Origin of the sequence: Hyphomicrobium denitrificans 1NES1, assembly GCF_000230975.2 — a bacterium.
Lineage (GTDB): Bacteria > Pseudomonadota > Alphaproteobacteria > Rhizobiales > Hyphomicrobiaceae > Hyphomicrobium_B > Hyphomicrobium_B denitrificans_A.
Window position 1 is genome coordinate 1140228 of the sequence record NC_021172.1, and the last position, 230686, is coordinate 1370913.

The following is a 230686-nucleotide window of genomic DNA, read 5'->3' on the forward strand; positions in this document are numbered from 1 at the left end:
TCGTCGCGGATGCGGCCACCTGTCCGGATTGCCGCGCCGAGGTGCAGGATCCGTCGAACCGCCGCTACCGCTATCCCTTCACCAACTGTACGCATTGCGGACCCCGGCTCTCCATCGTTCGCGCCATTCCCTACGACCGCGCCTCGACGTCGATGGTGGCGTTCCCGATGTGCGAGGATTGCCGCGCCGAGTACGAAGATCCCGGCGACCGGCGCTTTCATGCTGAACCCAATGCTTGCCCGGTCTGCGGCCCGCGCGTTTGGCTCGAGGATGTACGTGGCCGGGAGCTTGCCCTTGAGCGCGGCGAGGATGCTGTCGCAGCGGCCGTGCGCCTGATCCGTGCCGGCTTCATTGTCGCCATCAAGGGGATCGGCGGCTTCCAGCTCGCCTGCGATGCGGCGAACGCCGAGGCCGTCGACCAGCTCCGGACACGCAAACGCCGCTATCACAAACCCTTCGCGCTTATGGCGCGCGACACCGCCATGGTGCGCGCCTATGCGGACGTGACGGTGGAGGAGGCGCGTTCGCTCGAAAGCTCTGCCGGGCCTATCGTGATCTTCGATGCCGCGACGGCAGGGGAACTTCTTGCGCCGGGCGTAGCGCCGGGTCAATCGACGCTCGGGTTCATGCTGCCTTATACGCCCCTGCACCATTTGCTGATGCGGGATCTCGCGCGGCCGATCGTGCTCACCTCCGGGAATCTCAGTGACGAGCCGCAATGCACGCAGAATGATGCGGCGCGAATGAAACTCAAAGGAGTCGCTGATTATTGGCTGATGCACGACCGGGACATCGTGAACCGCCTCGACGATTCCGTTCTACGCCGCATCGATGGGGCGCCGGTGCTCCTGCGCCGGGCGCGCGGTTTTGCGCCGGAACCTATACGGCTGCCCGAAGGCTTTGCCGCTGCGCCCCGCGTGCTCGCCATGGGCGCCGAGCTCAAGAGCACATTCTGCCTCGTGCGCGGTGGCGAAGCGATCGTGTCCCAACATATCGGTGATCTCGAAGAAGCAGCCACGCATTCCGATTTTCGCGCGGCCCTCGACCTCTATCGCCGTCTGTTCGCGTTTACACCGGATGCCGTCGCCGTCGATCGGCATCCGGACTATCTCTCGACCCAGTGGGGCCGTTCCATTGCCTTCGATGAGGGCGCTCGTCTCATCGCGGTGCAGCACCATCATGCGCATGTAGCGGCGTGCCTTGCGGAGCACGGCGTGCCGGTCTCCACGCGTCCTGTTCTCGGCGTCGTTCTCGACGGGCTCGGCCTCGGCGATGACGGCGGGCTATGGGGCGGGGAATTCCTACTATGCGACTACACGCGTTACGAACGGCTCGCGTCGTTCGAGCCCGTGCCCCTCTTGGGCGGCGCCAAGGCCATGCGTGAGCCGTGGCGCAATGCGTTCGCCCATATTGAGCAGGTCATGGGCTGGGAGCGCGTGGCCGAACGCTACCCCGATTTCGCAATCACGCGGCTGCTTCGGGAGAAGCCCGTGGATCAGCTCCGGCGCATGATTGCGACGAAGCTCAATTCGCCGCTTTCGAGTTCAGCGGGGCGCGTGTTCGATGCAGTTGCCGCGGTGCTCGGCGTGTATGCCGAGGCCACTTCCTATGAAGGTCAGGCGGCCATCGAGATCGAGGCGCTCGCGGAGCGCGGGCTCGGCTCGGCGGGCGATGGCTACCCCTGCGATATTGAGGAGGGCGCGCCGCTTCTTATCGGCTGGCGGGCGATGTGGACAGCGCTCCTCCGCGATCTTGCAGATGGGACGGCGCGCGAGATCATCGCTGCGCGGTTCCATATCGGCCTTGCTAAGGCGGTGGGCAGGGCTGCGTGCCAGCTTGCGGCACGGCACGGCGTGGAAACTGTCGCGCTCTCGGGCGGCGTGTTCCAGAACCGCATCCTGCTCGGGGCTGTTGCACAGTTGCTGCGCGACGCAGGTCTGCTTGTGCTGAAGCCACGACGCTTCCCGGCCAACGACGGGGGGCTTTCGCTGGGGCAGGCGGTGATCGCCGCAGCGCGCGAGATTATCGGAAGGGATAAGGCGGGGAGTTAGGCCTTGCGACGGGCTGTCCTCTCGGGAATGACCGTATAGTGACGATCAGCGGACATGGTGGCTGTTTTCAACCCGGGCTAAGCATCGCCGCAACGCCTCCAGAAGCGGACAAAGCCGGTCGACGGGACGGGTCAGGATCGAACATCACTTTGATCATGCCTCTTGAAGCTCGCGCCGCGTCGGCAGGAATTCCGCGAAACGGATTGTACGCCCATCCCAATGTGTAACAGATGGAGCTTAAGACCATCTCGCGCATTCGTTATCGTCTGTGCTCGCATTGTGAGCTTGAGATTGATCTCAATCAAGCAGCAGCCGTCGCTCCCTGCGAATGTCCTGCGTGATGAGCCACGAAACACATTCCCTCCGCATCATTTGCATGTCGATGCTTCGGCTGTGACCTGAACGAGACGCTAGAGAAATGTTGGTCAGAATTCTTGGCTCCTCTGCAGGAGGTGGCTTCCCGCAGTGGAATTGCGGCTGTCCGAATTGCACCGCCGCTAAAGCGGGCAAGCTTGGCTTCACGCCGCGAACCCAGTCGTCGCTCGCGGTAAGCCGCACCGGAAAGGAATGGGTGCTTCTGAATGCCTCTCCTGACCTCCGCCAGCAGATTGCCGCCGTGCCTGCGTTGCGCACTACTCCAGACGGCAGGCTCAGAGGCAGCCCGATCAAGTCGGTAATAGTTACCAACGGCGATGTCGATCACATCGCAGGCCTGATCGATCTTCGGGAGGCCGAGCCGCTCGTCGTCTATGCAACTGATCGGGTCCAGAGCGTCATCCGATCCAACTCGATCTTCAACATCCTGGCGCCGAGTCTCGTCAGGCGCGAGATCATGCCGCTCGAGCAAGAGATCGCAATCTCGGGACCGGAAGGAGAGCTCGGACTGAAGGTCGAGGCTTTCGCCGTACCGGGAAAGATCGCCCTCTATCTTGAGGACTGCGCCGCCGGTCCAGAGTTTGGGACGGAGACGGGTGACACCGTCGGCCTGAAGATCCGCGATCCGGAAAGCGGCGCGTCGTTCTTCTACATTCCCGGTTGTTCGCACCTTGATGCGCCGCTGCGCGAGCGGCTTGAGAATGCTGCGCTCGTGTTCTTCGACGGTACGCTTTACCGGGACACTGAGATGATCGATGCAGGCCTTCTCGATAAGACCGGGAAGCGCATGGGCCACATTTCCATTTCGGGTCCGGAAGGCTCCATCGCGGCGTTCGAGGACATGAACGTCGCTCGAAAGATTTACGTGCACATCAACAATTCCAACCCGGTGCTGAATGAGCGGTCCCCTGAGCGGGCTGCGACCGAGGCGGCCGGATGGGAGATCGGCTATGACGGAATGGAGGTTGAAATGAACGAGTTCGTCAGGAAGTTCGAGATTACTGATGCCCCATGGAGTCAGGAGGAATTCGAAGCTCAGATTCGGGCTGTTGGGCCTGCGCGCTATCACGACCTGCATCCGTTCCATAAGGCGCTGCACGGCGGAAAGATGAGCAAGGCGCAGGTCGCCGCGTGGGCGCTCAACCGGTACTGCTATCAGGAAGCCATCCCGCGCAAGGACGCCGCGTTCATGAGTCGGGTCCACGATCGGGATTTGCGCCGCGAGTGGATCCATCGCATTCATGACCACGACGGGCTTCCGCCCGAAGAACTCGGCGGTATCGAGCGCTGGCTTAAGCTGACGGATTGCCTGGGGCTCGATCGCGAGTACGTCATGAGCATGCAGGGAGCACTGCCAGCGACGCGCTTTGCAGTCGAAGCCTATGTCCGCTTTGTAGTCGAGCAGCCGCTCGTCGTCGCTGCGGCCTCCTCGCTGACCGAGCTCTTCGCCCCTTCGATTCATCGCGAACGCATTGCCGGCATGCTTGCCAACTACACGTTCGTGAACGACGAGGTCATGGCCTATTTCAAACGGCGGCTGTCGCAGGCGCCGCGAGACGCAACCTTTGCGCTCCAGTTCGTAAAGGAAAACGCTCGCACGCGCGAGTTGCAGCAAGGGTGTGTGGATGCCGTCAAATTCAAGTGCGACGTACTGTGGGCTCAGCTCGACGCCCTGCAACTGGCGTATGTCGACGGGCTCATTCCGCCGGGAGCCTATCGTCCAGAGGGCATGTGACGGCTTGACCGCCGAGTGGTGGGGAATCGCTTCGACAGCCAGATCTGTGTGAGCGAGAGCGCCTGAGACGTGTAGATGATCGGGGTTGGCGGCTGCCGCCAACCTGATACGGGACTCTCGATGCTTCAGGATCCACCCGAGCAGGTGGATGACGGCCTGACGATGATGGGAGAAGGAGGCCGCTATGATGGATGACGCCGCCAATGTTCGCACGGGCACAGAAGCTGCGTGCGATCCGGCTGAGGTGTGCGAGCGTCCTCGCGCTCCCATCGGCCTTCTCGCCGAGCTCACGTATCGCTGTCCGCTGCAATGTCCCTATTGCTCGAACCCCCTCGAAATGAGCGGGGTTAGGGAGGAGCTTTCGACGTCGGAGTGGCAGGACGTCCTGAAGCAGGCCGCCGACCTCGGAGTTCTCCAATTGCACCTCTCCGGTGGCGAGCCGTGTGTACGCCAGGATCTCGAGTTGATTCTGGGGACTGCGGTCAAGGTGGGCCTCTATACGAACCTCATCACATCGGGAGTCACGCTGTCCCGCGATCGCCTGATGCAGATGGCCGATATCGGGCTCGACCATGTGCAGCTCTCGATTCAGGATGTCGACGAGAGGAACGCTGAGTTCATCTCGGCGTACAAGGGCGGCTTCGAAAAGAAGCGCCAGGTGGCGCGATGGGTCAAGGAACTCGGCCTGCCACTCACGATCAATGTCGTCGTCCACCGCCACAACATCGAAAATCTGCCCGCGCTCATCGACTTCGCAGTCGAAATGGGCGCCGGGCGCATCGAGGTGGCCAACGTGCAGTACTACGCCTGGGCTTTGAAGAACCGGGCGGCGCTCATTCCGACCCGTGCCCAGTTCATGCGCTCTCTCGAGATTGCGAAGGAAGCTCAGCAACGGCTGAAGGGTATCCTGCTCTTCGACGTCGTGGCGCATGACCATTACGCCGTGCGCCCGAAACCCTGCATGAGCGGATGGGGCAGGAGCCTCATCGACATCACGCCGACGGGAAAGGTTCTGCCCTGCCATGCCTGCGAGACGATCCCGGGATTGGAAATCGATAACGTTCGGCAGAAACCGTTGGCGGAGATCTGGCTTAACGGTCCGGCATTCCAGAAATTCCGCGGCACTTCCTGGATGAAGGAGCCGTGCCGCTCCTGCGAAAGGCGCGAGATCGACTGGGGCGGTTGCCGCTGCCAAGCTCTGGCATTCACGGGAGACCCAGCAAATGCTGACCCGGCATGCGAGCTGTCCGCCTGGCACAAGGACTTCGTCACTATCGCCGAAAGGGAGGCCGCGGCGCCGTCCCCACCGTTTATCTATCGGCGCATTCGGCAGGCATGAAGTCTGCGCACCCTCATGGTCTTGATGGCGGCTCGGCGCCAATCAGCCTTTCCTGCCGGACGACCTGATCAGCTCTGTGCGCCTCTCGCATTCGCATCGATCATCTCGATCGAATTTCTGCGAAATCCGGCCGGAAACGCGCTGCGATATCAATGGGAAGCTGGCGCCCCGTAGGGGACTCGAACCCCTGTTGCCCACGTGAGAGGCGGGTGTCCTGGGCCACTAGACGAACGGGGCCGGCGCAAGCCCCGACGTGTAATCGGTCGGCGGCATTCGATCAACCCCGAAAACAGCCGCTAGGCCCATGCAAGTTGAAAAACGCGTGCGCGGGGGCGCGGGCGCGACTGGGTAGAGAGTTTGTTGCCGGTGCGGCTTTTCCATAGTCTCTAGTTCTTCGGCAAAGCCTCGATCGGCTTGACGTCGACAACGCGTCGACCCGTATTGAGGTCGAGGATGGTAATACCTGTTCCCTGGGGCCCTTCATGCTGGACGGCCAGTCGATTTCCGGAGAGCGAGATGGATACAACTCTGGACCCCTTCGGGATTTCCAGCGTCACGGTTCCGGCAGCGCGCCAGGCGGCGCTGATGCTTGGGACCCCTTGACCTCCCGACGACGGCGTGGTCGCGAGCCCGGTCACTTTCACGATGACGGCGCCAAGTCCTATAAGGATCAGCGACCCTAACCCAAGGACTACGATCTTAAGGTTGCGCTGCAGGCGCTGTTCGCGCATCACATCGGACGAGGCTGGCTCACCGTTGGTCATTGTGATCGTGCTTCTTTCTTCTCAATGCTTCTGATCGTGCCAAATAACACGAAATCGCAGGATACGATCGAACTGACTGCGGGTCCTGAAGACGCCGGTCAGCGCGTCGATCGCTGGCTGGCGGACAGAATCGAGAGCTTAAGCCGCGCGCGCATCCAGGCGCTGATTCACGGCGGTTATGTCAGCAACGGTGGAACGATACGAGAGGCCCGGGCGCCGGTCAAACCGGGCGTTACCTATAGAATTGCGCTTCCGCCGCCGAGCCCGTCTGAGGTCGAAGGCGAAAATTTACCGCTTGCCATCGTTTACGAAGATGCCGACCTGATCGTCATCGACAAACCCGCGGGATTGGTCGTGCATCCGGCTGCGGGGCACGCCTCGGGAACTTTGGTCAACGCGCTCATCGCGCACTGCGGCGACAGCCTATCCGGCATCGGTGGGATCAAGCGGCCGGGCATCGTGCACCGACTCGACAAGGATACGTCGGGTCTGCTGGTCATCGCAAAAAACGACGCGGCGCATCAGGGGTTGGCGGAGCAGTTTAAAAGCCATGGCCGCGACGGCCGGCTGTACCGCAGCTATCTCGCGTTCGTATGGGGTAAGTTACCTCGTCCCAAAGGGTCGATCGATGCGCGTCTCGGCCGGAGTCAAGCCAACCGTACGAAGATCGCTGTCGTGCGCGGGGAGGCGGGCCGTTCGGCGACGACGCATTATGAAGTGCTGAAGACCTTTCCCGGCGATCGGCCCACTGGCGACGTTTCGCTCGTTCGTCTTGTTCTCGAGACAGGACGTACACACCAGATCAGGGTGCACCTCGCGCATATCGGTCATCCGATTTTGGGGGATGCTGTTTATGGCAGCGGCTTCAAGACGCGGCTTGCGTCACTGAAGCCTGCGGCGCGTGCCGAAGCCTCCGCTTTGGCGCGCCAGGCACTGCACGCCGAGACGCTCCACTTCGAGCACCCGTCCACGGGGAAAAAGCTCAAATTTAACAGCGAACTACCGGAAGATCTTCGGCGCCTCGAGGCGGCATTCCGGCCGACGGAAAAAGCAAACAAGAAACGTTTGTAAGGGGTGTGGCAATCAGCCGTTAAGCCGATCACGCGACGCTCAAACCGTCGTGGCGGGAACCCCCGATGATTTCCGGGATTTAACTACTATGTAACGTGTGGCGTGGGGGGCACGAATATAGACTCCCATGACATCAAGGGAGCGACGGACTGTACCGCCAGGGCGGGTGAAGGTCCGTAGAGGGCTTATGGCTACAAAAGGTCTTCCGACACTGGCAGGCGGTTCGCTCGGCCTCTCGCGGTATCTTGAGGAAATCCGCAAGTTTCCGATGCTTGCACCCGACGAAGAGTACATGCTGGCCAAGCGCTGGCAGCAGCATCAGGATTCCGACGCCGCCGAGAAACTGGTGACGTCGCATCTGCGTCTCGTCGCCCGCATTGCGATGGGGTACCGCGGCTATGGCCTCCCCATCGGCGAAGTCATCTCCGAAGGCAATGTCGGCCTCATGCAGGCGGTGAAGCGCTTCGACCCCGAGAAGGGCTTTCGTCTCGCCACCTATGCGATGTGGTGGATACGTGCGTCCATTCAAGAGTACATTTTGCGCTCGTGGAGCCTCGTGAAGATGGGCACCACTGCGGCGCAGAAGAAGCTCTTCTTCAATCTGCGGCGCGCCAAGAGCCAGTTGCAGGCGCTTGACGACGGCGATCTGCGGCCGGATCAGGTCAAGGCGATCGCGACGAAGCTCGGCGTTCCTGAAGAGGATGTCGTGAGCATGAACCGCCGTCTCGGTGGTGATGCTTCGCTCAACGCACCGATCCGTGCCGAGTCCGAATCCGGCGAATGGCAGGATTGGCTCGTCGACGATACGCCGACGCAAGAAGACCGGCTCGTCGAGGATGAGGAACTGCAGCGGCGCAAGTCGTATCTCTCTTCGGCCATGTCGGTCCTGAATGACCGCGAACGGCGCGTCTTCGAGCAACGGCGTCTGGCCGAGGAGCCGGCGACGCTCGAGGAGCTGTCGGCGGAGTTCGGAGTCAGTCGCGAACGCATTCGACAGATCGAGGTTCGCGCCTTCGAGAAGGTTCAGAAGGCCGTAACTTCGAACGCACGGCGGGCTGAAGCTCCGGCCGCCTGACCCTGCGGGGCGGCCATCCGTCCGTTTGTTTCTTGACGCGGCCAGCCGGGGCGCTTACCGACAAATTCGCTTATGAAGCATGGCGGCACCAGACGGTGCCGCCATAATCGTATTCAATGCCCCTCCTCATGCGCCGCCGGTTCGCTCTCGTCTTCAATTCAACAGCTGGTGTCGCGATCCCGCGGCTTCTCGATGGCGTTCTCGCCGGTATGCAGGCGCGCGGTGCCGATATCTTTCAGCTGGCTGCCCGCAATTCGGCCGAAGCTGCCGAGCGCGTGGCAGATGCGGGACGGCGGGGCATTTGCGATGCCGTGATTGCCGCGGGCGGTGACGGGACTTTCCGCGCCGTGGCTACGGGCGCCGCCGAAAGCGATCTCCCGGTCGGTATCGTGCCGCTCGGCACCGGCAATGTCATTGCACACGAGATCGGTCTTTCGAGGCGCGCGTCTGATGTGGCGCACGTTTTGCTCGAAGGATCAGAGATCGGCGTGCACGGCGGCACAATCAATGACTCGCCATTTTTTCTGATGGTCGGTGCCGGGTTCGATGCCCGCATCGTCGCTCGCCTCAACTATCGCACCAAAAGAGCGCTCGGGCGTGGCGCATACGGGTATCCGGTTCTCAGGACATTCGCGGAAGGCGTCCAGCATTTTGACGTCGAATTGGATGGGCGGCGGTTCGAGGCGAGCTGGCTGATCCTGTCGTTCGCGAGCCGCTACGGCGGTTCGTTCGTGCTGACGCGAGAGACGGGTGTCGGCCGCGACGGCCTGATTGCGGTGGTGATCGAAGCACGCTCGCGCTTTGCGATTGCGGCGAGCGCGGTGTCGCTGGCGCTGGGTCGACTGGGTCACCCGAAGACGTGTCCGCGAGGGGTCCATGTCTTACCTGTGAAGCGCGCGCTGATAGGCAGGCAATCGACGGTGTCGCTTGAAGTCGACGGCGACGAGGCTGGCCTGTCGCCGGCAGAGGTGAGGGCGGATGGTCCTCGCGTTCGTCTGATCGTGCCGGACACCTATGTTGCTGATCTCACGAATCGTCGCACGAATCGCGTAACCTAAGAAACGTGAAGCGTTGTGAGGTCTACCCTTACAACACGTGCGAGCGTCAGAGCGAGATACAAGGGTCGATGCCCTTTTCTTCTCTGAACCGGATCCTCATGGACCGGCAGATAACTTTGAACGGCGCGTGGCAGCGATGGACAGGGCTGCCCGAGGGAGCGTCGCTCTGGTTCAGGCTCGGCGCCTTCACGGCCCCGTCCAACCCTTACCGCTACTTCGATGTCGACTACCCGACGTTAGCGCGCCGCTCAGCGAGCCCGTGTGCTGAGCGTATGCGTGCGTTCCGCCCGACCACGAAGAGCCCGCCCTCGCGGCGCGGCTGCGGACATCTGGAAGATGGAGTGCCTCATGCAGAAGCGCTATCGCCGGCCAGCCGATTTTCTCCGACCCCACGCGAGGATTGCTCCGCGCGAATTGTCGAGGAAGCCGCGCTGGTTGTTTCTGCTCTGGCGACAACACCTGAAACACCCTCCATGTAGGAGGTAACTGGGTAATGCCGGGTAGCGTGCGACGAACCCCGGCCACGATAAAACGAGAAAGGCCGGCAGATGTGCCGGCCTTTTTTGTTGGCGCTTCCGACTCTCCTTCGTCGAGCCGGCCGGAAGCGCGGGTCTACATCGGCAGACGCGCGATCTCGTGCGAGAAGTAGTTATCAATGGCCGAGACAATCGACTGCGCAACCTTTTCGCGCCAATCATCGGATTTGAGGTTGCTGGCGTCTTGCTTGTTGGTGACGTAGGCCAGCTCGATCAGGACGGATGGGAACTGTGCCGTCTTGAGCACGCGGAAAGCGGCCTGCTGATCTGGCTCGTTCCGCATGGGCGTACTCTCACCCATGTTCTCGATCACCGTCTTCGCGAACATGCCGGTGCGTTCGTGTGTCATTTCCAGGTCGCGCTCCGCGAGATCGGCCAGGATTCCCCTGACCGCGCTGACGTCATCGCTGACCTTTTTGACAATATCGATTTCCTCGGGCGACAGGACGTTTTCGGACGCATTACCTTTGGCCGAGCGCTCGAGATTTTTGGCGACACCGTCGCGCAGCGTGTAGATGGTGGCGCCGCGGGCACGCGAGCCGTTGTCGGAATAATCGGCATGAATGGCGATGAAGAGATTCGCCTTGTTGCGCTCGGCATATTTCGTTCGATCGTCGAGCGGGATGAAGGTGTCGTCGTGGCGCGTCATGAGCACTTTGTAACGGCCGGTTTTCTCGAGCTGGTCGCGCAAGACAAGGCTGAAAGCCAGTACGACGTTTTTCTCGACAGTGCCGAACTTCACGGCACCGGAATCGTATCCACCGTGACCCGGATCGAGCACGATGATGGGTTTGAAGGCTTTGGCCGCCCGTTCCGTCGGTTTCTCGGCCGGTCTTGGCAGGGGCGGTTGCAATCCCATGGCGCCGAGCCCTGACGGCTGCGCAAACCCTTTCATGCCGGCGCCGCTCATGACCGACGCGGCCGGACGAATGACGATCGCCAAACGGGCAAGACCTTTGTCGTCCTGTTCGACGTTCGAACTCTCGACGACAACAGGCTGCGTGACACCGATAACGATGCGCGTTTTTCCTGGTGCAGCAAGCCCGGCGCGTACGGCTCTCACCAGACCGACGGGCTTTTCCGCGTCGACAGCCGGGAGCTGCATATTGATGTCGGGAAGCTCAATGACGACGCGATTCGGATTGGAGATTGCGAAGACCTGATAATCGACCTTGCGCTCAAGGCCGACGACAAAGCGGGTCCGGAGCACTTTCGGTTGCGTGCTGGAGTCGGGAGTCGGATTGGCGATCGCGATCTGAGAGTCGCCCGTTTTCGGTGCTTCAGTGGTCGCGCCGGCGGCTGCAACCTGGCCTGTGAATGCACAGAGCAGAGCCGCTGCAAACGCGCAGCGCATCGCTCGTTGTGCCGGGCTTCGCATTCCTGGTTCCCCCGTGGCGCGCCCCATCCCCTCAAGCGCCACAAATCAATTGTGTGCCTACGGAAGATGGCGTTTTGGCGGTCAGAGCGGTACGACGTTAAGGTTATGGAATGGCGGCAGTTAAGCTCTCGTTAAGCGAGATTGGAGGCCTCCGCACCGAGCAAATTCATGACGTTACCCCTGCGCGGATTCCCAGGCCGCGGCGGCCATATCGTCGCTTTCGCGAGCGTCGACCCAACGGGCTTCGCCGCTCGCAAGAACTTCCTTTTTCCAGAAGGGGGCGCGCGTCTTCAAATAGTCCATCAGGAATTCGGCGGCGGCGAACGCGTTCTGGCGGTGGGACGCGCACGCGATCACGAGAACGATGTTGTCGCCAGGCTTTAGGGTGCCAACGCGATGCACAATAAGCGACGCAGAAACCTGAAACCGGCGCTGGGCTTCGGCCTCGATGCGCTCAAGCTCTGCCTCCGTCATGCCGGGATAGTGTTCGAGGGTCAGCTCGGCGAGTGCTTCGCCATTGGCATGATCGCGCACTTTTCCGACGAATAGGGCAACGCCGCCGATAGCTGTATCTGAGGCTGTCAGCCGGGCCATCTCAGCCGAGATGTCGAAATCTGCGGTGCTGACACGAACGGCCATCGCCTCAACCTCCGGTGACGGGTGGGAAGAAGGCGATCTCGCGCGCGTCGGCAATCGAGGTACCGTGCTTTGCGTGTGCGTGGTCGAGAGCGACGCGAATGGCCTCCGGCTTCGCGAAGGCCAAATCGAAGGGATGTCCGCGTGTCGGCTGCCAGCTCAGCAGATCGCCGACCGTGACGATCTCTGGCGGCAGCGTGACCCGCTCTTCGTTGAGGCCGGTCTTTTCGCGCAACCAGGCGAAATAGCGCAAAACCACGGACGTATTATCTACAGCAGTCATGGTCGTCTCAACCGCCCATCGCGTGGCGAATACCGGCCTTGAGATAATCGTAGCCTGTCACCAATGTAAGCAGCGCCGCGACCCAAAGAAGGGTGACGCCGGCGGTTGTCGTGCCCGGCACGAGGTCTTCCGCAGCCGGTCCGGCGAGAAGCATCGCCAATGCGATGAACTGAACGGCGGTTTTCCACTTTGCGAGTTGCGTCACGTGAATCTTCACATTGAGCTCGGCGAGAAACTCGCGAAGACCGGAGACGAGGATTTCGCGCGACAGGATGATGATCGCCGCCCAGATCGACCATCCGCCGATCGTGTCGGTATAGACGAGCATCAGGAGCGTGGCGCCGACGAGCAGCTTATCGGCAATCGGATCGAGCATGCGCCCGAGCGTCGATTGCTGCTCCCACATGCGCGCCAAGTATCCGTCGAGCCAGTCCGTTACGCAGGCGGCAACGAAGATCGAGAACGCCGCCCATCGCGATGCGTCGCTCATTCCAAAGAACAACACACCCGCGAGGACGGGCACCGCCGCGATCCGGCCGTACGTCAGAATGTTAGGCAGGCTCGTAGGCAGCGAGCGTTGCGCAATATGATCCATGATTTTGGGTAGCCGCAGGGGCAAGCCTGCGTCAATGGGGTACGCCCAAAGTGTAGCAAAGTCGCGGCTATGAAGCCTCCGATACGGCCGGATGCGCGGCGAAGTCTTCCGATCCGCCGATGTGCGCCCGTCGCAGGGCTTCGTAAATAGCGACCCTGAGATCCGATTGGACCTTGAGCGAGTGCGTGATGTCGGGCAGCAGGACGCGCAGCGAGAAATCCGTGGTCGTCGGCGAATAGCCTTCGAAGACAGCGACCGGCGCGGGTTCCCGCAGCACGTTGGGATGGCGGTTGGCGCATTCCGAAAGGACGGCAAGGACACGGCGCGGATCGGTATCGGGTCCGGAGCTGAACTTCATCACGATCCGTCCCAAGGCATTGCGGTGCGTCCAGTTCAGCACCCTGCCCGTAACGAGCTCCGAATTCGGGACGATGAGGCTGGCGCGGTCGGATGTCTCGATTTCGGTCGAACGCACGGAAATACGCTTGACGACGCCTTGCTCGCCGCCGACGACGACCAGGTCCCCGACCTTGATCGGGCGCTCGATGAGCAGGATCAGGCCGGATACGAAGTTGTTGACGATCGATTGCAGGCCGAAGCCGATGCCGACCGACAGGGCGCCGGCGACAATCGCGAGATTGGTGATGTCGAAGCCCGCGTAGGAAATTGCGGCAATCGCGCCAAGTCCCGTTCCCGCATAGCCGACAGCCGTGTCAATGGAGTTCGCAATTCCGGGGTCCATGCGCGGCGCGACAAGAATGTTATCTCGCAATCGCCGCTGGACGAGGCGCGTGATGAAGACGAACGCCACAAATATCGCAATACCGATGAGGATGCGGACGAGGGAGATGCGAAATTGCCCGATCTCGAAGCCGAACAGCAGGCGTTTTGACCAGTCGCGGATGTCGGGTCCCGAAAAGCCCCATTGCAGCATCAACACAGGAATGGCCGCCAGCACAACGCCGAGTGTCAGAACGCTTTCGGTCAACCATCCGAGCTGTTTGCGGCGCGTCTCATCGAAGCCCATCCGCTCTTCGAGGAGGACGCTGATGTGGCTTCGCGACGTGGTGTTGCCGCGTGTGAAGGCTCGGATCGCGAGGTAGAGGAGAGTTGCGACCAGTCCCACCACGCCTGTCATGACGAGCTGTTGCGCCAAGAAGCGCCCAAGTGCCACGTAACCAACGAGGCAGCATCCGATGATCGCGAGGGCAGCGACCCAGAGCGGCAGCTTGAGCCATAGGGGCCGGTGCCGGCTGACAGGCTTGAGGCCCCCCCCTGCTTCGCTCGCTTCGAAGGGCGTCAGCAGGAGCCCGATAAGGACGAACGCAAATGCGAGGCTCGTTCCGAGCGATTGGACGACGCTTAGGGACAGTGGGAAATAGAAGACTTGAGCGAATGCGGAGAGGAACAGGTCCACGCAATAGATGAGCGCCAAGAGCTTCATCAGACGCGAAATGCGGCGGGCGCTGCGGCTCGATAACAGGACGAGACGACGTTCCGGCTGGCTCGGGGCAAATACCGCAGTGATGAGAGCAGATACGCCGAAGTAGATCAGCGTGCTATTGAGAAGTGCTGCGCCGACGGGAGCTGCGGTCGGATCATAAAGGAGCCCGAGGTAGTCGAGACCTCCGAAGAGAAGGAATGCCGCAGCAACGCCCGGAATGGCGCGGACCGGCGCAATCCAGGATGCCGAAGCGGCGCGCTCGAAAAACGTCGGGGGGGTCGCGTTCTGGTTGGGTCTGTATCGCGTTATTGCGAGCGCAAGGCCTTTCAGAAACAGATAGAGTCCGACTACCGCCGCGAGCAGCATCGCGACGTTGGTTTTTTGATTGTTGACCGACGAGATCCAGTCGTTGGCGTTGTATTTCAGTCGCCATTCGACGCTCGGCGCGGCGCGTGAGAGGTCCGTCCAGAATTGGGGGAACAGCGGACTTGAAATACGCTGCGTCAAGCTCTTTACGAAAAGCGACAGTCTGAGGTTCGTGATCTTGTCGATCGCCTGACGTGCGCGCCACCAAGTGACGCGGAGCGTCTTCGTGGCCTGGTCGAGCTCCGCTGATTGCGAGGCGAGGCGTTCGCGCTCAGCGACCACCGTCGCGGATTCAGCCGGTGCATCCTTTGCCGGAGGAGGTCCGAGCTTGCTTAACTGGCGCTCGATTTCCTCGCGCCTCGGGCGAACGGCGTCGGCGGTTCTCGTCGCCTTCGCGATGACGTTGTCGATCTGGTCGCGCAGGTCCGCCAGACTGTCATTAGCAGCGCTTATTCGGGCGAGCGCCTTTTCGGCGCCGTCCATGGCTTCCACCATCTGCTTGATGGAGTCGTTGACCTCAGGTGACAAAACCGGTGCCGGCTTTGGCGGCGGCGGTGCAGGTGGTGCTTCGCTGGCGGCAGGCTGAGGAGGTGGGGGCGCCTGCGAGGGAGCGGGCTGAGTAGCGGCAGGCTGTGCCTGGGCTGGTTGCTCGGGCGCAGGTTGAGCAGCGGCCGCCGGTTGCACGGGGGCTGCTTGCGGAGCCACCGGTTGTGCGGGAGCGGACGGGGCAGGGGCTGGCTGAGCCGTTGCCGGCTCTGCCGCGGCGGGCCCTGCTGTTGGAGCGGGCGCTGGCGGTGCAGCTTGGTCCGCCACAGGTGCTGCGCGCTGCTGTTGAGCTGCAGCCGGAGTTGTCGTGGGACTCCACGTGGCAGCTCCTGGTTTGGCTTCCGCGTGGGTGGCCAACACAAGAGCGACGGCAATCGCAAAGACGTGTCTCAGCATTGGCGAAATGCGAACTCCCTGGCGGTCTGGATTGAGGCAAGCGCATGGCGCTCAAGTGCCGCGAAATTAGGGCAACCGCAGTGTCACTGGCCAGTGTCTTTTACCCGCACGTGCGTGTGCTAGAGGGAACGTTCGTGGAAAAAGTCGTAGATTTTCCGGGCCATATCGGCAGAAATTCCGTCGACCGCTTTCAAATCCTCGATACCGGCGCGGGAAACGGCTTTGGCCGAGCCGAAATGCTTCAGCAGCGCACGTTTGCGCGTTGGCCCGACGCCTTCAATCTCGTCGAGCGGATTGACGCCGAGGGCCTTTGCGCGTTTGGCGCGGTGCGTTCCGATCGCGAACCGGTGCGCTTCATCGCGCAGACGCTGAACGAAATAGAGCACCGGATCCCGTGTTTCGAGCAAGATCGGATGATCGCGCCCCGGAATGTGGAAATGCTCGCGCCCTGCGTCGCGATCGGGACCCTTGGCGACGCCGATCAATTGAATGTCGTGCAGTCCGAAACCGGCCAAAACCTCGCGCGCAACGGAAAGCTGTCCCAGGCCGCCGTCGATCAAAACAAGGTCGGGGCGGTCGGGAAACGTCTGCTCTTCGGTAGCATCGTCCTCAGGTGCGGGTGTCGCGGAGATTTCGCCTGCCGCATCTGCGACAAGCTCGGCGACCTCGGTTTCGATTTCTTCGAGGACCTCGGCGTCGGCAATGCGCTTGAAACGACGCGTCAGCACTTCCCGCATCATCGCATAATCGTCGCCCGGCGCCACGTCGGGCGACTTGATGTTGAACTTGCGATACTGGCCTTTGACGAACCCTTCGGGCCCCGCGACGATCATGGCGCCGACGGCATTCGTGCCTGCGATATGGCTGTTGTCGAATACTTCGATACGGCGGGGAGAGGCCGGTAGGTTGAAGCGTTCGGCGATACCTTCGAGAAGGCGCGCCTGCGTCGAGCTTTCGGCGAGTTTGCGCCCCAACGCTTCGCGCGCATTCGTCAATGCATGTTCGACGAGACTCGATTTCGTGCCGCGGGAGGGGACACGAATTTCAACTTTGCGCTGGGCTTTGGTCGTCAAGGCTTCGGCGAGAAGCGCGCGGTTCGGAATATCGTGCGAAATGAGGATCAGGCGCGGCACCGGCTTGTCGTCGTAGAACTGGGCGATGAAGCTATCGAGGATGTCCGGCGCATCGAGCGAACGATCGGCCTTCGGATAATAGGCGCGATTGCCCCAGTTTTGCCCGGTACGGAAAAAGAAGACCTGGATGCACGTTTGCCCGCCGTCCTGATAGGCGGCGAATACGTCGGCTTCCTCGACGCCTTCCGGGTTGATCGATTGATCTGCCGTGACGTGCGCAAGCGCCCAAAGCCGGTTCCGGTATTTTGCGGCCGTTTCGAATTCGAGTGCATCGGCCGCTTCCTGCATCAAGCGCTGATACATCGCACGCACGCTCTGGCTCTCGCCTTTGAGGAAGCGTTCGGCTTCGTCGACGAGCTCGGCATAGTCCTCGAGCTTGATTTCGCCTGTGCACGGCGCCGAGCAGCGCTTGATCTGATAGAGCAGGCATGGACGCGTGCGGCTTTCATAGACGCTGTCGGAACAGGAGCGCAGCAGGAACGCGCGCTGCAGCATGTTCACGGTGCGATCGACGGCGCCTGCAGAAGCGAACGGCCCGAAGTATTCCCCCTTCCGGTTACGGGCGCCGCGATGCTTCATCACGGCGGGAGCCGGATGGTCGCGTGCGATGAGAATATACGGGAACGACTTGTCGTCGCGCATCAACACATTGAAGCGCGGCCGGAAGCGCTTGATCAGGTTGGCTTCGAGCAGAAGTGCCTCAGCCTCGGTGGCAACGGTCACGAATTCCATCGAGGCCGTCGCGAGGATCATGCGCGCGATGCGGTTGGTATGCCCGTTGAGCCGCGTGTAGTTCGAAACCCGGGATTTCAGCTGCCGTGCCTTGCCGACGTAGATGACCTCGCCGGCCGCATCCAGCATGCGATAGACGCCGGGCGTCTGCGGCAGCGTTTTCAGGTATCCGGCTATGACATCGGCGCCGGTCTTGCGCGGAGTTTCGGGGGCGGCTGCCGAGCCCGCCGATATTTGGTCTTCAGTCATTGCATACCTAGGATTGGGCGCACCTAAGATCGGTCCGCCGCAGAGGTCAAGCAAGACAGGGTATGGTGCGCCACAAAATCACCATGTCAGAGGGATGATCTGACACCCTCAGCGCATCAGGGAGAGCAGGATTTCGTGGGGGGTGCCATGCGCTCGATTTTTGCCATTCTGGGCTTCGCGCTGATCCTGTCGCTTCCCGGATTCGTACTCGCAAAACCGGTCCGAGAGAAGGCTCAGGCTCAGGCTCAGCCATTCCGGAGCAACGAGGAGGTGTTGCGGTGGATCAACGGCTACCGCCATAGTCCCCAGCCGCAACGGGTACCCGACGCCGTCAAAGCGATGTCGGCTTTCGGCCTGACGAAAGACTCCGACCAATCTGGCATTTACATCGGGTTTATTGCCGGCGTCATCGGATCGAACCCGGCAAGTGCGGAAGATCTTGTCGCGAAGATGTTTCCGTTGCCGCCGGAGGATCAGGTAATCATCATCAAGGGGATCGCTTATTCGGGGCTTCCCAGCTGGCGGCCGTTGCTCAAGACGTTCATCGAAAGAATGCCGGCGCGCAAAGATCTGATTGAGAAGTTTCTTTACGGTGACAAGCCCGTCCTGACGGCGCTCTCGATCAAAGACGACGCCACGGTGATCGACCTGAACTGGGGCTACTATTTTGCGACCGGATGGGAGGCCCCGATCCGGCGCATCGTGTCGTCGCTCGCGTACTCGCTCGACAAAGACAAGGTCGACACTCTGACCATCGGCGCGATGGCCAAGTGGACGCTGGCGCAGAACGCATCCCGCGATAACGATCTCCTGATGATGCTGAAGAAGATCTCAAGCGACAGCGATCCCAAAATCCGCAAGCCGCTGGGCGAAGTCATCGACGCATCGGAGACGTTGGAGCTTTCGAAGATCCGCAAGGACGCGCTCGCGTCGATCGATGAATTGAAGGCGAAAGGCTCGGAGAAACTCAGGAACTACAACTGGTGGGGCCAGGCCGGACAGACGGTTCTGGCGCTGGGCTGTGTCGCGGCTGGAGCGCTCGGGCAAGTCGAGTTCGGCATTCCGTGCGTGATTGGCGGCGCTGCGTCGACGGCCGCGCTCAATTATTTCAAGCCGTCCGACTGATCGGAACATGGGACGAGACTGCGCGCTTCCGGAGTAGCGGCTCAGCGGCTATCTTTTGGATCGGCAACGTGGTCTGGAACAGGTCCGCCGAGTCCTGATGGCTGCAACGGAAGATCGCGCCAGCGGTACGCGGGCTGTGGCGCCGGAGCGGCCGTCTCCTGGGCAGCATGCGCTTCGCCCGTGCAATACTGCTCATTATAGAGCCCTGCGATGAAGTCGATCGATTTGCCGTACTGACGATCGGCGGCCCAGCGTCGTGCGAGATCGGCGAACGTCACCGGTCTGCCGAGGCGGTGCGATTTCGCGATGATGTCATCTTGATTTTCACGCGTCCGCTTCGCGATCGGTTGCGCCAGGCGCTCGCCCGAATAGGCGACCAGATGCTGAATTTGTGCGTGCACGCCCGTCGCGACGTCGGGAAAACGCTCGCCCGGCGCGCCGTTTCCCGTTGCGCCAATGCCAGCGAAATTGTTCTGGGTCTCGCGGACGTCGCCGCGACTGCCGTCGCCGCGCTGGAACTTCAGGAAGTTGGTCTCTATCGCCATCTGGAAGAAGGCGAAATCCCAACGCACATGCCAGCCTTCGCCGTAGATTTTGTAGAATCTGGCGATGTTCGCATAGCGCGCATCGAGCCGGGAATTTCGCTGCGAGAGGAATGTCATCAGCCGGTCCGGCGTTACGCATGCCGGAACCTGGTTCGTCGCGCCCGTGCGAATGGGCGGCGCCGCATCGGCCGCATTTGCGAAGAACGCAAGCGCGGCTGCCGAAGCAAGCGCCGAAACGGAGAGAACCCCGGAATGGCGGAGAGATGGATGTGCCATGCAAGGGCGGCCCTTCAGTGCGAGCCGCACTCAACCATCCGGGCAGAGTTCGAAGGCTTTATCGAGCGCCTGCGAGGGATTGGTAAACTCGCCGACCGTCTCGCCGCCCTTGGCGTAGGCGGCGATATAAGCTGCCGCTTCGCGCTTTTCCGAGCCTTCGTTGACATCGAGGACGGTGTAGTTGTCCTGCCGGTCCGCGCGAGCCTTGATGATGACGGAATGACCGCCGCCATAGCTTGCCGTCCAGACTTTGCACGTCGGCCGTGCGGCGGGAGACAGAGTGGGCGTCGACTTCGACGTGATGCCGGGAAGAACGGACGATTTCGTGCCTGCGCCAAGAGCGGCAGTCTGAATTTTCTTGCCCGTGCTCTTCTTCGTCGGCTCGACGGGTGCAGAGTCGGCAGGGCGGCGTGCCTCGGCATCCGCAGAAGCATTCGGCGCGGCATCGGCGGGCGGCACCGCCGCGTTGATGATCTTAACGGCCTGCGGCTTTTCCTGTTGCTCAGGTTCGCCGACCGCGACGGTCTGCGCTTCGTTTGCGGGCGGCACGAGTTCTTCAGCGCCTAAGCTCGAGCGAACGAATGAACCGGACTTGCGAGCTTCCTCGACGGCGCGGCGAGCCAGTTCCGCGCCGGAAAGCTTGGTTGTGGATGTGTCGGCGGCGTCAGGAGCAGCCGTGTCGGCCATCGCCACTTTCGGGTCGGAGGCGGTGGAATTTTGAGGTGTGGTGCCGGGACGAGCCAGTGCCAGCAGGTCGGGATTGGGGTCGGGAGCCCTGCAGGGGCTGCCATAGAAGCTCTCGGCGATATTGGAGATATCGCGCGCGTAGCGGCGTGATGTCGGCGCCCACTGTTTTGCGAGCTGCTCGTAATTAATCGGGCCCTTTATGGACTTTTGCCAGTCCGTCAGCACGCCCCACTCCTGCACTTTGCGGGTGCGCTCAGCGACAGGGTTGTCGAGATGCTCGCCGGCATAGAGGAGAAGATGCTGAAGGTGCGCCTTCACGCCCGTCGCCACGTCGGGGAAGCTTTCGCCCGGAACGTGATTGCCGGTGGCGCCGAGACCCGCGAAATTGTTCTGGTTCGCTTTGACGTCGCCCTTGAATGTCAGGTTGCCCGTTTCGAGCATCATCTGGAAGAAGGCGATATCCCAGCGGATTCTTAACTCGTCGCCGATGCGCATGTAGTCTGCCGCGATCGTCGAGAAGTGCCCGTCTATATTGCGATTGCGGCTTGTCAGGAAAGCCATCAATCGTCCGGGCGTCGCGCACGCCGGGACCGTGTTCGTTTTCGTTATTTTAACCTGTGGAAGGTCTGCCGCCGAGGCCGGCAGAGGCGCCGCAGCCAACGGAACGGCTGCAGCGAAGACGAACGCCAACGGCGTCCGAACGCGGCTTATCATGGATACACCCATAACGACGCGGCACCCCTCGAAGAGCGCCCAACAAAACCAATTAAGGTTCGTAAGCGCTTAACGTTAAAAAAGAGTTGAGACCCCCCGTGAGTCAGGGGAAGGATCGCCAAGCAATTGGGCGGTATTTAGGGCGTGCGAGGGTCAGATTGAGGCGGAAACAGCATCTGCCGCGATCACCGGCATGGGCCGCGTCGCGTTTCACTTTGGGTCAGGTCACGTCAGATGCTGGCCGCCGTCGAGGACGATCATCTGGCCCGTTAATGATGGTGTCGCGAGAATGAAACGGACAGCCGTCGCGATTTCCTTCTCCGATGGTCCGCGCTTCAGCAGCGTCGATTGCTTCTCACGCTCGAAGTCGTCGTCCGTCTGGTGGATGCTTCGCAATACGGGACCGGGTCCGATGGCGTTGACGCGAATGCGCGGGGCAAGTGCTTGCGCAAGTGTTCGCGTAGCGGTCCAGAGGCCGGCCTTCGAGATCGTGTAGGAGAAAAACTCCGCCGTCAGGTTCCAGACGCGCTGGTCGATGATGTTGATGATGTTGCCTTCGGCATTCTCCGGCAGTTGTCTGGCCATCGCCTCTGAAAGAAAGACGGGAGCCTTCAGATTGATGCAGAGGTGCAGGTCCCACGTCTTCTCGTCGAGGTGGCCGATGCTGTCGGGAAGAAACTCGGATGCGTTGTTGATCAGGGTTGTCAGCGGTCCAAGCTCGCGTCCGATCGTTGCAACAAGGCTTTCGAGCGCCTGACGATCGGCCAGATCGGCTTGAAATGTGCGCGCCCGCCCGCCGCCGCCGCAGATCTGCCGCGCCAGTGCTTCGGCTTCGACGGCTGATTTGCGGTAGTGGATTGCGACCGCCCAGCCGGCTTCCGCCAAGCCGAGAGCGACCGCGCGCCCTATGCGACGGGCGGCACCTGTAATCAGGGCCGTTCGAGCGGGGTCGGAATTTCGGTTCATGGGTGCGAATTATCAGAATCGGCTTGGAGAATCACGTCGAGACCGACCGAAGGGGAGGGGCTGGAGCTGTCGGAGGGTGAAAAACGCCCGAATCAGCGCTCGATTTTTCGCCGATCAGCCTCTGTGGCCGGCAAGTAGCGGTCTGAAGGGTGCATATTTTCAAGGCAAATCCGATTTGTCGAGGCCGTCTAATGTGCCATCGTTGCGCGTGGGTGACAGCCCCCCGGCGAAGTCGATGTTTCCTGTGCCTAAACACTTGTGCCAACCCGCCGAAGACGTTTCTCTTGGCACAACGCGGTGTGAATCGAGGGGTCCGCAAGTGCGGCGACTGTGAACCGCTGGTTTGGGACGGGGGTTGTCTAATGGCGAATTTCAAAAGTTTCTTGGGCGTGGCCGGGATGGCGGCAATCGCCTCGTTGGCGATGTCAACGGCGGTGCTCGCAGACGATACGGAGGACCGGAAGTTTGGGTATTCGATCACTCTGACGGGTGTCAGCGACTACCTGTTCCGCGGCGTATCCCTCACGGATAACAAGCCGGCGTTCCAGCCGTTTGTCGAATTTACGTACGGTATCGCTTACCTCGACTTCTGGGGTTCTAACGTCGACAACGGCATTGGTGATCCCTTCGAAATGGACATTTACGCCGGTATCAGGCCGGTGACCGGTCCCGTGAGCTGGGATATCGGTGTTCTTTACTACTCAAACCCGGACAATCCGAAAGGCTGGGATGCAACGGACTATGTTGAATTCAAGGTCGGGGCCTCCGTTACGCCCATAACCAATCTGACTTTGAGCGTGACCGGCTATGTCACGCCGGACCAAGAGAACTACGCGCAGACGGAAACCGTCGAAGGTCTCGTCAGCTACCAGTTGCCTCAGTTCGCGATATTTACGCCGACGATCAGCGGCGGCGTTGGATATACGACGTCGGATACGGCTGATTTCTTCGGCAACGGCAGAGACAGCTATACGTACTGGAACGTCGGTATGAAGCTAACGGTCGACAAGTATTTCATGGACTTCCGTTATTGGGATACAGATCTGACGCATGCCAATATGGCTGGATTCTTGGGTAATAGTTCGGACACCATTGCCGACGGCCGCTTTCTGTTCTCGGCTGGCGTGAACCTTCCATAAGTTCTCCCTCCTAAACTTCCGAATGAGTCAACCGGGGCCCTCGTTGGCCCCGGTTTTTTTGCTTCATCGGGAAGCCGTAGCGCTTGCGCAACCCGGCAACTCACGACAAAAAAGTTGTCCGGGCTCTTGAGGCAAGCGACAGCAATCGTGCTTCCGACAATCGTCATCCTGGTCATTCTGACCACGGCACTTGCGGCCGCGGTTCTATCCCCGCGGCTTCTGCCTCGCCGTGTCAGGATGGATGACGCTCCAGACCGGCCGCGCGCGTTTGGAAGCGAGATGTCGTGGCTTGCCGTCAAGACGGACGACGCCGGGTATCTCGCGGTCGTTCTCGGTCTTGGCGATCTCAGCGTCGCGAACTGGAATTCGGGGCTTGGGGCGATTTACGATCTTGAGCTTTCCGACACGTTCGTCTTCATTTCGCCCCCCGTCGCAGGCTGGACGTTTGTCGCCGGCGTGTCATTGCCGCTGCCGCAGGGAGGTTCGTTCGTCGACAAAGCGGCTCCGCTTCTGCTACGCGTTGCCCGGGAATTTCGAAGCGTACAGTACTTCGCGACCTTTTCGATCATCGATTTTTATGCTTGGGCGCGGTTCGAGAACGGCCGGCCGGTACGGGCTGTTGCCATCGGCGAAGCTGGCATTGTCTGGGACCTCGGCCGCCCGACGCCGGTGGAGCGGAAGCTCGGGCTTTCAATGATGGAACTCAGAGGAGTCCTGAATCGCCACGGCGACATCGGAGGCGCGCTGCAACTCCACCCGACAGAGCCCCACGTGCTTTGCATCGCGGAAGGTTGGGGCATCAACCCAATGGCGATTGAGGCATTTGCCGATGAGAGCGGCGTAGGCTGGATCGCGCGTGCTCCGCATGCGTGGCGTGCGGAACGGGTTCGCTCGGCGGCCTGAGAGATAGGTCGGAATACGACCAAATTTTCTTCATCGGAAACTTATTGGGCTCGCCGGCCGTAATCGTAATCCATGCGAGGCCCCGGCAATGGGGATTGTTGCCCCGTGCTTGCAGGGCCTGTGTCGGCGGGAGGGCTTCGTCTGCCTGGAGAGTCCTGCGAGGCTGCCGACCGTGTCGGCGGAATGAAGACACGGTCGGTCGAGCAGAGCTTGCTCTGGTTTTCGTTCTGTCCGCACGTTCGCGGCTGGCCATCCTTTGAAACGCAGAGACGGACTTCCTTCAGCCCCTTGTCGGCGCCGCTGCAGACGACGGCGATCATGTCAGGTTTGAAATTCGGATTCGCCTGCAGGAATTCACGGCGAATATCGGATGGCGCCACGAGCTGGGATTCGAAGGGATTGCGGAAGCGCTGCGGAATGTTGATCGAATCGAACAGGCGGTGCGCCGTCGTGAAATAGCGCGCCGGATCGAGGCCCGAGCACGTTCCGTGCGTACGATATTCGTGAATGACGAGGCCGCGGTTCGGCATGACGTCGAGCATGCTCGTAATGACGTTCTCGGGGACGAAAGGCCGTCGCGACAAGCGGCAGTCGGACGGATATCCAGACTCGTATTGCGGCCAAAGGCCATGCAGGACGAAGGAATAGCGGCGGCCATCGCGGCGGTTGCATTGTGCGTCGTCGTCTTCGCCCTTTTCCGCGCAGTACGTCGGACTCCAGGAGAGGACGAGCGCGTAATAGTCGAATTGGCCGGGAACGTTGCGTTCGCTGCTGCTGCCGTAGTCGTTTCTGTAGCCGTCGCCGCTGCTGTAGCCGTTGCCGCTCCCGTTTGAGCGGTTATCGGCCGTGCGACCGGCGTTGGCGCTGCTTTGGCTGCCGGTCGGCCATGACGCATTTTGTTGCCGGACCATATGTACGGCGAGCCCCGCAATGAGGAGAAGAACCAGAGCGGTCAGGAGCAGATGCGGCTTCAGCATGTCGTCATCTCGGTGCGCGGGGCGGATGCAATGGCTGGTGGCGAATGAAATTCCTACGTGGCGGTCGGCGCCAGCGCGGCAAGAATCCGGGCCCAGCTTCGTGCGCCTTTTTCGAAGCTCCGCATATTGTACTTCTCATTTGGCGAGTGAATGCGGTCGTCGTCGAGGCCGAAGCCGATCAGCAGGCTGTCCATGCCGAGAGCGTCACGGAACGACGTAACGATTGGAATAGATGCGCCGCTGCCCATCAGCACGGCGGGCCTTCCCCATTCCTCTTCGAGCGCTTTCGCGGCAGCCTGCATCGATGGGTCCGCCGTGTCGAAGCTGACCGCGCCGGAGCCGTGATGGCCGAGCCAGGTGGCCTTGCAATCAGCGGGCAGAACTGTCTCGACATAGTCGTGAAGCGCCTTCATCACCTTGTCCGGGTCTTGGCCCGATACGAGGCGGCAGGTGATCTTGACGGATGCCTTCGCAGGAATGACCGTCTTCGAGCCGACGCCCTGATAGCCGCCCGTTACACCATTGAATTCGAGCGTCGGGCGCGACCAGAGCTGCTCGATGACGGAGCGTCCCTTTTCACCGGCCGCTGTTTTCAATCCGACGGCGCCAAGAAATGCTTCGGCTCTGAGGCCTAGCGATTTCCATTGCGCAAGCTGCTCAGGTGCCGGATCTTTGACGCCATCGTAAAACCCCGGCACGGCAACGCGGCCCGTGTCGTCGTGGAGCGCAGCCATGACCTTGGCGAGCACGCGGATCGGATTTGTCACCGGGCCGCCGTAAATGCCGGAATGGAGATCGCGCCCCGGGCCGCTGATGACGAGTTCGTCGCCGACAAGTCCGCGCAGCATCGTCGTGATGGCGGGCGTATCCTTGTCCCATTGTCCCGTATCGCAGACGAGAACGAGGTCGGCTTTCAGTTCGTCGCCATGTTTGGCGAGAAAGCCCGGCAGCGATGGCGAGCCGCATTCTTCCTCACCTTCTATCAACACCGAGACGGCGATCGGCAATTTTCCCGCAACCTTCATCCAGGCGCGCGCGGCTTCGAAAAAGGTCATGAGCTGACCTTTGTTGTCCTCGGCGCCGCGGGCGACGATCACCTCGCCGTTACTCGGTTCGGTCGTAATGCGCGGCTCGAAAGGCGGCGTCTGCCAGAGATCGAGCGGATCGGGAGGCTGCACGTCGTAGTGGCCATAGAAAAGCACACGCGGCAGGCCGGGTTCGCGTTCGGTGCGGTCATGCGCCACGACCATTGGATGGCCGCTTGTTGACACAACCTTAGCTTCGGCGAAGCCAATGTCCCTGAGGGTTGCGGCACACCAGTCCGCGGCTTTGCGGCAACTTGCCCGATATGCTGGATCCGTCGAAACGCTGTCGATGCGCAAGAGCTCGAACAACCGGTCGAGCCCGGCAGATTTCGATTGACCAAGTGTGTCGAGAACGGTTTCCAGCGCGGTCATCTTGGTAGACTTTCCAAAAAAGCAAGAGAAGCGATGAGGGGGTTCAGCTAGGAATACGGAACTCCATTTGCTATGGCACGTCTCCTGACGCGGATCATGGCAGCATGAAGACCGCACCGGAGGTCTGATGGCACAGCCGGACACGGACGGCAAAAAGAAATGGGTTTACGCCTTTGCGCCCGGAAGCGCCGAGGGCGGCGCCGATATGGCGGAACTCCTCGGCGGCAAGGGTGCCAATCTCGCCGAAATGGCGACGCTCGGCTTGCCCGTGCCTCCAGGTTTCACGATTACAACGGAAGTCTGTGACGCTTTTTTCGCAGCGGGTAACAAGCTGCCCGAGGCATTTAAGGCCGACGTCATGCAGGCCCTCGACAATGTCGGCGACACGGTCGATGCGCGCTTCGGCGACGACAAGCGGCCGCTGTTGGTATCGGTCCGCTCGGGCTCTCGCGCGTCAATGCCCGGCATGATGGATACGATCCTGAACCTCGGCCTCAACGACAAGACCGTCGAAGGTCTGGCGGCGTTAACGGGCGATTCACGGTTTGCCTTCGACAGCTACCGGCGTTTCATTCAGATGTATGGCGACGTCGTGCTCGGCGTCGATCACGGCGCATTCGAGGATATTCTCGAGAATTTCAAGAACCTCAACGGATTTGCAGCCGATACGGACCTCGATGAGGAGTCGTGGCGCGAGATCATTGCCGATTACAAGGCCGCGATCGAGCGAGAGCACGGCCAGCCATTCCCGCAGGATACGAGCGAGCAGCTTTGGGGCGCCATCGCCGCCGTCTTCAATTCCTGGTACAATCCGCGGGCCGAAACCTATCGCAGGCTGCATGACATTCCCGACGACTGGGGCACTGCCGTCACAGTCCAGGCGATGGTGTTCGGCAACCTCGGCGATAATTCCGCCACGGGCGTCGCCTTCACACGCAATCCATCGACGGGCGAACGCGAAATTTTCGGCGAATATCTGCCGAATGCACAGGGCGAGGATGTCGTCGCCGGAATTCGCACCCCGCAGCCGCTGACGAGGAAAGGCGCGCGCGATGCGCCGGGAACATCTCTCGAGGCGGCGATGCCCGGTGCCTTCAACGAGCTCAGGCAGATTTTCGATCAGCTCGAGCGGCACTATCACGACATGCAGGACGTGGAGTTTACGGTCCAGCTTGGCAAGCTGTGGATCTTGCAGACGCGATCCGGCAAGCGCACCACGGAGGCGGCACTTAAGATTGCCGTCGATCTCGCGGCGGAAGGGTTGATCAGCCAAGACGAGGCCATTCTCCGGATCGAACCGACGCAGCTCGATCAACTTCTGCACCCGGCGATCGATCCTTCGGCCGACCACGATTTGATTGCCAAAGGTCTGCCGGCATCGCCCGGTGCTGCATCGGGCGAAATCGTCTTTCATTCCGAGATGGCGGAAGCACTCAAGGCAAAAGGCAAGGACGTCATTCTGGTCCGCTCCGAGACGAGCCCCGAGGACGTGCAGGGTATGCACGCGGCGGTCGGCATCCTGACGGCGCGCGGCGGCATGACGAGTCACGCCGCCGTCGTCGCACGCGGCATGGGTCGGCCGTGTGTCTCCGGCGCCGGCACGCTGCGCATCGATACGAGTGCCGGAACGATGCGGGCGGGCGCACGCATTTTCAAATCGGGCGACATCATCTCGATCGACGGCAGCACGGGACGGGTTTACGCAGGCAAGGCAAAGATGCTGCCGCCGCAGCTTTCGGGGACGTTTGCGACTGTCATGGAATGGGCGGACGGTGCGCGCCGCATGAAAGTCCGGACGAACGCGGATACGCCGCGCGACGCGCGCCAGGCCCGCGAATTCGGCGCCGAAGGAATCGGCCTCTGCCGGACCGAGCATATGTTCTTCGAGGAAGGCCGCATTCTCGCCGTGCGTGAAATGATCTGTGCCGAGGACGAGGAAGGCCGCCAGCAAGCGCTCGACAAGCTGCTGCCTGTGCAGCGCGCCGATTTCGAGGAACTGTTTGAGATCATGGCGGGCCTGCCTATCACGATCCGCCTGCTCGATCCGCCGCTGCACGAATTCCTTCCACACGAAGATCGCGAGGCCGCGCAGGTTGCGGCGGCGCTGGGCATGGACCTGATGCGGCTCAAGGCACGTGTCGCGGAGCTTGAAGAATTCAATCCGATGCTTGGGTTTCGCGGGTGCCGTCTCGGAATCAAGTATCCGGAGATCACGCGCATGCAGGTGCGCGCCATTTTCGAGGCGGCGATTAACGCTCAGAGAAAGACGGGTCAGGCCGTACGTCCGGAAGTGATGATTCCGTTCGTCGCCTACCGGCGTGAGTTCGACGTTCTTCGGCGCGTGATTACCGAGACTGCCGACGCGGTCCAGCGCGACATGGGAGTCGAAATCCCTTACGACGTAGGCACGATGATCGAGCTGCCGCGGGCGGCGCTTAGAGCCGCCGATATCGCGGGCGGACCGGCGGGCGCCGATTTCTTCTCGTTCGGCACGAACGATCTGACGCAAACGGCGCTCGGACTGTCACGCGACGATGCGGCACCGATCCTGTCGAACTACCTTGAGCATGAAGTGATCTCGACGGATCCCTTCGTTACGATCGATCAGCGCGGCGTCGGTGAACTCGTCAAGATCGGTACCGAGCGCGGGCGTGCGGCGAAGCCTGATCTCAAGACCGGTATTTGCGGCGAACATGGCGGCGATCCGAAGTCTATCGCGTTTTTCGAGAGCATCGGCCTCGACTACGTATCGTGCTCGCCGTTCCGCGTTCCAATCGCGCGGCTTGCTGCGGCACAGGCGGCGATCAAGCGGCGCGAGGCTGCCAGATTGCGAGCTTCACCGGAACAGGAATAGTGCGGGAGCCAGGCTGTTGGGTTACAGCGGCCCGTTCTCGCGGCGATCGATGTCATCGAGGCGCGGCTGGCGCGGGCGCGGACCTTTGTTTTTCGGTAGAATCAGCAGCCAGAGGACGACCGGCGGCACGACAAAGCTCCACGCCATCCAATACGAATAGTCGCGGTTCTTGATACCGGCCAGGATAGCTGCAAGCACGGAGGCCGTGACGGCGATCAGACCCCAGGCCACGATCCACTGAATTGCCATCGTATCCTCGCTTCAAACACCGCTTTTCATGTTCGGCCACGATACCACAACTAGCATTTTGCCAGATGGGTATCGACTATGGCGAATTCATGCTTGAAGAACAGCCTGCTTCGGCGATGCGATGAAATCCAGTCCGAGATCCAGGACGGAGGCCGAATGTGTCAGCGCGCCTACGGAAATCAGGTCAACACCGGTTTGCGCGATTTCTTTAACCGTTTCGAGATTGACGCCGCCTGATGCTTCGGTGAGGCAACGGCCGCCGACGATATTTACGGCTTTGGCAAGGTCGCCAGGCGTCATGTTGTCGAGCAGTACGCAGTCGACTTTTTCCCGCATGACGATTTCAAGCTGCGCCAGCGTATCGACTTCGACCTCGATTTTGGTCATGTGTCCGGTTGCGGCTTTGGCTGCCCTGACCGCCGCAGCAACGCCGCCCGACGCGACGATGTGATTGTCCTTGATGAGCACTGCGTCGAACAGCCCGACGCGGTGATTGTAGCCGCTGCCGCAGCGCACGGCATATTTCTCGAAAGCCCGGAGGCCCGGCGTCGTCTTGCGCGTGTCGACGATTTTTGCATGCATGCCGGCAATCTGATCGACGTATTGCCGCGTCAGCGTCGCGATGCCCGAGAGGCGGCCGAGGAAGTTGAGAGCGACGCGCTCGGCCGTGAGCAGCGTCCGCGCATTGCCGGAGACGCGTGCGATGACTGTGCCAGGCTCCACGGTCTCGCCGTCGCCAATCTCGATCGAGAAATGCGTTTCCGGGCCGACGGCGCGGAACGCAGCTTCGGCGAGTGCAAGACCTGCGATCACGCCCGGCCTGCGCGCGGCGATGACGGCTTCGGCCACCGTGTCCGGTGCAACCGTGGCGTTCGTCGTGATGTCGCCCGCAAGCCCGAGATCCTCATCGAGCGCGGAACGAACCGCGGCTTCCACGAGGTTGTGGGGCAGAGACGGCAAATTGCGTTGTGCGCGTGTCATGGCCTGCAAGCCATCGCGGATACGCTGCGCGTCGCACGCGGGACCGGTTCGATCGCCTGCAGGTCTTCGATCGTGATGAATGTCCGCTTGGCGAATGCCGGATCGGCGGCCGGGTAATCAATCCGGTAATGGCCGCCGCGGCTTTCCTTGCGCATGAGCGCCGCCGCAGCAATCAGACGTGCGGTCAGGACCATGTTCGAGAGAACTGTGTCGGCGGCCGCGGCGGCATCAAGATCTTTAAGAGCCGCGAGGGCCATCTTCAAACCTTTCGCCGATCGTTGAACACCGACGTATTTCGTCATGATCGCGCGCAGGCGATCGATGGCTTGGCGACGTTGGTCAGGCGCAGAGGCGCGATCGCCCGGTACGCGGCGTGGATGCACGAAATGTCCGACGCGATCATGCGGCAGGTACGCGCGAATGTCGGTGGCGACGCGCGCTCCGAAGACGACCGCTTCGAGCAGCGAGTTCGACGCAAGACGGTTGGCCCCGTGCAGCCCGGTCGAGGCGACCTCGCCGACAGCCCACAATCCGCCGAGACTCGTGCGCCCCCGAAGATCGGTCGCGATGCCGCCCATATGATAGTGCTCTGCCGGCGCAACCGGGATCAGATCTTTTGCGGGGTCGATGCCTGCGTGCCGGCAATGACTCCAGACGGTTGGAAATTCCTTCTCGAAATATGCGCCGATTGCCTCGCGGCAATCGAGAAACACGCCGCGGCCCGCATTCAGCTCGTTGAAGACGCCACGCGCCACCACGTCGCGCGGCGCAAGCTCGCCGCGCGGATCGACCGCCAGCATGAAGCGCTCGCCCAGTGAATTGACGAGCGTTGCGCCCTCGCCACGCAGCGCTTCCGTCGCGAGCGGCGCGGGATCGATACCAGCATCGATGGCGGTCGGATGAAACTGCACGAACTCCGGATCGGCAATGACCGCACCTGCGCGCGCCGCCATGGCGATGGCTTCGCCCTTTGCGTAGGAGGGATTGGTTGTGAGTGCGAAGAGGGCGCCGACCCCGCCTGTCGCCAGCACGACAGCGGAGGCTGGCACGAAAACATAGCTGCCTGTGCCATGCGATCGCGATCTGATAAGGCGGACCCCCCCAACCCGATCATTTTCCGCGATGAGACCGTCGGCCTCGTAGCCTTCGAGTACGCGGATCGACGGCGTGTTGCGAACCGCAGCGATGAGAGCCTGCATGATCGCGGCCCCGGCCCGGTCGCCCGAGACACGTACGACGCGCTTTTCCGAGTGCGCGGCTTCCTTTGAAAGGACATAGTGGCCTTCGAGATCGCGGTCGAAGGGAACACCGTAGCTCAGGAGGTCACGAATACGATCCGGGCCTTCGTCGGCTACGACGCGTGCGACCTCGGGATCGACGATGCCGGCGCCGGCTTCGATCGTATCCGCTGCGTGCTTCGCCGTGCTGTCGCCTTCACCGACCGCAGCCGCAATGCCGCCTTGCGCCCACATGCTCGACGCGCCTTCACCGAGTGGCGCCGCCGCAATGACGGTAACGGGCAGCGGCGCGAGTTTCAGCGCGGTGAAAAGCCCGGCAAGCCCAGCCCCGATGATGACGACGTCGCCTGGGCCGGGCTTACCCTCGAAAGGGACGAAGGTTCGAGCCTCGCGCTGATTTTGTGCAGCCATCGCTTTGCCTCTCGTGGGCCGTCGCCCGAAAACGCTAGTTGGTCAGATTGACCATGCGCTCGACAGCGCGGCGGGCACGAAGCGCAACATCGGGATCGACCGTCACCTCGTGGCGCATGTTGACGAGGCTGTCGTAGATATTCTCAAGGCTGATCCGCTTCATATGCGGGCAGAGGTTGCACGGCCGGATGAATTCGACATCCGGCGTTTGGATCGCGACGTTGGACGCCATCGAACATTCGGTGACGAGCATGACCTTCCGGGGGCGCTTGTCCTTTACCCACTGAATCATTCCAGACGTCGAACCGGTGAAGTCGGCGGTGGCGATGACGTCCGGCGGGCATTCAGGGTGCGCAATGATCTTGAGACCCGGTTCCGCAGCGCGCATACTTTCGAGTTCTTCGCCCGTGAAGCGCTCGTGAACCTCGCAGGCGCCCTTCCAGGCGATGACCTCGACCTTCGTCTGCGATTGCACCCATTTCGCCAGATACTGATCAGGGATGCACAGAACGCGCGGTGCGCCGAGGCTCTCGACGACCTTCACGGCGTTAGACGATGTGCACGTGATATCGCACTCGGCTTTCACGGCCGCCGACGTGTTGACGTACGTCACAATCGGCACGCCCGGATAGGCTTCGCGCAGCATTTGGACGTCTTCGGGTGTGATGGACGATGCGAGCGAGCAGCCGGCGCGCATATCGGGAATCAAAACAGTCTTGTTTGGCGACAACAGCTTCGAGGTTTCGGCCATGAAGTGTACGCCGGCCTGAACGATGACCTTTGCGTCCGTGCGTGCGGCCTCCTTGGCGAGTTGCAGCGAGTCGCCGCGGAAATCGGCGACGCAGTGGAAAATCTCCGGCGTCATGTAGTTGTGCGCCAGGATGACGGCATTGCGCTGGGCTTTGAGCTCATTGATCGATTTGATCAGGGGCGCGTAGTGGGGCCATTCCATCGGCGTGACGACGTGCTTTACGCGCGCGTAGAACGGTCCCATCTCGGCTTCGAGCGCCTTGGACCAGGAATAGGCAGGAACGGCGTTCCCCGCCGGCCGCGGAGCGGTGGTGGACTTCGCCATTCTCTCAAGGGTTGAAACCATTGACCTGCCTCCCGATAATAGATATATGCTCTAAGCGAGCATATATGGAATAAAAACAACGTCGGCGTACCCACCTACTCGCCGGCGATCAGAAATGCTCGGCCTGAGCATTCCTGAACACCATTAACATAGTGCAGTTGGAAACAGATTTCCAGGGCGACGGTTCCGCCAACCCTGGATGATGCGCGTCGTAGTGGTCAGTTCCGGCTCGGCGGAGCCGAAACCCTGACGCCTGGAGCCGGGCGCTCCAACAGAACGTCGCGACGGAAGCGGAACAGCTTGGCTGGCCTGCCGCCTGTTCTGGTTTTCACGTCGCCCGTCGGCTCGACGAGGCCCGCGCCTTCGACGAGTCGGCGGAAGTTCTGCTTGTGCAGATGCGGGCCGAGAATGGCTTCGACCGTCTTCTGCAGCTCGTACAGCGTAAATTCATCCGGCATCAACTCGAAGACGACCGGGCGATATTTGATTTTTGAACGTGTGCGGCTGATCGCAGTCGCGAGAATGCGCCGATGATCCGACTGCATCGGAAGCCCGAGTTTTGGGCGCTCGCTCCATTCGCGTGCGGCGCTCCGGCCATCGCGCAGCGCTTCATCCACGAGTCCGGCTTCGTAAAGCATCTCGAAGCGTTCGAGCACCTTTTCCTCGTCCCACGCCATACCGTCGAGACCGAAGCAGATGCGGACGCGGTCGGCCCGCGGAATTGGCGATTGGATCGTCTTCGGAAGATGTGGTTTTTCCGCCCACACCTTCAAACGCGGTTCAATTTCATGCGCGATGATCTCGGGTCTGCCGCGGCGCCAGTCTTCCCAAGGAAAATACTGATACCAGCTCCGCCAGACGCCGTTCGTCAGGCCGTGGTGGCCGACGGCCTGAGTCAATGCGAGGTACCCGATCGAAACGACATGTGGTGCCGTATCATCTGGTTCGGCATGGCGTCCGCGGTCCGCGAACGTATAAAGCTGTTCAGCGTAGCCGAGATCGAGCCCCGTCTGATCGTGGACCCAGGCTCTTAGCCCGCTTTCCAGAGTACGATGTTCAATTGGATTGAATGGACCAAACGGAAGGATGTCGGTCGCACCGATACGATCTGCATCGCCGCGCACGACAAGCGCGACGGGCTCGTTCTCGGCTACAGCTACGATTGCCGCATTAAGGCCGATGCCGACGGAAAGAGATTGCTCCGCGTCGGCGTCGGGAGTCCGATGAGACGTCTCAGGCGTCGGTTTTCTCCGGCCAGAAAGTTCCATGTTCATCTAAGTCTTCCCCGTGCTCCCCATGAGGCGAGCTAGTGGGGGATCGTGGCGAATTTCAGATAACCTGCACAACTAAAAAACTGCGCGTCTGCCGCAAAACGGCCCGAATGTCAGAGACGGCAGAGTGTTTTGAATTCATCGATAAAACGGGCTTGCGCATCGTTCGTAGAATATGGCGTGAGCGTCCTAAGTTCCCGATCGATTGCATCCGGCAATGCTGGGCGGCCGAAAAAGCGCTCAGCTTCCGAGGGTTCGAAGCCGGCGAGTGTTATTGCTTCGTAATATGCCGCGATGGTGTCTGCGCGCTTGATGGCCGAAACGACGTAGGCGTCCATTCGGCCTAAACCGAAGCGATCGTAGATTGCGGCGAGCAGCTTCTGTTCGAAAGCCTTGTAGTCGAGGCCGATCGCAGCTTTGAACGGGCTGATCAAATCCCCAATGACATATTCCGGTGCGTCGTGAAGAAGTGCGGCGCAGAGTTCGCGCGCTCCGAATTGGGGTTCGATCGTTCTGACGATATCGGTAACGACGAGGCTGTGCTGGGCGACGGAAAATGCGTGATTTCCGACGGTTTGCCCATTCCAGCGCGCAACGCGCGCGAGCCCGTGCGCGATATCCTCGATTTCGATATCCTCAGCCTGCGGCGCCAGGAGATCGAGACGCCGGCCTGACAACATACGCTGCCATGCCCTCGTGGGGAGTTTTTCTTCGGAGTTCATAAGCCTCTGATCTTGAGGGTCTTCTGAAGTTTGGTGCAAGGCGCGTGACGAAAGCAGGAGATGACGTGGTCGTTGACCATGCCTGTCGATTGCATGAAGGCGTAGAGCGTCGTCGAGCCGACGAAGCGGAAGCCCGCGGCTTTCAGAGCTTTACTCATCTGTTTCGAGTCCTCCGTTTCGGTCGGAGCGTCCTTGAAATTCTTTAGGCTGTTGACGATCGGACGGCCGTCGATCAATCCCCAGATGAAGCGCGAGAAGGGCATGCGCTCGCTGAGCGCGAGGTATGCCTTGGCGTTCGAGATCGTCGCCTCGATCTTGGCGCGGTTGCGGATGATGCCTTCATCATTCATCAGGCGGACGATATCGCGCTCGGTGAAACGCGCAATACGAGCCGCATCGAAGTCATGAAACGCCTTGCGGAAGTTCTCGCGCTTTCGAAGGATCGTGATCCACGATAGGCCGGCCTGGAAGCCTTCGAGCGTCAGCTTCTCGAAGAGTGCCCGATCGTCGGTCATCGGTACACCCCATTCTTCGTCATGGTAGCGCGCGTATTCCGTGCCGGTTGCGCCCGCCCAGGGGCAGCGTTCGCGCTCGTTTCGTGCGCTCATGACTGCAACGTCGCCGACGGGCGTGCCGCAGCGGATGCGCGGTAGCGGGCGAGCGCTTCAGGATCGATGTCGATCGTCGTGCCGCCAGCTTTCAATCGCTGATTTTTGTCTAGCGCTTCGGCGGCTCGATCGAGGCGAACCATCGCGAGGGCGTGCCTGCCGTCAACGGTGCCGATGCGACCGATCGCGATCTCGCCAAGGTGTATTTCGGCGCCTGAGCTGAGCGGAGCTGCAGCGGAGACCTTCACGACGCGCTTGCGCACGACCGTCTTGTTCTGCATCCGCGCGACGACTTCCTGTCCGACATAGCAGCCCTTCGTAAAAGAGACGCCGTTGAACAGATCGAAGTCAGCCTCGTGCGGATAGGCATCGCCGAATTCGTAGTCCTTGCCGCCTTCCGGAACACCGAGCCGGACGCGCAGCGCGTCGTAATCGATGTGGGCGAGTTCGACGACCTGTGCATCGGGCGGCGGAGGCGACTGCATCAGCCATCTGATGCCCATCGACGGATGACGCGGGTCCTTGAAATGAACGCATGTGCGCGTTCCCGTGAGCGCAGCGGCTCCGTCGTCCCAAACTGCGTAAACCGCAAAGCTTGGCGACTCGTCGGTTATCGTGACGTTGGCGCGGAGCTTGTACATCGTCAGTCGCTTGACGAGATCGGCAGCCTTGCTTGCGGTGACATCGAGCAAATACCCCGTCTCGGTCCGAACGACGAAGAAATCGAACAGGATCTTGCCTTGCGGCGACAGCAAGCCGGCATGGCGGGCGTCGCCGAGTTTCAGACCTTCGATCTCGTTCGTGACGAGGCTCTGTAACAATTTTTCGCTGTCGGCGCCATCAATGCGTATGACGCCGCGGTCGGTGAGTCGCGCGATCTTTACGCTAGACATAGGCTCTCGCCTCGATTGCAAACGGAGTGAGAGTTACGTATGCGGGGTTCCAGCCGAAGGCAAGTGTGAGGAGCGCCGCAAAAATGGCCGATACGTTCGATGTCTTGATCCGAGGCGCAACGGTCGTCAACCATGACGGGGAGGGCGTCCGCGATATTGCGATTTCGGGCGACAGAATTGCGGCGATCGGGAGCCTCGGCGCCGCAAAAGCGGCGGAGATCATCGACGCTGGGGGCCTCCATATTCTACCGGGCGTCATCGATACGCAGGTGCATTTTCGCGAGCCGGGCCTCGAGCACAAAGAGGATCTCGAGACGGGGAGCCGTGCGGCGGTCGCCGGCGGCGTGACGGCCGTTTTCGAGATGCCGAACACGAAGCCGCTGACGACGAGCGCGGAGACGCTTGCCGACAAGGTTCGCCGTGCGCGCCACCGCATGTTCTCCGACTTTGCCTTCTTCGTCGGCGGTACGCGCGACAATATTTCTGAAATTCCGAATCTCGAAAAGCTCGAAGCATCGGCCGGTATCAAGGTTTTCATGGGCTCGTCGACCGGCGACCTCCTTGTCGACGAGGAAGCTGCACTCGACCGGATCATCGCCGGGATTTCCCGGCGTGCTTCATTCCATGCCGAGGACGAAGCGCGGCTCAAGGCGCGGATGCATCTGCGCCGTAAAGGCGATCCGTCTTCGCACCCCGAATGGCGCGATCCCGAAGCCGCCCTGATCGCAACGAAGCGACTCGTCGGTCTCGCCGAGAAGCATGGCAAGCGCGTGCATGTCCTGCACGTCTCGACGGCGGAGGAGATGGATTTTCTGCGCGACCACAAATCCTACGCAACAGTCGAAGTCACGCCGCACCATCTGACGCTGCAAGCGCCGGAATGCTATGAGCGCTTCGGTGCTTACGCGCAAATGAACCCGCCCGTCCGCGATGCGCGTCACAGGGCAGCCATATGGGACGCACTGCAATCCGGCGTGGTCGACGTTCTGGGCTCGGATCACGCGCCCCACACGCGGGAAGAAAAAGAGCACGCCTATCCCGATACCCATTCCGGCATGACAGGCGTGCAGACGCTGGTGCCGACCATGCTCGATCATGTGAACGCAGGGCGGCTGTCGCTGCAGCGCCTGGTCGATTTGACGAGTCACGGTCCGCAGCGGCTATTCGGCATCAGGAACAAGGGGCGCATCGCCGTTGGCTATGACGCCGATCTAACCATCGTCGACCTGAAGCGCAGGGTGAGGATATCGAACGACTGGATCGAAAGCCGCTGTGCCTGGACACCGTACGATGGCGCCACGGTTACGGGGTGGCCGGTCGGGACGTTCGTTCGCGGCCACAAAGCGATGTGGGAGGGGGAAATCATCGGGCCCGCGCGTGGCGAGCCCGTGCAGTTTCTCGAAGGCTTCGTCCGCTGAGGTCGGCGCGCGAAGCTCGGTCGCCTCAGCCTTCGTCGCCGGCCTTTGCAACCCGCGCCATGCCGGCCGTGAGGCGCTTCAGAACGTGTACGGTCGTTCCGACACCCGCAAGAGACGCAAGGTGCGTGACGTTACCGTTGGTCATGCGGATGCAGCCCGACGATGTCGCGGTGCCGATCGAGCTGACGTCGTTCGTCCCATGGATGCGATAAAGCGTATTGCCGAGGTAGAGAGCCATCGCTCCGAGCGGATTGCGGATGCCACCCTCCATGTGAACGGGAAGTCCGGGCTTCCTAGCGCGCATCTCTGCCGGCGGATACCAGTCGGGCCAAGCGACCTTGCGTGAAATCTTCTCGACGCCGGACCAGGCGAAGCCCTGCTTGCCGACGGCTATCGGATAGCGATAGGCGGTCGTTGATGACAGAACATAGTAGAGATGGCGGCCGGCCGTATCGATGATGATCGAGCCTGTGCCGTAACTATTGGGGAACGAGACCTTAGGCGGCGCCACGGCAGCGATATGCGGTCTGCCGCCGCCGGTCAGTGTTCCCGCGGTGCTCGCAGGCGAATGATCGTCGCCATCGTCGTATCTGCCGTTCTGCGGCCTTCCCCAGTCCCAGCCCATACCGAAGAGCGGTGTCGGTGCCGGTTCGGCGCGCGGGCTGCTGCGTTTCAATTTCTTGGGTGGGACGTATCCGTAGGTCTGTTCGAAGGGATGGACGGCGTAAGCTGGTGCGGTGATGGCGCAGCTCAAAATAGCGGCTGCAAGAATACTCATACACTTCATCAAACTGATCCTCACTCCTCATCACGCGTGTGACGGGGGCGCAATAAAGCAAAAGGCAAGGTGGCGGCACCCCTCTGCGGCGATTCGCGGTGATTCGATATTGCGGCTTTCTTGCGGAGTGCCGTCACTCGATGCGCTTAAACATCAGCCAGTTGCCATCGGCGGTGATGACGAGGCACCACGACATCCAGCGTTTTTTCTCATGCATCTCAGCGGCTTTGGCCGGGCTGACGAGTCGGTAGAGATCAACCTCTTCCGATGGCGTCAGCTTGTCGAGGGGGCGCTCCGCCAGATACGGCCAGACGTAGAGCAGATTGTTCTCGATGTCGCTGCCGAAGGGCTGCGTCGCGGGCGGCATGCTCAAAAGCTCGATCAGGGTCGCCAGAATCTCGTGGCCTTTGCCGTCCGCCGATTCCAGTTTAAGTGCCGCGACCGGATCGGTGACGCCCGGTATTCCGAGGTCCGGCGTCGTGCCGCTCATGTCGAAGACTGCCTTCAACTCGTCGATGTTGCCGGAGCGGGCTGCCGCAAGTATGGCATCGCGAAGATCGGCGACGTGTTCGGGAAGCTGCGATGTTTGCGCGCTTTCCTCAGCGGCGGCCTGCAAGACGTGGACAAGCGCGGTGGGCGTCACTACGAGTAGAAGCAGAAGGATGATCTTTCGGATCAACGGGGCATTGAAGCGCAGGCGGGACCGTCGCGCTTTTGAGGGGAGTATACTTGAGGAGGGTTCCAACATAGCCACCGACCCGTTCACTTACGCCTAGTGATCAAAAATCGCGCGGCCGATTTTTGGCCCGTGCAAATTCCACTTCCGGACGCGAGCACGCCCGCCTTGATGAATTATATCCCCAATCCGCTCATCATCCCTATCGGCCTCATCGTTGGGGTTCTCATTGCGGCGCCTGTCGGCCCTGTCAACGTTCTGTGCATCCAGCGTGCAATCGAGCGCGGGTTTTGGGGCGGTATTGCAGCCGGCATCGGATCGGTGATGGGCGATGGCTTGATCGCGCTTTGTGCGGGTCTTGGCGTTGGGACGGTATCAGGTGCGGTTCAAACGCATCGCGCCGTCATTCAAGCGCTGGGCGGCTTGGCCCTGATCGCCTTCGGGGCGCGACTCTATTTGAGCGCGCCGCGCCTACGAATTGCCTCTGACGGCGAAACCTCTTCAGAGAGTCTCAAAGACTTTGTCTGGGACATCCCGCAGACGTTCTTCCTCACGATTACGAATCCCGGCGCAGTGCTGGGACTTTTTGCCGTGTTCGGCGGTGTCAGTACGTTCGTCGAAGTTCATTCGACGATTGACGTTTTGCTGATGGTTGCGGCGATCGTCAGCGGCAGCATGCTGTGGTGGGTTACGCTTTCGAACATCATCGGCCGCTATCGCCATCAGATCGATTTGCGCACGCTGACGCTCGTCAACCGGATTGCCGGACTTCTGCTCGCCGGTTTCGGAGCAGTCCTGATTGCGGAAGTGATCTGGAAGGGCGGCAATTTCTAATCGGTGGACGGCCGCCGACTATTGATCGCGGCGCGCTAGCGTGAATTCGCCTTCGACGACGCGCTTCTCAAGACCACGCGTCAGGTGGATCACGGCGTCCTCGCCATAGATCGCGACGAGGTCGGTCAAGGCCGTGAACAGAGCAGCGTAAGCCATCTGCTGCGGCTCGACCCCCGTATCAACACCTTCATCCCACGCCGCCAAAATCAGATCGAGCGCCTTTAGCGTCGGGTTTTTGGTGTCGATGTCTTCGAAACACTGCATGTAGTATCCAGCCCGTTGTCCACCCGTTGCGGGCGGCTCCCCTCACGGAGAGTGTGAACTAGCATGAGCTTCTGCGGAAGTTCTATGTGGCCACAATTCACAGTAAACCGGCCGTTGAGGCAAGGTGCGCTTGCACTGCACTCTACCGCGTCAGGGAAACGCCTTGAGCAATCCTTCGGAGAGGGACGAGCCTTCCGAAAGAAAGCGGGTGATTGCCGTCTGTGCGGAGGGGCTGCACGTATTATAGGTACGACTGTAGCTTCGATAACCTTGATTGAAAGCTCGGGTGAGCTTTGCCCGCCGAAGCGCGCTCGACCCTTCGGCATCCATCAGGTCACGCATGCGGTCGCGCCAGTACTGGCCTTCGTTGGCTCCGCAAAGTTCGCGCAGATAGTGAATCGCGCCTAGAATTTCGGATAGACGCAGCAGGCGATCGTCATACGGCTTGACGTCGGATGCGGCCATTCCGGTATTGGCCGCCAATCCGAGCGTGCCGACGGCGAGGGCAAACGCCAGGAAGGCGTTCCGGCGCTTGCTGCAAGACAGAGTTTTTCTGGCCGACCGTTTCATCGTAGATCCGCTTAAATCAGATTCTGGGCCGGCGACGGCGGCATTAATATAAAAAATTCCGATACCACTCTAAAGGCTCTGCCATGTGCTCCCGCTACAGTCTGATCTGCTCTCCGCAAACCCTGAGCCGGATATTCGGGCGTTACCAGGGCGACGACTTCCCGCCCCGCTACAATATCGCGCCGTCGCAGCCGGTCCTCATTGTCCGCATCGGCGTTAGAGGTGAGCGAGAATTCCGTCTGGTGCGGTGGGGGCTTATCCCGTCCTGGGCGAAAGACCCGGCGCAATATGGACTGCTGGTCAACGCCCGCTCGGAAACGGCCGCCGAGAAGCCCTCGTTCCGCGGAGCGATGCGCCATCGCAGGTGTCTTATCCCGACTACCGGGTACTACGAATGGACGGGAGGGCGCAGTTCCCGGCAGCCCCATCTCATTAAGTTGGATGACCAGCCCGTTTTCGCGATGGCGGGACTTTGGGAGGCCTGGCTCGGGGCCGATGGTAGCGAAATTGAGACGATGGCGATCCTGACGACGACCGCGAATGCCGACGTGGCGTCCATTCACGACCGCATGCCGGTGATCATCGAGCCCGAAGATTACGATCGCTGGCTCGATTGCAGTTCTGGCCGGGAGAACGAGGTTCTGGACCTCCTGGCTCCGCTACCCAGAGGGCGCATGGTTGTCATGGCCATCAACCCGAAGCTGAACGATCCGCGGGCTGAAGGGCCGGACCTGCATCAGCCGCCCAATCCGACGCTCCTTTGAATTCCAACGGAACGGGCGGTGTCGTGCCGTATCGGGTCGACTTTGGGCCGATCCGGTAACCATGGCGACTCGCGGCGCAACTCATTCGCGGCTAATCTCTTTAGGTCAAGAGCTTGTCGATTTCCGCTCGTATCAACGGCGCGGGCGAGGGTGATGTGGGTGCGTTCACAGCGCGCGCGTGATGGGAGACGACCTAATGGCTTACAGGGGCGAAGATCTCGATCTCAGGACTCCGCAGACGTGGACCGGAACACCGGCGGAACTCGTCACACCTGCCGAGATGCAGGCAGCACAGAATGGAAAGCGCGGTGTCTATCGCTCCGGTCCGATCCTCGTCGACGAGACGGTGCTCGCTTGCTGCAATCTCGCCTATGACGTTGCCGTCGCTCATCGCGCCGGTGAAGTTCGTGTCGAGCATCTCCTCAATGCGATGACGCGCATCGATGCGTCGATCGCGTCGCTCGAGGCTCGGGGCATCCGGGTGCCCTCCCTTCGCCGCGAGACGGCGGCTATCGTTGCGGGGGATATTCCGCCCGCAGGAGGCAACGGCTCGGTGTCGCCGCGCCGCTCGGACGAATTTGCCGATTTGCTGCGGCTTGCGGCTGCTGCCGCCAGCCGGCGGAATGCCGCCGCCGATGTCGACGATCTGCTCCAGGTTCTGCTCGATCACCGGGCCGACCTGCCCGGCTCGGATATCGTATTGCGTTATGCGGCGCGCGCGCCCTTTCGCGATGTCAGCGAACCTTTACCCCCTTTGACACGCTCAGGTGCCGATCTTCGCTATACGGGGTCGAGCAGCCTTCGCTACGTTCCGGATCAGATGCGGTCTTATCGTGGGGAGATCGGGGGAAGCCCGACCGACGCGCTGCAGAATTCCCGCATTGAGGCACTCGAGCAAATTGTTCGGGCTCTCAGTCAGGACTTCTCGAACGAACGCCATATCATTTCGGGGCTCGTGCGGGACTTGGGCCGGGATGCCCAGGTCCATCAGGGCGATCAGGATCACAGACAGAACGTTCTGCTCGATCGTATCGGAACGCTGGAGCAAGCCATGCTGGAAGCACGCAGTGCGCCCGCCGACCAATCTCTCGTGGCAAAGCTCGAAGACATCGAAGCTGCGCTTGAGCTCCGATTGCAAGAGATGTCGCAATCATGGAGCGTGCTCTCGCAGCGGTTGCAGGATCTCGAAGGCTCCATCCGGGACCGAGCACCGGCGAGCGGCGCAACCGTCGAGGATCTGCGGAACGCCATCGACCTGAAACCTATTTCGAGCCGCCTCGACATCATCGAGGAGGCAGTCCTCGGCGACCACCGTCGCGGCGACGCTGGCAGCGAGCTTGGCGAGCGGTTTGACAGGCTGCACGGCGATGTCCAGCGGGCGCTCTCGACCACGACTGACGGCGGCCGGATCGAGATGTTGGTTTCCGGGCTCGAACGCATCAATAGTCTTGCCGACAAGCTCGACGAGCAGCATCGCATGGTTACGCAGGTGACCGCCGATCTTACCGAGCGCGTCGGCGGCGTCGAACGCGCGCTGACGGGAGAGATCGAAACAGCGGCGGCCAAGTATCAGGCCTATGCGAACGATCTTTCCGAGCTTCATGATGCGCTGATGAAGCTCAACCAGAACCAGCACACGCTCGCCGGTTCGATGGATCAGTGGCGCACCGACGCTGCGACGGATGTCGCAAACATTCTGAATCGCATCGGCGAACTGGATCGCGACACGGCGCTGCCTATCGAGGCGCTCAATCAGATCAACGCGCACATGGATACGATGAACCGTTTCGTCGTCGAGCGTTACCGGCGACGGCACGGCTTCTGGTATTGGCTGTTCGGAACCGACGACTGGATGGGCGCGAGCTGGCCCTCCCGTAAGGAGCCCGAAACATCGGCTTGATCGTTCGTTTTTGGGTCATGATGCAGCAATGCGTTAACCCGCGCAATTTCCTGCGCCGTTAACCGAGTTGGCATGCAGTGTGCGTCGCGTCGTGCTGATGGTTTCAATCCAGCACACTTGGGCATCATGAATATTCGCGCGCTTCTCGCAAACTCTCCTCGCCTTGCCGACATTCTCTCCCCGCAACGGAACAGCTTCGGCGTCCTGCGCTTCGCCATGGCGACGCTGGTACTTGTGTCGCACAGCTATCTCTATTCTGCCGGTACGTCGGCCGCCGAACCGCTGCAACCGTGGTTAGGAAGGTCGCTCGGAGAGTGCGCGGTACGTGTGTTCTTCATTTTGAGCGGCGTGATGGTGGCGCAAAGCTTCGACCGTAGCCGAGGCATCGTCGACTTTACCGTTGCGCGTGCGCTCAGAATTTTCCCGGCGCTCATCGTCTGTGTGCTGGCCGTCGCATTCGTGGTCGGTCCCTTCGTTTCGGCTCTGCCGGCGAGCGAGTATTTCAGGAGCCCGGAACTCTACAGCTACGCTGCTAAAACGCTGATGCTCGCAACCGGCTCGGCGCCGTTGCCGGGCGTGTTCGAGACGAACGCGTATGCGACCTACGTCAACTCGTCTTTGTGGACGCTGAAGTATGAGGTCGCCTGCTATCTTGGGCTTGGCATACTGGGCGCTGCCGGGCTGTTCGATCAAAAGCTGCGATGGTTCGCTGTGGCTGGCCTTGCGGTCGTCGTGGCGACGGTTTCGCTTTCTTTGCCTGCCAATCCCGACGATTACGGATTTACCCAAAATCTTCGCTACTTCATCGTCTACTTCTACGGCGGCGTGCTGGCTTATCTGCTGCGCAGTTATCTCGTGGTGGCCGGTGTCGCGCTGCTGCCGCTGTTTCTGATTTTCGTCGCCTCCGTCCGGACGCCATTCGCGGAAGTCGGCGCCATGCTCTTTCTCGGCTACGGCGCACTTTGGGCCGGGACGAAAATGTGGGGCCCTCTACGTGGTCTCTGTAATCGCACCGATGCTTCGTTCGGCATCTACATCTTTGCCGGCCCCGTTCAGCAGACGCTTCTCTGGCTCTTTCCGTCGATATCGCCCGTCGTGCTGACGTTGGCAGCTTTCGCAATCGTACTGCCGATGGCGATTGCGTCGTGGAGGATCGTCGAGAAGCCGTCGCTTCGCCTGCGCCCGGTCGTCACGAACTCGCTGACAATGCGCAGGCGCTCAGTGCCGGTGTCCGGCTGATCCTGCTCCGTTCACCAATATCGGGATCGACACGGTCAAGCGACTTGTCTCCGCGTGTAGGTCCGTGCTTTGATTAAAAAAGTATTAACGGGCGTCGGGGGCGAGGATGTTGCGCCGCTATCTGATCGTGAACGGCATCATGACGGCTCTGCTCTACGGCGCGGTGTGGGCCTTCGCTCCGTCAGTTCCGCGCCTCATTCAGTCAGCGGAATCGACATTCAAGGCGTTCGCAATGGACAGCCCGATGCTGCGGCCGGTCGTCTATCGCATCATCAACGGTCATTGAGTTCTTCGGTTCTCAATCGCGCGGCGCCGCCGCCCGCGCCAGCCGGTCGTTGATTGCTTCCCCAAGGCCGTAGGATGGAACAGGTGTGACCGCGATCGTCTCGGCACCGCTTGCATCGAGCTTACGGAGCGCTGCGAACAGATTCGCCGCCGCTTCGATCAGGTCGCCTGACGGACTGAGATTGATGGTCGCCTGCGACGGGCACTCTGCAATCGATCCGAACCCGAGCACGGCTTCGTGCGGCTCCCAGGCTTTCGCGTTGAGCCTCAGTTTGCTTTTTGGCGCGTAGTGGCTTTGCAACTGGCCGGGAGATGTCAGACGCTCGCCCGCCTCGCTGATACGCACGATCTTTTCGCCAAGAATGTCTTCGATCGCTTCCGACGGTACCGTGCCGGGCCGAAGCAGGACAGGTGCCGCACCGACGAGACTGAGGACCGTCGATTCCAGGCCGCGCGGTGTTGGTCCGGCATCGAGAATGACGGCGGCGCTCTCACCCAAATCCGCGGCGACGTGCTCGGCGCATGTTGCGCTGATGTGGCCCGAGCGGTTGGCGGACGGTGCGGCGATCGGGCGTTGCGCAGCTTTGAGCAATTGCCGTGCAACGGGGTGATCGGGAGACCTGAGGGCGACCGTCGGCAGTCCTGCTGATACAAGCTCACTGACTTCCGTCGTTTCAAGGCGCGGCACGACGAGCGTCAAAGGGCCGGGCCAGAAGGTCTCGGTCAGCCGGCGGGCCATTGGAGAAAACGAACCGATGATGACGGCCTGTTCGAGTCCCAGAACGTGGACGATCAGCGGGTTGAACGAGGGTCGGCCCTTGGCGGCAAAGACGCGCGCCACGGCTTCGCCATTGGTTGCATCGGCGCCGAGGCCATAGACCGTTTCCGTCGGAAATGCCACGAGCGCACCGGAGCGGATCAGATGGCCCGCTTCTTCGATCCATTCGGCGTTCGCAGGCACAATCCTGCCTTGCATTCGTCAATCACCTGGTTTGCTACGGCTTCTCATCAAGCATAGTGTTCGGTCAATGCGCAGCGGCTCCGAGACATCCATGACTTATCAGGCTCCAGTAGACGACATTGTTTTTGCCCTCAAGACGGCCGCGGGTCTCGATGATCTTCTTCAACGCGGACTCTACGTGGGGCTCGACGCCGACACGATCGGAGCGGTCATTGAAGAAGCCGGAAAGTTCGGCGCCGAGGTGTTAGCACCTCTCAATGCATCGGGCGACAAGGTGGGATCGAAATTTACCGACAGCGCTGTGACGACCCCGCCGGGCTTCCGTGACGCATACCGGCAATTCGCGGAGGGCGGCTGGAGTTCGTTGCCATGCGCCGAGACATTCGGCGGGCAAGGGTTGCCGCAGATCGTCTCGGCGGCTGTCGGAGAAATTTGGAATGCGTCGAATGTTTCGTTCGGGCTCTGTCCGCTGCTGACGCAGGGCGCAATCCACGCCATCGAGGCGGGCAGCAGCGACGCCATCAAGGCCAAGTATCTGCCGAAGATGGTCGCGGGCACATGGACCGGCACGATGAATTTGACAGAGCCACATGCGGGTTCGGATCTCGGTCCGTTGTCGACGCGCGCCGAACCGCAGAGTGATGGAACGTACCGTATTACGGGCACGAAGATTTTCATCACCTACGGCGAGCACGACATGGCGGAGAACATCATCCACCTCGTGCTCGCGCGCTTGCCGAATGCGCCTGCGGGCACACGCGGCATTTCTCTGTTCCTCGTGCCCAAGTTTCTCGTCCACGACGACGGATCGCTGGGCGGACGCAATGACGTCGTCTGTGCCGGAATCGAGCACAAGCTTGGAATCATGGCGAGCCCGACGTGCGTAATGAAGTTCGGCGAGAAGGGCGGTGCGACCGGCTATCTGATCGGAGAAGAAAACCGTGGTCTCGCGACCATGTTCGTGATGATGAACGCGGCGCGGCTCGGGGTTGGGCTGCAGGGCGTTGGGGTCGCGGAACGGGCGACGCAGCAGGCGATCGCGTATGCGAGAGAGCGTCGCCAGGGCAAAAGTTTTACTCATAATGGATCGGGGGCCAGTCCGATCATCGAGCACGCGGACGTCCGCCGCATGCTGCTGACGATGAAAGCGATGACGCAGGCGGCGCGCATGATCTGCTTCGCGACAGCGCGCGAGCTCGATATTGCGCATCTGTCGAACGTTGATGCCGAGCGGAAGGCGGCGCTCGATAAAGCGGCGCTGCTGACGCCCCTCGCCAAGGCATTTTCGACCGACATCGCCAACGAGGTCGCTTCGCTCGGCATCCAGGTGCACGGCGGCATGGGCTTCATCGAAGAGACCGGCGCCGCGCAGTACCTTCGCGATGCACGCATTCTGCCGATCTACGAAGGCACCAACGGCATCCAGGCCATCGACCTCGTAACACGCAAGCTGCCGCTTCAGGGCGGAGCGGTTGTGGCATCTTATTTGGCTGAACTCGCCGATGTCATCGCCAGCGTCCGGGTTTCGAACCGTCCCGAGTTTGGGAGCATGGCGCAGAGGCTGACGGAAGCTTTGACCGGACTTCAGTGCGCAACACTGTGGATGGGGTTGAATCTCAAAAGCAAACCCGAGGCGGCTCATGCGTCGGCAACGCCGTACCTTCGCTTGATGAGCCTGACGGCAGGTGGAACATATTTGGCGAAGGGTGCGCTTTCAGAGGACGCTGCGTCGCCGCGCGTTGCCGTTGCACGGTTCTTCGCGGAAAATCTTCTGACCGAAGCCGCGGGGCTTGCCGAGTCGGTGCAGAACGGCGCGGATTCGGTTCTCATCGATGCGCACGGCGCGCTTTTCGCATGACGGCCGATGTAGAAATTTCAGCCGGCGATGGCGTGCAGGTTTTGCGCTTGACGCGGCCTGCAAAGAAGAACGCGTTAACCAGCGCGATGTACGGAGAATTGTGCGAGGCATTCGACAGGGGAGACAATGATCGTGAGATCGCAGCCCATGTGATCATCGGCGCCGGCGGGGCTTTTACCGCTGGGAACGACCTCGGCGATTTTCTCGCAACGGCGCAAGGAACCGGTGATCTCAGCGCCAACGTGCGTCGCTTCGTTTACACGCTGCCTATGATCCGGAAACCATTGATTGCGGCGGTCGACGGCGTTGCGATCGGTGTCGGCACGACGATGCTCTTTCATTGCGATCTGGTTTACGCAACGCCCGCTTCAACATTCGCAACGCCATTTCTGAATCTCGGGCTAATTCCGGAAGCCGGGTCGAGTCTTCTGATGCCGCGCCGAATGGGTTACGCGCGCGCTTTTGAAATGCTGGCGCTGGGTGAAACGTTCTCGGCTGAGCAGGCAATGCAGGCTGGGTTTGTAAACAAGGTCGTTGCGTCCGCGAACCTTGAAGAGACGGCGCTGGATGCTGCCCGGCGGCTCGCGAGCAAGCCTCCGGAGGCGTTGGCCATGACGCGGAATTTAATGCGCGGCAGCCCCGTCGAAATTTTGCAGCATATCGACAAGGAGGTCATCGCATTCCGCGAGCGATTAGCCTCACCGGAAGCGATCGAGGCATTTACAGCTTTTTTTGAAAAGCGACCCCCCAAATTCTTATAAACTTGCGCAGCGTGCTCTTACGCCGGAGTTTGTGGCAAGGTAGCATGGGCTCGTCGCTTGCGCTCAAATACAGAGAGAAAAATAATGGCGTCGCTCAAGGGCAAGACCCTGTTCGTTACCGGCGCCAGCCGCGGAATTGGATTGGCGATCGCAAAGCGTGCGGCGCGCGACGGCGCGAACGTCGTAATTGCGGCGAAGACCTCCGAACCCAATCCGAAGCTCGAAGGCACGATTCATTCGGCTGCGAAGGAGGTGGAGGATGCCGGCGGCTCTGCGCTTGCCATCCTCTGCGATATTCGCCATGAGGACGCAGTGCAACGTGCCGTCGACCAGACCGTCGCGACATTCGGCGGCATCGATATCTGCGTCAACAACGCCAGCGCAATCTCTCTGACGCCGATCGAGCAGACGGACATCAAGCGCTTCGACCTGATGTTCGCCGTCAACACGCGTGGAACGTTTCTCGTCTCGAAGGCGTGTCTGCCGCACCTTAGGAAAGCTCAGAATCCGCACATTCTGACCCTGTCGCCGCCGCTCGACATGAAACCTCAGTGGTTCTCGGGACATGTCGCCTATTCGATTGCGAAATATGGCATGAGCCTCTGCGTGCTCGGTCTTGCCGACGAGCTGAAAAAGGACGGCATCGCCGTCAACGCGCTCTGGCCGCGCACTGCAATCGCGACAGCGGCTGTTCAGAACATTCTGGGAGGCGACAAGCTGATGCGGATGAGCCGTTCGCCCGAGATCGTCGCCGACGCCGCGCATCTTGTTTTTCAGCAAGTGGCGAAGTCCTTCAGCGGTAACTTTCTGATCGACGATACATTTCTTCATTCCGTCGGCGGCGTCACAGATTTCGAGAAATATCGCGTTGATCCATCGATGCTTCTGGCGCCTGACTTTTTTGTGCCTGCCGAAAGCAAGCCGCCACCGGGGGTCAAGATTGCGCGTCTTTCGGAGTTGGGCTGATTGAGAACCAAAAATAATCGGAAAATCCGGCGCGCGCGATGACGACTCTCCTCATCACACATCCAGCGTTCCTCCAGCACGACACGGGAGAGGGACATCCCGAACGTCCAGACCGGATGCGGGCGATCGACAAGGTCTTGCAGGACGCCCGTTTTTCCGAACTGAGGCGCCGCGAGGCTCCGCTGCGTGCAGACGATACGGACTACATTGCACTGGCGCATCGGAAAGATTACGTGCAAGCGCTCAGCCGGCTGAGTGAACAGATCACGGAGGGATACCGGCATATCGACGGCGACACGGTCGTCTCGCCGGGAACCTGGGAAGCAGCGCGGCGGGCCGTCGGCGCGGGTCTCGATGCCGTCGACCAGGTGGTTCGTGGAGATGCGTCGAACGCCTTCTGTCAGGTGCGTCCACCCGGACACCATGCCGAGACCAATCATGCAATGGGTTTCTGTCTTTTCAATAACATCGCGATCGCCGCGCATTACGCCCGCGCGAAGCACGGGCTCGAACGGGTTGCCGTCGTCGATTTTGACGTGCATCACGGCAACGGTACGCAGGAAATTTTCTGGTCCGATAAAAATCTGTTCTATGGATCGACGCACCAGATGCCGCTATTCCCCGGCACGGGTGCATTGCAGGAAACGGGCGTCGGTAATATCTTCAATGCGCCGCTCAGGGCCGGTGACGGGCGCGAGCATTTCGAGGAAGCTTTTCGCGATCGCATTCTCGGGCCGCTTCACAACTTTGCGCCGGACATGGTTCTGATCTCGGCGGGATTCGATGCGCACCGTCGCGATCCGCTCGGCGGGCTTGAGCTTGTCGAGGATGATTTTCGATGGGCGACCGAGGCCGTGGCAGAGGTTGCGCGCCGCCATGCGAACGGACGAATCGTATCGATGCTTGAAGGCGGATATGATCTCAAAGGTCTCGCGCAATCGGTCGCAGCGCACGTCTCGACGTTGATGCAGGCGGGCGCCTGAGTAAAAGACGCTATTGCCAATACGATAAAGCCGCAGGGCAGGATTTATGAGCGCACCAAAAGCACCGGTGAAAACGTTGGATGATATCAAGGATATGACGTTCGAGCGGGCCCTCAAGGAACTCGAAGCCATTGTCGGCCGGCTCGAGCGCGGCGACGTCGACCTTGAGGAAAGCATTGCGATTTACGAGCGTGGCGAGGCGCTTCGCGATCATTGCGACCGGCTGCTGAAGGCGGCGGAGGCCAAAGTCGAAAAATTGACGCTTGGGGCCGATGGGACGCCGAAGGGAACCACCCCGCTCGATAAGGACAACGGCTCACCGTTTTAACCGCCTCGCAGTGAAGCGCAGCTTGGTGCGAAGAATTTTATAGCTTCACTGCGGCAAGCTCACGCACTATTCATCTGTTGGCTGTCCCCGGTTGGGGAGCACAGCGATACGCGCTATGAACGGCGGAGCGTCCGCCTTTCTCCACTTTGGATCGTGGTGATCCGCAGGTTCCCCGTCACACCAGGATTCTTTCCGTGAGCAAGACACCGTTACTCGATCGCATCGGAACGCCTCATGAGCTTCGTCAGCTTTCGGAAGATCAGCTTCCGCAGGTGGCGGATGAATTGCGCGCGGAAATGATCGATGCAGTTTCGGTCACGGGTGGTCACTTGGGCGCGGGGCTTGGCGTCATCGAGCTGACGGTCGCGCTGCACTGGGTTTTCAATACGCCTGAAGACCGCCTGATCTGGGATGTCGGACATCAGGCGTATCCGCACAAGATCCTGACGGGGCGGCGGGATCGTATTCGGACGCTGCGGCAACCGGGCGGCCTGTCGGGCTTCACGAAGCGCGACGAAAGTCCCTACGATCCGTTCGGAGCGGCGCATTCCTCGACGTCGATTTCGGCGGCGCTCGGGATGGCCGTGGCGCGCGACCTCAACGGCGGCAAGAACAGCGTCATTGCGGTGATCGGCGACGGCGCGATGAGCGCCGGCATGGCCTACGAAGCGCTGAACAACGCCGGCGCACGCGACGAACGGTTGATCGTCATCCTGAACGACAACGATATGTCGATTGCACCGCCGACGGGTGCGCTCTCGGCGTATCTGGCGCGCGTCACGTCGAGCGGCACATATCTGCACCTTCGCGACTATGCCAAGCAGCTCGCGAAAATGCTGCCGAAGCAATGGGAGCGGCGCGCTGCCCGCGTCGAGGAATATACGCGGCACATCTGGCAGGGGGGCACCTGGTTCGAGGAGCTTGGCTTCTACTATGTCGGTCCGATCGACGGACACGATTTCAATCAGCTTCTCCCGGTTCTGAAAAACGTCCGCGACGCCGAGCAGGCCCCCATTCTCGTTCATGTCGTGACGAAGAAAGGCAAGGGCTATGCCCCGGCCGAAGCCGCCGACGACAAGTATCATGGCGTCAACAAATTCAATGTCATCACAGGTGCGCAGGTCAAGCCGAAGCCCAACGCACCGAGCTATACGAAGGTTTTTGCCGATAGCCTGATTGACGAGGCGCGGAAAGACAAGCGCATCGTGGCGATTACGGCCGCCATGCCATCCGGCACGGGCCTCGATCATTTCGGCAAAGAGTTTCCTGACCGCACGTTCGATGTCGGCATCGCAGAGCAGCACGCGGTGACCTTTGCTGCTGGATTGGCGGCGGAAGGCTATAAGCCCTTCGCGGCGATCTATTCGACATTCCTGCAGCGCGCCTACGATCAGGTCGTACACGACGTTGCGATTCAGAAGCTACCAGTGCGATTTGCTCTCGATCGTGCCGGACTCGTCGGCGCCGATGGCGCGACGCACGCCGGCTCGTTCGACATTGCCTATCTCGGATGCCTGCCGGATTTCGTTATCATGGCGGCGTCGGACGAAGCCGAGCTCGTTCACATGGTCGCGACGCAAGTCCAGATCGACGATCGGCCGAGCGCGTTGCGCTATCCGCGCGGCGAAGGTATCGGCGTGGACATGCCTGAATTCGGCGTGCCGCTTGAGATCGGAAAGGGTCGCATCGTTCGCGAGGGGTCCAAGATCGCTCTGCTGTCTCTCGGTACGCGGCTTGCGGAATGCCTGAAGGCTGCCGATCAGCTTCAGACCTTCGGGTTATCGACGACCGTCGCCGACGCACGCTTTGCGAAGCCGCTGGACGGGCGGCTCATTCGCGACCTGGCCTTGAACCACGAGGTTCTCGTTACGGTCGAAGAAGGATCGGTTGGTGGCTTTGGCAGTCATGTTCTGCAATTCCTTTCGAATGAGGGGCTGCTCGACCGGGGCCTGCGCGTCCGCGCGAAGGTTCTGCCCGACGTTTTCATCGATCAGGGAAAGCCCGAGGCAATGTACGAAGAAGCAGGGTTGAATGCCTCCGGCATCGTGCAGACGGTCTTTGCCGCACTCGGACGAGCCGACGTTATCGGAGAGCGCGCATAAATCTCTCCGATCGCAGGAAGCGATGGGACGAGGAAGCCCGGCTCAAGCCGGGCTCCGCTGCGAGTTTACTGTACGGTAACGGTGACGACCGGAGACTCCACGGGCGGATCGGTCGGGACGTGGTTTTTATCGCCGAGCAGAAGCTGCAGCGTATGCTTGCCGGGCGTCAACTCGACGGTCGCTTCCGTCTGCCCTTTGCCATAATGGACGTGATGCTCGTCCTTGGGAATAGTGGAATTCAAATCCGGAACCGGGGTGTCGATGAGCAGATGATGATGTCCGCTGTTCGCCTTGTCGGTGCCGGCCGGGATGATCTCGATGCCCTCGGCGCCGAACTTCACGGTGACCGGGCTTGTAACGGTCGCGCCATCCGCCGGTTCGATGATGAATACCTTGGCTCCAGCCGGTGCCGGCGTCCGTTCGCCATCTGCTAATGCAACAACAGGAAACGCTAACGCAAAGATTGCAGCGGCGATTGCGGTTCTCATGAATTCCCTCCAATTTGCACCACCCAATTCGCAAGAAATGGGACGTGAAGCGACTATATTCAATGATGACGAACCGGCAAACGCCATGCGCCTTGATTTGGCACTCGTAGCGCGCGGATTGGCGCCGTCGCGAGCGCGCGCCCAGGACCTGATCAGGCGCGGTTTCGTGCGGGTTGCGGGAAAGTCGTACAACAAGCCCGCATTCGAGGTCGCTCCATCGCAGGTTGTCGAACTCTCTGCGGAAGCTCCGGCATACGTTTCGCGCGGAGCGGAAAAGCTTGCCGCGGCTCTCGACCGTTTCGGATTTGATCCGGCGGGTGTCGTGGTGCTCGATGTCGGGGCGTCGACGGGCGGCTTTACCGAAGTCTTGCTCGAGCGGGGCGCGGCATGCGTTTTCGCGGTCGATGTCGGCAGTTCGCAATTGCATGAAAAGTTGAAAGCTGATCCGCGCGTGGTGTCGCTCGAGAATTGCGATGCGCGCGAGTTGTCGCGAGCACAGGTTCCGGTGCTTACCGGCGCGATTGTCATCGATGTCAGCTTCATCTCGGTGACGAAAGTTCTGGAAAATATTTTGCCGCTCGCATCGGACAGCGCGTGGCTCGTCGTGCTGGTCAAGCCGCAGTTCGAGGTTGGGCGCAAGCGGGTCGGCAGCGGCGGTATCGTTCGCGACGAAGCGGCGCGTCGCGGTGCGGTCGACGCGGTTCGGGAGCGGCTACTGAATCAACCGGGCTGGCGCATCATTGACGAAATGGAATCTCCGATCTTGGGTGGTTCGGGCAATGTCGAATATCTGATCGGAGCGCGGCACGATGTCGGATGAACGCGAGCTTCTGATCACGCGTGTCGGGGCGCAGGGCGACGGTTTTGCGGAGAGCGAAGGCGCGCCTGTTTTCGTACCGTTCGCGCTTGCTGGCGAACGTGTGATCGCAGATGTCGATGGCGAGCGCGGGCGATTGCTCCGCGTCCTGCAGCCGAGTGCGGAACGCATCGCTCCGATCTGCCGGCATTTCGGGACGTGCGGAGGCTGCGCCGTTCAGCACATGTCGTCGGACGCCTATCGGGCGTGGAAACGCGGTCTTGTCGCTTCGGCGTTTGCGGCGCGCGGGCTTGATGTCGATGTCGACGAATTGGTCGAGCCCGGTGGAAAGCGCCGGCGCGCCGTGTTCTCTATCGAGCGTGATGATCGAGGCGTGGTAATCGGGTTTCATGAGGCCCAGTCGCATGTGCTGGTGGCGATCGATGAGTGCCCCGTTCTCGAACCGAAGATCGTTGCAGCGCTTCCGGCGCTCAACGCGCTTGTTGCGCCGTTGATTTCAAAGCGCGGTGCGCGCCTGACGGTGACGTTGACCAATTCGGGCCTCGATGTGCTGCTCGACGGCATCGAGCGTCGATTGACTCCCGATATCCGTAGCCGGCTGGCTTCTGGAGCAAGCACGCTGCAACTGGCGCGGCTCGCCGTTGGCAACGATGTCGTCGTCGAGACTTTGCCGCCGTTTCTTTCATTCGCCACGGCCGACGTCGTCCTGCCGCCAGGATGTTTCGTGCAGGCCGTTGCAGAAGCAGAAATTGAGATGGCGCGGCGCATTCTGACAGCCGTCGGCAAGGTCAAGACGGTTGCGGATTTGTTTTGCGGCATTGGCGCTTTCACGCTTCCGCTCGCCGCACGCGCGAAAGTTCTGGCATTCGACGGCAATCAGCTGGCCATCGAGGCGCTTAGGGCAGCTGCGAAAAAAGCCACCGGCTTGAAGCCGATCACCGCACGCGTGCGCGATCTCTTTCGCGAGCCGTTGTCGCCGTTGGAACTCAATGAGCATGACGCGGTGGTTTTCGATCCGCCGCGCGCCGGGGCCGAAGCTCAAGCGCAGCGGCTTGCGAGGTCGAAGGTCAAAACCGTCGTCGCCGTCTCCTGCAATCCGGCGACGCTGGCTCGCGACGCACGGCAGCTGGTTGACGGCGGGTATAAAATCGAATTCGTGACCCCGGTGGATCAGTTCGTCTACTCAGCGCACGTCGAAGTGGTTGCCGTCTTCCGGCGCTAGAGCCTTTCCGCTTTTCGCTGAATCGCGGAAAGTCTCTAGCTCTTTGTTTTGTCGTGCTTCTTATCGGAAAACCGGTTCCCACTTTTCCGGAAGCACTCTAGGCGCCTGTCTGACCGCGATGGCGCAGGAAGTGGTCGACAAGCACGATCGCCATCATGGCTTCGCCGACCGGAACGGCGCGGATGCCGACGCAGGGATCGTGACGGCCTTTCGTTGTGATTTCCGTCTCATGACCATGAGTATCGATCGTCTTACGCGGTGCGAGGATCGACGATGTCGGCTTGACGGCGAAACGGCAGACGATGGGCTGTCCGGTCGAGATGCCGCCGAGGATGCCGCCGGCATTGTTCGACAGGAAAACGGGCTTGCCGTCGTTTCCGATACGAATTTCGTCGGCGTTCTGCTCACCGGTTAGTTCTGCTGCGGCCATGCCTGCGCCGATCTCGACGCCTTTGACGGCATTGATCGACATCATAGCGCCGGCGAGATCCTGATCGAGCTTGCCATAGAGGGGCGCGCCCCAGCCTGCCGGCACGCCTTCGGCGATCACTTCGACAACGGCGCCGATGGACGAGCCGTCTTTGCGGATCTTGTCGAGGTAATCGGCCCAGAGTTCCGCGGCCTTCTTGTCGGGCGAAAAGAACGGATTGCCTGCGATGTCGTCCCAGTTCCAATTGCCGCGGTCGATCTTGTGCGGTCCGATCTGCACGAGCGCGCCGCGAATTTTGACGTCACCAAGGACTTTGCGGGCGATGGCTCCTGCCGCGACGCGGGATGCTGTCTCGCGCGCCGAAGAACGGCCGCCGCCACGATAATCGCGGATGCCGTATTTCGCGTCGTATGTGAAATCGGCATGCCCCGGACGGTATTTGTCTTTGATATCGCCGTAGTCCTTCGAGCGCTGATCGGTATTCTGGATTTCGAGTGCGATTGGCGTGCCGGTAGTGACCTGTTTGCCGGAAGCATTGTTGAAGACGCCTGACAGAATTTTGACCGCGTCGGCTTCCTGGCGCTGGGTCGTGAAACGCGATTGGCCCGGCCGTCTGCGGTCGAGATGGACCTGAATGTCGCTTTCGTCGAGCGGAATGCCGGGAGGGCAGCCATCGACGATCGCGCCGATCGCGGGGCCGTGGCTTTCGCCCCACGTGGTTACGCGAAACAGATGGCCGAAGGTATTGTGAGACATTGCCTGATCATACGCCCGAATGTGAGCCCGGCGCGCATCGCTTTCGATGGCTCTGCAACGATTGTGTTGCCGGGTTGCGTCACAGCTCTTCTTAGGAGCGACGAGGTGAGGCAGCAAGCCCGCATCGCCGGTAAAGCGCGTGACAAGTCTCCGCGACGCAGATTAACTCAGCCGCAGTGTGCGTTCGTCAATGGTTCCGCCACGCTTGTGAAACATGACGATAACGTTCGTACCTTGTATCCGCATTTTACCTGCAACTCGGCCGAGCACGTGATTGCTGCCTGAACGCAGCCCGCGTCGTATCGATGAACCGCACGTTCCGGGACAAGCATGCGGAATTAAGTCCTTTTCGCAGGAAGAGGGCGGCACTCCAGTCGTGCGTTTAAAAGACCGTTCCTCCCGGATTTGAGCGTCCGCGGTCGAAGGGTCTTTCATCATGCGTCCGTCATTGGACGACGAAGAGCCGGAGAGCCGCTTCTCCGGCTCTTTTTGCATTCAGGCTTCAGCCTAGAGCCAGTCCATCGCGCCATCGCGCAGGAGCAGGATTTTATCCTGAGGCGCGTCAAGGAACGGCACGAGGTCGGCATCGATTCCGAGGAGGGCACCGCGGGCAACGCGGCTGACACCGCCGTGCGTGACGGCGACCGTATCGCGTTCGAGTCGATCGAGCCACGCTGCGATGCGCTGTTGAAGATCGCAGTAGCTTTCGCCGCCGATCGGCTGCCAGCCGAAGGGATCGGAGGCTTTGCCCGCGACCCCTACGGGATCTTTCTCAGAAAGTTCGGAAGCGAGTTCGCCTTCCCAGTGGCCGTAGCTCAGCTCCCGGATGGCAGGGTCGGTACGATAGCCATCGACTTTCAGGCCGAGCGCCGCACGGATGAGCTGCATCGTCTCAATGGCACGTTCGAGCGGGCTTGAAACAAAATCGGTCGCCGCGAGGCCGGGCATCCGCGTTTTCAGAACTTCGCCCTGGCGCCGGGCTTGTGCGCGGCCCGTGTCGTTCAAGGGAATGTCGCGCTGGCCCTGGTAGCGAGAATCCCTGTTCCAGTCGGTTTGACCGTGGCGGATGAGATAGAGCGTCAAACCGGGTTTTAAACGTGCTGTCGCGGCGCGCCCGCTCAAGTGTCCTCGCTCTTCACGACCGTGATGTCGGGAGCGTCCTCGTTCTTCATGCCTTGGATGTGATAACCGCTGTCGACATGGTGGACTTCGCCCGTCACGCCGCGTGACATATCGGACAGGAGATAGAGTCCTGCGCCTCCCACGTCCTCGATAGAGACGTTGCGGCGAAGCGCCGAGTTATATTCGTTCCATCGCAGGATGTAGCGGAAGTCGGCAATGCCGGCTGCGGCGAGCGTCTTGATCGGGCCGGCGGAAATTGCGTTGACGCGAATTCCAGTGCGTCCGAGGTCGGCCGCGAGATAGCGCACACTCGCTTCGAGAGCCGCCTTGGCGACACCCATGACATTATAGTGCGGCATCACCTTTTCGGCGCCGTAATAGGTGAGCGTCAGCAGCGAGCCGCCATCCGGCATCAGCTTCTCAGCGCGCTGGGCGAGCGCCGTGAAGGAGAAGCACGAGATCAACATGCTCTGGGTGAAGTTTTTCTCGGTCGTGTCGACGTAGCGGCCATCGAGTTCGTTCTTGTCGGAGAAGGCGATGGCGTGCACCAGGAAGTCGAGGCGGCCCCATTCCTGCTTCAGCGTCTCGAAGACGGCATCGATCGAGGGCGCGTCGGTGACGTCGCATGGCAGCACCAACTTCGTACCGAGGTCTGCCGCGAGAGGCTCAACCCGCTTTTTCAGCGCGTCGCCCTGATACGTCAGTGCGATTTCGGCGCCTTGCGAGGCGCAAGCCTTGGCGATGCCCCAGGCAATCGACCGATTGTTGGCGACGCCCATAATCAAACCGCGTTTTCCGGCCATCAATTGGCCCGCGGCTGCGGACGTGTTCGCCTGTGACCCCGCCATGGGTTCAAATTCCTTGAATAATTTCTGATGGGTGTGGGCTGGCGCGCATCCTACACAAATGCGTTTGCCGGTCCAGATGCCGGGGAGGCTCACATGCGCGGCGATTGGCCCGGGTCTGGGAATGCCTGAAGCGCTCCCGCTACACGGGATAAGTCATGGAAGTAGCAAATATTTTTCAATGGGCCGGAACCTGGACCTCCTTGCCGGAAAGCTTCGGACGGTCCGAACCGGCGATTCGACCATCGTCGATCGTAATAATGCGGTCGGCATATTGCAGCGTCCGGTGATCGTGGGTGACGGCGAGGACGGCGCGCCGCGTGTCCTGTGCAACCTTTGCCAGCAGCTCCATGACCGCCATGCCGTTCTTCGCGTCAAGCGCCGCCGTCGGCTCGTCGGCCAGGATGACGGACGGCGATCCGGCAAGCGCACGAGCAATCGAGACTCGCTGCTTCTCGCCGCCCGACATTTTCGACGGCATGGCGTTGATGCGATGACCGAGGCCGACGGCTTCGAGCGCTTCGGCGGCCTGATCGTAGGCATCGGGGCCGTTGAGGTCTCGGAGATCCAGCGCCAGCATCACGTTCTCGACCGCTGTCAGCGTCGGCACCAGGTTGTACGACTGGAACACGAAGCCGACGTGCTTGCGCCTCAGGTTGGCGAGTTCTTCCGTATTCATATTATGTGTTTTGAATCCTGACAGTGTCAGCTTGCCTTCCGTCGGCGACAGGATGCAGCCGAGGATCGACAGCAGCGTCGTCTTGCCGGAGCCCGACGGCCCCATCAGCAGGGTGAGTTCGCCGGTGTGGAGCTGCAGATCGATGCCCTTCAGAACCTTGACCTCGTTGGGGGCTGCGCCGAGCACCTTCACGATGCCCTCGGCTTCGAGGATGACCTTGCTGTTCATTGGCGTGGACATTGTTGATCTCCCGGCTTAGCGGCTGAATACGACGGCCGGGTCGATCCGGACGACTTTGATGATGGCGCTGATAGCTGCGAATATGCACATTCCGATGGTGACCGCGAACAGCCCCCCCGCAAGTCCAGGGGTCATGATGACGGTCAGCTTGGTGTCCTGGGCCCCGCGGATCGCAAGTAATGCCAGGATCATACCGAGCACATAACCGATGAGGCCGGACAATACAGCCTGCATCAGGATCACCTTTACGATGTAGCCTGCTCCGGCACCAAGTGCGCGTAGGGTCGCGAACTCGTTGATATGGTCCTTGGTGCTCGAATAGAGGGTCTGGGCGACGATGACGATGCCGACGATAAGGCCGAGGAGCGCGCCCGCGATCAATGCCGCGCCGGCACCGGTCTGGAACAGCCAGTAGTTCTGGCTGCGCTTGCGGAATTCATCCTGGGTCAGAACTTCGGTATCGGGAAGACGCTGCTCGATTTCGGCGCGCACCTTCTCGATGTCGGCACCGGACAACAACGTCACGCGCTGATAAGAGGCCTGGTCTTGCTCGGCACCCGAAAGGCGCCGCGCTTCCTCGATCGACGTGAAGACGAACGGCAGCGTCGTAAAGGATCGGATACGCTTCGTTATCGCGACAAGCTCGACGGAAGCGCCGTTGATTTCGGCGCGCTGGCCGAGGCCGTTGACGCCGAGATCCGGGAAGTAGCTCTGGTCGATTGCGACGGTATCTGGTGCTTCGAGCGCCGCGCGGCTGCCTTTGATGATGTTCCAGGGAAGCGCCTTCGGGCTGTCGCCTGCGGTGCCGATCAAAAGGATCGTGTTCCGGCCGCCTTGTGGTTTGCGCCAGCTTGCGAAGGAAACGACCATGTCTTCGGAATTCTCGACGCCCGGCGTCGAGAGGACCATATGGCGCTCGCGGCCAGAGAGGAATGACGGGTCGTCGTAGCTTTTCGTGCCGAGCGGGATGACCCAAAGATCGGCCGGTGCGGCGTCGATGATCGCCGAAATCTTCTTTTGCGAGCCGAGATAGATGCCCGACTGAACGGCGACGAGGACGACGGAAAAGACGATGCCGACGATCGTGACGAAGAAGCTCATCCGATCGTGGAAGAGATTGCGATAGGCGAGCTTCATCACCATCGGGATCGAACGCCGACGCGAGCGTGTGCGCTTCGAAACCGTAGGCCGTGCGCTCGCTCCGGCTGGCATGTTGACTGCAAGTTCCATGACCTGTCCTCCTCCTTGAGGGCGTTGGCCGGCTTCAATGACGGTAGCTGTTTGATCGAATGTGGCCGGGAGCGGATGCGGTTGCCGCTTCCGGGTCGTGCTCATTCGTTGCAGGGAACGTCGACCAGGCCGGCGATCGCTGCGGAGTAGCGGCGGCAGATTTGCTTTGCCTCGGACGTCGCTTTCTTGACGTCGATCTTTTCGTCAGTTGGCGTCTTATCTGCGGTCGCGACCTTGTCCGGTTTGATCGTATCGGTCTTGGCCGTGTCCGTTGTCGTCGTAGCTGGCGTGGTTGTGGCTGGCGTTGTCGTCGTTGCGGTCGCCGTCGGAGCTGGGCTTTCTGCCGTTGTCGATCCGGTTGTGACGTCGCTCGTTTTTGCGATGTCGGTCGTTGTGGCGGGATCGCTGGCGAGCTTGTCTTCGAGCTTTGCAGTCTTAACGGCAGAAGTCGAAACCGGCTTCACGCTTGCAACATCGATCTTGCGCGGGCGCTTGATCTTGCGGACCGGAGTGGCTTCGGCATGGTAGGTGCGGCGCGCGCGACGTTCTTTGGCGCAATTGCGGTCGTATCCACCGGCATAGCTTTGGTTCGAATGGGCGATGAACGAGCCGAGTGGGAAGCCGAAGCCGACGCGGATGCCGCCGGCGTTTGCAGCGCTGGTCAACGTCGTGCCGGCCAGCAGTGCGGCGGCGAGTGCGAGAGTGGTCTTCGTCATTGGAGCCTCCTAAGGGCTTGAAGCCTGTTCTTGTTGATCTCGATGCCGGTCCTCACCGGCGATGGCTGCAGATTGCCCTTTTCAAGCCGTCGGCGCTGTTCCTGTCGGAACATGAGCTCAGGCGTTTCGAAGTTTTAATTTTGTTATTTATATCAATGACTTGTTTAAGCTGCCGAGATTTTACCGAGGGCCGTGCGCTGCCCAGGTGCTTCCACCCGAACACCGATGAGGTTGGCGACGAAGCGGTCGATGGCGTCGACGACGAGGTGGCGCTGCCGGTCGACGGTGACGACATGGTAGCAATCATCCAGAACCTCGAGATTGACAGGACCTCCAAGGCTGTCGCGGAGATAGGTTGCGTTGCTCATCGCGGCGTAGTCGTCTTCGAGTGGATGCACGATCAGGGTCGGCTGGCGGACAAAGGCGACGAGCTTCCGGACCGCATTCACCATCTGCCTGTGTTCGAACACGGCACCGCCGGGAGTCGCAGGATTGCCGGCCTCAGCGCTGCTGCGAGAGGCTCGCGCCCTCCGGATAAAATCCCGAATCCGCTCGTCCTTGATGCCGTGCGGATCGTGGTGTGGAAAGCTGAAAAGGTTCGCGAACCACTTGAAGCGGACGAGCCGGAATAGCCGCGCGTACCAGGGGATCATCCAGCCGTTGAGCCAGAGGGTCGGCGCAAGCAGTGCCGTTGCGTCGACTTTCGTCGGTTTCTTTGCGGCAAGCAGGATCGCGAGGACAGCACCCGCCGACAGCCCGCCTGCGATGACGACATCGCAGTCCTTCTTGAGATCATCGAGGGCCAGCTCGGCACTGCGATACCAGTCGGTCCAGGAGGAGGCTTTCAGCTCGTCCTCGCTGCCGCAGTGCCCGGCAAGAGTTGGGCAGTGGACGGTGTATCCCTGTTTGGCGAGGCCGCTCGCCACGAAGCGCATTTCGACCGGCGTTCCGCACAGCCGATGCAGCAGCAGGATGCCGACTTTTCCGCCTTTGATTTTGAAGCCTGCGTCTGTCGCCATCAGTCGCCTCTCGGGTGCAATGTTTGTTCGATGATGCAAGGGTTAATCGCTCTGTCCGCTCACGGCAGTTCCGCTCGTGACACGGGTGTCATGCGGCTGTCTGTAATGGAGCCGCTGTCACGACTGGCTGACGTGATGGTTCGGTCGCAGCATCGATCGCGAGCAATAATCGCTGGGCGTTGAATCCGAAGCGCGCATTGAGGCGTTGCTCTGAGGCTGCGGCGATTGCGGCCGCGATCACCTTGAAGCCGCGCTCGAGCAGCATGTCCTTGAGGCGGCGCGCCGCGAAAACGTCGATGAGCGCGCGAAACCGGAGGGCGACGGCAAGGCGTTCATCGACGTTGGTTTCAATGTCAGACCAAAGACTGCCCTCGAGCACGCGAAGCTCGCGTTCGCTCAGACCTTTGAGCAAGGCAAGCCCTTGGCCGTTTGCGATCAGCATCTGCATCGGACGATTAAGGGCAGACGTTGCGACTTGCGGGACGTCGGTCGGATCGAGTTTGGCTACCATGGTGTGTCTGCCTGCGTTCGATCAGAGAGCGACGCCGCCGAACGCCATCCATGGCGATCCGGCGAGCACGATGATTTCGCGGACTTTCAAATCTCCCAGCTCGAAATGCACTTCCTGGCCTTCGAGGTCGTCGCGGCGATTGAGGATTTCCGTTCGCTTGAAACGGTAGGCACGCCCATCTTCGGCGGCGATGATTCCGACGCCTAGATCGCTGCGGAATTTCTTGATTTCTCCGTACATCGTATCTCTCCTTGTGCGAGCGTTCGAGGACGCGTCTTCGTCCGTTGCTCATTCATGCGGAGAGTTTGACGACGGCGCTGTTCCTGCCGGGACAGGACTCGTATGCATACGGATCAATTTGTAATTTTGGTTGCACAAAAGCAGCGCGATGCGCTGCGTTTGAAAACGCGACGGGGAGGGGCGGGAATGGGGCCGCATGCCCACGTCCGCGCTCCTCCCCGTACCCAGGACCGGCGGCAGCTCCGCTAAGGAGGACGCGCGCCGCCGCTGGCCTGTTCGGTTTCCGTCAGAGGTATTCTGCAAGCATGGTCTTGCCTCTCACCCCTGACGGTATTTCATGTTCCGTCATCACTTGAAAAAAGCATCGGCACGCATGCCGGGTAGCAACGGGGGATTGCCTTCAAGATCGATGGTCACTGGGAGCACTTCGACATCCACCGGACGGCGCGCGCCGCGCAGTGCGAACTGCGGAGAGGTCAGCGACGGCGCAAGTTCCGCGACCGTGCCTTCGAACTCCTTGCCCGGATAGGCGTTGCTCTTGACGACGACCTTGCCGCCGACCTTGATCTTCGAAACATCGATCTCATCGACCTCGGCTTTGAGGCGCACGACCGACATGTCTCCGAGCACGGCGAGCGTCTGGTCTGGCGACGGCGCAACCATCTCACCGGCCTTTGCCGGAAGCTGCAAAACAGTGCCGCTGACGGGCGCCAGAATGCGCGTTTTCTCAAGCAGGGCTTCGGCAACTGCTACATCCGAGCGGGCAGCCTGAAGCGCGGACTCAAGACGATTAGGCGCCGGAATGTTCGGCTTCGATTGCGCCTTCGCATAGGCGGAACGCTCGTCCTGCAGCTTGTCCTTGGCCTTGGCAAGATCGTCACGGGCGCGGGAGACACGCGCGTCGCTGCCGTTGCCTGCCCGTCGGGCCTGAAGCTCGTATTCGAGTTCGAAATGCGCATTTGTCAGAGCCCGTTCGGCGGTAAAGACATTGTCCTCGGCCGCCCGGAGATCGTCGCGAGTCTTGTCGAGGGGCTGCGCGTCACGCTCGCGTTTGCGGGAAGCAACCTCGGTCTCTGCGGCCTGGAGACGGGCGCGGGCTTCATCATCGTCGAGGCGGATCAGAAGCTCGCCTTCCTCGACTTTGTCGTTCTGCTTGACGGCGACTTCCGCGATGCGGCCGAGCAACGCCGATCCGACGCGAACGGTGCCGGACCTGGGTTCGATGCGACCGGGTGCTGCGGCCGCCCAATCAACTCTCGGCGTAACGTCCTCGGTCTTCAATGTGTCGTCGGCTTTTGAGGCGAGCAGATCGCTGTGGGTGAGGTTGACTGCTCCAAATGCTCCGGCTCCCGCCGCGACGAGTGCGAACAGCGAAAGCTTCAAGAAAATTCTGCGTTTCGGACGGCGATAGGTTTCGTCTGCGCTCATGACTTGATCCTCCTTAGGGATTTGCATGAGAACCGACGTACAGGTCTTGTCGCGGCGCCGCTGTTTCGAGCGGAACAGGTTATGTGTTCTGCAAAAGAAGTTCCGCAGCGGGTAGAAAATAAGAAGGGCTCCGGGAATTGCCCGAAGCCCTTTTTCTAAGCGTTAGTGGAACGCGATCGCCGAAAGTTACTGACACATCTCGCGCAGTGTCCATCCGACGATCTTGCAGCTTTCAGTCCCGTTGGCGTTAAGGAAGCACTTGCGGTTCGGGAGGCGCTGATAATCGCAGTAATAGTTGCCCGAATGACCGGAATAGCCGTGCATCGGTTTTGCGAACTGATAATCCTGAATGAAAACTTCCTTGGCACCGCCGCGTGCGTAGGCGGCGGAACCTGAAACGGCCAATGCGCTCGCGAGTGTCGCGACTGCTGCAAGGGCGGTGAAAGCTGTGTTGAACGATGCCATTTTGAAATTCCTCCTTTTGGGCTGAAAGCCTCGATTTCATTTCCCGGAGGTAGCTTTAAGAGCTTCGGGCCAGGGGCGGCTGTTCCGGCCGGAACACGGCGCGACGGGTGCCCCGACTAAGGCACACGGAAAATTATTCGCGGTATCGCTGCCGTGAGACTGCGGTCGCTGGGGCTTTCCAAATGATACAGCTTGCAGAGGTGATCGTTGGCGGCTTTGAGTGTATCCTGCTTCGGCGCTGGTGCCTCTGCTCGCAAAAGATCTGAGGGGCGATTTAACGATGGGAAAGCTCTGGTCGATGATTGTCAGCCTCGTCGCGATGTGGACCGCGGCCTCGAGCGTTACGCCATCCAATCCTGTGACGGGTCTTGCCTACGATTTCGAGTTTACAGGCATCGACGGCAATTCGATGCCGCTGTCCGCTTTTCGCGGCAAGGTTCTGCTGATCGTCAACACGGCGTCGTTCTGCGGCTATACGAAACAATACGCAGGACTGCAGAAGCTATGGTCGCGCTACGAGAAGGCGGGCCTCGTCGTCATCGGCGTTCCTTCGAATGATTTCGGCGAGCAGGAGCCGAAGTCGGAGGGCGAGATCAAGACATTCTGCCAGGGCGCGTTCGGTGTGACGTTTCCGCTGACGTCGAAACAGCACGTCGTCGGCGTGGATGCGCACCCCTTCTACAAATGGGCGGCGGGAGCTATGGGCCCGGCGGGCACGCCGAACTGGAATTTTCACAAGTATCTGGTGGACCGGGATGGCCGGCTGCTGTGGTCGTTCTCGACCAAGCTCCCGCCGGAGTCGGCAGAGATCACGGGCGCGATCGAGAAAGCCCTCGCTGGGCCGGCAGGCGTCGCGCAAAATTGAGCGGGCTCGCTGCGCTATTTTTTATTTCGCCGGTCCGGTCTCGATGGGTAGCCCGTTCGTTTCCTGACCCCACTCGGCCCAACTGCCATCGTAGACGGCGGCGTTGGTCTGGCCGAGGACCGCAAGCGCCAAAGCCAGCATCGATGCCGTGACGCCCGATCCGCAGGTCGTTACGACCGGCCGCGAGACGTCGATGCCGACATTCTTGAACAGATTGTCCAGTTCTTCCGGCGACTTGAGCGTGCCATCGGCGGTGAGAAGCTCCTGAGACGGGACGTTCTTCGAACCCGGGATATGGCCGGCGCGGAGGCCAGGCCGTGGCTCCGGATCGCGGCCCTCGAACCGCGCCGCCGGGCGTGCGTCGACGATCTGCGTGCCGGATTTTGTGAGCAGGGCCTTCATTTCATCGAGGTCGCGGATGATCTCGGTGTTCTGTAGGGGGGTATAGTGGCGCTCGGAGCGTGGTGCATGTGGACCATCTTCAAGCGGCCGGCCTTCCGCCTTCCACTTGCGCAGCCCTCCGTTCAGGACTGCGACGTCCTGATGGCCCATGGCCCTGAACGTCCACCAGACGCGAGCAGCCGAAAAGATGCCGGCTGTATCGTAGACGACGATGCGGGCACCGTCGCCGACACCCATTTTCTTCATGCGCGAGGCGAACTTGACGGTCGACGGCAGCATGTGGGGCAGCGGCGACTTCTCATCCGAAAGATCGTCGATGTCGAAGAACAGCGCTCCGGGGATATGCTCGGCGAGATATTCCTTTTTTGCGTCGCGCTTGGCCGTCGGGAGATGCCAACTGCCGTCGAGGATGATCAGGTCTGGAGAGGACAAGTGGCTCGCGAGCCAATCCGTTTCGACGATCCAATTTTTGGCAGACTTCTGCAAGGAGCACCCCGTAGCTTGACTTCGATAGAAAATATTTCCGCGGCTCAAAGCAGATAGGCAAATCCCCGCCGGGTCGCAAGTTGCCGAGTGACGCGAAAGGCCGTCGACTTGGTTGTGTTGTTGAACATAATTCAGTTTAGAGGGCGATGCCGGCGGCTTACGCCAAACGAAGCGGACAGCCATTATTCGTTATTATTGATCGCAGCTTTGTCTTGTCTGAACGGAGTGTCGGGCACACGCTAATTCTGGCGCAGGGTCTCAACGGGGGACCACCCGTGAAGGCGGGTATTGCGATGTTTCTCAAGGTCATTGCCCTACTATTGGCAGCTATACTCGCATATTTCCTGGTTCAGAGTGATTTTGACTTGGACCAAGCCTATTTTTTTCTGTTGCTGCCGGCATCGGCTATTTTGAGTTACTTGGTGCTCGGCGCTACCGATTGACCGCCGACGCTGCGCCTGCGGTTTGCGGCCCGGCAGCCGAATTTTCTTCATTTCTGCATTGTTTTCGTGGGCGCTCTTGCGTATGACAGCGGCTTCCCCGCCGCTCGCGTGCCGGACGCCCTCTGCAAGAGGCAGGACACTTGCGCCATCGAGGGATTTCGGGATGTTTGCGGTCGCTCTATGCTGCCCGTAATCAACGGTGCGCAGATGGCGGGAAAGGTGAGATCGGAACGTCTTAAGCGGGCGTGGCGGAACTGGTAGACGCACTGGATTTAGGTTCCAGCGGCGCAAGTCGTGGGGGTTCAAATCCCTCCGCCCGCACCAGCGCGGCGCCTTCCGGGCACCGCCTGAGCTTTGTAGACGAGACGGTGTCTCCCTAGATAATTGTCGATCGACGAGGTTTGGCGCGAAAGGCCGGCCTCCAATCAGGAAACGGACGATGCAGGTCACTGAAACAGCGAGAGACGGACTGAAGCGCACCCTGCAGGTGGTGGTGGGGAAGGCCGAGCTGGGCGAGCGCTTCTCGGAACGGCTCGATGAGCTCAAGGACCGCGTGCAGATCAAAGGATTTCGGCGCGGCAAGGTGCCGTTGGCGCACCTGAAGAAGCTCTACGGCAAGTCGCTGATGCAGGAAGTTCTGGAGCAGACCATCAACGATACGAGCGCGAAGGCCGTCAAAGATCGAAACGAACGCCCGGCACAGCAGCCGAAATTGGAACTCCTCGGCATCGACGACGGTGGTATCGAGCGCGTTGTCAATGGCGAAACGGACCTCTCCTACAAGATGGACTTCGAGGTTCTTCCCCCCATCCCGCTGGCTGATCTCGGGATACTGAGGCTCGAGCAGCTCGTTGCGGATGTCGATGACGCAGCCATCGACAAGGCATTGGCTGATCTCGCTGAGCGCAATACATCTTACGAGCCGGAAGAGGGTCGGGTTGCAGGCGAGGGCGATCTCGTGACGATGAATTTTGCCGGGCGCATCGATGGCGAGGCGTTCGAAGGCGGCTCGGCCGAGGGCGCGAGCCTGGTCATCGGCAAGAAGCAGTTCATTCCGGGCTTCGAGGAAGGCGTCGTCGGCATGAAGGCCGGTGACCAGAAGATCGTCACGGCGACGTTCCCCGAAGACTATCCGATGAAGAATCTCGCAGGGAAAGCCGCCGAGTTCGACGTCTCGGTCACCGCCGTCGCGAAGCCGAAGAAGCCGGACATCGATGAAGATTTCGCGAAGGGCCTCGGAGCCGAGGACCTAAAGACGCTGCGCGGCTTCGTCACCGACCAGATCAAGCGCGAATACAGTCAGGCGTCGCGGGTGAAGTTGAAACGCGAGATTCTGGATGCGCTCGATAAAGCTCATACGTTCGAGCTGCCGGCGTCCCTTGTCGAATTCGAATTCAACAATATATGGACACAGCTCGAGAGCAATCTCAAAGCCGCCAACAAGACGATCGCCGATGAAGGCAAATCCGAGGAGGAGCTGCGCGCAGAATACCGAGGCATCGCCGAGCGCCGGGTTCGTCTCGGGTTGGTGATCGGCGAGATCGGCGAGAAGAACAAGTTGCAGGTTTCCCAGGACGAGTTGCGCCGCGCGCTGGTCGAGCAGGCGCGCCGCTATCCAGGCCGGGAGAAGCAGGTCTACGAATTTTACGAGAAGACGCCCGGTGCCCTCAACGAGCTGCGCGCACCGATCTTCGAGGACAAGGTGATCGACTACGTGATCGCCGAGGCAAAGCCGATCGAAAAGAAGGTGTCGAGAGACGAGCTTTTGAAGGCGGTTGAAGAAGCGACTGGGGCTGAAGCTTGAGTTGCGGTTGCCCAGGGGCCGTTTTCCGGCGCTCGGGCCTTGTGCCACACAAAGCGTGCGAATCTGACCGGTTAGCTCTATCAGTGCCTACCGGCTGAAATCAGGAAAGACCAAGGCGATGCGCGATCCTATCAACACCGTGACGAACACGTTTTGGCCCATGGTCGTCGAGCAGACGACGCGCGGTGAACGCGGCTACGATCTGCCGTCGCGCCTGCTGAAAGAGCGCATCATTTTCGTGACCGGCCCCGTCGAGGACCACATGGCTGCATCGATCTGCATGCAGCTCTTGTTCCTCGAGTCGGAAAATCCGAAAAAAGAAATTTCGATGTACATCAACTCTCCGGGCGGCGTCGTGACGGCCGGCATGGCGATCTATGACACCATGCAGTTCGTGAAGCCGCCGGTTGCGACGCTGTGCATCGGGCAGGCCGCCTCGATGGGCTCGCTGCTGCTTTGCGCGGGCGAGAAGGGCATGCGGTTCGCGCTGCCGAACGCGCGCATCATGGTGCATCAACCCTCGGGTGGCTTCTCTGGTCAGGCCTCGGATATCGAGCGGCATGCGGAAGACATCATCAAGATGAAGCGCCGCCTCAACGAAACCTACGTGAAGCATACCGGCCAGAGCTATGAGGTGATTGAGAAGACGCTCGACCGCGACTACTTCATGACCGCCGACCAGGCACGCGATTTCGGCATTATCGACAAGGTTCTTGAGAGCCGCGATGAAGTCGAAGTTGCCGCGCTGGAGATCAAAGCTCCGGCCGAGTGAGTGGTAGCGGCAAAGCAAACGCTAGTGGAAACGCGCCCTTCGTGTCGGCGCATTGTCGCGGTAGAACAAAGGCCGTACACCGGGTCAACGTTTACGTGAATTTTTAGGGTGAATCGCGATGTTGCCACATCGTTCACCAACTGTGGCAATACCGCCGCTTGCGAGGCATGGCCGGGTGCGGTCCATTAATCCATTCTTGATCTGCCGAACGCTAGCGTGAGAGATTGAATCCCGTGATTTTACGTCGCCGCAGATCGGCAATTGCCGGGACGTGAACAACGGGCCAAAGCAAGAACATCGGGGCGCCGACGCTCTTGCATCGAAAGTGAGAAAACATGGCTCAAGAGAAAAACACTCTCTACTGCTCTTTCTGCGGCAAGAGCCAGCATGAGGTACGCAAGCTTATTGCCGGACCGACTGTGTTCATCTGCGATGAATGCGTCGAGCTGTGCATGGACATCATCCGTGAGGAGAACAAGAACACTCTCGTCAAATCGCGTGACGGGGTGCCGACTCCGCAGGAAATCTGCAACGTCCTCGACAGCTACGTGATCGGTCAGTTCCACGCCAAGCGCGTTCTGTCGGTCGCCGTTCACAACCACTACAAGCGACTCAATCACGCGACGAAGAACAACGACGTCGAACTCGCGAAGTCGAATATCCTACTCGTCGGTCCGACGGGCTCGGGCAAGACGCTGCTGGCGCAAACGCTTGCACGCATCCTCGACGTGCCCTTCACGATGGCTGATGCAACTACGCTTACCGAAGCGGGCTATGTCGGCGAGGATGTCGAGAACATCATCCTGAAGCTTCTGCAGGCTGCCGACTACAACGTCGAGCGGGCGCAGCGCGGCATCGTCTATATCGATGAAGTCGACAAGATCAGCCGCAAGTCGGACAATCCGTCGATTACACGCGACGTGTCGGGCGAAGGCGTGCAGCAGGCGCTGTTGAAGATCATGGAAGGGACCGTTGCCTCGGTGCCGCCGCAGGGCGGTCGCAAACACCCGCAGCAGGAGTTCCTGCAGGTCGATACGACGAACATCCTGTTCATCTGCGGTGGTGCGTTTGCGGGCCTCGAAAAGATCATCTCGCGGCGTGGCAAGGGATCGTCGATCGGCTTCTCGGCGAAGGTCACAGGCCCGGACGAGCGGCGCACCGGTGACATTCTGCGCGGCGTCGAGCCTGAGGATCTCCTGAAGTTCGGCCTCATTCCGGAATTCATTGGTCGTCTGCCCGTTATCGCAACGCTTGAAGATCTCGACGAGGCGGCTCTCGTCCAGATCCTGACCGAGCCGAAGAATGCGATCGTCAAGCAGTATCAGCGCCTCTTTGAAATGGAGGATGTGAAGCTGACGATTACGCTCGACGCTCTGAAAGCGATCTCGCGCAAGGCCATCGAGCGCAAAACCGGAGCGCGCGGTCTGCGGTCGATCATGGAAGGCATCCTGCTCGATACGATGTACGACTTGCCGACGCTCAAGGGTGTCGAGGAGGTCGTCATCGGCCCTGAGGTGGTCGAGGGTTCGGCGAAGCCGCTTCGGATCTATTCGGACAGAGCCGAGGAGAAAGGCTCCGCGTAGTTGTCGCGACAATTAAGGCTTGTCGGGGCGCATCCCCGGCACTTGTTTGGGGGACCATGGTCCCCATTTGTTCGGAGGGTTAGTGGCATCAAGAGCCAGCCGGGGCACTTCCTCCGCAACCGGCATTTTAGCACTTGGGTCTCACCCCGCGCTCGCGCTTCACGAGAATGCTGACCGTCGCCACAAAAAGGGACGGGATGCGTGGCTCCTAAGTGGAACGGGCGTGGATCGTGCTGGTAGCCTCGAAAAAGAGGCCGGCGTACGGCGATAGGTAGTCAAATGAGCGAAGATAAAAGGACCAGGGAAAAGGCTGTCGGCAAAGAACTGTTTCCGGTTCTGCCGCTGCGGGACATTGTCGTTTTCCCGTACATGGTCGTGCCGCTTTTCGTCGGCCGCGAAAAATCCATCGCGGCTCTGGAAGAGGTCATGCGCGCCGACAAGCAGATCCTGCTTGCCGCGCAGAAGAACGCTGGCGACGACGATCCGTCCCCCGACGCGATCTACGAAATCGGAACGCTGGCGTCCGTGCTGCAGCTTCTGAAGCTTCCCGACGGAACCGTGAAGGTTCTGGTCGAAGGAAACACGCGCGCCAAGATCATCCGCTATACGGCGAATACTAGCTACTTCGAAGCTGAAGTCGAACGCGTGGCCGAGGTCCCTGGCGCCAAGGACGAGCTCGAAGCGCTGGCGCGCTCGGTCGTGACGCAGTTCGAAAGCTACGTGAAGCTTAACAAGAAGGTCTCGCCCGAGGTTCTGAGCAACGTCGGGCAGATCGAGGATTATGCGAAGCTCGCCGACACGATCGCGTCGCATCTTGCGGTGAAGATTTCGGATAAGCAGGACGTCCTCGAGACCGCGAGCATCTCGGAGCGACTTGAGCGCGTTTATACGCTGATGGAAAGCGAGATCTCGGTCCTGCAGGTCGAGCGCAAGATCCGTTCACGCGTGAAGCGCCAGATGGAGAAAACGCAGCGCGAGTACTATCTGAATGAGCAGATGAAGGCCATTCAGAAGGAACTCGGCGACTCGGACGAGCGCGACGATATCTCGGAGTTCGAAGAGAAGATCGAGAATACGAAGCTGTCGAAGGAAGCCAAGGACAAGGCGCTGGCTGAGCTCAAGAAGCTCAAGCAGATGTCGCCGATGTCGGCTGAAGCGACGGTCGTGCGCAACTATCTCGACTGGCTCTTGTCGATCCCGTGGGGGATCAAGGGCAAGGTCAAGAAGGACATTGCCGAAGCGCAGACGATCCTCGACCAAGAGCACTATGGCCTCGAGAAGGTCAAGGAGCGCATCCTCGAGTATCTCGCCGTGCAGGCGCGCACCAACAAACTGAAAGGGCCGATCCTGTGCCTCGTCGGGCCTCCGGGCGTCGGCAAGACGTCGCTCGGCAAATCGATCGCGAACGCCACGGGACGCGAATTCGTTCGCATGTCGCTCGGCGGCGTGCGCGACGAAGCGGAGATCCGCGGTCATCGCCGGACCTATATCGGCTCGATGCCGGGCAAGGTCATTCAGTCGATGAAGAAGGCGAAGCGGACGAACCCGCTTTTTCTCTTGGACGAGATCGACAAGATGGGCCAGGACTTCCGCGGCGATCCGGCAGCGGCGCTGCTCGAAGTCTTGGACCCGGAGCAGAATGCGACGTTCAACGATCATTACCTCGAGGTCGACTACGATCTTTCGAACGTGATGTTCGTGACGACGGCGAACACGCTCAATATCCCGCCCGCCTTGATGGACCGCATGGAGATCATTCGCCTTGCGGGCTACACGGAGGACGAGAAGCTTGAGATCGCGAAACGCCATCTGATCCCCGAGCAGGTGACGGCGCACGGCCTGGAGCCGGACGAGTGGACGGTCGAGAACGGCGCTCTCAAGGAAGTTATTCGCCGATACACGCGCGAAGCGGGCGTCCGTTCGCTCGAACGCGAGATTGCAAAGCTCGCGCGCAAGGCGGTGAAGGAAATCCTGACGTCGTCAAAATCGTCGATCGTCGTCACGGCGGAGAACGTCCATGATTTCCTCGGTGTGCCGAAGTATCGCTACGGCGAAGCCGAACTCGAGGATCAGGTTGGTATCGTTACGGGTCTTGCCTGGACTGAGGTCGGCGGCGAGCTGCTGACGGTCGAAGGCGTCATGATGCCCGGGAAGGGCCGCATGACGGTGACGGGCAACCTGCGCGATGTGATGAAGGAGTCGATCCAGGCTGCGAACGCTTACGTGCGCTCGCACTCGGTCGATTTCGGAATTCACCCGTCGCTGTTCGAGAAGCGCGACATCCACGTGCACGTGCCGGAAGGCGCGACGCCGAAGGATGGGCCTTCCGCCGGCATCGCCATGACGACGGCCATCATCTCCGTGCTCACCGGAATTCCCGTTCGGAAGGATGTGGCAATGACGGGCGAGATCACGTTGCGCGGCCGGGTGCTGCCGATCGGCGGTCTCAAGGAGAAGCTCCTTGCAGCGCTGCGCGGCGGCATCAAAACGGTCATCATCCCGGAAGAGAACGCCAAGGATCTGGCGGAGATTCCGAACGAGGTGCAGACCAAGATGGACATCATTCCGGTTTCAAAACTGGAAGAGGTTCTGAAGATTGCGCTCATCAGGATGCCGGAGTCGATCACTTGGGATGAAGTCGCGGAGGCGGAAGCTCTCGAGGCGAAAGACGCGGATAAAACAGGATCGCGCATCACGGCGCATTGAGTTCTTGCCGGATGCGATGTTGGACTTGGTTATCGCCCCTGTGCGGCAAACGCGCAGGGGCCTTTAATTATGTTAACCGCGAGCATTTTGATGCGCTTTTGTCCGGAAATACGGGCGTTTTCCGCTTGACGGACGTAGGGATTGGGCGCTTCTACCGGGCCATGCACGGTCGATAACTCCCCCATGGCGGCCGTCCCGGGCTTTCAGCCCGATGCAAACTCAATCTCCGACACTAGAGGACTTATGAGATGAGCAAGAAAGATTTAATCGATGCCGTCGCGAGAGACTGCGAGCTGACCAAAGAAAAAGCCAGCGGCGTCGTCGATGCTGTACTCGCGCATATTCGCGAGGCCATGAAGGAAGGCCATGAAGTGCGTATTCCAGATTTCGGCACGTTCAAAGTCGCTGCCCGCAAGGCGCGCGAGGGTCGTAACCCGGCGACCGGCATGACGATCCAGATCCCTGCGTCGCGCGTGCCAAAGTTCACGCCCGCGAAGGGTTTGAAAGACGCTTTGAACTAAAGCGTCCACCGTCGGAATTTTGAGGCGTGCCGCCATGTGGCGCGCCTTTTTGTTCGTGAGCAAGCGGACGTACAGGCCCAACGGGCGAGAGCCGACGAGGCGTCAGCGCTGGGGTGTCGAACGTTCCGATGTCGTCTGCGCCTTCGGCGTAATCCTGAAGTTCGCCGAGACGCGGATGTTTATGCCGTCAGATTGCTGTGCGTAGGCGCGTTGAGGCTGGCTCGATACGTTGACGCTACTGAGGCTGCAGGTCTCGGCAATCGTCGCCGGCAGTTCGCGCACTCCCGTCCAGCCATGTCGTAGGCTTGTCGGCGGCCGCGCTCCGAGGCGTTCTGGGCGGCGTCCGTTCCGCCGTCTGCCGGCAGGGTGAACGTATAATTGACCGATACGGTCACTGTCTGATTGCGCTTGTTATCGACACCATACGGGTCCGTATGGGCATTGACGAAAAGCAACGCAAGCATTGCTGCCGCACCAGATCCAATTTTGCCAGTTGCCATTGTGGATGCCTTCTTCGTCAGGTCGAGGTCAGAATAGCAAAGCCGGAACTTACGTATGTTCCGTTTGTCGGGTAATTTCGCGTTGGCGGTTAATCAGAAGGAAATGGCGCTCGCGTTAGCGCTGCAGGCTATACGTCGCGGGCTCAATCGCCGATGACATGTGCGAGACCATCTTGCGGGTCTGACTGTTGCTGCATAGAAGATCACTTGTGGTGTTGGGCGGTTAGCTCAGTGGTAGAGCGCCTCGTTTACACCGAGGATGTCGGGAGTTCGACCCTCTCACCGCCCACCATTTCTGCTGGTTCTTGAGACTCCGCTTCGCGGAGCTGGCCGCAAGGACGGCCCTGTTGAATCACCTGTGTTCGCCGGAGGAAGCGCCGTCATGGCCGTCTCGATGTACGCCATCGCCATTCCGACCTTTCAGAAGCAGCTCGCTTCGCTGGAAGCCATTCTCGACAAGGCTGCCGAGTACGCGGCGGCGAAGAAGATCGATTTCGCGGTTCTGCTCGCGGCTCGGCTCTATCCGGATATGTTCAATCTGACTCGGCAAGTGCAGTTGGCGACGGACTTCGCAAAGGCCGCGCCGGCGCGGTTGGCGGGACTCGACGTTCCGAGTTTCCCTGATACGGAGACGACGTTACCGGAATTGAAGGAGCGCTTGGCCAGAACCCAGGCGCTGCTTGCGAGCTACAAGCCCGAACAGCTCAACGGCTCCGAGGCGAAGCAGCTGACGTTGAAGCTCGGCGGTCAGGAGGTCACCCTCACGGGACAGGACTACCTGCTGCACGTTGCGCTTCCCAACTTCTATTTCCATTGCGCCACGGCTTATGGAATCCTGCGGCATAACGGCCTTGAGATCGGCAAGCGCGATTTCGTCCGCAGATAGATGCCGCCTGGCTGGCGATTGTCGCCCGCTGCCGCGAACAGCGGCTTGACGCCCGCGCGGGCATCACGTATTCGGACGCTGTGACGACGGGCGCTTCGGCGCCCGTGGCTTTCTGGATTGCGGGAGTAGCTCAGTTGGTTAGAGCGCCGCCCTGTCACGGCGGAGGCCGCGGGTTCAAGTCCCGTCTCTCGCGCCACACCATCAGCGGCTGAGCGAATTATGTCGCTCGCAGACGATGCTGCCGGATTTTCCTCTCAAGGTTTCAGGCACCGGCGCCGAGGTTTCCGCGATCCATAGCGTGGGTTTTCTCGCCACGTCAGTCTAGGGACCGCGCTTTATCTCACTCAAGTTTGGACCGGCAGACCTCAAGCGCCTTGCCCACGTCCGCAGCCGGAACCGGCTTGCTGAAATAAAATCCCTGGAGCTCGTTGCAGCCGGCAGCGGTGACCGTTTGGGCCTGATCGAGCGTCTCGATGCCCTCTGCGACTGTACTGATTTGCATTTGCTTACCGAGGCCGGCGACAGCCTGTATGATCGCCTCGCAGTCTTTTCGCTTTCCGATATCGAGATCGCGGACGAAGCTGCGATCGATTTTAATTTTGTCGAAGGGGAAGCTGCGCAGATAGCTCAGCGACGCATAGGCTGTCCCGAAGTCGTCAAGAGCGATGCGAACGCCTAGAGCACGCAGGTTGTGCAAAATTGCGCGTGTATTGATTTCGTCGCGTAGAAGCACGCCTTCAGTGATTTCCAACTCAAGCCGATGCGGCGCAAGTCCTGACAGCGTCAGCGCATTGACGACGGCTTGGTAGAGGTTGCCCCTTTCGAACTGGATCGGAGACAGATTAACCGACACTCTGATCGTATCGGGCCAACAGGTCGCCTCTTCGCAGGCACGGCGCAATGCCCACTCGCCGATTTCCACGATCAGCCCGGTTTCTTCGGCGATCGGGACAAAGTCGACCGGCGGGATTAAGCCCCGAACCGGATGGTGCCATCGCAACAGCGCTTCGAAGGCAATGACTTCTCGGTGGCCCGTGTCGACGAGAGGTTGATAATGAAGGTCCAGTTGATGTTGATCGAGGGCGCCTCGCAAGTCGATCTGCAGCTCGTAGCGGGAATTTACGTCATCTGCGATATCGGGATCGTACAGGAATGCATTTCCCTTGCCGTTTGCTTTCGCTTTGTAGAGTGCGAGATCGGCTGCCTTGAGAAGTTGTTCCGCCGTTTGACCATGAAGGGGTGCAAACGCAATTCCAATACTTGCGCTGCAAGAAACTTGCTGCCCGCCGAGATTATGAGGCTTGCAGATTTCCTTGAGCAGGCGCTGGGCCATGCGTTCGGCATCGGCCTTCTTGGCAACACGGGAGGAGGCCTGCAAAACCGCAAATTCGTCTCCCCCAAGCCGGGCCACGATATCATTTTTTCGTACGGCGCGCTGAAGGCTCCTGGCAACGCTCTTCAGAAGTGCGTCGCCCACAGGATGTCCAAGGGTATCGTTGACGGACTTGAATCCATCCAAATCGATCCAGTGCAGCGTCAGTCCATGATTAGGACCTAAATTTTTCAGCGCATCATCGAGAGCTTCGTGGAATTGCAGGCGATTGGCAATTTCGGTCAGCGGATCGTGACGCGCCAGCCAATGAATTTTCTGCTCGGCCTGGCGGCGTTCAGTGATGTCTTCTTGAATATCCACCCAGCCGCCGCCTTCGAGCGGCCGATTGGTGACGAGGACGACGCGGCCGCTTTTGAGGTGCTGCGTGTGCGAAAAAGTCTCGCCGCGAGCAAGTGCGGCTATATGCTGGTTTATCCACGCCCGCTGCTTTTTGCGTTCCTTAGGGTTATCCAGTCCTGTTTCCCGTTTGACGTGATTGCGCACCAACTCGGCAAGGGACGTCCCGGGTCGGGTCAAGTGCTCGGGAAGCTCATAGATTTCTTCATACGTCTTGTTGCAAACGATCAGGCGTTGATTGGCGTCGAACATCGACAAACCGCGCGCCATGTTATTGAGCGCAAGCTCCAGGCAGCGATTAAGCTGGCTTAGCTGTTCGCCGTTGCCTTGTTTTATGGGCTGCAAAGGAGGTTTAGACGATGCCCGGGCGCGATTAGCTTTGGATCGCTCTTTCTGAATCCGCCGATCTGTCGATTTTCCAGATCGCGAAACGTTCGGACGTTGTTTTGCGCTCTTCTTGGCGTTTGCAACCATTTTTTATTTTCCACTCGCACTAAAGTTGGTGGTCTCTGATAATGCGCAATCTGTAAGCTAGTGATTAAAAATGCAGGGTTTTTTGTAATTTCTTTTCAACTTTAAAGGGTATTTCAATTTTTATTGCGTCGCAAAATAACGAAATGGACCAATACCAATTACAGAGATACGGAGAGAATCGAGTTTCGAAGCTCGGCGAAGCGAGACCTTCTTCAGGTCAAAATTTCAAAAGTGCTGCTTTGGCGTTTCAGGGTCGCGACAAGCGCTTTCGCCGCGGCATGGTCATTTCGCGAATCTGGGCGGTGGCTTCCGCTATCTTCCGGCTCCGATGAACATGGACCTTTAGAAGCGCATTAGAATATTCACGCCACTATATCGCAATTCTGCCGAACATTGTGCGCCGCAGCAGATACGGCCGACGCTCCAGGTGTCGGGCGCTCGCAATCTTCGGAAGTGTTCCCGAGGGAACAATCTTTTTTCTGTAAATCTGTTGTCATGGCCGCACGAACGTCAGTGTGCTACTTTTTTTCTGGCTCCTGATCTTCGAAGTTCGATTTCGTATCATCAGAGGCGTTGCGATGGCCGGCTGCGCATTCATGAAACCTCTGCTCGTTTCCTCCTTCGTCTTGAGTGGCTTTTTGCTGCCCGTTGCAGGTGCCGCGCACGCGGCATCGGGTGACAGGATCGGTGAATCCGTCGTCATAACGAACGTCGTCATGGCCGATTTTGCCGAAAAGCAGCGGAAGCTCGCCAAGGGAGACGATGTCCGTCAAGATGAAACGATAGAAGTCAACACGAACGCTCAAGGCGAATTCAGACTGGACGACGATACGAAGCTTGCACTCGGTCCGGGATCGCGTCTTGTCCTCGATAAGTTTGTCTACGATAGCGACAAGAAGATGGGCTCGATCGTCATCAATATGATGAAGGGCGCATTTCGCTTCATCACCGGCGTTGCAGTCAAGCCGACTTATGTGATCAATACACCCAATGCGTCGATCACGGTGCGCGGGACGGTTTTCGATGTCTATATTCTACCGGATCGTTCGGTTTGGGTCCTTCTGCATGAAGGCGCGCTTGAAGCGACCGGCAAGAGGAACGTCTGTCATGTCCTCGATCAGCCGGGGCAGTTGATTCGTATTTCCGAAGATGGGACGGTGGCAAGGCCGGTGAATTGGTCTGAGCTTCCGGATAACCAAGCGGTTGCCTTCGACACGGCGTTTCCTTTCGTCACGAACACGCCTGCGATCGATCCCAATCCGCTTCTGACGCGCGCTGCGATCATCGAAGGTGCATTTCCGCCTTCACAGGAAAAGGCTTGTATCAATCCGCATCCGCGCTTCGGTGTGAAGAAGGCGGACACTGGGCCTCGCAAGGCGGTGCCCCCCGCAAGGAAAAGCAAGGTGGTTCAGAAGCCGACAAAGCCGAAGCGAACTGCGAGCCGTCCGAAGAACGACGACGACGGCTGGGGTAACGGCATTCGCGGCATGGACATCGTTATCGGCGGCGGTGGCATGCGCGGGTTCCCGGGAGGATATGGCGGCCGACGACCGTCTGGCAGTCGAGGGTCACTGACCCAGCAGCCCCGGTGATTGTTTACAGCACCTGGCCGTCCAGCTCGGTCGGCCTCACTGCAGCGGATGCGGCGTTGGGTCGGCCCAAGTCATCCCGGTAGTAGCCGGCAATTGTCTGAGGACAGAGTTGACGGCATTTTTCCAGCGCCTTCTTCCTCTCGATTGTGTCGTCCGCTGCGGCAAGTAGCATCGCATGGGCCTGCTTAAGCTCGGAAAATTCGGCGGACGCAGCAAACGCCTCGTCTCCGATGAGTGCAAATATCCGCTCCGGACGGTCCTTGCCGCGCGGCATCACGGTACCGAGTTCCAACAATGCAAAATTCGATACTTCGGCGGCCGTTCTCTCGCCGACGACGATGTCCGCCCCAAACATCTTTGTCGCTTCCTCAAATCGCGCGGCGACGTTCACGGTATCGCCGAGCACGGAATAATCGAAACGCTGAGGCGATCCGACGTTTCCAACGACGCATTTTCCAGTATTGAGACCTATGCCGAGCCGTACGGGAACGAAGGCTTCGCCGCGTAGCCTGCTTTCTTCCGATAGCTTGGCGTTGAATCGCATGACGTCGTCCAGCATCGAAAGCGCGGCGCGGCAGGCGTTTCTTGCGTGCTCGGCATCCTGCAACGGAGCGTTCCAGAACGCCATCACGGCATCGCCCATGAATTTATCGATGGTGCCGCGATAATTGAGGATCGTATCGGCGAGAGGGGTGAACAGTCGATTGACGAAGCGCACCAGTTCTTCCGGCTGAAGCCCTTCCGACATTTTCGAGAAGCCGCGCACGTCAGCGAAAAGCAGGGTGACGTCGCGCTCGTCGCCGCCGAGTTTCAGCTTGTCGGGTTTTTTTGCAATTTCTGCGACGACGGACGGTGACACGTAATGTCCGAATGCCGAGCGGATCTCGGCGCGTTCGATTTCCGACCGGATGTAGCTCGTCAGCGAGGTTCCGAGATAAAGGAGCGCGATAGACAATCCCGGATACACGGGATCGAACAGCAGGCCGGCGCGGGAATAGGCAAGCCACGATAGTGCGACGATGCTGGCGATTGCTGCGCCACCGACGATTGCGGCAAGCAGCGCTCCGCTTCGCGCAATCATCCAGGCGACCAGCGCGCCGAAGATTACGATGAATGCGATTTCGAGGCCCGCAGCATACGCCGGGCGTATGAGATGCTCTCCCGACAGCATCTGCTCCAACGCCTGCGCCTCGATTTCGACACCCGGTATCGAAGGCGCGAGCGGCGTGGCTCTTAGATCGAGCAACCCCGTGGCCGTCGCTCCGATGAATATATGGCGCGATCTGATATCGTCAGGGTTAAAGCTGCCATCAAGAATGCTGCCGGCCGAGATCGTGCGCCTGGGATCGGCAGGGGAAAATTTGAGCCAGAGTTCGCCACGATCGGTCGACGGCAGAATTGTCTGGCCGACGCGGACGTATTCGATACCTGTTTTCCTGCCGAAGGCATTGATGCCGCTGCCACCGGAGGATTTCACGAAGATCGTCGATTGCTGCGTGCCGACACGAAGCGCTTCGAGCGCCAAGGAAGGGTAGAGCTTACCGCCGATCGCGACGAGCAAAGGAATGCGCCGAACGATCTGATCGTCCGACGGCACCCAGTTGACGGCGCCGAGGCCACGCGCTGCTTCCGTCAGTATCGGCAGACTTTCGGTGCCTCCGGCGTAGCTATGGACAAACATCTGCGGATCGTCGCCCGCAAATGAAATACCCCCGCGATAAGAAACAATCTTGCGATCGGAATTGGCCTCGCCTGCGACGCCGAGCACGACCGGTGCGGATGCTATGGCTTTGGCGAAGCGTTCGTCATTCGAAGGCAGCCGGGCGATTTCCGATATGATCTCCTTGCTGACCGATTGGCCGTCCAAAGATCGCAAAAGCGAGTCCGGAGACAGGCGATCCGGCTCTGCCAGCACGAGGTCGAACGTGATCGATTTCGCGCCGGCTTTTTGTAGACGCGATGTCAGCTCCGCAAGGATCGTTCGCGGCCATGGCCATTGGCCGAAGCGCGCTAACGACGCTTCGTCTATTGCAACGACGCGCACCGGGAACGAGGGATCGGCGGCGCGCGGGGCGGCGCGAAGATAAGAATCAAAGACGGACAGCCGCAATCGCGAAACCGGCTGCGGGTCCGCTACGCGCAGTGCGACGCAGCCCGCGAGAAGCGCCATCGAGACCAGGACATGCAACGGAAGCCGGAAAATTTCCGAGTATCGGAATGCCTGCATGAAACGTTGCCCCGATGTTTTTTGCAGAGCGCGGATGATCTTCGCACGTTGGAGCGCGGTGCTCATAGGGGGTGCCTATTGAACCGGTTGGCGGCTCGCCAGGCGTCGGGAAATTGTCGCAAATGTGATCGGCGCCTTGCGGGAAGGTCCCACATGCGCATTTCGGTTACCCTCTTGGCATTGCCTTCCCAGGCCGAAATCCTCTGCAAGGGCCCAGTTACCTGGGAATATTCTGCTATTCGGCCTGCGCAGACCCCTTTTGCGACGGGCTGGTACAAACCCCCTAGCCTGGGCCTGCCCTTTGGAGCATTCTCCAGAAAGATTGAGATTTTTTCCTGAGTTAAGCGCCGGACCTTCCCCGGCGCCGCGGAGGTGAAAGCGTGAAGGCGGCCACATTAACCAGAGCTGCTCTCCTTATCGGCAGTGTGTTCCTGGCCGGCTGCAATGCACCGCACTCTGAAGAGGCCGAGGATCGGAATGAGGCTGCGGAGGTTGCGCCCCCCGTCACGACGGCTGTGCTTGCGACTTCGAATGAGTCGGTCAAGATCGAGGGGATTGCTACCGTTCTCAATCCCGACGCCCTACTGCAACTCGACGCCGATATCCGCTCGGCGACCGTTGCCGCGAATTTCAGCCGCGGCCAGCTTGAGCGTTTCCGAACTTCGACAATGCTCTCGAAACAGATGGTTGCTACGGCGGTGCGCCAAGAGGGTATCGATGCATCGCAATTGAAATTGCTTTCAACGCGGCTTCGGCAATCCTGGGGCGATAAGGCCCCCTTCTTGAATGCCGATGCGCGGCAAACACTGATGACCAATATCGCCAACGGGTCGCGGGCCATCCTTCGCATCGACTTTCCGGATACAACCACCGACGTTCCGCAAAACGTTCGTGTCGTTCCCCTTCGCGGCGGCCCGGAGACGAAGGTCGATACGCTTTGGGCGGCGCCGTCCGGAAACCTTGCGATGCCGGGCGTATCGTATTTCGGGTTAATCGATGCCGGTCCTGGTCTTCGCGCGGGTGATCGCGGGCGGGCCATAGCTGACAGCGCGGTGAAGCCAACGGGCGTCGTGATCCCGAGTTCTGCATTGGTCGTATACGGAAGCAAGTCATGGTGCTACGTCGAGACGGGCCCCGGAAAATACGAGCGTAAGGTCGTGTCGCTCGATGCGCCCGTCGACGACGGATATCTCGTCAAGCGTGATTTCGAGCCGGGTATGCGGGTCGTCGTCAAAGGTGCTGCGATCCTTCTTGCGCGCGAAGCCGTGCCGGGAAGCTCCGACGATGACGATGACGACGGCGGAGCGCCGCCAGCGGCTCCGGCAACCAAGGCCAAGCCATCTGCAACTCCGGTCGCGCAAAATCATACCGAAACGAACGGCCGTCCGGACTAGTTTGCATGAACGCGCTTATTCGCTGGTCGATACGTTACCGCGGCTTCGTTGCGCTGCTTTCGGTCGTATGGCTCGTCGTGGGTGGCTTTCTCGCAACGCGTGCGCCGCTCGATGTCTTTCCTGAATTCGTTCCGCCGCAGGTTACGATTCAAACCGAAAGCCCCGGTCTTGCACCTGAGCTGGTTGAGCAGATCGTTACGCGTCCAATCGAGGCAGCGATCATCGGAGGGCCAGGCATAGCTACGGTTCGCTCGGAATCGATTTACGGGCTATCCGTTGTGCTCGTCACGTTCGCCGAGAACGCCGATGCCAACGCGGCAAGGCAAGGGATTGCCGAGCGGCTGACGACTCTCAACGGGAAACTTCCGGCAGGATTTGGACCTCCGAAGCTGACGCCGCTGACATCGAGCACGATGGATGTTCTGAAGCTCGGGATCGTGTCCGATCAAGTCGATCCTTACACACTACGCGATATTGCGGACTGGGCGATCAAACCGCGACTGCTGTCGGTTCCCGGTATTGCACGCGTTACGGTCTACGGCGGCGCTATTCGGCAAGTCCAAATTCAACCGAACCTTGACCGTCTCGCCGCGCTCGGCCTGACCACAACGGATGTGATGAATGCCGCGAGCAACGCGATTGCTCTTCGCGGCGGTGGCGTGATCGAAACGCCCGCGCAACGGATCACGATCGAGACCCGGCCTCCTGCGCCCGACCCGCGCACCATATCCGATGCCGTCGTCGCGATGCAGAACGACCGGCCCGTGCGTCTTGCGGACGTCGCGACGGTCACGATTGCGCCCGCACAAAAAATCGGTGATGCCACGATCATGGGCCAGCCGGGCGTGCTTATTACGGTTTCGGGGCAATTCGGCGCAAATACGCTCGAAGCAACGAAGGCGGCCGAGGCGGCGCTGGCTGAAATCGAGCCGACGCTCGAACATCGGGGCATAAAAATGTATCCGGCCCTGCACCGGCCGGCGACGTTCGTCGTTCGTGCCCTGCAAAATCTGGAGACAGCTCTGACGCTTGGGTCGGCGCTGATCCTGGTTGTGCTCTATGCATTTCTCAGAAGCGTTCGCGCATCGCTCATTTCGTTTCTTGCCATACCGTTATCGCTGCTTGCAGCCATTGTCGTTTTGACCGAGCTCGGTCAGTCGCTCAACACAATGACGCTTGGCGGCTTTGCGCTGGCACTCGGCGTGCTCGTCGATGACGCGATTATCGATATCGAGAACATCGCGCGGCGCCTGCGGCTGGCAGATCCGAGTGCCGACCGCATGAAGGTCATTGAGGATGCTTCCGTCGAGATTCGCAGCGCCATGCTTTATGGCACGCTTGCCGTCATTTTTGCGTTCATCCCGATGTTATTCGCCGGAGGCGTGCAGGGCAAATTTATCGGACCGATGGCGCTGACATTCGTCATTGCGGTGCTCGCCTCGATGCTCGTCGCGCTAACCGTCACGCCAGCTTTATGCGCACTGCTGTTGACCAAAAGCGAGGACACTAAAGAGTCGCCGCTTCTGAAAGTTTTGCAATCGGCTCAGAACTGGGTGCTCGATAGAGTTGGGCGTGCCTGGGGTGCGACGGTCGTGTTGCTGAGCATCTGCGCGATTGCGTCGGTCGCGGTCGTGCCCTTCCTTTACAGCGAGCTCATTCCGCAATTCCGGGAAGGTCACTTCGTGTTGCAAATGTCGATGGCTTCTCCGGGGACATCCACCGACGAGGTCGTCGCCGTGGGCGAGCGCATCACAACGGCTTTGTTGAAATTGCCGTTCGTTGAAACCGTCGCGCATCAAGTCGGACGCGCCGAAGCCGGCGAAGACACCTGGAGCGTCGACAGAAGTGAGTTTCATATTGAATTGAAGCCGGTGCATTCCGAGAGCGAAGAGGAAGCCCAGAGCATCATTCGCGATACGGTGAAGAACTTTCCGGAGATCAGAAGCGAGACGCTGACGTTTCTCGGCGACCGCATCAGCGAGAGCTTGAGCGGCGAGACGGCGCAAGTCGTCATCAACTCGGTAGGAACGGATCTGACGGCGCTTGAAACCGCGGCCGCTGAAATTCAAAAAGCCGTTGCCGATATTCCTGGCGTCACGGATCTTCGCATGCCGAGGAGCGCCACCGTCCCAACGCTTTCGGTCAAGCTCGATCCCGTCGCGCTTGCAAATTACGGGCTTTCGGCGCGCGACGCTCTCGATACCGTCCAGACCGCGTTTGCCGGGACGACCATTGGCCAAACGTATGAGGGCACGCGCACCGTCGATGTTGTCGTCATTCTATCGCCCGACGACCGCAATCGCATCAGCGAGCTCGACAAGCTGATGATCGGCAATGCGACGACCAAAACCCTTTTGAAGAACGTGGCGACGATCACTCTTGCGGAAGGCCGCTCCAACATCCAGCACGACGGCGGCCAACGTCGCGTCGCAGTGACGTTCAACGGCGCAAAGGGCTATTCGCTTCGCAATATCGTCGATGAGGCACGCAAGCGCGTTGGCGCGCTTGCCCTGCCTAAAGACGTGTTCGTGACGTTCGCAGGGCAGGCCGAGGCAGAGCGGGAAGGGCAGATCAGGCTCGCTGGCCTGACAGCCGCCAGCACGGTGCTGATCATCGCTGCTCTCACCATGGCGTTTCGCCGGCGCGGCCTCGCAGCGCTCGTCCTGATCAATCTGCCATTCTGTCTGATCGGTAGCATCGCGGCGATCGTTGCGAGCAATATAGGAATGACACTTGGGAGCCTCGTGGGGTTGATCACGGTTTTCGGGATCGGTGCGCGCAACTCGGTCATGATGCTGGCGCACGTCGAGCACATCGCGGACGAGGAGGGCCGGGGATGGAATGCCGACACCATCCGCCTCGCCGCATCCCAAAGGCTGGCTCCCGTGTTCATGACCGCACTTATGGCGGCACTTGGGCTTGTTCCGCTGGCTTTGGGTCTCGGGCGCCCGGGCCATGAAATCGAAGCGCCAATGGCGATTACGATACTCGGCGGCCTGACGACGGCCACGCTTCTGAACCTCGGGATTTTACCTGAAGCGCTTATTCGTCTTGGCCGGTGGCTCCGGATTCGGAGCACGACGCCTTCAGCGCGTTCGGAAAAAGTGCCAACCGGCCAGGCTGCGGCCGCAGAGTAATTGGCGGTATGCCTAAAAGCGGCTGGCCCGCGTCACCGATGCCGGTGCCGTTTCCCATGCCTGCTGAGATTCGCCACATCCAGATTGGACCACGCGGTCTTATTGTTGTTTGACGGAGATGCATCTTTGATGGTCGGGACCGGGTTGCGGGACCGCCACATCCGATAAACTTTTTTCACCCGAAATGTAGATTGGATGGTTGCGTACCGCAGGCCGATGGTGCCGCCCGTAAAATGACGCCTCACAACATAGTATTTGTAGAAATTCAGCGGAAATTCGACAAGCAAACGTGCGAGCATCGTTAGACGATTGCGGGCCGGTTTGTGCTCGGCCGAAAGAGACATGCGCTCGTCGAGCTTGGCCCTCATGTGCTCGAAGGACCGAATGGAATAATGATAGATTGGCGCTTCGATGCGGCCGACTTGATGCTCGCCAGTTACGACGGTGTCGTGAACCCTCGAATCCCGAAATCGTACGATCTTCCGATTATATAAGCGAATATACCAATTATCTCTGGCCCAGATGCGCGGTTTCTGCCGGCCTGGATAGATAACGTGCACGGGCATGCCGTAAGCGACGAATTCCGGCGATCCAGAGTGAAACAAAGCCTCTATGGCCGTACGCAATTTGGGCGAGATAAGTTCGTCCGCATCCAGGTTCAATACCCAATCATAGCGGCATTGTTCTTCCGCAAATCTTTTCTGTCCGCCGAAGCCAAGCCAAGGTTGTGCGATTACGCGGGCCCCTTCGGATTGCGCTACGGCAACCGTATCGTCTGAACTGCCGCTGTCGACAACGACCACTTCGTCGACCCAAGGCTTGATAGAACGAATTGCTCTTGCGATGCGATCTCCTTCGTCCTGAGCAATAATAAAGCAGGACAGCGGCAGTCTAGCATTCACCGAATTTCCCCCACTTGCGAGGCTTTTCGTGCACCTCGGCTCGTGAACCTGTCAAGGACAGATAGGTTGCGAATCGCAAGACACCAGACAACGCCAATATGCTCCGACTCAATGGAGGAACATCAAGCAGACTAATAATGAATCTGTGAATTTAGAAGCAGAGGTTGATTCAACATCGACAATCAAAATTGCTCGCTCAGTATCAAAATGAGACGCGTGGCGCTGACATGACGCACTAATGATCGAATCGCGATAATGGAACCGTTTTCGTGCAGAGGTTCGAGCCTTTCTGTTGCGGAGCAGATATCGATTTAGCCTCGCGCAGTGTGTCTTCGATGAGAATTATGCAGTGGAAACTCTGAAGACGCCTTGCCAAATATCATCTCGCTCATCGTGGAGGACGTTCGCGATTGGTCTATCGTATTGCGATATAGTTGTCGCGATGCCGTTTGCCGATTGACCGGCAACATACGAACCTAGAGTTGGACGCAAAATGTAAGGCGGTCGCGTCTTTGCGTGACCGTGCGGGCTTATGCGCAAAGCGACTCTTGGAGTCTTCGAAGCGTGTGCAAAATGCGAATGGCTACAGCTAAAGGCTTCAAAACCGAATACCCCACTGCATGGCGGGATATTCGGGTCGGTCCGGCCGCTTGGCTGCGACAACCGTCGGCCGGACTCGGCCGGCATGCAGCTGAATTCCCTGAATAAACGCTCATCTAATATACGAAGAAGTAAGCCGCACGAGACAGCGGAAGTTCAATTTTCGCGCGTTGTTGGAAGCATTGCAGTTCGGTAACTGGGAGCTTCCTATGACATCAACCAAACAACTTGCAGCAGCTGCTTTCGCCGCTTTAGCCGTCGTCGGGTTCTCGGCGTCGGCCGAGGCCTATCACGGTCGCGGCTACGGACACTGGCATGGATATCGCCATGGCTTTTACGGTCGCGGATATTACGGCCATCGGGGTTATTGGGGCCACCGCGGCTGGGGCTATTATCCAGCCTGGGGCTACGCCTATCCGCACTGCTATTGGCGTTATGGCCGGCGCATCTGCTGGTACTAAGGTAGGATATCGGTCGTATTTGAATCAGCGACTGGGCCGGTCGGGGATGATATAAATTCTGTCCGCTCTTCCCTCGGAGCGACAGACGCACAATACAATCCCCCGTACTTGCTGCGTCCCGGGCGTCCGCTTTCCCCCGAAGCTGGCGCCCTTCCATTTTCTGCAGCCTCCTTCGGCTGAGAACATTTTCTTTGAACATGTCCCGCGCTGATGACGGCAGACGCCGCTTCGACCCATCGTCTTAAGAAAGCTTACGAAAGGGTATGATCGGCAAACTGAAATATTCATCAACCGGACAGGATCGCGCTCCTAGAAGAAGCACCTTCGCGTCCGAGTGACGCTATGCACCTAGGAGCCGACCTATGAAGACCACTTTGACCGTCGCATTAGCTGCCGCTGCAATGATGCTTGGTGGCGGTGTGGCGAGCGCCCACGACAAAGATGCCAAGACGCTTCATCATCCCCATCACGTTGCCCACGTCTCGCATCATAAGCACGTTGTTTCAAAATCTTCGAAGACGCATCTCTCGCTCAAGCATACGCATAAGCACGTCGCATCGAAGAAGACGCACAAGCACCTTGCTTCGAAGCACGTTCACAAGCACCTCACTTCGAAAAAGATCACCAAGAAGGCCGGTTGATCATGACAAAGAGGTGCGGAGCGGATCGCGCTTCGCGCCTCTTTGGTATGTTACAGTGCACCGAGATCGGCCTGACGCATGCCTGCGGCAGCCTGGGCGGCATTAAGAGCAAATACCCAATCCACAAATATTGCCGATGGACTGCGCGTGGGCATTCCGAATCGTCCGTTATCGCCGTCCGAATGTCGTCGTCGCGCTGACCGGGCTATGTCTATGTCCGGATGTGCAGGCAGACGAAGATCGCAGCGCGGCGGCTCAAGCCTCATGAGGGCGTTGGTGGGAACGACGGACCGGCAGGGAACGCTGTCGGCATTGAAGGGCGGCGGTTCCTGCGGCAGGAGGTCGCCTGCCACCGCATCGGGTAAGTCTCAGGGTCTTTTCTGCTAGACATATAGTCCCAGCCGTTTGGGGCACTCCCGAGTTGCACCGCAGTAGGACCTGGGTTAACACCGGGACGTGCGCGGCGGCATCGTGCGCCTTTGCAGGCTCCGTGCCCGAAGTGGACGAGATGCGATGGTCGATCTAACTGCTCATTACCTACCAATAGCGATTTTTATCGGTGTTGCGCTGCTCATCGGCGCGGCCCTCATGGTGGCGCCGTTTCTGGTTGCGTACCGCAATCCGGACCCTGAGAAAGTGTCCGCGTACGAATGCGGGTTCAACGCCTTCGACGATGCGCGCATGAAGTTCGACGTGAGGTTTTATCTCGTGTCGATCCTGTTCATCGTCTTCGATCTCGAAATCGCGTTTCTGTTTCCCTGGGCCGTGGCGTTCAAGGAAATCGGCCTGTTCGGATTCTGGTCGATGATGGCGTTTCTGGGCGTGCTGACGATCGGCTTCATCTACGAGTGGAAGAAGGGTGCGCTCGAATGGGAGTGATACGCACGAACGACGGGCACCTTGTCTTCGATCGGACATTCGACAAGGCGCGCGAAGGTATGTCTGGCGCTGCTGCTCCGGTCTCCCGTCCTGATGATGCCTTCTTTACCGGAATTTCGGACGAGCTGGCCGACAAGGGCTTTCTCGTTACGACGGTGGACGATCTCATTAATTGGGCGCGAACCGGCTCGCTGATGTGGATGACATTTGGACTCGCGTGCTGCGCCGTCGAGATGATGCAAGCGTCGATGCCGCGCTACGACCTCGAGCGGTTCGGTTTCGCGCCGCGTGCTTCGCCGCGGCAGTCCGACGTCATGATCGTCGCTGGCACGCTCACCAACAAAATGGCCCCGGCGCTGCGCAAGGTCTACGACCAGATGCCCGAGCCGCGCTACGTCATCTCCATGGGAAGCTGCGCCAACGGCGGCGGCTATTACCACTACTCCTACGCTGTCGTTCGCGGATGCGATCGCATCGTGCCTGTTGATGTTTATGTCCCGGGTTGCCCGCCGACCGCCGAAGCGTTGGTTTATGGCATCCTGCTGCTACAACGTAAAATCCGCCGGACGGGAACGATCGAGAGATAGGCACACTCGGAAAGGTCCTACCCGTGAACCGTCACCTGATCCATGCCGTTGCAGGTGTCCTTTCTGCTTTCGTAGGGGCCGTTGCCGCACCGCAGCCGTCCTTCGCCGAGAATGATGGCCCGAGCCTTATCGGCACTTGGTCGGGTCACACGAAGTCGATTGGCGACATCTATGGCCTTCGAACGCGAGACCGCACGGTTCATGTCACCGAACAGACCGATCGTCGTTTTCGCGGATATTTCGTCTATGAGGGCGGCCGTCGCGATTTCTTTGGTATCGTTTTCCCGGACAATACATCGTTCGCATGGACCTCGACGGCCGCGAAAAGCGTGACCGAAGGTCGGATTCTCGGCGACGATCACATCGCGGCCTGTTACATCGAACCGGGAGCGGAGGCGACTGCCGGTTGTTCCGATCTCACGCGAATTGACAAAAAGCCCTAAGCGGATGCTGCTCTGATGGATATCGCAAGTCTTGTAAGTCACGTCGGCACGCTTTTCGGAGCGGAAATTCTGGCCTCCAGCACAGCTTTCGACGAGGCGTCGATTTCAGTCCCACGCGACCGCATTGTTGAAGTCCTCAAGATGCTGCGTGACGATTCCAAGTGCCGGTTCGAGGTTCTGATCGATATCTGCGGCGTCGACTATCCCGAGCGCGAGGCCCGGTTCGACGTCGTCTATCATCTCCTGTCGCCGCGTCTCAATCAGCGGCTGCGCGTCAAGATCGCGACAGACGAGACGTCGCCCGTGCCGAGCGTCAACGACGTGTTCCCGGCCGCCAACTGGTATGAGCGCGAAGCCTACGACCTTTACGGCATCCGCTTCGTCGGGCATCCGGATCTCAGGCGCATCCTGACCGACTACGGCTTCCAGGGGCATCCGCTGCGCAAGGACTTCCCGCTGACCGGCTATGTCGAGGTTCGCTACGACGACATAAAGAAGCGTGTCGTCTACGAGCCGGTCAAGCTTACGCAGGAATTTCGCGACTTCGATTTCGAAAGTCCGTGGGAAGGGCCGAACTACATCCTGCCGGGCGACGAAAAGGCACATCGTTCATGACGGGCGCGCAAGCGTTCGAACTGCTCGCGTTTCACATCACCCCGTAAACTTGAGCATATGAATGGAATTTGAAACGAATGTAGCCATTTCGGCCGGATTGATGGTCGCTGCATTCGTACTCGATTGGCCGCGCGCGCTCGCGGGCGTGATTTTTGGTGTTCTGAGCCGGTTCCTGCCTTACGCGACAGTCGTCATTCCGCTTGGCGTCGTGATCATCGCAGTCGGCGGCGAGTTCATATATCCGCTGATCGGCCGCACTGCGGCGCCAAGCCTGCCGTCATTTGCGTTAGGGCTCTTTTCGGTCGCGGCCACGGCGTCAAACCTCTATATAACGATCCGCAATTTGAATGACAGGCTGTGAGGACTGCCGCGGTGAAACCTTCGCTTCAGGCTGGCGCGCGCACCCAGTTTTCGTTTCGCGTCCCGGCGACGAAGACGGTGCCGCATCTTTATCCGGAAGCCCGCGAGTTCCAGCTCATGCCGACGGTCTTTGCGACGGGCTTCATGGTCGGGCTGATGGAATGGACGTGCCTCCACATCATCGACCCGCATCTCGATCCGGGCGAGGGCTCGCTTGGCGTGCATATCAATGTGTCGCATGTCGCCGCGACGGTTCCAGGGCAAACGGTCACGGTCGAGGCCGAGTGCACCAAAGTCGCGGGGCGTCGCATCTTTTTCCACGTTAAAGCCCACGACGGCATTGACCTGATCGGCGAGGGCGAGCATCAGCGCATGATCGTCGATTGGGAGAAGTTCGAGCAGCGCGTGAACGACAAGGCGAAGCGCGCGCGTCTTTCTCCAATTACGCGGGGAACTGGTTGAAAATGGCCGAAACGGAAATTCGCAACTTCAATATCAATTTCGGGCCGCAGCATCCGGCGGCGCACGGCGTGCTGCGCCTCGTGCTGGAACTCGACGGTGAAGTCGTCGAGCGTGTCGATCCGCATATCGGCCTTCTGCATCGTGGCACCGAGAAACTCATCGAGCACAAGACGTACATGCAGGCGATCGGCTATTTCGATCGCCTCGACTACGTTGCGCCGATGAACCAGGAGCACGCCTTTTGCCTGGCGGCCGAGCGGCTTCTGGGTATCTCCGTTCCGCGCCGGGCGCAGCTTATCCGAGTGCTCTATTCCGAGATCGGCCGTCTCCTATCGCATCTCTTGAACGTCACGACCCAGGCCATGGACGTCGGCGCATTGACGCCGCCGCTTTGGGGGTTCGAGGAACGCGAGAAGTTGATGGTGTTCTACGAGCGCGCGTCGGGAGCGCGTATGCACGCCAAGTATTTCCGCATCGGCGGCGTGCACCAGGATTTGCCCGAAAAGCTGATCGACGACATCTATGCCTTCTGCGATCCGTTCCTGAAAGTCGTCGACGATATCGACGTGCTTTTGACGGAAAACCGCATCTTCAAGCAGCGCAACGTCGATATCGGCGTCGTCTCGTTGGATGATGCTTTCGCCTGGGGCTTTTCCGGCGTGATGGTTCGCGGCTCGGGCGCAGCGTGGGATTTGCGCAAGGCACAACCCTACGAATGCTACGCCGATCTCGATTTCGATATTCCGGTCGGCAAGAACGGCGACTGCTACGATCGCTATCTGATCCGCATGCAGGAAATGCGTGAATCGACGAAGATCATGAAGCAGTGCTGCGAGCTGCTGAAATCGGCTAGCGGCCAGGGGCCGCACGTCGTCGAGAACAAGAAGGTCGTGCCGCCGAAGCGCGGAGAGATGAAGCGCTCGATGGAAGCCCTGATCCATCACTTCAAGCTCTACACCGAAGGCTTTCACGTGCCGGCGGGCGATGTCTACGCAGCGGTTGAAGCGCCGAAGGGCGAGTTCGGCGTCTATCTCGTGGCGGATGGCTCGAATAAGCCGTACCGCTGCAAGATCCGTGCACCGGGTTTCCCGCACCTCGCGGCTATGGACTTCATGAACCGGGGTCACATGCTGGCGGACGTCTCGGCCATTCTCGGGTCTCTCGATATCGTTTTCGGAGAGATCGACCGCTAAGAGCTGAGCGTCGGGAGATTGCCTCTCGTACGCCTTTCGGTCCGTACGGTTGGCTGCAAAATATCTGCCTAAGCGTTAGGCAACCTCGCGCCGATCCTGGGACGCCGACATCCCGAAGGGTGGCTCCGGAAACGGGCTAGCTCAGGCTCTGAGGTGGACTAGCATCTGCCGTAAACCCCTGGCACAACACACCTCGTGTTTCTCCGGTCGCAACCGAACCCGAGGTGATGCGTATGGTCTATGGTGCAAGCCCAATCGTCGACAATCTCTTCCTGTTGGCGGTCGCAGCGCTGGGTTGGGGTTTAAGTCTTTCTACTTATCGGCTTTTTGCCCGGTCGCGCGGCTGGCCCATGGGAGCGCTGCAGGCCGACGCCCCCTTCATTCCGGTGCTTATCGGACTTGCCGGACTATTTGCCGGGCTGATCTTCGCGACGGCGAGGGGTGCCGACGACGGCGGTTGGGTGATCATCGCCTTCGGCCTCTTGTTCGCGGCGCTGTGGACGGGGTTTCTGCGCGTCGCCTCGCAGCTCTCGCTGATCCTGGCGCCCATTGCGACGTTCCTGCTTCTGCTTGGCTGGCTCGCAGCGCCACTCGGTTTTGCCGAGCGCCGGTGGGCGACGGAACGTCCGGCTGAAACGCTTCAGCGGCGTGGAATTTTGAAACCCGATTCTTCGCTTGCCGTTCCCAACCCTCCCGCACCCGACAAGGCTCCTTGATCCCCATCAAACGGTGTGACAGTGGAGAACTATTGGTCGCACCTGATCGCTGTTTGTCACGGTCGCATCATGCTTTCGCCGCATCTGCAAATCCTTGCCTAGTCGTCATCTTCCGCGTACTGGACCGTGTTGACGCTCGAAGGGTAATGTCGATTTGCAAGAGTCGGCATTGGCGTGGCGGGGCAAGGTCGTTCGTCTGACCCGACCACGTTATATTCGGCGCCGTGCGACCGTGGTTTTCAGGAGCCGTTGATGGCAGTTCGCCGAGTGCATCCGGATCAACCCGCTGACTTCACTTTTTCAGCGGAGAACCTTGCGTGGGCGCGAGAGACGATAGCCAAGTATCCGCCGGGTAAGCAGGCGTCCGCCGTCATTCCGTTGCTATGGCGCGCACAAGAGCAATCGGGCGGATGGCTCCCAGAGCCTGCGATCCGCGCCGTTTGCGATCTTCTCGGCATGGCCTACATCCGAGGCATGGAGATCGCGACCTTCTACACGATGTTTCAGTTGTCGCCGGTCGGGACGAAGGCGCACGTGCAGGTCTGTGGAACGACGCCGTGCATGCTGCGCGGCTCGCGCGATCTGATCGCTGTTTGCCAGCATCGCATCAACGAACACCCGCACACTCCTAACGAAGATGGCACACTGTCGTGGGAGGAGGTCGAGTGCATTGGCGTTTGCGCGAACGCTCCGGTCGCCCAGATCGGCAAAGATACGTTCGAGGACTTGACGCCCGAGCAGTTTGAAAAAATTCTCGATGGTTTTGTCGCGGGCAAACCGCCGAAGTGGGGATCGCAAACGGGTCGTACGGCCTCGTGCCCCGCAACCGGACCGACCAGCCTGACGGATAAATCGCTTTACGATGGTTCGACGATCGGCGCCTGGAAGAAGCGTTTCGAGGAGACATCGGGAGCGAGCGACAAGGCGGAAGAGACAACGCCGCCTTCGGCTCTGGCATCGCCGACCCATAAAGCGGCTGTCGCAGAAGGGTCCTCTCCGTCGTCTCCGAATGCAGCGCCGCCTGTTCACCCAGCTGCGCTGACTGCGATGGCGAACACCGGTCTCGTCAAGGAACTCGAAGCGCGTGGCGGCGGTAAGGCATTGTCGGCGGGTGAGCTCGACAAGATCAAAGCCGACATGCAGCGCGATCAGGCGATCGCTGCGGCGCGCGGGATCAAAGATCCGGAACTGTTGAGCGAGCCGCGCGGCGGCAAAGGTGACGATCTGTCGTTGATCTGGGGCGTTGCCGACAAGATGGTCGAAAAGCTGAATTCAATCGGCATCTGGCACTTCGATCAGATCGCCAAATGGACGCCTGAAAACATCGCTTGGTTCGAAGGCCGGCTTGATGGGTTCAAGGGGCGCGTGACACGAGATAAATGGATCGAGCAGGCACAAAAGCTCGCGTCGGGTTGGCGACCTGAGACTAAAGCCGGCGAAAGGCCGAAGGACTAGCTCGCATGCTTCATGATCGCGACCGCATCTTTCGCAATCTCTATGGCTTTCATCACGCCGGACTCAAAGGCGCGATAAGCCGGGGTGCTTGGGACGGCACGAAGTTCTTTATCGACAAGGGTCACGACTACATCATCGACGAGGTGAAGAAGTCGGGGCTCAGGGGACGCGGCGGCGCCGGATTTCCGACCGGTCTCAAGTGGTCGTTCATGCCGAAGGCAGACCAGCGTCCGAGCTACCTCGTCATCAATGCAGATGAATCAGAGCCGGGCTCCTGCAAGGATCGCGAAATCCTGCGCCACGATCCGCATCTCTTAATCGAGGGTGCGTTGCTTGCGTCCTTCGCGATGCGGGCGCGCACGAGCTACATCTATGTGCGCGGCGAATACATTCGCGAGCGTGAGGCGCTGCAGCGGGCGATCGATGAAGCTTACGAAGCGAAGCTCATCGGCAAGAACAATGTTCACGGCTGGGATTTCGACCTCGTCGTGCATCACGGCGCGGGCGCCTATATTTGCGGCGAAGAGACAGCGATGCTTGAGAGCATCGAAGGCAAGAAGGGGCAGCCGAGGCTGAAGCCACCGTTCCCTGCCAACGTCGGTCTCTATGGCGCGCCGACGACGATCAACAACGTCGAGAGTATTGCCGTTACGGGCGAAATTCTTCGTCGCGGCTCGAGCTGGTTTGCTGCGTTGGGCCTGCCGAACAACACCGGCACCAAGCTGTTTCAGATTTCCGGCCACGTCGAGCGTCCGTGCACCGTCGAAGAAGAGATGGGCATTCCGCTCAAGGAGCTGATCGACAAGCATTGCGGCGGCATTCGCGGCGGCTGGGATAATCTGCTGGCGGTCATTCCGGGCGGGTCATCGGTTCGTTGCATCACGGCCGAGCAGGCCATGAACGTGACGATGGATTTCGACGCGCTGGGCAAGCTCGGTTCGGGCCTCGGTACCGCGGCCGTGATCGTCATGGACAAGTCGACGGACATCATCGGAGCTATACGGCGCATCTCTTATTTCTATAAGCACGAGAGCTGCGGTCAGTGCACGCCCTGCCGCGAAGGCACGGGCTGGATGTGGCGGGTTCTCGAACGCATGGAACGCGGGCAAGCGGAAAAACGCGAAATCGATCTTCTCTTTGACGTGACGAAGCAGATTGAAGGCCACACGATTTGTGCGCTAGGCGATGCGGCAGCGTGGCCGGTGCAGGGATTGATCAAGAATTTCCGTCCTGTCATTGAAGAGCGCATCGACCAGTATCAGGCGAAGCATGCGCGTATGGCGGCGGAGTAGGGCGGCGGACAACGAGCAATGCCAAAGCAACTCATCATTGACGGCGCGGCGATCGAGGTCGAGGACGGCACGACGCTGATGCACGCCTGCGAGATGGCCGGCGCGGTCATCCCGCGGTTCTGTTATCACGAACGCCTGTCGATCGCCGGCAATTGCCGTATGTGCCTCGTCGAGGTGCAGGGCTCGCCGAAGCCCATTGCTTCCTGCGCGATGCTCGTCAACGATCTGCCGCCGAATAAGGACGGCTCTCCAAAGATCATCAGCACGACGTCGCCGCTGGTCAAGAAAGCCCGCGAAGGCGTGATGGAATTCCTGCTCATCAACCATCCGCTCGACTGTCCGATCTGCGATCAGGGCGGCGAGTGCGATCTGCAGGACCAGGCGATGGCATTCGGCATGGGCGGCTCTCGCTTCCATGAGAACAAGCGTGCGGTTGAAGAGAAGCATATCGGGCCGCTGATCAAGACGATCATGACGCGCTGCATCCACTGCACGCGTTGCGTTCGCTACATGACGGAAGTTGCTGGCGTCGAAGAACTCGGTCTCATCGGCCGCGGTGAGGACGCAGAAATCACGACGTATCTCGAACGCGGGATCATGTCGGAGATGAGCGCCAATGCCGTCGATCTCTGCCCGGTTGGCGCGCTGACGCACCGGCCTTGGGCCTTCGCGGCGCGCCCGTGGGAAATGGAATCGACCGAGACGATCGACGCGATGGATGCGCTCGGCTCTGCAATTCGTGTCGATACGCGGGGCGGTGCCGTCATGCGCATCCTGCCGCGCAACAACGATGCCGTAAATGAAGAATGGATTTCGGACAAAACGCGTCACGTTGCGGACGGTTTAAAGATTCAGCGGCTCGATCAACCTTACATTCGCAAGGGTGGGCGGCTTGAGCCCGCGAGCTGGGATGAGGCGCTGGGCCTCGTTGCGGATAGACTCAAAGCGGCATCGCCGGACAAGATAGGTGCGATCGCGGGCGATCTGGCGGGTGCGGAAGAAATGTTCGCGCTCAAGGATCTGCTCGGGCGCCTTGGAGCGACGTCGCTCGATTGCCGGCAGGCGGGCGACAAGCTCGATCCAAAGCTTGGCCGCGCCAGCTACGTTTTCAATTCGTCGATCGAAGGCATCGAGCAGGCGGACGCGATTCTGATTGTCGGGTCTAATCCGCGGCTCGAAGCGCCGGTGCTCAACGCGCGCATTCGCAAGCGCTGGCGATCGACGCCGACGAAGATTGCGCTCATCGGTGCGAAGGTCGATCTCTCTTATCCCTATGAATATCTTGGCGCGGGATCCGAGACGCTGGCCGAAGTCGCGAGCGGCAAGCATGCCTTCGCGGAAGTTTTGAAATCGGCCCAGCGGCCGATGGTGATCGTCGGGCAGGGTGCCTTTGCACGGCCGGACGGGCTTGCGGTTCTTTCGCTGGTAGCGCGCATTGCCATTGCGACGTCGGCAGGCAAAGACGCGGCGTGGAACGGCTTCAACGTGCTTCACACGGCGGCAGGGCGCGTTGCCGGTCTCGATCTCGGTTTCGTGCCCAGCAAGGGCGGCAAGGACGTTGCCGGAATTCTAAGCGGCGGAATGGACTTCATCTATCTGCTCGGAGCCGACGAATGCGATCTTTCCAAGCTCGGGTCGGCGTTCGTCGTCTATCAGGGTAGCCACGGCGATCGTGGGGCCGAGCGCGCTGACGTCATTCTCCCGGCTGCCGCCTATACTGAAAAGAGCGCAACTTACGTCAATACGGAAGGCCGCGTGCAGCAGACGGTCAAAGCGGCGTTCTCGCCGGGCAGCGCCAAGGAGGACTGGACGATCGTTCGCGCGCTTTCGGCGCGTGTCGGCGCGACGCTCCCGTACGATACATTGAAAGACCTGCGAGCGGCGATGTACAGAGCAGCGCCGCAGCTTGCCGAGATCGACTCGGTTGAAGTTCGCGCCGTCTCGGGCCTCGAAACGCTCGCAAAGCTTTCGGGGCAGGCGACGGCAACGCCGTTCGCATCGGCGATCGAGGACTTCTATCTAACGAACGCGGTCGCGCGGGCTTCGGCTGTCATGGCCGGAATGAGTGCGCTTCGAAGCGCCCGCGACCAGGGGCTCAGCGCGGCGGAATAGGAAACGATGCTCGAGACTCTGCAAACATTCATGACCGACTACGGCTGGAACCTGCTGATCATTATCAGCTGGTCGCTCCTGATGCTTGTCGGGCTCTTGGTCATTATTGCGTTTCTTCTGCTGTTCGACCGCAAGGTATGGGCCGCCGTGCAGATGCGCCGGGGACCGAACGTCGTCGGACCGTTCGGCTTGTTTCAGTCGTTTGCCGACCTTCTGAAGTTCGTGTTCAAGGAGCCGTTGATTCCTGCGGGCGCCGATAAGGCCGTTTTCCTTCTTGCTCCGCTCGCGACGGCAATGTTTGCGCTGTCGGCCTGGGCCGTCATTCCGATCGATCAAAATATATGGGGCAAGTGGGTTATCTCCGACATGAACGTCGGAATTCTCTACCTGCTCGCAATCTCCTCGCTCGGCGTTTACGGCATCATCATGGGCGGCTGGGCGTCGAACTCGAAATACCCCTTCATGGGCAGTCTCCGGTCCGCGGCGCAGATGGTGTCGTATGAAGTCTCGATCGGCTTCGTCATCATTTGCGTGCTGCTGTGCGTCGGCTCGCTCAATATGACCGACATCGTCAATGCGCAGAGGGCGGGACTCGGGACGCGGGCGGGCATGACGAACTCGCTGCTCGACTGGTACTGGCTGCCGCTTTTCCCGATGTTCGTCGTGTTCTTCATCTCGGCTCTTGCCGAAACCAACCGGACGCCGTTCGATCTCGTCGAAGCGGAATCGGAACTCGTCGCCGGATTCATGGTGGAATACTCGTCGACGCCTTATCTGCTCTACATGCTCGGTGAGTATGTGGCGATCGTCACGATGTGCGCGCTGACGACGATTCTGTTCCTCGGCGGCTGGCTGCCGCCGGTCGACGTCTGGCCGCTGAACGCGGTTCCGGGCGTTTTCTGGTTCCTGATCAAGGTTGTTTTCGTCTTCTTCATGTTTGCGATGATGAAGGCGCTCCTGCCGCGCTACCGCTACGATCAGCTGATGCGGCTCGGCTGGAAGGTGTTTCTGCCGCTGTCGCTGTTTATGGTCGTCGTGACGGCCGCAGTGCTCAGATTCGGAGGTTTTCTGTCATGAGCGTCGCACGCGCTACAAAGTCGCTGTTGCTGACGGAAATCGTCGCTGCGTTCGTGTTGACGGTCCGGTACTTCTTCGCGCCGAAAAAGACGCTGAACTATCCTTACGAAAAAGGCCCGCTATCGCCGCGCTTCCGTGGAGAGCACGCGCTCCGGCGCTATCCGAACGGCGAAGAGCGTTGCATCGCCTGCAAGCTCTGCGAGGCTATCTGTCCGGCGCAGGCCATCACGATCGAAGCAGGCCCGCGCCGTAACGATGGAACACGCCGAACGACGCGCTACGACATCGACATGACGAAATGCATCTATTGCGGACTCTGCCAGGAAGCGTGCCCCGTGGACGCCATCGTCGAAGGGCCCAATTTCGAATTCGCGACGGAAACGCGTGAAGAGCTTTTCTACGACAAGGAACGGTTGCTCTCGAACGGCGACCGCTGGGAACGCGAGATCGCGAAGAATATAGCGCTCGACGCAAAATATAGATAATTCGCTCGCTCCGAAGGGATAACAGGAAGAACGACAACGATGGCGGAGGCAGGTTTCTTCTATCTCTTTGCGGTGTTGGCAGTCGCGTCCGGCGCGATGGTCATCCTCGCCAGGAATCCCGTGCACGCGGTGCTGTTTCTCGTGCTGGCGTTCTTCAATGCCGCCGGACTTTTCGTGCTGCTCGGTGCTGAATTCCTCGCGATGCTGCTGGTCATCGTGTACGTCGGGGCGGTGTCGGTCATCTTCCTGTTCGTCGTGATGATGCTCGACGTCGATTTCGCGGCGTTGAAAGCGGGATTCATAAAGAACGCCAAGATCGGAGCCATTATCGGCGGTGTCGTTCTGGCCGAGCTCGTCGTTCTTTTCAGCTACCGCGGTCTCAACATTGCGTCGACGATTAACGCTGCGGCGCCCATACCCGTTGCCGGCTCCGGCGTGACCAACACAGCAGCCCTCGGGCAGATTCTCTATACGAAGTACGTCTACCTGTTTCAGACCTCGGGAGTGATCCTGCTCGTCGCTATGATCGGCGCCATCGTGCTGACGTTGAAACATCGCGTCGGCGTCAAGCGTCAGTCGATCGCGGAGCAGGTTTCGCGCGATCCGGCCAAAACGCTCGAGGTCGTCAAAGTTCCAACCGGCGGATCGGTGATCCCCGCAAGCAAGCGCCGGGAGGCTGCGGAATGACCATTGGGCTCGGACACTATCTGACGGTCGCCGCCTGCCTTTTTACGCTTGGCGTCTTCGGCATTTTCATCAACCGCAAGAATGTCATCGTCATCCTGATGTCGATCGAGTTGATCCTGCTTGCGGTGAACATCAATCTGGTCGCCTTCTCGCATTTCAACGCCGATCTCGTCGGCCAGGTGTTTGCACTGTTCGTGCTGACGGTGGCAGCCGCTGAATCGGCCATCGGCCTCGCAATCATCGTCGTCTACTATCGCAATCGGGGTTCGATTGCGGTCGAAGACGTCAACATGATGAAGGGGTGAGGCGTGATCGGCTTTCGGCAAATTTGTGCATCGTTCCCTCTGCTCGTCGTTGAACGGGCGTTTCGGGAATAGGGGGAATATGATCGCATGATCTACGCGACAATCGTCCTGTTGCCGCTCGCTGGCGCGCTGATCGCCGGCCTCTTCGGCCGCATCATCGGAGATCGCCCAAGCGAAGTCATTACCACGGCGCTCCTGTTTATAGCGGCAGTGCTCTCGTGGGTGGTCTTCGTTCAAGTCGCATTCGGCCACGAGACGCACGCCGTCACGCTGATGCGCTGGATCACGTCGGGTGAACTCGACACGTCCTGGGCCCTCAAGATCGACACGCTGACGGCGGTAATGCTGGTCGTCGTCACGACGGTGTCATCCCTCGTGCATCTCTATTCCATCGGCTACATGCACGAGGACGACTCGCGCGCTCGTTTCTTTGCGTATCTCTCGCTCTTCACGTTCGCCATGCTGATGCTGGTGACGAGCGACAACCTCGTGCAGATGTTCTTCGGATGGGAAGGGGTCGGCCTCGCATCCTATTTGCTCATTGGATTCTGGTACAAGAAGCCGTCGGCGAATGCTGCGGCCATCAAGGCGTTCGTCGTCAACCGTGTCGGCGATTTCGGGTTCGCTCTCGGTATCTTCGGGCTGTTCTACGTCTTCCGCACTGTCAATCTCGACGCGATCTTCGCAGCGGCACCGGGCATCGTCGGCAAGACGTTCATCTTCGCTGGACACGAGGTCGATATCCTGACGACGCTATCGCTGCTGCTGTTCATGGGCGCGATGGGCAAGTCGGCGCAGTTCCTGCTGCACACGTGGCTTCCGGACGCCATGGAAGGTCCGACGCCCGTCTCGGCGTTGATCCATGCCGCGACGATGGTGACGGCCGGTGTGTTCATGGTGGCGCGGCTGTCGCCGATCTTCGAGCTGGCGCCCGATGCGCTGAAATTCGTGACGCTGATCGGCGCGGTGACGGCGTTCTTCGCGGCGACGGTCGGACTTGTCCAGAACGACATCAAGCGCGTGGTCGCCTATTCGACGTGCTCGCAGCTTGGCTACATGTTTGTCGCCTGCGGTGTCGGCGCATATGGAGCAGGCATTTTCCATCTCTTCACGCACGCGTTTTTCAAGGCCCTCCTGTTCCTTGGCTCGGGTTCGGTGATCCACGCGATGCATCATGAGCAGGACATGCGCTTGATGGGCGGCTTGCGTAAAAAGATCCCGCTGACGTTCGCGGCGATGATCGTCGGCACGCTGGCGATCACGGGCGTCGGCATTCCGCATCTCACGGGATTTGCCGGGTTCTATTCCAAGGATGCGATTATCGAAGCGGCTTACGCGGCGGCCACGCCGAATAACTATGCCTTCTGGCTTCTCGTCATCGGCGCACTGATGACGTCGTTCTACTCCTGGCGTCTCATCTTCATGACCTTCTACGGCGAGACGCGCGCCGATCATCACACGTTCGAGCACGCGCACGAGAGCCCGATGACGATGCTGTTGCCGCTCGCCGTCTTGTCACTCGGCGCGATCGTGGCTGGCGTCGCATTCTACGGCTATTTCGTCGGCCATGAAGAGCAGGCGTTCTGGGGAGCGGCACTGTTCCGGTCCGATACGAACCACGTCCTGCACGAAATGCACAACGTGCCGGAATGGGTGAGCTACTCGTCGTTCGTTGCGATGCTGATCGGCTTCGCGATTGCCTGGGTCTACTATATCCGGGCCCCCTGGTTGCCCGCTGCGACGGCGCGGGCCTTTAAGCCGCTTTATCTTTTCCTGCTCAACAAGTGGTATTTCGACGAACTCTACGATCTGATCTTCGTGCGCGGCGCGTTCGCGATCGGTCGGCTCCTGTGGAAGGGCGGCGATGGCGCCGTCATCGACGGTGCGGTCGACGGGACGGCGGCGGGCGTCGGCCGTGTTACGGCGAGGGTCGTACGTCTTCAGACGGGATACCTCTACCACTATGCTTTCGCGATGTTGGTTGGTGTTGCAGCGCTCATGACTTGGCTCACCTATAACGGGCTTTTCGCCGGGGTGTTCAAATGAACAACATCCTCTCGGTCGTCACCTTCCTGCCGCTCGTTGGTGCGCTATTGATTGCCGCGCAGAATGCGGAAGCAAAGCAGAACGCACGCTGGATCGCGCTCTGGACGACGCTCGTCACGTTCTTCGTCTCGCTCCTGATCTGGTGGGACTTCGATACGACGGCGACGGGCTTCCAGTTCGTCGAGGAGCACGCTTGGCTCGGTCCGCTGAAATACAAGCTCGGCGTCGACGGCATCTCGATGCTGTTTATTATTTTGACGACGTTCCTGATGCCGCTCTGCATCCTCGCCAGCTGGGTGTCGGTGCAGAACCGCGTCAAGGAATACATGATCGCGTTCCTCGTGCTTGAGACGCTGATGCTTGGCGTCTTCTCGGCGCTTGATCTCGTGCTGTTCTATCTGTTCTTCGAAGGCGGCCTCATCCCGATGTTCATCATCATCGGCGTCTGGGGCGGCAAGCGGCGCGTCTATGCGAGCTTCAAGTTCTTCCTCTATACGCTGCTCGGCTCGGTGCTGATGCTGCTCGCGATGATGGCAATGTACTGGCACGCGGGGACGACGGATATCCCGACTCTTCTGCAGACCAAGTTCCCGCCGGAGATGCAGTGGTGGCTGTGGATTGCGTTCTTTGCCTCGTTCGCGGTGAAGATGCCGATGTGGCCGGTACATACGTGGCTTCCCGATGCGCACGTCGAGGCGCCGACCGCCGGCTCCGTCATTCTCGCGGGCATTCTTCTCAAAATGGGCGGATACGGGTTCCTGCGGTTCTCGTTGCCGATGTTTCCCAATGCCTCGGCTGATCTCGCTCCTTTCGTCTTCTCGCTGTCGATCGTCGCGATCATCTACACGTCTCTCGTGGCGCTCGTGCAGGAGGATATGAAGAAGCTCATCGCCTATTCGTCCGTCGCGCACATGGGCTACGTCACGATGGGTATTTTCACGGGCTCGCAACAGGGCATCGACGGCGCGATCTTTCAGATGCTGTCGCACGGCCTCGTTTCATCCGCGCTGTTCCTGTGTGTCGGCGTCATCTACGACCGCATGCACACGCGCGAGATTGCAGCCTATGGCGGACTCGTCGAGCGCATGCCGAAATATGCGGCGGCCTTCATGGTATTCACGATGGCCAACGTCGGCCTGCCCGGAACCAGCGGCTTCATCGGCGAATTCCTGACGCTGATGGCAGCCTTCAAAGCCAACACCTGGGTTGCTATTCTGGCGACGACCGGCATCATCTTGTCGGCCGCTTACGCACTCTATCTTTACAGACGCATTATTTTCGGCGTGCTCGAGAAGGCGAACCTCCGGAGCATCCTGGATCTCTCGCCGCGCGAGGTCGCTATTCTCGCGCCGCTTATACTGCTGACGATCTTCTATGGGTTCTACCCGGCGCCCGTTCTCGATGTGACGGCGACGTCGGTCAAGAATCTCGTGCAGAATTATCAGAATGCCCAGCACACGGCCGCCGCTCTCCTGGCGCCATGAGGAATTGACCGATGGACAGCGCGCTTCTCAACATCGTTTCGCCGGAGCTGATCCTGGCGCTCGGCGCCCTTGCGCTCTTGATGCTCGGTGTCTTCAGCTCGGCGGGAGAGAGAACCGGCCGTCTCATGGGCTGGCTCGCCATCGGCGTGCTCGTCGCCGCCATCATCGCCATTTTCGAACAGAGTGGCGTCTCGCGCGCATTCGAAGGCGCCTTCGTGTCGGATCCGCTGACACGCTTTTTCAAGACCATGATTCTGGTTGCTGCCGTCCTGTCGCTCGTTCTGACGTTTGACAGTTTCGCGCGTGCCCGGCTGATGGTGTTCGAGTATCCGGTTCTGATCCTCCTCGCTGCACTCGGCATGATGCTGATGGTGTCGGCGAACGATCTGATCACGCTTTACCTTGGCCTTGAACTGCAGAATCTCTCGCTCTACGTCATCACCGCGTTCAAGCGCGATAACGTCAGATCGAGCGAAGCGGGACTTAAATACTTCGTCCTGAGCGCGCTTGCCTCGGGGCTATATCTTTACGGCGCCTCGCTGCTTTACGGTGTCACCGGTGCGACGGGGTACGGCGCCATTGCCGCGGCAACCCAGCTTCCCGATATGGTGTCGAACATTGGCTTGACGTTCGGTCTCGTCTTCGTGCTTGTGGGCATCGCCTTCAAGATCTCGTCGGTGCCGTTCCACATGTGGACGCCGGACGTCTACCAGGGTGCGCCGACGCCGGTGACGGTGTTTCTTGCGAGCGCCGCCAAGGTTGCCGCGATGGCGATGATGGTGCGCTTCACTCAGGCGGCAATCCCGGGCGTTCCGGGAGAATGGCAGCAGATCGTCATTTTCCTGTCGATCGCCTCGATGGTGCTTGGTGCTTTCGCCGCAATCGGACAGACCAACATCAAGCGCCTGCTTGCTTATTCCGCGATCGGCCATATCGGATTTGCGCTCGTTGGGCTCTCGGCCAATAATACCGAAGGCACGGCGGGCGTTCTGCTATACCTCGCCATTTACGTCGCCATGACGCTCGGCGCGTTCGCGTGCGTCCTCGCCATGCGGCGCAAGGGCGAAAACGTCGAAGATATCGCGGATCTGGCGGGCCTCGCAAAGACGGATCTTACGTACGCGTCAATTCTTGGGCTCTTGATGTTCTCGCTCGCCGGCATTCCGCCGCTCGCCGGCTTCTGGGCCAAATGGTACGTCTTTTTGGCTGCGATCAAAGCTGGCCTTTATCCATTGGCTGTCATCGGCGTCGTCACGAGCGTCGTCGGCGCTTTCTACTATCTGAGAATCGTCAAGATCATGTTCTTCGACGAAAGCGCCGAATCCTTCCAGCCGCGCGAAGGTAAAGTGTCGGCGGTCATGGTTCTCTCGGCCGGTTTCATTGTTCTGTTCGTGCTCCCGCTCATAGGCGGGGCTCTTGTCGATGCTGCGACCGCCGCGGCCGTTGTGCTGGCGCCGGCACAGGCGCTCTAAGATAGCGATGGATGCTTCGGCCACACCCCGCATCCTGCACATCGATGAAACGGACTCGACAAATGCCGACGCAATGCGGCTGGCGCTCAAGGGCGAGGACCTGCCGCTCTGGGTGATCGCCGGCCGGCAGACTGCGGGGCGCGGACGAGCGGGCCGGTCGTGGGTTTCGCCTGAGGGAAATCTCTATACAAGCATTGCCTTCTGTTGTTCCGCTCCAATGGAAAACGCGGGACAATTGTCACTCATTGCCGGAATTTCGCTTTTGGAGGCCATTCGCGCCTCGACGGATCTTGCGCAAGACGCCCCGCTTCGCCTCAAATGGCCGAACGACATTCTGATGGGGGCCGCCAAGATGGGAGGTATTCTGGTTGAGAGCACCTCCGCACGGGGAAGCCCCGGTTTTTTGGCAATCGTGGGCTTTGGATTGAACCTCTCGTCTCATCCGGACGATCTCGGCCGTACAGTCACGTCGCTCAGCCGCCACGCGCAGGCGCCGACCCCCACAGCTTTGCTCGCGTCGCTAGCTGAGCAGTTTCCTAGGTGGCTCGACATCTGGAGGAACGGCGACGACTTTGCTGCCGTTCGGCGCGCCTGGATGGAGCGGGCAGGGCCGATCGGCGAGGCGATGACCGTCAATTCGAAAGACGGGCCGATCTCAGGAACGTACCGTGGGCTTGCCGAGACCGGGGCGCTCCTTGCTGAGGTCGACGGGCAAGTGCGCGAGATCAATCACGGCGACGTGGCGCTCGGCGGAGCGGACGCATACGATGGGGATGCATGAGCGAGCGCGACAGGTCATCTCAGCGGGCACATAAAGGCAAGGCCGACGAGCTCGTGTTCATGGCGCTCGGCGGGCTTGGTGAGATCGGCATGAATGCTTATCTCTATGGCTATGGTCCTCCGAATGCCCGGTCGTGGCTGATGGTCGATCTCGGCGTGACGTTCCCGCATGAATCGGAACCGGGGGCCGATGTCGTCCTGCCGGATCTTCGCTACATCGTCGCCGACCGAAAAAATCTCGCAGGCTTGATCCTGACGCACGCGCACGAAGATCACATCGGCGCAGTGCTCGATCTCTGGCCTTCGCTCGAATGCCCGATTTTTGCAACACCCTTCACCGCAGGGATGGTCAAGACCAAGGTCGGGGAGGCGGGGAGGACGGCGGCGCTTCCCATCCGCACCATTCCTCTCGGCGGGCGCTTTAAAGCCGGTGTTTTCGATATCGAGTTCGTCGGGCTCACGCATTCGATTCCGGAGCCGAACGGCATCGCGATCCGGACACCGGCCGGGCTTGTTTTTCACACCGGCGATTGGAAATTCGATTCAACGCCGGTTGTCGGCAGGCCGCACGAGCCGGAAAAACTCAAATCTCTCGGAGATGAAGGCGTGCTCGCGATTGTCGGGGATTCGACGAACGCGATGCGCGAGGGGCGGTCGGCGTCCGAAGCCGACGTTGCGCGCGCGCTTACGAAGATTATCGTCGATGCGCCGCATTGCGTCGCGGTGACGTTGTTTGCGTCGAACGTCGCGCGCATTGCGTCGGTCGCGGAGGCCGCGCGCAAGTCAGGGCGCACGCTTGTCGTCGCCGGCCGCGCGCTTCACCGCATCATCGAAGTTGCGAAAGAGACGGGCTATCTGCCGGAAAGCTTCACGTATCTCGATCAGCAACGCTTTTCCGATCTGCCGCGTAACAAGGTCCTCGTGTTATGTACGGGCAGCCAGGGCGAAAGCCGCGCCGCGGTCGCGCGGATCGCCGAGGGCGAGCATCCCGATATTTCGCTCGATAAGGGCGACCTCATCATCTTTTCGTCGCGTACGATTCCAGGAAATGAGAAGGCCGTTGCGAAGATCCAGAATGGGTTGGCGCGTCTCGGCGTCGATCTGGTGACGGACGCGGACGCATTGGTCCATGTCACCGGGCATCCGAGGCGCGACGAACTCAAAGACATGTATGCCTGGCTTCGTCCGAAGATTGCCGTTCCGATGCATGGCGAAGCGCGCCATATACGCGAGCACGCGAAACTTGCGCGCGCGTGCGGGGTCAACGAAACGTTCACGATCGTCGACGGCGAGATGCTCAAGCTCTGGCCGGGCGAAGCTTCGGTCATAGACGAAGCGCCGGTCGGACGGCTCTATCGCGACGGCAATCTCATCGTTCCCGACGTCGAAGGTCCGGTCAAAGCGCGCCGCAAGCTGTCGTTCGTCGGCATAGCGGTCGTATCGCTGGTGTTATCGCGTCGCGGAGACGTGCTCGGCGAGCCGGGGCTCGTTCTTGAAGGTATTCCGGCTGCCGACGCGGGCGGCGAGGCGATGCGGGAAGTCGTATTCGATGCCATCGACGGCACGTTCCGTTCGATCCCGCCGAAGCGGCGCAGCGATCTCGCAATGCTGCAGGAGGCCGTCCAGAGGGCCGTGAGAGCGGCCATTAACGAAGCCTGGGGCAAGAAGCCGGTTGTCAAAGTGCTGCTCTCCGTGGTGGAAGCTAAGGGCTAAGCGCGCTGACGGCCGCGCTCACCCGAAGCTCACCAGCAGCCTGGAGAAAGACGCATGATAGGACGTTTGAACCATGTGGCCATCGCGGTCAAAGATCTCGAAAAGGCTGCATCGGTTTATAAAAACGCCCTTGGCGCCAAAGTCGGCCCGCCGCTTAAGCAACCTGAGCACGGCGTGACGGTTATCTTCATCGAGCTGCCGAATACGAAGATCGAGCTGCTCGAGCCGCTCGGCGAAAATTCGCCGATTGCGAAATTTCTTGAGAAAGCGCCAGATGGCGGTATCCATCATGTGTGCTATGAGGTCGAGGACATCATGGCCTCGCGCGATCAGTTGAGGGCACAAGGAGCTCGCATACTCGGCGACGGTAATCCCAAGATCGGGGCACACGGCAAGCCTGTGCTGTTCCTGCATCCGAAGGATTTTTGCGGCACCCTCGTCGAGCTGGAGCAGGTTTGAAATCAGGCCGCATATCGGCGACCGAAGGCTGGAAGGAAATCGACGATGCGAACCTCTGTAGCGGTCGCGACGTTCTTTTGCCTATGGTTCATTACGCTCTTTGCCGTGTTGCCATTTTTCGCGCACACGCAAGAGGAAGCGGGCGAGGTGGTGCCCGGCACGCCCGAGAGTGCGCCGCATAAGATCAATCTGCTCAAGGTGTTTTGCGTCAATACGGTCGTGACCGCCATAGCGTTTGCCGGAATCTATACGGTCATTGCGAACATCTGACCTGCGGCAGAGGTTTGCCGCCACCATGTTGCAACGAAAGCCTGAAAAGGCTATTCGGCTTGCCGCAATTCCTGGTTTCCGGGATGGTCAGGCGCGGCTCGCCGCGCGACGTCAATGAGCGAGCGTCCGATGGGGCATTTCAGGTTCTTCGTGTGCGTTCGCCGTCCGATGCGAGACGCTTTTTCAACGTACACGTCAGGGACCAAGAGATGAGCAAGCGCGCCCTTTCCGTTACCCGCGAGGAGAACTTCCCCGACTGGTACCAAGCTGTCGTCCGTGACGGCGACATGGCCGAGACGAGCCCCGTTCGCGGCTGCATGATCATCAAGCCGTGGGGCTGGGGCGTGTGGGAGCGCCTCCAGGTCGAACTCGACGCCCGCATCAAGGATACGGGCCATGACAACTGCTATTTCCCGCTTTTCATTCCGATGAGCTTCATCGCCAAGGAGGCGGAGCACGTCGAAGGCTTCGCCAAGGAAATGGCGGTCGTCACGCATCACCGTTTGAAGAACGAGGGCGGCAAGCTGGTCGTCGATCCGGACGCGAAGCTCGAAGAACCGCTGATCGTTCGGCCGACGTCCGAGACGATCATTGGTGACGCGTTTCAGCGTTGGATCAAAAGCTACCGCGACTTGCCGCTGCTCATGAACCAGTGGGCGAACGTCGTACGCTGGGAGATGCGCACACGACTTTTCCTGCGCACCGCGGAGTTCCTCTGGCAGGAAGGCCATACCGCGCACGCCGACCGGGACGACGCAGTCGCTGAAACGCTCAAGATGCTCGAAGTCTACCGCACGTTTGCGGAAGATGTGCTGGCGATGCCGGTGATCGCGGGCGAAAAGCCGGCGAACGAACGCTTCCCCGGGGCCGACAATACCTACTCGATCGAAGCGATGATGCAGGACGGCAAGGCGCTGCAGGCTGGCACGTCGCACTATCTCGGGACGCACTTCGCGGAAGCGCAGAACATCCAGTTCCAGAACACGGACGGTAAGTTGACCTACTGCCACACGACGAGCTGGGGCGTTTCGACTCGTCTGATCGGCGGCGTGATCATGACACACGGCGACGACGATGGCCTGCGTCTGCCGCCGATGATCGCGCCGCGCCAGATCGTCATCGTGCCGATGCTGCGCGACAAGCCGGAAGACGCCGCGCTCATCGACTATTGCGTTTCGCTTGAGAAGGATTTGAAGGCGGCCGGCATTCGCACGCTCGTCGACATGAAGGCTGTGAAATCGGCCGAGAAGCGCTGGAACTGGGTGCGCCGCGGCGCTCCGATCATCGTCGAGATCGGCGGCCGCGATGCGAGCGGTAGCAATGTCACCTTCATGCGCCGCGACCGGCTGCGCGATGGCGACAAGGTCATTTCTCAGACATTGGCACGGGCGGATTTCGTCGCCCAGGCTCCGGCGCTGCTGCAAGAGATCCAGCAGACGCTTTATTCCGAAGCCAAGGCGCGGCTCGACGGCAACATCATCACGACCTTCAAATCGTTTGAGGATCTGGCCGATTATTTCGGGCCCGCCGAGGGCGAGGACGAGGGTGGTGCTTTCAAGGGCTGGGCACGGGTTCCGTGGTCGCGCCCCGAGGGTGCGAGCCTCGAAGCCATCGCGGACCGGCTGAAGGCCCTGAAATTGACCATCCGAAATGCGCCGCTTGGCCAAGAAGAAGCGGTGGGCAAGTGTCTTTTCACGGGAGAAGCGGCGAAGGAGTATGTCTTAATAGCGCGGGCCTATTAAAACCGCGGGGGTGGCCTTAACTCAGACACACGGGGGTGCGATGCGGCGCGCTCCAAGGGGTAGGCGGAGCGAGGGGCAATGACGACCACGGCTGTCCGGGACACGAAGCCCTTTTCGTCGTTCGAATGGATGATTGCGGGGCGCTATCTGCGTGCGCGACGCAAGGAAGGCTTTATTTCCGTCATCGCCGGATTTTCGTTCCTCGGCATCATGCTTGGCGTCGCGACGCTCATCATTGTCATGGCCGTGATGAACGGGTTTCGCCACGATCTCTTTTCCAAAATCATGGGCCTCAACGGCCATGTGATCGTGCAGAAGCTCGGCGATCGCTTCGACGACTACGAGCAGATGGCCGAGAAGATCAAACAGGTGCCGGGCGTGCAGGTTGCCATGCCGGTGATCGAAGGCCAGGTCATGGTATCGTCCAGCTCGCAGGCTTTGGGCGGGCTTGTGCGCGGCGTTCGCGAAGCGGATCTCAAATCGCTGAAACTCGTTTCGGGGAACGTGCGGGCGGGCACGCTTGACGGCTTCGACAAGCAAACGGGCATCGCAATGGGCATCCGGCTTGCGAACCAGCTGCATGTCGGCCTTGGCGATAGCGTAACGCTCGTTTCGCCGCGCGGAGCTGCAACGCCGTTTGGAACCGCGCCCAGGTCCAAGGCCTATCAGATTACGTCGATCTTCGAACTCGGCATGAGCGAATACGATCGCATGATGATCTTCATGCCGCTCGGCGAAGCACAGAAATATTTCTCGAAAAACGGCGAGGTCGATGTCGTCGAGGTCGTCGTCAACGACCCGGAGAACGTCGATAGTTTCCGCGCTGAAATCCTGAAGGCGGGCGGTCCCTCGATTGCCGTTGCCGACTGGCGTCAACGCAACGAGACGTTTTTCAACGTGCTGTCCGTAGAACGCAACGTGATGTTCATTATCCTGTCGCTGATCGTTCTCGTTGCGGCACTGAACATCATCTCCGGCTTGATGATGCTCGTGAAGGACAAGGGCCGCGACATCGCAATTCTCCGCACGATGGGTGCTACCAAGGGCGCCGTGATGCGCGTCTTCCTGATAACGGGGGCATCGATCGGCGTCGTCGGCACGCTTGCGGGCCTCATGCTTGGCGTGATTTTCTGCTGGAATATCGACAGCATCAAGAATTTCGCGTCGTGGGTCACGGGAACGACGGTCTTCGATCCGAGCGTCTATTATCTGACGAAGCTGCCGGCGGACATCGACCCGCACGAAACGGGAGGGATCGTCATCATGGCACTCGTCTTGTCGGTTATTGCAACGCTTTATCCGTCGTGGCGGGCCTCGCGGCTCGACCCTGTCGAAGCGCTGCGTTACGAGTGAGGCCCATGGAGACATCGCCCGCCGGTACGACTTTTTCGCCGATCCTGCAGCTCGAAGGCGTAACGCGGTCTTTCCGCCAAGGCGAGCGCGAGATCGTTGTTCTGACCGGTGTCGATGCGGTGCTGTGGCCCGGGCAGGCGGTGGCTCTGGTCGGTCCCTCGGGCGCGGGCAAGTCGACGCTTTTGCATATCACCGGCCTTCTCGAATCTCCGACGAGCGGGCGTATATTCCTGAACGGAAAAGACTGCGCGACGCTTTCGGAAGCGCAGCGGACGCGCCTGCGCCGGAAGGAAATCGGTTTCGTCTATCAGTTCCACCAGCTATTGCCGGAATTCTCGGCGCTGGAGAACGTTGTCCTTCCGCAGATGATCCTTGGCCGTGGACGCAAGGCGGCGGAAGCCCGCGCACTGAGCCTGCTCGGCGGCCTCGGCCTTGCGGAGCGCGCGCACCATCGTCCGGCGGAGCTTTCGGGCGGTGAGCAGCAGCGGGCCGCGATCTGCCGTGGGCTCGCGAATTCACCGAGGCTTCTGCTTGCCGACGAGCCGACCGGCAACCTCGACCCGCACACCTCGGAATACGTTTTCCGCGAGCTTGTCGAGCTTATCCGCCGCCAAGGTGTGGCGGCGCTGATCGCGACGCACAATCTCGAGCTGGCGCGACGGATGGATCGGGTGCTGCAGGTCCACGAAGGCCGTCTCGTCGAACTCGCTCCGGCGTCGATCCGGCGCTGAAACCGGCCTATTTCTGGGCTGTGGATCGTTTCTGCCGGAAGCGGCTTTCATGTCCTAATCTAGGGATATGGAACAGATTCGGTCGCCTGCCAAAGCTCCCCAATTCGTGCACCTAAAGGTACACTCGGCATATTCGCTGCTTGAAGGCGCGCTGCCGATCGCGAAGCTCGCAAAGCTGGCAGACGCGATGCAGTTCCCGGCACTCGGGCTGACCGACACCAACAATTTCTTCGGCGCGCTCGAATTCTCCGAAAAACTTTGGGCAGCGGGCGTGCAGCCGATCGTCGGCGGATCGCTGGATGTCGATTTCGGCGACAATCGCGATGCGCAGCCCTCGGCACTGCGAGCGCTGAGCAATGAGCCGCGCAGCAAGCCTGCTGGCAAGATCGCACTTCTGGCGATGACGGCCGACGGCGTTGCCAATCTGATGCGGCTTTCGAAAGCGCTCTATTTCGAAGCTGCTTCGGATGAGCCCCCGCATGTCAAGATCGCGCGCATCGAAGAATTTTCGGACGGCATCATTGCGTTGACGGGCGGGCCACTGGGGCCGATCGATTCCGCGCTTCGCGACGGCCAGCACGATCTCGCCGCCGAGCGGATCAAGACGCTTGAAAAGATTTTCGGCAATCGGCTTTACGTTGAAGTGCAGCGGCATGGGTTGCCAGAGGAAGCCGACTTCGAGCCGGTTCTTCTCGATCTTGCGTATGAGCGTCGTATTCCGATCGTCGCAACGAACGAATGTTATTTTGCACAGCGCTCCGACTACGAGGCGCATGACGTTCTGCTGTGCATCGCGGACGGCCGCTATGTCGTCGAGGACAATCGCCGCCGCGCGAGCCCCGAGCACTATCTCAAAAGCGAAGCGGAGATGCTGGCGCTTTTCGCGGATTTGCCCGAGGCGCTTGCCAATACCGTCGAGATCGCGATGCGCTGCACGGCGCGTGCCGAGGGACGCAAGCCGATCCTACCGCGCTTCGTCAAAGCCGACGACAGTCTGAGCGAAATCGAGAACTTCCGGCTCGAAGCGGCCGAACTCAAGAAGCAGGCGAAGGAAGGTCTCGCGCGGCGCCTGAAGGCGCACGGTGCGGCTCCGGGCTTCACGGTCGACGATTACGAGAAGCGGCTCGCCTACGAGATCGACGTCATCACGCAGATGAAGTTTCCCGGCTACTTTCTGATCGTCGCAGACTTCATCAAGTGGTCGAAAGCCAACGGCGTGCCGGTCGGGCCCGGACGCGGCTCGGGTGCCGGCTCGCTCGTCGCGTACGCGCTGACGATTACCGATCTCGATCCCCTGCGGTTCGGGCTACTGTTCGAGCGTTTCCTCAATCCTGAGCGTATTTCGATGCCGGACTTCGACGTCGACTTCTGCCAGGAGAAGCGCGACCGCGTCATCCATTACGTTCAGCAGAAATACGGCGACGATCGCGTCGCGCAGATCATCACGCACGGAAAGCTGCAGGCACGCGCCGTGCTGCGCGACGTCGGGCGCGTGCTGCAGATGCCCTATGGTCAGGTCGACCGTCTCTGCAAACTGGTGCCGAACAATCCGGCCAATCCTGTCACGCTGAAAGAGGCGATCGAAGGCGAACCGAAGCTGCAGGAAGAGCGCGACCGCGAGCCGATCGTCGCGCGTCTTCTCGAAATCGCGCAAAAGCTCGAAGGGCTTTATCGCCATGCCTCGACGCACGCCGCAGGCATGGTGATCGGCGACAGGCCGCTGGAAGAGCTGGTGCCGCTCTATCGTGATCCGAAATCGCACTTCCCGATTACGCAATACAACTGGAAGATGGTCGAGGCGGCCGGCCTCGTGAAGTTCGACTTTCTCGGCCTCAAGACGCTGACCGTACTTGAGAAGGCCGTCGATCTGATCAAGCAGGTCAGAGGTATCACGGTCGATCTGCCGAGCCTGCCGCTCGACGATAAAGCGACCTACGACATGCTGGCGAAGGCCGATACGGCGGGCGTCTTCCAGCTTGAAAGTACGGGCATGCGCGAAAGCCTGAAGCGGCTGAAGCCCGACCGCTTCGAGGACATCATCGCCATGGTCGCGCTCTATCGGCCGGGCCCTATGGACAACATCCCGACCTACATCAACCGCAAGCATGGCGAGGAGCCCGTCGATTACCTGCACGACATGCTTGAAGGCATTCTGAAGGAAACCTACGGCGTCATCATCTACCAGGAGCAGGTCATCCAGATCGCGCAGGTGATGGGTGGCTACACGCTCGGCCAGGCCGATATGCTACGCCGCGCGATGGGTAAAAAAGACAAGGTGGAAATGGCGAAGCAGCAGGCGCGCTTCGTCGAAGGCGCTGTCGCCAAAGGCGTGAAGAAGGAAGAGGCCAACTATATCTTCGAACTTGTCGATAAATTCGCGGGCTATGGCTTCAACAAATCGCACGCGGCGGCTTACGCGCTCGTCAGCTACCATACGGCCTATTTGAAGGCTAACTTCCGCGAAGAATTTTTTGCGGCCTCAATGACGCTCGATATGGGCAATACCGACAAGCTCGCAATGTTCGCATCGGAAGCCCGCAAATCCGGAATTCAAATGCTGCCGCCGTGCGTCAATCAATCGGCGGTCGATTTCGGTGTCGAGCCGGCAAAGGACGGCGGCAAGCACGGTGCTATTCGTTATTCGCTTGCCGCATTGAAGAATATCGGCGCCGGCGCTGTCGAAACCATCGTCAACGAGCGAAACGGTGCTGGTGCTTTCAAATCGCTTGCCGATTTCGCTGCCCGCGTCGATGCCAAGGCGCTGAATAAGCGGGCCATCGAAACGCTTGCAAAGGGCGGCGCATTCGACGCCCTGAACAATGACCGCGCCCTTGTTGCGGCCAACGCCGATACGATCCTCGCAGAAGCTCACCGACGCACGGAGAATGAGGCCCAGGGGATGACCGATCTCTTTGGTTCCGGCGGCAAATCGGCGGAGCTTGTCCTGCGCTCTGCAGAAGGCTGGACGCCGATGGAGCGCTTGGCTGCCGAATTCGAAGCCATCGGATTTTATCTGTCGGGTCATCCGCTCGATCAATATGACCGCGTTCTGAAAAAGCTGGGCGTCAGAAAATTCACCGAATTCGATGAACTCACGCAACGCGGCGCGACGGCCGGGCGTCTCGCCGGAGTCGTTATCGCCGCGCGCGAGCGGCGTTCGCAGAAAGGCAACAAGTTCGCCTTCGCATCATTCTCGGATGCGACAGGTCAATTCGAGGCCGTGATTTTTTCAGATACGCTGGCAGTCTGCCGCGAACTTCTTGAGCCCGGCACGCCCGTCATCGTCTCGGTCGAGGCGGAGCGCGACGGCGATACGCTGAAGATGCGCGTCCAATCCATCGAGGCGCTCGACAAAGCTGCCGCCGGCGTGCCGCGAAATTTGCGGATTGTTCTCGATCATCGCCGCTGTACTGGACCAAACGGCGAGCGGCTTGCAGAAGTGAGCAGCCGTCTGAAGCCGGCTCAGCGCGGCGGAGAAGTGCGTATCGTGCTCCCGCTATTCGAGCGTGGCTGCGAAATGGAGTTGCTACTGCCGGGACGATATGACGTGTCTCCACAGGAGGCGGGGCGAATTGCATCGCTCGCAGTTGTGGCGGAAATCATCGAAGCCTGAACCATTGGTTGTGGGTAAAAGAGTTACAGTCAATTTCTTTCAAGAATTATGCGTCTACGGACGACGGCTTTGTCGTCGCTCGTGCGTTAAGGGTCCTGACGTGTCGAGACGCGTCATATGCTAGATAGGAGCCCTTAATGAAAAAGAGTCTGATAGCAGCAGCGGCGTTTGCTGCCCTTACCCTCGGCGGTGCCAGCATGGCCAGCGCTGGTGTTGCAGGCGTCGGCTTGAATGGCATTAGCTCGCACGCAAACACGACCGCTGCTGAGCACGTCGATTATCGGCGCGACCATTACAAGAAGCGCCACTACAAGAAGAACTGGTGGCACAAGAAGAAGTGGGTCTGCCGTTATCGTCACGGTCACCGCCATTGCTTCTGGCGCTAATCGTATGGATGGGCAGGAGAAGGTTGTGCTTTAGCGCTGCCTTCTTCTGACACAGTTTGAGCGCATAGCTTGCGCCCTTGAGCCAGTCGAAAACGAGGCAAGATTATGTCAAAATTCTACGCTGCGTTGGTCACTGCATTGCTCTTTGCGCCCGCTGTTCATGCAGCGGATGCAAAGATGAGCGCTGCGGACATCAAGAAAAGCCTTGAAGCAGCCGCGTCCGATCCCGCGAAGGTCACCGCTTATTGTGCCATGTCGAAGAAGATGGACGAAGTCGGCGACGATGAAAAGAAAGCGGAGGCTGCGGGCGACGAGATCGACGGTTACTTCAAGACCCTTGGCAATGATTTCGAGAACGCCTGGGACGCTGGCCAGGATGCTGCTGACGGCACGCCCGAAGCCAACGCGATGGATGCAGCCATGACGACGCTCGACGCAAAATGTAAGTAGCAGGCATCGAGTTTCGAATAGTCGGTTTCGACCGGCCGTCTACCGGTCAGCGTTCACCGTCGACATTGCTTTCCCAAAATAGCGACACGCCGCAAACCCGGGCGATCAACCCGAATGCAGCGTGTCGCTTTCGTTTTCGGGTTATCTGCAACACGGCAGCGCCGAATGCCGCGGTTTTTCTGCGGCAGGTGCGGGTTGCGCGTTCCTGCAATCCCCCGTATACAGCCGCCATCTCACACGCGAGACCTGCGCCATGCGGATGAAAAGCCCCGCGTCGCGCTCCGGTGGAGAAAATGCAAGTCCCTGAAAAGACTTGCTAATCTCTTCTCAGTCTTGCGGAGGTCTAACCGGAAAAGGATCCTATTCGATGGCGCTTCCTGCCTTCAATATGCGTCAGCTTTTGGAAGCTGGCGTTCACTTCGGCCACCAGGCTCACCGCTGGAACCCCAAGATGGCACCGTTCATCTATGGGTCGCGGAACAAAATCCACATTCTCGATCTGACGCAGACGGTGCCGATGCTGCATCAGGCGCTGCTCAAGGTTTCCGATACGGTGGCCGGCGGCGGTCGCGTTCTTTTCGTTGCAACGAAGCGGCAGGCGTCTGACGGCATCGCGGAAGCCGCGAAGCGCAGTGCGCAGTACTTCATCAATCACCGCTGGCTAGGTGGTACGCTGACGAACTGGAAAACGGTCTCGCAGTCCATCCGACGCCTGCGTCAGCTCGACGATATTCTTGCCGATCCGCAGGGTCGCACGAAGAAAGAAATTCTGAACCTGACGCGCGAGCGCGACAAGCTCAATCAGTCGCTCGGCGGCATCAAGGACATGGGCGGCACGCCCGACCTTCTCGTCGTCATCGACACGAACAAGGAATCGATCGCGATCCAGGAAGCGCGCAAGCTGAACATTCCGATCGTGGCGATCGTCGATACGAACTGCGATCCGGACGGCATTGATTATCCGGTGCCGGGCAATGACGATGCCGGCCGCGCGATCACGCTCTATTGCGATCTGATGGCACGTGCTGCGCTCGACGGCATCGAGCGTGCACAGGGTGCTGCCGGTGTCGATATCGGTGCTTCGGACGCGCCTCCTGCTGAGGATCTGCCGAAGGTCACGTTCAAGGGCATCGAGGCTCCGCGTGGCGAAGCGGATGATTTGAAGCGCATCACTGGTATCACGCCGAAGCTCGAACAGCGTCTCAACGACGCCGGCGTCTACCACTTCTGGCAGATCGCTGATCTCGACGCCGACCATACGGCTGCTCTCGACCGGCAGCTGAAGCTCAAGGGCCAGGTCGTCAAAGAAGATTGGGTTGGCCAGGCTAAGAAGCTCGTGGAAGCAGCCTCGGTATAAGGGCGCGTTTTCGTGCCCTCACTGGGTTGAATTTGTGAAACAGGATAACTGAGGCGCCTTTCGGCGCCTCGAACCTAATGGGTGACAGGATGACGACGATCACCGCCGCTGATGTGAAGAAGCTGCGCGACATGACCGGCGCAGGCATGATGGACTGCAAGACGGCGCTGACGGAGACGGGCGGCGATATCGAAGCGGCAGTCGACTGGCTGCGCAAGAAGGGTCTTTCGAAGGCCGCGAAGAAGTCGGGGCGTATTGCTGCCGACGGCCTTATCGGCATCGTCGCGAAGGGCCGCGAAGGCGCGGTCGTCGAAGTCAACTCGGAAACAGACTTTGTTGCGCGCAACGAGCAGTTCCAGACGCTCGTGCGCGATATCACCTCGCTCGCACCTGCCGCGAAGGGCGACATCAAGGCGTTGCTTGCCGCGACCTATCCAGATTCCAAGAATACCGTCGAGACGCAACTTCAGGAAGCCGTCGCGACGATCGGTGAGAACATGACGCTCCGGCGCACGTCCTCGATTGCGGTCAAGGAAGGTGTCGTCGCCGACTACATTCACAGTCGCGTTGCAGACGGCCTCGGCAAGATCGGCGTTCTCGTCGCGCTCGAAAGCGCCGGCGACGAGCCGACGCTTTTCGAGATCGGCCGCATGCTCGCGATGCATGTCGCGGCAGCGAGCCCGCTCGCTCTCGACATCTCCGCCGTTCCGGCCGATGTGATCGAGCGCGAGAAGGCGATCCTCGCCGAGAAGAACCAGGGCAAGAAGCCCGAGATGCTCGAGAAGATCGTTGCCGGCGGCATCAAGGCCTTCGCGAAGGAAAACTGCCTGCTTGAGCAGCAGTACATTCACGACACCACGAAGACCGTGGCGCAGGCCATGAAAGAAGCCGAGAGCCGGGCCGGGGCGCCGATCAAGGTTGCGGGCTATGTGCGTTACGCACTCGGCGAAGGCATCGATAAGAAGGAAGAGGATTTCGGCGAAGAAGTCCGCAAGCTCGCGAGCGGCGGCTAGGCGGAATCATCCTGCCGCGGTAGGTATCAGCCGGCCGGTTCATGCGACCGGCCGGTTTTTCATATCATGTCGATAGGAGCCAGAGGCGATGGCGTCGCGAGGGTCAAATCTCAAATACAAGCGGCTGCTGCTGAAGCTCTCGGGCGAAGCACTGATGGGCAAGCAGACTTACGGCATCGACATGTCGGTCGCAGACAGGTTGGCGCGCGACATTGCCGAGGCGACGTCGTCAGGAGCTGAGATCGCCGTCGTCATCGGCGGAGGCAACATCTTTCGCGGTCTTTCAGGCGCAGCCAAGGGTATGGACCGGGCGACCGCCGACTACATGGGCATGCTTGCAACGGTCATGAACGCGCTGGCGTTCCAGAATGCGCTCGATCACAGAGGTGTTGCGGCGCGCGTCCTGTCCGCCATTCCGATGCCCACGGTCTGTGAAAGCTACGTTCGCCCGAAGGCGTTGAGCTACCTCGCCAAGTCACAGGTCGTGCTATTCGCAGCCGGCACGGGCAATCCCTTTTTCACGACGGATACAGCCGCCGTGCTGCGCGCCATCGAGATGAATTGCGATGCCGTTTTGAAGGCTACCCAGGTTGACGGCGTCTACTCGGCGGACCCCAAAAAGCACCCCGACGCCAAGCGCTTTGACCGGCTGAGCTACGCTGAAGTTTTAGCTAATGATCTCAAAGTGATGGATGGAGCGGCCATTGCGCTTGCCCGGGACAACGGACTTCCGCTAATTGTGGTTTCCATCGAAGAACCGGGCAATCTCCTGAAAGTGCTGCGCGGCGAAGCGCGTCAGACGATCATCGAGGCCACCGGTTGAAATCCGCGGTTGCGTTCCCGCCCTCTGCTCCGCGTGCCGTCGCGGCTGAAGCGGCGGCGCATCGAGTCCGCTGGGAGGATGACGCATGTCTTTGGTTACGCACGATATCAATGAAATCGAGAAGCGCATGCGCGCCTCGATCGACGCACTGAAAAGAGAGCTTTCCGGGCTTCGCACCGGACGGGCGAGCGCCAATCTGCTCGATCCTGTTCAGGTGACGGTTTATGGGTCCAGGATGCCGCTCAACCAGGTCGCGACCGTTTCGGTGCCGGAGCCGCGGATGATCTCGGTCCAGGTCTGGGATCGCAGCAACGTCATGGCGGTTGATAAAGGCATCCGGGAAGCCAATCTCGGGCTCAACCCGATCATCGACGGGCAGATCCTGCGCTTGCCGATACCGACGCTGACGGCCGATCGCCGGCAGGAGCTTGTCAAGCTTGCCCACAAATACGCCGAGCAATCGAAAGTCGCGGTTCGCAACGTCCGCCGTGAGGCAATGGACCTTTTGAAAAAGCTCGAAAAAGACGGCAAGATGAGCCAGGACGATCACCGTGGCCACTCCGAGAAGGTCCAGGAGCTGACGGACCGGATCATCAAGGAGGTTGACGCGACTCTCGTCACGAAAGAGGCTGAAATTCAGAAAGTATAGTCGTTCGAACGAGGGCGCCGGGGGCTCGTCGATCTTTAGTTTGCGCCTTTTGACGCTTCATTACAGAGGCTATGCCATAGTGGCGGCAGCAGCGAAGCTATCCGATGATCAAACGTGCGCTCTCGCGCCGCCGCGGCACGTCGCTATCATCATGGATGGTAACGGACGCTGGGCGAAAGAGCGCGGCCTTCCCCGGACGCTCGGTCATCGTCAGGGGGTCGAAGCCGTGCGCCGCGCCGTGCGCACCGCGATCGAACTCAAGATAACCTTTCTGACCATCTTCAGCTTTTCGTCGGAGAACTGGAAGCGCCCGGCTGAAGAGGTCGACGATTTGATGGGCCTGATGAAGCGCTTCATCCGGCGCGATCTCGCGGAGCTGCACGAGGCGGGCGTCTGCATCAGGGTTATCGGGCAGCGACAGCATGTCGACAGCGAGCTGACGAAGCTCATCGACGAGGCGGTCGAGCTGACAAAGGGCAACGACCGGCTGACGCTCGTCATCGCTTTCAATTACGGCTCCCGAAGCGAGATCGCGGGTGCGGCACGAAAACTTGCGGCCGAGGTCGCCGCAGGCAAGCTCGATCCTTCGGCCATTACTGTCGAACGGATGGCCAACGCGCTCGACACGTCCGGTATTCCCGACCCCGATCTTTTGATCCGCACGTCCGGCGAAATGCGTCTATCCAATTTCCTGCTATGGCAGACGGCTTATTCCGAATTCGTATTCCTCGACTGCTACTGGCCGGATTTCGACAAGGCTGCGTTCGAAGGTGCGATCCTCGAATTCCGCTCGCGGGAGCGCCGCTTCGGCGGTTTAACGCAACGCTCGACGGCGTGAGGCTTTCCGATGGCCGCCGACAAGCCTGACGATTGCTGGCGCTCGCTTCTGGACAGAGTTGGTTCTTTGCCACCCGAGCTTTCGAGGCGCATCGTGTCCGGTGTCGCCATCGGGGTCGTCGCTCTTGCGATGACGTATTGGAGCCCGGTGCTTTTCGCGGTCCTGATGTTCGTCGTCGCGGCAGCGATGAGCTGGGAATGGGGCAGGATCGTCCGGCGGTCGGCGATGCCCGATACGGCGATGGTCGTTCACATCCTTGCCGTGCTTCTCGCCGCCGTGTTGAGTGCTACCGACATGGCGGGTCTTGCTATTGCGTCGACGATTGTCGGGGCGATCGCTGTAGCTGCATGGACGTTCGGTGTCGGGAATGCGCAGCTTTCGGGCGTCGGTGTCCTTTATACCGGCCTTCCTGTCGTTGCGCTTGGATGGCTCAGAGGCGACGAGCCGCTCGGATTTCTGGCGACGCTTTTTGTGCTGCTGAGCGTCGTGGTGACGGATGTCGGCGCCTATGCGAGCGGACGAATACTCGGGGGGCCGAAATTATGGTCGGAAATTTCGCCCAACAAGACTTGGTCAGGGCTGGTCGGCGGCGTGCTTGCGGCAGCGGCGGCAGGCGGGCTATTTGCCGGGCTGTCAGGTACGGGTTCGGCGGTGTGGCTCGCTAGCCTCGGGCTCATTCTGGGTATTGTCGCGCAGGGCGGAGATTTGGCGGAATCGGCACTGAAGCGCCATTTTGGCCTGAAAGATAGTAGTGACCTGATCCCGGGGCACGGCGGAGTTATGGATCGGATGGACGGAATTGTTACAGCCAGCGTCATTGCTGCCATGATCGCGTTCGCGATCGATGCGTATGCGCCCGCGCGGGCGCTTCTTTATGGATCGTGATGCACATGGCAGTGACGGCAAGTGTTCCGAACAGAGAGATGAAACCGACGGCGGCAGCGGGATTCGACTGGCCGGAGACGGCGCGGCCTTGTCGCCTGACTGTTCTCGGTGCGACCGGATCGGTCGGCAAGAGCACGCTCGACCTCGTCGGCCGCGCACCTGAGCGGTTCGAAGTCATGGCGCTGACGGCGCAGTCGAACGCGCCGGCGCTTGCGGCACTAGCGCGCCAGCATCGCGCCAAGCTCGCCGTGATCGGCGATGAAAAATGCCTTGGCCAGCTTCGCGACGAATTGGCGGGCACCGGCATCCGTACCTCTGCCGGAAGCGGGGCTCTTGTCGAAGCCGCTCTGATGCCGGCTGATTGCGTGATGGCTGCCATCGTCGGCGCAGCCGGCCTGCGTCCAACCTTTGCCGCGGCGTCGCGGGGACGGCGCGTTGCGCTTGCCAACAAGGAATGCCTGGTTTCCGCAGGGCATGTCTTTACCGCCGAGGTCAAGCGTTCCGGTGCCGAGCTTTTGCCGGTCGACAGCGAGCATTCGGCCGCCTTTCAGGCGCTCACCGGAGCGGAGCCTGGATCGATCGAGAAGATCGTGCTGACCGCGTCGGGCGGTCCGTTCCGCACATGGGCCCGCGAGGCGCTCGAAAATGCAACGCCCGAACAGGCTCTCAAACACCCGAACTGGTCGATGGGAGCCAAGATCACGATCGACAGCGCGACCCTGATGAACAAGGGCCTCGAGTTGATCGAGGCGTTCCACCTGTTTCCAGTTGCCGCAGACGCGCTCGATTGTGTCGTGCATCCGCAATCGATCGTGCACTGCCTCGTCAGCTACGTCGACGGATCGGTACTGGCGCAGATGGCGGCTCCCGACATGCGAACACCAATCGCGGTGGCGCTCGCGTGGCCGGGACGCATGGTGGCGCCGACCGAGCGGCTCGACCTCGCGCGTCTTGGATCGCTGACGTTCGAAGCACCCGATGAAACACGTTTTCCGGCACTCAGGGTGGCGCGCTCCGCGCTGCGGCGCGGCGATACGGCGCCTGCGGTTCTCAACGCTGCGAACGAAATCGGTGTCCAGGCATTCCTCAATCGCCGGATCAAATTCCTGGAGATCGCACGGCTGGTCGAGGAGACGCTCGATGTGGCGGAGCGACAGGGTGCCATATGCCCGGCGCAATGCCTCGATGACATCCTTTTAATCGATGAGCTTGCGCGTCGGCTGGCCGAAGACGCCCTCAATCGCTATTAAACATCTAAGGTCAACTCATTGCGTGCTGCGATTCGGATTTCGAATCAGCTCTAAAGGATTGCGATTCAATGGACTTTCTGGCGACGCTAGTCACGGGGATCTGGCAGTACGGCATCATGTTCCTGCTGGTGCTGACGCTAGTCGTGTTCATTCACGAGCTCGGCCATTTTCTGGTTGCGCGCTGGTGCGGGGTGACCGTCAAAGCCTTTTCGATCGGCTTCGGGCCTGAAATCTATGGCTTTTACGACAAGTACGGGACGCGCTGGCGGTTCGCGTGGATTCCGCTTGGCGGATACGTCAAGTTCATCGACGACGACAATGCATCGTCGCAACGCTCGTCCGTCGCGACGAAGGGCCTGTCGCCTTCCGAGCGTGCCGGAGCGTTTCATTCCAAGCCCGTTTCTTCCCGTGCCGCAGTTGTTGCGGCCGGACCGATCGCGAATTTCCTTCTGGCGACGGTGCTCTATGCTGCGCTTAATGCGACGGTCGGCATCCATGTCTTGCCGGCACTTGTCGATGGGGTCGTTCCCAATTCGCCTGCGGCGCAGGCGGGCTTTCTGACGGGCGATCAAATCACGGCCATCAACGATACCCAGATCGATAAATTTGAGGATCTTCAGCGCATTGTCGGCTCAAGCGCGGGCGAGCCGTTGACGTTCACCATCGAGCGCAACGGCGAGAAACTGACGCTCAAAGTGACACCGACCGTCGACGAGCAGCGCGATGCATTCGGACGTACCTACAGGCGCGGCCTCATCGGCATCCAGCGCTCGGTTTCTGCGGATAAGGTGAGGACCGTCGACGTAAGCCTTCCCCAGGCCGTTCTGCTCGGCGTGGGTGAAACTTACAGCAACATCAGCCAGACCATCGGGGGACTTTGGGACATCGCTACCCGCCGTCAGTCCGCCGAGCAGATGGGTGGCCCGATCATGATGGCCGAGGTCACCGCGAAGGTGGCCGAGCTCGGGATTGAGCCCATGCTCCGCTGGATCGCGTTCATCTCGGCAAACATTGGATTTTTGAACTTGCTGCCGATCCCCGTCTTGGATGGTGGGCACCTTTTGTTCTACGCTTACGAGGCGGTGCGCCGGAAGCCCGCCAGCGAACGCATGCAGCAGATGGGATTCCAAGTCGGTCTGGCGGTGCTGATGATGTTGGTCGTTTTCGTGAATTTCAACGACATTATGAACGTTTGGCGGCGTCTCACCGGCACCGGCTGAGGCCAAGCAGAATCATGCGGGAGTGACGTAAACTTACAACTTTGCGGCGGCTTTCTGAATCGTTAAAAGCGGTATGGTGCGCAGCAGGTTACGACTTCGAATCGGGGGGCCGAAAAGAGGTTGGGCGTTGCTGCCAAATAAGCTGATCGAATGTCGGGCGGTAAAAGCACGTCAAAGACCAAGAAAAAACGATCTAGAACATGACGCATGAGTGTGACGCTGCCGCCGACAGCGCGCATGTGAACCGGGGGTCGGCGGCACACGGGGGCTAATCCGCGTATGCAGAGAATTCAGGTCATCGTGGCGGGCTTGCGCCTACTGTTGGCGCTCGCGTTTGTCTCGCCAGTGATCGCGATGGGGGATGCCACCTGGGGGTCGGGTGCGGCATTCGCTCAGGGCGTCATCAAAAACATCGAGGTCGTCGGCAGCCGGCGTGTCGAGCCGGAGACCGTGCGCTCGTACCTGCAGTTCAACGTGGGCGACAGCTATAGCGCCGCAAAGGTCGACGCGTCGATCAAGGCGCTGTTCGCGACGGGCCTTTTCGCTGACGTCTCGATTCAGCCCAAGGGCTCGACGATCGTCGTGTCTGTCAAAGAAAACCCGATCATCAACCAGGTTGCCTTCGAAGGTAACAGCGAGGTCGATACGGCGACGCTCTCGGGCGAGGTGCAGCTTAAGGCACGCTCGGTCTTTACGCGCGCCAAGGCTCAGGCCGACGTGCAGCGCATCCTCGACGTCTATCGCCGCCAGGGCCTCTTTGCTGCGAGCGTTGAGCCGAAGCTCATTCAGCTCGAAGAGAGCCGCGTGAACCTGGTGTTCGAGATCACCGAAGGCTCGGCGACGAAAGTCAAAGGCATCAACTTCGTCGGCAATCACGCGTTCAGCGACAGCCAGCTGCGCGACGTCATTTCGACGACGCAGGTGGGTTGGTTCGACTTCTTGAAGGGAACGTCGATCTATGATCCGGACCGAATGAACCTCGACCGCGAGCTGATCCGGCAATATTACCTCAAGAACGGATATGCCGACGCCTCCGTCACCGCCGCGAACGCTGAAATCGATCCCGACGGGACGGGCTTCATCATCACGTTCGCTGTGGATGAAGGACCTCTCTACAATTTCGGTGCCATCAACATAGAGAGTTCGCTTCCTGGCGTGAAGCCGGACGACTATCGCAGCCAGCTTCTGACGCAAGCGGGCGAGGTCTACGACGCCTCCGAGATCGACAAGACGAGTGAAAAGCTGACGCTTGCCGTGGCCGACGCCGGGTACGCCTTCGCCCGCGTTCGTCCGCGCGCGACGCCGGACGTTGCAAATCATACGATCTCGATCTCGTATGTCGTCGACGAAGGTCCACGAATCTACATCGAGCGCATCAACGTTATCGGCAATACGCGCACCAAGGATTTCGTAATCCGCCGCGAATTCCGTCTGGCCGAAGGCGATGCGTTCAACTCGCTGATGGTCGATCGCGCCAAAAAGCGCCTGAAGGCGCTTGGCATCTTCAAGGATGTCGATATCAAGCGGCGTCCGGGCTCGGCGCCGGACCGTGTCGTTCTCGACGTCATGGTCCAGGAACAGTCGACGGGCGAGCTTTCGTTCGGTGCGGGCTACTCGACGAACGAGGGTGTGATCGGTGACGTGTCGATCACGGAACGCAACCTGTTCGGCAACGGGCAGTATCTGCGATTGGGTCTCGCTGGTTCCTTCCAGCGTATGCAGGTTGACCTGTCGTTCACGGAACCGCGGTTCCTCGACCGCAACCTGTCTGCTGGTTTCGATCTCTTCTACAAGCAGCTCGACTACCAGCAGGAGTCCGGCTTCGATCAGCGCAAGGCCGGCGGTCAGGTGCGTCTCGGCTTCCCGATTGCCGAGAACCTGTGGATGCAGACGAGCTACGGCATTTCGCGCGACGAGATCTTCAATGTTGACGATCAAGCTTCCGTGGCAATCAAAGAAGCTTGCGGCGCAAAAGTTTATACCAGTGGCTCTGATCCTGAGTGTCAAAACAAAGGATACTGGACGTCGCTTGTCGGAACGTCAATTACCTACGACAAGCGCAACAACGCCCAGAACCCAACCAGCGGCTACTTCCTGCAAGCGGGTACCGATTTTGCGGGCCTTGGCGGTGACGCTCAATACTGGCGAGTCAACGCCGAAGCACGCGGCTACTACCCGATCACCGACAAAATCACGTTTGTTGGTCGCGCCATCGGCGGTACGATCCAGGGTTGGGGCGGTCAGGACGTCCGCTTGCTCGACGCGTTCTTCAAGGGCGGCGAGACGGTGCGCGGCTTCGATCGCGCGGGTTACGGTCCGCGTGACATCACAGCGGGTGGTCGTAACGACGCTCTAGGTGGCCAGACGTACTGGGCGACGACTGCGGAAATTCGCTTCCCGCTTCCCTACGTGCCTGAGGATCTAGGCCTAAGCGGCGCGATCTTCGCGGATGCCGGCTCGCTGTTCGGTGCCACGGGCGGAGCAGAAGCGGTGCTTGCCGGGTGTACTACTCCGGATGGCAAGCCTTGTCTTGCGGATAGCAACTCAATCCGCTCGTCAGTGGGCGCCAGCTTGATGTGGAACTCGCCGGTCGGCCCGATTCGCATGGACTTCGCAAAAGTCCTGACGAAAGAGAAATACGACGAGACGCAGTTCTTCCGCTTCGGCGCATCGAGCCGGTTCTAGGCGGCTTCCGGGCGGCGGCAAATCGCCCGGTTTCGCGGCGCTGGGCCTAGCTCAGGCGTCATGCGATTGATTTGCACACGCCGGGGGCTTGCCAACGCCCCCGGCGTCGTTCATTCAACCGCCCTAATCACCCAACACAGAGCCGAAGCATTGGCGGGCCGGAGGCGGCGAGATGGAGCATCCCGGGTTTTTCGAGCGGGCCGGGCCCTATACTCTATTCGAGGTCGCTCAAGCTGCAGGTGCCGAATTACCGGCTGGTGCCGATCCGGCCATGCAGATCGAGGATGTGCGGCCGCTGGCGGAGGCCACCCGCGCCCATATTACCTTTATCGATAACAAGAAATATCTGGCGCAGCTCGATGTGACCGAGGCCGGTGCGTGCCTCGTCGCGCCACCGCTTGCAGGCCGCGTTCCAGCCGGGACAGTCGCGCTCGTGACGCGGCAGCCCTACCACGGCTTCGCGCGGGCCCTGGCGCTATTCTACCCGTCGGCGGTGCATCCGATAGTGTCGACGCCCGGAGCCGCGCCAGTCGATCCGACCGCCCACCTAGAGGACGGCGTGCTGGTCGAGCCGGGGGCCGTGATCGGCCGGGAGGCTCGGATCGGCTCGGGGACACGGATCGCTGCAGGGGCCGTTGTCGGGGCGCGCGTCACGATCGGCCGGAACTGCTACGTTGGGCCTTTGGCGACGGTTACCCATGCCCTCGTCGGCGACCGCGTCATTATCCATTCGGGCGTCCGGATCGGTCAGGACGGGTTCGGATTTGCTATGGGTCCGGGGGGCCATCTCAAGGTGCCTCAGATCGGCCGCGTCATCATCCAGGACGACGTTGAGATTGGCGCCAATACAACAATAGATCGCGGTGCGCTGAAGGACACCATGATCGGCGAAGGCACGAAAATTGATAATCTTTGCCAGATCGGGCACAACGTCATCCTCGGCCGGCACTGTGTAATCGTGGCGATGTGCGGTATCTCGGGTTCGACCGAACTCGGCGATTACGTTGTCATGGGCGGCCAATCCGGCACCGTCGGACACATCAAAATCGGAACCGGCGCGCAGGTTGGCGGCGCGTCGCATCCGGCACACGACGTTCCGGCCGGCGCGAGATATTTCGGCACCCCGGCAAAACCGCTGCGCGAGTCGGCGCGCGAGCAGGCGCTGCTCAAGCGTCTCGCCGCGCGGGACAAAGGCAACGCCGAGGACGGCTCAAAAGGCTCGAGCGGAAGCTGAGCGACAAGAAAAGCCGCTGGGACGCGGCCCCGCGGGACGATTGGAGTTGATGGTTATGGACGACAAGGCCAAGGCAGGCAAAGCGCTCGGAACCGCGGATATCGCGACCGTCATGAAGCTCCTGCCGCATCGTTATCCGTTTCTGCTTGTCGATCGCATCTACGACATGGACCGGGACGAGAGCTGCGTCGGCGTCAAGAACGTCACGATCAACGAGCCGTTCTTCCAGGGACATTTCCCGCAGTTTCCGGTGATGCCGGGCGTGCTCATCATCGAAGGTCTGGCGCAGACGGCGGGCGCGCTCTGCGTCTCGAATGTCGGCGAAAATTATCGCGCCGAGCTCGTCTATTTCATGGGCATCGACAATGCCAAGTTCCGCAAGCCCGTGTTGCCAGGCGATCAGCTCCACTACCACGTCAAGAAAATCCGTAACCGTGGGCGCGTCTGGCGCTTTCGTGGCGAGGCGAAGGTGAACGGGCAGGTCGTGGCGGAAGCGGAAATCAGCGCCATGCTCGCCGATAGCGCCGATGCTCGCGCATTTGCGAGCAAAAATGGCTGAGGCGAACGTCCACCCGACCGCCATCGTCGAGGATGGCGCGCGGCTTGGCCCTGGCGTGAGGGTCGGCCCCTTTTGCATCGTCGGGCCGAATGCGAGCCTCGGTGAGGGCGTCGAGCTGATCAGCCATGTGGTCGTGGCGGGTACGACGGACATCGGTGCGCGGACGCGGATTTTCCCGTTCGCCTCGATCGGGCATCAGCCTCAGGATCTCAAATACAAGGGCGAACCGTGCTCGCTGACGATCGGCGCCGACTGCCTGATCCGCGAAGGCGTGACGATGAATCCCGGCACCGAAGGCGGTGGCTCGGTGACGACGGTTGGCGATAACTGCGCCTTCCTGGCGAACAGCCACGTCGGCCACGACTGCCGCGTCGGCAACGGCGTCATCTTCTCGAACAACGTCATGTTGGCGGGCCATTGCACAGTCGGCGATTATGCGATCATCGGCGGCGGCGCAGCCGTCATCCAGTTCGCGCGCGTCGGGCACCACAGCTTCGTCGGCGGTATGTCGGGTCTCGAGAACGATCTCATTCCTTACGGCATGGCGCTTGGCAATCGTGCCTACCTTTCAGGGCTCAATATCGTTGGTTTGCAGCGTCGCGGTTTTTCGCGCGCCGACATTCACGACTTGCGCCGCGCCTACCGATTGCTCTTTGCTGCAGAAGGTACGCTCATCGAGCGCATGGAGGATGTTGCCGAGGAGTTCGCCGGCCATGCATCCGTTCAGGAAATTCTGGCCTTCATCCGCGAGGGCGGCAAACGTTCGCTGTGCACGCCGAAGAACGGCGCGGAAGGCTGAGGTCCGGCCATGACGGGGCCGGCGGATCGCATCGGGATTATCGCGGGCTCCGGGTCGCTGCCGCGCGAGGTCGCGGAAAATATCGTCAGCCGCGGCGGTAGCGTTCACGTTGTCATGGTCAGCGGCGCAGCTGATGCGTCGCTCGCGATGTTTCCTCATACGGTGGTGAATTGGGCGCAGCCCGGCCGCGCGACGGCGGCGCTGAAGACTGCGGGCGTTCGCGACGTCGTCCTGCTCGGCGGGTTTCAGAGGCCAGATTTTCGCACCGCGCGGCCTGATTTGGCGTTCTTCCAGGCTCTTCCCTCGGTGCTGCGCTTTTTGAAGGCGGGTGGCGACGACGCCGTGCTGCGCGGGCTCGTCGCTCTGTTCGAGCGACGCGGTCTCAATATCGTCGGCGTTCGCGATGTGGCGAACGATCTGACCGTTGCCGAAGGCGTGCTGGCCGGGCCTGCATTGTCGGTGCAAAACGCGGCCGACGCTGAAAAGGGCTTTGCTCTGATCGCGGCGCTCGGACGGTATGATATCGGACAGGCAGCGGTGGTCGCCAACGGCCGTGTCGAAGCCATCGAAGGCGCGGAAGGGACAGACCGCATGCTGAGGCGCGTTGCCGAGGTTCGCCGCGCGACTGGCGCGGCTGGGAGCGGCGGCGTCCTCGTCAAACGGCCGAAGCCAGGGCAGGATCTGCGCGTCGATTTACCCGCTATCGGTCCGAACACGATCGAGAACGTCGCTGCTGCCGGACTGTCGGGCGTCGCGGTGATGGCGGAGCATGTGCTGGCCGCCGAGCGGGACCGGATGATGGCGATTGCGGAGGCGCGCGGCGTGTCCGTCGTCGGAATGTCCCAAGGTCAGAAACATAGCGCTCCGTCCGGAGAAGCGGTCGGTGGAGCGTTCGGCTGGCTCGGTTCGGTCCCGATCGATGCGCGCGGGGTGGCCGACATCCGGCGCGGGGCGGGAATTCTGGCTGTCGTGTCCGCGTTCGACACGAGCACAGCGGTTGTCCTTGATCGCGGGCGCGTCATGGCCGCCGGCACGGCGGAACGGCCCGTCGAAGTCGTCGAACGCGCGGCTGGCCTTCGTAAAGGCGATGGGCGCCGAGGCGTTGTCGTAATTGATCCGTCACAGAGGCTCGACGAAGCGCTGCTACGCACGTCCGACAGGTACAAGTTTGCTGGCGTGGCCATGGTTGGCGATCCGATGAACACCGCGATCAGCAGTGCAGTCGTTCAACTGGCGGACAGCCTTGGGATGTTCATTGCCGAGGTGGGCAATCCTTCGCATGATGGAGCGCGCGGTCGTGCCTGACAACGCAATGCGTAATCCGAACGCGCTCAAAATCTTTCTCGTGGCCGGTGAGCATTCGGGCGATGCGCTGGGCGGCAAGCTGATCGCCGCGCTCGGACAACGTCACGAAGGCAAGATCGCGTTCGCAGGCGTTGGCGGCGAGGACATGGCGCAGGAAGGCTTTACCTCGCTGTTTCCGATCGAAGATGTCGCCGTGATGGGGCCGATGTCGATCCTGCCGCGGCTGCCGCGTATCCTGCGGCGTGTCTATCAGACCGTCGACGCCGCGCTGGCATTCGTGCCCGATGCGGTCGTCATCATCGACAGCCCCGAGTTCACGCATCCGATCGCCAAGCGGATCCGCAAGCGCGCGCCGGGCATTCCGATCATCGACTACGTGAGCCCGAGCGTGTGGGCATGGCGTCCGGGGCGCGCCAAGCGCATGCGCCGTTACATCGATCACGTTCTGGCGTTGTTGCCCTTCGAGCTCGAGGCGCACGCGCGGCTCGGTGGCCCGTCCTGCACATATGTCGGGCATCCGCTGATCGAGAAGCTTGACGATATCGAGGGCGCCGACGGCGCAGCACTTTCACGACGGCTCGGCCTCGCTTCGGAAAAGCCTGTGCTCCTCGTGCTGCCCGGCAGCCGGACGTCCGAGGTCGCGCGATTGATCGACGTATTCGGCGAAGCCGTAGGGCGCGTCTCGGCGAAATATCCAATCGAAGTCGTCATTCCGGCAGTCCGGCATGTGCGCGACCTCATTGTGGCGAAGACCGCGACCTGGGCTCCGAAACCCCACATCGTCGACGCCGGAACGGCCGACAAATACGCGGCGATGCGGCTTGCGCGTGCGGCGCTGGCGGCCTCGGGCACCGTCACATTGGAACTGGCGCTGGCGCAGACGCCGAGCGTCGTCGCCTACAAGGTCGACAAGCTGATCGCCAATCTCCGATTTCTGCTCAAGGTGCCGAGCGTCGTGCTCGCCAATCTCGTGCTGGGCAAGAACGTCTATCCGGAATATCTGCAGGAGGCGTGCACGGCTGAGGCGCTGGCCGCCGCCATTCTACCGTTACTCGACGATACGCCGGAAAGACGAGCGCAGCTTGCGGCCCTTGCCGGGACGCCCGAGAAGCTTCGTCTTGCTTCATCGAGTCCCAGCATGGCCGCAGCAGATACGGTGCTTTCGGTGATCTCCGCTCAGGCGGGGGCGGGAAAATCGCGGCGCGGCGGACCGATGTAGAGCTGGCGTGGACGCCCGATGCGCTGCTCCGGGTCCTCGATCATCTCTTTCCACTGCGCGATCCAGCCGACGGTGCGGGCGACCGCAAAGAGAACCGTGAACAGCTCGACCGGGAAGCCCATCGCCCGAAGCGTGATGCCCGAATAGAAATCGATATTCGGGTAAAGCTTCTTCTCGATGAAATATTCGTCCTGCAGCGCGATGCGTTCGAGCTCGAGCGCGATCTTCAGAAGTGGGTCATCACCGTGGCCGAGCGCATCGAGCACCTCGTGGCAGGTCTTCTGCATCACCTTGGCGCGCGGATCGTAGTTCTTATAAACGCGATGGCCGAAGCCCATCAGTCGGAAGCCGGAATTCTTATCCTTGGCCTTTTTGACGAACTCCGGAATGCGATCGACGGAGCCTATCTCTCTCAGCATGTTGAGCGCGGCTTCGTTGGCGCCGCCGTGGGCCGGTCCCCAGAGACATGCGATGCCGGACGCAATACATGCGAATGGATTGGCGCCGGACGATCCTGCGAGACGCACCGTCGAGGTCGAAGCGTTCTGCTCGTGATCGGCGTGCAGGATGAAAATGCGGTCGAGCGCGCGCGAGATGATCGGGTTGACGACATACGGCTCGCACGGCACCGCGAAGCACATCTGCAGAAAGTTCGACGTATAGTCGAGATCGTTCCGCGGATAGATGAAGGGCTGCCCCATCGCGTATTTGTAGGTCATCGCCGCGATCGTCGGCATCTTGGCGATCATGCGATGGCTGGCGACTTCGCGCTGCTCGGGATCGGAGATGTCGGTCGAGTCGTGGTAGAATGACGAGAGAGCACCGACGGTGCCGACCATGACGGCCATAGGGTGCGCGTCGCGGCGGTAGCCCGTGAAAAAGCGCGTCATCTGCTCGTGCACCATCGTGTGGTTCGTGATGGTGCGGCGGAAGTTGATGAATTCCGCGTTGGTCGGCAGTTCGCCGTAGAGCAGCAGATAGCAGACGGCGAGGAAATTCGTGTTTTCTGCAAGCTGGTCGATGGGGTAGCCGCGATAGAGCAGCTCGCCCTTATCGCCATCGATATAGGTGATCGCGCTCTTGCAGTTTGCCGTCGACGTGAAGCCGGGATCGTACGTGAAGCAACCCGTCTGCTTGAACAGATTGCCGACGTCGACAACGTCCGGCCCGATCGATCCGGCGCGAACGGCAAGCTCAACCTGCTTGTTGTCGATCGTCAGAGTCGCATTCGGCTTGCGCGGGCCTTCGCCACCCTTCGCCGCGTTGCTTTCCTGAATGTTCATGGTCTGCCACCTCGCCCGGGGATCAACGCCACTGCCCGAAAAATCTTTCCCGTTTTCTTCGTCTGCAGCGGTTCGCAGCTCAACGACGTTCGGGCCCTCAAAATCCTATGCCGCAAAGCGATCGCACGGTGAGGGGTTTAGCGGTCTTTTTGCGGTGCGGCAACCGGCGTCGTTAACCAGCAGCATTGTGCATTAGTCATATGGCTGCCGCGTCTGAAATCCGTGCAAGCGCCTCTTCACGGCCAAGGAGTTCCAGGACATCGAAGACGGGCGGCGAAACGGCGCGTCCCGTCAGTGCCGCGCGCAGGGGTTGCGCTATGCTGCCAAGCTTCGCGCCTGTTGCCTCAGCATGTGATTTGATGCGGGCTTCCAATATCGGCGCGGTCCAGTCGCTGTCGCCGATGGCGGACAGAATTTTATGCACCGCTGCGTTCGAAGTGCGGCCTTCGGCATTCAGCAGCTTGGCGGCCTTGTCCTCGAGCTGGACCGGGCGCTCGGCAACCATGAACAGTGCGCCTCCGACAAGCTCGGTAAGCGTTTTCGAGCGCTCTTTCAGTGCAGGAATAGCGCGAAGGAATGTATCCCATCCTTTCGCTGCGAATCGGCTTGCGAGGTCGGCTCCCGTCGATGCGACCGGAATCTGGCGCAGGACTTCGCGCGCTAACGCAATGTCGGAACGTGGCGGCGCCTTCGGATCGGTCGCCGCATCGTTCAACGATTTGAAATCGAGATGCGGCAGCATTTCGCGGACTTGGCGAGCCAGCTCATCGTCGGATGAAGCGCGAATGTAGTGTCCGTTGAGGTCGTCGAGCTTCCTGAAGTCGAGTCGCGCGGGGGCCTTGTTGATCCCGTCGATGTCGAACCAGCGGATAAGATCTTCGGTCGACATGATTTCATCGTCGCCGTGGCTCCAGCCGAGGCGCACGAGATAGTTGCGCAGCGCTTCCGGCAAATATCCCATCGCGCGGAATTCCTCGACGCCTTGCGCGCCGTGACGCTTCGAGAGCTTGGCGCCGTCGGCCCCGTGGATCAGCGGTACGTGCGCGAATTCCGGAACGGCCCAGCCCATGTTTTGATAAATTTGCGTTTGGCGCGCCGCGTTGGTCAGGTGATCGGCGCCGCGCACGACGTGGGTGATGCCCATATCATGGTCGTCGACGACAACGGCGAGATTGTACGTCGGATTTCCGTCCGAGCGCAGGATGATGAGATCATCGAGATCCTTGTTCGGAAATACGACATGGCCCTGGACGTGATCTTCGACAATGGTCTCGCCATCGCGGGGAGCCTTGAGACGCACCACGGGCTTCACATCCTTCGGCGCATCTTTGGGATCGCGATCGCGCCACGGAGAGAGAAAGATCAGAGGCCGCCCTTCGGCCTTCGCCTTCTCTCGTGCGGCTTCGATCTCCGCAGGTGACGCGTAGCAGTGATAGGCGGCGCCGCGTTTCAGCAACTCGGCGGCGACTTCGCGATGACGTTCGGCGCGTGCGAACTGAGAGACCGCTTCTCCGTCCCATGCGAGGCCCAGCCATGCCAGGCCGTCGAGAATGGCGGCGACGGCCTGCTCGTTGTTACGCTCGCGGTCGGTATCCTCGATGCGTAGGAGGAATTTCCCATTCCGCCCCCTTGCATAAAGCCAATTGAACAGCGCTGTGCGCGCACCGCCGATATGCAAATAGCCTGTCGGGGAGGGCGCAAATCGAACGACGGGCGCATTGGATGTCGCGGTCTCAGCCATTGGACCTTTTCGCTTATCTGCCATTGAGGGAATGCGGCTCCGCTCGTAGCATGTGGACCTCGACAAGTTAAGGGGGCGGGGAACCTCTCCTTCCAATCGCATTCGGTCATGGCATGTCCGTCAACGCGGGCGACCTCGATGCTGCGCTGATTGCCGCGCCCCAACACCGGGCGCGGAGCCTTGCGCTCGCGTTCGAATCTGAGCGGGAGCAATTCTTTCTCTGGTCGCCCGTCTGCTTCGGGGCCGGCATTGCGGCTTATTTCGCGCTGCCTGTCGAGCCGCAGCTCGTTATGGCGTTCGTTCCCTTTGCCCTTGCACTCATTTTTCGCATGGCTTCGATGCGGGGCTCGCTGCCGTCGGCCGTGCTCGCAGGTTTCGTGCTTGCCGGAGTGGGGTTCGCCGACGCGAAGCTGCGCGTCGAAACGGTGCGGGCGCCGGTGCTGACGAAGACGCTGCGTAATGCCGAGATCTCCGGAACCGTGACGCTCGTCGAAGTCAAATATCCGCGCGGCCAGCGGCTGACCATCGCATCTCCGACGATTGCCGGGCTCGCGCCTGAATTGACACCAGTCGTCGTGCGGGTTCGAACGATGTCGTCGCATTCTGCCGCGCAACCCGGTGATCGCGTGCGACTGAAAGCGACGCTGTCGCCGCCCGCAAAGCCCGCGTTGCCGGGAGGCTTCGATTATGCGCGGACCGCCTGGTTCGACCAGGTCGGGGCAGTCGGCTACGCTTTTGCGCCGCCATCCATCGACGAGCGCGTCGATAGCGGGACGCTGACGGTGCGTTACCGGCGCAGCATCGAAACGTTCCGCCAGATGATCGCATCGCGCGTTCGCGCGGCGCTGCCCGGCGAAACGGGAGAGATTGCATTGGCGTTGATTACCGGCGAGCGCGGAGGCATCAGCGGCGCGACGAACAACGCGTTCAAAAACTCCGGTCTCTTTCACATCTTGTCGATTTCCGGCCTGCACATGGTCATCATGGCGGGCGCCGTGTTCTATTCGGCGCGGCTGCTCCTCGCTGCCGTTCCGTTTTTTGCGTTGAGGCTGCCGATCAAGAAGATCGCTGCGGCGATCGGGATCTTGGGCGCGCTCGGCTATCTCGCGATTTCAGGTGGGGCCTTTGCGACGGTCCGTTCGGCGCTGATGATTCTCATTATCTTCGGCGCGGTTCTGATCGACCGCCCGGCTCTGGCACTCAGAAACGTCGCGCTTGCCGCGTTTCTTATCCTGGCACTCTATCCCGAAAGTCTGCTCGACGCGGGGTTTCAGATGTCGTTCGCGGCGGTGACGGCGCTCATCGCGTCACACGAACTGCTTGTCAGTTTTCTTGGAACCAACTCGCGGCCGCACCCTCTCGCACGCGTCGTAAAGTTCTTCGGTGAGATCATTGCGTCGACACTGATCGCCAGCGCCGCCGTCGCGCCGTTTGCCGCCTACAACTTCCATCAGAGCCAGCAATACGCTGTGCTGGCGAATATGATCGCCATTCCGATCTGCAATGTCATCGTGATGCCTGCGGCGCTCGGGGCCATGATTCTGATGCCGTTTGGACTCGAGTGGGTCGCGCTGAAGCCGATGGGCTGGGGCATCGAGGGGATGGCGTGGTGCGCGAACACGGTCGGTGCGCTTCCAGGAGCGGTCGGGCACCTGCAGGAAATTCCGACGATCGCTTTTGCGCTGATGCTCGTTGGAGGTCTGTGGCTGATGCTCTGGCAAACGCGCATTCGGCTCCCGGGCGCGAGTCTTGTCCTTCTTGGTCTCGTCGCAACGCCCTGGATGCCGCGGCCGGACGTGCTCATCGCGCAGAAGGGGACGCTCGTCGCGGTGCGCGATGCTTCGGGCAAGCTTTCTTCGCTCCCGGCGCATGGGTCAAAATACGATCTCGAGCGCTGGCTCGAGTATGACGGTGATGGGCGGACGGCGCGCGATGCGCAGGCAGGCGGGGCATTCAATTGCGATGCAGTCGGGTGTATCGCGCACGTCAAGGGCGCGACTGTTGCTGTTGCGCGCCATCCGGCAGCTGTGGCGGACGACTGCCTCAATGCCGATATTCTGATCCTCGACGATCCCAAGCCGTCGGACTGTGCGGTTCCGACGACCGTGATCGATGTCTTCGACCGATGGCGCAATGGCGCTTATGCACTTTATCTCGGTCGGGATGAGAGCAGCCCGGAGCCGCGCGTCCGGCTCGAGACGGTCGCGGCGCATCGCGGCGAGAGACCGTGGAGCCTTCTTCCGCAGCGGAAGAGGCCGAACGCCTCGGGAGATGGAGCTTCGGGTGCAAGCGGCCTGCCGAAACCGCGTATCCTCGGAGCGCCGGAGGCGTCAGCTGTCAAGGCTAGCGGCGATCAGGCGCAAAGTGCCGGGGGTCCTGCCGATAAGGCGAAGGCGTCCGAGCCGCGCGTTTCGTTCGATGACGACCCAGGTGAAATCGCCGATACGGACGAGGGACACGAGTCTCAGTAACGGCGCAGCAATCCCACGAGGCGTCCCTGGATGTCGATCTGGTCGGGGCCAAAGATGCGTGTCTTGAATTCGGGATTGGCGGCTTCGAGCGCGATCGTCGAGCCCTTCTTGCGAAGCCGCTTCAACGTCGCTTCCTCACCTTCGACGAGAGCGACGATGATGTCGCCGTTCTCGGCCGTATTGCAGCGGCGCACGATGACCGTATCGCCGTCGTGGATGCCCGCCTCGATCATCGAATCGCCTTTGACTTCAAGGGCGAAGTGCTCGCCGCTCGTCAGGATGTCGGGTGGAACGGCAATGTCGTGCGTATGGTTCTGAATGGCGCTGATCGGCGTGCCCGCGGCGATGCGGCCCATGACAGGGATGGACACGGTGCGCGCATCAATGACGTGTGAGGGTGGTGGTGCCACATTCGGCTTTGGGCCGGTTCCCGCGATGACACTCGGCTGAAAACCGCGCTGCGGTGCGATTGGCGCAACGGCCGACCCGCCGACGCCCTGGTTTTCCGGTAGCTTGATGACTTCAATGGCGCGAGCGCGATGCGGCAGGCGGCGAATGAAGCCCCGCTCCACGAGCGCCGTGATCAGCCGGTGAATGCCGGATTTCGAGCGGAGATCGAGGGCATCCTTCATTTCGTCGAAGGATGGCGGCACGCCGCGCTCCTGCATGCGGCCATGGATGAAGAGCAGCAGGTCTTTCTGTTTTTCCGTAAGCATTGCGTTTTGTCTCGAACCCCTTCGGCGATCGTTCGGCGGGATGCACGCGCGGCGCAGACGCTGCCATTTGGCGTGGCTTTTACGGCCGGATGCCAAGTACAAATCGTGTATGTACGCTACACGTTCTCGTCTCGTTCCGCAAGGGGTACCTAGCCTGGCTCCAACGCACTCGGGTACGAGCACGACATTGCGTCAGTATGCGATGCTTCGTTTCAGCCACATGACGCCGGCGTGCTTTGCCCTGAGGCATGACCAATAGGAGCCCGCTTTGAGTTCGATCACGGCAAGTGAATCGTCGAGGTCGATCATTTTCTGCAACTCGTCGCGAATCTGCGGCGCGGACTTCGGCGAGGTCAGGACCCACAAGGCTTCCAGCAGGCGGACCGCGCCCATGCCCTCCAGTTTCGTCCGGATGTGTGGGCTATGGCGCAAATCGCGGACCTCAAAGCTGATCGCGTAGTGGGCCATCAGATCTCCAACATCGATAAAGCAACGACTTCGCTGCGCGGGCAGTCCGAAACCAACGTTTCGATGCAAGGCAAAGACCCTTAATCCGTTGGATTTTTGCGTGCCGGTCAAGCGAATGGGAGGAATGTGGACGGCTTCGGGCCGTCAGCAGTGTGGAAAATCGACGGATTGAGCCTTTGCGGCAGTTTTCCGGGACGGGGCGCCCCCACATTTCTGCCGCCGGAACGGGATAGCCATCGACTCATGCGAGGCGTTTTTTCACAAATCGTGATTGGGATCATCGTGACGGTCATCGGCACCGTGATTGCCAACGCCGTCGTTGGGAGCGGCCGCCACCATTTCCTGCCGGGAATTCATTATTCCGGATCGAGCCGGCGGTGAGGGCGCGACGGCTCTGTTTGAGCGATCGGCGCTTCTGCACGGAAATTAAAAAAGAAAGGCGGCCCGCAGGTCGCCTTTCTTCGTTTTGTCGGGGATCGGAAAAATGAATGGTCGGGCAATCAACTCTCGAGTTGCCAGATGCCGGTCGGCAGCCGGCAGGCGACGATTTCAGTGCGTTTCGTGACGTCGAGGCTGCTCAGCACGACGACGGCGTAACGGCAGACCGCACCGTTTGCATCCTTGAACGACGAGACGGGTTTGACGATGCCGGACAGACGGCCGTGGTTCCGGTGCCAGATGTAGCTCGATCCATCTGCGATCTCGGTCAGCGCGAGTTGTACGCTTTCGAGCGCTGCGATCTCGTCGCCCTCATTGAAGACTGATTTCTCAACGGCGCCCGATCTCAGGTTGCTGTTGGTGCCTTTCAGGCAGAGACAGTTTGCTGCCACGGGGGGTTCGCCGGCGTGTGCGAATTCAGGAGCGACGAATAGCGTGGTGACGAGCGCGAAGGCTGTCAGGCCAACTGCGGCAAAAGGGAAAAAAGACGCATTATCTGACATGACGCTACTTTCTACGCGACGAGGAAGCTCGAACCGCAATACAAGGCGGTGGGGTAACTGTGGCCTTCTATGGTTAAAAGGTCCTGAAGAGATGCGCCCCGCGAGTCTCACGCCGATGCGAGGCGCTACGTAAAAATCAACCCTTGAGCATGCAACATGAGTGAAGCGACGAACATTCCCGATAACGGCGGCACAGCGGATTTCAGCGCGGCCGATGATCCCTTTGCGCTCTTTCACGCCTGGATGGCGGAGGCGGAAAAATCCGAAATCAACGATCCTAATGCGATGGCCGTCGCGACGGTCGATCAGTCGGGATTGCCAAATGTCCGCACGCTGCTGCTGAAGGGCGTGGACGACGCTTCGAGCGCGGAACGCGGCTTCGTTTTCTACACGAATTTCGAGAGCGCAAAGGGACAGGAGCTGCTCGCCAATCCGAAGGCTGCGCTGCTGTTTCACTGGAAGACGCTTGAGCGGCAGGTGCGCGTGCGAGGCGCCGTTTCGCTGGCGTCGCATGAGGAGGCCGATGCCTATTACGCCACGCGTCCGACGTTGAGTCGGATCGGCGCTTGGGCATCGCAGCAGTCGCGCCCGCTCTCGTCGCGCGACGTGTTCGAGGCCAAAATCCAACATTATGAGAAAAAGTTTTCCGACGGCTCGATTCCGCGGCCGCCCTATTGGTCGGGCTTTCGACTCGTCCCGACGGAGATCGAGTTCTGGGCGAGCCGGCCGTTCCGCCTGCACGACAGGATTGTTTTTCGCCGCGACGCACCGCACGATTCCTGGCACAAGACACGCCTCTATCCCTAGAAAAGCAGTCGGCGCCAGCGAAAGTTCGGATATCTTAAAAAGGCGCCAGTCGTGGCACAAAGAGCGGATGGGGTATTTAGGAATCGACGTGCGAGATGACGCCGGGCATGGCGACAAACAACGGCACAGGGGTGCAGCGCGCAGCAAAACGGCTGCGTGATCGCCGCCGGTCATCCCGCATCTATTATGCCGGCGGACAGCCGCCGTCGTTTCTGGCGAGGTGGACGAGCCGCCTTGCCATCTTTGCGGCGATCGCAGCGATCGTGACGGCCGCTCTCCATCGCCTGCACCTCTTGCCGACGCCGGTCGCGATGACCATCGCGGCGACCGTCATCGCAGGGGCGCTGCTGGCACTTGCCATGGCCACCATCGCCGGGCTCGATATCTGGGTCACGGGGCGGCAGGGCGCGGCTCGGGTCTTATGCGGCGCGGTAGTGGCGCTCGCGCTGCTCGCGGTCCCCGCCGGAACCTGGTTGCTTAGTCTCAGCTGGCCGCAGATCGACGACGTTTCGACCGATCTCGTCGAACCGCCTGACTTCACCGAAGCCAAGGAAGAGCGCACGCCCGACGCAAACTCCGTCGAATATCCGGGCGAGCGGTTTGCCGATATACAGCGCGCCAGCTATCCCGATCTCAAGAGCCTCATCCTGCCGCGCACGGCGGACGACGCCTACGAGCTTGTGCTGCAGGCACTCGTGAAACTCAAATACAAGACGACGCTCGAATTGCCGCCGGAGAGCGATGAGAATTCGCCAGGCTTCATCGAGCTTTCGGACCACTCGCTCATTCTTGGGCTTGTCGACGATGTCGTCATCCGAGTGCTCGGCGAGGATCAGTCCGCGCGCATCGATATCCGCTCGGCGTCGCGCTATGGACAAAACGACTTCGGACGCAATGCCGAGCGCGTGCGCGCGATTTTGAAAGAGGTCGCGGCCCGCTTTGAAGCTTCGGTTCCCGACGTCGACAATCAACAGGCCGTCAAGCAGAAGAGCAAACTCAAAGCATCGAAAGTGCGCGGTCCGGGGTCAAAGGCAGATCGGCGGCGACCTGACCTTTCTCGATCAGATATTCGACGTGGGCTTGGACGGAAAGCGTCGCCGCAGGGATCATATGCAGGGCGAGTCCCCGGTAGATCTCAGGAACGATTCGACGAATAGTCGTCTTGCCCTTGGCGAGCACGTCGAGGATTGATTTCTCCCGCCAGTTTCTGTGCAGCAGATAGGCTTTGACAGTACGCTGAGGTTCGAAAATGCGACCTCCGTGTCCGGGCAGGAACACGTCGTCCCGGCGATCGAGCAGGATCTCGAGCGACGCAATATAATCGGCCATGCGGCCCTCCGGCGGTGCGACGACCGTCGTGTTCCACGCCATGACGTGGTCGCCCGAGAAGACGAGCGGGCGGCCGTCGAGCGCCAGGCACAAATGATCGGGCGCGTGGCCGGGCGTATGAATTGCGGTCAACGCCCAATCGTTGCCCTCGATCCTGCCACCGCCGTAGAGCGGCAGGTCGGGCTGGAAATCATAGTCGACGAAAAGCTTGCCTGAGGGGCTGTCCTTCAAGGCGATGCGTCCTGCTGCGGGATCGCGCGGATAAGCGGCAACGACCGCGCCTGTTGCAGCCTTGAGTTTGGCGATGCCATCGACGTGGTCGCGATGCGCATGGGTCGACAGGATGTGCGTGATGGCGCGGGTGCCGGCGGCCTTCAGGATGGCCTTGCGATGTGCGGCATCATCGGGTCCCGGATCGATGACCGCAAGCGCCGTCGAGCCGACAAGATACGTGTTCGTTCCTTTGAAAGTGAAGGGGCTTGGATTTTTTGCGACAATTCGCACGACTCCCGGTCCCATCGGCGAAGCAACGCCATAAGCGAACGCCATGTCGATGTTGAACTTGAGGGAGTCCAAGCCGCGCCAACCTCCAGAGTTTGCGGCCGACGATCTTCGGCCGATGCACAATCGCAAAGCTCAGTCGAAGCGGCAAGCTCGACACACTTTGTTTCTGGCGAGAGGCCTATCAAAACGGCGACAGGTTTCAAGCGGCGCGACTGCCGCCGGCCGAGCGGATGCGCAAGGATCCAATGCCGCCGGTGGATCGGCGATGTCGTGATGCACGGAACACTCTAGGTCGGATCGCTTTCGCGGGCTTTAAGGGCTTCCTGCTGCGCAAGAATGCTGATCGCACGGACGTGTGCCTGCTCGATGAGGGCTGCCCGATCCATCAAAAATCGATAAGCCGGATCGTCTTGCTTCAAGGGGCGTGTGAACTGCAGACCCGCCTTGTGCCAGACCAGCCAGACAATCGTCCCTTCGACAGACACGTCAGGCGTGAAAGAGATCGTCAGGCGATCGCCCGTGGCCAATCCCGTCACCTTGTCGATCCTCAATCCGGCGTTCGAAAAATCGACGACCTCGATCGCGCGCGAGATACCGTGACATTCGGCGATGGCGCTGACCTGAACGCTTCGCCGTTCGTCCCTTCGACGCAGGAAATGGCCTGAAATGGATGGATTGTGCATTGGCGTCCCCGAATTCAGAAATGCAGCGGGCGGACCGCAATCAGCGCATGCATGATTATAATGTGCTATTTTCGGGTTAAGATGCACCTAGTAAGCCGCAATTCGGCTTGTTTCTTCAGCTGTAACTAGTAATTATGTATTAATTCTTTCGATTCGTGGGGAGGCATTAGATGCGATCCGAGCTTGAGGCGGTACTGGAGGCTTACCGGCAGGATGCTGCCCTCGAAGAGCAATTGATACAGGACATTCTCACGGTGCTTGCCGTCACTGGCGCGGCACGGAAGCGGACGGTTCAAGAGATTTCGCAGGTCGTTAATCGCCATACGGTGAAACTCGCCGAGGAACGGGATTTCCGGCAGGGCTCCGACGAGATTGCGCGCTACGATTTCCAGCAACCTCTTCGACAAATGTAGCGCGCGTTGTGCGCGAAAGGGCAAAGATTTTACAAGGGTTGCGTTTTTCTCTTTGAAGGCTCGATCGTGCGGATGTGCGCTCCTTTCAACATCGATGGAGCGGCGCGGTGGGATCAAACTACTTGGCGCGGATCACGGATATCTGTTCGGATATTGCGATTAAGCTGACGGCCGCCACGTCTCGCGGGGAAAAAGTACACACTCAATTTCTGGTCGCTTCGCATAGCAATGAAAACATGTCGGAATGCGGCGAAAACCAAAGTTCATTGCGCCGGCCAAAAGCGTTGCGCGGCAATAGCCAGCAGGCTGGGTTACCTCAGGAAGCACAACGAATAGAAGCTGGAGGGATGGTCGACAGGTCGGAATTTGCGACGTTCATGGGCGAGCTCAACGCGCTGCGGCTGCGAATGATGACGGTTTCCTTTTATGAACGGGTTGAGGAAGTCTCGCGCCAGATCGCCGACGCGACAGAGAGTGGCGACGAGCTTGGTTCTGAGGAGGTTTCTGACAACGACCAAGCTCTGAAATCTATTCGCGACGCGATTGCCAACGCGGTTTTGTTATTGCCTTATCACGGGGCCGGTGCACGACACGCACGATAGAAATCTTTTTCGCTTTCCATTGCGCCGCCTCGGTGCAAGCCGTTTGTCGGCCTAGATACTTTGCGGCGTCTCTCTCTCCGCCTGCTTATCCATAATCTCTCTCTTTTGCGGATGTTACGCATTCGGGCGGCCTGGTACGTCCGTCTCGGCATCTAAGGCGTAACTAATTAGCATCATAACGCGGGCTTTCTAGCGGCACACATCCCAACTGTTGTGTGAATTTGTGCCTGCGCGCATCTCGCTCTCCTTCTTAAATAACTAGTACTATGATACGTAATAATCATAAGGCGCGATTCTCATGTCATGCCGTGTCGTGACGTTTCCAACGGAGAGCATTCGCTTTTCCGAACGCGACCTTGTGTGTGCTGCGTCCAACGGGGGGAACTATGCATGGGCCGCAGACACATTTCGACCCACAATCGCTCAGTCTTCAAACCAAGCTCTGCTAATCAACGCGATGCCTTCCAAGCGCGATCGGCGTGTTTCGCGCCGCCAGCCTGCTTCATCTCGGCATTGGCGCTCGGATTGATCGTCGGAGGCAGTGCCGCAGTCGGCCAGCCGGGCGGCTGTACATCGTCGGTTCCTGGAGTCGATCTGACGTGTACGGGGATCGTGACGAACCCGTCCCCCTTTACGGCGACATCGGAGTTTACAGTCGATATCGGCACGACGACTCCAACGGTGTCGCCGGCGACGATCACGCAGGGGAGCGGCTTTGCGGGAATCGAGATCAATGCGGAAGATCACGGCGGTTCCGTCAATATGACGATGGGATCTTCGATCCAGATGGAAGCGGAGTCCGAATCAAGCCGAGATGGCCTGCGACTTACGAGCGGCGCGACGACCAGCAAAACCTACACGATCAACATCGATGGCTCCATTGCATCTGCTGCAGCAGAGGGTGATGGCATTCGCCTGGAAGGGACGAATTACTCCGTTTTCAATGTAACCTTCGGGGGGGGCGCGAACGTCGGCGGCGCCGACAATGGCGTGACGGTGACGGGCGCTCAAAGCCTCTTGCTGAAGAATTACGGCCTTCTGCAGGGCGGGAGTGGAGATGGCGTGCGTATCGACGACATCGGCGGCAATGTCTCGGCACAGAATCGGTTCGGTTTTTCAAGCTGGGGCGCCGCGAGGATTGTGGGGTCCGATGATGGTGTATCCATTAGCTATGTCGATGGCAGGGCCTCGATCGCCAATAACTTTGGCGGAAAGATCGTGGGCTTTGGCGGCGATGGCGTCCACGTTCACGACGTCGACGACTCTGTCTCTGTCGATAACTCGCTATTCGGCAAAATTTGGGGGCGCGAGGACGGCATTCACATCAGTGATGTCGGTGATGATGTCGTCGTCCGCAACAGCTTCGGCGGGTTAATTATAGGAACCCGCGGTGACGGCGTAGATATCCGCGACGTCCGCGACGACGTTATGGTTGTGAATGCGTTCGGGGGCAAGATATCGGGGCGTGACAATGGCATTGCCATAGACGATGTGCGTGATGACGTCACCATCGTCAATGGATTTGGCGGTAGCATCGCGGGCCGTTGGTCCGACGGCGTGCACGTGCGCGATGTGCACGACGGATCGGTTTCCGTCAAGAACAGCTTTGGCGGCGACATTTCCGGAGACGATGACGGCATTCATATCGCCAATGTCGACGACGGCGTCACCATTGACAATCGCTTCGGGGGGATGGTCTCGGGACGAGACGACGACGGCATCGACGTGCGCGACGTCGATGAGGACGTTCGGGTTGATAACCGGTTTGGCGGACGCATTACGGGCGACGATAACGGCGTAAAAATCCATGATGTCGATGGGAGCGTCCGAATCGTCAACAGCTTCGGCGGTAGAATCCACGGCGACGGCGACAACGGTGTCGATATCGATAATGTCGATGGCAATGTTCGGATCGATAATCGGGCTGGAGGGTCGATCGAAGGACGCAACGACGGCGTTCATGTCGATGACGTTGATGGCAACGTCAGGGCCGATAATGGAAGCGGCTCGATCCGCGGTCGCAGGGGCGACGGCGTCGATATTTCCGCCGACGGAAACGCCACCGTCAATAATGGCTGGCGCGGGCGCATTACGGGAACCGACAGCGCCATACAGATCGATGCCGGGTCCGCCGAGATCAACTCGGCTGGGCTGATCCGCGGCTCCGGCAGCAGCGACGCTACGATCAAGCTGTCGACCGAGGACGGCGCGACGATCAACAACTATAGGGGTGGGCGGATCGTCGGCCGCCATTACGATCCGATGGACCTGATCGTCGAAGCGCGTGGTGGTGCGGTTACGATCAACAATAGCGGCACGATGCTTGGTCGAATCGATCTCTCCGACGCAGGGAATTCGCAGTGGGGTAACGTCTTCAACAACACGAGCGATCACAGCTGGGTGTTTGTCGGAACCAGCAACCTTGGTGATGGTCTTGCAGACGCGTTCAACAATACGGGCACGATGTTCACGACCGATCCCGATGCGCCGGAGATCAACGACATTACGGAGCTTGCCGGTGTCGAAACGTTCAACAACGGAAGCTCGACCAAGTCCGGGACGATCGATCTGCAGGACGGGTTTACCGGTGACGTCACGACGCTCAGTCCGACGAGCGGCGGCAGTCTGGCATTCAACGGCGAGGCAGGACACAGCTATCTGAAAGTCGACAGCTTCCTCGGATCTTCTTCGGATTCAAGCTCCGATCAGTTGGTCATCAACGGCGACGTATCGGGGCGAACGGCGATCGATGTCAATAATGTCAATCCAGGGTTCGGCTCATACAATCCTCTTGGAATCGAAGTTGTCAGCGCTACGGGCGAGATATCGCCACAGAATTTCGTTCTAAAATATGGGCCGATCGATACCGGGCTTTTCGACTACGACCTCTATCTCAATGACTCGAACGAATGGGTGCTCGCCAGTGCGCCAAACCGCACTTTCGTGGAACTTCCGAGTCTGGTGTCGGCTGCGCAATCGATGTGGCACGATGCGTCAGGTGTTTGGCTCGACAGAACGGCCGACCTTCGCGCCTCCATTCAACACCCGTGCGTTTCGGAGGGCTTGAAAGGCCCGGGCGAGGCATGTGCCAAGCCCGCGACATCGGGAGCGTGGATCAAAGGACTGGGCGCAACGGAATCTCGTGCACCTGAGCACTCGGTTTCGCTGTTCGGAACCAGCAATAGATACAAGACGGACTACGATCAGAGTGGCGGTGGGGTCGTCGCCGGCTACGATATCGTGCTGCGCGCTAATGACGGACAGGGCGTTTGGCTCGCCGGTGTGATGGGCGGCTACTTAAGATCGGTCGTCGATTTCGAAAGCTCGGCAACAAATGCCGATTTCGAAGGCGGTGCGGTGGGCGGTTACATCACCTATCTCAAAGGCCCTTGGTTCCTCGACGCCAAGCTGATGGCAAATATCGGCAACGTCGATTATCGCGGTTCGCAAGCCGAGAAGGACAATGCGAGCGTAACATCAATCGGCGGCGTGCTGGATACGGGCTATCGCATCCATCGCGGCCAGTACTTCATCGAACCGGGTGCGACACTGGCCTATGTCAACACCGACATCGATAGTCTTGCCGTCTATGGCACGTCCGTCAACTTCGCAAACGGCGATAGTCTGAGAGGGCGTCTGGGCCTGCGTCTTGGTACGACTATTCAAAGCGAGCGGGCAAAATATGAACCGTTTCTCGGAGTCAATGCCTGGTACGAGTTCCTCGGCGACAACGCCGCTAATGTTGTCAGTGAAGGATACGCACTTCAGGCGACGGACAGTTTGGCTGGCGCTATCGGCGAAGTGACGAGCGGTGTGAACGTCTACAGCCTCGCAGAGGACGGCATCAGCGGCTTTGTAAAAGGCAATTTTGAATTTGGAAAAGACGACTACCTCGGATTTGGAGGCAGCGTCGGCATGCGCGTCGCTTGGTGAGCGGCAGAGCGCCGTTGCCGGAGAGAAGTGTCCCTCTCCATCTCTCCGGCAACGCATTCACCGCCTATGCCGGTCTTTCGTGGGTTTCAGCTCCGGTTCTTGGTGGAGGAAGGTGTGACGCATGCTCTTATACTGTTCTGCTGCGGCGTTCGTCTCGATCGTCAATACGGGGCTGCCGCTGTGGCTGAAGCACCGCCGGTCCAAGCTGCGAAGGCGAGCTCGGAATCGGGAACGCCGCAAGTCATTGGTGATTGCGTCGTCGCTTGTTCGCCGCCGAGTGCGGGTCACACGTCGTGTATGACGTCGCGAACGTTGGATAGCAAAAAACAGCAACGGTCTGTCGGCGCGTTTCTGATTGGTGCAGTCGGAATAGCTTTGCGGAGTTCATACATGACTTTGACAGCGTTTAAGTCCCGTCTCGTTATCCGGTGTCGTGTTGGAGGCCGCGTTGTCCAGGTGAAGCGGACAACTCCAGCAGGACATTGTTACGATGCACAGGTTCGGTGGGCGGGTGCATTGACGACCGCAACCTGTAATAGTAACTAAGTGTTAGTATTAGTCCGATAGTCCGGCAGATGTGATGGCTGCAGCGGGCCTGGCTTTCTGGAAGGCGGCTATCCGCCAATTCGGGCCCAGTTGCGGAGGGTTGGACTAGTTGGCTGCGGTGAATGGCCGGATCGAATTTGGCGTGCGTATCTGACTGCGCGGAGCTGAAATGGTTCGAACCCTAAAAGGGCTGGTTGTTGCAATACCGGCGGCGTTAACGGCGACGGGATCCGCCGTCGCGAGATTGGTTGCTGCAGAGCAGGGTGATTTGGTTCTGGGAGCTGTGAAGGCGGCCCAGCTCAAGTCGGTCGAGGTGTCGATCCAGCGAGACGAGACTGCTTATGCGGCCCAGGTCGATCTCGAACGTCCGAAATCGGTCGATGAATTTTTCAAGATCGCGATCGGACAGTTCGGACGTCTCGATGCGATCGTTCTGGAGACGGCAAGAGGTACAACGCGATCGACGCTGACCGAGAAGTCCATCGCTCAGGGTGCGCGACGACTGCTCTACTGTCTTGACTCGGCTCTTCGCTATTGCACAGGCGATCTCCACGTCATCAACATCTCGCCGCTGGCGGATCGATACGCCGTTCCTGTCGCAGCCGCCTTTCTTGGCGGTAAGCTTGCCACCAGTAAGTCGACTGCTTCATCGGCGCCATCTTTGCGCATGTCGGTCATCTCGCCGGCCGACGGCGTGGGCTCGGATGACGGAACATTGGCGCGGACTGTTCTCCACGTTCTGCGCGAGTCGCGAAATCCGGACGTGACCGAAACGGTATTATGGCGACGCCCTCAGCAACCGGAGCGTCGATCAAAATTAGCTGCAACCCGGCCTAAGATCATGGTGCCGCTGTGAAAACAGAGCATTTGGGGCGTGGTCCGCATGTCATCTGCGATGGCCAGATGGCGGCAACAAATTCAGTTGATTTGCGAGATTTGCGGCGCGCGTACGGTTCGGCAAATGCAACTTTTGCAAAACGGCTGTTACGTGACGTTTCACCGTGTTCAGCGAGCACGACAACTCCTCGGATATTTCGAGGTTGCTCTTGCCTGCGGCGACAAGCAGAAGCACCTCGCGTTGCCTCGGGCTTAGGCTCTCGATGTCCGGGTGTATCTGATAGGTGCGCTGTGGTTCCGCGAACTGGCTCACGAGCGCCTTTGAGATCGTATCCTGGAGTAACGCGGGGTTCAGGGTCACCGGCATTTGCCACGCGTCATCTTGCGTGTTCTGATGCGCCCAGGCAGAAACATCGACGTGTATAAGGATGGCTCCGCTACCGGCCTCCGGGCTGACCGGGACGCCCAGCACGACGATCACATGCTTGGCCCTTGGCGATCGGGACGAGATAACGAACGAAGTGATGGTGCGTTTGCGCCTGAGGAGCGCCTGCACATCGGCGCGGCTGGCTTCATCGTCGCAATGATCGAAGTAGGACTCGCCGATGACAAAACGCCCGAGGACGGGATTGGCGTCACGGCTCGGCTGGCCACCATGAGTTTGGATGCCGGTTATGACGCCGCGGCTGTCGATCAGCACGACGTGGACGGGCGGCTCTCGCAAGTCTGATCGGTGAGGGTTCATCTTTGCCTCAGAGTGAATCTTGGCAGGACGTAATGCCGAAGGCTTAAAATGGGACGGGCTAGCGGACTAGTATGGACGCACCATACCGCGTCGTCAGCCCGTGCCTTGGTGGCTTAGCCAAGTTGGGACGCCAGCGCTAGCGCTCGGGCGAACGAGATTGTGTATCCCCGCGGCGCGCGGGGAAAAAGGATGATCATGCGCGACCGGGGAAAACTATGAAAATGTTGCCGACATTTGCGCACCGACCGGAAGCATTGACCCGTGTTAGCGGTCTTGGCGAGTCAGCCTAGGAATGAGAATGCATGTGCTGCGCTTGAACCGCGGATACCGTGCTTGAACAGCCACGGATATGCGGCAAATATCCCAAAGTTTCTGATACTTACTAACAATCAAGACGCGCTGATTTAGCGCTCTTGGGCCATCTTCAACGCCTTCATTCTTCCCAAACGGTAGATTGCGCTCGTCGCAAGCTCTTGGGCGGCGGTAAGGAGCTGCTCGCTGCGCGAGCTTTCTGCCAGACGGAGATAAGCTTCCGCCAGATATTCGCTGAGCGCGGCGATGTTGTTCTCGCGGTCTGCCGGCACGCCAATGATCGAGAACTTTGGCTGCGCGATACTTTCGAGGGCATCGAGCTTTGCCGCCGCATCTCGCGACGCCGCTGCAAACGGCGCGAGGCCGATCGCCTGCGGCATGTGGCTGTCGCGCTCCTCGATGAGATGTGCCAGGCGACGTTCGGCGGCTGCCAGCACGCTCAGCGTGGCCTCCTCTGCCTTCGCTGCGCGGCGATTGGCATGAAACGCTTTCCGCCGCTCCTGCCTCAGCAGCGAGACGTGCCCTAGCTGTTCCCGCGCCATCCGTTCCGCCGCTTCCTTTATCTCGCCTTCGGCTTGCGCGGCAACGTACGTCCAAAACGCAAATGAGCGCTCCTCATAACGCACTGCCAATGCGAAGGCGCGATACGGCGTCATGAGACTAGACTGAGCGATCTCTTCTGGCGAGACGTCGAACGTATCGGGTATCGGCCACGGCGAATCTGCGGCGACAGGGGCATCCTTGTGCTCAACGGCCCACTCGACGACTCGTTCGACATGCTCACGTTCGATCTTGGCCAATGAATCGAATATATCGGCCAAAGACAGAGCATTCTGTTTGCGCAGCGCATTCGCTGTCTGCGCGTAGCGACGGACGGCGTCCGCCTCCATCGCGCGTGCCAGCGCAAAGAACTCTCCCATGGAATGGAGACGACCGGCCGGCTCTGCTTTCAGGGAGAGCATGATGTCCTCGTGCGACCTTATTACTCTGAACGCTCGACAGGGTTCGATGTTTGAGGCAAATCAATCCCGTCCGCGATATTTCCCACTATCCGGTGCGCATTGGGAGGGTTTTCGTGGCCGCAAAATTAACACGCTGGATCCGCGCGGTTATAGTCGCTTCCGGTCTCCTTGCCTGGATATCGCCGGCGATCGCGCAGTCGAAGCTCATGGAGTTCGCAGTCCACGCTGCGCCTCAGGACTTCTTTTCGAAAGCAACCCGTTTTGGCACGCCGCAAGGTGAACCACCCATTCTCCCAGTCTATGCCGGAGACGCCCTTGCGGGCTACGTTTATCTCACCACCGACTTCACAAGCGCCATCGGGTATTCCGGCAAACCTGTGCGAATTCTTGTCGGCATCGACCCGAAGGGCGTACTGAGCGGTTTCAAGCTGGTCGAGCACAAAGAGCCGATTGTGCTCGTGGGTGTACCCGAGAAACGCGTCGTCGGGGCCTTGAATAAGCTGATCGGTGCGCGGATAGGGCTGATTGCATCTGGCGCGGAGCAGCCCCCGCAGCCGGATATCGTAAGCGGTGCGACCGTTACCGTCCTGGTTATGGCCGACAGCGTCGTGCGATCCGCCGTGCGCCTCGTGAAAAGCGGCCGTCTCTCGCCGACGAGCATGACATCCGGAGCCCCCGGAACGGCTGAGACGGAAACGAAATCCCTCGATCTGACCCAAAAAGAGAACCGCGACTGGCAGAGTCTGGTCGGCGATGGCTCTGTGCGGCGTTTGACGCTTACTGTCTCCGAGATCAATCAGGCCTTCGAGAAATCCGATAATAAAGAAGCCGCCGCCCATCCCCAGGAAGGCAGCCCTGACGATACCTTCATCGACCTCTACGCGGCACTCGTGAGTGCACCGGTTATCGGGCGAAACCTCCTCGGCGATACCGTTTATGAGCGCCTCCAAAAGCGTCTGAAGCCCGGGCAACAGGCCATAGTGATCGCAGGCAACGGCATCTACTCCTTCAAAGGATCCGGCTACGTTCGTGGCGGCATCTTCGATCGGATAGAACTTGGGCAGGACGGTTCGGGAATTCGCTTTCGCGACCGCAATCACGAGAGGCTTGGTGATCTCGCGGCGAAGGGTGCGCCTGCATTTCATGAAATTGGGCTATTCACGGTGCCGCCCGATTTCTCTTTCGACCCGACGGAACCCTGGGATCTCCGCCTTCTGGTGCAACGCGCGACCGGCGCACGCGAAAAAGCATTCCTGACCTTCGACCTGTCCTACGCACTGCCCGACCGCTATATCCGTCGCGAAAAGATTCAGGCCCCTGCAGCGAAGGTTGCAGCCGCCAGTCCAGCCGAAGCTGCGACGTCCCCTTCGTCAAAGGCGTCGCCAGAAGCTGCTGCAGGCGAGGAGCCGCTCTGGAAGCAGATGTGGCGACGCAGCACCGGCTCCGTTGCCATTACGGTCGTTGCCCTCGTGCTTCTGACGGGCATTTTCTTCTTTCAGAATGCGCTCGTCAGACGGCCATTCTTCTACACATGGGTTCGCCGCGGGTTCCTCGCCTTTACGCTCGTCTGGCTCGGTTGGTACGCCAATGCGCAGCTTTCCGTCGTCAACGTGCTGACGTTCACGAACGCGCTCGTCACCGGCTTCAGCTGGGAATATTTTCTGACAGCGCCCCTGATCTTCATCCTCTGGTCGGCGGTGGCGATCTCATTGCTGTTCTGGGGTCGTGGGCCGTTCTGCGGCTGGCTATGCCCATTCGGGGCATTGCAAGAGTTGACGAACTCGGTGGCCAAGGTGCTTGGCGTTCCGCAACTTCGCGTCGCATGGAACCTGCATGAGCGGTTGTGGCCGATCAAGTACGTGATCTTTCTGATCATCTTCGGCGTATCGCTCTACTCGATCGCTGCGGCCGAACAACTCGCAGAGGTCGAGCCTTTCAAGACTGCGATTATTCTGAAATTCGTGCGCGACTGGCCGTTCGTTCTTTTCGCAATCGCTCTGCTGGTGGTCGGCCTTTTCGTCGAACGCTTTTTCTGTCGCTACCTTTGTCCACTGGGAGCCGCTCTCGCCATCCCGGGACGCATGCGGATGTTTGAGTGGCTGCGCCGATGGCCGGAATGTGGCTCGCCTTGCCAGCGCTGCGCCAACGACTGCCCCGTCCAGTCGATCCATCCGGAAGGGCATATCAATGTCAACGAGTGCATCTACTGTATGCACTGTCAGGAACTCTATTACGACGACCACCGATGCCCGCACATGATCCAGGTGCGGCTGAAGCGCGAGCGGAGCGCCGCTCTCTCGTCGCCTTCTACTCAGGATGCCCCGACGAAGCCGGTGCGACCACTCATCAGCTACGTCGGAAAGATCGTGAAACCATAGTCGGCGATAGAACACGCCATTTTTGACGTGAGGAGGTTTTCGATGACAAGCAGCAAGGACACGAAAGGCCTGACCCGGCGCGATATGCTCGGGCACACGAGCGTGATAGCCGCCGCCGGTGTAACCGGCATAGCAGGCGGAGTCGGAATTTCCGAAGTTGTCGGCGGCGCAAATGCGCAAGCTGCCGGCAACGCATCGCCGCATAGCAAAATCGAAGTCGCGCCTGGCGACCTCGACGAATATTACGTCTTCTTCTCCAGCGGCCAGAGCGGCGAAGTGCGCATCATCGGCCTGCCATCGATGCGCGAACTGATGCGCGTGCCGGTGTTCAACCGCTGCAGCGCGACCGGCTGGGGCCAGACGAACGAGAGTCTGAAGGTGCTGACCGAAGGGCTCACGCCCGAAGCACGCGAGTTTCTCAAAACCCGCGGCGGCACTTTCATGAACGGCGACTTGCACCATCCGCACATCTCGTTCACCGATGGCACCTATGACGGCCGCTACGCCTTCATGAACGACAAGGCAAACACCCGCGTCGCGCGTATACGCCTCGATGTCATGAAGTGCGATAAGATCATCCAGTTGCCGAACCAGCACACGGTCCACGGCCTCCGCGTGCAGAAATATCCGCGCACGGGCTACGTATTCTGCAACGGCGAAGACGGCGTACCTCTGCCTAACGACGGCAAGATCCTCGACAAGCCCAAGGAATACCACTCGATCTTCTCGGCGGTTGACGGCGACACGATGAAGGTCGCCTGGCAGATCATTGTCGACGGCAACCTCGACAACGTCGATGCCGACTATCAGGGCAAATACGCCTTTGCCACCTGCTACAATTCCGAAGGCGGCGTCACGCTCGCGGAAATGACGGCGAATGAGCAGGACTGGGTCACCATCTTCAACATCAAGCGCATCGAAGAGGCGGTGAAGAAGGGCGATTATAAGGAGATGGGCGGCGTGCCCGTTCTTGATGGTCGCCGCGGATCGCCTTACACGCGCTATGTACCCGTCTCCAACGGCCCGCATGGCATGAACACCGCACCGGACGGCATCCACGTCATCGCCAACGGCAAACTGTCACCCACCTGCACCGTGTTCGACGTACGGCTGTTCGATGATCTGTTCGATGACAAGATCAAGCCGCGCGGCGTCGTAGTCGCCGAGCCTGAGCTTGGCCTTGGTCCGCTACACACCGCCTATGATGGCAAAGGCAATGCCTACACCACGCTGTTTATCGACAGCCAAATTTGCAAATGGAACATCGATCTCGCCAAGCGTGCGTTCAAGGGCGAGAAGGTCGACCCGATCATCCAGAAGCTCGACGTCCAGTACCAGCCCGGCCATAATCATACATCCATGGGCCAGACGAAGGAGGCCGATGGAAAGTGGCTGATCTCGCTGAACAAGTTTTCGAAGGACCGCTTCCTTAATGTAGGCCCTCTGAAACCCGAAAACGATCAGCTCATCGACATCTCGGGCGACAAGATGGTTCTGGTGCATGACGGTCCGAGTTTCGCGGAGCCGCACGACGCCACTATCGTCCACCGCTCCAAGATAAATCCCATTTCGATCTGGGACCGCGCAGACCCGTTCTTCGCTGATGCGGTGAAGCAGGCCAAGGCGGACGGCGTCAACTTGGAAGCCGATTCGAAGTTGATCCGCGACGGCAACAAGGTACGCGTCTACATGACCTCGACCGCACCGGCCTACGGCCTCGATCACTTCCAGGTCAAGCAGGGCGACGAGGTCACCGTCTACGTCACCAACATCGACGCAGTCGAAGACCTCACGCACGGCTTCTGTATCGTGAACTACGGCATCCAGATGGAAGTCGCGCCGCAAGCCACAGCTTCGGTGACATTCACGGCTGACCGGGCAGGGGTCTACTGGTACTACTGCTCGTGGTTCTGCCACGCGATGCATATGGAAATGAAAGGCCGCATGCTGGTGGAACCTCACGGCGTCTAAGCAAGAGTACGATGTGAACCTCATCCTCCGCATGCTTACGGCAGTGCTTGTCGTCGCGGGATTTCCCCGCCTCGCCGGCGCGGCGCAAATCGACGCCACGCCGGACCGGCGCCTTCAAGCTGTGGTGGACCAGGCGCAGGATGGGGACATCGTCGAACTTGCTCCAGGAGAATTTCGCGGCCCGATCCGGATCGAGCATCCCATCTCTTTAGTCGCGAAGTCAGGAGCAACCGTGATCGGTGATGGCGCAAGCAGCGTCATCACCGTTACCTCGCCGGACGTAACGATCCGAGGGATCACGATCAAGGGGTCGGGCCGTAATCTTCAGGCCATGGACTCCGCGGTATTCCTCGCGAAGACCGCCGAGCGCGCGTTGGTGGAAAACAACCGCATCGAGGGCAATCTGTTCGGCGTTTACGTGCACGGCGCAACAGACGCGCAAGTCCGCGGCAATATAATTGAGGGTCTTCGGAACATCCGCATCGCCGAGGCCGGCAACGGCGTGTCCGTTTGGAATTCGCCTGGTGCCAAGATCGTCGGCAATGATATCCGCTTCGGCCGCGACGGCATCTTCGTCAATGCCAGCCGCAACAACACATTCAGCGGAAATCGCTTCCACGATCTCCGGTTTGCCGTCCATTACATGTACACCAACGACAGCGAGGTGAGTGACAACGTCTCCGTTGGAAACACCGTCGGCTTCGCAATCATGTACTCGCATCATCTCCGTGTGCGTGGAAATGTGTCGGACGGCGACCGGGATCACGGACTGCTGCTCAATTTCGCGAACAATTCCGAGATATCCGGAAATCTGATCCGTGGCCGCCTGCAGCCGCGAGAGCGTTGGCTGAGTTCCGGCCTAGCTGGAAAAATAGCAAGCGAGCATGGGATGCCCATCGGGGAAGGAAGCGGGCCGTCTCTCGCCCAAGGCGCCCGCATTGGTCCCGAGAAATGCGTATTCATCTATAATGCCAACAAGAATCGTTTTTTCGACAATCGCTTCGAAGGTTGCGAGATCGGAATTCATTTCACAGCCGGGTCCGAAGGCAACGAGATCGTCGGTAATGCGTTTATCGGCAACCGCAACCAGGTAAAGTATGTTGGCACCCGCTATCTCGACTGGTCGAAAGACGGACGCGGAAACTTCTGGAGCGACAACCCGGCGTTCGACCTCAACGGCGATGGCATTGCCGACGCTGCATACCGTCCAAACGACATCATTGATAAGGTCTTGTGGACGGCGCCAGAGGCTAAAGTTCTGGTCAACAGTCCTGCGGTGCAGATCATCCGTTGGGCGCAGGCTCGATTTCCCGCACTCCTTCCCGGCGGCGTCGTCGATACGCATCCGCTGATGGCGCCGCCATCGCTGCCTGCTCACCCCCATGACGAAGGAGCGCTGCCGTGACGGCCATCGTCGAGCTTGAGCACATTGAAAAGCGATACGGTGCCATCGCGGCAGTAGACGACGTCTCCTTCAGGCTGGAGCCGGGGGAGTCGGTTGCGCTCATCGGCCACAACGGCGCTGGCAAGACGACGCTCTTCAAGCTGATGCTCGGTCTCTCGCGCCCGACATCGGGTCACATCCGAGTGCTGGGCGACGATCCGGCTGCCGGAGAGTTTGCAGCTCGCAAACGGCTGGGCTATCTCCCTGAGAGCGTGTCGTTCAACGGAGCGCTGACAGGGCGGGAGGTTCTTTCATTCTATGCCCACCTCAAGGACGCACCGGCAGCGAAAATCGACGATCTCCTCGCTCGCGTCGGCCTCACTGCAGCATCGAACCGGCCAATTCGAACTTATTCGAAAGGCATGCGCCAACGGCTTGGTTTGATACAGGCGCTTTTCGGAGACCCGTTGCTCCTTCTCCTCGATGAGCCGACCACCGGCCTCGATCCGGCGCTCCGGCTGGAATTCTACGAGATCGTGCAGGAGTTGCAGCAAAAGGGTGCGACGATCGTCCTGTCGTCCCATGCGCTGACAGAACTCGAGGAACGTGCCCGTCGCATCATTATTTTGAACCGCGGCCGTATGGTCGCCAACGGCTCCATCGAGCAGCTGCGCCGCCTCGCAGGCCTGCCGATCAGAATTCGCGTTACCGTCGCGTCCGGCCAGGCGCAAAGACTTTCGACCCTTGTCGGCCCCGTTCCGAACTGGCGCGAGATTAACGGTCATCTGGTCGAGTTCGACGCGGCGCCCGGCGCAAAGATCGATCTCATCCGCCGCGTGACCGATGAAACCGGACCGGCCGAGGACGTAACGATCGTCCAGCCAACGCTGGACGATCTCTATGCGCACTTCTTGCGCCGTCACGGTGAGGCGTCATGAAAAATGTATTTCTGATCGCGGGGAAGGAAATTCAGGAGTGCCTGCGCAATCGCTGGGTCGTCGCAATGACCCTGCTTCTTGCGGCACTCGCACTGTCTCTGACCTTTCTCGGCAGCGCACCTACCGGCAATGTCGGAACGGCCGCACTCGACGTCGTGATCGTCAGCCTATCGAGCTTGACGATCTTCGTCGTTCCGCTCGTCGCACTTCTGATCTCTCACGACGCGATCGTCGGCGAGATGGAACGCGGCACGATGTTGCTGCTGCTGAGCTACCCGGTGAGCCGCCTCCAGGTTCTGCTCGGCAAGTTTTTTGGGCATCTGGCCGTTCTGACCTTTGCAACGGTTTTCGGCTACGGCGCCGCCGCCATAGCGCTGGTGATATCCGGTGCAGCGATCGCCGGTGGAAGCTGGGCCGCTTTCGCAAACATGATCCTGACGTCGATTCTGCTTGGTGCCGTCTTTATCGCTATCGGCTATCTGATCAGTGCGCTCGTGCGAGAGCGGGCAACGGCAGCCGGTATCGCGATTGGGATCTGGCTCCTGCTCGTGGTTCTTTTCGATATGGCCTTGTTAGGCGCGCTCGTGGTCGATCAAGGCAGAACGATTTCGTCGGCGGCATTGAGCGCCTTGCTGCTCTTCAATCCTACGGATGTGTATCGCCTCTTCAATCTGGCTGGGGCAGAGAACGTCAGCGTGCTTACCAATATGTCGGGCATCGCAGAATCGACCAATCTCAGCCCATTCGTGCTTCTTACGACCCTCGTTATCTGGGTGCTGGTACCGCTGACGCTGGCTGGACTTTCCTTTTCGCGGAGGGAGCTGTGACGCGAGCTTGGGTCATCGGTCTGATGCTGTTGAGCTTCGCAATGGCCGGCTGCCGCGAGAAGGCGAGCGAGGCGCTGCCTCCGCCGCAAAAGCTGACCGCGGATGCAACCGGCCATTACTGCGGCATGGCTCTCCTCGAGCATCCAGGCCCCAAAGGCCAGATCATTCTGGCCAGCCGCAGCGAGCCCGTATGGTTCTCCTCCGCGCGTGACGCTTTTTCCTTCACCATCCTTGCAGAAGAATCCAAGGACGTTCGTGCCGTCTATGTTTCCGATATGGGCAAAGCGCCGAGCTGGGAAAAACCGGGTGCCGACAACTGGATCGATGCGCATCGGGCGTTTTTTGTCATCGGCAGCCGCAAGCAGGGCGGCATGAGCGCACCCGAGACCGTGCCGTTTTCGGATCGCGCCGCAGCCGATAAATTCGCGGAAATCAACGGCGGCCGAGTTGTATCCTTTGCTAAAGTCCCGCCCGATTACGTGCTGAGTTCAGATGCCGGAGCAGAGGCCGCCAAACCATCTGAAACCAGCGGTTCGCCTTAGGAGCACAACATGAAGAGCCTTCCCACAAGGCGAAAATTTGTAACGATCACTGCCGCGGCTGCCGGGGTGGGACTTCTTCCGTTCGGCGCTTCGCGCGGCAAAGAACGACCGCCCTTGATCGAATGGCGAGGCGTCTCGCTCGGGAGCGTCGCAGCGATCCGGCTTTATCATCCGGACCGCGAAGCAGGCCAGCGCCTGATCGAGCGCGTGGTCGCAGAAGCGCGCCGTCTCGAGACGATCTTTACCCTCTATGAAACCGACTCCGTTCTTTGTGATCTCAATCGCCGAGGCGTGCTCATCGCGCCACCGGCGGAACTCGTGGATTTGCTGCAGCAATGCGACCGCGCTTGGCATTTGACCGGCGGCGTATTCGACCCGACCGTTCAACCGCTGTGGACCTGCTATTATAAGCATTTCGCGGAGGCCGGAGAGACGTCGCCGCTTCCTGCCGAACAGCTCGATGCTACCCTGCACCTCGTCGGCTGGTCGAAGGTGAGACTGAGCCGCGATCAGATCGTTTTCGAAAAGCCGGGTATGGGGTTAACGCTCAACGGTATTGCACAGGGTTATATCACCGATCGCGTCGTCGACTTGCTGCGCGAGGCTGGTCTTGAAAGCTGCCTCGTCGACATGGGTGAGATTCGCGCCGTCGGTATGCATCCGGACGGCAAGCCCTGGAATGCGGCGCTGCAAGGCCCCTCCGACGCCGCGAAAAAGCCGACCACGATAGATGTCGTCAATAAAGCGGTTGCTACATCGGCCGCCGATGGGTTTCAGTTCGATAAATCCGGCCAATGCAACCACATCTTCAATCCGGTAACCGGACGCTGTGCCGATCCTTCGCGAGCTTTGTCTGTCATCAGTGACACGGCGGCCTTCGCCGATACGTTATCGACGGCGTTCGCCCTGATGGAAAATCAGCAGATTATCGAAGTGCTGAAGCGGGCAGGCGGAACCCGCGCTTTCGTTTCGACTACGGCCGGAACAGTGGAGCTATAACGGCTCGCGTGGCTTGCTTTTATGACCGAAACGGTCGGCCAGCGTCTCCCAGAACGCGCCGATGCCGACGAGAGCCACGATGAGGAGCAGCCCGACGACCATTTGGATGACGGTGAAGTTCGGTGCGTCTCGCGCCACGAAGAATGCCGCGATGGCCGCGGAGAGAAACATGATCGGGCGAATAAGCAAGTTGAGCACGATGGCCTCCCTGGCCCGCGATTTTTCCTAATTATCTTAGCCAGCACCGCCGAAGCGGCGTTTGATGTATGTCAGCGATGTTCCGACGCAATCCACGCGCGTCATAGCCCCGCCATCTCGCGCCAGAGGCGGCGGTTTTTTTGGGTATTTCCAAGAACATATGAAGCGCGAGAGTGGGAACGGGCACCAGCCGGCGAGTAAAAATGAACTTACAACTATACCCGAAAACGCCCGTAAATAGTGGCTGGGATGCCAGGATTCGAACCTGGGAATGGCGGAATCAAAATCCGCTGCCTTACCACTTGGCTACATCCCATCATTGCCGTTTGGAAAACCGGCGCCAGAGCCCCGGCGGAGCGGCACCATAATCAGTCGCCGAAGGGGCGGCAATGGTACGTGGCAATGCGCCCACGAGGCGCCTGTGGAAGGCTCGACGCCTGCGCCGGCATGGGGCGTCGGCTGCGCGGTATTTGGACTTGTCACTCCTACTCAAATCGGGCGCTTGCGGCACCCCCGACAGATCGCTATAACGCCCCTCTCCCCGGCGCCTCCCTATCTCGCGCCCGGGAGGAAAAGCCTAAATTCAGGCTGTCGGTCGGGCGGAGCGTAGCGCAGCCTGGTAGCGCACTTGCTTCGGGAGCAAGGGGTCGGAGGTTCGAATCCTCTCGCTCCGACCAATCCTTTTTCGGGACGGTCTGTAGCGGTCGCCGTCGGATCTGCCCGCCGGATGTTTCTTGCCGCGCTTCGATCCTGTAATCGCCAAATTCAAGTTTGGCCCCGCACAGTTTCGGGCCTATTGAGTTGGCCATATCGTCGAACTGGAGCGTCAAACTCTCTGCGGTCCAGGCGAGTGGAGGTGTCATGGATGATCCTTCCAGCACTCCCGCAGTTGAAGAAAGCGGCAAAGACAATCCGCCAGCGACTCCTTCATCATTATTGGTACGTCCGGCTGTGTGGCTGGCCGTCTTGGCGATCGGCTGCGCCGTGACTTACGCGTTCTTGCTGGCGCATTTCGATCTCTGGAGGCAGCCCAACGAAACGGATTTCGGCGTACCTTCCAAAGACGCGCGAGTCTGGCTCTATCTCCAGCCTCTGCAGGTCGATCCGGTCAACGATTCTCTCCGTACGCGGATCAGCGTGGTACCTGACCCGTTACTTGCCGACCCCGAGACCATTGCCGATCGCGACTATCTTCTCAGAATTCGTCGCGGCAAGCAGGTCGAGCACGTCGCGGTGCGCGCCAACCAACCGCTTCCGGAAGTCGTATTCGACATTGATCTCGACGGAGGAGATATTCGCGACTATCCCCTGGACCAATATCTGGCGACGATCGCGCTATCGGCAAGCGAGCAGGTCCAAGACGGCAAGGAGCGATCGCTTCCGGTCCACGTTACCACTTGGTAGGGCATCCTGGGTTTCAGGGTGAAGGGTCGTCAGGCCGCGTCTCAACGGCTTGGCGAACTGCAACTCCAATTCTCCGTCCACCGTACCGGGGCGGCCGCGTTTTTTGGTATTGCGATATATACTGCCATGATGGTGATGGCGCTTTGCGCCCTAACCGTCGGCGCTCTTTTGTTTCTCGGCATCCGGAGCATCGATGTCGCTCTGCTTGGAGCATTTGGGGCCATGATCTTTGCGCTTCCTGCCTTGCGCAATGCGTTGCCTGGTGCGCCACCTTTGGGCGTGCGCGCCGACGTTCTCATCTTCTTCTGGGCCGAGCTCGTTGCCATCGTCGCGCTTTGCCTTTTCGTCCTGGCTTGGGTGCGTCGTGGTCCAAAGCCGGATGCGAGATGACAATATGCAGAGGGTCGGAGCTTGCTTTCCTGCCACCCCATTTTTACGCGTCGTTCGTATCGTCGGATGAAGTTTCGGCCGGACCGTCCAGCAATTTCAGATCGAGCCCTTCGATCTCCTGCAGGCTCCGCCCTGCGATGCCCTGCAAGTCGCCGTACATTCCCACGGTGGATTCTATGACACCTCGTATCTGCGCTTCGCGCTTGGCCCAGAGGCGTGTCATCGCTTTGCGCTCACGCTCGAGATCGGCCTGCATGTCGGAGATTTTTTCAATGACGGCTTCGATACGATGACGGAATCGTGGGCCGGTTAAATACTGATAGACGAGTTCCACCTTCGTTTGCTGGCCTTCGCCGGCATCCCGAGCCATCGAGAGCTCGATCAGCGACTGGCGCAGTGCGACGGCGACAGCGAGCGCGCAGCGCGTCTCTGCAACCCAAACGCCGTCGATCAAATCGAATGCGACAACGCCTTTTGGAAGCGCGCTCGATATCAGCAGGGCGATCTCGGCTTTGGCGGAGCGCTGATCCTCGCGGAGCTTTGAGAGCCATGAATCGCTCCAGTTCTTGGTGTGCTTCGATTCCCAGAGGATGGTGCCGCAAATCTGGTTCTGCGAGCCGATTACGCGATGCAGGACGTCGCCGCCGAACTCGCCCTTCGGCACCGGCTCGATGACGTCTCTCGGAAAGCGTGCGCGAAGCAGCGATTCGAGTTCCAGTTCCAGCACTTCCCCTTGCAGTTGCTGGGAGCCTTGCTCAGCCCGGCGCTTCAGATCCTCGATCTGTTTGCGCATTCCATCCATCTGCTGGTCTTTTTCGGCCATGCGCAGCTTCAGGCCTTCTTCGGCATCTTGTTTTGCTTTGTCGCGAACGGCCACCAGGGAAGCTTGCACTTTTTTCTCGACGGTCAGATCCAGTTCGCGGCGCGCGTCATCCAATTCCCGCTGCTTACGCAGCAAGTCGGCCTGGGACTTCTGCGCTTCCGCCAGCTTGACGTCGCGTTCTTTCAGGATTTCCTGAAGCTCGCCGATTTCCTTCGCCTTGCGCTCGATATCTCCAGCCGTGCGCAGTTTTGCTTTCTGTGCTTCCTCGGCTGCGATCGTTTCGCGTTCGGTTTTCAGACGTGCGCTGATCTGTTCTTCGAGCGACGCCTTCTGGCGTTCGATGTCGGCTTGGCGCTCGCGGAGCGCGGCCTCTCGTGCGCCGATTGCCTGTTCCTTGTCCGCAATGATTTTCTCGTATCGCTGGCGCGTCGCTGCGATGAGGGGGCCAGCCAGAGATTCATTGAGTTTGATCTCGGTCCTGCAGTTCGGACAGGTGATGGTCGGATCACTCATTCTTTTTCCCTCGTGGCCAGTTCACGGACGGTCTCCCTAATCCGGACGCCAACGTAACCCCTATCCCGACGTTCAATGCTTCGCCGTGTAGGCTAGGAACGCTATCAGCGCGTCGATGTCGGCGTCCGGAATTTTTTCGGAATCGAATCCTATCATCTGCTGCCCGGGCCACGTGCGTACGGATTTCGGATCGCGGATCAAGGCGTGAATTCCGCGGGCCGTCATATACGTCGTGACGTTCATCGGCTGGCCGAGGTCAGGCCCAGTATCGCTTTGGCCTGCGCCGTTCAGGCGATGACAGGGGATGCAGTTTTTTATGAACACCGCTTGTCCGCGGCGCTCGGCGGCGTCAGCGGGGAGAGAGGGATCGACCGCAAGTTGCGGCCAACGGCGTACGGGGTCTTCGACGCCGGTCAATCCGACGAGTGCGAACGGCCACTGCTCGCTGCCGACGCTCGACCGTTCCGGATGCTGCCAGACGAGATAGAACGGTCCGGCGCCCGTTTGCCGGTCCGGCAGGTTCGGCCACGGTGCATTGGGCTCCTCGATTGCGACCCAGGCGATGGACCCGCCCGACGCACCCTGCATCACCAGAGACGCCGGTATTTGCGATACGAAGCCGTCGCTGGCACGTGCTTCGATGGTGTCGAAGCCGAGCTTCGTCACATCTCCGATCAAAGCGATCAACGGCACCGCGCGGTAGGTCATGGTGCGATGATACGAGACGTCGTCCGGTATCGTAATCGACGCGGCATCGGGTCTTATGAGCAGCTCGTGTGCGGTCAGGCGCAGCACGCCTTTACCGAACGATAGCGCGAGAACGTTCTCCTTTGCGGAAAGCGGCGCGGTTGCCAGCATATACATAACGAAAAGCGCTACGATTCTGATCAGCATGAAAGCTCGCGATTTAAACAAGGGCCTTGCGGATGGCATCTAGTCCGTCGGTCAGTGCCGCCGGGCCCGGTTGCAGGATGAGCGGCGATTTGATCTCGTGAATGCGGCCGTTGGCGACGGCAGGAATGTGTTGCCAGCCGTCCCGGGCGGAAATCTTCTCCCGACGGACTTTCTTACCGCACCAGGATGCCAGGATCACGTCCGGCGCGCGGGCTGCGACCTCGCCGGTGGAAACGATGCGATCTTTGGCGGCGGCCGCGGATCGCATTTCCGGAAAGACGTCATCGCCGCCCGCCACCTCGATCAGTTCCGAGACCCAGCAGATCCCCGAGATCATCGGATCGTCCCACTCCTCGAAATAGACGCGGGGCCTGTGCGAACGGGAGCGAGTCTCGGCCGCGATGCGCCGCACACGTTCTTCGAAGGTCCGCGCCAATTCATTCGCCTTCTCCGAACAACCGATCAGCGCGCCCACGGTACGGATCATTGCGAAAATGCCTGCAAGGTTGCGCTGGTTGAAGACATGAACGGCTAGGCCCGCTCGGGCCAGATCGGCCGCAATCCCGGCCTGAATGTCCGAAAATGCCAGAACGAGGTCGGGTTCGAGCGCCGCAATTTTCGGGATGTCGGCCGCGGTAAACGCCGAGACTCGCGGCTTCTCATAGCGGACCCGCGGCGGGCGGACGGCATAGCCCGAGACGCCGACGATACGATCCTCCTCTCCGAGCAGATAAAGTGTCTCGACCGTCTCTTCGGTCAGGCAGACGAGGCGGCGGGCAGGGAAGTCGCGCATGTTTTGAGATTAACAGATGGCCGCGGCGCCGTACCCAGGCTCCTGCCGTACCCAATCGACAAGGGGGCGTATTCGGCCGGGCGTCTTCGTCGCACGGCATTGCGCGTTCGTCGCACGGCATTGGCCGGCCAAATACAGTACCAGATACCATTCATAGCTTCGACAGATGCTGGGCATGAACGACGTGACGCAACAGCAATCGACCCGCTGCGACGCTTGCACGGTCCGCCACCGCGCTGTCTGTGGTGCGCTCAGCCAGAAGGAGATTGAGCGGCTGAACGCGATCGCGCGTCACCGGACGGTCCCCCAGGGCCAAGCGATCGTGGGCGACCAAGACCGCGTCCTATCTTTTGCCAACATCATCTCCGGCGTGGTCAAGCTGACGAAAACCCTGTGCGACGGACGTCAGCAGATCGTCGGTCTTCAATTTGCATCCGATTTTATCGGCCGGCCGTTCCGGGATCGCAGCGCCTACGAAGCAACGGCCGTGAATGACGTTCACCTCTGTATCTACGACCGGCGGCAGTTCGAGCATCTGGTTCGGGAGTTTCCCGGATTCGAGCGCCGCCTGTTCGAAAACACGCTGGACGAACTCGATGCGGCTCGCGATTGGATGCTTCTGCTCGGTCGAAAAAGTGCCGAAGAAAAGGTGGCGAGCTTCATTCTCATGGTTTCGAAGAAGATGGATGGCGTCAGCCGTCAGGGTGGTGACGGGCGTCCGGCGAAATTCGAGCTTCCCATTACGCGCACCGAAATCGCCGATTTTCTTGGATTGACGATCGAAACAGTCAGCCGTCAGGTCTCGCGCCTCAAGAGCGAAAAGATCATCGCTCTCGAGGGGCTAAGAACCGTCGCTGTCTTGGATGTTCCGCGCCTCGAACAGGCGAGCAGCGGCTAATCGCGAGAATCTGGCTCCGCGGGTAGGATTACAGAGCCGAACCCGCCACTGAAATTGTTGGATTTTTTCAGGCGCTGTGTAGCATTTTGTGTAGCAAACCGCGTAGCAGGGAGCCAAAGACCAGTGACTTAAGAGGTCTTTGGCGTTCTGCGATTTATCCAGTGCTCTTTTTGGAACGAGGCGGCTTAGGTAGCGCCTTGGCGGCATTTCCCAGTTCGGCGACGTTTTTCATCCGCTGTGTTTCTTTGTAAAGTTCGTACTGGGTGTGAGCGTGATCCTTCGCCTTCTTTGCCGTTACTCGGCCGAAGCCTTTCAACATGACCCGGCTGTTCAGGGTGAGGATTTCTAAGAGCTTCTTTTCAGCATCTGTCATAGTGACAAGCAGACCGCGCTCCGTCTGATCCTCGAAAAAGTCGAGGACCATTCCGACAAGGCGATTGAGGTCTTGAAGTTCAATTTTGCCTAGATAATTCTTCGCCACGTCGGTATCGGCCTTAAGCACCCGATCACCTTTCCAAGCCGTGAGACCCATGTTTTCAGATTTAGCGTTGGCGCGGGCTTTTATCAGTTCTGCAGAGGTGTGAGCGGTAACTGCGTAAAGCAGTCTGTTCTGAAAGTTCGCAAAGAACTCCTGACAGAGTTTGGATTTTGGATCGTAGTCTTGGCACATCGCGCAGATATGGCGAAGCTCGGCGTACATATTCGCCTCATCCGAGCGAATGTCTCGGATGATTTCGCGAAGTTCGCGGAGCCGATCGACGTTTCCTTTGAGCTTGTCAGCATCAACGACAAAACCTTTGGTGAGCAACTGAACTAACGCCCCAGTCGCCCACTTTCGGAAAATTGTGCCTTGTTTAGAATTGACACGGTAGCCGACGCTTATAATGGCATCGAGATTGTGAAGTTTTATCGGGCGACTGACTTCCCGTTTGCCTTCCAAGCGAACCTGTAAAGATTCCTTACTGGTTGACTCAGCGTCTAGCTCCTCGTCCTTGTAGATATTCGTGATGTGGATGTTGACGTTTTCGCGCGTCACACCAAACAGCTCGGCAATCTCCGATTGGGAGAGCCACATTGTTTGATTCTCAAGATCTACGCGCAACTCGACGCGCTCGCCGCGGGCGGTCACGTAAATCAATGCCTTCGGGGGCTGTGGGTCACTAGTCGAAGACGGATCTGCCATTTTAACGACCTCATGATCGGTTCATCCATCCGACCAGGCGCGGCGTAATCCGTCAGTTGACACGTCCGTAACGAACGGTGCAGTCTTCTGACGTGATCAGCGGCCCTCGCGCTGCTCGGTCTAATTCAAGTTCGGCCGCAAGCTGCCTCGCAAAGTTGGCTTGCGGCCGAATTGATTCTGAGCCTGTAACCATTTTCGCGACCGGTCAACGGTCGATAGCGCAAACGCTTGCTGTGGAAAGCGCTGTGGAAAAGCCAATCGAACCTCGCGTTTCTCTGGGAATTATCGGCATTTTTTGTCCACACACCATGTCGAAAAATAATCAGGCACGTTGTGGATAGCGGGGATAAGAGCGCGCTGGCTTCTGACACGTCGTCTATCTCGGCCGCGATAGATCACGAGTGTTCCGGCTCGCACAAAGCATCACGCGGAACCGCATTACAAGCGCATTAATCCGTGTGCTGATGGTGTAGCGTTTTGTGTAGCAAACTGTGTAGCAAAAATATTTTTGGCTCTAATTCGTCGAATTCTTAAACTCTAAAAATCTATATTTTTCAGTTCGTTATATTATCATTTTAAGGCTAAATATCTGGCTCCGCGGGTAGGATTCGAACCTACGACCATCCGATTAACAGTCGGACGCTCTACCACTGAGCTACCGCGGAATGCCGTGCAATATGCCGGAGAACGCTCCGCATAGCAGAACGTTTCGGCCCTGGCGAGGCCCTTTATTTTCTTTCTTCACGCCCTCGGGCCCGGACACCGAAAGTGTTGCATTTCGACAGGGATGCGGCAACTGCGACGACCAGTCCCAGCGTTCGCCTCGCCGCGGGATTCGCAACCTCGGGTATCGCCTGGACGACACCAAATTCCGGCCTTGTCATGTTTGGAAAGTTTGGAGGCCACGCCCGGAATTGAACCGGGGTACGCGGATTTCGGGGGACCGCAAGGCGGAAGCCATCGAAGCTCTGCAGGAGATCGTTCGCGAGCACCAGGAGCACATCGAGCGCCAACGGCGGTTCCGTCACTTCCTGGTCCGGCACTGGCGCAGCCTGTTCAAGGTGATCGGAGCGTGCGTGATGTTCGCCATCACGATGCTCAATCTGATGGACGTGAACACGGCGGCAAGCCTGTATCGAAAGGCGACGCAGTTTCGCGCGGCAATCCACCAGGAGGGCAGCGAGTAACGCAGGTTTCGATCCCCGACATTCTGCTTCTGGTCGCTGCCGTTGCACTCGTCTCGTCGATCATCGCTACGACGGTCGCGCGGTATGCGTTCGGCGGGCCGCCGGAAAGGGCCATCGTCTTTCATCAGTTCACGCTGGCGGAAAACGAGGTCAAGGCCGACCAAGAGCTGCGGCTGTCGTTCACTTACGACAAGCGGCCGGAGTGCTTCGGCCGGGACGCGGAGGGCGAATATTATTTTCGCGTCTGGTACAGCGACGGCGAAGCCTCAAGCCTTCGCAAGCTTCCTGACGGCCGCGCCGCAAGCGCCGACCCGCCGGGCAAAAACCAGACGGCGAGCCTGACAGTTCGACTATCGCACATCCTGCCGCCCCTGGAGCCCGGTCAGTACGAACTGCAGGTCGTCGGCTCATTCCGGTGCCACGGCGAAACGCATCAGTTCGATCCGTCGCCGCGCGTGCCATTTACGGTTACGAGTTAGGCCGGGTTCAGCCTCTTTCCCGGCCTAAGACGCAGCGGTCCCACACCCTGCGAAGGCCCCGTCCGCGCTTCGGTTCATCCCCGGCGCGGGCGGGGTTTAATTTTTAATTCCGTACTTCCATTCCGCGTAGGGCTTGCCGGTCAGCGACTTGATCATGGCGTGCTTCAACCGCTTCGCAAGAGACAGCGGTCGCGGCGGCCGAGTCGTCTGATGCACAATGACCGCTTCCGGGCCGATGTCGGTAATCTCGAAGGCGGCGTATTGGGCCGGGATTTGCGTGAAGGTAACTCCGCCGGACTGCGATATGGCGCGCAGCAGTAGCTTTTCGTCGTTGAGCTTGACGTGCATGGAGCTGCGCTCGCTGCAGAGTTCGATCCAGCGCTTGAGAAGCCGCGCCGCGCCATCGGTCGGGTTCCAGACGATGATGCGGGACGAGGACCACACAAGATCGCGTTTGTCGGACTGGATGATGCGGATCGGCAGCGCCACATCCGTACCCGAGATCATTTCAAAAAGCGGATGGACCGGCCCGCGAATGATGCAGTCGACGTCCATGAAGACGATTGGCGCGCGAGGATAGAGAGATCGTGCTCCGGCGATGATTTCCGGTTTCAAAAGCGTCGCTGACTTCCAGTCGTGACCGGAGACGGCGAAGATGTGATGCGAAATTCCGATCCGGGCCAAGTTGGCGACGAAGCGGTCTGCGATGGGCTTGTAATTGGGTGTGAAAAAACCGACGACAATCGGCTTGTCGTCGGTTCTTGGAACGCTGATAAAATCCTGCATCAATTTACCTTCCGGCACACCATGAGGGCGTACTTGTGATAGGCGGCCCGCCAGTCGGTTGCAAGGTCGTGGCGGGCCTCGTCGAGCGTCACTTTGCCCGCGCAGACGCATCGCATGGCCTGAATTTCAACCCGGTCCTTGCGGTGCGCTTCTTCCCACGGTTCGAGAGGCCGCTGGGAGCGCCACCGAGACAGAGCGGGATCACATGGTCCAGCTCGTATTTTCGTCCGTCGAGCCAGCTTTCGCCGCGACGAGCTGCGCTTTAATCTCCGCGATCTGATCTTCGAGCGGCACGGCCGCCTGAGTGGCACCTGTCATCGAAAGCACTCGCGGATGCGGTGCCACTCTCGAACTGCGACGATGACCCAGTGACACTGGTCGAGATCGAACATGCCGATGTGGCAGTCAGCCGGATCGAGGGCGAGGGTGCTGGCGAGCCACCTGTAGGCGGCCTTGCGAGCGCTCTGGGAGCCTTGGCGCGAGAACCCGGTCAATTATTAAGCCGCCACATCGGATTGAAAGCCGCGTGCGCGTTCTGGCGGGCCTTCCTGAGGAGGTAGTTGGCGCGGTGCCGAGTGGCTTCGTTGTGCCGGGATGACAGCCGACCCACGCCTGACACGGAGCGCGGTAGTAGAACGGTTTCTCATGCAAGTCGGGGCGCTTGGGATAGACCGTCTCGCCGGTCACCAAGGTTGCATCCGCTCCACAGTGAGCGCAGATGGATGTCGCACCCCCCTCGTCATGTGTGCCCAGTTTTGTGCCTACGCGCGCCGCGTGTTGTGCGTCTCTCGCGCGAACAAGTGTCGATTTATTGGGGTTTCGTATCGCCGGTTTGGAGGCCACGCCCGGAATTGAACCGGGGTACGCGGATTTGCAGTCCGCTGCGTCACCACTCCGCCACGTGGCCTCAACGCTCAGTCAGCGGCGCGCCGCCTCGTTCGCTTTATCGAAAGCGGATCGATTTACTTACCGATGTGATCGGCCCTCTAACATAGAGCGGCAACACCTTACAAGCCGTTACGGCAATCGCCGTTCCATGCGACGGCTTTCCAGTCGCGCCGCAGGATTTGCTCGCGTATAGGATGCTCTGGAAACGCGGCCATACGTCTTGAGTGTTGGCCGGGAGGAAAGTTCATAGCGCGGGAACGGGCAATGGCAGACACCGCTTTACAACGCAAAAATATGGTCGAGAGCCAGATTCGTCCGAGCGACGTGACCGATCGGCGGATTACGGCGGCGATGAGCGCGGTACCCCGCGAGATATTCTTGCCCGATCGATTGGCGAAGTTCGCGTATAGCGATGAGGCTCTTAACGTCGGTTCTGGCGCTGTGATGCTGCCGCCGTCGGTGCTGGCGAGGCTCGTGCAACTCGCGGACATCGATGCCGGCGATACCGTGCTCGTCATCGGGGGGAGCGTGGGGTACACGGCAGCGATCGTCGCGCAGATTGCAAAAGCGGTCGTGGCGCTTCTGCCCGATAGCAAGGCCGCGGCTGCGGCAGCCAATGCCTGCCGCAGCACCGGCACCGACAATGTGACGACCGCCGCCGGTGCCTTGGCAGAGGGATGGAAAGAGCAGGCACCCTATGCCGCTATCGTCGTCGAGGGCGGAGTCGAAGCCATTCCCGAAGCGCTCAAAAGCCAGCTTGCACAGGGCGGACGGCTCGTCGCAATCGAAGTCGAACGCGGGTTGGGCCATGCCTTCCTGCTGCAAAAGAATGGCGAGTTGCTGGTCCGCCGGGATGCATTTCAGGCAGCCGCGCCCTTGCTTCCCGGATTCGAATCTCCCAAGCCTGCGTTCGTCTTCTGATTGGAATTCCTTCCTTTAGGCGCACGGGAGATGACCGCTCCTCCGTGCTGACCGTGACGCCTTTAAAACTCGGCGTCTCTTTTTCTTTGCTTTGGGTGTTGAGACCTGGCGTTCTCGTGCGCGAGAGTGTGTTTCGAGCCACGCCCAGCAGGGAATTATTAATAAGTGCTCGACGGATAGGCGTGCTTAACCAAGTTATCCGGTACGTTCTTGCGTGAGAGATTCGCGTAAGTGGGGGCGACAGGGGGCGAATCGGATAAATGACGCTTCGGCATTTCCGGGGGAGTGCTCGCAAGTTCGGGGCAGCGGGCGCCAGAATGGGTTCATGCAATTGACGAAGATAGCGGAATCTCAACCGTCAAGGGTGCGTGCGCGGCTTAGGTCGCGGTGCGCGGTTTCCGCCTTGCTTGCGCTGGCGGGCATTTTCGCGGTTCCTTCGTCCGGTTTTGCGGAGACGCTGGTCGATGCGCTGTCCGCCGCTTATCAATACAGCCCGACGCTGGATGCGGAACGCGCCCGGCAAAGGGCGCGCGATGAAGACATTGCGCGGGCCAATTCCGGCTACCGTCCCGATATCAACCTTTCAGCGAGCGTCGGCCGCGAGGGGAATTGGACCAAGTCTCCTGCCGGAAATAGCAGTAGCGTGACGTCTCCGCGCGGGTATGCCGTCGACCTTGTGCAGCCTGTCTTTACGGGCTTTCAGGTCACCAATGCCGTGAATGCGGCCGAAGCGACCGACCGGGCGGGACGGGAGACGCTGCGACAGACGGAACAGCAGATCTTGCTCGATGCCGTGACGGCCTTCGGCGACGTTGTGCGCGATCAGGCAATCGTCAAGCTCAATGAGAATAACCTGAAGTTTCTCGATGCCGAGCTACAGGCAACCCAAGACCGGTTCAACGTTGGCGAAGTCACGAAGACCGACGTTGCGCAGGCTCAGGCGCGGCGTGCTGTCGGACAATCGGATCTCGACCAGGCCCGCGCCAATCTGAAATCCAGCCGCGCAATTTTCGAGCAGGTCGTTGGACATCCTCCGGCGAACCTGGTCGAACCGAATCCGAATACGAAGCTCGTGCCGCGCAGCGTTACCGACGCGATTGCGATCGGGACGAAAGAGAATCCGCAGGTGGTTCAGGCGCTCTATTCCGAGCAGGCCGGGCGTTTCAACGTCGATCAGATTCGCGGCGAATTGCTTCCGCAAGCGCAGCTCGAAGCAAACTGGACGGATAGTTTCGATCCGTCAGAGCTCATCGACCGGGGAAGCACCGCATCCGTCGTCGGTCGGGTCAACGTTCCAATCTATCCGGCGGGCGGCGAAGTCTATGCGCGCTTGCGTCAAGCGAAGCATACGCACATCTCGCTTTTGCAGCAGATCGAGGAAGCGCGCTCGCTGACGCAATCGCAGGTCGTTCAGGGGTGGGCGCAGCTTCAAGGGTTTAAAGCGCAGGCCGAATCCGATCGGGCATCCATCACGGCAAACACGACGGCGCTTGAAGGCGTCAAGGAAGAAGAGCGCGTCGGTCAGCGCACATTGCTCGACGTCTTGAACGCGCAGCAGGAGCTTCTCCAGTCTCAAGTCAATCTTGAGACGACAAAGCGCAATATTCTTGTTGCGTCCTATACGCTTGTGTCGGCGATCGGTCGTCTCAGCGTTTCCGAAGTCGGCGCGGCTACGGAGGTTTACCACCCCGAGGTGCATTATGAGGATGTGCGCAACAAGTGGTGGGGCATCGACATTACGCATGACGATGGTCGCCGTGAGCACATCGACGTTCGGGACAAAGGCGCTCCGATCAAATAGGCGGCGCCCTTCTGGGCTTGCCACAGCCGGTTTTTGGCTCGTTTTGGGACGTTTCGGCGCGATAGTGTGCTATCGCTGCCTTGAGAGTGCCGCGCTCCGGGGATAACTGATACCGGGATCGTTGCCGGCCGTTGTGCAACCTGCCACCATATTTCCTATCGGAGCAGATGATCCGATTGAGGATGGTGGCCGGGACAATCGCTAGCCCCGCGAAGTTCTCTGGCCCTTGAACACGGGCATCGCCGTCGCGAGAAGGTACGAGTATGTCGAGATTTGAGCCCAACGTCGAACCGAGCATGGAGGAGATCCTTGCCTCGATCCGCAGGATTATTGCGGAGGACACGTCGGGTTCAAGGACTGTGCCGCCGCCGGCACCACCGACACATGCGCAGCCGTCGCCGGTGCGCCCCAACGCGGGTGTGAGGCCTGCGGCATCGCCACAGCGCGGGTTCATGTCTCGCGAGGCGTTTATGAAATCGTCGTCACCTGCCGACGATCCGGGCGAGCGGCGTTTTTTCACCCCCGTCACCCCGCAAGACCCGCTGCCCGCAGCCGATGCTGCATCTGGGCCGGTGAGCGAGGTCGGCACCGCGAAGGCATCGCCATCTTCGCACGTTCCGGAGGACGTGAAAGTCAATGTCGAGGCGAAGCCGGCTGAAACGGCGACGATCAAAGCTGAGAAATCCTCGGCACCCGAGAAATCAGATGGGCCGTTGGATAAGACGGAGCCGGACAAATCCGCAGACAAATCCATAGCGGCCGAGGTCAAGGCGATCGTCGAAGCCGAACAGAAATCTTTGACGCCCGAAGCGAAGTCGGAGGCGCAGATCATCGACGCGCAGCTCGTGGAGCTTCTCGGCGAAGACCTTAAGGCGCTGCGCGAGTCCGATGAGCGTGAGGATCGAAAGAATGCGCACACGCAAGACGTCGTCGCAAAAGCGGTGCCTTCGCCTGAGACATTGACTCCGAAATCGCCAGAGCCTGTCGCGAAAATAAACGGAGCATCATCGAGTACCATAGCGCCGCCGCCGGCGGCCGACCGAGACGAAACGCCGGATGTCCGTGACAACGCCGACCCATTCGCATTCGATCTCGGGCCGTCGCCGTTTCTGCCGCGGTCCATGTCCGAGAAATCGCCGGAACCAAAAAATCCTATCGAGCCGACGCCTGCGCCTCAGCGTTCACTCGGCTCGCAGCGTGATGACGCCGGATTATCCGCCGCGCAGGGGTGGGCTAAGACCAACGACGCCCCGCTATTTCCAGAGACTGCGCGGCCGACGACTTCGTCTCCGAGAAGCCCGGAGCCTGCGACGCAGCCCACGCCTCAGCGCCCCGCGACCTTCGCCATACCCAGCGTTTCGGCGACCCTTGGTCCGCAGCGGAGACTCGAACCGCTGTCGGAGTCGTTCAAGCCGGCGGTTTCCGAGTACCGCAAGCCCGTGGAGCCGCCGCCGGATCCGTTTCCGTTCCACGATTTTGCTAGGAGAGCGGAAACTTCCGTTGAGCCGGGCCGCGCCGCTCATGAAGGCAGGCTGCAACCGGCACCACCGCCGTTGTCCGCTCTGCCGCCGCTCGATGCGGAAGCCGATCCAGTTGTCGGCGGCGACCGGACGATGGAAGACGCCGTCGCCGATCTTCTGCGGCCGCTTCTCAAGACATGGCTTGCCGAAAATATGCCAAAGATCGTGGAGCGTGCTCTTCGCCGGGAAATGACGGAGCGTTTGTTGCCAGGGCATCAGAACGTCCGCGACTAACTCCCTGACGTGGAATGCGAAGCTTGAGCAAAAGCGGAGGTATCTCCGCTTTTTTTGTATCTGCAGCAAATTTTTCTTGATCGTGACTTTCGCCACACGGTTGCCGCGAGTGGGCCTTAGCAATTTGTCTCACGCGGGCGAAGCCAATTCACAATCCAGGTGATGCGGTCCGCTCGAGACGTCACTGGGGGGTCTGAGCTGCAGTCGGAATGCGCAGCGCTTTCTTTCCAGAATCGACGAACCGGAGGGGCAACGGGGTGCCGACGCGGTTCTGCGAAGTTGTATTCGTACGCAGAGAGGAAGCGTCATGAACTTGATGAATGGAGCAAAACACGACGTCGAAGACATTCTTGCATCGATCCGCACGAGTATCGCTGATCGGTCGCCGGGGTTCGACGTGGAGAGGCGGGAGGCGCGCGTGACGACGCTCAGAGGTCGCGGCAATATTGCCGACGAGGCACTGGAATTTGAACTGCCGGCTATTTTCAAGGCGCCGGCACAACCTGCGGCCGAACGGCCCAATTTGCTCGGGCGACTGAGTGAAGCTCTCGGAACGAATGCGCAGCATGCGCAAGAAGGAGAGTGGGGCCGAAGGACGGCGCGCACTGTCATTCCCTTCGAACCGATCCATGGGCGCATGATCGAGCCGCCGCCGCCGGTGGCCCTCGATACCGTTAAAGAGACGAAGGCGGCAGCCGTTCCTCCCAAGGACGACGGCGTTAAGCGGATCATGCCGACATTTTTCGACACGCGCATGAGCCGCATGAACCAGACGGCGCCCGTGCATCAGCCTGAACCCGAGCCTGAGCCGGCACCGGTTCACAGGGCGTTCGCGCCCGAACCGCCCCGGCTTCCCGATGGCGGAGCCGTTGCAGACGGCGGCGTCGAAGATGCAGCGGCTCAGCTTCTGCGTCCGATCCTCAAGCAGTGGCTGACCGAAAATATGCCTAAAATCGTCGAGAAGGCGTTGCGCGACGAAACGGGCAAGCGCTGATCCTGAAGCGTCGCAAGTCGGCGCTCGCACGTGAGAAGGGGGTGGCCAAGGTTGACAGCGTATGAATGTCAGCCTTACGACCGGGGTCGAACAACCACGGTTGGAAACGACACCCCCTCAGATGCTTGAAAAAACGTTCCGCCCGGCCGAAATCGAGCCGCGCATCAATTCCGAATGGGACAAGGCTGAAGCGTTCAAGGCCGGCCGTTTCGTCTCGGGAGGAAAGAACGCTTCCTATTCCATCGTGATCCCGCCGCCGAACGTGACGGGATCGCTTCATATGGGGCACGCTCTCAACAATACGCTGCAGGACATCCTCGTGCGTTTCGAGCGCATGCGGGGCCGCGACGTCCTTTGGCAGCCCGGTACCGACCACGCCGGCATCGCGACGCAGATGGTCGTCGAGCGCCAGCTCGCCGCGGAGAAGCAGCCGTCGCGCCGCGAGCTTGGCCGCGAAGAATTCCTGAAGCGCATCTGGGCGTGGAAGGAGGAATCGGGCGGCACGATCATCAATCAGTTGAAGCGCCTCGGCGCATCGTGCGACTGGTCGCGCGAACGCTTCACGATGGACGAAGGCTTATCGAAAGCGGTCGTGAAGGTCTTTGTGCAGCTCTACAACGAGGGGCTGATCTACAAGGACAAGCGCCTCGTCAACTGGGACCCGAAATTCCAGACGGCGATTTCGGACCTCGAAGTCGTGCAGGTCGAGGCGCGCGGAAAGTTTTCCTGGTCGAAGGATATCGGTGAGCCGTTCGATGCAGCGGCGCTGGCGAAAGTGCTCGCGAAAGATCCAAGCGGGCACATGTACCATTTCCGCTATCCGTTGGCGAAGAAGGTGCCCGGCTACGACAAAGATTACATCGTCGTCGCGACGACGCGGCCCGAGACGATGCTCGGCGATACGGGCGTTGCGGTACATCCGGAAGACGAACGCTATGCGGCGCTGATCAAGGCGGGCGCCAAGGTAAAGCTGCCGCTCGTCGGGCGAGAGATTCCGGTCGTCGCGGATGAGTACTCCGATCCCGAGAAGGGAACGGGTGCGGTAAAGATCACGCCGGCGCACGACTTCAACGACTTCGAGGTCGGCAAGCGGCACAATCTTTCGCAGATCAACGTCCTCGACGCCTATGGCAAAATGGTCGAGGACGTTCCGAAAACTTATCGGGGGCTCGATCGCTTCGAGGCGCGAAAGAAAGTTGTTTCGGACATCGATGCGCTGGGCCTGCTCGAAAAGATCGAGCCGACGAGCCACACCGTTCCGCATGGTGACCGCTCAGGCGTCGTCGTCGAGCCGTGGCTGACCGATCAATGGTACGTCAACGCCGCCGAACTTGCGAAACCCGCGATGGCTGCCGTCGAGGACGGCAAGACTGTCTTTGTCCCGAAGAACTGGGAGAAGACCTACTTCGAGTGGATGCGGAACATCCAGCCGTGGTGCATCTCGCGCCAGCTGTGGTGGGGCCATCAGATTCCGGCGTGGTACGGGCCAGACGGAAAATACTTTGTCGCCGCGACCGAGGAAGAAGCGCAGGCGCTGGCGCGGGAGTATTATTCTTCTCCCTCTCCCCGCGGGCGGGGAGAGGGTTGGGGTGAGGGGCAGCCTTCATCGTCTACGCAAGCCGCCGCCCCTCACCCTAGCCCTCTCCCCGTTGAAGGAACGGGGAGAGGGGATCGCATTACGCTGAAGCGGGACGAGGACGTGCTCGACACGTGGTTCTCCTCGGCGCTGTGGCCATTCTCGACGCTCGGCTGGCCGGATGAGACGCCGGAGCTTGGCCGCTACTATCCGACGAGCGTGCTCGTCACCGGCTTCGACATCATCTTCTTCTGGGTCGCCCGCATGATGATGATGGGCCTCCACTTCATGGACGAAGTGCCGTTCAGGGACGTCTACATCCATGCCCTCGTCCGCGACGAGAAGGGGCAAAAGATGTCGAAGTCGAAGGGCAACGTCATGGACCCGCTCGTCCTGATCGACGAGTTCGGAGCCGATGCGTTGCGCTTCACGCTTGCCGCGATGGCGGCGCAGGGCCGCGACATCAAGCTCGCGAAATCGCGCGTCGAAGGCTATCGCAATTTCGCAACGAAACTCTGGAATGCCTCGCGCTTCGCCGAGATGAACGAGTGCGTGCGGCAGCGCGATTTCGATCCGAAATCCGCGACGCAAATTTTCAACAAATGGATCATCGGCGAAGCTGAGCAGACGGCGAAGGCCGTCACCGGCGCGCTCGAAGCCTATAAATTCAACGAAGCGGCGGCTGCGATCTACGAGTTCGTCTGGGGCGAGTTCTGCGATTGGTATCTCGAACTGATCAAGCCGCTGCTCGCGGGCGACGATGAAGATGCGAAAGCCGAGACGCGCGCCGTGACGGCGTGGACGCTCGATCAGATCCTGAAGATGCTGCATCCGTTCATGCCGTTCATCACGGAAGAGCTTTGGGCGCATATGGTGGAGCACGGCGTCAAGCGCGACGATCTTCTGGCGCTCAGCCAGTGGCCGGCGCTCGACGGACTCGTCGAACGCGAAGCGGTAGATGAGGTGAACTGGGTCGTATCGCTCATTTCGGAAGTGCGATCGGTCAGAACCGAGATGAGTGTCCCGGCCGGCGCGAAGGTGCCGCTCGTCGTGGTCGGCGCGGACGAAGCCCTGCGCGCGCGTGTTCATCGCAACGATGAGACGCTGAAACGGTTGGCCCGTCTCGACGGCATCGATTTCGCCGACGTCGCGCCGAAGGGCGCGGCGCTGATCGTTGCTGGAGAGACGACGGCGGCTCTGCCGCTTGTGGGCATCATCGACATGGCTGCGGAAAAGCGGCGGCTCGCGAAAGAAATCGAGAAGGCGGACGGCGACCTCAAGAAGATGGAGGCGAAGCTTTCCAATCCACAGTTCATGGAGCGGGCGAAAGAGGAAGCCATCGAGGAAGCGAAAGAGCGCAAGGCCGAACTCGAGGCCGAGATCAAGCGCTTCTCGGCCGCCCTGAAACGGCTGGAGGATGCGGCCTAGTCGGATTGATCCTCTTCACTCCATGGCCGGGCCCGACCCGGCCATTCAGAGCTATTCGTCGCGCGATCTTGGATGGCCGCCTCGGAGGGCGGCCATGACGAGATTGCAGTGCTGGCCATATTTCGAGCTGTGCAGGGCGGCGACTAAAGCGCGCCTTGAATGTCGGCGAAGTTTTGGACCGTGCTATTGGCCGTCGTCAGAAATTTGAGCCGCAGCGCCGTCAGCTTCCAGCCGACATGCGTCAACTCGAGTTTGCCGAGATAGAGGCGTGTCGGATCGTTCTTGTCCGCCATGTCGATCTCGAAGGTCGTGAGGCCGGTGAACTCGGCGCGCTTGACGCGCGACCAGGCGCGCGAGATGCGTTCCAGGATCGGAAGCGTGTTCGTTCCGTCGTCTCCCGAGACGTAGTTGCGATATGCCTTGTGCATCGTGAAGAGCTGCGGCAGGCCTTCCGGCGTCACGTAGGAATCGACGAGGCGATTGACGGCGCCATGGCCCCAGTAGGCTTTCGCCCTTTGCCAAAGGCTTGGGGGTTCGGCAGACGGCTGATCGGGATTTGGCAAGTCAAGAGCCGCCGTTGCGATCGAGGGCTTCAGCGTTTCGCGCACGCTCGGCCATTCGATTGCGGTCGTAAGATATGCGGAATTACCGTTGCGCACGGCTTCGCGAATATTCCACGCCGTGACGAACGGCGCGCCGACGTAGACGACGGCGGCCAGGAGCGTAAGCACGACAGCGACGCAAAGCGATTTCATGGATCCGTCAGTCTCTCCGCTGTTCGGCAATCCGAACGTTACACCCAAATCTGACGATCTTCAGGCTGAGCAAAACCAATGGCGCGATGCCTCAATCCCCGTTTTCCGGCTTTTGCGGTCCGATCGTCGTTTTGCAGATCGACTTCAGCTCCTCCCAGGACTGCTCGTCGAGCGCCGGCGTTGCGGGGTAATCGGGCTGCTCGCGGACGAGCTTTGCCCGTTCGGCGGCCGGCGGATGCGTGCGCAGCCAAGCGAATGCGCCGCTCTTTGCGCCGCCTGAGTTCTCCGCCTCCATCTTGGTCACGCGCATGAAGAAACCGGCGAGTCCCTTCGGCGCGATGCCGGCGCCCTTGAGCAATTGAAGCGCGTCGAGGTCGGCCTGATGCTCGGCACCGCGCGAGTAGCCAAGCTGCGCCAGCATCAGACCGGCATTTGCAAGGCCGCCCCCGCCCAGCATAACCTCCACGGCCGCCGCAAGACCGATGCTGCGAATGATACCCGTCTCGGGATGCATCTCGATTCCGTGGCCCATCTCATGCGCCAGAACGCCGGCGACTTCGTCAGGGCTTTCGGCTTTGTCGATCAACCCCTTGGTCAGAACGATCTGGCCTCCGGGAACGGCAAAGGCATTCATCAGCGGCCAATCGTAGACGCGGACGCTGAAGGAGATGCCTTCCGGCGCGGCTTTTGAAAGCCGCGCAGCAAGTTGCGAGAGTGCGGCGACGCCGTTGGCATCGACGCATTGCTTGTGCCCTTCCGTCATCGACTCGCGCGCAGTATCGCCGAGCCGCTGGCGCCAGCTATCGGGCAGCGCCGCTGCAAACGATTTGAGCGGACTCCAGCCGGCGGCGAAGCTCGCTGCAACCGCCAATGCGACGACTGCGGCGAGGAGCAGCCCCCACCTCCAATTGCGCCAGCGGGCAGCGCGCGCGGTCAGATGCGGGGCATAGCCCGTCAGATCTGCGGCGAACCGGGCGCCCTGCACGAACAGCGATGCGCCTGGTTCCCCTGGCGAGGACAGAAGCACATCGATCGCGTTCGGACGCACCGGCTCCAATGTCTTGAGTCTGTCGTAGTGCCAGAGTCGCTTTGGATGACCGGGCCCAAGATTGATTTCGACCCCACTGATGGCCAGCGTCGCCGTCCCATCCACAGGCGAGGATGATCGTCCGGCGGTGAAGCGGCAATAATACCGGTTGGGGCCGGCATTCGTCCTGTCACTTGGCGGCATCGGGAAGAGGTCCGGGTATTTACCTTCGGCGCAGACACGCCGCACCGGCCGTCATCTAAGCATGCCGCGGCAGGAAATGAATGTCTCCGGAGGGACAAACTCGGGCCGTTGCGATGACGCACCCCAGGCCCATCCGAGCGCGTGCTGACGTTTTTCGAGACGTCCACCTGTGCCCTGCTCAGGCCGTCTCTTTTGCTCGTGCGGATTTACCATGATCGGCGACTTGACGTCCAAATGTTGCTGCTGAGCAACTTATTGGAGTGGCCGCGCCACTTTCGAGCCACAAAGACCGCGCACGTCCAGGTTCAGGCCCCGAAATGCAGGAATGCTCTTTTTGCATACGTGAGCACTTCCTTCCGGGCGCAGCGGCTGGCATCCCTGCAGTATCCGGAATAGCGGATATGAAACAGCAATATGGGCGGGGAGCCCGAAGAGGAAAGTAATGGACGCCAAGACGTTCGATAAGTCGAAATTGCCGAGCCGCCACGTTACGGAAGGTCCATCGCGGGCGCCGCACCGTTCTTACTATTACGCGATGGGCCTCGATGAGGCCGACATCAAACGTCCGTTCGTCGGCGTCGTCTCTTGCTGGAATGAGGCTGCTCCCTGCAACATTTCTCTGATGCGCCAGGCGCAGTCGGCCAAGGCCGGCGTCACCGAAGCAGGCGGCACGCCGCGCGAGTTTTGCACGATCACCGTCACCGACGGCATCGCGATGGGCCATCAGGGCATGAAGTCGAGCCTCGTGTCGCGCGAAGTCATCGCCGATTCGATCGAGCTCACGATGCGCGGTCATTGCTACGATGCACTCATCGGTATCGCAGGTTGCGACAAGAGCCTGCCCGGCATCATGATGTCGATGCTCCGCCTCAACGTGCCGAGCGTCTTCATGTACGGCGGCTCGATTCTGCCGGGAAAATTCAAGGGTCACGACGTGACGGTGGTCGACGTCTTCGAGGGTGTCGGCATGCACTCCGCCGGGAAAATGTCGACGGCGGAGCTTCACGAGCTGGAATGCGTCGCGTGCCCGTCGGCGGGCTCTTGCGGCGGCCAGTTCACGGCCAACACTATGGCCTGCGTTTCCGAGGCGATCGGGCTCGCGCTGCCGGGTTCGGCGGGCGCACCGGCGCCTTATGAAAGTCGGGACGCTTACGCGGCCGAAAGCGGCAAGGCCGTCATGCGTCTGATCGCCGACGGCATCCGTCCGCGCGATATCTGCACGAGGAAGGCGTTCGAGAATGCGGCCATCGTCGTCGCCGCGACGGGAGGCTCGACCAACGGAGCGCTGCATCTTCCAGCGATGGCGCATGAGGTCGGCATCGATTTCGACCTCTTTGACGTCGCCGAGATTTTCCGCAAGACGCCTTACATCGCCGACCTGAAGCCGGGCGGCCAGTATGTTGCGAAAGACGTCTACGATATCGGCGGCGTGCCGCAGATCCTGAAAGCGCTGCTCGAAGGCGGCGTCCTGCACGGCGACTGCCTGACTGTGACCGGAAAGACGCTCGCGCAGAATCTCGAGAACGTCAAATTCAACCGCGATCAGAAAGTCGTATTTCCGGTTTCCAATCCGATCTCGCCGACGGGCGGCGTGGTTGGACTCAAGGGTTCGCTGGCGCCCGATGGCGCGATCGTGAAGGTCGCTGGCCTCAAGACGCACCAATTCCGCGGACCGGCGCGGTGCTTCGACTGCGAGGAGGATGCGTTCCAAGCCGTCGAAGAACGCAACTACAAGGAAGGCGAGGTGATCGTCATCCGCTACGAAGGGCCGAAGGGCGGTCCGGGCATGCGCGAAATGCTTTCGACGACCGCGGCGCTTTACGGCCAGGGTGTCGGCGACAAGGTGGCGCTTATCACCGACGGACGTTTCTCCGGTGGTACGCGCGGGCTTTGCATCGGACACGTCGGTCCGGAAGCAGCGGTCGGCGGTCCGATCGGGCTTCTGAAAGACGGCGACATTATCGTAATCGATACTGAAAAGGGAACACTCGACGTCGAGGTCAGTCCGGAGGAGTTTGAGCGTCGGCGCAAGACGTGGAAGGCGCCGGCGAACATGTATCAGTCAGGGGCACTGAAAAAATTTGCGGACCAAGTGGGACCGGCCAGGTATGGCGCCGTAACCCATGCGGGAGGAAAGGCGGAAGTGCACTGCTATGCGGATATTTAGGCTTGCTGTTGCGGGTAGTGTCGCAGTCTTCTTCGCCATGCTCGGCTCGGCATTCGCGGCCGGCGTGACGTTCCGTTCGCCGGACGACGCCATGAAGCAAGGCATCTCTGCGTTCAACGGCGGGTATTACGAGCTGGCACTCCCGGCGTTCGAAGCGCTGGAAGCGACGAAGCCGCAGATTGCGCGCTTTTATGAAGCGCGCATCTACGGCGACAACGAAGGTGCCTACACCGACCACGGCAAAGCCTACAAAATCTATGCGCAGCTTGCCGATGAGCTGAAGGATGTCGATCCCGACGACGATGAGTTGGCGCCCATCGCCGCCAAAGCATTGACGGCGGTGTCGATGTATCTTCGCGACGGTGTCAGCGACGCCGGCGTTCGTCCGGACGTTGCGGCCGCCGACCGGGCGTTGCAGCGTGCCGCCCTGACGTTCAACGACGAGGACGCGCAGTTCGAGCTTGCGAAGGTTTTTCTGCGCGGCGAGGGGCCGGAAATGGCGGGCTCGGAAGATCCATCGAGCAAGATCGAGAACGGCCGTCACTGGCTGTCGCGACTTTCGCGGGCCGGGCATCCGGGCGCTCAAGCCTTTCTTGCCGACCTTCTCTGGCGCGGCAAGTTCGTACAAAAGGATCAGACAGCCGCCCTCAACCTGATCGACGTCGCAGTCTCGAATGCTTCGCCCAGCGAACGAGTCTGGATCGAGGACATCTACCAGAAGATTTTCTGCAATGCGGGCGAAGGCGTTCGCCTGCAAGCGACGGGGCGGGTGGCCGATTGGCACAAACGTTACGGTCGAAGCCCGCAACTGCGTGACGACAAGGACGGACTCGACAATCTGTCTGCCGAGCCTGTCAGAACGTGCGCGAACGGCGAACTCGTGCGCCCGATGTCTGCGCCGGTTCCTACGACTGCGGTTTCATCTCAGGCTCCAATCGCGAATTCGGTTTCACGGCCGAGCCGTACGGTCACGATTGGGATCGGTGTCGGTGCGTCGGGCTTTGCTCCGGCGTCCGGCGTCGGAGGACCGCCCGTTTCGAGTGGAGCTTCGAGCGGCTTTGCTCCGGCCGGTGCGGCCGCGCCTCAAGGCGAAGACCGCTAAGCGGCGAGCTTGATCCAGACCGGGACGTGATCGGACGGCTTCTCCTGCGCCCGTGTCGCACGGTCGATTCCTGATGAAACGAGCAAATCGGCCGCCTGGCTCGAAAGCAGGATGTGGTCGATGCGGATGCCGTCGTCTTTCTGGAAAGCGCCCGCCTGATAATCCCAGAACGTGTAGACGCCTGGACCGGGATGGCAAGCGCGCGTTGCGTCCGTGAAACCTTCGTTCACCAGCGTCCGCCACGCGGCGCGGCTCTCCGATTGAAACAGCGCGTCGTTCACCCAGGCGGCAGGCCGCTTGGCATCGACGGATTCCGGAATGACGTTGAAGTCTCCCGCAAGGACGAGCGGCATTTCATCTTCGAGCAATTGCTCGGCGCGCCGGCGCATGCGGGTCATCCAGGCGAGCTTGTAGGCAAATTTTTCGGTTCCGATCGGATTGCCGTTCGGCAGGTAAAGCGACACGACCCGCATCATGCGGTTGCCCAGCGGAACCGAAGCCTCGATCCAGCGTGCGTGCTGGTCCGAGTCATCACCGGGAAGGCCGCGAACAACGTCTTCGAGGGGCGACTTCGAGAGAATCGCAACGCCGTTGAAACCCTTCTGGCCGTTCGTCGCGACGTTATAGCCGAGGTCCTGAAAATCCGGCGTCGGAAATGCGTCGTCGACGGATTTGATCTCCTGGAGACAGACGACGTCCGGAGAATGCTGGCGCAAATACGTCAGCGCCGACTCGAGCCGGGCTTTAACGCCGTTGATGTTCCACGTGGTGAGGATCATGGTTCCACCATGTGCCATCGCACCGTGCGTAAATCAATTTGAGATCGACTCAGATCGAGAAGCTGGTGCCGCAGCCGCAGGATGCGCTCGCGACCGGATTCTTGATTTTGAAGGCAGCCCCGATCAGATCGTCGACGAAGTCGATCTCGGCCCCTTCCATGTACTGCAGCGAGATCGGATCGATGACGACGACTGCGCCATTCCGTTCGATGACGAAATCGTCGTCGGCGCGCGCGTCGACCAGATCGAATTTGTACTGAAACCCGGAGCAACCGCCGCCCTCGACCGAGACCCGCAAAACGGGTGATCCCGGTTCGCTCCCGGCGATCTCGGAGATTCGCGTTGCAGCTTGTTCGGTTACGGTGACGGTCATCGGCTTCGAGGCTTTTTCCTGATCTGCGCCGTTGAGCTGGGGGAACCCGGCTGGCGCTGCCGGTTCCAAAAAGATAGGAAGGCGCGTGAACAAATCAAATATCAAGTGCGGCAGCCTATGCCAACCAGGTTAAAGCCGGGTGCCGAGGTAGCAGATTATGGGCAAAAGCTGCGCCCGGGCGAGCGCGCGCCGGCGCCATATGCCGCGAGCGCGGTGCCGACGCGAGGCCGGCTTCATGCCGAGCCGAACTGTACAACACGCAGCCCCTTCCAGCGCGACCGGGACCGTGTGCTGCATTCCTCGGCGTTCCGGCGGCTTGCGTACAAAACCCAGGTTTTCCTGCCGCACGAGGGCGACCATTACCGCACGCGCCTGACACATACGCTGGAAGTCGCGCAGATCGCACGCACAATCGCCCGGCAGTTGCGGCTTGATGAGGATCTCGCCGAGACGATCGCGCTGGCGCACGATCTGGGCCACTCGCCGTTCGGTCATGCGGGCGAACGTGCGCTCGACAAGGCCATGAGCGACTTCGGCGGCTTCGATCACAACGCTCAGTCGGTCCGCGTCGTCACGAAACTCGAGCGCAAATATCTGGCGTTCGACGGGCTCAACCTGACGTGGGAGACCCTCGAAGGGCTCGTCAAGCACAATGGTCCGCTGGTGAAGCCCGGTTCGCCGGTCGCCAAAGTCGCGCGCCATCTTGACGACTGGTGTTCACTTGCGCTCGACAAGTGGGCGTCGGCGGAAGCGCAGGTCGCGAGCCTTGCCGATGACATTGCTTATCTTTCGCACGACATCGACGACGGGCTGCGCGCGGGGCTGATCTCGCTTGACGCTTTGTCTGAAACGCCGCTCGTGGGTCGCATCGTACGCGAGGTGGTGAACCTCGATAGAGATGCCGAAACAGGGCGATCGATCTACGAGATCACGCGGCGGATGATCACTGTCATGGTCGCCGATGTGATCGAGGAAAGTCGGCGGCGGCTTGCGGCCCTCGCGCCGGCCTCGGACAACGATGTTCGCGCCGCGGGCGGTGCGACCGTCGCGTTCTCCGAGCATATGACCGGGGATCTCGCGCGGCTTCGGCGCTTTCTGTTCAAGTCCGTCTATCATCATCGCAAGGTGCTCGACGTGATGGAGCGTGCCGAGCAGATCGTTCGCGAACTTTTCGCTCGCTATAACGCCGATCCAGCTTCTCTGCCTGAGGACTGGCGCGAAGCCTTTTTAACCCTCGATCCGCACGGTCGGGCGCGCCTCGCGTGCGACTTCCTCGCAGGGCAGACTGACCGCTACGCCATTGCCGAATACCGCCGATTGTTTGACGCCACAGCAGAACTGCGATAGGCGCGCTAAAGCTCCCTCTCCCCATTCTCCTTCACTTGAATGGGGAGAGGGTTGGGGTGAGGGGCTGCCGCCTGCGTTGGTTGCCGCCCCTCACTCTAGCCCTCTCCCGGTAAGGACGGGGGAGGGAATATCAGATCAAGGACTCTCATGAACGTTTTCACCGAAGTCGAAGCCCGCGTCAGAACTGCGCTGGAGGCGCTGAAAGCCGAAGGGACGCTGCCGGCCGATCTTGCGCTCCCGGCCTTCGAGGCCGAGCCGCCCCGCGATGCGAGCCACGGCGACATTGCGGTCAATGCTGCGCTCGTGCTTGCCAAGGCGGCGAAGATGAAGCCGCGCGATATCGCTGAAACGTTGAAGGCAAAGCTCGAAGCCCACGCCGACATTCAGAAGATCGAGGTCGCGGGGCCCGGTTTTCTCAACATCACGTTCAAGACCGACGTATGGCACGATCTCGTGCGCGACATTCTCAGCGAAGGCGAGCGCTACGGTGCGGGTTCGGCGCGCGGTGACGGCAAGCTCAATATTGAATACGTGTCCGCCAATCCCACCGGTCCGATGCATGTCGGGCACTGCCGCGGGGCGGTTTTCGGCGACGCGCTGGCAAATCTGCTCGCCTTTGCGGGCTATGACGTCACGCGCGAATACTACATCAACGACGCGGGTGGACAGGTGAACGTGCTGGCGCGGTCGGCATATCTTCGCTACCGCGAGGCGCTGGGCGAAGACATTGGCGCTGTTCCGGAGGGACTTTATCCGGGCGACTACCTGAAGCCCGTCGGCGAAGCGCTTGCCAAAGAGCATGGGCCGTCGCTGCTCAACATGTCGGAGGAGCGGTGGCTGCCGGTCGTCCGGTCATTCGCCATCGAGAAAATGATGGCGATGATCAAGGAGGATCTCGCGGCGCTCAACATCCGGCACGATGTTTTTTTCTCCGAAGCCTCGCTGCAGGCGAACGGCAAGGATCAGATCAAGGCGGTGATCGAAGAACTCAGGAAGAAAGGGCTTATCTACGAGGGCAAGCTCGACAAGCCAAAGGGCCACGACGACGGCGACTGGGAAGACCGGCTCCAGACGCTTTTCAAATCGACGGCGTTCGGGGACGACGAGGATCGCGCACTGCAAAAGTCCGACGGCAGCTACACGTATTTCGCGGGCGACGTTGCCTATCACCACGACAAGTTGAGCCGCGGCTTCCGGCACCTGATCAACGTCTTCGGCGCCGATCATGTCGGCTACATACCGCGCATCAAGGCGGTCGTCGCGGCGCTTTCGGATAAGAAGGCGGACCTTGATGTCAAGGTCGTACAACTCGTCAGGCTCTTCAAAGCGGGTGAGCCCTACAAGATGTCGAAACGGGCCGGGACGTTCGTGACGCTGCGCGATGTCGTCGATGAAGTGGGTCGCGATCCGGTCCGCTACATGATGCTGTACCGGAAGAATCAGGAGACGCTCGATTTCGATTTCGCCAAGGTGACGGAGCAATCGAAGGATAACCCTGTCTTCTACGTGCAGTACGCACATGCGAGATCGGCGAGCGTATTGCGCAACGCGGTAGAACAGATCCCGGACCTGGACGTGTCGGCTGGCGCGCTGCGGAAAGCCGACCTCTCACTCCTGACCGATCCGGGAGAAATCGATCTCATCAAACGGTTGGCGAGCTTCCCGCGGCTGATCGACGGCGCCGCATCGGCACACGAGCCGCATCGTCTTGCGTTCTATCTCTATGACCTTGCGAGTGCGCTGCATTCGCAGTGGACGCGCGGCAACGATTCGCCACATTTAAGATTTATTCAATCAAATGACGGGGTTGCGACTTCTGCGCGGCTCGCGCTGATTGCCGCCACAAAGACGGTGATAAAATCGGGTCTTGATATCCTCGGCGTCGAGGCTCCCGATGCGATGCGCTAAAGTCTCGAATCGACGATTTGGTGCAGCTCAATTCTGCACTCGATATTGAGGGGTTTCGCAATGTCCTCGCAGAATTCATTTCCGCGGCCGGCCGGAGGAAGGCCAGCCGCCAATCCTGCCGATCAGGAGCGTTTGCGCCAGCCCTCGTGGGTCAATCCCCAGGCTCAGTCGGGGTATCCTCAGCAACCGGCGAATGCCTGGCCTCCGCAGCAGTCCCAGGCACCACAATCACAGGGTGGCTATAGTCAGCAAGCGGGTTACAGCCAGCCCCAGGCGGCGCCGCAACAGCCGGATTATGGACATTGGGGTGCGCTTCAGACCGGTCAGGGCCGCCAGCAGAGCCCGGCTCAGACCGATCCGTATGCCCCGCAATTCGAGCCCTACGTCGCTCCCGGCAGCACGCCTTACGGGCGCCAGCAGGCATCGGGCTACGATCAACAGGGCTACGACCAACAGCCGAACGCGCAGCAATGGCCGGGGCGGGGTGGGACAGCCGATCCACGCGGCTTCGATGCCGGCGGCTATGGCGGACCGGGATATGCTCCTGCCCAACCGGGACAGGGTTCCGGATATGCCGACGCTTACCACGAGACCGAGTTAAGTTCCTCCGACTGGGCGGGACAGCCGAGCGAATTCGATCACGAATCCTACCAGCAGCAGGCGAGGGGCACCAATCTCGGCTTTGCGACGGCCGAAGGCGGCGAACTCGATCCGGCCTATGCCGAGGACGATGGCGAGTACGAGGACGAACACGCGCCTCGCAGCCGCCGCCCGCTGATGGTCATGATGGCGCTGGCAGGCGCCGTTCTCGTCGGCGGCGGAATGGCCTACGGCTATAAGAAGTTTTCGTCGTCTGGCCCGCAGGGCGATCCGCCGATCATCAAGAGCGAGGACTTCCCGTCGAAAACCAAGCCGGCCGATGCCGGCGGCAAAACGTTCCCATATTCCGATACCAAGATCATGGGTCGCCTTGGAGACGGCACGTCGTCGGCGCCGGCCGATGGATCGCTGGATCAGGCAGCGGCAGCGCCCACGGACACTGCACAAGCGGCACCAGCCGAGGACGACTCCAATGACGGCGGTCCGCGCAAGGTTTCGACGCTTGTCGTCGGCCGTGACGGATCGATTCAGTCACCGCCGCCGGAGGCGCCAGCGCCGTCCTCTCAGATTGCGGTTCCCGGAACGTCTCTCGTCGATGCGTTCGGACAGAACGGTGGCGGACAGAGGCAGGGACGCGACGAGCAGTTGCCGCAGGCTCATGCGTCCGAGTCTGTTACGGGCGACGACACTCCGGCGCCGATGAAGAAGGCGGTCACGCCGGTCAAAATCAATTCCGCTTCCGGCAGCAAACCGTCGGCAACAACGGGCAGTATCGATAGCCGTGACGACGCTGCCGCGCCGGCGCCGAGCAAAAAGCTGAAAAAGGTCGCCCGCGCCGAGCCGGCGACAACGTCGGACGCCTATTCCGAATCATCGGGCCCGCCCATACCGTCTTCGGGCGGCGGCTCTGGCTATGTGGCGGTGCTGGCGTCTGTTCCTCATTCCGCGTCGAGCCGCATTGATGCTCTGAAGCGTTATGCCGACATGCAGCAGAAATATTCGACGGCGCTCGCCGGCAAGACGCCCGATATCGCTTCGGCGAATCTCGGCGCGAAGGGCAATTTCGATCGCCTGATTGTCGGCCCTCCCGGATCGCGGCAGGAAGCCAGCAACGTTTGCTCGCAGCTCAAAGCTCAAGGCTATGCGAGCTGCTGGGTCACGACGTACTGAGCTGATATGGAATTTTACCGGAGTTGCGGTCGGCGCGTCTGCGTCGGCCGTTCGTCATTGTGGCTTTTGGCGGCCGCCGACGCCGCCTGGGCGCGATTCGACGCCGCAGCGGATTGTATTCTGCGGAGAGGCTCGTAGGACATAGTCGGCGCTGCAACTTTTGGCAGCCTCGCGCAGACGGCAGGGCGCGGACTCGCCCGCGTCTGAATCAGTGTAGTGTTGGCCGACGGGTCCCGGAAAACGGGCGCCTCAACGGGACCAAATCCAGAGCAGATGATCGAAACGACAGCACAGGGCCAGACAGGCGCGCAGGGTCCGGACACTCAAGACTGGGAAGGTCCGGGCTTCGAGGATATGCCGGCGGCCGGCGAGGCGTTCGTCGTCGATATCGAGGGTTTTGAAGGTCCGCTCGACCTTTTGCTGGCGCTCGCGAGGACGCAAAAGGTCGATCTCGCGAAAATCTCCATTCTGGCGCTTGTCGAGCAGTACCTCGGATTCATTGCCGAAGCTCAGCAATTGAAGCTCGAAATTGCCGCCGACTATCTCGTCATGGCGGCGTGGCTTGCCTTTCTCAAATCGCGGCTACTGCTGCCCAAGGACAAGGAAGATCCCGACACGACGTCGGCGGAAGAACTCGCGCAGCGTCTCTCATTCCGTCTGATGCGGCTCAACGCGATGCGCGAGCAGGCGGCGACTCTGCTGACGCGGCATCGGCTCGAACGCGACGTGTTCGCACGCGGGCAACCGGAACGAATCCAGGTCACACGGGATACGACATATACCGCGACGATCTACGATCTGCTCAAAGCCTATGCCGAGCAGCGTAAGCGGACGATCAAGGTCATTCACGTCGTCAAGGCTCGGCGTGTTTGGTCGATCAAGGAAGCGCGGCAACGGCTCGAGAAGCTCGTCGGTGCGACCGCCGGGGATTGGGCGCAGCTCGACATGTTCCTCGATCAGTATCTGCCGCGCAACGAAGAGGAACGCACGGCGCTTGCCAGCTCTTTCGGGGCGACGCTCGAGATGGCGCGCGAAGGGTTAATCGAGCTTCGGCAGGACGAGCCGTTCGCTCCGATTTATATGCGCAAACGTGAAGCAGGGGCGGAGTGGGAAAAGATCGGCTAGCGCTGCCGGAAACGCCGTTATAAGGGGGGCTCGAATAGCCATGGTTCCGCCGAGACTGAGTGTCGTGTCGGACAATAGCCGCGGGATGGGTGTGATGTCGGCAAATGACGATGCCGATAATGCGCATGATCGAGCCATTCCTGACGCGCTGAGCGATCCGGAGGCCGCCGTCGATCATCTGTCGAAGAGCGCTCGGCGCGAGAAGCTCCGCCGCCTGGAGGCGCTTCTCTTTGCGTCGACCGAACCGGTTGATGCAAAAACACTGGCGCGCTGTCTCGATCCCGACGACGACGTGATAGCGCTGCTCCTGGAGCTTCAGAACGATTACAAAGATCGCGGCGTGGCGCTCGTGCGCGTCGCCGGGCGCTGGCAATTCAGGACGGCGGACGATCTTTCCTATCTGCTCGAACGGCAGCAGAAGGAAGAGCGAAAGCTTTCGAAAGCGGCGCTCGAGACATTAGCGATCATTGCCTATCACCAGCCCGTCACGCGCGCCGAGATCGAGGAAATTCGCGGTGTCTCGACGTCGCCCGGGACGCTCGACGTGCTAATGGAGACGGGTTGGATCCGACCGCGCGGGCGACGGCGGGCGCCGGGGCGGCCGCTGACCTACGGCACGACGGAAACCTTCCTGGTGCATTTCGGGCTCGATACGATCAAGGATCTGCCGGGCCTTACCGATCTCAAGGCTGCAGGCTTGCTCGACGCCAATCTGCCACCCAACTTCACGATGCCGGCGCCGACCGACGTCGCGGCCCTGATGCCGGACGAATTGCCGCTGTCTGACGACGGAGACGAGGAGGCCGAGGAAGCCCAGGAATCGCTGCCGCTCGACCATGACGACGGCGAAACCGACGGAGACTGCGACGCGGTGCCCGAGGGCAAGGCCGAGTAAGCGTGTTGCGAGGCGAAAGCCGGCCTCGAATTAATGAAATGTAATCCCACGTAAACTTCGGCGCTGCCTTTTGCCGTTTATTTTCGTGGCCGGTTCCTGGAATAAGGGGTCGCTTAAGGCAATTACGCCGAACCTTGCCCGCGACTGGCAGTTTCTGTGATAAGGTGCTTAAGCTACGGGGCGGCAACCGCCGCCGAGAGGTTACGATGGGTTTTAGCGCACAACACTTACTGCTGTTCCTGATCATTGCTTTGCTGCTGTTCGGGCGCGGCAAGATCTCCGAACTGATGGGCGATGTCGCGAAGGGCATCAAAAGCTTCAAGAAGGGTATGGCAGAGGACGATCAGCCCGAGAGGCCCGCTCCTCGTACGATCGAGAACGAAGCTTCCAATCCCGATCGCACGAAGGTCGGCTGAGAGTTCATTGCCTCGGAGCGCGTTCGCGGCTGATTCCGACAAGGTCATCTCATGTTTGACATCAGCTGGAGCGAGCTTCTGATCCTTGGGGTTGTGACGCTGGTTTTCGTCGGCCCGAAAGAGCTGCCCGCATTGATGCGCACGCTTGGCAAGTATGCCGGGGTTGTTCGCCGTCACGCGAACGAATTCAAATCGCAGTTCGATGCCGCGATGCGCGAAGCCGAACTCGAATCGATGCGGGAAGAGGTCGAGAAGATGCAAACCTCGATCAACTCAGAGGTTATGCGGGCGACGACCGACATCGACGACGCTCACAAACTCGCGCGGATCGAGCCGCCGTCCATTGTGAATACGATTGCATCGGAAAAATCTTCCGACAGGACGAAGACACTTGCACCGCCGATGCCGGCGCCGCCGCACGGGGAGACCTGAGCGATGCTGGAGCGGTTGCCGCCGTCCAAGTCTCCGGGCGATGAGCCGCCGCGCGAGGGGCAGGATGAGATCGACGCCAGCAAGGCGCCATTGCTCGACCACCTGATCGAACTCAGGCAACGTTTAATCTGGGCGCTGGCGGCATTCGTCGTGATGTTCTTCGCCTGTTTCGCGGTTGCCGGGCACATCTACAACGTGCTCGTGTGGCCGTACATGTGGGCCTCCGGCGACGAACATGTGAAACTCATCGCGACGCACTTTCTCGAACAGATCATGACGCAGGTGAAGCTGGCGATGTTCGGGGCAGCGTTCCTGTCATTTCCTATGGTCGCGACACAGATCTACAAGTTCGTCGCGCCAGGGCTTTATCGCAATGAGCGTCGAGCGTTTCTGCCTTATCTGATCGCGACGCCGGTGCTGTTCGTCATCGGTGCGATGGTCGTCTATTTCATCGCCATGCCGGTGCTGATCCGGTTTTCGATCGGGTTGGCGCAGCATAGCAGCGAAGGCGTTCCGGCGATCGAGCTCTTGCCGAAAGTTTCCGAATATCTGTCGCTGATCATGACGCTGATCTTCGGCTTCGGGATCGTATTCCAGCTTCCGGTCATTCTGACGCTGCTGGCGCGCACGGGCTTCGTGACCTCGGCGACTTTGAAAGGCGGGCGGCGCTATGCGATCGTTGCGATCTTCGCGGCGGCCGCCCTCCTGACGCCGCCGGATGCGCTCAGCATGGTGATCATGGCGTTGCCGACCATCGCGCTCTACGAAGTTTCGATTCTGGCCGTGCGCTTCGTCGAGAGGCAGCAAGCCAAGGCGGGCGTGCGCAATTAATGTGCCTTGGTCTCCTCTAGGGGTGGTGCTGGACCGCCTCCTTGGCATCGTATACGACGGCCTCTGACACACACATCGTGACGAGGCCCGCCCGTGTTCGATATCAAATGGATCAGAGACAATGCTGCAACCTTCGATGAAGGCTTGAAGCGCCGGGGCCTCCCGCCGCAGGCCGCCGCTCTGGTCGCGCTCGATGACAGGCGCCGGCAGACGCTGACGACACTGCAGGATGCGCAATCGCGCCGAAACGCGGCATCGAAGGAGATCGGCAAAGCCAAGGGTGCGAAGGACGAAGCGACGGCCGCGCGATTGATGGCCGAGGTCGCGGACTTGAAGGACATCATCGCCAAAGGCGAGGACGACGAGCGCAAGCTCGATGCCGAGATCAAGGCGGCGCTTGAAATCATTCCCAACTTGCCGCGCGCCGACGTTCCGGATGGTGCCGACGAAACGGGCAACGTCGAGGTGCGCCGCGTTGGGACGCCAGCAAGTTTCGATTTTGCACCGAAGCAGCATTTCGAGATCGGTGAAGCGCTGGGATTGATGGACTTCGAAGCGGCGCAGAAAATTTCCGGCGCACGGTTCGTCGTGTTGAAGGGAGCCCTGGCGCGTCTGGAGCGAGCGCTCGCGAGCTTCATGCTCGATCTGCATACGAGCGAGTTTGGCTACACGGAAGTCAATCCGCCGATCCTGGTCAAGGATCAGGCGGCCTATGGCACGGCCCAGTTGCCGAAGTTTGCGGAAGACCTGTTCAAGACGACGAACGATTTCTGGCTTCTTCCGACCGCCGAGATTTCGCTGACGAACCTTGTGCGCGAAGAGATTATCGACGAAGCGCAACTGCCGATGCGGGTAACGGCATGGACGCCGTGCTTCCGTTCGGAGGCGGGCGCTGCCGGCAAGGATACGCGCGGCATGATCCGCCAGCACCAATTCTCGAAGGTCGAACTCGTGTCGATCACGACACCGGACAAATCGCTTGAAGAGCACGAACGCATGACGTCATGCGCCGAGGAAGTGCTGAAACGCCTCGGCCTGCCGTTCCGCACCATCGTTCTTTGCACCGGCGACATGGGATTTGCTTCGCAGAAAACCTACGACATCGAGGTCTGGCTTCCGGGGCAAAATACCTATCGCGAGATTTCATCCTGCTCGGTGTGCGGCGACTTCCAGGCGCGGCGCATGGATGCGCGCTACCGTCCGAAGGACGGCGGCAAGCCGGTCTACGTCCATACGCTCAACGGCTCGGGTCTTGCCGTCGGCCGCACGCTGATCGCCGTGCTTGAAAACTATCAACAGGCCGACGGCAGTGTCATAATTCCCGATGCCCTCCAGCCTTACATGGGCGGCCTGAAGAGGATAGCGGCGGCCAAGACCACATGACGGGACTCTTGCCTTTCGACGTTGTCGTCATCGCTTCCGATTTTGAAGACGAAGACGTGCGAGGCAAGCGCGGACACATTATCGGCGAGGTTACGCCGACGGAAGTCGGGGTCTTCGTCTACGATCTGGAACGCGTTTGGTGCCTGCATCCCAATGATGTGCGGACTACCGGTGGGCGGGACATTGAGGCTCAAAACTATCGCGGCCCTGTGATCCGCGTGAACAGACATGGCGAGATTGTCGATTGAGCATGCGCATACTGATCACCAACGACGACGGCATCAATGCGAAGGGACTCGAAGTCCTGAAAGCGATTGCGCTCGGCATCTCGCCAGACGTGTGGACGATTGCGCCTGAGACCAATCAATCGGGCACCGCGCATTCGATGACGCTGCACACACCGCTCCGGTTGCGCACGCTCGATGAACGCACGCACGCCGTGACCGGTACGCCGACCGATTGCATCATCATGGCCGTTCGCCACATCCTGAAGCATCAGCCGCCGCAGCTCATTCTGTCCGGCGTCAACCACGGATCGAACCTTGCTGAGGACGTCACCTACTCGGGAACGGTGGCGGCGGCGATGGAAGGCGCGCTGCTCGGAATCCATTCGATCGCGCTGTCGCTGATGATGGGATTTGAAGACGGCGAGCGCCGGGCCATCTGGGATACGCCGCTCGCGCACGCGCCGCAGGTCATCAAGAGGCTGCTTGCCGAGACGTGGAATCCGCACACTCTGATGAACGTCAATTTCCCGGACACGGCGCCCGAGAACGTTGCAGGCGTTGCGGTGACCTCGCAAGGCGTTCGCGATCAGGCGTTGCTCAACATCGACAGCCGCGCCGATCCCTGGGGAACGCCCTATTTCTGGTTCGGGTTCGAGCGGCGCAAGTCGACACTGGTCGCCGGAACGGACCTCGCCGCGATTGCCGAAAATAAAATCTCGATCACGCCGTTAAGCGTCGATCTTACCGATCAAAGAGCCGCCGAAATGCTTGCATCGCGTCTCGAATGATTGCTTCGTGCGGTACAACTCTACGCTCGCAAAAGCCGCCGGAAAGCCGAAATCTCTTCGCGAATAAAGCGCAATTCTCACCTAATGGAATAACCATAGGGCGTCGTTTCACGCGCTGCCTTTCGTAATCGTTCTCCGCTTTCATTCCATGCCGAGCGTGCGAGGGGCTCGCAAATCGGCATGTACGCATCGCTACTTCTGGATTTGGGGCAAATCCCGATGGCAGCGTTTACCGCTCGTTAACCTGTTAAAGGTTAATGGATGGTGCGAGTAGAGGTGCGTACCATGATCAGTTGTTTTGGCGTAAGCCACGGCGGGCGTTTCAGCCTCAAGTCCGCAGCGGCTGTTTCCACCGTAATTGCCGGTCTCGCAATCGGGGGCTGCAGCGCGGACGTGACGCGCTTCGACAGCGCGTCCTTTAACCTAGACGATCCGTCGGATGCTCGCCCGATTCCCTCCGAGCCTATCCGGACCAGCTCGCTTAACGATAATCAGGTCGTCGGGTCGGCACCTCGGGGACCTTATGGCGCTGGCGCGTCATCGGTTCAGGTCGCGGCATTGCCGGATGCCGGTCCGAGCTATCAGCCTCCGCCGTCCTATTCGCCGCCGGCGTACACGCCTCCACCTGCTTACGCGCCTCCTGCACGATCGTACGGCGCGCAGCCGTTCGGGCGTCCGCGTTCAGAAGTAACTCCCATCGAGAGGGTTGCTCCGCAGGCGCCGGCGACGGCCAGCGGTGACGCAATCATCGTGCAACCGGGCGACACGCTCTATTCGCTGTCCCGGGCACACCATGTGTCGCTCGACGAAATGATGTCGACAAACGCGCTCAGCAATCCGAACGTCCATCCCGGCCAGAAACTCTATCTGCCTGCTGATGGCAGCGCACGGACGATGCGAAGCAGCGTCGCCGCTGCGAGGGCTGTCGAATCCGCGCGGCCCTCACCGGCTCCGCTGGCGCAGCCACCGCAGAACGTCGCCGCAAATTACAATGCGACGTATACGGTGAAGCCGGGCGAGTCGCTTTACAGTATTGCGCGCGCGCATAACGCGAAGTTTGCCGAATTGCAGCAGGTCAACGGCATCACCGATCCGCGTCGCGTGAAGCCGGGTGTCGTGCTGAAGGTGCCCGGTGGTGCGGGCGCCAATGCGCCCACGTCGCAGCAGGTCTCGACTCCTCCGCCGAGTGTTGCCGCCACTGCGCCCGCCGCTGTCGTTCCGCCGCTGGCTGCGACCGAGAAGGGATCGGATATCCCAGCATACGGTCAGTCCTTGTCGACGCAGCCGACGATCATCAACGGCGAGCATCGCGTTGCGTCTCTGACGGACAAGGCCAGCGATGCGACTCCGGCGCCCCCGCCTGCCGCCGCAACGCCGCCCGTCGCTTCGGCGGAAACTCCGGCGAGCACACAGCCCACCGCGGTTAAGCCGGAACAACCGAAGCCCGAGCAGAAAGTCGCGTTGGCAGCTCCAGCGGCAGCATCGGCAATCGCCGACAGCGTGAAGCTCCGATGGCCGACGACCGGGCGCATCATCGCCGGGTTCGGCGGGCGTCCCGATGGTACGCATAACGACGGCATCAATCTCGCCGTGCCGCTCGGCACCGAGGTCCACGCCGCAGAGTCAGGCGTCGTCGCGTATGCCGGCAACGAGCTCAAGGGCTACGGCAATCTCGTCCTGCTGCGTCACGACAACGGTTGGGTGACGGCCTACGCGCACAACGACGAGCTGCTTGTGAAGCGCGGCGATAAGGTGAAACGCGGTCAGGTCATCGCGAAAGCGGGCAAAACAGGGTCCGTCGACCAGCCGCAGGTGCATTTCGAATTGCGTCAGGGATCGAGGCCGGTGGATCCGACACCCTATCTCGAGAAGCTTTGACGCTATTGTCCTGGCGCGGGGGTTAAGCGCTGGCACTGAGGGAAACGAGGAGCCGGGTCATACGATCCGGCTCTTTTACTTGCACTCGGATTTTTGTTTTGCGCTTGGCGACTCCGCTTCGCGGAGCCGGCCGCCAAGCGAGGGAGGCAAACGCGGAAATTTTTAGACCTTGTCTATTGGCGTCTTCAGGCGGCCCGCGAGATCCTGCACGTATTGCCAGGCGACGCGGCCCGATCGCCCGCCGCGCGTCGTCGACCATTCGAGCGCGTCGCGTTCAAGTTCCTTGTCGTCGATCTTCAGCTCGAAATGTTCGACATAGGTGCGGACCATTGCCAGATAGTCGTCCTGGCTGGCGTTGTGAAATCCAAGCCAGAGACCAAAGCGGTCCGACAGCGAGACTTTCTCCTCTGTCGCTTCGCCTGGGTTGATTGCCGTCGCTCGCTCATTGTCGATCATGTCGCGCGGCATCAGATGCCGCCGGTTCGATGTTGCGTAGAAAAGGACGTTTCTTGGCCGCCCCTCGATGCCGCCCTCGAGGACGGCCTTCAAGGATTTATAGCTCGTATCGTCGTGGTCGAACGAAAGGTCGTCGCAGAATACGATGAAGCGATAGGGTGCGGCCTTGAGGAATGAAAGGCACCGCGGCAGCGAGTTGATATCCTCGCGCTGAATCTCGACAAGTTTCAGTCCGCCGGAGCAGCTCAATGCGTCGGCATGCGTGGCTTTGACCAGGCTCGATTTGCCCATGCCGCGAGCCCCCCAGAGCAGGGCATTGTTGGCCGGAAGGCCGGCCGCGAACCGGCGGGTATTGTCGAGCAGGATGCCGGCCGTGTGATCGATCCCCTTGAGCAGGCACAGCGGCACGCGGCTTACCTCGGGAACCGGTTCGAAGCGGCCGCTCTCGGCGTGCCAGACGAAAGCGTCGGCGGCTCCGAAATCGGGCGTCTCTGCCGCAGGCGGGCCGAGACGGTCCAGTGCATTGGCAATCCGTTCGAGAAGTGGCCTTATTGCTTCAGCGTCGCTCATTTGCCGTCCAACGGGCTATCTATCGGAAACAGCGTGTTTAATCGCTGCGCTCGCCGATGCCAACGGCAAAGCGCGGCGCCGCTCTGTGGTTGCAAATGGGCTCCCGGACACTATAGTCCGCCCGAATTTGATTGAGCGCTTCCCTGAGGCCAACGGGCTCGGGGCAGGGGTGCTTATTCCAATCTCATCCAGAGGATTCCACCAGCCAATGTTCACGACACCCGCGTTTGCGCAAGCCGCCGCCTCAAGCCCCTTGGAGCCCTTCGGCGGCCTGCTGATCCCGATGCTGCTGATGCTCGCGATCTTCTATTTCTTCCTGATCCGCCCGCAGTCGCAGCGCGCCAAGGAGCTTCGCGAGCGCGTGAACGCCGTCCGCCGGGGCGATACAGTCATCACGTCCGGCGGTATGGTCGGCAAAGTGCTGAAGGTTTCCGATACGAGCGACGAGATCGAGGTCGAACTCGCCGAAAACCTCCGGGTACGAGTCGTCAAAAGCACGCTGCTTGAGGTCCGCTCGAAGGGCGAACCTGTCAAAGACGCAACGTGATTTGAGCACCGATTGCGTGCGATTATAAGCGTGCGACCCTTGCACGGCCGTGCCTTGCCCGCACATGTAAAAATTTGAGATCCTTGCCATGCTGCACTTCACCCGCTGGAAAATCATCGCCGCACTGCTGACCTGCCTCGCCGGCTTCCTGGTGGCGCTGCCGAACTTCTTCCCGAAGGAAACGGTGCAGTCGTGGCCGTCTTTCATGCCGAAAAAGCAATTGACGCTCGGCCTCGACTTGCAGGGCGGCGCGCATCTGCTGCTCGCCATGGACCAGGACGAAATCAAGAAGGACTGGATCAACAACCTTCGGGATGAAGCGCGCAAGGAGCTCCGGGATGCCAAGATCGGTTTCACCGGCATCGGTACGCAAGGCCTGACGCAACTCGTCATCAAGCTCGCGAAGCCTGAAGAACAGGCTGCCGCCATCAAGGCGCTTCATAAAGTCAGGCAGCCGATCGGCAACGCGTTGCTCGGCACGGGCGCTTACGACGTTGACGTCTTGGAAGGACCGGATCCCGGAACGGTCATCCTCAAGGAAAGCGAGCAGGGGCTCCGGCAGCGCATCGCAAACGCGGCTTCCGCGTCGATTGAAACCATCAACCGGCGCGTCAACAATCTCGGAACGTCGGAATCGACCATCGTCCGCCAGGGCACCGACCGCATCCTCATCCAGTTTCCTGGATTGAAGGACACCAAGGAACTCAAGAAGCTCATCGGTGAGACGGCGAAGCTGACGTTCCACGAGGTACATCCGTCCATTTCGGCGGAAGAAGCCAGAATGACCAAGATCCCGACGGGCTATAAGATCTATCCCAGCGACAAGGGAGAAGGCGGCGGCGAGTTCCTACTGCGCGAGCAGCCCGTTGTGCAGGGATCGGATCTTGCCGACGCGCAGCCGGGATTCGACAGCCGCAACGGCGAGCCGGTTATCAACTTCCGGTTCAATCAGATCGGCGCCCGCAAGTTCGGCAACTTCACGAAGGACCACGTCGGTCGGCCGTTCGCCATTGTGCTCGACGACAAGGTGCTTTCCGCGCCCGTCATCCGCGAGCCGATTCTCGGCGGATCGGGACAGATCTCGGGCAACTTCACGGTCGAGGGGACGAATACGCTTGCCGTTCAGTTGCGGTCGGGCTCGCTTCCGACCAAGCTCACGATCGTCGAGGAGCGGACGGTCGGACCGTCGCTCGGCGCCGACTCGATCGCTGCCGGCAAGCTCGCCGGCATCATCGGCGGTGTCGCCGTCGTTTTGTTGACTATCCTTGCCTACGGAACATTCGGCATCTTCGCGTGCGTCGGCCTCGTCGTGCACTTGATGCTGACGCTGGCGCTGATGACGCTCATCGGCTCGACGCTGACGCTGCCGGGTATTGCCGGTCTCGTTCTGGGCGTTGCCATGGCAGTCGATGCCAACGTGTTGATCTACGAACGCATCCGCGAGGAGCTGCGCGTCGGCAAGATGCCCGTTGCGGCCATCGATGCCGGATTCCAGCGTGCTTTCGTGACAATCGCGGACAGCCAGCTGACCACGCTTGCCTGCGCCCTGATCATGTTCTGGCTGGGCTCGGGTCCGATCCGTGGCTTCGCCGTGACACTGACGATCGGCATCATGACCTCGATCTTCGCATCGGTGACTGTCGTGCGGCTGCTGATTTCCTTCTGGCTGAAGGCCCAACCCAAGGGCCGCATCGCCGTCGTTCCCGTTTAGGAGACCTGAACTGTGCTTATGAGATTGATTCCGGTCTTCAAGGGCGCCGACTTCTTTCCCCACGACCTGAACCTGCCGTTCATGAAATTCAAGGGGCCGGCGCTGGCACTGTCGATCATCGCGATGGCGATCTCGATTGTGCTTTGCGCAACGATGGGACTGAACTACGGCGTCGACTTCAAAGGCGGTTCGCTGATCGAACTCAAAACGAAAAGCGGCAATGCCGATATCGGTGTGCTGCGTGAGAAGCTGAACAGCATTGGGGTCGGCAACGTCCAGATCCAGGAGTTTGGCACACCCGACGACGTGCTCGTTCGTCTTGAAGAGCAGCCGGGTGGCGAGGCGGCGCAGCAGGCGGCATTGAAGAAGGTCGTCGATGCAACGTCAGCGGATTATGTGGAGCGTCGCGTCGAAGTCGTCGGACCCGCGGTATCGAGCGAATTGCGCATGACGGGCTTCATTGCGGTCGCGGCGGGCATTCTGGCGATCGTGGCTTACGTCTGGTTCCGGTTCGAATGGCAGTTCGCGCTGGGCGCAGTTGTGGCGCTGTCGCACGACGTTCTTGTAACGGCCGGTATCTTCGCGCTGTTTCAGTTCGAGTTCGACCTGTCGACGGTCGCGGCTCTTTTGACCATTCTCGGCTATTCGGTGAACGACACCGTCGTCGTGTCGGACCGTATCCGCGAGAACCTGCGCAAGTTCAAGAAAATGGAACTCAACGAGCTCTTGAACCTGTCGATCAACGAAACGCTGTCGCGCACGATCCTGACCGGCATGACGGCACTCGCGGTGCTCATCTCGCTCTATATTTTCGGCGGCGAGGTGATCCGGAATTTCAACTTCGCGATGCTACTTGGCGTGGTGATCGGAACCTATTCGTCGATCTTCATCGCAGCGCCGCTGCTCGGCTATCTGGGCGTCAAGCGCGATTGGAGTGACATGGCGGCAAAGGCCGTGGCCGCGACAAAGTCGAAAGCCAAGGCCTGAGCCGCGACGGGAGCGGCGCTGCTCCGATGGAAACAGTTCCCCGCTATCCTTACGAGACCGCCGTCACCGCTTATGGTAACGGCGGCTTTCGTTTCGCGGACATGAGCCATCGTGGTTCGATTCTGTGCCTGCCGAGCGGCATTTATGCCTGGAACGCGACAGTGGCCGGCGACCTCCACCCGGGAGACTTCGATTTCGTTCTCGGCTCGCTGGAGCCACCGATCACGCTATTGCTCGGGACCGGAACCGAGCAGGTGTGGCCGGAGCCGAAGATCTACGAGGCGTTTGCGAAAGCCAACATCGGACTCGAACCGATGTCGACGGGCGCGGCAGCCCGTACTTACAACATCCTGATCGCGGAGAAGCGGCGGATCGCGGCGGCGCTGCTCGCGGTTCCCTAAATTCTGAGGTCCTGGAGCAGTTCGTGCGCGATGCCCGCGAAGCGATCGTCAATATCGAGGCCGTGCGCTCAAGCGCACGCCTCAATGCGCCGGATCGCTACTATGCGGCGCTTTTCGCTCCGGCTTCGGTTCGCGGCGATCTGATCGCGCTGGCGGCCTTCGATGGTGAGATCACGCGTATCGCCCAACTGGTCAGCGACGCGGCCCTTGGCGAAATCCGCATTGCGTGGTGGCGGGACGCACTTCTTGGCAGCGAACGCGCGTTCGAGCTTACCGGCAACCCGGTGCTCGATCAGTTCGCGGATGTCGTGCGGCGGCATAAGCTTTCCAACGCTGCGCTCGAAACCTATTTCAATGCGCATATGGATGCGCTTTTTGCCGATCCGCCTGCTGATGATCTCGCACTCAACGAACGCTTCCGCTCCATCGACGGAACGCCGCTTGCGTTCGCGCTGCAAATTTTATACGGGCCGCTCGACGCCGATGCCGACGATCTTATCGGCGCCGCTGGCCGGGCGAGCGGACTGACGCGTATCGCGCTGACCCTTCCATATGCCCTGGCCGCCGGTCGGGCGCCCCTGCCCGAGGCGCGGTCTCCGGCGCCATCCGACATGGACCGGCGTCCCCAAATCGCGTGGTTGGCACAAGAGGCGGGCGCCGCGCTTCAAGCGGTGCGGCGTCAACTTACGGGCAAAACACGGGATTTTACGACTGCTCTCCTACCTCTTGCCCTCATCGAGCCCTATTTTCGCGCTTTGCAGAAGCCTCGACACGAGCCGAGCCGTGACATCGTGGAGATCGCACCGCTCGCTCGTTTGTGGCGCATTGCACGCGCGCATTGGACCGGAGCGCTCTGAGGAGCGGTCGTCTGACGACCAGCGCGAAGGGGGCAGATGATATCTCGTTCGCAAACGACACCGTGCCGCGTCGCGGTCATGTCGCTTTGGCTTATCGCCGTCGGAAGCATTGTTGCGGTCGCCGCGCCGAGCCGTGCCGAGGCGGCTGCTACCGTTGCCTGGCATGTCGAAAATCCATTCCGCTTCTTCACCGATCCGAGAGATACCGAAGTCCATCGGCAGATTTATCGCTCGCTCGGGCCTGACCAGCGAGCTACGCCCGTCCTTTCCGAGGAGCGTGCTCTCCAAAGCGGCGATCCCGACGGCTGGGCGTCGTCGATGTACCGCAAGACGTGCTGGAACAATAACCGCTTCAAGTGCGATGCGTACAAGGATTACATCAATCCGACGAGTCATGCGGTCATCTTCAATGTGCAAGGCGTCGACGACGCCAAGATGCTGTCGTGCACGTGGCTGACCGCTCCGCGCGATGCGGATAAACCGCGCGGCGATGCCGTCACGCAGCCCTGCAGCGAGCCTGCGCGCTTCGTCATTCCTTATCCCAAAGGTGCGATCGTCAGCGTCGAGATCGGCGGTCTTGAGGTTGCGAAAGCCGATGTCCACGTGCGCGATATTCTCGTTGTAGGCATGGGAGACAGTTTCGCGTCCGGCGAAGGCAATCCCGATCTCGCGGTGCGGTTCTCGCGCGAACGCTCGGCCGACTACTCAACCGTCGGCATCTACAGCGGCTTGACCGGCTATCCGGCGCGTGTCGGGCCGTGGCGCGACCTTGGCGACAAAGAGTTCATCAAGGGGAACGCACGCTGGCTCGACCAGGCTTGCCATCGCTCGCTTTATTCGGAGCAGTTGCGCGCGGCCTTGCAACTCTCTCTCGAAGATCCGCATCGCGCGGTGACGTTCGTCGGTGTGTCGTGCGCGGGTGCCGAAGTCACCGACGGGCTGTTCCTGCGCTACAAAGGCAATGAATGGGTGCCGAACCCGCCGCGGTATTCGCAGATTTCGGCCGTTGCGGAAGCTCAGTGCGGCACCAATGCTACCGAACAGGCCGATGTGCCGGAGGCCTACCATATCAACGGGCAGGTTCCGGAACTGAAGGATCTCATTCTGCGCAAATGCCCCCAGGATTCGGCGCGCAAGATCGACCTCGTTCTGGTGTCGATCGGTGGCAACGACATCGGGTTCTCGCGCTTGCTTGCGAATGCGGTCCTGTCAAACCAATCGATCCTGCGCGAGCTTGGCGGCTGGCTCGGAGAGGTGCATGGCGAGGCGGAGGCTTCGGCTCAGCTCAGACACCTTGGCGCACGTTACAAAGCGCTCAATCGCGCCCTTCACAACATCCTCTACATGCCCTGGAACGAAAGCGACCGCATTCTGCTTGTCGCGTACCCCGGCATGGCGCTCGCGGGCGACGGCAGCGAGACTTGCGGAAGCGGCAATGCCGGAATGGAGGCCGTCCCCGATTTTCAGCTTGATGCAACGAAGCTGAGACTCGGGACGTGGTTTGCCGACAAGCTCAATCGTCAGATGCGCGAGAGCGCCTACGAATATGGCTGGACGTTCGTCGAGACACACCGGCGCGCGTTCATTGGCCGAGGCATCTGCGCGGGCCTGAGCGTCGCCGGTGTAAGCCAAGTCGACGATCTCCGCCTGCCGCGCAAGGTGGACGAAATCTGGACGCCTTACAATCCCGCCGACTATCTACCTTACGCTTCTCGCCAACGCTGGTTCCGTACGCCGAACGATGCGTTCATGACTGCGAACTTTCATGTCGCCGCCGGTCTGTTGACGAAGGTTCTGAAGATCGAGCCTTTTGCGCCATTCCAGTTACTCCTGGCTTCGACCTACTCCGGTGCATTCCATCCGACGGCTGAGGGACAAGCCGCGATTGCCGACGCAGTTGCCGAGAAAGCGCGCGCCGTGCTTGCGAAGTACGGTGACGCACCGGACCGCGATGCCGCATATCTCTCATCCATCAAACCCGACGATGCTCCGCCGGCTCCGGTCGATGAGCCGGGACGTGAGGTCCCGGATGTCAAGGCGGTGATAACAACTCCGGCGGCCGGTGCGCCTCCGTTTGTCGTCGAACCGGAGAGCGGCGGCGTGAAAGCGGTTGTTTCGGGGCCTGATGACGTGCAGGTCGGCGCCATGCCTCAGCCGCAACAAGGCGCGGCGCCGCCTGGCATGAACTCCGCCGCACCCGTGACGGGAACTCCATCCACTGCGCCGTTGCCAGAGGCGACACCCACCGAAGGTGGCGGCACAAATGCACATGCCGTCAGCAGCGAACCGCTTGCGCCTCCGGGCGCCGTTGCCGCGCCGAAGGTCGGTGCGGAGCCCGATCCGGGTTTAGGCGAAGCGAAAGCCATACTCGCGCCTTCGAAGATCGACGTGCCGTTGCCGGTGGCAGGAGCGGAAGCTCCGACACCGGGCACAAAGGCCTCCGCGTCGGATGCCGCCGCCGCGCCTGCACCGGCAGACGGAGGGCAAGCGCCGACAGGCGCGCTGCCCGAAACGGCCATCCGCCCGTTCGCGCCTGCAAGCGAAACCGCGCGCTAGGCGGATTGGCGGATAGCGTTCGAAGTTGCGCTGTCGAGCCAGCGTGTGAGATCGGCAATCGCGCGGCGTGACATTGCGCGTTTTTTCTCGCGTCCGCGTTCGGGGCCCTTGAGGCGTGCGCCGTTCCTGTCATGCGTCGGCGCTTGGGCGAGATCTGGCAGGAGACCGTAGTTGACGTTCATCGGCTGGAACGACCGCGCCGAAGAGCGCTCTTCCTCCTCGCTCACGAGATGTCCGCCGGTAATATGATTGAGAAGCGCACCGAGCGCCGTCGTCGCGGGCGGTGCATCGGTCTGGTATCCAAGTGCGTCGGCCGCAGCGAAACGACCGGCGAGCAAGCCCATCGCCGCGCTTTCGACGTAGCCTTCCACGCCGGTAATCTGACCCGCGAAACGCAAGCGTGGTTCGGCCTTCAAACGCAGCGAACGGTCGAGCAGCTTCGGCGAATTGAGGTACGTGTTGCGATGCAAGCCGCCGAGACGCGCGAATTCGGCGTTCTGCAATCCCGGGATCGTGCGGAAGACGCGCACCTGTTCGGCATGCTTCAGCTTCGTCTGAAAGCCGACCATGTTCCAAAGCGTTCCGAGCGCGTTGTCCTGGCGGAGTTGCACGACCGCATAGGGCCAGCGTCCGGTTCTTGGGTCATCGAGACCGACAGGCTTCATCGGCCCATAGCGCAGCGTATCGCGACCGCGCTCCGCCATCACTTCGACCGGCAGGCAGCCGTCGAAGTAGGGTGTCGAGGCTTCCCACTCCTTGAAGGATGTTTTCTCGCCAGCAAGCAGCGCGTCGACGAAGGCCTCGTACTCCGGCTTCGTCATCGGGCAATTGAGATAGTCGGCGCCCGTGCCGCCGGGGCCTGCCTTATCGTAGCGCGACTGAAACCACGCGATCGTCGTGTCGATGCTGTCGCGATGGATGACTGGCGCAATCGCATCGAAGAAGGCGAGGGATTCTTCGCCCGTCAGTCGTGCGAGCGCGGTGCTGAGCGCGGGTGAGGTCAACGGGCCTGTTGCAATGATGACGTTTGTCCAATCGGCGGGCGGCAGGCCGTCGATTTCGCCCCGGACGACCGTCACGAGAGGGTTTTCGGAAAGGCGCGCGGTCACTTCCGCCGAAAAGGCATCGCGATCGACTGCGAGCGCGCCGCCTGCAGGCAGCTTGTGTTCGTCGCCTGCGGCCATGATCAGCGAGCCGGCGCGGCGCATCTCCTCATGCAACAGGCCGACGGCGTTATTCTCCCAATCGTCGGAACGGAAAGAGTTCGAGCAGACGAGCTCCGCGAAACCGTCCGTCTTGTGCGCTTCCGTGCCACGCACCGGCCGCATCTCGTGCAGCACGACCGGAACACCCGCGCGCGCGATCTGGTGCGCGGCTTCCGACCCGGCAAGGCCGGCTCCAACGACGTGAACGGCAGGAGAAGTGGTCATATGCACGGGGCTTCCACAGCTTCCGAATCGCTCCGCTGCGTGGCGGTTTGACGCGAATCGTTCGAATGTTAAGCGAGATCGACAAGGGGCGCGCCGGACGCTCCCTTCCGGTACTTAAGCGGGGCGGCATGGGCTTGCAACGGGTTGCTTGTTTTGTATGGTTTGCCATGGTGCTTGCGGGCTGTACGCACGATCGTACCGGACCTGTCAGCGATCATTATGCCGATTTCCAGGTTGATCCGCCGAATAAGAACACGGTGTCCGTCTGCCACGCCTATACCTGCAAGATGCGGACGAAGTTCAGATTTACGGATGCCGACATCGACGAGATCCGGGCGATCTTCAAGAAGATCAAAAAGGGTGACACGCCCGTCGAAGAGCGCCGTGCCGTCGCCTATGCCGTCGGTTGGATGGAAACGCGTGTCGGCAAAGCCATCGGGACGGACAAGGACCGGCCCGGAATGGACTTCGAGGCTTCCGGCGATCCGACGCAAATGGATTGCGTCGATGAATCGACCAACACGACGAGCTATATGCTCGTCATGCAGAATAACGGCCTGCTCAAATATCACACCGTCGGCACGCCGTTCTCGAAGGACCAGCTCTGGAAGGGCGTCGCAGGTTGGACGCATTGGACGGCAGTGTTGAAAGAGACGGCTACCGGCCAGCGCTGGGCCGTCGACAGCTGGATTTATGCGAACGGCGAGAACCCGGCCGTCGTCGAAGTCGAGAAATGGTACATCAAGGATCTCGACAATCTGCCGGTGGCTGCGAAGTAGCCCGACAGGCGGCTAGCCCACGAGAAAGTCCCAGACCAGCTTGGCGTTGAGCGCGATGATCAGGATTGCGATCAGAGCGGCAATCGCGGTCAGCCAGCGCGGCGAAACGAGCGCTCCCATTTTCGTGCGGCTTGCCGTGAACTGGACGAGCGGCACGACGGCGAACGGCAACTGCAGGCTCAAGATGACCTGCGAGAGGATCAGAAGCTTTGCGGTCTCGGCTTCGCCATAGATCAGCGTGACTCCGGCTGCCGGAAGCAGTGCCACCATGCGCGTCACGAGACGACGCACCCAGGGCGGCAGCCGGATTTGCAGGAAGCCTTCCATGACGGCTTGGCCTGCGAGCGTTGCCGTTACCGTCGAGTTCAAGCCGCAGCAGAGCAGCGCGATGCCGAAGAGAGTCGGTGCAATAGCTGAGCCGAGCAACGGGTGCAGAAGCGATTGGGCCTGACCGAGCTCGGCAACCTCCGTCTGGCCGGTCTTGTAGAAGGTCGCCGCGGCGAGGATCAGGATCGAAGCGTTGATGATGAGCGCCAGGGAGAGTGCAATCGTCGAGTCGAGAGTGGCGAACTTGAGGGCCTCGCGTTTTTCCTCCTTCGTTTCGCCAAAGGCGCGTGTCTGCACGATCGCGGAGTGCAGATAGAGATTGTGCGGCATGACCGTCGCGCCAAGAATGCCGAGCGCCAGGTAAAGCATGTCGGGGTTTCTGACGATGTCGGTCGTCGGCGCAAAGCCGCGAATGACGGCGCCCCATTCCGGATCCGCGAGTGCGATCTGAACGGCGAAGCAGAGCGTGATGACGCCGAGCATCGTCACGATGAAGGCTTCGAGATAGCGGAACCCGAGGCGCTGTAGCAGCAGCACGATAAACACGTCGAGCGCGGTGACCAGCACGCCGATTTCGAGTGGCAATCCGAACAGCAGGTTGAGGCCGATGGCGGTGCCGATGACCTCGGCGACATCGGTCGCGATGATTGCCGTTTCGGCAAAAAGCCAGAGCGGGAACGACGTCCAGCGCGGATAGCCGTCGCGACACGCTTGCGCGAGATCGCGGCCCGAGCCGATCGCGAGGCGTGCGCAAAGGGCCTGCAGGATCACCGCCATGATGTTTGATAGGAGCGCGACGAACAGGAGCGTGTATCCGAATTTCGAGCCACTGGCGATCGACGTCGCCCAGTTTCCCGGGTCCATGTAGCCGACGGCGACCATGTATCCAGGACCGAGAAACGCAGCAAAGCGGCGCCACGGAGAGGCATGTCGCGTGACGGAAACAGTTCCATGTACGTCCGATAGCGAGCGGACGCTAAGCTCACTGCGCCAGCTTGCGTCGACCTCCGACACTTTGGCTCGCGCGCCGGCGGGGTCCGTTTCGGCTGCAGTTTTCGCGTCCATCGCGCGGCGTCCGATCTCTATTCGCAAATGATAATCATTTGCAACAAGGTGACTGACGGGCGGTCATCCGTCAAGCAGGCGTGACAATGCGCCAGGAATGAAACGGGGATAATTCAGCAAGCCATGGTCTTTCGACGGCGCCGATTCTGCGGAATTTGGACGTATTGACCGTCAGTCTCAGGCATTCGCAGGCACCGGCGCGAGAGGCGGGCTGGCCAAAACACATTTGTCATGGCTTCAATCAGCAATGATCACCATGCTCCCTATTCAGGAGCTGAGGCAAAGGCAAAGTGCACGCCGGACAGGGTTCGATATGTGGGCTCCTTATAAGAAGCGCCTGGCACGCGATCTCGACCGCTGGGAAGCCAACGGATGGGTGACCAATGACGGTCGCACTGCAATTCTCTCTGACGTAGAGAGCAGCGGCCGGAATTTCAGTCTGGCATCAGCGCTTGCCATTCTTGCCAGCGTGCTGTTCGGATTCGCGGCGATTTCCTTCGTGGCGGCGCATTGGGAAGAGATGCCGCGTCTCGGACGCCTAGTCCTGCTGCTGGCGTCGATCTGGGCGGGCTATGGCGTGGCGGGATGGCTCGCAGCGCGCGGACACGGCGCGCTTGCGGACGCGGCCATTCTTTTTGCGGTGGCGATGTTCGGCGCCAGCATCATGCTCATCAGCCAGATGTACAATATCGACGGCAATCCGCCGGATGCGGTGTTGATGTGGTGGATCGGGGCGCTCTTTGCCGGTGTTCTTTTGCGGTCCAATCCGGCCTTGGCGCTGGCCATGGTGCTCGTCTGCGTGTGGTCGAGCATGGAGGTGTTACAGAGCAATGCGGTCCATTGGCCGTTCCTGGGTGGCTGGGCGGCGGTCACGGGGGCCTTCGTTTGGCAACGCTGGTTCCCGGGCCTGCATCTTTCGGCGCTGGCGCTGACGGGCTTTCTTATCTCGCTCGGCTATCTGCTCGGGCGCGGGCATGAGCACACGGCTGTTGCAATCATCGGCATGCTGGTCGCGGCGGCGGTGATCGGAGCGGAAAAAGTTCTGCCGGACTATGATCATCTGACGGCGCCCATCCTCGCCTATGCCGTCGTCGTAACGTTCGCAGGGCTTTATGCGCTGCAGTTTTTTGAAAATACATCGCTTGGGACGCTCATTGCGCTGGCGGCGCTGACGTTGGTGCTGCTGCTCGGCGCAATCAGCTACGGCCTGGCGACGGCAAATCGCGGCGTTCTCTGGCTCGGGTACATCGGGTTCTCGCTGGAGGTCTTATCAGTCTACTGGAAGACGGTCGGCTCCATTCTCAATACCTCACTCTTCTTCCTCGTCGCGGCGCTGATCGTTGCGGCGCTCGCTTACATGGCGCTCAGAATTGCGCAGCGCGGGCGCAGCAGCACGGAGGCTGCGGTATGAGCGGCACACATCGCTATTTCTGGCCGTTGCTGGTCGTTGTCGCGCTAGTGCAATCGGCGGCGCTGTTCAAGATCGTCTATGACAAGGACCGGCTTCTCAAAACGGGCCGCGAGATCACGATGCCGGTCAAGCCGCTCGATCCGCGCGATATCTTCCGTGGTGACTACGTCACGCTCGGTTACGATATCTCGACCTTGAACACGTCGCACGTGCCGATCGGGAACTTCGACAATTTTCCCGTGGGCTCGGCGGCGTACATAACGCTTAGCCCAAACCCGGCCGGGGGCTGGGCGGTCGCCGCGGTTGCGCCCGAACACCCCACGACGGTGGCGCCGACCGACGTCGTTCTCAAAGGGCGTGTCGATCGCATCTGGCGGGCCCAGACGGCGTCCGATAGCGTCATCAACATGCGCTACGGCATCGAGACCTACTTCGTGGCCGAAGGGACGGGAAGGGCGCTCGAAAGCAAGGTTCGGGAGCACAAGATCGACGCCATCGTGGCCGTTGGGGCTGACGGAACTGCCGTGCTGAAGGGGCTCGTCATCGACGGCGAGCGGCACGTCGACCCGCCCCTGCTTTAAGGCTTCTGGTGAGCGCCACGGGCTGCTATGAGCCCCCAAAATCAGTATTTGGGAGGCGCACATGACCGTCAAACGCTATGAATCTTCAGCAGTTTACTCCAAAGCGACCGAGGCGAACGGCTTCGTCTTTACCGCCGGCGTCATCCCGACCGACCTGTCGCGCGATGTCGAAGGCCAGACGGCCGAGGTTCTCACTGAGATCGATCGGCTTCTGGCGCTCGCCGGCACCGACAAGTCGAAAGTCGTACAGGCGACGGTCTGGCTCAACGACATCCGCAACCGCGACGGCATGAACAAAGCCTGGAGCGCCTGGCTCGGCGGCAAGGATGCTCCGGCACGAGCCTGCGTCGAAGCCAAGGTCATCGACCCCCGCATGCTGGTCGAAATCTCGGTCGTTGCCGTCAAATAGGCAATCCAACCGGAAGCGTGATTGATTTTCAGCCGCCGGGCCGATGATCCCGGCGGTCGGTCGCCTGTGCCCCGTTTGCCGCTTTCCGAGAATTTTCTTGATTGGAATTGACGAGAACCCTTCGGGCTTACTTCTGAATCTGCAAAAAGTCGCCCCGGGGCTTCGCCCATAGTCGTTTTCGGGGGTCGATAATGACAAAGACGGGATGCGTTAAGCGGGGGCTCGCCGCCGCCGTTCTAGTTTTGCTTTCCGCGCCGGTGATGGCGCAGGAAGTGGCGGACATTCACGAGCAGCGCCATGAGCGGGGCTCGGTCTGTTTCACGGATCACTATCACTACGGCTCCAGTGCGGGTCTGCCGAGCAAGCGTGCTGCGCAGGCTGTCGCGATCAAGTCTTGGGCCGACTTTGTTGATCTTGAATACGGCAGCGCCTGGAGGAGCTGGGCACGGTCGGGCAGCAAGAGCATTAAGTGCTCGCAGGACGGCATACACGGTCCGTGGAGTTGCGATGTCAGCTCGCGGCCGTGTCGCGGCGGCCGTTGAGCGATACACATCGATTGTCAAAATAGACGGCAAAAAGCCGGCGCGCTTTACGCGCGGCTTTTTGCTGTTTTATCGTCCGGCGAAGGCGCGCGATAGAATGCGGCGCGCAAGCGACGCTAGCCAACGGATCAGAAAGAGCTGGATCATCGTACCGATGACCCCGCGGTTCGATCCGAGGACTTTGCCGAATATCGAGCGGATAATGTCATCGAGCGAACCGCCGCTATCCCCCGGCACCTGCTGACCGCCACGTCGGATAATATCGGGCAGCCGCTGATAGGGATCGTCCTCGTCGGGCTGCGCATAAGGTCGTCCCGATTTCCGGCCGAGGCCCGGGATATTGTCACCTGGAATAGGCAGCGGTTGTCCTGGGTCGATCGGATCTCCGGGAGAAGTCCTTGGCGCCGGTCGTTCGTTGCCTGGTGCCCAATTAGAGGAACCCACGGGCGGCAGCATGTCTCCGGGTAACGGGAGCGGACTGCCACCGGCGCTGATCAGACCAGGCACGCTGCTGACGACTTTTGCAAGCGCAGGCTGTGCTTGCCGCTGCAACTCTGCAATCAGCAAGCTTGCAACGGCCGGAAGCATCTTTTCGACCGTGCCAGCATCCACGCCGGACCGGTATGCGGTTCGCGCCGCAATTTTGCGGCTCACGTGCTTGTTGCCGATCAGGACATCAAGGATGTGGTTTCCGCTTTCGATTCCATCCGGTGAGGCGAGTGCACTCGGATCGGACAGGGCGACACCGGCGGTTGAGTTTGTGACGAGCGCTGCAACATCGGCAACCCCAGCCCTGTTGAGCATGCTGCGTTGAATGCGCGCCTGAAGTTCATCGGTCAGCGCATGCACGGCTTGACCCGCCTTGTCATCATCTACGTTAAAAGTCTGAGCAACCTTATCTATCAGACGTTGGCCCTCGGGACTTTCCAAGCTTGCGGCAATTGTCATGTCAGCCTCCGCTCTGCCGTCACGCATCAACGGATGCGTAGCACGACCTGTCGCCGGTGACAGCCATCGCCCGCTTGGCGATAAGGCGATCCGGCTGTAACGCGCGTCAACATTCATTAGCTGTTCATACTTTGGGGCCTCTACTTCCCTGAGGTGAGAGACGGCATAGCTCATGCGCGTCGTGCAACCACGATGGTGTTCCGGACGTTAAGCTCAAGCGTCCGGAGGGCGGATGCCGAACGTGGAGAGTCTCATGCGCAAACTCATAATGTCGTTGTCCGTTCTCTGCGGACTTCTATTCGTGGGAGCCTTGCCTGTTCCCGCGCACGCGGCAGCCGGTCTGACACCGGCGCAAATCGGCAAAGCCCCGGGCGTCGTGACAGAAGCTCGTTGGCATCGCGGGTGGGGTCATCGCGGATGGCACCGAGGCTGGCACCACCGTGGGTGGGGTTATCGCCGGTGGGGCTGGCGCCATCATCATCGCCGATGGTGGCGTTATGGCTGGGGCTGGCCGTATTATGGATACGGGTATTATTACCCGCGCTATTACTACGGCGGGTATTATCCCTATCGCTACGGCTGGCGGCATCGCCACTGGCGTCACTATGGCTGGCGGCACCATCGGTGGGGCCACCGGGGCTGGCGGCATCACGGCGGCTGGGGCCGCCACCGCCGCTAGGGTCTCAAAACTTCTACTTTTTGCGTCCCTTTGGCCATGCACTTTCGAGCGGTCTGCGCGGAATTCCCGCGTAGGCCGCCTTTTTTTGGTACGAAAGGCTGGTTGCGCCCGAGTTGCAACGCAGCAGCACTTTTGGCATGGTCCGCGCGACTTTCAGCGGGCGAGTCTGCCTAGAGAGCGAAACGGGGGCCGCCATCCCGGCGGGACCTGCGTGCACGAACAAAAAAAGCGGGGCTAAAAGGACCACTCCATGATCAATATACTTTGGGGGATCATCGCCTGCGGGGCGTTGGCGATCCTTTACGCGTTCATCACCTCGAATGCTGTGCTGAGCGCAGATCAAGGCAACGCGCGGATGCAGGAAATTGCCGCTGCCGTACGTGAGGGCGCGCAGGCATATCTCAGCCGCCAATATCGGACGATTGCGATCGTCGGTCTCGTCATCTTCATTTTGGCGTGGCTGCTTCTCGGACCGCTGCAGGCATTCGGCTTTCTGATCGGAGCCGTCCTGTCGGGTCTTGCAGGCTTCATCGGCATGAACGTCTCGGTGCGTGCCAACCTGAGAACGGCGCAGGCAGCCACCGTATCCCTCTCCAAAGGCCTCGACATCGCTTTCAAGTCGGGCGCCATCACCGGTATGCTGGTGGCGGGCCTGGCTCTGCTCGGCGTCGCCGGCTATTACACATTCCTGACTGCGGGTCTCGGTAAGGAGCCGGGCGGCCGCGAGGTCGTCGATGCGCTGGTCTCGTTGGGCTTTGGCGCTTCGCTGATCTCGATCTTTGCGCGTCTCGGCGGCGGCATCTTCACGAAGGGCGCCGACGTCGGAGGCGATCTCGTCGGCAAGGTCGAAGCCGGCATTCCGGAAGACGATCCGCGCAATCCCGCGACGATTGCCGACAATGTCGGCGACAACGTCGGCGATTGCGCAGGCATGGCTGCCGACCTGTTCGAAACCTATGCCGTGACCGTCGTCGCGACGATGGTTCTGGCGGCGATCTTCTTTGCCGGTCAGCCGAACCTCAGCGTGCTTATGCTTTATCCGCTGGCGATCTGCGGGGCCTGCATCGTGACGTCGATCGTCGGCACGTACTTCGTCAAGCTCGGCACCAACGGCTCGATCATGGGCGCGCTTTATCGCGGTGTCATTGCATCGGGCATCTTATCGATCGCCGGCCTCTGGGCCGCGACGCAGTATGTTCTCGGCGGCTTCGGTGATGTCGGAACGGCCGCCGGGCAGACGATCACCGGCTGGAACCTGTTCCTCTGCGGGCTCGTCGGTCTGGCTTTGACGGGCCTCATCGTCTGGATCACAGAATATTATACCGGCATCGGATACCGCCCGGTGAAGTCGATCAGCCAAGCTTCGGTTACGGGGCACGGCACCAACGTCATTCAGGGCCTTGCCGTCTCGCTCGAAGCCTGTGCGCTGCCGACGCTTGCCATCGTTGCCGGTATTATTACGACCTACCAGCTCGGCGGCCTGTTCGGTACCGCGATCGCAACGACGACGATGCTCGGCCTCGCCGGCATGATCGTAGCACTCGATGCGTTCGGCCCTGTGACGGACAACGCCGGTGGCATCGCGGAAATGGCCGGCCTGCCGAAGGAAGTGCGCCGTTCGACGGATGCTCTCGACGCAGTCGGCAATACGACGAAGGCCGTGACGAAGGGCTACGCGATCGGCTCGGCCGGTCTCGGTGCACTCGTTCTCTTTGCAGCCTACAACTACGATCTCCATCACTTCATCGAGGAAGCGAATAAAGCTGGCGCGACGGGGTATCAGTTCTTCAAGGACGTTCAGGTGAACTTCGGCCTTGAGAATCCCTACGTCGTTGCAGGCCTTCTGCTTGGCGGTCTCATTCCGTTCCTGTTCGGCGGCTTGGCGATGACGGCTGTCGGACGGGCGGGTGGCGCCATCGTGCTGGAGGTTCGCCGCCAGTTCAAAGCCAAGCCGGGCATCATGAAGGGCACCGAAAAGCCCGACTACGCTGCTGCGGTCGACCTCCTGACGCGCGCTGCGATCAAAGAGATGATTGTCCCATCGCTGCTTCCGGTGCTGTCGCCGATCATTCTGTTCGTCGTCGTCAACGCTATCGCCGGTAAGGGCGCCGCGTTCTCGGCGGTCGGCGCGATGCTTCTGGGCGTGATCGTGACCGGCATCTTCGTCGCCATCTCGATGACCTCGGGCGGCGGCGCCTGGGACAACGCCAAGAAAAGCTTTGAGGACGGTTTTGTCGACAAGGACGGTGCCAAACACGTCAAGGGCTCGGAGGCGCACAAGGCATCGGTTACCGGCGACACGGTCGGCGATCCCTACAAGGATACTGCCGGTCCCGCCGTAAATCCGGCGATCAAGATCACCAACATCGTGGCGCTGTTGCTGCTCGCGGTGCTGGCGCACTGGTGATCACGGGCTGATTCATCAAATGAAGAAGGCTCCGGATAGCTCCGGAGCCTTTTTTATTCCATCGATCGCTCGCGTCCGAGCGCGGCGTCCTATCCGGCGAGGTTCGGATCCTCGCTGTCGTGCTCATGTCCAATCGCGGCGAGAAGCCGTTTGTCGAGGCGATCAGGCCGCAAGATCACTTTCTGAAAATGGACGTCCTTGACGGCGGAGCGGGGCACGGCGAATTCTCCGGCGTTCTCGACGTAGATCACGATTGACGTGCTGTTGACTTCGCGAACGGCGCCGATGCCTTCCTGGCCGTCGGCAATGAAGGCCATGAAACCTTCCTCGATATTTTCGGTCATGACGGTACCTGCTCGCTGATTTAAGGGCGAGCATAGAACGTGGAGCCGAAAATTTCGCCCGTCAAATTGGCAAAGACCGGCCGAACGGCTTGTTTGGCCCTGGCTTAGCCGCCGAACGCGCTGCCCGCGCCGAAGAGCTGCTGTTTTCCGAGGTTGCGGAACAGCTGGTTCAGGATGGTTTCGTCCTTGCCGCCCGGCGCTGGGGTCTTGCGGCTGACGAAGTCGAAGACCTTGCCGTCCTTCAGGCCGTAATTGGCGACGTTATTGACCGTGCCGCTCTGGTTGAAATAGACGGCGACGACTTGGCGGCTTTGTTCCGTCGGAAGAAAGAACGACGCCTGCGTGTCGGTGCTCGAGATGTAATAGAAGGCGCGCCCGTCGCCGACGACAGCGGTCGTCGCGGGCGTGCCCAAAGCGGCGCGCACCTGATCCTGGCTCATTCCAGGTTGCACGGCCTGCAGGTCGGTATCCCTGAACATCTGGCCATGCTTGGTCACGGTCCCGCCGCAGCCCGCCAGGGCCATGAGCGAGGCAAGGGCCAGCAGACGACAAAGCGCCACCCCGTACCGTCCGGTCTTGCCATGCTGTCGCATTCGACCCTTCATCCCGTCAGAATCGCTTCGCTTGGGTGTGGGGTGTGTTTAGAATGCACACTGGAAGCGGGCAACAGCGAGCCACCCCTGCCGCGACGCGCGATCCCCAGACATTTCCCCACGGCTCACAGGCGGATCAAGGACCTTACAAGGCATGTTGCAATGGTTCAGGCGACGCACGCAGGCCGCCCGCAGAGCAGAAGAGCTTTATGGCAGCGTCGTGACCGCGGCGCGGCATCCGGCTTTTTACAGGGACATGGGCGCTCCGGATACACCGGAAGGCCGGTTCGAAATGATCGCGCTGCACCTTTTTTTGCTGCTCGAAGGCATACGGCTGCAGGCTACGGCGGAGACCGAGCTCGCGCAGCATACGATCGAGGCTTTCGTGACCGACATGGACGACTGTATGCGGGAAATGGGCGTCGGCGACATGGCGGTGGCTAAGAAGGTCAAACGCGCCGCAGCGGCGTTTTACGAGCGCGCCGCGGTCTACCGGACGGGGCTCGCAGCGCGGGGAACGGATCTCGAAGACGGTCTTCTCAAGTATGTTTTCGCGGGCGCTGCTGGGAGAAAGGGTGCTCCCGCGCATGACGGAGCCGCCCGGCTCGCTCGGTACATGCGCGCCGCGGCGGATCTTTCTTCCAAGGAACCATTCGACAAGCTGGTGGCGCGCGGAGACCTTGGTCGTCTTCTGAACAGCAGCGGGGCGGAGGTGTCGTCGTGACCGAGCAACTGAGCGACTGGACTCACAACGTTGCGGACATCCCGGAGGGCGGGCTCGACCGCGAGCGCGAGGCAAGCGAAAGCGAACGCATCGCCATTGCAGAGGATCTCAGACTGCTGAAGCTCGACCGTCTGGCAGCGCGCTATCGTATCAAACCCCTGGCTGATGGGGGCTACCGTCTTTCAGGGAGAGTGATGTCCGCGGTTGAGCAGGCTTGCGTGGTGACGCTCGATCCGGTCGCCGACGAAATCGATGCGCCGTTTGACGTCGAGTTCCGACAACAAGTCGACAGAGCCGATAACGACGAAGAGGCAAGTGTCCTCGCCGGGTCCGATGTCGATAGTCTCGAACGGGGTGTTATTCCGGTTGGCCGCATCGTCCGTGAAACGCTGTCGGCCTCGCTCGATCCTTATCCCCGGCGCCCAGGGGCCGAGTTTACGTGGCAGGACCCGCGTGGAATTGAGCCAAAAGAAACAAGCCCTTTCGCAGTTCTGTCGCAGTTGAAGAACAAGACATAAGGTGCCCTGCGGCAACCGTGCATGAAGCGCGATTTCGCCTTGTTCGCGGACTTCAAAAGACTATGGTCTCGGCGAATTTCGGGGGTTAGAAAAGGTCCAGGATCGAGTCCGGCGGAATGTTGCGCCGAACGCGGAGTCTTGGCCGATCGGCGAGCATGGCGAGCCAGAAGACGATCGCACTCGACGCAATGGGCGGCGACCACGGACCTGAGGTCCTGGTCCCTGGAGCTGCGCTTTCGCTCGAACGGCAGCCGGCGTTGAATTTCATCTTTTTCGGTCAGAAGAGCCGCATCGAAACCGTCCTTGCACAGCATCCCGCGCTCGCCGCACGATCGCGCATCGTTCACACCGATCACCTCATCGCGATGGATGAAAAGCCGAGCCAGGCACTGCGACACGGAAAAGGCTCAAGCATGTGGCTCAGCCTCGAAGCGGTCAAATCCGGTCAAGCCGACGCTGCCGTGTCGGCGGGCAATACCGGTGCGCTGATGGCCATCGCCAAGCTCGTTCTCAGACCCATCGCAGGCATCGAGCGCCCGGCCATCGCCGCGTTGTGGCCGACGATCAAATCGGAAAGCATCGTCCTCGACGTCGGCGCCAACATCGGTGCGACGGCGGCGCAGCTCACGGGCTATGCCCTGATGGGTGCGGCGATGGCGCGTGCCGTGTTCCACATTGAACGCCCCTCGGTCGGGCTGATGAACGTCGGAACCGAGGAGATGAAGGGCAACGAGGAAGTGAAGGCGGCGCATGCGCTGCTCAAGTCGGCCGAGGCGCTGCCGTTGGACTACAAAGGTTTCATCGAAGGTGACCAGATCGGGCAGGGAGCGGTCGATGTGGTCGTCGTCGAGGGCTTTGCGGGCAACATCGCGCTCAAGACCGCGGAAGGCACGGCGCGGCAGATCGGAGCCTACCTCAAAGCCGCGATGGCAAGCTCGTTAATGAGTAAGCTGGGGGCGCTTTTCGCCCAGGGCGGATTTCGTGTTTTGAAGGAGAAAATGGACCCCCGGCGGGTGAATGGGGGCACATTTCTGGGACTTAACGGCATTGCGGTGAAGAGCCACGGCGGCACCGATGCCTTTGGATTTGCGAGCGCCGTCGATCTTGCTTACGAAATGGCGGATTCCGGTTTGATCGCGCGCCTGACGGCTGATATCGACGGTTTTCATCATCGGCTGTCGGCGGCCAGTGGCGGCGGTATCCCGCCTGAACGTTCTGCCGGCGGCGCGCTCGGAAAGGTCTAAGCGTGGTCGCAGTTCTTCGTTCGGTCATTCGCGGCGTCGGTGCGCATTTGCCCAAGCGCATCGTATCGAACGAGGATCTGTCGAAGATCGTCGACACGAGCGACGCGTGGATCAGAGAGCGCACTGGAATCGTCAATCGGCATATCGCGGACGAAACGGAAAAGACTTCCGATCTGGGAGCGGCCGCCGCGAAGCAGGCGCTCGTGCGCGCCGGCATCGACCCCATCGAAATCGATCTCATCATCTGCGCAACGGCAACGCCGGATCGTACGTTCCCGGCAACGGCCATCAGAATTCAATCGATGCTCGGCGTCACCAAGGGTGCGGCCTTCGATGTGCAGGCCGTCTGCTCAGGTTTTGTCTACGCGCTGGCCGTCGCGGACAGCTTTCTGAAGACGGGACAATCGAAACGCGCCCTCGTCATCGGAGCCGAGACGTTTTCGCGCATTCTCGACTGGTCTGACCGTTCGACGTGTGTGCTGTTCGGTGACGGCGCCGGGGCGGTCGTTCTCGAAGCTCAGCCGCAACACGGCACGCGCGACGACCGCGGGATCCTCGCGACACGCCTGAGATCGGACGGCCGCTACGAAGATCTCCTCTACGTCGACGGCGGGGCAGGCTCGACGAAAACGGTCGGACATTTGCGGATGAACGGCCGCGAGGTTTTTCGTCACGCCATCCAGAAGATTTCGGGCGTCATCGAGGAAACGCTCGTTGAAACCGGATACACGGCGGACGAGATCGATCTTTTCATTCCGCATCAGGCAAACAAGCGGATTCTCGACGGTATTGCGAAAAAGCTCGGGGTCGCGCCCGAGAAGATCGTCATGACGCTGCACAAGCACGGCAATACGTCGGCCGCATCGATTCCACTCGCTCTCAACGAGGCGTTCGAGGCCCATCGGGTTAAGGAAGGTAACCTGATCCTGATGGAGGCGATGGGCGGCGGCTTCACTTGGGGCGCGGCGCTGGCCCGCTGGTAGTCGCGCCGTCGCGCTTGCGACGTCTAAAATAGAACTTCCTCAATTTTTTGTGTGCTTCTTCAACGGATTACGTTGACCCCGCGACTATCTGACGCTACCATGATCAGTCTGCGGCGTTGATGGAGAATACATATGGTCGGCAAGACATTGACGAGGGCGGATCTTGCGGAGGCCGTCGTCTCGAAAGTCGGGTTGCCGCGGAACGAAAGCCAGGATCTCGTAGAGCGCGTGCTCGAGGAAATTTCGGGCAGTCTTGCGGACGGCGATCCCGTCAAGCTCTCTTCGTTCGGCTCGTTCGGCATCCGGCAAAAAGGCGAGCGCATCGGGCGCAATCCGAAGACGGGCGAGGAGGTGCCGATTACACCGAGAAGAGTCCTGGTCTTTCGTCCTTCGAACATCATGAAGGACCGCATCAACAAAGGCCACGTGAAGCGCTAGCGCGCTTGAATGTTGAAGCGGACGATAGGACGGCGCGGTGGAAGTCCGCGGCGGGGTTTCGACAAATTGGAAAGGCATAGGGCGATGAACAAGTCGGCGGAAGCGTTTCGCACGATCGGAGAAGTCGCCGAGGAACTTGAAATTCCGAAGCATGTGTTGCGTTTCTGGGAAGGTCGCTTTCCGCAGATCCGGCCGATGAAGCGCGGTGGAGGTCGGCGCTATTACCGTCCCGAAGACATGGAACTCTTGAGAGGCATTCGCGCATTACTGCACGCCGAAGGCTATACGATCCGGGGCGTCCAGAAGATTTTGCGCGAGCACGGCGTCGATCAGGTCAAGGCAGCGGCGCGGAGAGCAATGGCTGCTCAAGGGTCCGACAGGGCGGTGCCGCCGCAAACCCGCAAGCGCGGGCGCAAGCCGATCGTGGGTGCGACGGGCAGTGCATCTCTGCCGCAAGCCGCGCAGGCGATTCCAGAGTCGAAAGCCGAGGGTTGCGCGACGGACGTCCACGTCCTTGCGGCAATCCGCGAACTCCAGATCGCTCGCGCGATCTTGCTCGGCCAGCCGATCGCGCAGCCCGGCGGGTCGCACGTCGCAGAGGCGAAGAAGACGCGCGCGACCAGGACGTGAGCAGGGCGGCGACGATTGGCTCAGTGGTGACACGCTCGCGTTTGTCCGATCTCGAGATCGTCCTCGTCGATCTCGGTGCATCTCGTGCGCTTCTTGAAAGCGAAGAGGCGAGCACGCTGCGGCTCTCAGCATCCGACCGGCTGCGCGTCGACAGGCTTTCCGGCGATCCCGCCAGACAGTCCCTTTGGCGCGCGGCGCGCGTTGCGACGCGCATTGTCCTCGAACGCGCCATAGGGCCGAGAGTGCGAGGCGCAGATTTTGAGATCGCCTCTGGCGGACGGCCATCGCTCAGTGAGGGGTTTCCGCATTTCAACGTCTCGCATACAGCCGACGTCGCACTCATTGCGGTTTGCCGGTCCTCGCTTGTCGGCGTCGACATCGAGAGCCATCGGGCCTTGTCGATTTCTCCGGAGCGGCGGCGGCGTATCGTTGCAGCAGCGGCCCGCTTCACGGGGGACGAAGCCAATCCCGATAACGACGTGGATGTCCTCGTGGCCTGGGTGCGGCTGGAGGCCGTTGCCAAGGCTCGGGGGGCCGGTATCGGCGTTCTGTTAACGGAACAAGGAGTGATCGGCAGCGCGGGCGAGAAGCGCGAGAAATCCGCGAAATCTTCTCCCGCCGTAACCGACCTGGACGTGGGGACGTCTTATGTCGGGGCCGTTGCAGCCGACGCCCTTCCGGAGAAGATCGCGGTGAGGCGATTCCCGAAGCACACCGACGAGCTGGCAGAATTTCTTTCCGAGTTCAGCACGTAATCGCACGCTTCCGCGAACGGCGGTCGCCGATAGCAGCTGCGTTCCTGCCAAAACTCAGGGCGTGTATCCAAACATCTTGTAGGGATTATAGACGCTCGTCTGCTCTCTGTGCCGCTGATAGGAACGTACGCGCCGCCGCGGCGGATCGGCCTTGGCTTCCTTGATATTGCCTCGCGTATCGGCGCGAGTCTTTCGCTCTGACACGTCCGCTGCAGGGTTGGCGGGCGGAATTTCCATCGCCGTCACCGTGCTGTCTTTGACGGCAAGGAGCAGATTCGATTCCATCGGCCGCCAGCGATAGCCGATGCCGAAATCGATCGGAACGGCGCGGCCTTTGCCGAATACCTCGGAAAGCTGCGACTGGCGTTGGCCGGCAAACAGTGCGATCGGTCCGACGTAACGGCCGTAGGGGTGCAGACGCCAACCTTGCGCGAAGTGTCGGACCGGTATGCCGGAGTCATCCTCCAGAATTGAATCGCTGTGCTTCAGGAGATAATCGCGGACCGTCGAAAACTTATCGGAGTGCATCAGGTAGGACGCGCTCTTGATGAAGCTGTCGGCATGCCCGAACGTATCGCAGAACTGCATGAAACCGCTGGTGTTGATGCCGCCGTCGGAGAGGTCCGTGCTGAAGTAATACAGCGTGCGTTTCTTGCCGACATTATCGGAGAATACAATCTTGGCCCCCTTGGCCGTGGCGTTCGGGATCTTCTCTTCCGCCGGGTGGATCGTCCCATCGCTCTGGAGGTCGAAAAGAGAGACGTCGTAAATCGTCTTGCCGGAGCGCGCCAGGAAAGTCATCAGCACGGGGAGCGTGCCGGTCATACGCCCGTGGCTGAAATCGATGCGCATGAACTTGGTCTGGAAGAAGCTGTAGCTCATCACGGAGTTGAGCGATGCGCGAAGCTCGCGCAAGGCGCCGGGAAGCTCTCCGCGTGAAAACTTGCCGAGGTCGGGGACGGGGCCCGGCGGTTCGAGGCCCGCCATGATGTAGGTATCCGCCGACGGGAAAAACGCATCGGCATAAAGGAAGTCCGGACCACTGAAGAAATAGAACAAAACCGGCTGCGGGGTCGTGAAATTCTTCGAAACGAAAGAGCGAATCTTGCTGAGTTGCCGCCTTTCGAGCCCGTTCCATGAATCGTCGAAGCTTCTGGCATGCTGCTTCCAGAATGCGTCGTTAGTGTATGCCGCGATTGGTGATCCGGCAGAGGGCTGTATGCCGGCAAGAAAACGCGCCGTATCATCTGCGCTGGCGCTCGGGCCGGCGAGCGTCACATTCGATGCCAATGTCAATGCAGCGACGAGAGCGCCGACGATCGTTGCGATAAGTCGCGTTTTTGCCATGAGATGATCCAACTCAGATCCGTGCCGTAAGCGGGCGTGACTGGGATACTGCATAGACTCCCAAGCCTGCCAACATGATGGCGAGGCCGGCGAGGGACTGTAGCGGCCGCTCAGCGATAAGGTGATACATCATAAATCCCGTGACACCGAGAAAGATGAGCGGCGTCAATGGGTATCCCCACGTCCGATAAGGTCGCGACAGGCCGGGTTCCTTGGCGCGCAGGACAATGACTCCTAACACAGCCAGGAACGAGCAGAGCGTCAGGCTGAATTGGATGACGTCGAGGACTGCTTCGAAGCTTTGCGTCATAAGCAAGAGGCTGACGATCGCGATCTGCAGCAGCAGAGCTGTCGTCGGCACGCCGCCGCGTGAAGTCTGCGATAGCGGCGCTAGCAGGGGATGGTCGATGCCCATCGTCATCGTCACCCGCGGCCCGATCCAGGTCATGGCGCTGATCGAGGAAATCAGCCCGATGCAGATCAATGCTCCGACGATGCGGCCGCCGACGTCGCCGAAGATGTGCTTGCCGGCGATCAGCGCCACGTCGAGCTGGCCGGCCATCGCCTCAATCGGCGTCGTGTAGAGAAAAACTGCGTTTAGCGCGACATAGAGCGCGATGACGATGAGGGTTGCCGCAATGATCGCACGCGGAAGGCTGACGGCTGGGTCGCGGATTTCGCCGGCGATATAGGTCGCGGCGTTCCATCCGGAGTAGGCGTACATGACGAAAACGAGGCTCACCGCGAACGGTGCGCTCGCCATATAGCTTACGTCGCCCGCAGACGGTGCGAATGAGATTGGTTGCGGTTGGCCGACGGCTAATCCCGCAACGATCAGGGCGACGATCAGGGCGCCTTTGATCAGGGTGGAAACGTTCTGAAAGGTGGCCGAGTGCTTGACGCCGCTCAGATGCACGAACGTGATCAACCAGGCGACTGCGAGGCCGAGAAGTTGCGGGGATACCCCCGGGAAGACACCTTTGAAATAAACGCCGAACGCCATGGCCGCGAGCGCGATCGGCGCCGAAAAGCCAACGGTCGCGGAAATCCAGCCGGCGAGGAAGCCGAGCGCCGGATGATAGATCCGCGAGAGAAAATTGTATTCGCCGCCGGAGCGCGGAAAGGCTGCGGAGAGCTCCGCATAGGAAAGGGCTCCGCAAAGCGCCGCAACGCCGCCGACGATCCACAGCATCAGCACGGAGAATGCCGAGGGAATGTCTTTGACCTGAAAGCCAAGGCTCGTAAACACGCCGATGCCGATCATATCGGCGACGGCGAGAGCGACGGCCGTCATCGTCGAGACAGTCCGGAGGTTAAGCCCGGATGCCTTGGGAGACGGTACGCTCGTGCTGGTTGCGCTTGTCATCAGAAAGGCTTAGCCCCGGCAGATTCGGCGACACTATTGACTCGCATGAGTTCCAACAACGGGCGGCGCGACATGTTCAATTTGCGTTGCCAAAATGCATCTGGCATCCAGTTGCAGGGTATTACCGCGCTCCTGCTCGAAAAACAGCCGGAGTCCATTTGATCCTTTAACTCACGATATGGACAATTTTGGACTTTATGGGTCACGCGGAAATGGTGCGAGCCGTCATCTGACTGTCGTCGGCGAGGGTAAACGAGATTCTAACCTCGGCGGACGCACATTGAAAACAGCAGTGTCCGAACGAAGTTGCACTCAAGACCATGAATCACGGGCGACGGGGATTCCTCGCGACGGCATTTGGTACAGGTCTGGCTCTAATTCTCGGCACAGCGGGCGCTTTAGCCGCCCGCAAGACCGGCAATCATCGCCAGATTACGCCGTCAAAGACACAGGTTCGGTCGCGCAGCGCGCCCCTCGCAACGGCGCGGACTGCGCTCGTTCCGTTCGAGACGGCGCCGTTTCCCTATCATGGTACGGTGCCCGGATCGAATGCGCCCTTTTTGAATGTCGACGAGGGCGGGCGCAAGGGTCACCGGACAGGCTCCGGCCGCGTCTATTGGGAAGATGAGACGTACAACGATAACCGTGTGCTGTTGCACATTCCGAAGGGTTTCGACATTCGCCGTCCGGCGCTGATGCTCGTCTTCTTCCATGGCCACGGCGCGACGCTCGAGCGCGATGTGCTCGACCGCCAGAAGGTTCCGGCGCAGATTTCCGCTTCGAATGCCAATGTCGTGCTCGTCGCTCCGCAGCTTGCGATCGACGCGCGCGACTCGAGTGCCGGCAAGTTCTGGCAACCGGGCGCCTTCGGCCGTTTCATCGGCGAAGCCGGCCAGCAGCTCGCGCGTCTCTTCGGCGACAAACGATCGCTCAGAACGTTCGCCAGCATGCCGATCGTTCTTGTTGCCTATAGCGGCGGCTACGTCGCGGCGGCATCGGCCATCGAGAAGGGCGGTTTAAAGAAGCGCGTCAGAGGCGTGGTGCTGCTCGATTCCCTTTATGGCGATCTCGACAAGTTCGCGCACTGGATCGAGGCCGACCCGTCAGCATTCTTCGTGAGCGTCTATCTTGGATCGACCCGAAACCAGAACGCGCAGCTTGAGGGCATTCTTGCCGCGCACGATGTCGACGTCAGTCCGGAAATCAACACGCGGCTTGCATCCGGCGGGGTAACGGTCGCTCCCGGTGGCTCCGGCCGCCACCGCGATCTCGTGACCCACGCCTGGGTCGACTATCCGATCATCGACATCTTGAAGCGGTTGCCGGAATACCGCCGTTGAGCTGGCACAGGCCTGCAAGATGCGATTTGTGGCATTTTGCGAACCCCGCGCCCCGTGTCGGCCGGTATCGCGCCTTGACGGGCAAGGGGCGTTCCTTTACCCAACGCGGACGACCGCGACGGTGGCCGTGGGGCCCTGGACAAGCGGCCTTTATGGCATTGTCGAGACGTCTGGAACGGAGCGTAGCGCAGCCTGGTTAGCGCACCAGTCTGGGGG

General features: G+C 60.4%; 206 protein-coding genes, 9 tRNA genes and 4 pseudogenes (2 of these 219 only partly in view). 144 read left to right on the plus strand and 75 right to left on the minus strand.

The annotated features are described in order from the left end of the window. From hypF to pqqE, 4 genes and pseudogenes are all read left to right on the plus strand, one after another. Positions 1–2051 carry the 3' portion of a carbamoyltransferase HypF gene (gene hypF / locus HYPDE_RS05440; RefSeq protein WP_015597393.1) on the plus strand. Its footprint begins 340 nt before the window's first position, so 2051 of the gene's 2391 nt are visible here — the last part of the coding sequence; its start codon lies off the left edge, out of view; it ends in the stop codon at positions 2049–2051. A gap of 418 nt (positions 2052–2469) precedes the next feature. Further along, positions 2470–3384: pseudogene (gene pqqB, locus HYPDE_RS19560) on the plus strand (pyrroloquinoline quinone biosynthesis protein PqqB); the annotation flags it as partial. Between the two features lie 12 nt (positions 3385–3396). Continuing rightward, complete coding sequence (gene pqqC, locus HYPDE_RS19565) at positions 3397–4161, plus strand: pyrroloquinoline-quinone synthase PqqC (RefSeq protein WP_041320909.1); 765 nt, start codon at positions 3397–3399, stop codon at positions 4159–4161. Between the two features lie 187 nt (positions 4162–4348). Next, positions 4349–5500, plus strand: a complete 1152-nt coding sequence (gene pqqE, locus HYPDE_RS05455; protein ID WP_015597396.1) for a pyrroloquinoline quinone biosynthesis protein PqqE — start codon at positions 4349–4351, stop codon at positions 5498–5500. Positions 5501–5661: 161 nt separating this feature from the next. On the opposite strand, the gene HYPDE_RS05460 is transcribed toward pqqE, so the two are convergent. Continuing rightward, positions 5662–5737: transfer RNA gene (locus HYPDE_RS05460), tRNA-Glu, on the minus strand. 149 nt (positions 5738–5886) lie between these two features. Next, the gene (locus HYPDE_RS05465; RefSeq protein ID WP_015597397.1) at positions 5887–6264 is read right to left on the minus strand and encodes a hypothetical protein; all 378 of its coding nucleotides are present in this window, start codon (positions 6262–6264) and stop codon (positions 5887–5889) included. Positions 6265–6288: 24 nt separating this feature from the next. Between HYPDE_RS05465 and HYPDE_RS05470 the strand changes: the two genes are divergently transcribed. The 3 genes from HYPDE_RS05470 (at position 6289) to HYPDE_RS05480 (ending at position 9468) form a co-directional block, all read left to right on the plus strand. Beyond that, positions 6289–7335, plus strand: coding sequence for an RluA family pseudouridine synthase (locus HYPDE_RS05470; RefSeq protein ID WP_015597398.1), 1047 nt, complete (start codon positions 6289–6291; stop codon positions 7333–7335). A gap of 187 nt (positions 7336–7522) precedes the next feature. Beyond that, positions 7523–8410, plus strand: a complete 888-nt coding sequence (rpoH, locus tag HYPDE_RS05475) for an RNA polymerase sigma factor RpoH (protein ID WP_015597399.1) — start codon at positions 7523–7525, stop codon at positions 8408–8410. Positions 8411–8538: 128 nt separating this feature from the next. Further along, positions 8539–9468, plus strand: coding sequence for a diacylglycerol/lipid kinase family protein (locus tag HYPDE_RS05480; RefSeq protein ID WP_244437785.1), 930 nt, complete (start codon positions 8539–8541; stop codon positions 9466–9468). Positions 9469–10080: 612 nt separating this feature from the next. Here the strand turns inward: HYPDE_RS05480 and HYPDE_RS05485 are convergent. The 6 genes from HYPDE_RS05485 to uvrC form a co-directional block, all read right to left on the minus strand. Next, positions 10081–11382 (minus strand): N-acetylmuramoyl-L-alanine amidase, encoded by a 1302-nt coding sequence (locus HYPDE_RS05485; protein WP_051111975.1) that lies wholly within the window; start codon positions 11380–11382, stop codon positions 10081–10083. 174 nt (positions 11383–11556) lie between these two features. Beyond that, positions 11557–12021 carry a molybdenum cofactor biosynthesis protein MoaE gene (locus HYPDE_RS05490; protein WP_015597403.1) on the minus strand — a complete coding sequence of 155 codons (465 nt, stop codon included), beginning with the start codon at positions 12019–12021 and terminating at the stop codon, positions 11557–11559. Between the two features lie 4 nt (positions 12022–12025). Next, a complete protein-coding gene (gene moaD / locus HYPDE_RS05495) occupies positions 12026–12301 on the minus strand; it encodes a molybdopterin converting factor subunit 1 (RefSeq protein WP_015597404.1) in 276 nt (91 codons plus the stop codon). Between the two features lie 7 nt (positions 12302–12308). Continuing rightward, entirely contained in the window at positions 12309–12896 is a 588-nt protein-coding gene (gene pgsA, locus HYPDE_RS05500) for a CDP-diacylglycerol--glycerol-3-phosphate 3-phosphatidyltransferase (protein WP_015597405.1), read from the minus strand. A gap of 67 nt (positions 12897–12963) precedes the next feature. Next, complete coding sequence (locus HYPDE_RS05505) at positions 12964–15390, minus strand: DUF3772 domain-containing protein (protein WP_244437786.1); 2427 nt, start codon at positions 15388–15390, stop codon at positions 12964–12966. A 377-nt stretch (positions 15391–15767) separates the two neighbouring features. Beyond that, positions 15768–17762 (minus strand): excinuclease ABC subunit UvrC, encoded by a 1995-nt coding sequence (gene uvrC, locus HYPDE_RS05510; protein WP_015597408.1) that lies wholly within the window; start codon positions 17760–17762, stop codon positions 15768–15770. A 147-nt stretch (positions 17763–17909) separates the two neighbouring features. Here uvrC and HYPDE_RS05515 point away from each other — a divergent pair, with 147 nt between their 5' ends. After that, positions 17910–18887 (plus strand): hypothetical protein, encoded by a 978-nt coding sequence (locus HYPDE_RS05515; RefSeq protein WP_041320031.1) that lies wholly within the window; start codon positions 17910–17912, stop codon positions 18885–18887. 41 nt (positions 18888–18928) lie between these two features. Here HYPDE_RS05515 and HYPDE_RS05520 read toward each other — a convergent pair whose 3' ends face one another. The 3 genes from HYPDE_RS05520 to HYPDE_RS05530 all read right to left on the minus strand — a co-directional run bounded on the left by HYPDE_RS05520 (position 18929) and on the right by HYPDE_RS05530 (position 22075). Next, positions 18929–19708 (minus strand): glucosaminidase domain-containing protein, encoded by a 780-nt coding sequence (locus HYPDE_RS05520; protein WP_041320033.1) that lies wholly within the window; start codon positions 19706–19708, stop codon positions 18929–18931. Between the two features lie 30 nt (positions 19709–19738). Then, positions 19739–21109, minus strand: coding sequence for a glucosaminidase domain-containing protein (locus HYPDE_RS05525; RefSeq protein WP_015597411.1), 1371 nt, complete (start codon positions 21107–21109; stop codon positions 19739–19741). A 225-nt stretch (positions 21110–21334) separates the two neighbouring features. Next, positions 21335–22075: an SDR family oxidoreductase gene (locus tag HYPDE_RS05530; protein WP_041320036.1), complete on the minus strand. Its 741-nt coding sequence runs from the start codon at positions 22073–22075 to the stop codon at positions 21335–21337. Between the two features lie 362 nt (positions 22076–22437). Between HYPDE_RS05530 and HYPDE_RS05535 the strand changes: the two genes are divergently transcribed. Together HYPDE_RS05535 and HYPDE_RS05540 are read left to right on the plus strand one after the other, a co-directional pair. After that, positions 22438–23214 (plus strand): TorF family putative porin, encoded by a 777-nt coding sequence (locus tag HYPDE_RS05535; protein WP_015597414.1) that lies wholly within the window; start codon positions 22438–22440, stop codon positions 23212–23214. 126 nt (positions 23215–23340) lie between these two features. Then, positions 23341–24117: a hypothetical protein gene (locus tag HYPDE_RS05540; RefSeq protein WP_244437787.1), complete on the plus strand. Its 777-nt coding sequence runs from the start codon at positions 23341–23343 to the stop codon at positions 24115–24117. A gap of 41 nt (positions 24118–24158) precedes the next feature. On the opposite strand, the gene HYPDE_RS05545 is transcribed toward HYPDE_RS05540, so the two are convergent. Together HYPDE_RS05545 and HYPDE_RS05550 are read right to left on the minus strand one after the other, a co-directional pair. Then, positions 24159–25094, minus strand: a complete 936-nt coding sequence (locus HYPDE_RS05545; protein WP_041320038.1) for a ribonuclease T2 family protein — start codon at positions 25092–25094, stop codon at positions 24159–24161. 53 nt (positions 25095–25147) lie between these two features. After that, positions 25148–26551: a dipeptidase gene (locus HYPDE_RS05550; protein WP_015597417.1), complete on the minus strand. Its 1404-nt coding sequence runs from the start codon at positions 26549–26551 to the stop codon at positions 25148–25150. A 127-nt stretch (positions 26552–26678) separates the two neighbouring features. Here HYPDE_RS05550 and ppdK point away from each other — a divergent pair, with 127 nt between their 5' ends. Beyond that, positions 26679–29405 (plus strand): pyruvate, phosphate dikinase, encoded by a 2727-nt coding sequence (ppdK, locus tag HYPDE_RS05555; RefSeq protein ID WP_015597418.1) that lies wholly within the window; start codon positions 26679–26681, stop codon positions 29403–29405. A 21-nt stretch (positions 29406–29426) separates the two neighbouring features. Here the strand turns inward: ppdK and HYPDE_RS05560 are convergent, their stop codons facing one another. The 8 genes from HYPDE_RS05560 to HYPDE_RS05595 all read right to left on the minus strand — a co-directional run bounded on the left by HYPDE_RS05560 (position 29427) and on the right by HYPDE_RS05595 (position 36853). Continuing rightward, positions 29427–29654 carry a hypothetical protein gene (locus HYPDE_RS05560; protein ID WP_015597419.1) on the minus strand — a complete coding sequence of 76 codons (228 nt, stop codon included), beginning with the start codon at positions 29652–29654 and terminating at the stop codon, positions 29427–29429. A gap of 87 nt (positions 29655–29741) precedes the next feature. After that, positions 29742–30635 (minus strand): carboxylating nicotinate-nucleotide diphosphorylase, encoded by an 894-nt coding sequence (gene nadC, locus HYPDE_RS05565; protein WP_041320040.1) that lies wholly within the window; start codon positions 30633–30635, stop codon positions 29742–29744. Continuing rightward, positions 30632–32284 (minus strand): L-aspartate oxidase, encoded by a 1653-nt coding sequence (locus HYPDE_RS05570; protein WP_015597421.1) that lies wholly within the window; start codon positions 32282–32284, stop codon positions 30632–30634. Before HYPDE_RS05570 ends, nadC begins: the two co-directional genes overlap by 4 nt. A gap of 34 nt (positions 32285–32318) precedes the next feature. Then, positions 32319–33359 (minus strand): quinolinate synthase NadA, encoded by a 1041-nt coding sequence (nadA, locus tag HYPDE_RS05575; RefSeq protein ID WP_015597422.1) that lies wholly within the window; start codon positions 33357–33359, stop codon positions 32319–32321. Positions 33360–33577: 218 nt separating this feature from the next. After that, on the minus strand, positions 33578–34633 hold the full coding sequence (locus HYPDE_RS05580) for an NUDIX hydrolase (protein ID WP_187290868.1): 1056 nt from the start codon (positions 34631–34633) through the stop codon (positions 33578–33580). Between the two features lie 110 nt (positions 34634–34743). Continuing rightward, the gene (locus HYPDE_RS05585) at positions 34744–35352 is read right to left on the minus strand and encodes a YfbR-like 5'-deoxynucleotidase (RefSeq protein ID WP_015597424.1); all 609 of its coding nucleotides are present in this window, start codon (positions 35350–35352) and stop codon (positions 34744–34746) included. After that, on the minus strand, positions 35349–35960 hold the full coding sequence (locus HYPDE_RS05590) for a DNA-3-methyladenine glycosylase I (protein ID WP_015597425.1): 612 nt from the start codon (positions 35958–35960) through the stop codon (positions 35349–35351). The genes HYPDE_RS05585 and HYPDE_RS05590 overlap by 4 nt, the downstream gene beginning before the upstream one ends. Further along, positions 35957–36853 carry a YgfZ/GcvT domain-containing protein gene (locus HYPDE_RS05595; RefSeq protein ID WP_015597426.1) on the minus strand — a complete coding sequence of 299 codons (897 nt, stop codon included), beginning with the start codon at positions 36851–36853 and terminating at the stop codon, positions 35957–35959. Before HYPDE_RS05595 ends, HYPDE_RS05590 begins: the two co-directional genes overlap by 4 nt. A gap of 83 nt (positions 36854–36936) precedes the next feature. Between HYPDE_RS05595 and HYPDE_RS05600 the strand changes: the two genes are divergently transcribed. After that, on the plus strand, positions 36937–38271 hold the full coding sequence (locus HYPDE_RS05600) for a dihydroorotase (RefSeq protein ID WP_015597427.1): 1335 nt from the start codon (positions 36937–36939) through the stop codon (positions 38269–38271). 25 nt (positions 38272–38296) lie between these two features. Here HYPDE_RS05600 and HYPDE_RS05605 read toward each other — a convergent pair whose 3' ends face one another. Together HYPDE_RS05605 and HYPDE_RS05610 are read right to left on the minus strand one after the other, a co-directional pair. Beyond that, the gene (locus tag HYPDE_RS05605) at positions 38297–39049 is read right to left on the minus strand and encodes a L,D-transpeptidase (RefSeq protein ID WP_015597428.1); all 753 of its coding nucleotides are present in this window, start codon (positions 39047–39049) and stop codon (positions 38297–38299) included. Between the two features lie 133 nt (positions 39050–39182). Then, positions 39183–39728, minus strand: a complete 546-nt coding sequence (locus HYPDE_RS05610; protein ID WP_015597429.1) for a hypothetical protein — start codon at positions 39726–39728, stop codon at positions 39183–39185. Between the two features lie 168 nt (positions 39729–39896). On the opposite strand from HYPDE_RS05610, the gene HYPDE_RS05615 reads away from it, so the two are divergent. Further along, positions 39897–40559, plus strand: a complete 663-nt coding sequence (locus HYPDE_RS05615) for a LysE family translocator (protein WP_041320915.1) — start codon at positions 39897–39899, stop codon at positions 40557–40559. An 18-nt stretch (positions 40560–40577) separates the two neighbouring features. Here the strand turns inward: HYPDE_RS05615 and HYPDE_RS05620 are convergent, their stop codons facing one another. Together HYPDE_RS05620 and HYPDE_RS05625 are read right to left on the minus strand one after the other, a co-directional pair. Next, positions 40578–40823 (minus strand): hypothetical protein, encoded by a 246-nt coding sequence (locus HYPDE_RS05620; RefSeq protein WP_015597431.1) that lies wholly within the window; start codon positions 40821–40823, stop codon positions 40578–40580. A gap of 150 nt (positions 40824–40973) precedes the next feature. Then, positions 40974–41393, minus strand: coding sequence for a TIGR02301 family protein (locus tag HYPDE_RS05625; protein WP_015597432.1), 420 nt, complete (start codon positions 41391–41393; stop codon positions 40974–40976). A gap of 83 nt (positions 41394–41476) precedes the next feature. On the opposite strand from HYPDE_RS05625, the gene HYPDE_RS05630 reads away from it, so the two are divergent. The 4 genes from HYPDE_RS05630 (at position 41477) to HYPDE_RS05645 (ending at position 45582) form a co-directional block, all read left to right on the plus strand. Further along, entirely contained in the window at positions 41477–42157 is a 681-nt protein-coding gene (locus HYPDE_RS05630; RefSeq protein WP_015597433.1) for an SOS response-associated peptidase, read from the plus strand. 196 nt (positions 42158–42353) lie between these two features. After that, positions 42354–44057: a hypothetical protein gene (locus HYPDE_RS05635; RefSeq protein ID WP_015597434.1), complete on the plus strand. Its 1704-nt coding sequence runs from the start codon at positions 42354–42356 to the stop codon at positions 44055–44057. Between the two features lie 126 nt (positions 44058–44183). Then, positions 44184–45296, plus strand: coding sequence for an acyltransferase family protein (locus HYPDE_RS05640; RefSeq protein ID WP_041320919.1), 1113 nt, complete (start codon positions 44184–44186; stop codon positions 45294–45296). Positions 45297–45402: 106 nt separating this feature from the next. Continuing rightward, entirely contained in the window at positions 45403–45582 is a 180-nt protein-coding gene (locus HYPDE_RS05645) for a hypothetical protein (protein ID WP_015597436.1), read from the plus strand. A gap of 12 nt (positions 45583–45594) precedes the next feature. On the opposite strand, the gene HYPDE_RS05650 is transcribed toward HYPDE_RS05645, so the two are convergent. Continuing rightward, positions 45595–46557 carry an L-threonylcarbamoyladenylate synthase gene (locus HYPDE_RS05650; protein ID WP_015597437.1) on the minus strand — a complete coding sequence of 321 codons (963 nt, stop codon included), beginning with the start codon at positions 46555–46557 and terminating at the stop codon, positions 45595–45597. Positions 46558–46633: 76 nt separating this feature from the next. Here HYPDE_RS05650 and HYPDE_RS05655 point away from each other — a divergent pair, with 76 nt between their 5' ends. The 6 genes from HYPDE_RS05655 to dxs all read left to right on the plus strand — a co-directional run bounded on the left by HYPDE_RS05655 (position 46634) and on the right by dxs (position 53540). Further along, a complete protein-coding gene (locus HYPDE_RS05655) occupies positions 46634–48400 on the plus strand; it encodes an acyl-CoA dehydrogenase (protein WP_041320920.1) in 1767 nt (588 codons plus the stop codon). Then, a complete protein-coding gene (locus HYPDE_RS05660; protein ID WP_015597439.1) occupies positions 48397–49161 on the plus strand; it encodes a crotonase/enoyl-CoA hydratase family protein in 765 nt (254 codons plus the stop codon). The genes HYPDE_RS05655 and HYPDE_RS05660 overlap by 4 nt, the downstream gene beginning before the upstream one ends. An 84-nt stretch (positions 49162–49245) precedes the next feature. Further along, positions 49246–50127, plus strand: coding sequence for an SDR family oxidoreductase (locus tag HYPDE_RS05665; protein ID WP_015597440.1), 882 nt, complete (start codon positions 49246–49248; stop codon positions 50125–50127). A gap of 38 nt (positions 50128–50165) precedes the next feature. Further along, positions 50166–51110 (plus strand): histone deacetylase family protein, encoded by a 945-nt coding sequence (locus HYPDE_RS05670; protein WP_015597441.1) that lies wholly within the window; start codon positions 50166–50168, stop codon positions 51108–51110. Positions 51111–51156: 46 nt separating this feature from the next. Continuing rightward, a complete protein-coding gene (locus HYPDE_RS05675) occupies positions 51157–51438 on the plus strand; it encodes an exodeoxyribonuclease VII small subunit (RefSeq protein WP_015597442.1) in 282 nt (93 codons plus the stop codon). A 194-nt stretch (positions 51439–51632) separates the two neighbouring features. Then, complete coding sequence (gene dxs, locus HYPDE_RS05680; RefSeq protein ID WP_041320046.1) at positions 51633–53540, plus strand: 1-deoxy-D-xylulose-5-phosphate synthase; 1908 nt, start codon at positions 51633–51635, stop codon at positions 53538–53540. Between the two features lie 65 nt (positions 53541–53605). Here dxs and HYPDE_RS05685 read toward each other — a convergent pair whose 3' ends face one another. After that, entirely contained in the window at positions 53606–54028 is a 423-nt protein-coding gene (locus HYPDE_RS05685) for a DUF4399 domain-containing protein (RefSeq protein ID WP_015597444.1), read from the minus strand. An 85-nt stretch (positions 54029–54113) separates the two neighbouring features. Between HYPDE_RS05685 and HYPDE_RS05690 the strand changes: the two genes are divergently transcribed. Continuing rightward, positions 54114–54848 (plus strand): TlyA family RNA methyltransferase, encoded by a 735-nt coding sequence (locus HYPDE_RS05690; protein WP_041320922.1) that lies wholly within the window; start codon positions 54114–54116, stop codon positions 54846–54848. Next, entirely contained in the window at positions 54838–56067 is a 1230-nt protein-coding gene (locus HYPDE_RS05695; RefSeq protein ID WP_015597446.1) for a class I SAM-dependent RNA methyltransferase, read from the plus strand. Before HYPDE_RS05690 ends, HYPDE_RS05695 begins: the two co-directional genes overlap by 11 nt. A gap of 97 nt (positions 56068–56164) precedes the next feature. Here HYPDE_RS05695 and aroC read toward each other — a convergent pair whose 3' ends face one another. The 11 genes from aroC to HYPDE_RS05750 all read right to left on the minus strand — a co-directional run bounded on the left by aroC (position 56165) and on the right by HYPDE_RS05750 (position 65748). After that, entirely contained in the window at positions 56165–57253 is a 1089-nt protein-coding gene (gene aroC / locus HYPDE_RS05700; protein WP_015597447.1) for a chorismate synthase, read from the minus strand. Positions 57254–57760: 507 nt separating this feature from the next. Further along, complete coding sequence (locus tag HYPDE_RS05705) at positions 57761–58375, minus strand: histidine phosphatase family protein (RefSeq protein ID WP_015597449.1); 615 nt, start codon at positions 58373–58375, stop codon at positions 57761–57763. Then, on the minus strand, positions 58372–59223 hold the full coding sequence (gene fabI / locus HYPDE_RS05710) for an enoyl-ACP reductase FabI (protein WP_041320048.1): 852 nt from the start codon (positions 59221–59223) through the stop codon (positions 58372–58374). The genes HYPDE_RS05705 and fabI overlap by 4 nt, the downstream gene beginning before the upstream one ends. Positions 59224–59398: 175 nt before the next feature. Beyond that, positions 59399–60139 carry an ABC transporter ATP-binding protein gene (locus tag HYPDE_RS05715; RefSeq protein WP_015597451.1) on the minus strand — a complete coding sequence of 247 codons (741 nt, stop codon included), beginning with the start codon at positions 60137–60139 and terminating at the stop codon, positions 59399–59401. Positions 60140–60154: 15 nt separating this feature from the next. Beyond that, complete coding sequence (locus HYPDE_RS05720; protein ID WP_244437789.1) at positions 60155–61369, minus strand: ABC transporter permease; 1215 nt, start codon at positions 61367–61369, stop codon at positions 60155–60157. Between the two features lie 101 nt (positions 61370–61470). Then, on the minus strand, positions 61471–62085 hold the full coding sequence (locus HYPDE_RS05725; RefSeq protein WP_015597453.1) for a hypothetical protein: 615 nt from the start codon (positions 62083–62085) through the stop codon (positions 61471–61473). A 164-nt stretch (positions 62086–62249) separates the two neighbouring features. Then, positions 62250–63104: an alpha/beta hydrolase gene (locus HYPDE_RS05730; RefSeq protein ID WP_015597454.1), complete on the minus strand. Its 855-nt coding sequence runs from the start codon at positions 63102–63104 to the stop codon at positions 62250–62252. Positions 63105–63192: 88 nt separating this feature from the next. After that, positions 63193–63615 carry a hypothetical protein gene (locus tag HYPDE_RS05735; protein ID WP_015597455.1) on the minus strand — a complete coding sequence of 141 codons (423 nt, stop codon included), beginning with the start codon at positions 63613–63615 and terminating at the stop codon, positions 63193–63195. Positions 63616–63636: 21 nt separating this feature from the next. After that, positions 63637–63855, minus strand: coding sequence for a hypothetical protein (locus HYPDE_RS05740; protein WP_015597456.1), 219 nt, complete (start codon positions 63853–63855; stop codon positions 63637–63639). Between the two features lie 348 nt (positions 63856–64203). After that, the gene (locus HYPDE_RS05745; RefSeq protein ID WP_015597457.1) at positions 64204–65283 is read right to left on the minus strand and encodes an HlyD family secretion protein; all 1080 of its coding nucleotides are present in this window, start codon (positions 65281–65283) and stop codon (positions 64204–64206) included. 186 nt (positions 65284–65469) lie between these two features. Next, positions 65470–65748: a hypothetical protein gene (locus HYPDE_RS05750; protein WP_015597458.1), complete on the minus strand. Its 279-nt coding sequence runs from the start codon at positions 65746–65748 to the stop codon at positions 65470–65472. Between the two features lie 280 nt (positions 65749–66028). Between HYPDE_RS05750 and HYPDE_RS05755 the strand changes: the two genes are divergently transcribed. Next, on the plus strand, positions 66029–66613 hold the full coding sequence (locus HYPDE_RS05755; RefSeq protein WP_041320926.1) for a glutathione peroxidase: 585 nt from the start codon (positions 66029–66031) through the stop codon (positions 66611–66613). Between the two features lie 21 nt (positions 66614–66634). On the opposite strand, the gene sseA is transcribed toward HYPDE_RS05755, so the two are convergent. After that, positions 66635–67501 (minus strand): 3-mercaptopyruvate sulfurtransferase, encoded by an 867-nt coding sequence (sseA, locus tag HYPDE_RS05760; protein WP_015597460.1) that lies wholly within the window; start codon positions 67499–67501, stop codon positions 66635–66637. Between the two features lie 146 nt (positions 67502–67647). Between sseA and HYPDE_RS05765 the strand changes: the two genes are divergently transcribed. From HYPDE_RS05765 to HYPDE_RS05795, 7 genes are all read left to right on the plus strand, one after another. Beyond that, positions 67648–67944, plus strand: coding sequence for a hypothetical protein (locus HYPDE_RS05765; protein ID WP_015597461.1), 297 nt, complete (start codon positions 67648–67650; stop codon positions 67942–67944). 239 nt (positions 67945–68183) lie between these two features. Beyond that, positions 68184–68268 (plus strand) — tRNA-Leu (locus HYPDE_RS05770). Between the two features lie 115 nt (positions 68269–68383). Then, positions 68384–69748, plus strand: coding sequence for a trigger factor (gene tig, locus HYPDE_RS05775; protein WP_015597463.1), 1365 nt, complete (start codon positions 68384–68386; stop codon positions 69746–69748). A gap of 118 nt (positions 69749–69866) precedes the next feature. Beyond that, the gene (locus tag HYPDE_RS05780) at positions 69867–70520 is read left to right on the plus strand and encodes an ATP-dependent Clp protease proteolytic subunit (RefSeq protein ID WP_015597464.1); all 654 of its coding nucleotides are present in this window, start codon (positions 69867–69869) and stop codon (positions 70518–70520) included. A gap of 335 nt (positions 70521–70855) precedes the next feature. Then, entirely contained in the window at positions 70856–72103 is a 1248-nt protein-coding gene (clpX, locus tag HYPDE_RS05785; protein WP_015597465.1) for an ATP-dependent Clp protease ATP-binding subunit ClpX, read from the plus strand. Between the two features lie 279 nt (positions 72104–72382). Continuing rightward, positions 72383–74809: an endopeptidase La gene (lon, locus tag HYPDE_RS05790; RefSeq protein ID WP_015597467.1), complete on the plus strand. Its 2427-nt coding sequence runs from the start codon at positions 72383–72385 to the stop codon at positions 74807–74809. Between the two features lie 248 nt (positions 74810–75057). After that, complete coding sequence (locus HYPDE_RS05795; RefSeq protein WP_013215915.1) at positions 75058–75330, plus strand: HU family DNA-binding protein; 273 nt, start codon at positions 75058–75060, stop codon at positions 75328–75330. Positions 75331–75432: 102 nt separating this feature from the next. Here the strand turns inward: HYPDE_RS05795 and HYPDE_RS19085 are convergent, their stop codons facing one another. Next, on the minus strand, positions 75433–75612 hold the full coding sequence (locus HYPDE_RS19085; protein ID WP_015597468.1) for a hypothetical protein: 180 nt from the start codon (positions 75610–75612) through the stop codon (positions 75433–75435). A gap of 435 nt (positions 75613–76047) precedes the next feature. Between HYPDE_RS19085 and HYPDE_RS05805 the strand changes: the two genes are divergently transcribed. The 3 genes from HYPDE_RS05805 to HYPDE_RS05815 all read left to right on the plus strand — a co-directional run bounded on the left by HYPDE_RS05805 (position 76048) and on the right by HYPDE_RS05815 (position 76912). Continuing rightward, a tRNA-Val gene (locus HYPDE_RS05805) sits at positions 76048–76122 on the plus strand. Positions 76123–76212: 90 nt separating this feature from the next. Next, positions 76213–76716, plus strand: a complete 504-nt coding sequence (locus tag HYPDE_RS05810) for a DUF1993 domain-containing protein (RefSeq protein WP_041320927.1) — start codon at positions 76213–76215, stop codon at positions 76714–76716. Between the two features lie 119 nt (positions 76717–76835). After that, positions 76836–76912: transfer RNA gene (locus HYPDE_RS05815), tRNA-Asp, on the plus strand. A 144-nt stretch (positions 76913–77056) separates the two neighbouring features. Here the strand turns inward: HYPDE_RS05815 and HYPDE_RS05820 are convergent. Beyond that, positions 77057–78715: an EAL domain-containing protein gene (locus HYPDE_RS05820; RefSeq protein WP_244437790.1), complete on the minus strand. Its 1659-nt coding sequence runs from the start codon at positions 78713–78715 to the stop codon at positions 77057–77059. A 782-nt stretch (positions 78716–79497) separates the two neighbouring features. On the opposite strand from HYPDE_RS05820, the gene HYPDE_RS05825 reads away from it, so the two are divergent. Further along, positions 79498–80511 (plus strand): FecR family protein, encoded by a 1014-nt coding sequence (locus HYPDE_RS05825; RefSeq protein ID WP_051112051.1) that lies wholly within the window; start codon positions 79498–79500, stop codon positions 80509–80511. A 4-nt stretch (positions 80512–80515) separates the two neighbouring features. Here HYPDE_RS05825 and HYPDE_RS05830 read toward each other — a convergent pair whose 3' ends face one another. After that, positions 80516–82804: a CHASE2 domain-containing protein gene (locus HYPDE_RS05830; protein ID WP_015597472.1), complete on the minus strand. Its 2289-nt coding sequence runs from the start codon at positions 82802–82804 to the stop codon at positions 80516–80518. A 314-nt stretch (positions 82805–83118) separates the two neighbouring features. On the opposite strand from HYPDE_RS05830, the gene HYPDE_RS05835 reads away from it, so the two are divergent. Together HYPDE_RS05835 and HYPDE_RS05840 are read left to right on the plus strand one after the other, a co-directional pair. Then, on the plus strand, positions 83119–84132 hold the full coding sequence (locus HYPDE_RS05835) for a hypothetical protein (protein ID WP_015597473.1): 1014 nt from the start codon (positions 83119–83121) through the stop codon (positions 84130–84132). Positions 84133–84137: 5 nt separating this feature from the next. Next, entirely contained in the window at positions 84138–87269 is a 3132-nt protein-coding gene (locus HYPDE_RS05840; RefSeq protein ID WP_015597474.1) for an efflux RND transporter permease subunit, read from the plus strand. Positions 87270–87301: 32 nt separating this feature from the next. On the opposite strand, the gene HYPDE_RS05845 is transcribed toward HYPDE_RS05840, so the two are convergent. Next, positions 87302–88171 carry a glycosyltransferase family 2 protein gene (locus tag HYPDE_RS05845; protein WP_015597475.1) on the minus strand — a complete coding sequence of 290 codons (870 nt, stop codon included), beginning with the start codon at positions 88169–88171 and terminating at the stop codon, positions 87302–87304. An 809-nt stretch (positions 88172–88980) separates the two neighbouring features. Between HYPDE_RS05845 and HYPDE_RS05850 the strand changes: the two genes are divergently transcribed. The 44 genes from HYPDE_RS05850 to lpxB all read left to right on the plus strand — a co-directional run bounded on the left by HYPDE_RS05850 (position 88981) and on the right by lpxB (position 134876). After that, complete coding sequence (locus tag HYPDE_RS05850; protein ID WP_015597476.1) at positions 88981–89232, plus strand: hypothetical protein; 252 nt, start codon at positions 88981–88983, stop codon at positions 89230–89232. A 362-nt stretch (positions 89233–89594) separates the two neighbouring features. Then, positions 89595–89873, plus strand: coding sequence for a hypothetical protein (locus tag HYPDE_RS05855; RefSeq protein ID WP_015597477.1), 279 nt, complete (start codon positions 89595–89597; stop codon positions 89871–89873). A gap of 513 nt (positions 89874–90386) precedes the next feature. Then, positions 90387–90752 carry an NADH-quinone oxidoreductase subunit A gene (locus tag HYPDE_RS05860; RefSeq protein ID WP_015597479.1) on the plus strand — a complete coding sequence of 122 codons (366 nt, stop codon included), beginning with the start codon at positions 90387–90389 and terminating at the stop codon, positions 90750–90752. 59 nt (positions 90753–90811) lie between these two features. Beyond that, on the plus strand, positions 90812–91339 hold the full coding sequence (locus HYPDE_RS05865; RefSeq protein ID WP_051112052.1) for a NuoB/complex I 20 kDa subunit family protein: 528 nt from the start codon (positions 90812–90814) through the stop codon (positions 91337–91339). 23 nt (positions 91340–91362) lie between these two features. After that, on the plus strand, positions 91363–91782 hold the full coding sequence (locus tag HYPDE_RS05870) for a hypothetical protein (protein ID WP_015597481.1): 420 nt from the start codon (positions 91363–91365) through the stop codon (positions 91780–91782). A gap of 15 nt (positions 91783–91797) precedes the next feature. Continuing rightward, positions 91798–92397 (plus strand): NADH-quinone oxidoreductase subunit C, encoded by a 600-nt coding sequence (locus HYPDE_RS05875; RefSeq protein ID WP_015597482.1) that lies wholly within the window; start codon positions 91798–91800, stop codon positions 92395–92397. A 61-nt stretch (positions 92398–92458) separates the two neighbouring features. After that, entirely contained in the window at positions 92459–92758 is a 300-nt protein-coding gene (locus HYPDE_RS05880) for a hypothetical protein (protein WP_015597483.1), read from the plus strand. Positions 92759–92769: 11 nt separating this feature from the next. After that, on the plus strand, positions 92770–93219 hold the full coding sequence (locus HYPDE_RS05885) for a thioesterase family protein (protein ID WP_041320059.1): 450 nt from the start codon (positions 92770–92772) through the stop codon (positions 93217–93219). Between the two features lie 2 nt (positions 93220–93221). Then, on the plus strand, positions 93222–94412 hold the full coding sequence (locus HYPDE_RS05890; RefSeq protein ID WP_015597485.1) for an NADH-quinone oxidoreductase subunit D: 1191 nt from the start codon (positions 93222–93224) through the stop codon (positions 94410–94412). Between the two features lie 233 nt (positions 94413–94645). After that, on the plus strand, positions 94646–95128 hold the full coding sequence (locus HYPDE_RS05895) for a hypothetical protein (protein ID WP_015597486.1): 483 nt from the start codon (positions 94646–94648) through the stop codon (positions 95126–95128). A gap of 252 nt (positions 95129–95380) precedes the next feature. Next, positions 95381–96583, plus strand: coding sequence for an NADH-quinone oxidoreductase subunit NuoE (gene nuoE / locus HYPDE_RS05900; RefSeq protein WP_015597487.1), 1203 nt, complete (start codon positions 95381–95383; stop codon positions 96581–96583). 5 nt (positions 96584–96588) lie between these two features. Beyond that, on the plus strand, positions 96589–97875 hold the full coding sequence (gene nuoF, locus HYPDE_RS05905) for an NADH-quinone oxidoreductase subunit NuoF (protein WP_015597488.1): 1287 nt from the start codon (positions 96589–96591) through the stop codon (positions 97873–97875). A gap of 18 nt (positions 97876–97893) precedes the next feature. Continuing rightward, positions 97894–99987 carry an NADH-quinone oxidoreductase subunit NuoG gene (nuoG, locus tag HYPDE_RS05910; protein ID WP_015597489.1) on the plus strand — a complete coding sequence of 698 codons (2094 nt, stop codon included), beginning with the start codon at positions 97894–97896 and terminating at the stop codon, positions 99985–99987. A 6-nt stretch (positions 99988–99993) separates the two neighbouring features. After that, positions 99994–101064, plus strand: coding sequence for an NADH-quinone oxidoreductase subunit NuoH (gene nuoH / locus HYPDE_RS05915; RefSeq protein WP_015597490.1), 1071 nt, complete (start codon positions 99994–99996; stop codon positions 101062–101064). Continuing rightward, positions 101061–101549: an NADH-quinone oxidoreductase subunit NuoI gene (nuoI, locus tag HYPDE_RS05920; RefSeq protein WP_015597491.1), complete on the plus strand. Its 489-nt coding sequence runs from the start codon at positions 101061–101063 to the stop codon at positions 101547–101549. Before nuoH ends, nuoI begins: the two co-directional genes overlap by 4 nt. Positions 101550–101588: 39 nt before the next feature. Next, positions 101589–102236, plus strand: coding sequence for an NADH-quinone oxidoreductase subunit J (locus tag HYPDE_RS05925; RefSeq protein WP_015597492.1), 648 nt, complete (start codon positions 101589–101591; stop codon positions 102234–102236). Next, positions 102233–102541, plus strand: a complete 309-nt coding sequence (gene nuoK / locus HYPDE_RS05930) for an NADH-quinone oxidoreductase subunit NuoK (RefSeq protein ID WP_013215892.1) — start codon at positions 102233–102235, stop codon at positions 102539–102541. Before HYPDE_RS05925 ends, nuoK begins: the two co-directional genes overlap by 4 nt. A gap of 87 nt (positions 102542–102628) precedes the next feature. Further along, positions 102629–104587 (plus strand): NADH-quinone oxidoreductase subunit L, encoded by a 1959-nt coding sequence (gene nuoL, locus HYPDE_RS05935; protein ID WP_015597493.1) that lies wholly within the window; start codon positions 102629–102631, stop codon positions 104585–104587. Beyond that, positions 104584–106071: an NADH-quinone oxidoreductase subunit M gene (locus HYPDE_RS05940; RefSeq protein ID WP_015597494.1), complete on the plus strand. Its 1488-nt coding sequence runs from the start codon at positions 104584–104586 to the stop codon at positions 106069–106071. Before nuoL ends, HYPDE_RS05940 begins: the two co-directional genes overlap by 4 nt. Positions 106072–106082: 11 nt before the next feature. Further along, on the plus strand, positions 106083–107543 hold the full coding sequence (gene nuoN / locus HYPDE_RS05945) for an NADH-quinone oxidoreductase subunit NuoN (RefSeq protein ID WP_015597495.1): 1461 nt from the start codon (positions 106083–106085) through the stop codon (positions 107541–107543). 7 nt (positions 107544–107550) lie between these two features. Continuing rightward, entirely contained in the window at positions 107551–108324 is a 774-nt protein-coding gene (locus HYPDE_RS05950; protein WP_015597496.1) for a biotin--[acetyl-CoA-carboxylase] ligase, read from the plus strand. Further along, complete coding sequence (locus tag HYPDE_RS05955) at positions 108321–110036, plus strand: ribonuclease J (RefSeq protein ID WP_015597497.1); 1716 nt, start codon at positions 108321–108323, stop codon at positions 110034–110036. The genes HYPDE_RS05950 and HYPDE_RS05955 overlap by 4 nt, the downstream gene beginning before the upstream one ends. Positions 110037–110090: 54 nt before the next feature. Further along, entirely contained in the window at positions 110091–110495 is a 405-nt protein-coding gene (gene mce / locus HYPDE_RS05960; protein WP_015597498.1) for a methylmalonyl-CoA epimerase, read from the plus strand. A gap of 45 nt (positions 110496–110540) precedes the next feature. Next, positions 110541–110765, plus strand: coding sequence for a DUF1467 family protein (locus HYPDE_RS05965; protein ID WP_015597499.1), 225 nt, complete (start codon positions 110541–110543; stop codon positions 110763–110765). A 209-nt stretch (positions 110766–110974) separates the two neighbouring features. Then, entirely contained in the window at positions 110975–112507 is a 1533-nt protein-coding gene (proS, locus tag HYPDE_RS05970; protein WP_041320938.1) for a proline--tRNA ligase, read from the plus strand. A 78-nt stretch (positions 112508–112585) separates the two neighbouring features. Then, positions 112586–113860: a lipoprotein-releasing ABC transporter permease subunit gene (locus HYPDE_RS05975; protein WP_015597501.1), complete on the plus strand. Its 1275-nt coding sequence runs from the start codon at positions 112586–112588 to the stop codon at positions 113858–113860. Positions 113861–113865: 5 nt separating this feature from the next. Then, entirely contained in the window at positions 113866–114591 is a 726-nt protein-coding gene (locus tag HYPDE_RS05980; RefSeq protein WP_015597502.1) for an ABC transporter ATP-binding protein, read from the plus strand. A 67-nt stretch (positions 114592–114658) separates the two neighbouring features. After that, positions 114659–118204 carry a DNA polymerase III subunit alpha gene (gene dnaE / locus HYPDE_RS05985; protein ID WP_015597503.1) on the plus strand — a complete coding sequence of 1182 codons (3546 nt, stop codon included), beginning with the start codon at positions 114659–114661 and terminating at the stop codon, positions 118202–118204. Positions 118205–118341: 137 nt separating this feature from the next. Then, positions 118342–118590: a hypothetical protein gene (locus HYPDE_RS05990; protein ID WP_015597504.1), complete on the plus strand. Its 249-nt coding sequence runs from the start codon at positions 118342–118344 to the stop codon at positions 118588–118590. A gap of 105 nt (positions 118591–118695) precedes the next feature. Further along, positions 118696–119040: a hypothetical protein gene (locus HYPDE_RS05995; protein ID WP_015597505.1), complete on the plus strand. Its 345-nt coding sequence runs from the start codon at positions 118696–118698 to the stop codon at positions 119038–119040. Positions 119041–119407: 367 nt separating this feature from the next. Further along, entirely contained in the window at positions 119408–120397 is a 990-nt protein-coding gene (locus tag HYPDE_RS06000; RefSeq protein ID WP_015597507.1) for a 30S ribosomal protein S2, read from the plus strand. Positions 120398–120486: 89 nt separating this feature from the next. Further along, on the plus strand, positions 120487–121410 hold the full coding sequence (gene tsf, locus HYPDE_RS06005) for a translation elongation factor Ts (RefSeq protein WP_041320062.1): 924 nt from the start codon (positions 120487–120489) through the stop codon (positions 121408–121410). Positions 121411–121498: 88 nt separating this feature from the next. Beyond that, complete coding sequence (gene pyrH / locus HYPDE_RS06010; protein WP_015597509.1) at positions 121499–122233, plus strand: UMP kinase; 735 nt, start codon at positions 121499–121501, stop codon at positions 122231–122233. An 85-nt stretch (positions 122234–122318) separates the two neighbouring features. Continuing rightward, positions 122319–122882 carry a ribosome recycling factor gene (frr, locus tag HYPDE_RS06015; RefSeq protein ID WP_041320064.1) on the plus strand — a complete coding sequence of 188 codons (564 nt, stop codon included), beginning with the start codon at positions 122319–122321 and terminating at the stop codon, positions 122880–122882. Between the two features lie 79 nt (positions 122883–122961). After that, on the plus strand, positions 122962–123720 hold the full coding sequence (locus HYPDE_RS06020; protein ID WP_041320940.1) for an isoprenyl transferase: 759 nt from the start codon (positions 122962–122964) through the stop codon (positions 123718–123720). Between the two features lie 9 nt (positions 123721–123729). Beyond that, complete coding sequence (locus HYPDE_RS06025) at positions 123730–124605, plus strand: phosphatidate cytidylyltransferase (RefSeq protein ID WP_015597514.1); 876 nt, start codon at positions 123730–123732, stop codon at positions 124603–124605. Between the two features lie 38 nt (positions 124606–124643). Further along, positions 124644–125855, plus strand: a complete 1212-nt coding sequence (locus tag HYPDE_RS06030) for a 1-deoxy-D-xylulose-5-phosphate reductoisomerase (protein WP_051112053.1) — start codon at positions 124644–124646, stop codon at positions 125853–125855. Positions 125856–125923: 68 nt separating this feature from the next. After that, a complete protein-coding gene (gene rseP / locus HYPDE_RS06035; protein WP_015597516.1) occupies positions 125924–127075 on the plus strand; it encodes an RIP metalloprotease RseP in 1152 nt (383 codons plus the stop codon). A 279-nt stretch (positions 127076–127354) separates the two neighbouring features. Then, positions 127355–129760, plus strand: coding sequence for an outer membrane protein assembly factor BamA (bamA, locus tag HYPDE_RS06040; protein WP_015597517.1), 2406 nt, complete (start codon positions 127355–127357; stop codon positions 129758–129760). A 172-nt stretch (positions 129761–129932) separates the two neighbouring features. Further along, entirely contained in the window at positions 129933–130994 is a 1062-nt protein-coding gene (lpxD, locus tag HYPDE_RS06045) for a UDP-3-O-(3-hydroxymyristoyl)glucosamine N-acyltransferase (RefSeq protein ID WP_015597518.1), read from the plus strand. Between the two features lie 55 nt (positions 130995–131049). Continuing rightward, positions 131050–131553, plus strand: a complete 504-nt coding sequence (fabZ, locus tag HYPDE_RS06050) for a 3-hydroxyacyl-ACP dehydratase FabZ (RefSeq protein ID WP_015597519.1) — start codon at positions 131050–131052, stop codon at positions 131551–131553. After that, positions 131546–132352 (plus strand): acyl-ACP--UDP-N-acetylglucosamine O-acyltransferase, encoded by an 807-nt coding sequence (lpxA, locus tag HYPDE_RS06055; protein ID WP_015597520.1) that lies wholly within the window; start codon positions 131546–131548, stop codon positions 132350–132352. Before fabZ ends, lpxA begins: the two co-directional genes overlap by 8 nt. A 9-nt stretch (positions 132353–132361) precedes the next feature. Next, a complete protein-coding gene (locus tag HYPDE_RS06060; protein WP_015597521.1) occupies positions 132362–133657 on the plus strand; it encodes an LpxI family protein in 1296 nt (431 codons plus the stop codon). Further along, positions 133635–134876, plus strand: coding sequence for a lipid-A-disaccharide synthase (lpxB, locus tag HYPDE_RS06065; protein ID WP_015597522.1), 1242 nt, complete (start codon positions 133635–133637; stop codon positions 134874–134876). Before HYPDE_RS06060 ends, lpxB begins: the two co-directional genes overlap by 23 nt. On the opposite strand, the gene gltA is transcribed toward lpxB, so the two are convergent. Then, positions 134834–136159 carry a citrate synthase gene (gene gltA / locus HYPDE_RS06070; RefSeq protein ID WP_015597523.1) on the minus strand — a complete coding sequence of 442 codons (1326 nt, stop codon included), beginning with the start codon at positions 136157–136159 and terminating at the stop codon, positions 134834–134836. The genes lpxB and gltA overlap by 43 nt on opposite strands. 196 nt (positions 136160–136355) lie before the next feature. After that, complete coding sequence (gltX, locus tag HYPDE_RS06075; protein ID WP_041320066.1) at positions 136356–137900, minus strand: glutamate--tRNA ligase; 1545 nt, start codon at positions 137898–137900, stop codon at positions 136356–136358. A 113-nt stretch (positions 137901–138013) separates the two neighbouring features. On the opposite strand from gltX, the gene HYPDE_RS06080 reads away from it, so the two are divergent. Then, positions 138014–140371, plus strand: a complete 2358-nt coding sequence (locus HYPDE_RS06080; protein ID WP_015597526.1) for a ComEC/Rec2 family competence protein — start codon at positions 138014–138016, stop codon at positions 140369–140371. Here HYPDE_RS06080 and lexA read toward each other — a convergent pair. Continuing rightward, on the minus strand, positions 140365–141087 hold the full coding sequence (gene lexA / locus HYPDE_RS06085; RefSeq protein ID WP_015597527.1) for a transcriptional repressor LexA: 723 nt from the start codon (positions 141085–141087) through the stop codon (positions 140365–140367). The genes HYPDE_RS06080 and lexA overlap by 7 nt on opposite strands. 192 nt (positions 141088–141279) lie before the next feature. Continuing rightward, positions 141280–141555, minus strand: a complete 276-nt coding sequence (locus tag HYPDE_RS06090) for a hypothetical protein (protein ID WP_015597528.1) — start codon at positions 141553–141555, stop codon at positions 141280–141282. Between the two features lie 243 nt (positions 141556–141798). On the opposite strand from HYPDE_RS06090, the gene HYPDE_RS19320 reads away from it, so the two are divergent. Next, the gene (locus HYPDE_RS19320) at positions 141799–141936 is read left to right on the plus strand and encodes a hypothetical protein (protein WP_187290869.1); all 138 of its coding nucleotides are present in this window, start codon (positions 141799–141801) and stop codon (positions 141934–141936) included. 119 nt (positions 141937–142055) lie between these two features. On the opposite strand, the gene HYPDE_RS06095 is transcribed toward HYPDE_RS19320, so the two are convergent. After that, a complete protein-coding gene (locus HYPDE_RS06095) occupies positions 142056–142496 on the minus strand; it encodes a hypothetical protein (RefSeq protein ID WP_015597530.1) in 441 nt (146 codons plus the stop codon). Between the two features lie 156 nt (positions 142497–142652). On the opposite strand from HYPDE_RS06095, the gene pdxH reads away from it, so the two are divergent. After that, the gene (gene pdxH, locus HYPDE_RS06100) at positions 142653–143303 is read left to right on the plus strand and encodes a pyridoxamine 5'-phosphate oxidase (RefSeq protein ID WP_015597531.1); all 651 of its coding nucleotides are present in this window, start codon (positions 142653–142655) and stop codon (positions 143301–143303) included. Positions 143304–143662: 359 nt separating this feature from the next. Continuing rightward, positions 143663–144217 (plus strand): annotated as a pseudogene (locus tag HYPDE_RS19570) (DUF1499 domain-containing protein); the annotation flags it as partial. 82 nt (positions 144218–144299) lie between these two features. On the opposite strand, the gene HYPDE_RS06105 reads toward HYPDE_RS19570, so the two are convergent. Further along, on the minus strand, positions 144300–145208 hold the full coding sequence (locus tag HYPDE_RS06105; protein ID WP_015597533.1) for an MBL fold metallo-hydrolase: 909 nt from the start codon (positions 145206–145208) through the stop codon (positions 144300–144302). A 215-nt stretch (positions 145209–145423) separates the two neighbouring features. After that, positions 145424–145819, minus strand: a complete 396-nt coding sequence (locus HYPDE_RS06110) for a PilZ domain-containing protein (protein WP_015597535.1) — start codon at positions 145817–145819, stop codon at positions 145424–145426. A gap of 170 nt (positions 145820–145989) precedes the next feature. On the opposite strand from HYPDE_RS06110, the gene HYPDE_RS06115 reads away from it, so the two are divergent. From HYPDE_RS06115 to HYPDE_RS06130, 4 genes are all read left to right on the plus strand, one after another. Then, complete coding sequence (locus HYPDE_RS06115; RefSeq protein ID WP_015597536.1) at positions 145990–146232, plus strand: hypothetical protein; 243 nt, start codon at positions 145990–145992, stop codon at positions 146230–146232. 122 nt (positions 146233–146354) lie between these two features. Beyond that, the gene (locus HYPDE_RS06120) at positions 146355–146834 is read left to right on the plus strand and encodes a hypothetical protein (RefSeq protein ID WP_015597537.1); all 480 of its coding nucleotides are present in this window, start codon (positions 146355–146357) and stop codon (positions 146832–146834) included. 390 nt (positions 146835–147224) lie between these two features. After that, positions 147225–150767 (plus strand): autotransporter domain-containing protein, encoded by a 3543-nt coding sequence (locus HYPDE_RS06125; protein ID WP_015597538.1) that lies wholly within the window; start codon positions 147225–147227, stop codon positions 150765–150767. A 715-nt stretch (positions 150768–151482) separates the two neighbouring features. Then, on the plus strand, positions 151483–152169 hold the full coding sequence (locus tag HYPDE_RS06130) for an SDR family oxidoreductase (protein WP_015597539.1): 687 nt from the start codon (positions 151483–151485) through the stop codon (positions 152167–152169). A 30-nt stretch (positions 152170–152199) separates the two neighbouring features. Here HYPDE_RS06130 and HYPDE_RS06135 read toward each other — a convergent pair whose 3' ends face one another. Together HYPDE_RS06135 and HYPDE_RS06140 are read right to left on the minus strand one after the other, a co-directional pair. Then, a complete protein-coding gene (locus tag HYPDE_RS06135) occupies positions 152200–152895 on the minus strand; it encodes a helix-turn-helix domain-containing protein (RefSeq protein WP_041320070.1) in 696 nt (231 codons plus the stop codon). Between the two features lie 404 nt (positions 152896–153299). Then, complete coding sequence (locus HYPDE_RS06140; protein WP_015597541.1) at positions 153300–154169, minus strand: ferritin-like domain-containing protein; 870 nt, start codon at positions 154167–154169, stop codon at positions 153300–153302. Between the two features lie 113 nt (positions 154170–154282). Between HYPDE_RS06140 and HYPDE_RS06145 the strand changes: the two genes are divergently transcribed. From HYPDE_RS06145 to HYPDE_RS06175, 7 genes are read left to right on the plus strand one after another with little or no spacing between them, the layout of a single operon-like run. Next, a complete protein-coding gene (locus HYPDE_RS06145; protein ID WP_015597542.1) occupies positions 154283–156547 on the plus strand; it encodes a NosR/NirI family protein in 2265 nt (754 codons plus the stop codon). A gap of 42 nt (positions 156548–156589) precedes the next feature. After that, positions 156590–158518: a TAT-dependent nitrous-oxide reductase gene (nosZ, locus tag HYPDE_RS06150; protein ID WP_015597543.1), complete on the plus strand. Its 1929-nt coding sequence runs from the start codon at positions 156590–156592 to the stop codon at positions 158516–158518. 13 nt (positions 158519–158531) lie between these two features. Further along, positions 158532–159923, plus strand: coding sequence for a nitrous oxide reductase family maturation protein NosD (locus tag HYPDE_RS06155; protein WP_015597544.1), 1392 nt, complete (start codon positions 158532–158534; stop codon positions 159921–159923). Continuing rightward, positions 159920–160840 carry an ABC transporter ATP-binding protein gene (locus HYPDE_RS06160; protein ID WP_015597545.1) on the plus strand — a complete coding sequence of 307 codons (921 nt, stop codon included), beginning with the start codon at positions 159920–159922 and terminating at the stop codon, positions 160838–160840. Before HYPDE_RS06155 ends, HYPDE_RS06160 begins: the two co-directional genes overlap by 4 nt. Beyond that, complete coding sequence (locus HYPDE_RS06165) at positions 160837–161667, plus strand: ABC transporter permease subunit (RefSeq protein ID WP_015597546.1); 831 nt, start codon at positions 160837–160839, stop codon at positions 161665–161667. The genes HYPDE_RS06160 and HYPDE_RS06165 overlap by 4 nt, the downstream gene beginning before the upstream one ends. Further along, entirely contained in the window at positions 161664–162209 is a 546-nt protein-coding gene (locus HYPDE_RS06170; protein ID WP_015597547.1) for a nitrous oxide reductase accessory protein NosL, read from the plus strand. Before HYPDE_RS06165 ends, HYPDE_RS06170 begins: the two co-directional genes overlap by 4 nt. Before the next feature lie 9 nt (positions 162210–162218). Beyond that, positions 162219–163208 carry an FAD:protein FMN transferase gene (locus HYPDE_RS06175; protein ID WP_015597548.1) on the plus strand — a complete coding sequence of 330 codons (990 nt, stop codon included), beginning with the start codon at positions 162219–162221 and terminating at the stop codon, positions 163206–163208. On the opposite strand, the gene HYPDE_RS06180 is transcribed toward HYPDE_RS06175, so the two are convergent. Further along, entirely contained in the window at positions 163203–163406 is a 204-nt protein-coding gene (locus HYPDE_RS06180) for a hypothetical protein (RefSeq protein WP_015597549.1), read from the minus strand. The two genes, HYPDE_RS06175 and HYPDE_RS06180, sit on opposite strands and share 6 nt — an antisense overlap. 241 nt (positions 163407–163647) lie before the next feature. Next, positions 163648–163722, minus strand: a tRNA-Gln gene (locus tag HYPDE_RS06185). 284 nt (positions 163723–164006) lie between these two features. Here HYPDE_RS06185 and HYPDE_RS06190 point away from each other — a divergent pair. Then, a tRNA-Pro gene (locus HYPDE_RS06190) sits at positions 164007–164083 on the plus strand. Between the two features lie 184 nt (positions 164084–164267). Beyond that, positions 164268–165200: pseudogene (locus HYPDE_RS19575) on the plus strand (DUF4436 family protein). Between the two features lie 43 nt (positions 165201–165243). On the opposite strand, the gene HYPDE_RS06205 reads toward HYPDE_RS19575, so the two are convergent. The 3 genes from HYPDE_RS06205 to HYPDE_RS06215 all read right to left on the minus strand — a co-directional run bounded on the left by HYPDE_RS06205 (position 165244) and on the right by HYPDE_RS06215 (position 168223). Continuing rightward, a complete protein-coding gene (locus HYPDE_RS06205; RefSeq protein ID WP_015597550.1) occupies positions 165244–166536 on the minus strand; it encodes a DUF2130 domain-containing protein in 1293 nt (430 codons plus the stop codon). Positions 166537–166608: 72 nt separating this feature from the next. Then, positions 166609–167430 carry a c-type cytochrome gene (locus HYPDE_RS06210; protein WP_015597551.1) on the minus strand — a complete coding sequence of 274 codons (822 nt, stop codon included), beginning with the start codon at positions 167428–167430 and terminating at the stop codon, positions 166609–166611. A 13-nt stretch (positions 167431–167443) separates the two neighbouring features. Beyond that, complete coding sequence (locus HYPDE_RS06215) at positions 167444–168223, minus strand: cobalamin-binding protein (RefSeq protein WP_015597552.1); 780 nt, start codon at positions 168221–168223, stop codon at positions 167444–167446. 175 nt (positions 168224–168398) lie between these two features. On the opposite strand from HYPDE_RS06215, the gene HYPDE_RS06220 reads away from it, so the two are divergent. Further along, a complete protein-coding gene (locus HYPDE_RS06220; RefSeq protein WP_041320947.1) occupies positions 168399–169121 on the plus strand; it encodes a Crp/Fnr family transcriptional regulator in 723 nt (240 codons plus the stop codon). Positions 169122–169275: 154 nt separating this feature from the next. On the opposite strand, the gene rhuM is transcribed toward HYPDE_RS06220, so the two are convergent. Both rhuM and HYPDE_RS06230 read right to left on the minus strand, forming a co-directional pair. Continuing rightward, on the minus strand, positions 169276–170304 hold the full coding sequence (gene rhuM / locus HYPDE_RS06225) for a RhuM family protein (protein ID WP_015597554.1): 1029 nt from the start codon (positions 170302–170304) through the stop codon (positions 169276–169278). Between the two features lie 590 nt (positions 170305–170894). After that, positions 170895–170969, minus strand: a tRNA-Asn gene (locus HYPDE_RS06230). Between the two features lie 249 nt (positions 170970–171218). Between HYPDE_RS06230 and HYPDE_RS19090 the strand changes: the two genes are divergently transcribed. Beyond that, entirely contained in the window at positions 171219–171491 is a 273-nt protein-coding gene (locus tag HYPDE_RS19090; RefSeq protein ID WP_144061214.1) for a hypothetical protein, read from the plus strand. After that, the gene (locus tag HYPDE_RS06240) at positions 171377–171970 is read left to right on the plus strand and encodes a hypothetical protein (protein WP_015597556.1); all 594 of its coding nucleotides are present in this window, start codon (positions 171377–171379) and stop codon (positions 171968–171970) included. Before HYPDE_RS19090 ends, HYPDE_RS06240 begins: the two co-directional genes overlap by 115 nt. Before the next feature lie 96 nt (positions 171971–172066). Here HYPDE_RS06240 and HYPDE_RS06245 read toward each other — a convergent pair whose 3' ends face one another. The 4 genes and pseudogenes from HYPDE_RS06245 to HYPDE_RS06255 form a co-directional block, all read right to left on the minus strand. After that, positions 172067–172756: a hypothetical protein gene (locus HYPDE_RS06245; protein WP_015597557.1), complete on the minus strand. Its 690-nt coding sequence runs from the start codon at positions 172754–172756 to the stop codon at positions 172067–172069. A gap of 314 nt (positions 172757–173070) precedes the next feature. Then, positions 173071–173250, minus strand: coding sequence for a zinc-finger-containing protein (locus HYPDE_RS19695; protein ID WP_015597558.1), 180 nt, complete (start codon positions 173248–173250; stop codon positions 173071–173073). Between the two features lie 79 nt (positions 173251–173329). Beyond that, positions 173330–173599, minus strand: a pseudogene (locus tag HYPDE_RS19815) (hypothetical protein); the annotation flags it as partial. Then, positions 173590–173663 (minus strand) — tRNA-Cys (locus tag HYPDE_RS06255). The gene HYPDE_RS06255 and the pseudogene HYPDE_RS19815, both read right to left, overlap by 10 nt. A 245-nt stretch (positions 173664–173908) precedes the next feature. Here HYPDE_RS06255 and HYPDE_RS06260 point away from each other — a divergent pair. The 5 genes from HYPDE_RS06260 to HYPDE_RS06280 all read left to right on the plus strand — a co-directional run bounded on the left by HYPDE_RS06260 (position 173909) and on the right by HYPDE_RS06280 (position 182118). Beyond that, on the plus strand, positions 173909–174565 hold the full coding sequence (locus HYPDE_RS06260; protein ID WP_041320078.1) for a protein-L-isoaspartate O-methyltransferase family protein: 657 nt from the start codon (positions 173909–173911) through the stop codon (positions 174563–174565). A gap of 403 nt (positions 174566–174968) precedes the next feature. Continuing rightward, positions 174969–176366 (plus strand): TolC family outer membrane protein, encoded by a 1398-nt coding sequence (locus HYPDE_RS06265; protein WP_244437791.1) that lies wholly within the window; start codon positions 174969–174971, stop codon positions 176364–176366. A gap of 263 nt (positions 176367–176629) precedes the next feature. After that, positions 176630–178120, plus strand: a complete 1491-nt coding sequence (locus tag HYPDE_RS06270) for a DUF2497 domain-containing protein (RefSeq protein WP_041320080.1) — start codon at positions 176630–176632, stop codon at positions 178118–178120. 307 nt (positions 178121–178427) lie between these two features. After that, the gene (locus tag HYPDE_RS06275) at positions 178428–179114 is read left to right on the plus strand and encodes a DUF2497 domain-containing protein (protein WP_015597564.1); all 687 of its coding nucleotides are present in this window, start codon (positions 178428–178430) and stop codon (positions 179112–179114) included. Between the two features lie 121 nt (positions 179115–179235). Continuing rightward, positions 179236–182118 carry a valine--tRNA ligase gene (locus tag HYPDE_RS06280; protein ID WP_041320082.1) on the plus strand — a complete coding sequence of 961 codons (2883 nt, stop codon included), beginning with the start codon at positions 179236–179238 and terminating at the stop codon, positions 182116–182118. A 143-nt stretch (positions 182119–182261) separates the two neighbouring features. Here the strand turns inward: HYPDE_RS06280 and HYPDE_RS06285 are convergent, their stop codons facing one another. Together HYPDE_RS06285 and HYPDE_RS06290 are read right to left on the minus strand one after the other, a co-directional pair. Then, the gene (locus HYPDE_RS06285) at positions 182262–182873 is read right to left on the minus strand and encodes a DUF2939 domain-containing protein (RefSeq protein ID WP_015597566.1); all 612 of its coding nucleotides are present in this window, start codon (positions 182871–182873) and stop codon (positions 182262–182264) included. A 91-nt stretch (positions 182874–182964) separates the two neighbouring features. Further along, positions 182965–184149 (minus strand): M48 family metallopeptidase, encoded by a 1185-nt coding sequence (locus tag HYPDE_RS06290; protein ID WP_015597567.1) that lies wholly within the window; start codon positions 184147–184149, stop codon positions 182965–182967. 397 nt (positions 184150–184546) lie between these two features. Here HYPDE_RS06290 and ilvD point away from each other — a divergent pair, with 397 nt between their 5' ends. Together ilvD and HYPDE_RS06300 are read left to right on the plus strand one after the other, a co-directional pair. Beyond that, the gene (gene ilvD / locus HYPDE_RS06295; protein WP_015597569.1) at positions 184547–186271 is read left to right on the plus strand and encodes a dihydroxy-acid dehydratase; all 1725 of its coding nucleotides are present in this window, start codon (positions 184547–184549) and stop codon (positions 186269–186271) included. Next, positions 186258–187373, plus strand: a complete 1116-nt coding sequence (locus HYPDE_RS06300; protein ID WP_015597570.1) for a tetratricopeptide repeat protein — start codon at positions 186258–186260, stop codon at positions 187371–187373. The genes ilvD and HYPDE_RS06300 overlap by 14 nt, the downstream gene beginning before the upstream one ends. Here the strand turns inward: HYPDE_RS06300 and xth are convergent. Both xth and erpA read right to left on the minus strand, forming a co-directional pair. Beyond that, positions 187370–188152, minus strand: coding sequence for an exodeoxyribonuclease III (gene xth / locus HYPDE_RS06305; RefSeq protein WP_015597571.1), 783 nt, complete (start codon positions 188150–188152; stop codon positions 187370–187372). The two genes, HYPDE_RS06300 and xth, sit on opposite strands and share 4 nt — an antisense overlap. A gap of 49 nt (positions 188153–188201) precedes the next feature. Further along, positions 188202–188525, minus strand: a complete 324-nt coding sequence (gene erpA, locus HYPDE_RS06310; protein WP_015597572.1) for an iron-sulfur cluster insertion protein ErpA — start codon at positions 188523–188525, stop codon at positions 188202–188204. A 117-nt stretch (positions 188526–188642) separates the two neighbouring features. Between erpA and HYPDE_RS06315 the strand changes: the two genes are divergently transcribed. The 12 genes from HYPDE_RS06315 (at position 188643) to HYPDE_RS06370 (ending at position 201525) form a co-directional block, all read left to right on the plus strand. Further along, positions 188643–189872, plus strand: coding sequence for a deoxyguanosinetriphosphate triphosphohydrolase (locus HYPDE_RS06315; RefSeq protein ID WP_051111976.1), 1230 nt, complete (start codon positions 188643–188645; stop codon positions 189870–189872). A gap of 147 nt (positions 189873–190019) precedes the next feature. Beyond that, complete coding sequence (gene argS / locus HYPDE_RS06320) at positions 190020–191780, plus strand: arginine--tRNA ligase (protein WP_015597574.1); 1761 nt, start codon at positions 190020–190022, stop codon at positions 191778–191780. 60 nt (positions 191781–191840) lie between these two features. After that, on the plus strand, positions 191841–193550 hold the full coding sequence (locus HYPDE_RS06325; protein ID WP_015597575.1) for an SPOR domain-containing protein: 1710 nt from the start codon (positions 191841–191843) through the stop codon (positions 193548–193550). 273 nt (positions 193551–193823) lie between these two features. Further along, positions 193824–194675 carry a segregation and condensation protein A gene (locus HYPDE_RS06330; protein WP_041320086.1) on the plus strand — a complete coding sequence of 284 codons (852 nt, stop codon included), beginning with the start codon at positions 193824–193826 and terminating at the stop codon, positions 194673–194675. Between the two features lie 40 nt (positions 194676–194715). After that, positions 194716–195570 carry an SMC-Scp complex subunit ScpB gene (gene scpB / locus HYPDE_RS06335; RefSeq protein WP_015597577.1) on the plus strand — a complete coding sequence of 285 codons (855 nt, stop codon included), beginning with the start codon at positions 194716–194718 and terminating at the stop codon, positions 195568–195570. A 206-nt stretch (positions 195571–195776) separates the two neighbouring features. Further along, complete coding sequence (locus HYPDE_RS06340; protein WP_015597578.1) at positions 195777–195986, plus strand: twin-arginine translocase TatA/TatE family subunit; 210 nt, start codon at positions 195777–195779, stop codon at positions 195984–195986. Between the two features lie 51 nt (positions 195987–196037). Beyond that, positions 196038–196418 (plus strand): Sec-independent protein translocase protein TatB, encoded by a 381-nt coding sequence (tatB, locus tag HYPDE_RS06345; protein WP_015597579.1) that lies wholly within the window; start codon positions 196038–196040, stop codon positions 196416–196418. A 3-nt stretch (positions 196419–196421) separates the two neighbouring features. Beyond that, complete coding sequence (tatC, locus tag HYPDE_RS06350; RefSeq protein ID WP_015597580.1) at positions 196422–197249, plus strand: twin-arginine translocase subunit TatC; 828 nt, start codon at positions 196422–196424, stop codon at positions 197247–197249. Between the two features lie 93 nt (positions 197250–197342). Further along, entirely contained in the window at positions 197343–198632 is a 1290-nt protein-coding gene (serS, locus tag HYPDE_RS06355; protein WP_015597581.1) for a serine--tRNA ligase, read from the plus strand. Next, positions 198629–198880 (plus strand): hypothetical protein, encoded by a 252-nt coding sequence (locus tag HYPDE_RS06360; protein WP_015597582.1) that lies wholly within the window; start codon positions 198629–198631, stop codon positions 198878–198880. Before serS ends, HYPDE_RS06360 begins: the two co-directional genes overlap by 4 nt. A gap of 2 nt (positions 198881–198882) precedes the next feature. After that, positions 198883–199647 carry a 5'/3'-nucleotidase SurE gene (gene surE, locus HYPDE_RS06365; RefSeq protein ID WP_041320088.1) on the plus strand — a complete coding sequence of 255 codons (765 nt, stop codon included), beginning with the start codon at positions 198883–198885 and terminating at the stop codon, positions 199645–199647. A 285-nt stretch (positions 199648–199932) separates the two neighbouring features. Next, positions 199933–201525: a M23 family metallopeptidase gene (locus HYPDE_RS06370; RefSeq protein WP_015597584.1), complete on the plus strand. Its 1593-nt coding sequence runs from the start codon at positions 199933–199935 to the stop codon at positions 201523–201525. A 162-nt stretch (positions 201526–201687) separates the two neighbouring features. Here HYPDE_RS06370 and HYPDE_RS06375 read toward each other — a convergent pair whose 3' ends face one another. Then, positions 201688–202551, minus strand: a complete 864-nt coding sequence (locus HYPDE_RS06375) for an ATP-binding protein (RefSeq protein WP_015597585.1) — start codon at positions 202549–202551, stop codon at positions 201688–201690. 208 nt (positions 202552–202759) lie between these two features. Here HYPDE_RS06375 and yajC point away from each other — a divergent pair, with 208 nt between their 5' ends. From yajC to HYPDE_RS06405, 6 genes are all read left to right on the plus strand, one after another. After that, complete coding sequence (yajC, locus tag HYPDE_RS06380; RefSeq protein WP_015597586.1) at positions 202760–203098, plus strand: preprotein translocase subunit YajC; 339 nt, start codon at positions 202760–202762, stop codon at positions 203096–203098. A gap of 88 nt (positions 203099–203186) precedes the next feature. Then, positions 203187–204809 (plus strand): protein translocase subunit SecD, encoded by a 1623-nt coding sequence (gene secD, locus HYPDE_RS06385; protein WP_015597587.1) that lies wholly within the window; start codon positions 203187–203189, stop codon positions 204807–204809. 12 nt (positions 204810–204821) lie between these two features. Next, positions 204822–205796 (plus strand): protein translocase subunit SecF, encoded by a 975-nt coding sequence (secF, locus tag HYPDE_RS06390; protein WP_041320091.1) that lies wholly within the window; start codon positions 204822–204824, stop codon positions 205794–205796. Positions 205797–205822: 26 nt separating this feature from the next. Beyond that, positions 205823–206197 carry an Mth938-like domain-containing protein gene (locus tag HYPDE_RS06395; protein ID WP_015597589.1) on the plus strand — a complete coding sequence of 125 codons (375 nt, stop codon included), beginning with the start codon at positions 205823–205825 and terminating at the stop codon, positions 206195–206197. Between the two features lie 23 nt (positions 206198–206220). After that, positions 206221–207054, plus strand: a complete 834-nt coding sequence (locus tag HYPDE_RS06400) for a squalene/phytoene synthase family protein (protein WP_015597590.1) — start codon at positions 206221–206223, stop codon at positions 207052–207054. A gap of 36 nt (positions 207055–207090) precedes the next feature. Then, positions 207091–209610 (plus strand): hypothetical protein, encoded by a 2520-nt coding sequence (locus HYPDE_RS06405; protein ID WP_015597591.1) that lies wholly within the window; start codon positions 207091–207093, stop codon positions 209608–209610. Here HYPDE_RS06405 and trmFO read toward each other — a convergent pair. Then, positions 209607–211040, minus strand: a complete 1434-nt coding sequence (gene trmFO, locus HYPDE_RS06410; protein WP_015597592.1) for a methylenetetrahydrofolate--tRNA-(uracil(54)-C(5))-methyltransferase (FADH(2)-oxidizing) TrmFO — start codon at positions 211038–211040, stop codon at positions 209607–209609. The genes HYPDE_RS06405 and trmFO overlap by 4 nt on opposite strands. A gap of 65 nt (positions 211041–211105) precedes the next feature. Between trmFO and HYPDE_RS06415 the strand changes: the two genes are divergently transcribed. After that, positions 211106–211819 (plus strand): hypothetical protein, encoded by a 714-nt coding sequence (locus tag HYPDE_RS06415; RefSeq protein ID WP_015597593.1) that lies wholly within the window; start codon positions 211106–211108, stop codon positions 211817–211819. Positions 211820–211831: 12 nt separating this feature from the next. Here HYPDE_RS06415 and HYPDE_RS06420 read toward each other — a convergent pair whose 3' ends face one another. Further along, the gene (locus HYPDE_RS06420) at positions 211832–213211 is read right to left on the minus strand and encodes an Nramp family divalent metal transporter (protein ID WP_015597594.1); all 1380 of its coding nucleotides are present in this window, start codon (positions 213209–213211) and stop codon (positions 211832–211834) included. Positions 213212–213524: 313 nt separating this feature from the next. On the opposite strand from HYPDE_RS06420, the gene HYPDE_RS06425 reads away from it, so the two are divergent. The 4 genes from HYPDE_RS06425 (at position 213525) to HYPDE_RS06440 (ending at position 216154) form a co-directional block, all read left to right on the plus strand. Then, positions 213525–214622 carry a DUF2157 domain-containing protein gene (locus HYPDE_RS06425; protein WP_015597595.1) on the plus strand — a complete coding sequence of 366 codons (1098 nt, stop codon included), beginning with the start codon at positions 213525–213527 and terminating at the stop codon, positions 214620–214622. Beyond that, entirely contained in the window at positions 214619–215203 is a 585-nt protein-coding gene (locus tag HYPDE_RS06430; RefSeq protein ID WP_015597596.1) for a GDYXXLXY domain-containing protein, read from the plus strand. Before HYPDE_RS06425 ends, HYPDE_RS06430 begins: the two co-directional genes overlap by 4 nt. 61 nt (positions 215204–215264) lie before the next feature. Beyond that, positions 215265–215612: a RidA family protein gene (locus HYPDE_RS06435; RefSeq protein ID WP_015597597.1), complete on the plus strand. Its 348-nt coding sequence runs from the start codon at positions 215265–215267 to the stop codon at positions 215610–215612. Between the two features lie 191 nt (positions 215613–215803). Then, positions 215804–216154: a hypothetical protein gene (locus tag HYPDE_RS06440; RefSeq protein ID WP_015597598.1), complete on the plus strand. Its 351-nt coding sequence runs from the start codon at positions 215804–215806 to the stop codon at positions 216152–216154. Between the two features lie 69 nt (positions 216155–216223). Here HYPDE_RS06440 and HYPDE_RS06445 read toward each other — a convergent pair whose 3' ends face one another. After that, on the minus strand, positions 216224–217102 hold the full coding sequence (locus tag HYPDE_RS06445; RefSeq protein ID WP_041320953.1) for a DUF937 domain-containing protein: 879 nt from the start codon (positions 217100–217102) through the stop codon (positions 216224–216226). Between the two features lie 253 nt (positions 217103–217355). Here HYPDE_RS06445 and HYPDE_RS18735 point away from each other — a divergent pair, with 253 nt between their 5' ends. Further along, positions 217356–217781, plus strand: coding sequence for a VrrB protein (locus tag HYPDE_RS18735; protein ID WP_144061215.1), 426 nt, complete (start codon positions 217356–217358; stop codon positions 217779–217781). A gap of 250 nt (positions 217782–218031) precedes the next feature. Next, on the plus strand, positions 218032–220188 hold the full coding sequence (locus HYPDE_RS06455) for a sodium-translocating pyrophosphatase (protein ID WP_015597602.1): 2157 nt from the start codon (positions 218032–218034) through the stop codon (positions 220186–220188). An 89-nt stretch (positions 220189–220277) separates the two neighbouring features. On the opposite strand, the gene HYPDE_RS06460 is transcribed toward HYPDE_RS06455, so the two are convergent. Both HYPDE_RS06460 and HYPDE_RS06465 read right to left on the minus strand, forming a co-directional pair. Beyond that, positions 220278–220532: a hypothetical protein gene (locus tag HYPDE_RS06460; RefSeq protein WP_081625094.1), complete on the minus strand. Its 255-nt coding sequence runs from the start codon at positions 220530–220532 to the stop codon at positions 220278–220280. A 104-nt stretch (positions 220533–220636) separates the two neighbouring features. Next, entirely contained in the window at positions 220637–221125 is a 489-nt protein-coding gene (locus tag HYPDE_RS06465; RefSeq protein ID WP_015597603.1) for an outer membrane protein assembly factor BamE, read from the minus strand. Between the two features lie 154 nt (positions 221126–221279). Here HYPDE_RS06465 and HYPDE_RS06470 point away from each other — a divergent pair, with 154 nt between their 5' ends. The 7 genes from HYPDE_RS06470 to HYPDE_RS06500 all read left to right on the plus strand — a co-directional run bounded on the left by HYPDE_RS06470 (position 221280) and on the right by HYPDE_RS06500 (position 226417). Beyond that, positions 221280–221849: a ubiquinol-cytochrome C chaperone family protein gene (locus HYPDE_RS06470; protein ID WP_015597604.1), complete on the plus strand. Its 570-nt coding sequence runs from the start codon at positions 221280–221282 to the stop codon at positions 221847–221849. Then, on the plus strand, positions 221846–222367 hold the full coding sequence (locus HYPDE_RS06475) for a YceD family protein (protein WP_015597605.1): 522 nt from the start codon (positions 221846–221848) through the stop codon (positions 222365–222367). Before HYPDE_RS06470 ends, HYPDE_RS06475 begins: the two co-directional genes overlap by 4 nt. A 155-nt stretch (positions 222368–222522) precedes the next feature. Beyond that, positions 222523–223611: a phosphate acyltransferase PlsX gene (gene plsX / locus HYPDE_RS06480; RefSeq protein WP_015597606.1), complete on the plus strand. Its 1089-nt coding sequence runs from the start codon at positions 222523–222525 to the stop codon at positions 223609–223611. A 2-nt stretch (positions 223612–223613) separates the two neighbouring features. Continuing rightward, positions 223614–224594: a beta-ketoacyl-ACP synthase III gene (locus tag HYPDE_RS06485; RefSeq protein WP_015597607.1), complete on the plus strand. Its 981-nt coding sequence runs from the start codon at positions 223614–223616 to the stop codon at positions 224592–224594. A gap of 132 nt (positions 224595–224726) precedes the next feature. Next, the gene (locus tag HYPDE_RS06490) at positions 224727–225032 is read left to right on the plus strand and encodes an integration host factor subunit alpha (RefSeq protein WP_015597608.1); all 306 of its coding nucleotides are present in this window, start codon (positions 224727–224729) and stop codon (positions 225030–225032) included. An 84-nt stretch (positions 225033–225116) separates the two neighbouring features. Next, the gene (locus tag HYPDE_RS06495; protein WP_041320096.1) at positions 225117–225662 is read left to right on the plus strand and encodes a MerR family transcriptional regulator; all 546 of its coding nucleotides are present in this window, start codon (positions 225117–225119) and stop codon (positions 225660–225662) included. 26 nt (positions 225663–225688) lie between these two features. Further along, positions 225689–226417, plus strand: a complete 729-nt coding sequence (locus HYPDE_RS06500; protein ID WP_244437792.1) for a 4'-phosphopantetheinyl transferase family protein — start codon at positions 225689–225691, stop codon at positions 226415–226417. A gap of 54 nt (positions 226418–226471) precedes the next feature. On the opposite strand, the gene HYPDE_RS06505 is transcribed toward HYPDE_RS06500, so the two are convergent. Then, complete coding sequence (locus HYPDE_RS06505) at positions 226472–227764, minus strand: hypothetical protein (protein ID WP_041320956.1); 1293 nt, start codon at positions 227762–227764, stop codon at positions 226472–226474. 13 nt (positions 227765–227777) lie between these two features. Further along, positions 227778–229130 carry an APC family permease gene (locus HYPDE_RS06510; protein WP_015597612.1) on the minus strand — a complete coding sequence of 451 codons (1353 nt, stop codon included), beginning with the start codon at positions 229128–229130 and terminating at the stop codon, positions 227778–227780. A 320-nt stretch (positions 229131–229450) separates the two neighbouring features. Between HYPDE_RS06510 and HYPDE_RS06515 the strand changes: the two genes are divergently transcribed. Together HYPDE_RS06515 and HYPDE_RS06520 are read left to right on the plus strand one after the other, a co-directional pair. Then, positions 229451–230470, plus strand: a complete 1020-nt coding sequence (locus tag HYPDE_RS06515) for a hypothetical protein (RefSeq protein ID WP_015597613.1) — start codon at positions 229451–229453, stop codon at positions 230468–230470. Positions 230471–230646: 176 nt separating this feature from the next. Then, positions 230647–230686, plus strand: a tRNA-Pro gene (locus HYPDE_RS06520) (it continues 38 nt past the right edge of the window).

Bases quoted from the DNA above. Each gene is read 5' to 3' on its own strand.
- HYPDE_RS06215 (WP_015597552.1), bottom strand. From the start codon at position 168,223: ATGCGCGACTTCCCTGCCCGCCGCCTCGTCTGCCTGACCGAAGAGACG.
- HYPDE_RS05675 (WP_015597442.1), top strand. From the start codon at position 51,157: ATGAGCGCACCAAAAGCACCGGTGAAAACGTTGGATGATATCAAGGAT.
- HYPDE_RS06460 (WP_081625094.1), bottom strand. From the start codon at position 220,532: ATGACCGAAAATATCGAGGAAGGTTTCATGGCCTTCATTGCCGACGGC.
- HYPDE_RS06440 (WP_015597598.1), top strand. From the start codon at position 215,804: ATGACAAAGACGGGATGCGTTAAGCGGGGGCTCGCCGCCGCCGTTCTA.
- HYPDE_RS05955 (WP_015597497.1), top strand. From the start codon at position 108,321: ATGAGCGAGCGCGACAGGTCATCTCAGCGGGCACATAAAGGCAAGGCC.
- HYPDE_RS06515 (WP_015597613.1), top strand. From the start codon at position 229,451: ATGAATCACGGGCGACGGGGATTCCTCGCGACGGCATTTGGTACAGGT.
- HYPDE_RS05995 (WP_015597505.1), top strand. From the start codon at position 118,696: ATGTCAAAATTCTACGCTGCGTTGGTCACTGCATTGCTCTTTGCGCCC.
- HYPDE_RS05825 (WP_051112051.1), top strand. From the start codon at position 79,498: ATGGCCGGCTGCGCATTCATGAAACCTCTGCTCGTTTCCTCCTTCGTC.
- HYPDE_RS06430 (WP_015597596.1), top strand. From the start codon at position 214,619: ATGAGCGGCACACATCGCTATTTCTGGCCGTTGCTGGTCGTTGTCGCG.
- pdxH (WP_015597531.1), top strand. From the start codon at position 142,653: ATGAGTGAAGCGACGAACATTCCCGATAACGGCGGCACAGCGGATTTC.
- HYPDE_RS06095 (WP_015597530.1), bottom strand. From the start codon at position 142,496: ATGTCAGATAATGCGTCTTTTTTCCCTTTTGCCGCAGTTGGCCTGACA.
- HYPDE_RS06285 (WP_015597566.1), bottom strand. From the start codon at position 182,873: ATGAAATCGCTTTGCGTCGCTGTCGTGCTTACGCTCCTGGCCGCCGTC.
- HYPDE_RS05965 (WP_015597499.1), top strand. From the start codon at position 110,541: ATGCGAACCTCTGTAGCGGTCGCGACGTTCTTTTGCCTATGGTTCATT.
- trmFO (WP_015597592.1), bottom strand. From the start codon at position 211,040: ATGACCACTTCTCCTGCCGTTCACGTCGTTGGAGCCGGCCTTGCCGGG.
- HYPDE_RS06205 (WP_015597550.1), bottom strand. From the start codon at position 166,536: ATGAGTGATCCGACCATCACCTGTCCGAACTGCAGGACCGAGATCAAA.
- HYPDE_RS05840 (WP_015597474.1), top strand. From the start codon at position 84,138: ATGAACGCGCTTATTCGCTGGTCGATACGTTACCGCGGCTTCGTTGCG.
- HYPDE_RS05490 (WP_015597403.1), bottom strand. From the start codon at position 12,021: ATGGCCGTTCGTGTCAGCACCGCAGATTTCGACATCTCGGCTGAGATG.
- HYPDE_RS06415 (WP_015597593.1), top strand. From the start codon at position 211,106: ATGTTAAGCGAGATCGACAAGGGGCGCGCCGGACGCTCCCTTCCGGTA.
- HYPDE_RS05890 (WP_015597485.1), top strand. From the start codon at position 93,222: ATGGCCGAAACGGAAATTCGCAACTTCAATATCAATTTCGGGCCGCAG.
- HYPDE_RS05685 (WP_015597444.1), bottom strand. From the start codon at position 54,028: ATGAGAACCGCAATCGCCGCTGCAATCTTTGCGTTAGCGTTTCCTGTT.
- HYPDE_RS05730 (WP_015597454.1), bottom strand. From the start codon at position 63,104: ATGGCGACAGACGCAGGCTTCAAAATCAAAGGCGGAAAAGTCGGCATC.
- proS (WP_041320938.1), top strand. From the start codon at position 110,975: ATGAGCAAGCGCGCCCTTTCCGTTACCCGCGAGGAGAACTTCCCCGAC.
- HYPDE_RS06360 (WP_015597582.1), top strand. From the start codon at position 198,629: ATGACGGGACTCTTGCCTTTCGACGTTGTCGTCATCGCTTCCGATTTT.
- HYPDE_RS05865 (WP_051112052.1), top strand. From the start codon at position 90,812: ATGTCTGGCGCTGCTGCTCCGGTCTCCCGTCCTGATGATGCCTTCTTT.
- rpoH (WP_015597399.1), top strand. From the start codon at position 7,523: ATGGCTACAAAAGGTCTTCCGACACTGGCAGGCGGTTCGCTCGGCCTC.
- HYPDE_RS05595 (WP_015597426.1), bottom strand. From the start codon at position 36,853: ATGTCTAGCGTAAAGATCGCGCGACTCACCGACCGCGGCGTCATACGC.
- nuoF (WP_015597488.1), top strand. From the start codon at position 96,589: ATGCTTCATGATCGCGACCGCATCTTTCGCAATCTCTATGGCTTTCAT.
- nuoG (WP_015597489.1), top strand. From the start codon at position 97,894: ATGCCAAAGCAACTCATCATTGACGGCGCGGCGATCGAGGTCGAGGAC.
- HYPDE_RS05990 (WP_015597504.1), top strand. From the start codon at position 118,342: ATGAAAAAGAGTCTGATAGCAGCAGCGGCGTTTGCTGCCCTTACCCTC.
- HYPDE_RS06110 (WP_015597535.1), bottom strand. From the start codon at position 145,819: ATGCACAATCCATCCATTTCAGGCCATTTCCTGCGTCGAAGGGACGAA.
- HYPDE_RS06470 (WP_015597604.1), top strand. From the start codon at position 221,280: ATGTTGCAATGGTTCAGGCGACGCACGCAGGCCGCCCGCAGAGCAGAA.
- HYPDE_RS05980 (WP_015597502.1), top strand. From the start codon at position 113,866: ATGGAGACATCGCCCGCCGGTACGACTTTTTCGCCGATCCTGCAGCTC.
- pgsA (WP_015597405.1), bottom strand. From the start codon at position 12,896: ATGGATCATATTGCGCAACGCTCGCTGCCTACGAGCCTGCCTAACATT.
- HYPDE_RS06315 (WP_051111976.1), top strand. From the start codon at position 188,643: ATGCCAACCAGGTTAAAGCCGGGTGCCGAGGTAGCAGATTATGGGCAA.
- HYPDE_RS05745 (WP_015597457.1), bottom strand. From the start codon at position 65,283: ATGAGCGCAGACGAAACCTATCGCCGTCCGAAACGCAGAATTTTCTTG.
- HYPDE_RS06000 (WP_015597507.1), top strand. From the start codon at position 119,408: ATGGCGCTTCCTGCCTTCAATATGCGTCAGCTTTTGGAAGCTGGCGTT.
- HYPDE_RS06135 (WP_041320070.1), bottom strand. From the start codon at position 152,895: ATGAACCCTCACCGATCAGACTTGCGAGAGCCGCCCGTCCACGTCGTG.
- HYPDE_RS06300 (WP_015597570.1), top strand. From the start codon at position 186,258: ATGCGGATATTTAGGCTTGCTGTTGCGGGTAGTGTCGCAGTCTTCTTC.
- HYPDE_RS05585 (WP_015597424.1), bottom strand. From the start codon at position 35,352: ATGAACTCCGAAGAAAAACTCCCCACGAGGGCATGGCAGCGTATGTTG.
- nuoE (WP_015597487.1), top strand. From the start codon at position 95,381: ATGGCAGTTCGCCGAGTGCATCCGGATCAACCCGCTGACTTCACTTTT.
- aroC (WP_015597447.1), bottom strand. From the start codon at position 57,253: ATGTCTCACAATACCTTCGGCCATCTGTTTCGCGTAACCACGTGGGGC.
- HYPDE_RS05640 (WP_041320919.1), top strand. From the start codon at position 44,184: ATGAATATTCGCGCGCTTCTCGCAAACTCTCCTCGCCTTGCCGACATT.
- HYPDE_RS05795 (WP_013215915.1), top strand. From the start codon at position 75,058: ATGAGCAAGAAAGATTTAATCGATGCCGTCGCGAGAGACTGCGAGCTG.
- HYPDE_RS05525 (WP_015597411.1), bottom strand. From the start codon at position 21,109: ATGATAAGCCGCGTTCGGACGCCGTTGGCGTTCGTCTTCGCTGCAGCC.
- pqqC (WP_041320909.1), top strand. From the start codon at position 3,397: ATGAACGAGTTCGTCAGGAAGTTCGAGATTACTGATGCCCCATGGAGT.
- HYPDE_RS06395 (WP_015597589.1), top strand. From the start codon at position 205,823: ATGGAAACAGTTCCCCGCTATCCTTACGAGACCGCCGTCACCGCTTAT.
- nadC (WP_041320040.1), bottom strand. From the start codon at position 30,635: ATGACACGCGCACAACGCAATTTGCCGTCTCTGCCCCACAACCTCGTG.
- HYPDE_RS05735 (WP_015597455.1), bottom strand. From the start codon at position 63,615: ATGGTAGCCAAACTCGATCCGACCGACGTCCCGCAAGTCGCAACGTCT.
- HYPDE_RS05560 (WP_015597419.1), bottom strand. From the start codon at position 29,654: ATGGCAATTCAGTGGATCGTGGCCTGGGGTCTGATCGCCGTCACGGCC.
- HYPDE_RS06490 (WP_015597608.1), top strand. From the start codon at position 224,727: ATGGTCGGCAAGACATTGACGAGGGCGGATCTTGCGGAGGCCGTCGTC.
- clpX (WP_015597465.1), top strand. From the start codon at position 70,856: ATGGCTCAAGAGAAAAACACTCTCTACTGCTCTTTCTGCGGCAAGAGC.
- HYPDE_RS06080 (WP_015597526.1), top strand. From the start codon at position 138,014: ATGTCCGTCAACGCGGGCGACCTCGATGCTGCGCTGATTGCCGCGCCC.
- HYPDE_RS06220 (WP_041320947.1), top strand. From the start codon at position 168,399: ATGAACGACGTGACGCAACAGCAATCGACCCGCTGCGACGCTTGCACG.
- HYPDE_RS05695 (WP_015597446.1), top strand. From the start codon at position 54,838: ATGTCGGATGAACGCGAGCTTCTGATCACGCGTGTCGGGGCGCAGGGC.
- HYPDE_RS05655 (WP_041320920.1), top strand. From the start codon at position 46,634: ATGACTTATCAGGCTCCAGTAGACGACATTGTTTTTGCCCTCAAGACG.
- HYPDE_RS06025 (WP_015597514.1), top strand. From the start codon at position 123,730: ATGGCCGCCGACAAGCCTGACGATTGCTGGCGCTCGCTTCTGGACAGA.
- HYPDE_RS06280 (WP_041320082.1), top strand. From the start codon at position 179,236: ATGCTTGAAAAAACGTTCCGCCCGGCCGAAATCGAGCCGCGCATCAAT.
- HYPDE_RS05650 (WP_015597437.1), bottom strand. From the start codon at position 46,557: ATGCAAGGCAGGATTGTGCCTGCGAACGCCGAATGGATCGAAGAAGCG.
- HYPDE_RS06140 (WP_015597541.1), bottom strand. From the start codon at position 154,169: ATGCTCTCCCTGAAAGCAGAGCCGGCCGGTCGTCTCCATTCCATGGGA.
- HYPDE_RS06260 (WP_041320078.1), top strand. From the start codon at position 173,909: ATGGCAGACACCGCTTTACAACGCAAAAATATGGTCGAGAGCCAGATT.
- HYPDE_RS05925 (WP_015597492.1), top strand. From the start codon at position 101,589: ATGGCGGAGGCAGGTTTCTTCTATCTCTTTGCGGTGTTGGCAGTCGCG.
- HYPDE_RS05875 (WP_015597482.1), top strand. From the start codon at position 91,798: ATGGATATCGCAAGTCTTGTAAGTCACGTCGGCACGCTTTTCGGAGCG.
- fabI (WP_041320048.1), bottom strand. From the start codon at position 59,223: ATGGCGGGGTCACAGGCGAACACGTCCGCAGCCGCGGGCCAATTGATG.
- HYPDE_RS06425 (WP_015597595.1), top strand. From the start codon at position 213,525: ATGTGGGCTCCTTATAAGAAGCGCCTGGCACGCGATCTCGACCGCTGG.
- HYPDE_RS05765 (WP_015597461.1), top strand. From the start codon at position 67,648: ATGCCGGCGGCTTACGCCAAACGAAGCGGACAGCCATTATTCGTTATT.
- HYPDE_RS05895 (WP_015597486.1), top strand. From the start codon at position 94,646: ATGGTCTATGGTGCAAGCCCAATCGTCGACAATCTCTTCCTGTTGGCG.
- HYPDE_RS19320 (WP_187290869.1), top strand. From the start codon at position 141,799: ATGCGAGGCGTTTTTTCACAAATCGTGATTGGGATCATCGTGACGGTC.
- rseP (WP_015597516.1), top strand. From the start codon at position 125,924: ATGGACTTTCTGGCGACGCTAGTCACGGGGATCTGGCAGTACGGCATC.
- tsf (WP_041320062.1), top strand. From the start codon at position 120,487: ATGACGACGATCACCGCCGCTGATGTGAAGAAGCTGCGCGACATGACC.
- HYPDE_RS06090 (WP_015597528.1), bottom strand. From the start codon at position 141,555: ATGGCCCACTACGCGATCAGCTTTGAGGTCCGCGATTTGCGCCATAGC.
- HYPDE_RS18735 (WP_144061215.1), top strand. From the start codon at position 217,356: ATGCGCAAACTCATAATGTCGTTGTCCGTTCTCTGCGGACTTCTATTC.
- HYPDE_RS06405 (WP_015597591.1), top strand. From the start codon at position 207,091: ATGATATCTCGTTCGCAAACGACACCGTGCCGCGTCGCGGTCATGTCG.
- lpxD (WP_015597518.1), top strand. From the start codon at position 129,933: ATGGAGCATCCCGGGTTTTTCGAGCGGGCCGGGCCCTATACTCTATTC.
- lexA (WP_015597527.1), bottom strand. From the start codon at position 141,087: ATGCTTACGGAAAAACAGAAAGACCTGCTGCTCTTCATCCATGGCCGC.
- uvrC (WP_015597408.1), bottom strand. From the start codon at position 17,762: ATGACTGAAGACCAAATATCGGCGGGCTCGGCAGCCGCCCCCGAAACT.
- lon (WP_015597467.1), top strand. From the start codon at position 72,383: ATGAGCGAAGATAAAAGGACCAGGGAAAAGGCTGTCGGCAAAGAACTG.
- HYPDE_RS05630 (WP_015597433.1), top strand. From the start codon at position 41,477: ATGTGCTCCCGCTACAGTCTGATCTGCTCTCCGCAAACCCTGAGCCGG.
- secD (WP_015597587.1), top strand. From the start codon at position 203,187: ATGCTGCACTTCACCCGCTGGAAAATCATCGCCGCACTGCTGACCTGC.
- HYPDE_RS06325 (WP_015597575.1), top strand. From the start codon at position 191,841: ATGTCCTCGCAGAATTCATTTCCGCGGCCGGCCGGAGGAAGGCCAGCC.
- moaD (WP_015597404.1), bottom strand. From the start codon at position 12,301: ATGACTGCTGTAGATAATACGTCCGTGGTTTTGCGCTATTTCGCCTGG.
- HYPDE_RS05850 (WP_015597476.1), top strand. From the start codon at position 88,981: ATGACATCAACCAAACAACTTGCAGCAGCTGCTTTCGCCGCTTTAGCC.
- HYPDE_RS05755 (WP_041320926.1), top strand. From the start codon at position 66,029: ATGGGAAAGCTCTGGTCGATGATTGTCAGCCTCGTCGCGATGTGGACC.
- HYPDE_RS06275 (WP_015597564.1), top strand. From the start codon at position 178,428: ATGAACTTGATGAATGGAGCAAAACACGACGTCGAAGACATTCTTGCA.
- HYPDE_RS05530 (WP_041320036.1), bottom strand. From the start codon at position 22,075: ATGAACCGAAATTCCGACCCCGCTCGAACGGCCCTGATTACAGGTGCC.
- tatC (WP_015597580.1), top strand. From the start codon at position 196,422: ATGCTGGAGCGGTTGCCGCCGTCCAAGTCTCCGGGCGATGAGCCGCCG.
- HYPDE_RS06465 (WP_015597603.1), bottom strand. From the start codon at position 221,125: ATGCGACAGCATGGCAAGACCGGACGGTACGGGGTGGCGCTTTGTCGT.
- HYPDE_RS06125 (WP_015597538.1), top strand. From the start codon at position 147,225: ATGGGCCGCAGACACATTTCGACCCACAATCGCTCAGTCTTCAAACCA.
- HYPDE_RS05605 (WP_015597428.1), bottom strand. From the start codon at position 39,049: ATGAGTATTCTTGCAGCCGCTATTTTGAGCTGCGCCATCACCGCACCA.
- HYPDE_RS06165 (WP_015597546.1), top strand. From the start codon at position 160,837: ATGAAAAATGTATTTCTGATCGCGGGGAAGGAAATTCAGGAGTGCCTG.
- tatB (WP_015597579.1), top strand. From the start codon at position 196,038: ATGTTTGACATCAGCTGGAGCGAGCTTCTGATCCTTGGGGTTGTGACG.
- rhuM (WP_015597554.1), bottom strand. From the start codon at position 170,304: ATGGCAGATCCGTCTTCGACTAGTGACCCACAGCCCCCGAAGGCATTG.
- surE (WP_041320088.1), top strand. From the start codon at position 198,883: ATGCGCATACTGATCACCAACGACGACGGCATCAATGCGAAGGGACTC.
- pqqE (WP_015597396.1), top strand. From the start codon at position 4,349: ATGGATGACGCCGCCAATGTTCGCACGGGCACAGAAGCTGCGTGCGAT.
- HYPDE_RS05690 (WP_041320922.1), top strand. From the start codon at position 54,114: ATGCGCCTTGATTTGGCACTCGTAGCGCGCGGATTGGCGCCGTCGCGA.
- HYPDE_RS05635 (WP_015597434.1), top strand. From the start codon at position 42,354: ATGGCTTACAGGGGCGAAGATCTCGATCTCAGGACTCCGCAGACGTGG.
- HYPDE_RS06435 (WP_015597597.1), top strand. From the start codon at position 215,265: ATGACCGTCAAACGCTATGAATCTTCAGCAGTTTACTCCAAAGCGACC.
- HYPDE_RS06115 (WP_015597536.1), top strand. From the start codon at position 145,990: ATGCGATCCGAGCTTGAGGCGGTACTGGAGGCTTACCGGCAGGATGCT.
- tig (WP_015597463.1), top strand. From the start codon at position 68,384: ATGCAGGTCACTGAAACAGCGAGAGACGGACTGAAGCGCACCCTGCAG.
- HYPDE_RS05570 (WP_015597421.1), bottom strand. From the start codon at position 32,284: ATGGCTGCACAAAATCAGCGCGAGGCTCGAACCTTCGTCCCTTTCGAG.
- HYPDE_RS05750 (WP_015597458.1), bottom strand. From the start codon at position 65,748: ATGGCATCGTTCAACACAGCTTTCACCGCCCTTGCAGCAGTCGCGACA.
- ilvD (WP_015597569.1), top strand. From the start codon at position 184,547: ATGGACGCCAAGACGTTCGATAAGTCGAAATTGCCGAGCCGCCACGTT.
- HYPDE_RS05975 (WP_015597501.1), top strand. From the start codon at position 112,586: ATGACGACCACGGCTGTCCGGGACACGAAGCCCTTTTCGTCGTTCGAA.
- frr (WP_041320064.1), top strand. From the start codon at position 122,319: ATGTCTTTGGTTACGCACGATATCAATGAAATCGAGAAGCGCATGCGC.
- HYPDE_RS06420 (WP_015597594.1), bottom strand. From the start codon at position 213,211: ATGGACGCGAAAACTGCAGCCGAAACGGACCCCGCCGGCGCGCGAGCC.
- fabZ (WP_015597519.1), top strand. From the start codon at position 131,050: ATGGACGACAAGGCCAAGGCAGGCAAAGCGCTCGGAACCGCGGATATC.
- nuoK (WP_013215892.1), top strand. From the start codon at position 102,233: ATGACCATTGGGCTCGGACACTATCTGACGGTCGCCGCCTGCCTTTTT.
- xth (WP_015597571.1), bottom strand. From the start codon at position 188,152: ATGATCCTCACCACGTGGAACATCAACGGCGTTAAAGCCCGGCTCGAG.
- HYPDE_RS05940 (WP_015597494.1), top strand. From the start codon at position 104,584: ATGAACAACATCCTCTCGGTCGTCACCTTCCTGCCGCTCGTTGGTGCG.
- mce (WP_015597498.1), top strand. From the start codon at position 110,091: ATGATAGGACGTTTGAACCATGTGGCCATCGCGGTCAAAGATCTCGAA.
- HYPDE_RS05665 (WP_015597440.1), top strand. From the start codon at position 49,246: ATGGCGTCGCTCAAGGGCAAGACCCTGTTCGTTACCGGCGCCAGCCGC.
- HYPDE_RS05670 (WP_015597441.1), top strand. From the start codon at position 50,166: ATGACGACTCTCCTCATCACACATCCAGCGTTCCTCCAGCACGACACG.
- HYPDE_RS05810 (WP_041320927.1), top strand. From the start codon at position 76,213: ATGGCCGTCTCGATGTACGCCATCGCCATTCCGACCTTTCAGAAGCAG.
- nuoN (WP_015597495.1), top strand. From the start codon at position 106,083: ATGGACAGCGCGCTTCTCAACATCGTTTCGCCGGAGCTGATCCTGGCG.
- HYPDE_RS05620 (WP_015597431.1), bottom strand. From the start codon at position 40,823: ATGCAGTGTTTCGAAGACATCGACACCAAAAACCCGACGCTAAAGGCG.
- HYPDE_RS06455 (WP_015597602.1), top strand. From the start codon at position 218,032: ATGATCAATATACTTTGGGGGATCATCGCCTGCGGGGCGTTGGCGATC.
- HYPDE_RS06495 (WP_041320096.1), top strand. From the start codon at position 225,117: ATGAACAAGTCGGCGGAAGCGTTTCGCACGATCGGAGAAGTCGCCGAG.
- HYPDE_RS05860 (WP_015597479.1), top strand. From the start codon at position 90,387: ATGGTCGATCTAACTGCTCATTACCTACCAATAGCGATTTTTATCGGT.
- HYPDE_RS06330 (WP_041320086.1), top strand. From the start codon at position 193,824: ATGATCGAAACGACAGCACAGGGCCAGACAGGCGCGCAGGGTCCGGAC.
- plsX (WP_015597606.1), top strand. From the start codon at position 222,523: ATGGCGAGCCAGAAGACGATCGCACTCGACGCAATGGGCGGCGACCAC.
- HYPDE_RS06245 (WP_015597557.1), bottom strand. From the start codon at position 172,756: ATGCAGGATTTTATCAGCGTTCCAAGAACCGACGACAAGCCGATTGTC.
- HYPDE_RS06175 (WP_015597548.1), top strand. From the start codon at position 162,219: ATGAAGAGCCTTCCCACAAGGCGAAAATTTGTAACGATCACTGCCGCG.
- erpA (WP_015597572.1), bottom strand. From the start codon at position 188,525: ATGACCGTCACCGTAACCGAACAAGCTGCAACGCGAATCTCCGAGATC.
- HYPDE_RS05580 (WP_187290868.1), bottom strand. From the start codon at position 34,633: ATGAACATGGAACTTTCTGGCCGGAGAAAACCGACGCCTGAGACGTCT.
- gltX (WP_041320066.1), bottom strand. From the start codon at position 137,900: ATGGCTGAGACCGCGACATCCAATGCGCCCGTCGTTCGATTTGCGCCC.
- HYPDE_RS06445 (WP_041320953.1), bottom strand. From the start codon at position 217,102: ATGACAATTGCCGCAAGCTTGGAAAGTCCCGAGGGCCAACGTCTGATA.
- HYPDE_RS05590 (WP_015597425.1), bottom strand. From the start codon at position 35,960: ATGAGCGCACGAAACGAGCGCGAACGCTGCCCCTGGGCGGGCGCAACC.
- HYPDE_RS05715 (WP_015597451.1), bottom strand. From the start codon at position 60,139: ATGTCCACGCCAATGAACAGCAAGGTCATCCTCGAAGCCGAGGGCATC.
- HYPDE_RS06375 (WP_015597585.1), bottom strand. From the start codon at position 202,551: ATGAGCGACGCTGAAGCAATAAGGCCACTTCTCGAACGGATTGCCAAT.
- HYPDE_RS05600 (WP_015597427.1), top strand. From the start codon at position 36,937: ATGGCCGATACGTTCGATGTCTTGATCCGAGGCGCAACGGTCGTCAAC.
- HYPDE_RS06505 (WP_041320956.1), bottom strand. From the start codon at position 227,764: ATGGCAAAAACGCGACTTATCGCAACGATCGTCGGCGCTCTCGTCGCT.
- nosZ (WP_015597543.1), top strand. From the start codon at position 156,590: ATGACAAGCAGCAAGGACACGAAAGGCCTGACCCGGCGCGATATGCTC.
- HYPDE_RS05515 (WP_041320031.1), top strand. From the start codon at position 17,910: ATGCGCTCGATTTTTGCCATTCTGGGCTTCGCGCTGATCCTGTCGCTT.
- ppdK (WP_015597418.1), top strand. From the start codon at position 26,679: ATGGCACAGCCGGACACGGACGGCAAAAAGAAATGGGTTTACGCCTTT.
- pyrH (WP_015597509.1), top strand. From the start codon at position 121,499: ATGGCGTCGCGAGGGTCAAATCTCAAATACAAGCGGCTGCTGCTGAAG.
- HYPDE_RS06060 (WP_015597521.1), top strand. From the start codon at position 132,362: ATGACGGGGCCGGCGGATCGCATCGGGATTATCGCGGGCTCCGGGTCG.
- dnaE (WP_015597503.1), top strand. From the start codon at position 114,659: ATGGAACAGATTCGGTCGCCTGCCAAAGCTCCCCAATTCGTGCACCTA.
- lpxA (WP_015597520.1), top strand. From the start codon at position 131,546: ATGGCTGAGGCGAACGTCCACCCGACCGCCATCGTCGAGGATGGCGCG.
- nadA (WP_015597422.1), bottom strand. From the start codon at position 33,359: ATGGCGAAGTCCACCACCGCTCCGCGGCCGGCGGGGAACGCCGTTCCT.
- scpB (WP_015597577.1), top strand. From the start codon at position 194,716: ATGGTTCCGCCGAGACTGAGTGTCGTGTCGGACAATAGCCGCGGGATG.
- HYPDE_RS05625 (WP_015597432.1), bottom strand. From the start codon at position 41,393: ATGAAACGGTCGGCCAGAAAAACTCTGTCTTGCAGCAAGCGCCGGAAC.
- HYPDE_RS05725 (WP_015597453.1), bottom strand. From the start codon at position 62,085: ATGACGAAGACCACTCTCGCACTCGCCGCCGCACTGCTGGCCGGCACG.
- HYPDE_RS06210 (WP_015597551.1), bottom strand. From the start codon at position 167,430: ATGCTGATCAGAATCGTAGCGCTTTTCGTTATGTATATGCTGGCAACC.
- nuoL (WP_015597493.1), top strand. From the start codon at position 102,629: ATGATCTACGCGACAATCGTCCTGTTGCCGCTCGCTGGCGCGCTGATC.
- HYPDE_RS05820 (WP_244437790.1), bottom strand. From the start codon at position 78,715: ATGGCGCGCGGTTTGTCGATGTTCGACGCCAATCAACGCCTGATCGTT.
- HYPDE_RS05485 (WP_051111975.1), bottom strand. From the start codon at position 11,382: ATGCGAAGCCCGGCACAACGAGCGATGCGCTGCGCGTTTGCAGCGGCT.
- HYPDE_RS05465 (WP_015597397.1), bottom strand. From the start codon at position 6,264: ATGACCAACGGTGAGCCAGCCTCGTCCGATGTGATGCGCGAACAGCGC.
- HYPDE_RS06340 (WP_015597578.1), top strand. From the start codon at position 195,777: ATGGGTTTTAGCGCACAACACTTACTGCTGTTCCTGATCATTGCTTTG.
- nuoI (WP_015597491.1), top strand. From the start codon at position 101,061: ATGAGCGTCGCACGCGCTACAAAGTCGCTGTTGCTGACGGAAATCGTC.
- gltA (WP_015597523.1), bottom strand. From the start codon at position 136,159: ATGAACATTCAGGAAAGCAACGCGGCGAAGGGTGGCGAAGGCCCGCGC.
- HYPDE_RS05950 (WP_015597496.1), top strand. From the start codon at position 107,551: ATGGATGCTTCGGCCACACCCCGCATCCTGCACATCGATGAAACGGAC.
- HYPDE_RS06510 (WP_015597612.1), bottom strand. From the start codon at position 229,130: ATGACAAGCGCAACCAGCACGAGCGTACCGTCTCCCAAGGCATCCGGG.
- HYPDE_RS05780 (WP_015597464.1), top strand. From the start codon at position 69,867: ATGCGCGATCCTATCAACACCGTGACGAACACGTTTTGGCCCATGGTC.
- HYPDE_RS06130 (WP_015597539.1), top strand. From the start codon at position 151,483: ATGGTTCGAACCCTAAAAGGGCTGGTTGTTGCAATACCGGCGGCGTTA.
- argS (WP_015597574.1), top strand. From the start codon at position 190,020: ATGAACGTTTTCACCGAAGTCGAAGCCCGCGTCAGAACTGCGCTGGAG.
- HYPDE_RS05720 (WP_244437789.1), bottom strand. From the start codon at position 61,369: ATGGAACTTGCAGTCAACATGCCAGCCGGAGCGAGCGCACGGCCTACG.
- HYPDE_RS06370 (WP_015597584.1), top strand. From the start codon at position 199,933: ATGATCAGTTGTTTTGGCGTAAGCCACGGCGGGCGTTTCAGCCTCAAG.
- nuoH (WP_015597490.1), top strand. From the start codon at position 99,994: ATGCTCGAGACTCTGCAAACATTCATGACCGACTACGGCTGGAACCTG.
- HYPDE_RS05645 (WP_015597436.1), top strand. From the start codon at position 45,403: ATGTTGCGCCGCTATCTGATCGTGAACGGCATCATGACGGCTCTGCTC.
- HYPDE_RS05660 (WP_015597439.1), top strand. From the start codon at position 48,397: ATGACGGCCGATGTAGAAATTTCAGCCGGCGATGGCGTGCAGGTTTTG.
- HYPDE_RS05550 (WP_015597417.1), bottom strand. From the start codon at position 26,551: ATGACCGCGCTGGAAACCGTTCTCGACACACTTGGTCAATCGAAATCT.
- yajC (WP_015597586.1), top strand. From the start codon at position 202,760: ATGTTCACGACACCCGCGTTTGCGCAAGCCGCCGCCTCAAGCCCCTTG.
- bamA (WP_015597517.1), top strand. From the start codon at position 127,355: ATGCAGAGAATTCAGGTCATCGTGGCGGGCTTGCGCCTACTGTTGGCG.
- HYPDE_RS05520 (WP_041320033.1), bottom strand. From the start codon at position 19,708: ATGGCACATCCATCTCTCCGCCATTCCGGGGTTCTCTCCGTTTCGGCG.
- HYPDE_RS05480 (WP_244437785.1), top strand. From the start codon at position 8,539: ATGCGCCGCCGGTTCGCTCTCGTCTTCAATTCAACAGCTGGTGTCGCG.
- HYPDE_RS05830 (WP_015597472.1), bottom strand. From the start codon at position 82,804: ATGAGCACCGCGCTCCAACGTGCGAAGATCATCCGCGCTCTGCAAAAA.
- HYPDE_RS05470 (WP_015597398.1), top strand. From the start codon at position 6,289: ATGCTTCTGATCGTGCCAAATAACACGAAATCGCAGGATACGATCGAA.
- lpxB (WP_015597522.1), top strand. From the start codon at position 133,635: ATGGAGCGCGCGGTCGTGCCTGACAACGCAATGCGTAATCCGAACGCG.
- HYPDE_RS05545 (WP_041320038.1), bottom strand. From the start codon at position 25,094: ATGCTGAAGCCGCATCTGCTCCTGACCGCTCTGGTTCTTCTCCTCATT.
- HYPDE_RS06270 (WP_041320080.1), top strand. From the start codon at position 176,630: ATGTCGAGATTTGAGCCCAACGTCGAACCGAGCATGGAGGAGATCCTT.
- HYPDE_RS05880 (WP_015597483.1), top strand. From the start codon at position 92,459: ATGGAATTTGAAACGAATGTAGCCATTTCGGCCGGATTGATGGTCGCT.
- HYPDE_RS05855 (WP_015597477.1), top strand. From the start codon at position 89,595: ATGAAGACCACTTTGACCGTCGCATTAGCTGCCGCTGCAATGATGCTT.
- HYPDE_RS06030 (WP_051112053.1), top strand. From the start codon at position 124,644: ATGAAACCGACGGCGGCAGCGGGATTCGACTGGCCGGAGACGGCGCGG.
- HYPDE_RS05615 (WP_041320915.1), top strand. From the start codon at position 39,897: ATGAATTATATCCCCAATCCGCTCATCATCCCTATCGGCCTCATCGTT.
- HYPDE_RS05740 (WP_015597456.1), bottom strand. From the start codon at position 63,855: ATGTACGGAGAAATCAAGAAATTCCGCAGCGATCTAGGCGTCGGAATC.
- HYPDE_RS05535 (WP_015597414.1), top strand. From the start codon at position 22,438: ATGGCGAATTTCAAAAGTTTCTTGGGCGTGGCCGGGATGGCGGCAATC.